The organism is Nocardioides sp. SR21, from assembly GCF_022761125.1.
In the GTDB taxonomy this organism is placed as follows: domain Bacteria; phylum Actinomycetota; class Actinomycetes; order Propionibacteriales; family Nocardioidaceae; genus Nocardioides.
In genome coordinates this window covers 1-205,043 of sequence record NZ_JAKWJR010000010.1, presented here as the reverse complement: position 1 = coordinate 205,043, position 205,043 = coordinate 1, and the positions used below count along the sequence as shown (strand labels likewise).

203 protein-coding genes, 1 tRNA gene, 1 pseudogene and 1 riboswitch are annotated in these 205,043 nt (G+C 71.9%); of the genes and pseudogenes, 130 read left to right on the top strand and 75 right to left on the bottom strand.

Annotation, left to right across the window (positions count from 1 at the left end; all coding sequences use genetic code 11):
• Positions 1 to 166 precede the first annotated feature (166 nt).
• Positions 167 to 883, top strand: a complete 717-nt coding sequence (locus tag MJ604_RS19180) for an SDR family oxidoreductase (protein WP_243060198.1) — start codon at positions 167 to 169, stop codon at positions 881 to 883.
• The gene (sigJ, locus tag MJ604_RS19175) at positions 880 to 1,740 is read left to right on the top strand and encodes an RNA polymerase sigma factor SigJ (protein WP_243060197.1); all 861 of its coding nucleotides are present in this window, start codon (positions 880 to 882) and stop codon (positions 1,738 to 1,740) included. The genes MJ604_RS19180 and sigJ overlap by 4 nt, the downstream gene beginning before the upstream one ends.
• Here the strand turns inward: sigJ and MJ604_RS19170 are convergent.
• A complete protein-coding gene (locus MJ604_RS19170; protein WP_243060196.1) occupies positions 1,712 to 3,067 on the bottom strand; it encodes an MFS transporter in 1,356 nt (451 codons plus the stop codon). The two genes, sigJ and MJ604_RS19170, sit on opposite strands and share 29 nt — an antisense overlap.
• 60 nt (positions 3,068 to 3,127) lie before the next feature.
• Here MJ604_RS19170 and MJ604_RS19165 point away from each other — a divergent pair, with 60 nt between their 5' ends.
• Positions 3,128 to 3,790 carry a VOC family protein gene (locus MJ604_RS19165; protein WP_243060195.1) on the top strand — a complete coding sequence of 221 codons (663 nt, stop codon included), beginning with the start codon at positions 3,128 to 3,130 and terminating at the stop codon, positions 3,788 to 3,790.
• Position 3,791: 1 nt separating this feature from the next.
• The gene (locus tag MJ604_RS19160) at positions 3,792 to 4,169 is read left to right on the top strand and encodes a YdeI family protein (protein WP_243060194.1); all 378 of its coding nucleotides are present in this window, start codon (positions 3,792 to 3,794) and stop codon (positions 4,167 to 4,169) included.
• Here the strand turns inward: MJ604_RS19160 and MJ604_RS19155 are convergent.
• From MJ604_RS19155 to MJ604_RS19140, 4 genes are all read right to left on the bottom strand, one after another.
• Positions 4,156 to 6,543, bottom strand: coding sequence for an ABC transporter permease (locus MJ604_RS19155; protein ID WP_243060193.1), 2,388 nt, complete (start codon positions 6,541 to 6,543; stop codon positions 4,156 to 4,158). The genes MJ604_RS19160 and MJ604_RS19155 overlap by 14 nt on opposite strands.
• Positions 6,540 to 7,223: an ABC transporter ATP-binding protein gene (locus tag MJ604_RS19150; RefSeq protein WP_243060192.1), complete on the bottom strand. Its 684-nt coding sequence runs from the start codon at positions 7,221 to 7,223 to the stop codon at positions 6,540 to 6,542. Before MJ604_RS19150 ends, MJ604_RS19155 begins: the two co-directional genes overlap by 4 nt.
• Before the next feature lie 65 nt (positions 7,224 to 7,288).
• Entirely contained in the window at positions 7,289 to 7,951 is a 663-nt protein-coding gene (locus MJ604_RS19145; protein ID WP_308194158.1) for a response regulator transcription factor, read from the bottom strand.
• The gene (locus MJ604_RS19140; RefSeq protein WP_243060191.1) at positions 7,948 to 9,075 is read right to left on the bottom strand and encodes a sensor histidine kinase; all 1,128 of its coding nucleotides are present in this window, start codon (positions 9,073 to 9,075) and stop codon (positions 7,948 to 7,950) included. Before MJ604_RS19140 ends, MJ604_RS19145 begins: the two co-directional genes overlap by 4 nt.
• Positions 9,076 to 9,157: 82 nt before the next feature.
• On the opposite strand from MJ604_RS19140, the gene MJ604_RS19135 reads away from it, so the two are divergent.
• From MJ604_RS19135 to MJ604_RS19115, 5 genes are all read left to right on the top strand, one after another.
• Positions 9,158 to 9,313 carry a DUF4177 domain-containing protein gene (locus MJ604_RS19135; RefSeq protein WP_243060190.1) on the top strand — a complete coding sequence of 52 codons (156 nt, stop codon included), beginning with the start codon at positions 9,158 to 9,160 and terminating at the stop codon, positions 9,311 to 9,313.
• Positions 9,310 to 9,774 carry a RidA family protein gene (locus MJ604_RS19130; RefSeq protein WP_243060189.1) on the top strand — a complete coding sequence of 155 codons (465 nt, stop codon included), beginning with the start codon at positions 9,310 to 9,312 and terminating at the stop codon, positions 9,772 to 9,774. Before MJ604_RS19135 ends, MJ604_RS19130 begins: the two co-directional genes overlap by 4 nt.
• Positions 9,771 to 10,640, top strand: a complete 870-nt coding sequence (locus tag MJ604_RS19125) for an NUDIX hydrolase (RefSeq protein ID WP_243060188.1) — start codon at positions 9,771 to 9,773, stop codon at positions 10,638 to 10,640. Before MJ604_RS19130 ends, MJ604_RS19125 begins: the two co-directional genes overlap by 4 nt.
• Positions 10,637 to 11,446, top strand: a complete 810-nt coding sequence (locus MJ604_RS19120; RefSeq protein ID WP_243060187.1) for an MBL fold metallo-hydrolase — start codon at positions 10,637 to 10,639, stop codon at positions 11,444 to 11,446. The genes MJ604_RS19125 and MJ604_RS19120 overlap by 4 nt, the downstream gene beginning before the upstream one ends.
• A 119-nt stretch (positions 11,447 to 11,565) precedes the next feature.
• A complete protein-coding gene (locus MJ604_RS19115) occupies positions 11,566 to 12,474 on the top strand; it encodes a DUF559 domain-containing protein (protein WP_243060186.1) in 909 nt (302 codons plus the stop codon).
• A 71-nt stretch (positions 12,475 to 12,545) separates the two neighbouring features.
• Here MJ604_RS19115 and MJ604_RS19110 read toward each other — a convergent pair whose 3' ends face one another.
• Positions 12,546 to 13,223 carry a Crp/Fnr family transcriptional regulator gene (locus MJ604_RS19110; protein ID WP_243060185.1) on the bottom strand — a complete coding sequence of 226 codons (678 nt, stop codon included), beginning with the start codon at positions 13,221 to 13,223 and terminating at the stop codon, positions 12,546 to 12,548.
• Positions 13,224 to 13,435: 212 nt separating this feature from the next.
• On the opposite strand from MJ604_RS19110, the gene nth reads away from it, so the two are divergent.
• From nth to MJ604_RS19090, 4 genes are read left to right on the top strand one after another with little or no spacing between them, the layout of a single operon-like run.
• Positions 13,436 to 14,083 carry an endonuclease III gene (nth, locus tag MJ604_RS19105; protein WP_243060200.1) on the top strand — a complete coding sequence of 216 codons (648 nt, stop codon included), beginning with the start codon at positions 13,436 to 13,438 and terminating at the stop codon, positions 14,081 to 14,083.
• Positions 14,080 to 14,676: a TlpA disulfide reductase family protein gene (locus MJ604_RS19100; protein ID WP_243060184.1), complete on the top strand. Its 597-nt coding sequence runs from the start codon at positions 14,080 to 14,082 to the stop codon at positions 14,674 to 14,676. The genes nth and MJ604_RS19100 overlap by 4 nt, the downstream gene beginning before the upstream one ends.
• Positions 14,673 to 15,374 carry a CoA pyrophosphatase gene (locus MJ604_RS19095; protein WP_243060183.1) on the top strand — a complete coding sequence of 234 codons (702 nt, stop codon included), beginning with the start codon at positions 14,673 to 14,675 and terminating at the stop codon, positions 15,372 to 15,374. The genes MJ604_RS19100 and MJ604_RS19095 overlap by 4 nt, the downstream gene beginning before the upstream one ends.
• Positions 15,371 to 16,546: a MarP family serine protease gene (locus MJ604_RS19090; protein WP_243060182.1), complete on the top strand. Its 1,176-nt coding sequence runs from the start codon at positions 15,371 to 15,373 to the stop codon at positions 16,544 to 16,546. The genes MJ604_RS19095 and MJ604_RS19090 overlap by 4 nt, the downstream gene beginning before the upstream one ends.
• 101 nt (positions 16,547 to 16,647) lie before the next feature.
• On the opposite strand, the gene MJ604_RS19085 is transcribed toward MJ604_RS19090, so the two are convergent.
• From MJ604_RS19085 to MJ604_RS19075, 3 genes are read right to left on the bottom strand one after another with little or no spacing between them, the layout of a single operon-like run.
• Complete coding sequence (locus MJ604_RS19085) at positions 16,648 to 17,052, bottom strand: phage holin family protein (protein WP_243060181.1); 405 nt, start codon at positions 17,050 to 17,052, stop codon at positions 16,648 to 16,650.
• Between the two features lie 18 nt (positions 17,053 to 17,070).
• On the bottom strand, positions 17,071 to 18,378 hold the full coding sequence (gene nhaA / locus MJ604_RS19080; RefSeq protein WP_243060180.1) for a Na+/H+ antiporter NhaA: 1,308 nt from the start codon (positions 18,376 to 18,378) through the stop codon (positions 17,071 to 17,073).
• Positions 18,375 to 20,465, bottom strand: coding sequence for an MMPL family transporter (locus MJ604_RS19075; protein ID WP_243060179.1), 2,091 nt, complete (start codon positions 20,463 to 20,465; stop codon positions 18,375 to 18,377). Before MJ604_RS19075 ends, nhaA begins: the two co-directional genes overlap by 4 nt.
• 107 nt (positions 20,466 to 20,572) lie before the next feature.
• On the opposite strand from MJ604_RS19075, the gene MJ604_RS19070 reads away from it, so the two are divergent.
• Positions 20,573 to 21,712, top strand: coding sequence for a sensor histidine kinase (locus MJ604_RS19070; RefSeq protein ID WP_243060178.1), 1,140 nt, complete (start codon positions 20,573 to 20,575; stop codon positions 21,710 to 21,712).
• The gene (locus MJ604_RS19065; protein ID WP_243060177.1) at positions 21,709 to 22,368 is read left to right on the top strand and encodes a response regulator transcription factor; all 660 of its coding nucleotides are present in this window, start codon (positions 21,709 to 21,711) and stop codon (positions 22,366 to 22,368) included. The genes MJ604_RS19070 and MJ604_RS19065 overlap by 4 nt, the downstream gene beginning before the upstream one ends.
• On the opposite strand, the gene acs is transcribed toward MJ604_RS19065, so the two are convergent.
• The 3 genes from acs to MJ604_RS19050 all read right to left on the bottom strand — a co-directional run bounded on the left by acs (position 22,352) and on the right by MJ604_RS19050 (position 26,492).
• The gene (gene acs / locus MJ604_RS19060; protein ID WP_243060176.1) at positions 22,352 to 24,358 is read right to left on the bottom strand and encodes an acetate--CoA ligase; all 2,007 of its coding nucleotides are present in this window, start codon (positions 24,356 to 24,358) and stop codon (positions 22,352 to 22,354) included. The genes MJ604_RS19065 and acs overlap by 17 nt on opposite strands.
• Positions 24,359 to 24,507: 149 nt before the next feature.
• Positions 24,508 to 26,136, bottom strand: coding sequence for a cation acetate symporter (locus tag MJ604_RS19055; protein ID WP_243060175.1), 1,629 nt, complete (start codon positions 26,134 to 26,136; stop codon positions 24,508 to 24,510).
• Entirely contained in the window at positions 26,133 to 26,492 is a 360-nt protein-coding gene (locus tag MJ604_RS19050; RefSeq protein ID WP_243060174.1) for a DUF485 domain-containing protein, read from the bottom strand. The genes MJ604_RS19055 and MJ604_RS19050 overlap by 4 nt, the downstream gene beginning before the upstream one ends.
• 217 nt (positions 26,493 to 26,709) lie before the next feature.
• On the opposite strand from MJ604_RS19050, the gene MJ604_RS19045 reads away from it, so the two are divergent.
• From MJ604_RS19045 to MJ604_RS19015, 7 genes are all read left to right on the top strand, one after another.
• Entirely contained in the window at positions 26,710 to 28,119 is a 1,410-nt protein-coding gene (locus tag MJ604_RS19045) for an MFS transporter (RefSeq protein ID WP_243060173.1), read from the top strand.
• On the top strand, positions 28,120 to 30,129 hold the full coding sequence (locus MJ604_RS19040) for a molybdopterin oxidoreductase family protein (RefSeq protein WP_243060172.1): 2,010 nt from the start codon (positions 28,120 to 28,122) through the stop codon (positions 30,127 to 30,129).
• A 671-nt stretch (positions 30,130 to 30,800) separates the two neighbouring features.
• Positions 30,801 to 32,159, top strand: a complete 1,359-nt coding sequence (locus MJ604_RS19035) for an FAD-dependent oxidoreductase (RefSeq protein ID WP_243060171.1) — start codon at positions 30,801 to 30,803, stop codon at positions 32,157 to 32,159.
• The gene (gene nirB / locus MJ604_RS19030) at positions 32,156 to 34,648 is read left to right on the top strand and encodes a nitrite reductase large subunit NirB (RefSeq protein WP_243060170.1); all 2,493 of its coding nucleotides are present in this window, start codon (positions 32,156 to 32,158) and stop codon (positions 34,646 to 34,648) included. The genes MJ604_RS19035 and nirB overlap by 4 nt, the downstream gene beginning before the upstream one ends.
• Positions 34,645 to 34,983 carry a nitrite reductase small subunit NirD gene (gene nirD, locus MJ604_RS19025; RefSeq protein ID WP_243060169.1) on the top strand — a complete coding sequence of 113 codons (339 nt, stop codon included), beginning with the start codon at positions 34,645 to 34,647 and terminating at the stop codon, positions 34,981 to 34,983. Before nirB ends, nirD begins: the two co-directional genes overlap by 4 nt.
• Positions 34,983 to 36,101 (top strand): uroporphyrinogen-III synthase, encoded by a 1,119-nt coding sequence (locus tag MJ604_RS19020; RefSeq protein WP_243060168.1) that lies wholly within the window; start codon positions 34,983 to 34,985, stop codon positions 36,099 to 36,101. The genes nirD and MJ604_RS19020 overlap by 1 nt, the downstream gene beginning before the upstream one ends.
• 44 nt (positions 36,102 to 36,145) lie before the next feature.
• The gene (locus tag MJ604_RS19015) at positions 36,146 to 36,553 is read left to right on the top strand and encodes a globin domain-containing protein (protein WP_243060167.1); all 408 of its coding nucleotides are present in this window, start codon (positions 36,146 to 36,148) and stop codon (positions 36,551 to 36,553) included.
• 12 nt (positions 36,554 to 36,565) lie between these two features.
• Here MJ604_RS19015 and MJ604_RS19010 read toward each other — a convergent pair whose 3' ends face one another.
• Together MJ604_RS19010 and MJ604_RS19005 are read right to left on the bottom strand one after the other, a co-directional pair.
• Positions 36,566 to 37,315 (bottom strand): carbonic anhydrase, encoded by a 750-nt coding sequence (locus MJ604_RS19010; RefSeq protein WP_243060166.1) that lies wholly within the window; start codon positions 37,313 to 37,315, stop codon positions 36,566 to 36,568.
• A gap of 9 nt (positions 37,316 to 37,324) precedes the next feature.
• Complete coding sequence (locus MJ604_RS19005) at positions 37,325 to 38,137, bottom strand: class I SAM-dependent methyltransferase (RefSeq protein ID WP_243060165.1); 813 nt, start codon at positions 38,135 to 38,137, stop codon at positions 37,325 to 37,327.
• A gap of 35 nt (positions 38,138 to 38,172) precedes the next feature.
• Here MJ604_RS19005 and MJ604_RS19000 point away from each other — a divergent pair, with 35 nt between their 5' ends.
• A complete protein-coding gene (locus MJ604_RS19000; protein ID WP_243060164.1) occupies positions 38,173 to 38,898 on the top strand; it encodes an oxidoreductase in 726 nt (241 codons plus the stop codon).
• 348 nt (positions 38,899 to 39,246) lie between these two features.
• Here the strand turns inward: MJ604_RS19000 and MJ604_RS18995 are convergent, their stop codons facing one another.
• Genes MJ604_RS18995 through MJ604_RS18980 form a run of 4 tightly spaced genes read right to left on the bottom strand, consistent with a single transcriptional unit; the run spans position 39,247 to position 42,206 of the window.
• A complete protein-coding gene (locus tag MJ604_RS18995) occupies positions 39,247 to 39,603 on the bottom strand; it encodes a hypothetical protein (RefSeq protein WP_243060163.1) in 357 nt (118 codons plus the stop codon).
• Positions 39,600 to 40,913, bottom strand: a complete 1,314-nt coding sequence (locus MJ604_RS18990; RefSeq protein ID WP_243060162.1) for a hypothetical protein — start codon at positions 40,911 to 40,913, stop codon at positions 39,600 to 39,602. Before MJ604_RS18990 ends, MJ604_RS18995 begins: the two co-directional genes overlap by 4 nt.
• Positions 40,910 to 41,356: a hypothetical protein gene (locus tag MJ604_RS18985; protein WP_243060161.1), complete on the bottom strand. Its 447-nt coding sequence runs from the start codon at positions 41,354 to 41,356 to the stop codon at positions 40,910 to 40,912. The genes MJ604_RS18990 and MJ604_RS18985 overlap by 4 nt, the downstream gene beginning before the upstream one ends.
• 58 nt (positions 41,357 to 41,414) lie before the next feature.
• Complete coding sequence (locus MJ604_RS18980) at positions 41,415 to 42,206, bottom strand: HAD family phosphatase (protein ID WP_243060160.1); 792 nt, start codon at positions 42,204 to 42,206, stop codon at positions 41,415 to 41,417.
• Positions 42,207 to 42,327: 121 nt separating this feature from the next.
• Here MJ604_RS18980 and ssd point away from each other — a divergent pair, with 121 nt between their 5' ends.
• The 7 genes from ssd (at position 42,328) to MJ604_RS18945 (ending at position 47,034) form a co-directional block, all read left to right on the top strand.
• Positions 42,328 to 43,377, top strand: a complete 1,050-nt coding sequence (gene ssd, locus MJ604_RS18975) for a septum site-determining protein Ssd (protein WP_243060159.1) — start codon at positions 42,328 to 42,330, stop codon at positions 43,375 to 43,377.
• Positions 43,374 to 44,519, top strand: coding sequence for a TadA family conjugal transfer-associated ATPase (locus tag MJ604_RS18970; RefSeq protein ID WP_243060158.1), 1,146 nt, complete (start codon positions 43,374 to 43,376; stop codon positions 44,517 to 44,519). Before ssd ends, MJ604_RS18970 begins: the two co-directional genes overlap by 4 nt.
• On the top strand, positions 44,516 to 45,274 hold the full coding sequence (locus MJ604_RS18965) for a type II secretion system F family protein (RefSeq protein ID WP_243060157.1): 759 nt from the start codon (positions 44,516 to 44,518) through the stop codon (positions 45,272 to 45,274). Before MJ604_RS18970 ends, MJ604_RS18965 begins: the two co-directional genes overlap by 4 nt.
• Positions 45,271 to 45,993: a type II secretion system F family protein gene (locus MJ604_RS18960; protein WP_243060156.1), complete on the top strand. Its 723-nt coding sequence runs from the start codon at positions 45,271 to 45,273 to the stop codon at positions 45,991 to 45,993. Before MJ604_RS18965 ends, MJ604_RS18960 begins: the two co-directional genes overlap by 4 nt.
• 137 nt (positions 45,994 to 46,130) lie before the next feature.
• On the top strand, positions 46,131 to 46,322 hold the full coding sequence (locus tag MJ604_RS18955; protein ID WP_243060155.1) for a DUF4244 domain-containing protein: 192 nt from the start codon (positions 46,131 to 46,133) through the stop codon (positions 46,320 to 46,322).
• Positions 46,322 to 46,699: a TadE family protein gene (locus MJ604_RS18950; RefSeq protein ID WP_243060154.1), complete on the top strand. Its 378-nt coding sequence runs from the start codon at positions 46,322 to 46,324 to the stop codon at positions 46,697 to 46,699. The genes MJ604_RS18955 and MJ604_RS18950 overlap by 1 nt, the downstream gene beginning before the upstream one ends.
• Complete coding sequence (locus tag MJ604_RS18945; protein ID WP_243060153.1) at positions 46,696 to 47,034, top strand: Rv3654c family TadE-like protein; 339 nt, start codon at positions 46,696 to 46,698, stop codon at positions 47,032 to 47,034. The genes MJ604_RS18950 and MJ604_RS18945 overlap by 4 nt, the downstream gene beginning before the upstream one ends.
• Positions 47,035 to 47,040: 6 nt before the next feature.
• On the opposite strand, the gene MJ604_RS18940 is transcribed toward MJ604_RS18945, so the two are convergent.
• The 3 genes from MJ604_RS18940 to MJ604_RS18930 all read right to left on the bottom strand — a co-directional run bounded on the left by MJ604_RS18940 (position 47,041) and on the right by MJ604_RS18930 (position 50,351).
• Complete coding sequence (locus tag MJ604_RS18940) at positions 47,041 to 47,622, bottom strand: hypothetical protein (protein ID WP_243060152.1); 582 nt, start codon at positions 47,620 to 47,622, stop codon at positions 47,041 to 47,043.
• A gap of 83 nt (positions 47,623 to 47,705) precedes the next feature.
• Positions 47,706 to 48,005 carry a hypothetical protein gene (locus MJ604_RS18935; protein WP_243060151.1) on the bottom strand — a complete coding sequence of 100 codons (300 nt, stop codon included), beginning with the start codon at positions 48,003 to 48,005 and terminating at the stop codon, positions 47,706 to 47,708.
• Between the two features lie 9 nt (positions 48,006 to 48,014).
• Complete coding sequence (locus MJ604_RS18930; protein WP_243060150.1) at positions 48,015 to 50,351, bottom strand: DEAD/DEAH box helicase; 2,337 nt, start codon at positions 50,349 to 50,351, stop codon at positions 48,015 to 48,017.
• 174 nt (positions 50,352 to 50,525) lie between these two features.
• Here MJ604_RS18930 and MJ604_RS18925 point away from each other — a divergent pair, with 174 nt between their 5' ends.
• The 3 genes from MJ604_RS18925 to MJ604_RS18915 all read left to right on the top strand — a co-directional run bounded on the left by MJ604_RS18925 (position 50,526) and on the right by MJ604_RS18915 (position 54,968).
• Positions 50,526 to 50,864: an STAS domain-containing protein gene (locus tag MJ604_RS18925; protein WP_243060149.1), complete on the top strand. Its 339-nt coding sequence runs from the start codon at positions 50,526 to 50,528 to the stop codon at positions 50,862 to 50,864.
• Positions 50,865 to 51,063: 199 nt separating this feature from the next.
• Positions 51,064 to 53,436: a sodium-translocating pyrophosphatase gene (locus MJ604_RS18920; RefSeq protein ID WP_243060148.1), complete on the top strand. Its 2,373-nt coding sequence runs from the start codon at positions 51,064 to 51,066 to the stop codon at positions 53,434 to 53,436.
• A 71-nt stretch (positions 53,437 to 53,507) separates the two neighbouring features.
• Positions 53,508 to 54,968, top strand: coding sequence for a class I SAM-dependent methyltransferase (locus tag MJ604_RS18915; RefSeq protein ID WP_243060147.1), 1,461 nt, complete (start codon positions 53,508 to 53,510; stop codon positions 54,966 to 54,968).
• On the opposite strand, the gene MJ604_RS18910 is transcribed toward MJ604_RS18915, so the two are convergent.
• Positions 54,969 to 55,685: a hypothetical protein gene (locus MJ604_RS18910; RefSeq protein WP_243060146.1), complete on the bottom strand. Its 717-nt coding sequence runs from the start codon at positions 55,683 to 55,685 to the stop codon at positions 54,969 to 54,971.
• Positions 55,682 to 56,194 carry a sigma-70 family RNA polymerase sigma factor gene (locus MJ604_RS18905; protein WP_243060145.1) on the bottom strand — a complete coding sequence of 171 codons (513 nt, stop codon included), beginning with the start codon at positions 56,192 to 56,194 and terminating at the stop codon, positions 55,682 to 55,684. Before MJ604_RS18905 ends, MJ604_RS18910 begins: the two co-directional genes overlap by 4 nt.
• Before the next feature lie 154 nt (positions 56,195 to 56,348).
• Between MJ604_RS18905 and topA the strand changes: the two genes are divergently transcribed.
• From topA to MJ604_RS18865, 8 genes are all read left to right on the top strand, one after another.
• Positions 56,349 to 59,042, top strand: coding sequence for a type I DNA topoisomerase (gene topA / locus MJ604_RS18900; protein WP_243060144.1), 2,694 nt, complete (start codon positions 56,349 to 56,351; stop codon positions 59,040 to 59,042).
• Positions 59,043 to 59,212: 170 nt separating this feature from the next.
• Positions 59,213 to 60,235, top strand: coding sequence for a LacI family DNA-binding transcriptional regulator (locus tag MJ604_RS18895; protein ID WP_243060143.1), 1,023 nt, complete (start codon positions 59,213 to 59,215; stop codon positions 60,233 to 60,235).
• 57 nt (positions 60,236 to 60,292) lie between these two features.
• Positions 60,293 to 61,939: a ribulokinase gene (araB, locus tag MJ604_RS18890; protein WP_243060142.1), complete on the top strand. Its 1,647-nt coding sequence runs from the start codon at positions 60,293 to 60,295 to the stop codon at positions 61,937 to 61,939.
• Positions 61,936 to 62,607, top strand: coding sequence for an L-ribulose-5-phosphate 4-epimerase (locus tag MJ604_RS18885; RefSeq protein WP_243060141.1), 672 nt, complete (start codon positions 61,936 to 61,938; stop codon positions 62,605 to 62,607). Before araB ends, MJ604_RS18885 begins: the two co-directional genes overlap by 4 nt.
• Positions 62,604 to 64,106, top strand: coding sequence for an L-arabinose isomerase (araA, locus tag MJ604_RS18880; RefSeq protein ID WP_243060140.1), 1,503 nt, complete (start codon positions 62,604 to 62,606; stop codon positions 64,104 to 64,106). Before MJ604_RS18885 ends, araA begins: the two co-directional genes overlap by 4 nt.
• Before the next feature lie 358 nt (positions 64,107 to 64,464).
• Entirely contained in the window at positions 64,465 to 65,112 is a 648-nt protein-coding gene (tmk, locus tag MJ604_RS18875) for a dTMP kinase (RefSeq protein WP_243060139.1), read from the top strand.
• Complete coding sequence (locus MJ604_RS18870) at positions 65,109 to 66,254, top strand: DNA polymerase III subunit delta' (protein WP_243060138.1); 1,146 nt, start codon at positions 65,109 to 65,111, stop codon at positions 66,252 to 66,254. The genes tmk and MJ604_RS18870 overlap by 4 nt, the downstream gene beginning before the upstream one ends.
• On the top strand, positions 66,251 to 67,804 hold the full coding sequence (locus tag MJ604_RS18865; protein WP_243060137.1) for an alpha/beta hydrolase: 1,554 nt from the start codon (positions 66,251 to 66,253) through the stop codon (positions 67,802 to 67,804). Before MJ604_RS18870 ends, MJ604_RS18865 begins: the two co-directional genes overlap by 4 nt.
• Here the strand turns inward: MJ604_RS18865 and MJ604_RS18860 are convergent.
• Entirely contained in the window at positions 67,794 to 68,183 is a 390-nt protein-coding gene (locus tag MJ604_RS18860; protein WP_243060136.1) for a limonene-1,2-epoxide hydrolase family protein, read from the bottom strand. The genes MJ604_RS18865 and MJ604_RS18860 overlap by 11 nt on opposite strands.
• 9 nt (positions 68,184 to 68,192) lie before the next feature.
• Positions 68,193 to 69,128, bottom strand: a complete 936-nt coding sequence (locus tag MJ604_RS18855) for a LysR family transcriptional regulator (protein ID WP_243060135.1) — start codon at positions 69,126 to 69,128, stop codon at positions 68,193 to 68,195.
• Between the two features lie 115 nt (positions 69,129 to 69,243).
• Between MJ604_RS18855 and MJ604_RS18850 the strand changes: the two genes are divergently transcribed.
• A complete protein-coding gene (locus tag MJ604_RS18850) occupies positions 69,244 to 69,426 on the top strand; it encodes a hypothetical protein (RefSeq protein WP_243060134.1) in 183 nt (60 codons plus the stop codon).
• Positions 69,427 to 69,578: 152 nt separating this feature from the next.
• Positions 69,579 to 69,651: transfer RNA gene (locus MJ604_RS18845), tRNA-Thr, on the top strand.
• Between the two features lie 81 nt (positions 69,652 to 69,732).
• On the opposite strand, the gene MJ604_RS18840 is transcribed toward MJ604_RS18845, so the two are convergent.
• The 3 genes from MJ604_RS18840 to MJ604_RS18830 form a co-directional block, all read right to left on the bottom strand.
• The gene (locus MJ604_RS18840) at positions 69,733 to 72,381 is read right to left on the bottom strand and encodes a SpoIIE family protein phosphatase (RefSeq protein ID WP_243060133.1); all 2,649 of its coding nucleotides are present in this window, start codon (positions 72,379 to 72,381) and stop codon (positions 69,733 to 69,735) included.
• Between the two features lie 239 nt (positions 72,382 to 72,620).
• Positions 72,621 to 72,995 (bottom strand): ATP-binding protein, encoded by a 375-nt coding sequence (locus MJ604_RS18835; RefSeq protein WP_243060132.1) that lies wholly within the window; start codon positions 72,993 to 72,995, stop codon positions 72,621 to 72,623.
• 118 nt (positions 72,996 to 73,113) lie between these two features.
• Positions 73,114 to 73,626: an SRPBCC family protein gene (locus MJ604_RS18830; protein WP_243060131.1), complete on the bottom strand. Its 513-nt coding sequence runs from the start codon at positions 73,624 to 73,626 to the stop codon at positions 73,114 to 73,116.
• A gap of 99 nt (positions 73,627 to 73,725) precedes the next feature.
• On the opposite strand from MJ604_RS18830, the gene MJ604_RS18825 reads away from it, so the two are divergent.
• On the top strand, positions 73,726 to 74,187 hold the full coding sequence (locus MJ604_RS18825; RefSeq protein ID WP_243060130.1) for a MarR family winged helix-turn-helix transcriptional regulator: 462 nt from the start codon (positions 73,726 to 73,728) through the stop codon (positions 74,185 to 74,187).
• Here MJ604_RS18825 and MJ604_RS18820 read toward each other — a convergent pair.
• From MJ604_RS18820 to gabT, 3 genes are read right to left on the bottom strand one after another with little or no spacing between them, the layout of a single operon-like run.
• Positions 74,165 to 74,881, bottom strand: coding sequence for a type 1 glutamine amidotransferase (locus MJ604_RS18820; RefSeq protein ID WP_243060129.1), 717 nt, complete (start codon positions 74,879 to 74,881; stop codon positions 74,165 to 74,167). The two genes, MJ604_RS18825 and MJ604_RS18820, sit on opposite strands and share 23 nt — an antisense overlap.
• A 38-nt stretch (positions 74,882 to 74,919) precedes the next feature.
• Positions 74,920 to 76,299, bottom strand: a complete 1,380-nt coding sequence (locus MJ604_RS18815; protein WP_243060128.1) for an NAD-dependent succinate-semialdehyde dehydrogenase — start codon at positions 76,297 to 76,299, stop codon at positions 74,920 to 74,922.
• Positions 76,296 to 77,639, bottom strand: a complete 1,344-nt coding sequence (gene gabT / locus MJ604_RS18810) for a 4-aminobutyrate--2-oxoglutarate transaminase (protein WP_243060127.1) — start codon at positions 77,637 to 77,639, stop codon at positions 76,296 to 76,298. The genes MJ604_RS18815 and gabT overlap by 4 nt, the downstream gene beginning before the upstream one ends.
• A gap of 83 nt (positions 77,640 to 77,722) precedes the next feature.
• Between gabT and MJ604_RS18805 the strand changes: the two genes are divergently transcribed.
• Positions 77,723 to 78,610, top strand: a complete 888-nt coding sequence (locus MJ604_RS18805; RefSeq protein ID WP_243060126.1) for a LysR family transcriptional regulator — start codon at positions 77,723 to 77,725, stop codon at positions 78,608 to 78,610.
• Between the two features lie 21 nt (positions 78,611 to 78,631).
• Here the strand turns inward: MJ604_RS18805 and MJ604_RS18800 are convergent, their stop codons facing one another.
• A complete protein-coding gene (locus tag MJ604_RS18800; protein WP_243060125.1) occupies positions 78,632 to 80,167 on the bottom strand; it encodes an APC family permease in 1,536 nt (511 codons plus the stop codon).
• 193 nt (positions 80,168 to 80,360) lie between these two features.
• Between MJ604_RS18800 and MJ604_RS18795 the strand changes: the two genes are divergently transcribed.
• From MJ604_RS18795 to MJ604_RS18770, 6 genes are all read left to right on the top strand, one after another.
• A complete protein-coding gene (locus tag MJ604_RS18795; RefSeq protein ID WP_243060124.1) occupies positions 80,361 to 81,848 on the top strand; it encodes an aldehyde dehydrogenase in 1,488 nt (495 codons plus the stop codon).
• A 3-nt stretch (positions 81,849 to 81,851) separates the two neighbouring features.
• Positions 81,852 to 82,811: a 3,4-dihydroxyphenylacetate 2,3-dioxygenase gene (locus MJ604_RS18790; RefSeq protein ID WP_243060123.1), complete on the top strand. Its 960-nt coding sequence runs from the start codon at positions 81,852 to 81,854 to the stop codon at positions 82,809 to 82,811.
• 21 nt (positions 82,812 to 82,832) lie between these two features.
• Positions 82,833 to 83,693: a fumarylacetoacetate hydrolase family protein gene (locus MJ604_RS18785; protein WP_243060122.1), complete on the top strand. Its 861-nt coding sequence runs from the start codon at positions 82,833 to 82,835 to the stop codon at positions 83,691 to 83,693.
• Positions 83,693 to 85,189: an aldehyde dehydrogenase family protein gene (locus MJ604_RS18780; protein ID WP_243060121.1), complete on the top strand. Its 1,497-nt coding sequence runs from the start codon at positions 83,693 to 83,695 to the stop codon at positions 85,187 to 85,189. The genes MJ604_RS18785 and MJ604_RS18780 overlap by 1 nt, the downstream gene beginning before the upstream one ends.
• Positions 85,182 to 85,907 carry a gamma-glutamyl-gamma-aminobutyrate hydrolase family protein gene (locus tag MJ604_RS18775; RefSeq protein WP_243060120.1) on the top strand — a complete coding sequence of 242 codons (726 nt, stop codon included), beginning with the start codon at positions 85,182 to 85,184 and terminating at the stop codon, positions 85,905 to 85,907. Before MJ604_RS18780 ends, MJ604_RS18775 begins: the two co-directional genes overlap by 8 nt.
• A 331-nt stretch (positions 85,908 to 86,238) precedes the next feature.
• A complete protein-coding gene (locus tag MJ604_RS18770; protein WP_243060119.1) occupies positions 86,239 to 87,066 on the top strand; it encodes a GIY-YIG nuclease family protein in 828 nt (275 codons plus the stop codon).
• 122 nt (positions 87,067 to 87,188) lie between these two features.
• Here the strand turns inward: MJ604_RS18770 and MJ604_RS18765 are convergent, their stop codons facing one another.
• Both MJ604_RS18765 and MJ604_RS18760 read right to left on the bottom strand, forming a co-directional pair.
• Entirely contained in the window at positions 87,189 to 87,668 is a 480-nt protein-coding gene (locus MJ604_RS18765) for a hypothetical protein (RefSeq protein ID WP_243060118.1), read from the bottom strand.
• A 149-nt stretch (positions 87,669 to 87,817) separates the two neighbouring features.
• Entirely contained in the window at positions 87,818 to 88,354 is a 537-nt protein-coding gene (locus MJ604_RS18760; RefSeq protein WP_243060117.1) for a hypothetical protein, read from the bottom strand.
• Between the two features lie 237 nt (positions 88,355 to 88,591).
• Here MJ604_RS18760 and MJ604_RS18755 point away from each other — a divergent pair, with 237 nt between their 5' ends.
• Together MJ604_RS18755 and MJ604_RS18750 are read left to right on the top strand one after the other, a co-directional pair.
• The gene (locus MJ604_RS18755; RefSeq protein ID WP_243060116.1) at positions 88,592 to 88,741 is read left to right on the top strand and encodes a hypothetical protein; all 150 of its coding nucleotides are present in this window, start codon (positions 88,592 to 88,594) and stop codon (positions 88,739 to 88,741) included.
• Between the two features lie 177 nt (positions 88,742 to 88,918).
• Entirely contained in the window at positions 88,919 to 89,299 is a 381-nt protein-coding gene (locus MJ604_RS18750) for a RidA family protein (RefSeq protein ID WP_243060115.1), read from the top strand.
• A gap of 92 nt (positions 89,300 to 89,391) precedes the next feature.
• Here the strand turns inward: MJ604_RS18750 and MJ604_RS18745 are convergent, their stop codons facing one another.
• Positions 89,392 to 89,763 (bottom strand): MerR family transcriptional regulator, encoded by a 372-nt coding sequence (locus MJ604_RS18745; protein WP_243060114.1) that lies wholly within the window; start codon positions 89,761 to 89,763, stop codon positions 89,392 to 89,394.
• 59 nt (positions 89,764 to 89,822) lie between these two features.
• On the opposite strand from MJ604_RS18745, the gene MJ604_RS18740 reads away from it, so the two are divergent.
• Positions 89,823 to 90,287 carry a glyoxalase/bleomycin resistance/extradiol dioxygenase family protein gene (locus MJ604_RS18740; protein WP_243060113.1) on the top strand — a complete coding sequence of 155 codons (465 nt, stop codon included), beginning with the start codon at positions 89,823 to 89,825 and terminating at the stop codon, positions 90,285 to 90,287.
• Positions 90,288 to 90,473: 186 nt separating this feature from the next.
• Here MJ604_RS18740 and MJ604_RS18735 read toward each other — a convergent pair whose 3' ends face one another.
• Positions 90,474 to 91,280: an oxaloacetate decarboxylase gene (locus MJ604_RS18735; protein WP_243060112.1), complete on the bottom strand. Its 807-nt coding sequence runs from the start codon at positions 91,278 to 91,280 to the stop codon at positions 90,474 to 90,476.
• A 331-nt stretch (positions 91,281 to 91,611) separates the two neighbouring features.
• Here MJ604_RS18735 and MJ604_RS18730 point away from each other — a divergent pair, with 331 nt between their 5' ends.
• Complete coding sequence (locus MJ604_RS18730) at positions 91,612 to 92,454, top strand: NYN domain-containing protein (RefSeq protein ID WP_243060111.1); 843 nt, start codon at positions 91,612 to 91,614, stop codon at positions 92,452 to 92,454.
• A 55-nt stretch (positions 92,455 to 92,509) separates the two neighbouring features.
• Here MJ604_RS18730 and MJ604_RS18725 read toward each other — a convergent pair whose 3' ends face one another.
• Positions 92,510 to 93,862: a M28 family metallopeptidase gene (locus tag MJ604_RS18725; RefSeq protein ID WP_243060110.1), complete on the bottom strand. Its 1,353-nt coding sequence runs from the start codon at positions 93,860 to 93,862 to the stop codon at positions 92,510 to 92,512.
• A 340-nt stretch (positions 93,863 to 94,202) separates the two neighbouring features.
• Positions 94,203 to 95,099, bottom strand: coding sequence for a helix-turn-helix domain-containing protein (locus MJ604_RS18720; RefSeq protein WP_243060109.1), 897 nt, complete (start codon positions 95,097 to 95,099; stop codon positions 94,203 to 94,205).
• A gap of 160 nt (positions 95,100 to 95,259) precedes the next feature.
• Between MJ604_RS18720 and MJ604_RS18715 the strand changes: the two genes are divergently transcribed.
• Entirely contained in the window at positions 95,260 to 97,131 is a 1,872-nt protein-coding gene (locus MJ604_RS18715; RefSeq protein WP_243060108.1) for an amidohydrolase, read from the top strand.
• A gap of 126 nt (positions 97,132 to 97,257) precedes the next feature.
• Here the strand turns inward: MJ604_RS18715 and MJ604_RS18710 are convergent, their stop codons facing one another.
• Together MJ604_RS18710 and MJ604_RS18705 are read right to left on the bottom strand one after the other, a co-directional pair.
• Entirely contained in the window at positions 97,258 to 97,755 is a 498-nt protein-coding gene (locus MJ604_RS18710) for a MarR family winged helix-turn-helix transcriptional regulator (RefSeq protein WP_243060107.1), read from the bottom strand.
• Between the two features lie 17 nt (positions 97,756 to 97,772).
• On the bottom strand, positions 97,773 to 98,585 hold the full coding sequence (locus MJ604_RS18705; RefSeq protein ID WP_243060106.1) for an acetoacetate decarboxylase family protein: 813 nt from the start codon (positions 98,583 to 98,585) through the stop codon (positions 97,773 to 97,775).
• A 122-nt stretch (positions 98,586 to 98,707) separates the two neighbouring features.
• Here MJ604_RS18705 and MJ604_RS18700 point away from each other — a divergent pair, with 122 nt between their 5' ends.
• The 3 genes from MJ604_RS18700 to MJ604_RS18690 are packed head-to-tail and all read left to right on the top strand — an operon-like array spanning position 98,708 to position 102,287.
• A complete protein-coding gene (locus MJ604_RS18700) occupies positions 98,708 to 100,060 on the top strand; it encodes a glutamine synthetase family protein (RefSeq protein ID WP_243060105.1) in 1,353 nt (450 codons plus the stop codon).
• 11 nt (positions 100,061 to 100,071) lie between these two features.
• Positions 100,072 to 101,349 (top strand): cytochrome P450, encoded by a 1,278-nt coding sequence (locus tag MJ604_RS18695; protein ID WP_243060104.1) that lies wholly within the window; start codon positions 100,072 to 100,074, stop codon positions 101,347 to 101,349.
• Entirely contained in the window at positions 101,349 to 102,287 is a 939-nt protein-coding gene (locus tag MJ604_RS18690; protein WP_243060103.1) for a TIGR03619 family F420-dependent LLM class oxidoreductase, read from the top strand. The genes MJ604_RS18695 and MJ604_RS18690 overlap by 1 nt, the downstream gene beginning before the upstream one ends.
• On the opposite strand, the gene MJ604_RS18685 is transcribed toward MJ604_RS18690, so the two are convergent.
• The 4 genes from MJ604_RS18685 to MJ604_RS18670 all read right to left on the bottom strand — a co-directional run bounded on the left by MJ604_RS18685 (position 102,288) and on the right by MJ604_RS18670 (position 104,741).
• Positions 102,288 to 102,428, bottom strand: a complete 141-nt coding sequence (locus tag MJ604_RS18685; RefSeq protein WP_243060102.1) for a hypothetical protein — start codon at positions 102,426 to 102,428, stop codon at positions 102,288 to 102,290.
• 7 nt (positions 102,429 to 102,435) lie between these two features.
• Complete coding sequence (locus tag MJ604_RS18680) at positions 102,436 to 102,675, bottom strand: DUF6458 family protein (RefSeq protein WP_243060101.1); 240 nt, start codon at positions 102,673 to 102,675, stop codon at positions 102,436 to 102,438.
• Between the two features lie 83 nt (positions 102,676 to 102,758).
• Positions 102,759 to 103,778, bottom strand: a complete 1,020-nt coding sequence (locus MJ604_RS18675; protein ID WP_243060100.1) for a Rieske 2Fe-2S domain-containing protein — start codon at positions 103,776 to 103,778, stop codon at positions 102,759 to 102,761.
• A 9-nt stretch (positions 103,779 to 103,787) separates the two neighbouring features.
• The gene (locus MJ604_RS18670) at positions 103,788 to 104,741 is read right to left on the bottom strand and encodes a PDR/VanB family oxidoreductase (protein WP_243060099.1); all 954 of its coding nucleotides are present in this window, start codon (positions 104,739 to 104,741) and stop codon (positions 103,788 to 103,790) included.
• 110 nt (positions 104,742 to 104,851) lie between these two features.
• Here MJ604_RS18670 and MJ604_RS18665 point away from each other — a divergent pair, with 110 nt between their 5' ends.
• On the top strand, positions 104,852 to 106,054 hold the full coding sequence (locus tag MJ604_RS18665) for a YibE/F family protein (RefSeq protein ID WP_243060098.1): 1,203 nt from the start codon (positions 104,852 to 104,854) through the stop codon (positions 106,052 to 106,054).
• Here the strand turns inward: MJ604_RS18665 and MJ604_RS18660 are convergent.
• Genes MJ604_RS18660 through MJ604_RS18650 form a run of 3 tightly spaced genes read right to left on the bottom strand, consistent with a single transcriptional unit; the run spans position 106,045 to position 108,924 of the window.
• Positions 106,045 to 106,722: a TIGR03943 family protein gene (locus tag MJ604_RS18660; protein ID WP_243060097.1), complete on the bottom strand. Its 678-nt coding sequence runs from the start codon at positions 106,720 to 106,722 to the stop codon at positions 106,045 to 106,047. The two genes, MJ604_RS18665 and MJ604_RS18660, sit on opposite strands and share 10 nt — an antisense overlap.
• A complete protein-coding gene (locus MJ604_RS18655; protein ID WP_243060096.1) occupies positions 106,719 to 107,687 on the bottom strand; it encodes a permease in 969 nt (322 codons plus the stop codon). The genes MJ604_RS18660 and MJ604_RS18655 overlap by 4 nt, the downstream gene beginning before the upstream one ends.
• A gap of 28 nt (positions 107,688 to 107,715) precedes the next feature.
• The gene (locus MJ604_RS18650; RefSeq protein WP_243060095.1) at positions 107,716 to 108,924 is read right to left on the bottom strand and encodes an MFS transporter; all 1,209 of its coding nucleotides are present in this window, start codon (positions 108,922 to 108,924) and stop codon (positions 107,716 to 107,718) included.
• Positions 108,925 to 108,963: 39 nt separating this feature from the next.
• Here MJ604_RS18650 and MJ604_RS18645 point away from each other — a divergent pair, with 39 nt between their 5' ends.
• From MJ604_RS18645 to MJ604_RS18630, 4 genes are read left to right on the top strand one after another with little or no spacing between them, the layout of a single operon-like run.
• On the top strand, positions 108,964 to 110,028 hold the full coding sequence (locus tag MJ604_RS18645; protein ID WP_243060094.1) for an iron ABC transporter permease: 1,065 nt from the start codon (positions 108,964 to 108,966) through the stop codon (positions 110,026 to 110,028).
• A complete protein-coding gene (locus MJ604_RS18640) occupies positions 110,025 to 110,822 on the top strand; it encodes an ABC transporter ATP-binding protein (RefSeq protein WP_243060093.1) in 798 nt (265 codons plus the stop codon). Before MJ604_RS18645 ends, MJ604_RS18640 begins: the two co-directional genes overlap by 4 nt.
• Complete coding sequence (locus tag MJ604_RS18635) at positions 110,819 to 111,844, top strand: ABC transporter substrate-binding protein (protein ID WP_243060092.1); 1,026 nt, start codon at positions 110,819 to 110,821, stop codon at positions 111,842 to 111,844. Before MJ604_RS18640 ends, MJ604_RS18635 begins: the two co-directional genes overlap by 4 nt.
• Complete coding sequence (locus MJ604_RS18630; RefSeq protein ID WP_243060091.1) at positions 111,841 to 112,119, top strand: HU family DNA-binding protein; 279 nt, start codon at positions 111,841 to 111,843, stop codon at positions 112,117 to 112,119. Before MJ604_RS18635 ends, MJ604_RS18630 begins: the two co-directional genes overlap by 4 nt.
• Positions 112,120 to 112,182: 63 nt before the next feature.
• On the opposite strand, the gene ykgO is transcribed toward MJ604_RS18630, so the two are convergent.
• Genes ykgO through MJ604_RS18610 form a run of 4 tightly spaced genes read right to left on the bottom strand, consistent with a single transcriptional unit; the run spans position 112,183 to position 113,826 of the window.
• A complete protein-coding gene (gene ykgO, locus MJ604_RS18625; protein ID WP_243060090.1) occupies positions 112,183 to 112,305 on the bottom strand; it encodes a type B 50S ribosomal protein L36 in 123 nt (40 codons plus the stop codon).
• On the bottom strand, positions 112,302 to 112,505 hold the full coding sequence (gene rpmF, locus MJ604_RS18620) for a 50S ribosomal protein L32 (RefSeq protein WP_243060089.1): 204 nt from the start codon (positions 112,503 to 112,505) through the stop codon (positions 112,302 to 112,304). Before rpmF ends, ykgO begins: the two co-directional genes overlap by 4 nt.
• Positions 112,505 to 113,578 carry a GTP-binding protein gene (locus MJ604_RS18615; RefSeq protein WP_243060088.1) on the bottom strand — a complete coding sequence of 358 codons (1,074 nt, stop codon included), beginning with the start codon at positions 113,576 to 113,578 and terminating at the stop codon, positions 112,505 to 112,507. Before MJ604_RS18615 ends, rpmF begins: the two co-directional genes overlap by 1 nt.
• Complete coding sequence (locus MJ604_RS18610; protein ID WP_243060087.1) at positions 113,575 to 113,826, bottom strand: type B 50S ribosomal protein L31; 252 nt, start codon at positions 113,824 to 113,826, stop codon at positions 113,575 to 113,577. The genes MJ604_RS18615 and MJ604_RS18610 overlap by 4 nt, the downstream gene beginning before the upstream one ends.
• A 55-nt stretch (positions 113,827 to 113,881) precedes the next feature.
• Here MJ604_RS18610 and rpmB point away from each other — a divergent pair, with 55 nt between their 5' ends.
• The 4 genes from rpmB to MJ604_RS18590 are packed head-to-tail and all read left to right on the top strand — an operon-like array spanning position 113,882 to position 115,049.
• The gene (gene rpmB / locus MJ604_RS18605) at positions 113,882 to 114,118 is read left to right on the top strand and encodes a 50S ribosomal protein L28 (protein ID WP_243060086.1); all 237 of its coding nucleotides are present in this window, start codon (positions 113,882 to 113,884) and stop codon (positions 114,116 to 114,118) included.
• Positions 114,118 to 114,288: a 50S ribosomal protein L33 gene (gene rpmG, locus MJ604_RS18600; protein ID WP_243060085.1), complete on the top strand. Its 171-nt coding sequence runs from the start codon at positions 114,118 to 114,120 to the stop codon at positions 114,286 to 114,288. Before rpmB ends, rpmG begins: the two co-directional genes overlap by 1 nt.
• Complete coding sequence (gene rpsN / locus MJ604_RS18595; protein WP_243060084.1) at positions 114,288 to 114,593, top strand: 30S ribosomal protein S14; 306 nt, start codon at positions 114,288 to 114,290, stop codon at positions 114,591 to 114,593. Before rpmG ends, rpsN begins: the two co-directional genes overlap by 1 nt.
• A gap of 18 nt (positions 114,594 to 114,611) precedes the next feature.
• Entirely contained in the window at positions 114,612 to 115,049 is a 438-nt protein-coding gene (locus tag MJ604_RS18590; RefSeq protein WP_243060083.1) for a Fur family transcriptional regulator, read from the top strand.
• Here MJ604_RS18590 and MJ604_RS18585 read toward each other — a convergent pair.
• Positions 115,037 to 116,170 (bottom strand): FAD-dependent oxidoreductase, encoded by a 1,134-nt coding sequence (locus tag MJ604_RS18585; protein ID WP_243060082.1) that lies wholly within the window; start codon positions 116,168 to 116,170, stop codon positions 115,037 to 115,039. The genes MJ604_RS18590 and MJ604_RS18585 overlap by 13 nt on opposite strands.
• 90 nt (positions 116,171 to 116,260) lie before the next feature.
• Here MJ604_RS18585 and MJ604_RS18580 point away from each other — a divergent pair, with 90 nt between their 5' ends.
• A complete protein-coding gene (locus MJ604_RS18580; protein ID WP_243060081.1) occupies positions 116,261 to 117,091 on the top strand; it encodes a crotonase/enoyl-CoA hydratase family protein in 831 nt (276 codons plus the stop codon).
• Positions 117,088 to 119,070: an acetoacetate--CoA ligase gene (locus tag MJ604_RS18575; RefSeq protein WP_243060080.1), complete on the top strand. Its 1,983-nt coding sequence runs from the start codon at positions 117,088 to 117,090 to the stop codon at positions 119,068 to 119,070. Before MJ604_RS18580 ends, MJ604_RS18575 begins: the two co-directional genes overlap by 4 nt.
• Here MJ604_RS18575 and MJ604_RS18570 read toward each other — a convergent pair.
• On the bottom strand, positions 119,036 to 119,479 hold the full coding sequence (locus tag MJ604_RS18570; protein WP_243060079.1) for a MarR family winged helix-turn-helix transcriptional regulator: 444 nt from the start codon (positions 119,477 to 119,479) through the stop codon (positions 119,036 to 119,038). The genes MJ604_RS18575 and MJ604_RS18570 overlap by 35 nt on opposite strands.
• Positions 119,480 to 119,650: 171 nt before the next feature.
• Between MJ604_RS18570 and MJ604_RS18565 the strand changes: the two genes are divergently transcribed.
• From MJ604_RS18565 to MJ604_RS18515, 11 genes are all read left to right on the top strand, one after another.
• The gene (locus tag MJ604_RS18565; protein WP_243060078.1) at positions 119,651 to 121,288 is read left to right on the top strand and encodes an ABC transporter substrate-binding protein; all 1,638 of its coding nucleotides are present in this window, start codon (positions 119,651 to 119,653) and stop codon (positions 121,286 to 121,288) included.
• Positions 121,288 to 122,247, top strand: a complete 960-nt coding sequence (locus tag MJ604_RS18560) for an ABC transporter permease (protein WP_243060077.1) — start codon at positions 121,288 to 121,290, stop codon at positions 122,245 to 122,247. The genes MJ604_RS18565 and MJ604_RS18560 overlap by 1 nt, the downstream gene beginning before the upstream one ends.
• The gene (locus tag MJ604_RS18555; RefSeq protein ID WP_243060076.1) at positions 122,244 to 123,113 is read left to right on the top strand and encodes an ABC transporter permease; all 870 of its coding nucleotides are present in this window, start codon (positions 122,244 to 122,246) and stop codon (positions 123,111 to 123,113) included. The genes MJ604_RS18560 and MJ604_RS18555 overlap by 4 nt, the downstream gene beginning before the upstream one ends.
• Positions 123,110 to 124,852, top strand: a complete 1,743-nt coding sequence (locus MJ604_RS18550; RefSeq protein WP_243060075.1) for an ABC transporter ATP-binding protein — start codon at positions 123,110 to 123,112, stop codon at positions 124,850 to 124,852. Before MJ604_RS18555 ends, MJ604_RS18550 begins: the two co-directional genes overlap by 4 nt.
• Positions 124,849 to 125,328, top strand: a complete 480-nt coding sequence (locus MJ604_RS18545) for a DUF3237 family protein (RefSeq protein WP_243060074.1) — start codon at positions 124,849 to 124,851, stop codon at positions 125,326 to 125,328. Before MJ604_RS18550 ends, MJ604_RS18545 begins: the two co-directional genes overlap by 4 nt.
• Positions 125,329 to 125,330: 2 nt before the next feature.
• Positions 125,331 to 126,929, top strand: a complete 1,599-nt coding sequence (locus MJ604_RS18540; RefSeq protein WP_243060073.1) for a CocE/NonD family hydrolase — start codon at positions 125,331 to 125,333, stop codon at positions 126,927 to 126,929.
• Positions 126,926 to 127,801 (top strand): 3-hydroxyacyl-CoA dehydrogenase NAD-binding domain-containing protein, encoded by an 876-nt coding sequence (locus tag MJ604_RS18535; RefSeq protein ID WP_243060072.1) that lies wholly within the window; start codon positions 126,926 to 126,928, stop codon positions 127,799 to 127,801. The genes MJ604_RS18540 and MJ604_RS18535 overlap by 4 nt, the downstream gene beginning before the upstream one ends.
• Before the next feature lie 8 nt (positions 127,802 to 127,809).
• On the top strand, positions 127,810 to 128,691 hold the full coding sequence (locus tag MJ604_RS18530; RefSeq protein ID WP_243060071.1) for an amidohydrolase family protein: 882 nt from the start codon (positions 127,810 to 127,812) through the stop codon (positions 128,689 to 128,691).
• Positions 128,692 to 128,718: 27 nt separating this feature from the next.
• Entirely contained in the window at positions 128,719 to 129,873 is a 1,155-nt protein-coding gene (locus MJ604_RS18525) for a serine hydrolase (RefSeq protein WP_243060070.1), read from the top strand.
• A gap of 84 nt (positions 129,874 to 129,957) precedes the next feature.
• Positions 129,958 to 133,704: a S8 family serine peptidase gene (locus MJ604_RS18520; protein ID WP_243060069.1), complete on the top strand. Its 3,747-nt coding sequence runs from the start codon at positions 129,958 to 129,960 to the stop codon at positions 133,702 to 133,704.
• A gap of 98 nt (positions 133,705 to 133,802) precedes the next feature.
• Entirely contained in the window at positions 133,803 to 134,783 is a 981-nt protein-coding gene (locus tag MJ604_RS18515; RefSeq protein ID WP_243060068.1) for a hypothetical protein, read from the top strand.
• A 6-nt stretch (positions 134,784 to 134,789) separates the two neighbouring features.
• Here MJ604_RS18515 and MJ604_RS18510 read toward each other — a convergent pair whose 3' ends face one another.
• Positions 134,790 to 135,575: an alpha/beta fold hydrolase gene (locus tag MJ604_RS18510; RefSeq protein ID WP_243060067.1), complete on the bottom strand. Its 786-nt coding sequence runs from the start codon at positions 135,573 to 135,575 to the stop codon at positions 134,790 to 134,792.
• A 51-nt stretch (positions 135,576 to 135,626) separates the two neighbouring features.
• On the opposite strand from MJ604_RS18510, the gene MJ604_RS18505 reads away from it, so the two are divergent.
• Positions 135,627 to 135,905: a hypothetical protein gene (locus MJ604_RS18505; protein ID WP_243060066.1), complete on the top strand. Its 279-nt coding sequence runs from the start codon at positions 135,627 to 135,629 to the stop codon at positions 135,903 to 135,905.
• A gap of 3 nt (positions 135,906 to 135,908) precedes the next feature.
• Here the strand turns inward: MJ604_RS18505 and MJ604_RS18500 are convergent, their stop codons facing one another.
• Positions 135,909 to 138,014: a GAF domain-containing SpoIIE family protein phosphatase gene (locus tag MJ604_RS18500; RefSeq protein ID WP_243060065.1), complete on the bottom strand. Its 2,106-nt coding sequence runs from the start codon at positions 138,012 to 138,014 to the stop codon at positions 135,909 to 135,911.
• Between the two features lie 127 nt (positions 138,015 to 138,141).
• On the opposite strand from MJ604_RS18500, the gene MJ604_RS18495 reads away from it, so the two are divergent.
• Genes MJ604_RS18495 through MJ604_RS18475 form a run of 5 tightly spaced genes read left to right on the top strand, consistent with a single transcriptional unit; the run spans position 138,142 to position 142,065 of the window.
• A complete protein-coding gene (locus MJ604_RS18495) occupies positions 138,142 to 138,369 on the top strand; it encodes a hypothetical protein (RefSeq protein WP_243060064.1) in 228 nt (75 codons plus the stop codon).
• 17 nt (positions 138,370 to 138,386) lie between these two features.
• Positions 138,387 to 140,066: a GMC oxidoreductase gene (locus MJ604_RS18490; protein WP_243060063.1), complete on the top strand. Its 1,680-nt coding sequence runs from the start codon at positions 138,387 to 138,389 to the stop codon at positions 140,064 to 140,066.
• Positions 140,067 to 140,078: 12 nt separating this feature from the next.
• The gene (locus MJ604_RS18485) at positions 140,079 to 140,453 is read left to right on the top strand and encodes a VOC family protein (protein ID WP_243060062.1); all 375 of its coding nucleotides are present in this window, start codon (positions 140,079 to 140,081) and stop codon (positions 140,451 to 140,453) included.
• A 17-nt stretch (positions 140,454 to 140,470) separates the two neighbouring features.
• Positions 140,471 to 141,265: an SDR family oxidoreductase gene (locus MJ604_RS18480; RefSeq protein ID WP_243060061.1), complete on the top strand. Its 795-nt coding sequence runs from the start codon at positions 140,471 to 140,473 to the stop codon at positions 141,263 to 141,265.
• Entirely contained in the window at positions 141,262 to 142,065 is an 804-nt protein-coding gene (locus MJ604_RS18475) for a glucose 1-dehydrogenase (protein ID WP_243060060.1), read from the top strand. The genes MJ604_RS18480 and MJ604_RS18475 overlap by 4 nt, the downstream gene beginning before the upstream one ends.
• On the opposite strand, the gene MJ604_RS18470 is transcribed toward MJ604_RS18475, so the two are convergent.
• On the bottom strand, positions 142,062 to 142,556 hold the full coding sequence (locus tag MJ604_RS18470) for a nuclear transport factor 2 family protein (protein ID WP_243060059.1): 495 nt from the start codon (positions 142,554 to 142,556) through the stop codon (positions 142,062 to 142,064). The genes MJ604_RS18475 and MJ604_RS18470 overlap by 4 nt on opposite strands.
• A gap of 54 nt (positions 142,557 to 142,610) precedes the next feature.
• Between MJ604_RS18470 and MJ604_RS18465 the strand changes: the two genes are divergently transcribed.
• The 10 genes from MJ604_RS18465 to MJ604_RS18420 all read left to right on the top strand — a co-directional run bounded on the left by MJ604_RS18465 (position 142,611) and on the right by MJ604_RS18420 (position 150,998).
• Positions 142,611 to 143,138, top strand: a complete 528-nt coding sequence (locus MJ604_RS18465; RefSeq protein WP_243060058.1) for a TetR/AcrR family transcriptional regulator — start codon at positions 142,611 to 142,613, stop codon at positions 143,136 to 143,138.
• A 70-nt stretch (positions 143,139 to 143,208) separates the two neighbouring features.
• Complete coding sequence (locus MJ604_RS18460) at positions 143,209 to 144,426, top strand: cytochrome P450 (RefSeq protein ID WP_243060057.1); 1,218 nt, start codon at positions 143,209 to 143,211, stop codon at positions 144,424 to 144,426.
• Positions 144,427 to 144,487: 61 nt separating this feature from the next.
• Positions 144,488 to 145,264 carry an SDR family oxidoreductase gene (locus tag MJ604_RS18455; protein WP_243060056.1) on the top strand — a complete coding sequence of 259 codons (777 nt, stop codon included), beginning with the start codon at positions 144,488 to 144,490 and terminating at the stop codon, positions 145,262 to 145,264.
• The gene (locus MJ604_RS18450) at positions 145,261 to 146,595 is read left to right on the top strand and encodes a cytochrome P450 (protein ID WP_243060055.1); all 1,335 of its coding nucleotides are present in this window, start codon (positions 145,261 to 145,263) and stop codon (positions 146,593 to 146,595) included. The genes MJ604_RS18455 and MJ604_RS18450 overlap by 4 nt, the downstream gene beginning before the upstream one ends.
• Positions 146,596 to 146,707: 112 nt before the next feature.
• Positions 146,708 to 146,914 carry a ferredoxin gene (locus tag MJ604_RS18445; RefSeq protein ID WP_243060054.1) on the top strand — a complete coding sequence of 69 codons (207 nt, stop codon included), beginning with the start codon at positions 146,708 to 146,710 and terminating at the stop codon, positions 146,912 to 146,914.
• Positions 146,911 to 147,516 (top strand): hypothetical protein, encoded by a 606-nt coding sequence (locus tag MJ604_RS18440; RefSeq protein WP_243060053.1) that lies wholly within the window; start codon positions 146,911 to 146,913, stop codon positions 147,514 to 147,516. Before MJ604_RS18445 ends, MJ604_RS18440 begins: the two co-directional genes overlap by 4 nt.
• Positions 147,513 to 148,964, top strand: a complete 1,452-nt coding sequence (locus tag MJ604_RS18435) for an aldehyde dehydrogenase (protein WP_243060052.1) — start codon at positions 147,513 to 147,515, stop codon at positions 148,962 to 148,964. Before MJ604_RS18440 ends, MJ604_RS18435 begins: the two co-directional genes overlap by 4 nt.
• A 96-nt stretch (positions 148,965 to 149,060) precedes the next feature.
• Positions 149,061 to 149,792: an SDR family oxidoreductase gene (locus MJ604_RS18430; protein ID WP_243060051.1), complete on the top strand. Its 732-nt coding sequence runs from the start codon at positions 149,061 to 149,063 to the stop codon at positions 149,790 to 149,792.
• The gene (locus MJ604_RS18425; protein ID WP_243060050.1) at positions 149,789 to 150,634 is read left to right on the top strand and encodes an NAD(P)-dependent oxidoreductase; all 846 of its coding nucleotides are present in this window, start codon (positions 149,789 to 149,791) and stop codon (positions 150,632 to 150,634) included. Before MJ604_RS18430 ends, MJ604_RS18425 begins: the two co-directional genes overlap by 4 nt.
• Positions 150,627 to 150,998 carry a carboxymuconolactone decarboxylase family protein gene (locus MJ604_RS18420; protein ID WP_243060049.1) on the top strand — a complete coding sequence of 124 codons (372 nt, stop codon included), beginning with the start codon at positions 150,627 to 150,629 and terminating at the stop codon, positions 150,996 to 150,998. The genes MJ604_RS18425 and MJ604_RS18420 overlap by 8 nt, the downstream gene beginning before the upstream one ends.
• A gap of 37 nt (positions 150,999 to 151,035) precedes the next feature.
• Here MJ604_RS18420 and MJ604_RS18415 read toward each other — a convergent pair whose 3' ends face one another.
• The 3 genes from MJ604_RS18415 to MJ604_RS18405 are packed head-to-tail and all read right to left on the bottom strand — an operon-like array spanning position 151,036 to position 154,018.
• Entirely contained in the window at positions 151,036 to 151,518 is a 483-nt protein-coding gene (locus MJ604_RS18415; RefSeq protein WP_243060048.1) for a CoA-binding protein, read from the bottom strand.
• Positions 151,515 to 152,822 carry an O-acetylhomoserine aminocarboxypropyltransferase/cysteine synthase family protein gene (locus MJ604_RS18410; RefSeq protein WP_243060047.1) on the bottom strand — a complete coding sequence of 436 codons (1,308 nt, stop codon included), beginning with the start codon at positions 152,820 to 152,822 and terminating at the stop codon, positions 151,515 to 151,517. Before MJ604_RS18410 ends, MJ604_RS18415 begins: the two co-directional genes overlap by 4 nt.
• Positions 152,819 to 154,018 (bottom strand): homoserine O-acetyltransferase, encoded by a 1,200-nt coding sequence (locus MJ604_RS18405; RefSeq protein ID WP_243060046.1) that lies wholly within the window; start codon positions 154,016 to 154,018, stop codon positions 152,819 to 152,821. The genes MJ604_RS18410 and MJ604_RS18405 overlap by 4 nt, the downstream gene beginning before the upstream one ends.
• Positions 154,019 to 154,100: 82 nt before the next feature.
• Here MJ604_RS18405 and MJ604_RS18400 point away from each other — a divergent pair, with 82 nt between their 5' ends.
• Together MJ604_RS18400 and MJ604_RS18395 are read left to right on the top strand one after the other, a co-directional pair.
• Complete coding sequence (locus tag MJ604_RS18400; protein ID WP_243060045.1) at positions 154,101 to 154,652, top strand: OsmC family protein; 552 nt, start codon at positions 154,101 to 154,103, stop codon at positions 154,650 to 154,652.
• Positions 154,645 to 155,871, top strand: a complete 1,227-nt coding sequence (locus MJ604_RS18395) for an NAD(P)-binding domain-containing protein (protein WP_243060044.1) — start codon at positions 154,645 to 154,647, stop codon at positions 155,869 to 155,871. Before MJ604_RS18400 ends, MJ604_RS18395 begins: the two co-directional genes overlap by 8 nt.
• Here MJ604_RS18395 and MJ604_RS24350 read toward each other — a convergent pair.
• Entirely contained in the window at positions 155,846 to 156,475 is a 630-nt protein-coding gene (locus MJ604_RS24350; protein ID WP_243060043.1) for a PaaI family thioesterase, read from the bottom strand. The genes MJ604_RS18395 and MJ604_RS24350 overlap by 26 nt on opposite strands.
• Before the next feature lie 6 nt (positions 156,476 to 156,481).
• Positions 156,482 to 157,711 (bottom strand): hypothetical protein, encoded by a 1,230-nt coding sequence (locus MJ604_RS18385; RefSeq protein WP_243060042.1) that lies wholly within the window; start codon positions 157,709 to 157,711, stop codon positions 156,482 to 156,484.
• Between the two features lie 227 nt (positions 157,712 to 157,938).
• On the opposite strand from MJ604_RS18385, the gene MJ604_RS18380 reads away from it, so the two are divergent.
• Together MJ604_RS18380 and MJ604_RS18375 are read left to right on the top strand one after the other, a co-directional pair.
• Positions 157,939 to 158,358 carry a hypothetical protein gene (locus tag MJ604_RS18380; RefSeq protein WP_243060041.1) on the top strand — a complete coding sequence of 140 codons (420 nt, stop codon included), beginning with the start codon at positions 157,939 to 157,941 and terminating at the stop codon, positions 158,356 to 158,358.
• A gap of 32 nt (positions 158,359 to 158,390) precedes the next feature.
• Complete coding sequence (locus tag MJ604_RS18375) at positions 158,391 to 158,570, top strand: hypothetical protein (RefSeq protein ID WP_243060040.1); 180 nt, start codon at positions 158,391 to 158,393, stop codon at positions 158,568 to 158,570.
• A gap of 27 nt (positions 158,571 to 158,597) precedes the next feature.
• Here MJ604_RS18375 and MJ604_RS18370 read toward each other — a convergent pair whose 3' ends face one another.
• The gene (locus MJ604_RS18370) at positions 158,598 to 159,017 is read right to left on the bottom strand and encodes a DUF6314 family protein (protein ID WP_243060039.1); all 420 of its coding nucleotides are present in this window, start codon (positions 159,015 to 159,017) and stop codon (positions 158,598 to 158,600) included.
• A gap of 33 nt (positions 159,018 to 159,050) precedes the next feature.
• Between MJ604_RS18370 and MJ604_RS18365 the strand changes: the two genes are divergently transcribed.
• Both MJ604_RS18365 and MJ604_RS18360 read left to right on the top strand, forming a co-directional pair.
• Positions 159,051 to 159,521, top strand: coding sequence for a ribonuclease H (locus MJ604_RS18365; protein ID WP_243060038.1), 471 nt, complete (start codon positions 159,051 to 159,053; stop codon positions 159,519 to 159,521).
• A gap of 96 nt (positions 159,522 to 159,617) precedes the next feature.
• Entirely contained in the window at positions 159,618 to 160,673 is a 1,056-nt protein-coding gene (locus MJ604_RS18360; RefSeq protein WP_243060037.1) for an endonuclease/exonuclease/phosphatase family protein, read from the top strand.
• Here the strand turns inward: MJ604_RS18360 and MJ604_RS18355 are convergent.
• Together MJ604_RS18355 and MJ604_RS18350 are read right to left on the bottom strand one after the other, a co-directional pair.
• On the bottom strand, positions 160,670 to 161,434 hold the full coding sequence (locus MJ604_RS18355) for an MBL fold metallo-hydrolase (RefSeq protein WP_243060036.1): 765 nt from the start codon (positions 161,432 to 161,434) through the stop codon (positions 160,670 to 160,672). The genes MJ604_RS18360 and MJ604_RS18355 overlap by 4 nt on opposite strands.
• 2 nt (positions 161,435 to 161,436) lie before the next feature.
• A complete protein-coding gene (locus tag MJ604_RS18350) occupies positions 161,437 to 162,204 on the bottom strand; it encodes a putative protein N(5)-glutamine methyltransferase (protein WP_243060035.1) in 768 nt (255 codons plus the stop codon).
• 16 nt (positions 162,205 to 162,220) lie between these two features.
• Here MJ604_RS18350 and MJ604_RS18345 point away from each other — a divergent pair, with 16 nt between their 5' ends.
• From MJ604_RS18345 to MJ604_RS18320, 6 genes are all read left to right on the top strand, one after another.
• The gene (locus MJ604_RS18345; protein WP_243060034.1) at positions 162,221 to 162,577 is read left to right on the top strand and encodes a hypothetical protein; all 357 of its coding nucleotides are present in this window, start codon (positions 162,221 to 162,223) and stop codon (positions 162,575 to 162,577) included.
• Positions 162,574 to 162,996 carry a hypothetical protein gene (locus MJ604_RS18340; RefSeq protein ID WP_243060033.1) on the top strand — a complete coding sequence of 141 codons (423 nt, stop codon included), beginning with the start codon at positions 162,574 to 162,576 and terminating at the stop codon, positions 162,994 to 162,996. The genes MJ604_RS18345 and MJ604_RS18340 overlap by 4 nt, the downstream gene beginning before the upstream one ends.
• Positions 162,993 to 164,174 (top strand): NADH:flavin oxidoreductase, encoded by a 1,182-nt coding sequence (locus MJ604_RS24345; RefSeq protein WP_243060032.1) that lies wholly within the window; start codon positions 162,993 to 162,995, stop codon positions 164,172 to 164,174. Before MJ604_RS18340 ends, MJ604_RS24345 begins: the two co-directional genes overlap by 4 nt.
• A 119-nt stretch (positions 164,175 to 164,293) precedes the next feature.
• Positions 164,294 to 165,373, top strand: a complete 1,080-nt coding sequence (locus MJ604_RS18330) for a diacylglycerol kinase (protein WP_243060031.1) — start codon at positions 164,294 to 164,296, stop codon at positions 165,371 to 165,373.
• Positions 165,370 to 166,176: an SDR family oxidoreductase gene (locus MJ604_RS18325; RefSeq protein WP_243060030.1), complete on the top strand. Its 807-nt coding sequence runs from the start codon at positions 165,370 to 165,372 to the stop codon at positions 166,174 to 166,176. The genes MJ604_RS18330 and MJ604_RS18325 overlap by 4 nt, the downstream gene beginning before the upstream one ends.
• Positions 166,177 to 166,185: 9 nt before the next feature.
• Positions 166,186 to 167,244, top strand: coding sequence for an MBL fold metallo-hydrolase (locus MJ604_RS18320; protein ID WP_243060029.1), 1,059 nt, complete (start codon positions 166,186 to 166,188; stop codon positions 167,242 to 167,244).
• 61 nt (positions 167,245 to 167,305) lie between these two features.
• Here the strand turns inward: MJ604_RS18320 and MJ604_RS18315 are convergent, their stop codons facing one another.
• The 3 genes from MJ604_RS18315 to MJ604_RS18305 are packed head-to-tail and all read right to left on the bottom strand — an operon-like array spanning position 167,306 to position 172,022.
• A complete protein-coding gene (locus MJ604_RS18315) occupies positions 167,306 to 168,469 on the bottom strand; it encodes an acyl-CoA dehydrogenase family protein (RefSeq protein WP_243060028.1) in 1,164 nt (387 codons plus the stop codon).
• Entirely contained in the window at positions 168,457 to 170,394 is a 1,938-nt protein-coding gene (locus MJ604_RS18310; protein ID WP_243060027.1) for an acetate--CoA ligase family protein, read from the bottom strand. The genes MJ604_RS18315 and MJ604_RS18310 overlap by 13 nt, the downstream gene beginning before the upstream one ends.
• Positions 170,391 to 172,022, bottom strand: coding sequence for an NAD(P)/FAD-dependent oxidoreductase (locus MJ604_RS18305; protein ID WP_243060026.1), 1,632 nt, complete (start codon positions 172,020 to 172,022; stop codon positions 170,391 to 170,393). Before MJ604_RS18305 ends, MJ604_RS18310 begins: the two co-directional genes overlap by 4 nt.
• Positions 172,023 to 172,107: 85 nt before the next feature.
• Here MJ604_RS18305 and MJ604_RS18300 point away from each other — a divergent pair, with 85 nt between their 5' ends.
• A complete protein-coding gene (locus tag MJ604_RS18300; RefSeq protein ID WP_243060025.1) occupies positions 172,108 to 172,773 on the top strand; it encodes a TetR/AcrR family transcriptional regulator in 666 nt (221 codons plus the stop codon).
• A gap of 4 nt (positions 172,774 to 172,777) precedes the next feature.
• On the opposite strand, the gene MJ604_RS18295 is transcribed toward MJ604_RS18300, so the two are convergent.
• From MJ604_RS18295 to MJ604_RS18285, 3 genes are all read right to left on the bottom strand, one after another.
• Entirely contained in the window at positions 172,778 to 173,125 is a 348-nt protein-coding gene (locus MJ604_RS18295) for a TraR/DksA C4-type zinc finger protein (RefSeq protein WP_243060024.1), read from the bottom strand.
• A 61-nt stretch (positions 173,126 to 173,186) separates the two neighbouring features.
• The gene (locus tag MJ604_RS18290) at positions 173,187 to 173,390 is read right to left on the bottom strand and encodes a cold-shock protein (RefSeq protein WP_243060023.1); all 204 of its coding nucleotides are present in this window, start codon (positions 173,388 to 173,390) and stop codon (positions 173,187 to 173,189) included.
• A 200-nt stretch (positions 173,391 to 173,590) separates the two neighbouring features.
• Positions 173,591 to 174,496 carry a DUF1838 family protein gene (locus tag MJ604_RS18285; RefSeq protein ID WP_243060022.1) on the bottom strand — a complete coding sequence of 302 codons (906 nt, stop codon included), beginning with the start codon at positions 174,494 to 174,496 and terminating at the stop codon, positions 173,591 to 173,593.
• A gap of 39 nt (positions 174,497 to 174,535) precedes the next feature.
• Here MJ604_RS18285 and MJ604_RS18280 point away from each other — a divergent pair, with 39 nt between their 5' ends.
• The 3 genes from MJ604_RS18280 to MJ604_RS18270 are packed head-to-tail and all read left to right on the top strand — an operon-like array spanning position 174,536 to position 177,667.
• The gene (locus tag MJ604_RS18280; protein ID WP_243060021.1) at positions 174,536 to 175,894 is read left to right on the top strand and encodes an MFS transporter; all 1,359 of its coding nucleotides are present in this window, start codon (positions 174,536 to 174,538) and stop codon (positions 175,892 to 175,894) included.
• Positions 175,891 to 176,490, top strand: a complete 600-nt coding sequence (locus tag MJ604_RS18275; RefSeq protein WP_243060020.1) for a hypothetical protein — start codon at positions 175,891 to 175,893, stop codon at positions 176,488 to 176,490. Before MJ604_RS18280 ends, MJ604_RS18275 begins: the two co-directional genes overlap by 4 nt.
• A gap of 13 nt (positions 176,491 to 176,503) precedes the next feature.
• Entirely contained in the window at positions 176,504 to 177,667 is a 1,164-nt protein-coding gene (locus MJ604_RS18270) for a trans-acting enoyl reductase family protein (protein WP_243060019.1), read from the top strand.
• Here MJ604_RS18270 and MJ604_RS18265 read toward each other — a convergent pair.
• Positions 177,664 to 178,470, bottom strand: a complete 807-nt coding sequence (locus tag MJ604_RS18265) for a MarR family transcriptional regulator (RefSeq protein WP_243060018.1) — start codon at positions 178,468 to 178,470, stop codon at positions 177,664 to 177,666. The genes MJ604_RS18270 and MJ604_RS18265 overlap by 4 nt on opposite strands.
• Positions 178,471 to 179,294: 824 nt before the next feature.
• Here MJ604_RS18265 and MJ604_RS18260 point away from each other — a divergent pair.
• From MJ604_RS18260 to MJ604_RS18245, 4 genes are read left to right on the top strand one after another with little or no spacing between them, the layout of a single operon-like run.
• A complete protein-coding gene (locus MJ604_RS18260; protein ID WP_243060017.1) occupies positions 179,295 to 180,296 on the top strand; it encodes a CBASS oligonucleotide cyclase in 1,002 nt (333 codons plus the stop codon).
• A 1-nt stretch (position 180,297) separates the two neighbouring features.
• Positions 180,298 to 180,801 carry a hypothetical protein gene (locus MJ604_RS18255; RefSeq protein ID WP_243060016.1) on the top strand — a complete coding sequence of 168 codons (504 nt, stop codon included), beginning with the start codon at positions 180,298 to 180,300 and terminating at the stop codon, positions 180,799 to 180,801.
• Between the two features lie 57 nt (positions 180,802 to 180,858).
• A complete protein-coding gene (locus MJ604_RS18250; protein WP_243060015.1) occupies positions 180,859 to 181,797 on the top strand; it encodes an AAA family ATPase in 939 nt (312 codons plus the stop codon).
• A gap of 17 nt (positions 181,798 to 181,814) precedes the next feature.
• Positions 181,815 to 183,305, top strand: coding sequence for an SAVED domain-containing protein (locus MJ604_RS18245; protein WP_243060014.1), 1,491 nt, complete (start codon positions 181,815 to 181,817; stop codon positions 183,303 to 183,305).
• 174 nt (positions 183,306 to 183,479) lie between these two features.
• Here MJ604_RS18245 and MJ604_RS18240 read toward each other — a convergent pair whose 3' ends face one another.
• From MJ604_RS18240 to MJ604_RS18230, 3 genes are read right to left on the bottom strand one after another with little or no spacing between them, the layout of a single operon-like run.
• Positions 183,480 to 185,993: an FAD-dependent oxidoreductase gene (locus tag MJ604_RS18240; protein WP_243060013.1), complete on the bottom strand. Its 2,514-nt coding sequence runs from the start codon at positions 185,991 to 185,993 to the stop codon at positions 183,480 to 183,482.
• A gap of 14 nt (positions 185,994 to 186,007) precedes the next feature.
• Positions 186,008 to 187,141, bottom strand: a complete 1,134-nt coding sequence (locus tag MJ604_RS18235) for an ABC transporter ATP-binding protein (RefSeq protein ID WP_243060012.1) — start codon at positions 187,139 to 187,141, stop codon at positions 186,008 to 186,010.
• Positions 187,138 to 188,520 carry an aspartate aminotransferase family protein gene (locus MJ604_RS18230; protein ID WP_243060011.1) on the bottom strand — a complete coding sequence of 461 codons (1,383 nt, stop codon included), beginning with the start codon at positions 188,518 to 188,520 and terminating at the stop codon, positions 187,138 to 187,140. Before MJ604_RS18230 ends, MJ604_RS18235 begins: the two co-directional genes overlap by 4 nt.
• 101 nt (positions 188,521 to 188,621) lie before the next feature.
• On the opposite strand from MJ604_RS18230, the gene MJ604_RS18225 reads away from it, so the two are divergent.
• The 6 genes from MJ604_RS18225 to MJ604_RS18195 all read left to right on the top strand — a co-directional run bounded on the left by MJ604_RS18225 (position 188,622) and on the right by MJ604_RS18195 (position 196,465).
• Entirely contained in the window at positions 188,622 to 189,842 is a 1,221-nt protein-coding gene (locus tag MJ604_RS18225) for a spermidine/putrescine ABC transporter substrate-binding protein (protein ID WP_243060010.1), read from the top strand.
• A complete protein-coding gene (locus tag MJ604_RS18220) occupies positions 189,839 to 190,723 on the top strand; it encodes an ABC transporter permease (protein WP_243060009.1) in 885 nt (294 codons plus the stop codon). The genes MJ604_RS18225 and MJ604_RS18220 overlap by 4 nt, the downstream gene beginning before the upstream one ends.
• Complete coding sequence (locus MJ604_RS18215) at positions 190,720 to 191,598, top strand: ABC transporter permease (RefSeq protein WP_243060008.1); 879 nt, start codon at positions 190,720 to 190,722, stop codon at positions 191,596 to 191,598. The genes MJ604_RS18220 and MJ604_RS18215 overlap by 4 nt, the downstream gene beginning before the upstream one ends.
• A 1,288-nt stretch (positions 191,599 to 192,886) precedes the next feature.
• Positions 192,887 to 193,609 carry a hypothetical protein gene (locus tag MJ604_RS18210; RefSeq protein WP_243060007.1) on the top strand — a complete coding sequence of 241 codons (723 nt, stop codon included), beginning with the start codon at positions 192,887 to 192,889 and terminating at the stop codon, positions 193,607 to 193,609.
• 46 nt (positions 193,610 to 193,655) lie between these two features.
• Complete coding sequence (locus MJ604_RS18205; RefSeq protein WP_243060006.1) at positions 193,656 to 194,882, top strand: SRPBCC family protein; 1,227 nt, start codon at positions 193,656 to 193,658, stop codon at positions 194,880 to 194,882.
• Entirely contained in the window at positions 194,879 to 196,465 is a 1,587-nt protein-coding gene (locus MJ604_RS18195; RefSeq protein WP_279236256.1) for an NAD(P)/FAD-dependent oxidoreductase, read from the top strand. Before MJ604_RS18205 ends, MJ604_RS18195 begins: the two co-directional genes overlap by 4 nt.
• Here MJ604_RS18195 and MJ604_RS18190 read toward each other — a convergent pair.
• A complete protein-coding gene (locus MJ604_RS18190; RefSeq protein WP_243060005.1) occupies positions 196,455 to 196,883 on the bottom strand; it encodes a GNAT family N-acetyltransferase in 429 nt (142 codons plus the stop codon). The genes MJ604_RS18195 and MJ604_RS18190 overlap by 11 nt on opposite strands.
• A 67-nt stretch (positions 196,884 to 196,950) precedes the next feature.
• Here MJ604_RS18190 and MJ604_RS18185 point away from each other — a divergent pair, with 67 nt between their 5' ends.
• The 7 genes and pseudogenes from MJ604_RS18185 to MJ604_RS18155 form a co-directional block, all read left to right on the top strand.
• On the top strand, positions 196,951 to 197,826 hold the full coding sequence (locus MJ604_RS18185) for an RNA polymerase sigma-70 factor (RefSeq protein ID WP_243060004.1): 876 nt from the start codon (positions 196,951 to 196,953) through the stop codon (positions 197,824 to 197,826).
• Between the two features lie 68 nt (positions 197,827 to 197,894).
• A riboswitch (TPP riboswitch) is annotated at positions 197,895 to 198,002 on the top strand.
• Positions 197,991 to 199,070, top strand: a complete 1,080-nt coding sequence (locus MJ604_RS18180) for a thiamine ABC transporter substrate binding subunit (protein WP_243060003.1) — start codon at positions 197,991 to 197,993, stop codon at positions 199,068 to 199,070. (Overlaps the previous riboswitch by 12 nt.)
• Entirely contained in the window at positions 199,067 to 200,701 is a 1,635-nt protein-coding gene (locus MJ604_RS18175; protein WP_243060002.1) for an iron ABC transporter permease, read from the top strand. The genes MJ604_RS18180 and MJ604_RS18175 overlap by 4 nt, the downstream gene beginning before the upstream one ends.
• Entirely contained in the window at positions 200,701 to 201,690 is a 990-nt protein-coding gene (locus MJ604_RS18170) for an ABC transporter ATP-binding protein (RefSeq protein ID WP_243060001.1), read from the top strand. Before MJ604_RS18175 ends, MJ604_RS18170 begins: the two co-directional genes overlap by 1 nt.
• Before the next feature lie 27 nt (positions 201,691 to 201,717).
• Positions 201,718 to 202,755: a phosphatase PAP2 family protein gene (locus MJ604_RS18165; RefSeq protein WP_243060000.1), complete on the top strand. Its 1,038-nt coding sequence runs from the start codon at positions 201,718 to 201,720 to the stop codon at positions 202,753 to 202,755.
• 50 nt (positions 202,756 to 202,805) lie between these two features.
• Positions 202,806 to 204,788: an acyl-CoA dehydrogenase gene (locus tag MJ604_RS18160; protein WP_243059999.1), complete on the top strand. Its 1,983-nt coding sequence runs from the start codon at positions 202,806 to 202,808 to the stop codon at positions 204,786 to 204,788.
• Between the two features lie 48 nt (positions 204,789 to 204,836).
• A pseudogene (locus MJ604_RS18155) lies at positions 204,837 to 205,043 on the top strand (hypothetical protein); the annotation flags it as partial.

Genomic DNA, 205,043 nt, shown 5'->3' with positions numbered 1-205,043 from the left:
CTCTGCGTCATCGACATCACTCCCGACGGGCTGAAGCTGGTCGAGCTGGCGCCGGGCGTCACCGAGGACGAGGTCCGCGAGAAGACCGAGCCCGAGCTCATCTGAGACCCGATGTCACATCCGAGAAGGCCTGTCTCGTCATCTCGGCGTGAACAGTCCTGAACCCATGAAGATCGCCGTGGCCGGCGGCACCGGTGTCGTCGGCCGTCACGTCGTCGAGGTCGCCCGTGAGCGCGGGCACGACGTCGTCGTCCTCGCCCGCGCGGAGGGGGTCGACCTCACCACCGGCGCCGGGCTGGCCGAGTGGCTCGCCGGCGTCGACGCGGTCGTCGACGTCACGAGCGTGCGCACCCAGAAGCGGGAGGACGCCGAGGCGTTCTTCGGCGGCGTCACCCGGCACCTCCAGGCGGCCGGAGCCGCCCACATCGTCGCGCTCTCGATCGTCGGCATCGACGACGTCGACACCGGCTACTACGCCGGCAAGCGGCTCCAGGAGCAGGTGCTCGCGGACGGCACGGTGCCGTGGTCGGTGCTGCGGGCGACCCAGTTCCACGAGTTCGCCGAGCAGGCGCTGCACTTCGTGCGGGTCGGCCCGTTCTCGCTGGTGCCGCGGATGCTGAGCCAGCCGGTCGCCGCCCGCGAGGTCGCCGAGGCGCTGGTCGACCTGGCCGAGGCCGGGCCGTCCGGGCGGGTGGCCGACCTGGCCGGGCCGGAGCGGCACGACATGGTCGACCTCGCCCGCCGGGTCGCCGCCGGGCGTCGCGTCGTACCCGTGCGGGTGCCGGGCGCGGCGGGCAAGGCGATGCGCTCCGGAGCGCTGTGCCCGACGGGCGACGGGCCGCGCGGCACGATCACGTTCGACGCCTGGCTGGCGGCGCGGTGAGCGACGCGCTCGCGGCGGCGTACGACGAGGAGCGGCCGCGGCTGGTGCGCGTCGCCTACGCGATCCTCGGCAGCCACGCCGAGGCCGAGGACGTCGTGGCCGACTGCTGGCTGCGGCTGGTCGCCGCCGACGAGCGCGAGCCGGTGCGGGACGTGGCGGCCTGGGCGACGGTCACCGTCGCCCGCGCCGCGCTCGACGTGCTCCGATCGGCCCGGTCCCGCCGGGAGACGTACGTCGGACCCTGGCTGCCCGAGCCGGTCGTCGCCGGCCTCGAGGACCGGGTCAGCCTGGACGACTCGGTGCGCTACGCGCTGCTGGTCGCCCTCGAGCGGCTGACGCCGGCCGAGCGGACGGCCTGGGTGCTGCACGACATCTTCGAGATGCCGTTCGCGGACGTCGCCGCGGCGGTCGGGCGTACGCCGGAGGCCGTGCGCCAGCTCGCCCGCCGGGCCCGTGAGCACGTGGCGGCCGGGACCCCGCGGGTCTCCGTCGACGCCGGGACCCACGACCGCGTCGTCGGGGCGTTCCTCGGCGCCGCCGCCGGCGGCGACCTCGCCGGCCTGGTCCGGCTGCTCGACCCGTCGGTCGTGCTCACCAGCGACGGCGGCGGCGTGGTCAACGCCGCTCGGCGGCCGGTGCTCGGGCCGGACCGGGTGGCCCGCTTCTTCGCCGGCGTCGCCAAGAAGGACGGTCAGGTCGACATCGTCGAGGTCAACGGTCGCACGGGTGTCGCCTTCCACGTCGGCGGGCGGCTGCACTCGGTCGTGTCGTTCACCGTCGACGGCGAGCTGATCACCCGGATCGACATCGTGCTCGCCCCCGACAAGCTCAGTGGGGTGCGGTCCGCCGCGCGGTGACGACCGAGAGCGCGCCCAGCACCAGCGCCAGGACGAAGACGGAGACGAACGCGTCGGCGCCGGCCCGGGTCGCGGCGGCGAACACCACGCCGGACACCGACAGCGAGATCGCGCCGCCCAGCGAGTCGGCGATCGAGAGGGCGGAGGAGTTGAAGCCGCGGTCGGCGTCGGAGGACTCGGCGAGCATCGCGACCCCGGTACGGGGGTAGCCGAAGCCCATGCCGGCGCCGGCCAGCACGTAGGAGCCGGCCGCGAGGAGCGGGTGCACGTCGGCCCAGACGGCGATGCCGAGCACGCAGGTGCCGAGGGCCACGAGCACGGCACCCCACGTCATCGCGGCGGTGTGCGAGACCCGGTCGCCGAGCCGGGCCTGCACCTGGCTGGCGCCGGCCCAGGTCAGGCCGACGGCCGTGAGCGCCAGCCCGGCGGTGCCGGGCGTGAGCCCCCAGCGCTCCTGGAGCACGAAGACGATGTAGGCCTCGGCGCAGAAGAACGAGGCGCTGAACAGACCGCGGGTGGCCACGACCGACGGCAGGCCGGGCCGGCCGACGAGGCTGCCCGGGGGCAGCAGCCGCCGCAGGGCGAGCACCACCAGCGCACCCGCCGCGACCGCGAGCAGCACGACGGCGCCCTCCCGGGAGCCGAGCAGCTCGAGGGCGAGCACGGCGACCGCGGCGACCACCGCCCAGCCGAGCCGTCCGCGAGGGGCGGGCTGGTCGCTGCCGCGGACCTCCAGACCGCGCAGCGCCGGAGCGATGAGGAACGCCGCGGCGGCGACGAGGAACACGACGCCCAGGAACACCCACCGCCAGCCGACGGCGTGCGAGACGAAGGCGGCGAGCGCCGGCCCGAAGAGCGACGGCAGCACCCACGCCGCGGCGAAGCTCGCGAACACCGCGGGTTGGAGCACGGCCGGGAACACCAGCCCGACCACGACGTACAGGCACACGGTCAGCGCGCCGCCGCCCAGTCCCTGGAGCACGCGGCCGGCGACCAGCACCTCCATCGACGGGGCGAGGCCGCACACCACCAGGCCGAGCGCGAACAGCACGAGCGCGATCAACAGGGGCCGCACCGGCCCGCTGCGGTCGCTGTGGGTGCCGGCCGCGACCATGCCGACGACGCCGCTCGCGAGCGGGGCCGCGAACGACAGCGCGTAGAGGTCGATCCCGCCGAGCTCGTCGGCCACGGTCGGCATCACCGTCGTGACCGCGGTCGCCTCGAACGCGGAGAACGCGACCAGCGCGAACATGCCGATCGTCGTCGCGGCGTACGCCGGGGAGAGCAGGCGGGGCCGGCGCGGGACGGGCGGGGCGGTCGTGGTCACCAGCGGACGGTACGACTTCAACCGGAGTTGAAGTCAATCGAGTTGGTGCATGATGCGTGGATGATCGCGACCTGGCGGGACCTCAGCATCGACGCCACCGACAACGTGCGTCTCGGCCGGTTCTGGGCCGACACCCTCGGCCTCGACCTCGAGAAGCGCGAGGACGGTCTCGTGATGCTGACCGGTCCGACGCCGCAGTCGACGATCTGGCTCGACGAGGTCCCGGAGCCGCTCACCGCCAAGCAGCGGGTGCACCTCGACGTCCACGCCGGCAGCGTCGAGGAGGTGCTGGCGCGAGGCGCGACGCCGCTCGAGGTCGACCGCTTCGACTGGAAGGTGCTGCGCGACCCCGAGGGCGGCGAGCTGTGCGTGTTCGTCCGCGACGAGGTCCCCGAGCAACGGCTCTACGAGATCGTGGTCGACGCCCACGACACCCGCGCGCAGGCCGCCTGGTGGGCCGACGTCCTCGGCGGCCGGATCGAGGAGGGAAGCGACGGCGAGGCGGTCGAGGCGATCCCGGGAGCGCCGTTCGAGTTCCTCGCGTTCGAGCCGGTGCCCGAGCCCAAGACCGTGAAGAACCGCATCCACTGGGACGTCGACGTGGCCGACGTACGCCTGCTGGTCGAGCACGGTGCCACGATCGTGCGTGAGCCCGACGACGAGATCTCGTGGACCGTGCTGGCCGATCCCGAGGGCAACGAGTTCTGCGCGTTCGTGGACTGACATGGCCGTCGAGCGCGAGGAGCTGTTCTTCGAGGACGTCGCGGGCTGGCACGCGTGGCTGCTGGCCCATCACGACACCTCGCCGGGCGTCTGGCTGACGCTGACCCGCAAGGGCGGCACGGTCACGTCGCTGACCTACGAGGAGGCCGTGCTCGAGGCGGTGTGCTTCGGGTGGATCGACAGCCAGGCGCGGCGGCGCGACGAGCAGACGACGTTCATCACGATGACGCCGCGCAACAAGCGGAGCCCGTGGTCGGCGTCGAACGTCGAGCGGGTGGCGCGGCTCGAGGCCGAGGGGCGGATGCAGCCCGCCGGCCGGGCGGCGGTGGACGCCGCCCGGGCCGACGGCCGCTGGGACAAGGCGGTCAGTCCAGGCTGAGCCCCACCGCCGGCGAGGTGCGCGCCGCCCGACGGGCCGGCAGCAGCGACGAGAGCAGCCCGGCCACGCCCGCGACCAGCACGACGAGCGCCAGCTGACCCCACGGCAGCACCAGCGGAGCCTGGTCGACGGCCGCCTCGACCAGCGCCTGGAGGCTGACCCACGCGAACGTCACGCCGATGAACGAGCCGAGCACCGTGGCGACGAGCGTGAGCAGCAGCGCCTCGGCGGCGAGCGTCGCGCGGAGCTGTCGCCGGGTGAGGCCGAGCGCGCGGAGCAGCGCGTTCTCCCGGCGCCGCTCGAGCACGGAGAGCCCGAGGGTGTTGCCGATGCCGATCAGCGCGATCACGACGGCGATCCCCAGCAGCGCCACGACCGTCCCGGTGAGGATGTCGAGCTGGAGCACCACCCAGGACCTCTCGCGCAGCCCGTTGGTGAGGGTCGCATCGACCGGCCTGGCCAGGGCGTCCAGGTCGCCGGCCAGGTCCTCCACGTCGGCGCCGTCGCCGGCGCGCACCCACACCGCCCAGGTCTGCGGTTGGTCGGTGAGCGCGGCCAGGGTCGCGGGCGAGACGATCGCCGCGTCGCCCCAGCTGTCGCCGCTGTTGACCCGCAGCGTCACGCTGCGGTCGCCGACCTGGACGGTCACTCGGGCTCGGGCGGCGTGCTCGGTGGGCAGCCAGATCTCGCCGCGCCGCAGGGACGCGATGGGCGGCGTGCCGTGGGCGACCGCGTCGACGCCCTCGGCGGCGAGGACCGGGAGCCGCCCGGCTCCGGCGACCTCGGCCTCGACGCCGTCGAGCGGGATCGCCGTACGGACTCCCGGGACGGCGCGCACCTCGTCGAGCAGCTCGGTGGGGAGCGGCCGGTCGTTCGCGGTCAGGGTCATGTCGAGCGGGTAGTCGCGGTCCAGGTCCTCGTCCACGGCGCTGCGGGAGCTCGCCAGGCCGACCAGCACCGCGGTCGTGAGCGTGACGCCGACGAGCAGCGACGCGGTCGTGGCGGCGGTACGCCGGGGGTTGCGGACCGCGTTCTCGGCCGCGAGCCGGGCCGGCACTCCGGCGACGCGTCCCGCGAGGGCGCCGGCCGCGCGCACCAGCGCGGGCACCAGCACGGGCCCGAGCAGCAGCACGCCGCTGAACGCGGCGGACCCGCCGAGCACCATCGCCAGCGGGCTGCTGGCGGCGATCGAGAGCGCGAGCAGGGCGACGCCGCCGGCGAGCGTGACGAGCCCGAGCAGCACCCGGAGGCGGCCGGCGCCGGTGCGCACGCTCGTGGAGTCGTCGGGCCGGAGCGCGGCGAGCGGGCTCACCCGCACCACCCGACGGGTGGGCAACCAGGCCGCGATCGCCGTGACGAGCACGCCGGTGACGAACGCGCCGGCGTACCAGGTCGGGGACGGCGCAGGGAACGCCATGCTCCCGCTGGGCAGCGCCGACTTCGCGAGGGCGACGAGCAGGTAGCCGAGCCCGGTGCCGGCCACGAGGCCGAGCAGGGCTGAGGCGACGCCGAGGACCAGCGCCTCCACGCGGACCGACCGGAGCACCTGGCGCCGGGTCGCGCCGACGCAGCGGAGCAGGGCGAAGTCGCGGGACCGCTGGGCGAAGAGGATCGAGAACGTGTTGGCGATGACCAGCACCGAGACGAACAGGGCGATCGCCGCGAACACGAGCAGCAGGATCGCGAGGACGTTCACCTCGTTGGTCAGCTCGGCCTGCCGCTCCTCGACGAACTCGTCGCGCGGCTGCACGGTCGCACCGGCCGGAGCCGTGAGCGACGAGGCGCCGGGCCCGGCGTACACCACGGAGTCGACCCAGAGGTCGGCGTCCAGGCCGCGCAGGTCCTCCCAAGGCACGTAGACCTGGGCCCCGACGCTGGCCGAGGGCGTGTCCACGAGGCCGACCAGCGTGCCCTCGACCGACCCGATCTCGACCGGGTCGCCGAGCTCGACGTCCTTGCCCTTGACGGCGTTGGCGTCCGCGACGACCTCGCCGGGCTGCTCGGGGAACCGGCCGTCGCGCAGGCTCTGCCACCGCAGCGCCGGGTCGAGCGCGATCGCGCCGACGTCGGTGCGGTCGTCGAAGAGCCGGTCGCCGATCCGGACCTGCTGGGGCGTCCAGCCCAGCACGGTCGCCGAGTCACCCCGCGCCTCCGCACGCTCGACGATCCGCGCCGCCTGGTCGGCGTCGACGTCGGTGACGACGACGTCGGCGCCGCGGTAAGGCAGCTCGACCCCGGCGACCAGGCCGGCCCGGGTGGCGTCCGAGAGCAGGCTGGTGACGACGATGAAGGCCACGCCGATGACCACGGCGATCGCGGCGGAGACGTAGCGGCGCGTGTGGGTGCGCAGCGAAGCGCGGAGGACGGTCCTCACGCCACGAGCCCGTCGGCGATCACGACGACGTCGTCGGCGTACGCCGCCGCGCTGTCCTCGTGGGTGACCATCACGACGGTCTGGCCGAGCTCGCGGACGGACCGGCGCAGGAAGTCGAGGACCTCGGCGGACGCCTCGCTGTCGAGGTTGCCGGTCGGCTCGTCGGCGAACACGATGTCCGGCTCGCTGACCAGCGCGCGGGCGATCGCGACGCGCTGCTGCTGGCCGCCGGAGAGCTCGCCCGGGCGGTGCCCGAGCCGGTCGCCGATGCCCAGGACGCCGACGACCAGGTCGTAGCGCTCGCGGGCCGCGGCATCGACGCGGCGCCCGGCGAGCTCGAGGGGGAGCAGGATGTTCTGGCCGGCGGTCAGCATCGGCAGCAGGTTGAACGACTGGAACACGAAGCCGAGGTGCTCGCGGCGGAACAGCGTCAGCGCCGTGTCGTCCATCGACTCGAGGGCGCGGCCGCCGACCGTGACGTTGCCGGTGGTGGGGGTGTCGAGGCCCGCCAGGCAGTGCATCAGGGTCGACTTGCCCGAGCCGGACCGGCCCATGATCGCGGTGAAGCGGCCGGCGGGCAGGTCGAGGTCGACGCCGCGCAGCGCGTGGACGGCCGTGTCGCCGTTGCCGTAGACCCGGGTGAGGCCGCGGGTGCTCGCGGCGAGAGGGGAGTTCGTCATGCTGACGACGATCCCGTCTCACCGGCCCCGGATCGTCAGCCCGCGGACCGGACCCGGCGTACGACTCAGGTCGTACGCACCAGCCCGGTCTCGTACGCCAGCACGACCAGCTGCACCCGGTCGCGGGACCCGGTCTTGGCCAGCAGCCGGCCGACGTGCGTCTTGACGGTCGCCTCGGCGACCACGAGGTCGGCGGCGATCTCGGTGTTGGTGCGGCCGCGGCCGATGTGCACCAGCACCTCGCGTTCGCGCTCGGTGAGGCCGTCCAGGCGGGTGTCCGGCGCGGCCTCCTGGGCGTCCGGCAGGACGGCGGCGAATTGCTCCAGCAGCCGGCGCGTGGTGCTCGGGGCGACGACCGCGTCGCCACCGTGCACGGTGCGGATCGCGCTGAGCAGGTCCTCGGGCGGCGCGTCCTTGAGCAGGAACGCCGCCGCGCCGGCCTTGAGCGCGGCGAAGGCGTACTCGTCCAGGTCGAAGGTCGTCAGCACGACCACCCGGGGTGCGTCCTCCTGGCCGGCGAGCCGACGGGTGGCCTCGACGCCGTCCATCCGCGGCATCCGGACGTCCATGAGCACGACGTCGGCGCGCGTGACCGCCAGCCGCTCGAGCGCCTCCGCGCCGTCGCCGGCCTCGCCGACGACCGTCATGTCCGGTTGGCTGTCGACGAGCATCCGGAAGCCGCCGCGCACCATCTGCTGGTCGTCGACGAGGAGGACGCGGATCGTCACAGGGGAAGCCTCGCAGCCACGCACCAGCCGCCACCCGGGCGGGGTCCGGCCTCGAGGGTGCCGCCGTGCACGGCGACCCGCTCGCGCATCCCGGCCAGGCCGAGGCCGTGGCCGTCGTCGGGGGCGGCCGCCCCGCGCCCGTCGTCCTCGACGAGCACGGTGACGGTGTCCTCGACCGTCACGTCGACCCGGACCGCCACGCCCGGCCCGGCGTGCCGGCGGACGTTGGTGAGGGCCTCCTGGACGATGCGGTACGTCGTGAGGGCGACGCCGTCCGGCACGGCTGTCGCCGGGTCGGGGAGCCGCGCGTCGATGTCGTCGCCCACCACCAGCCCCGCCAGGTCGGCGAGGCCCGGCTGGGGCCGGAGACCGGCGTCCCCGGTGCGGAGCAGCCCGAGCATCCGGCGCATCTCCGTGAGCGACTCCCGTCCGGTGGCGGCGATCGTCTCGAGGGCGGTCGCGGCGACCTCGGGATCCTGGCGGGCGGCGTAGCGCGCGCCGTCGGCCTGCACGACGATCGTCGACAGGCCGTGGGCGACGACGTCGTGCATCTCGCGCGCGATCCGGGCGCGCTCGTCGGAGGCGGCGAGGGCGACCTGCTGGGCGGCCTCGCGCTCGATGCGCTCACCGCGCTCGACCAGCGCGTCGACGTACGCCCGGCGCGTGCGTGCCAGCGCGCCCAGCGCCCAGGCGGTGACGACGATCGTGGCGATCGTGACCGTGTAGGCGACGACCGGGTCGGCCGCGAGCTCGCCACCGAAGCCGTGGACCCAGCGGAGGGCTGCGACCAGGGCGCCGGCGAGCCCGACGCCGAGTGCGGTGAGGCCGGCGGCCGTGGAGGCGAAGCGGGCGACGGAGTACACCGCCACGGGGAACGCGACCTGGCTCCAGAGCGGCGTCTCGACCAGCAGCGCCTGGGCGGCGCTGCCGAGCGCGACGACCGCGAATACCGCGACCGGGTGGTGGCGCCGCCAGTAGAGCGGGACCAGCTGGACCAGCGACACGGCCAGCCCGACCCAGCCCGCCTCGACCAGGGGCGTGCCGAGCGCCGGCAGCAGCAGGCACGTCGCGAGGGCCGCGTCGAACCACCGCTCGCCGCGCGGGTCCAGGCGCCAGGAGGTCACCCCGCCGACCCTATGCGTGGCCGAGGGCGGCCGCGTCCGACCACGGGTGGATGCGATGTACGCCGCGAGTAGGGTGCGGGACATGACCAAGTGGGAGTACCTGACCGCGCCGATCCTCACGCATGCGGCCAAGCAGATCCTGGACAACTTCGGGGCCGACGGGTGGGAGCTGGTGCAGATCGCGCCCGGCATGAACCCCGAGAACCTCGTGGGCTACTTCAAGCGGCCGCTCGCATGAGCGCCGCGGAGGACCGCCTCGCCGAGCTCGGCCTGGCGGTGCCCGAGGTCGCCAAGCCGGTGGCGGTGTACGTCCCGGCCGTGGCCTCGGGCGACCACGTGTTCACCTCCGGCCAGCTGCCGATGAAGAACGGCGAGCTGATGCTGACCGGCAAGGTCGGCGGCGAGGTGAGCCCGGAGGAGGCCAAGGCGTGCGCGGAGCAGTGCGCGCTGAACGCGATCGCGGCCGTGAAGTCGATCGTGGGCGACCTCGACAACGTCGCGCAGGTCGTGAAGGTCGTCGTGTTCGTGGCGTCGACGCCGGACTTCACCGGGCAGCCGCAGGTGGCGAACGGCGCGTCCGAGCTGTTCGGCAAGGTGTTCGGCGACGCGGGCGTGCATGCCCGGTCGGCGGTCGGCGTTCCGGTGCTGCCCCTTGACTCGCCCGTCGAGGTGGAGATCGTGGTCCGGACCGCTTCGTGAAGATCCCGCTCCCGCCGGTGCCGCTTCCCGAGCACCTGATCGATGTCGCGCGCTCGTTCGAGGACGGGACCAACACGCCGGCGGAGCCGCGGGACGCCGCCACGGTGATCCTGATGCGCCCGTCCGCCGACGGGCCGGAGGTCTACTACCTGCGCCGGCACGTCTCGATGGACTTCGCTGCCGGGATGGCCGTGTTCCCCGGGGGTGGCGTCGATCGGCGCGACTTCGACGCCTCGGTCGGGTGGGCCGGGCCGTCGCCTGCTGCCTGGGCGGCCCGGCTGGGTTGCGACGAGGAGACCGCGCGGGCGCTGGTGTGCGCCGCCGTACGCGAGACGTTCGAGGAGTCCGGTGTCCTGCTGGCCGGGACCTCCGAGACCTCGGTCGTGGAGGACACGACCGGGGACGACTGGGAGGCGGACCGCGTCGCGCTGGAGTCGCGCGAGCTGGCGCTGACCGACTTCCTGAACCGGCGCGGGCTGGTGCTGCGCACCGACCTGCTCGGCGTGTGGGACGCGTGGCTGACGCCGATCTTCGAGCCGAAGCGCTACCGCACCTGGTTCTTCGTCGCGTCACTGCCCACGGGCCAGGTGACCCGTGACGTGTCGACCGAGTCGTCGTCGGTCGCGTGGATCCCCGCGCGCGTCGCCGCCGACCAGGCGGACGCGGAGGAGCTCGCGCTGATGCCGCCGACGTACCTCACGTCGCTGGAGGTCGGTGGGTACTCGTCGCCCGACGAGGTGCTGGGCGTCGCGGCCTCGCGGTCGGTTGAGATGTTCACGCCGTCGGTCGAGCCGCTCGGTGAGGGCTGGACGCTGTCGATGCCGGACCGGCTGCGCCCGCTCGTGGCGGCGCGGCACCGCGCATGACCCCCTGGTCGGGCGGGTCCTTCGGGACGCGCGGGCGCTGCCTGCTCGCGCCGAACCCAGGGATGATGACGCTCGACGGCACGAACACGTGGGTGCTCCAGGAGCCCGGAGCGTCGGCGTCGGTCGTCGTGGACCCCGGTCCGATCGAGGACGGTCACCTCGAGCGGCTCACCGCCGAGCTCGGTGACGTCGGGCTGGTCCTGCTCACGCACCACCACTTCGACCACGCCGAGGTGGCCGCGGAGTTCGCGCGCCGCAAGGGCTGCGCCGTACGCGCCCTCGAGCCGGCGCTGTGCGTCGACGGGGATCCGCTGGTCGATGGCGAGGACATCGTGGTCGACGGCCTGTCGCTGCGGGTGCTCACCACCCCCGGCCACACGGCGGACTCGATCTCGCTGGTCGTGCCCGCCGACGGAGCCCTGCTGACCGGCGACATGGTGCTCGGCCGCGGCACCACCGTCGTCGCGCACCCCGACGGCCAGCTCGGCCCGTACTTCTCGTCGATCGAGCGGATGCGCTCGCTCGCGTCGTCCGGTGAGGTGCGCACGCTCTGGCCGGCGCACGGCCCGGTCCTCGACGACGCACTCGGCGTCCTCGACTTCTACCTGGCCCACCGCCGCGACCGCCTCGCCCAGGTCGAGCGCGCCCTCGCCGAGCTCTCGGTTCCGGTCTCCCCGGAGCTCGCCGAGGACCCCTCCCTCCCGCGCCAGGTCGTCGAGGTCGTGTACGCCGATGTCGACGAGTCCCTCTGGGGCGCCGCCGAGCTCTCCGTCCGCGCCCAGCTGCTGTACCTCTCCCAACGTTGAATCGGGACCTTCCGTCCGTCGAATCGGGAGTTCCCGTCACTCGAATCGGGAGTTCCTGTTTTCCACAGGCCAGGTGACGGCCAGGTACGTCGCCACGCTGCCCGGGGATGGTCCGGCCCATGGAACAGATCTGGCCCGACGTGCCCTTCACCCTCGCCGACGCCGAGCTGGTGGGGCGACGACCTTCGGCGGTGCGCAACGGTCAGCGCCGCGGTGAGGTCAGGTCGATCGTCCGCGGGGTGTACGTCGCCGCACACGTGCCCGACTCGATCGAGCTCAGGGCCGGAGCCGTCGCGCGGGTCGTGAGTTCGCACCATGTGGTCACCGACCGCACGGCGGCCTGGCTGCACGGCGTCGACACGCACGTGTACGCGGAGCACGACGCCGTACCTACCATCGAGACCTGTGCGCTCCGCTGGCACGAGCCGACGACCGTGCTCGGCGTCGACGGGCGCACGCGCGACCTCCGGGCCGCGGACGTGATGACGGTTCACGGCGTGCGTGTGACGACGCCGCTGCGGACCGCGCTCGACCTCGGCTGCTGCCTCCGGCGGCGGGAAGCGTTCGCCGCGATGGTGATGCTCGCTCGGCTGCACGACTTCACCGCGCACGACCTCGAGCGGGAGCTGGGCCGCTACCGGCGGCGCCGGGGTGTCATCCAGCTGCGCGGTCTGGCCGGCCTGGTCGACCCACGCATCGAGTCACACCGCGAGGCCTGGGTGTTCCTCGACATCGCCGACGCCGGGCTGCCGCTGCCTGAGCCGCAGATGTGGATCGACATCAACGGCGTCCCGACGTACCGCCTCGACTTCGCCTACCGCCGGGCCCGCGTCTGCGTCGAGTACGACGGTGAGGAGGCGCACGCCGGCCGCGCGGCTGAGGACGACGAACGGCGCGCCTGGCTGCGCCGCAACGGCTGGACCGTGATCGTCCTGTGCAACGGCGACTTCACCGACGCCAGGAGGGATCGGTGGGTCCGTGAGCTCCGAGCCGCCCTGGTGCCGACGTACTCGAACCGGCGGTGGTGACCGAAACTCCCGATTCGAGTGACGGAAACTCCCGACTCAACGGACGGAAAGTCCCGATTCAACGGGGAGGGTCAGCGGGCGCGGCGGCCCAGGCGCTCGACGTCCATGATCACGACCGAGCGGGGCTCGAGGCGCAGCCAGCCGCGCGAGGCGAAGTCGGCGAGGGCCTTGTTCACGGTCTCGCGGGAGGCGCCGACCAGCTGGGCGAGCTCCTCCTGGGTGAGGTCGTGGTGGACGTGGACGCCGTCGTCGGCGGTGCGGCCGAAGCGGTCGGCGAGGTCGAGGAGCGCCTTGGCGACGCGGCCGGGGACGTCGGAGAACACCAGGTCGGCGACGACGTCGTTGGCCTTGCGGAGGCGGCCGGCGAGCTGGGCGAGCAGGCCGCGGGCGACGACCGGGCGGCCCTCGAGCCAGCGCAGCAGGTCCTCGTGCGACAGGGAGGCGAAGGAGGCGTCGGTGACCGCGGTGACCGTCGCGGAGCGCGGGCCCGGGTCGAACAGCGACAGCTCGCCGAACATCTGGCCGGGGCCGAGGATCGCCAGGAGGTTCTCGCGACCGTCCGCGGAGGTGCGGCCGAGCTTCACCTTGCCGTCGAGCACGATGTAGAGCTTGTCGCCGGAGTCGCCCTCGTGGAACAGGACGTCGCCGCGGCGCAGCTTGCTCTCGGCCATCGACGCCCGCAGTGCCGTCGCCGCCTCGTCGTCGAGCGCGCTGAACAGCGGTGCCTGGCGCAGTACGTCGTTGTCCACGAATTTCCTCCTCAGGAAAGACCCGCGTACACGGGTTCCGCGCCGAATCCTATCCAGTGGGATTGTTCACAGCGACTGGACACTGTCCCGTGGACGCTACGCGACGTCGAATCGGCGGTGTCGGCACCTCGCCGTACCCTGGGCGGGTGTCCGTGACCGTCGCTTCCGAGACCCGCACGAGCCTGGTACGCCGCGCCCGGAAGATCGACCGGATGCTGGGCGAGACCTACCCCGACGCGAAGTGCGAGCTCGACTTCGACGACCCGTTCCAGCTGCTCGTCGTGACGGTGCTCAGCGCCCAGACGACCGACAAGCGCGTGAACGCCGTCCGGCCCACCCTGTTCGCCGCCTACCCGGACGCCAAGGCGATGGCAGCCGCCGACCGGGAGACCCTCGAGGGGATCGTCGGGCCGCTCGGGTTCTTCCGCGCCAAGACCGAGTCGCTGCTGAAGCTCAGCGCGGCGCTGGTGGCCGACCACGGTGGCCAGGTGCCCCCGCGCCTCGACGACCTGGTGAAGCTCCCCGGCGTCGGCCGCAAGACCGCGAACGTCGTGCTCGGCAACGCGTTCGGGATCCCCGGCATCACCGTCGACACGCACTTCGGCCGGCTCGCCCGCCGCTTCCGCTGGACCGAGGAGACCGATCCGGTCAAGGTCGAGCACGCGATCGGCGCGCTGTTCGAGAAGCGCGACTGGACGATGCTCAGCCACCACCTGATCTGGCACGGCCGCCGGGTCTGCCACTCCCAGAAGCCCGCGTGCGGCGCCTGCCCGGTGGCGAAGTGGTGCCCGTCGTACGGCGAGGGTCCGACCGACCCCGAGGTCGCCGCCAAGCTGGTCAAGACCGAGGGCCGAGCATGAGGCTCGCTCTCCCGGCCGCGCTCGTCGCGGCCGTGCTGACGCTGACCGCGTGCGACTCCGGCGCGGAGGCCCCCGGTGCGTCGAGCGTCGAGGTCGACACGCCGGAGCTCGTGAAGGCCAAGGAGCAGACCGACGTGCCGGACTGCGCGCCCGGCGACGCCACCGACGGTGGTCTGCCCGACCTGACGCTGCCCTGCCTCGGCGGCGGCACCGAGGTCGACCTCACCAGCCTCCAGGGGCCGATGATCATCAACCTGTGGCAGGCGTTCTGCGGCCCGTGCCGCAAGGAGATGCCCGCGCTCCAGGACTTCCACGAGCAGTACGGCGACCAGGTGCCGGTCCTCGGGATCGACTACCAGGACACCCAGCCGGCGGCCGCCCTCGACCTCGCGAAGAAGAGCGGGGTGACCTACCCGCTGCTCGCCGATCCCGGCGGCGACCTGAACGCCGCCGACCCGCTGCCGGTGATCCGCGGGCTTCCCTACCTGTTGTTCCTCGACGAGGACGGCGAGCTGTCGATCGAGGCGGGTGGCATCGAGTCCGCCGACGAGCTGGTCGACCTGGTCGGCGAGCACCTCGGGGTCGATCTGTGATCCCGGACTGGCTCGAGCCCGTCCGGGCCGGTGCCGAGGCGATCTCGGCCGGCGACCTGACCAAGTTCACCCCGCCGCCGGGCGGCGACGCGCGCCCCGGAGCCGTGCTGATGCTGTTCGGCGAGGGTCCGCAGGGCGGCGAGCTGCTGCTCACCGAGCGCGCCCACGACATGCGCTCGCACCCCGGCCAGGTGTCGTTCCCCGGCGGCTCGGTCGACCCGGGCGAGAGCGTCGTACAGGCGGCCCTGCGCGAGGCCGAGGAGGAGATCGGCCTCGACCCCGCCGAGGTGGAGGTCTTCGGGCGGCTGCCCGAGCTGTGGCTGCCGCCGAGCAACTTCGCGGTCACCCCGATCCTCGGCTGGTGGCGCGAGCCGACCGAGGTGAGCATCGTCAGCCCCGCCGAGGTGCACGCGATCCACCACGTCCCGATCAGCGAGCTCCTCGACCCCGAGCACCGGATCATGGTGAAGGTCCCGCGGGTCGACTACCGCAGCCCCGGCTTCCTGATCGGACCCGACAAGGACGTGATCCTGTGGGGCTTCACGGGCGGGATCATCGCCCGGCTCTTCGACTTCCTCGGGTGGACGCGTCCGTGGGACGAGTCCCAGGTCCGTGACCTGCCCGACTACATGCTGCAGGCTGACCCCCGTCGGTCGAGGTTGCTCGACATCGAGGACGAGGGGGACGAGGACGGGTGAACCTGCTCGACTGGCTGCTCGTCGTCCTGGTGCTCGCCTACGCCCTCTCCGGCTACTGGCAGGGCTTCATCACCGGCGCCTTCGCCACGAGCGGCCTGCTGCTCGGCGGCCTGTTCGGGGTCTGGCTCGCCCCGGTCGCGCTCGGTGACGCCAACCCGTCGCTGATGGTCTCGCTCGGCGCGCTCTTCATCGTGATCCTCTCGGCCTCCGTCGGCCAGGCGGTCTGCCAGTTCACCGGGTCGCGCATCCGCGACAAGATCACCTGGCAGCCGATCCGCGCGATCGACGCGGTCGGCGGCGCGGCGCTCAGCGCGGTCGCCGTCCTGCTCGTCGCGTGGGCGCTCGGCGTCGCGATCTCCGGCTCCCGCATCGGATCGGTCACTCCCCTGGTGCGCAGCTCGACGGTGCTCGCGAGCGTCGACGAGGTGCTGCCGGACTCCGCGGACGGCGCGCTCCAGGCGTTCAACGACGTCGTGGGCACCAGCTTCTTCCCGCGCTATCTCGAGCCGTTCGCGCCCGAGCGGATCGTCGACGTCGGCCCCGGCCCCAAGCGGCTGCTGCAGGACCCCGACGTCGAGCGGGCCGCTGACAGCGTCCTCAAGATCCGCGGCACCAACGAGTGCGGCCGTGGCGTCGAGGGCAGTGGGTTCCTGTACGCCGACGGCCGGCTGATGACCAACGCGCACGTGGTCGCGGGCATCGACGACCCCGAGGTGATGCTCGGGGACGAGTCCGTCGAGGCCGACGTCGTCTACTACAACCCCGACATCGACGTCGCCGTGCTCGCCCTCGACAGCGGCGACCTGCCGACCCTCGAGTTCGACCGGACCGCCGAGGCGCAGGACGGCGTCGCGGTGCTCGGCTACCCGCAGGACGGTCCCTACAACGTCCAGCCGGCCCGCATCCGCGCCGAGCAGCGGCTCCGCTCGCCGAACATCTACGGCGACGGCGCCGTGATCCGCGAGGTCTTCTCGCTGCGCGGCCGGATCCTGCCGGGCAACTCCGGCGGGCCGATCGTGTCCTCGGGCGGCGACGTCGTCGGCGTGGTGTTCGCGGCGTCGGTCACCGATCCCGACACCGGCTACGCGCTCACCGCGGACCAGGTGGCGCAGAGCGCGGCGGCCGGGATGACGAGCAACGGCGCCGTCGACACCGGCGGCTGCGCCGGATGAGCCAGACCCGCTGACTGGGTCTCGACACGCCGGTCGCGACGTCGTTCCTCGGTCGCGCGGCTCGCTCGACCACCCTCAGCGGAGCCGCTGGCGCGTCTCCGCTAGTGCTCGCCCTTGAGCGCCTTCGGGATCTCGCGGCCCTGCTCGATCGCCCGCTCGGGCGCGCGCACCTGCTTCATCTTGCGGACGCCGATGAAGACCAGCAGCGCGGTCAGCAGCAGGTAGAACGCGAAGACGATCAGGAACGCCCACTGCAGGTCGAGACCGGAGCCGCTCCAGTGGATCAGGTACACGAACGCGAACGACAGCATGATGATCGCCAGGACCAGGATGAACGCCGCGCCGGCGAACAGCCCGACCCCGATGCCACCGGCCTGCACGCTGACCTTCAGCTCGGACTTGGCGAGCTGGATCTCCTTCTGGATCAGCGTGGAGATGTCCTTGCTGGCGTCGTGGACGAGCCGGCCGATCGTCGGGTCGGTGTTCTGGTCCTGATTCGTCGCCATGCGCGCGACCTTACAGAATCACGGAGCGTCGTCGCCCCGCTGGTAGACGTCAGGCACCCCGTCCGCGTCGGAGTCCACCTGCTCCAGCTCGCAGATCCGGCGGTACACCCGGTTGCGCGCCCGGAGGACGACCGTCGCGAGCAGGCCGGCGCAGACCGAGCCGACGAGGACCCCGACCTTCGCGACGTCGTCCTCGCGGGTGCCGTAGCCGAAGGCGAGCTCGCCGATGAGCAGCGAGACGGTGAAGCCGATCCCCGCGAGCAGCGACATGCCGATCACGTCGACCCAGCTCAGCTCCTCGTCGAGGTCGGCGCGGGTGAACGTCGACAGCAGCCAGGTCGAGCCCGCGATCCCGACCGTCTTGCCGAGCACGAGGCCGCACATGATGCCGAGGGCGATCTGGTCGGTGAGTGCGGCGCGCAGGCCGTCGAGGCCGCCGACGTACACACCGGCGGCGAAGAACGCGAAGACCGGTACGGCGACCCCGGCCGAGATCGGCCGGATCAGGTGCTCGAGGTGCTCGGCGAGCCCGCGGTCGCTGTCGCCGGCGCGGGTGCGGACCGGGACCGTGAACGCCAGCGCGACGCCCGCGACGGTGGCGTGCACCCCGGACTCGTGCACGAGCGCCCAGGCGACGACGGCGAGCGGGATGAGGAGCCACCCGCGGTGGATGCCCCGCTGCGCCAGCAGGCCGAAGGCCGCGATCGGGACCAGGGAGAGGAGCAGGAAGGGGACGTCGAGGTGGTCGGTGTAGAAGAGCGCGATGACCGTGATCGCGAGCAGGTCGTCGACCACGGCGAGCGTGAGCAGGAACGTGCGGAGTCCGGTCGGCAGGTGGGTGCTGATGACCGCGAGGATCGCGACGGCGAACGCGATGTCGGTCGCGGTCGGGATCGCCCAGCCGACGAGGTCGTCGGTCCCGAGGTTCCACAGCACGAAGATGACGGCGGGCACGGCCATGCCGCCCACGGCGGCGATCACCGGCAGCGCCGCGCGCCGCGGGTCACGGAGGTCGCCGGCGACGAACTCCCGCTTCAGCTCGAGACCGGCCACGAAGAAGAAGATCGCCAGCAGCCCGTCGGCCGCCCACGCACCCAGGCTGAGGTCGAGATGGAGGTCGAACGGGGTGAAGCCGACGACCGTGTTGCGCAGGTCGAAGTAGGCGTCGCGCCACGGGCTGTTCGCCCAGACGAGGGCGACGGCCGCTGCGATGATGAGCAGCAGGCCGCCGGTGGTCTCGGCGCGCAGGATCTCAGCGGTCCGCGAGCTCTCGAGGAACGAGCCTCGGGAGAAGAGCCTCTGGGCCGTGCGATCCGGTTTGCTCACGGGGCTCCTGACGGGTCGGTGACAGAGCTGCCGACCAGACTTCCCGGCTCACCTGTCCTCACCCTACCGGCGCCCGGCGCCCACCAGTTCCACCGACCGAGCAGCTGCATGGTCGCGGGCAGCAGCACCATCCGGACCAGCGTGGCGTCGACGAGGACGGCGGTGGCGAGGCCGAGGCCGAACATCTTGGTGGCCGGGTCCTCGCCGAGCACGAAGCCCAGGAACACGGCGATCATGATGAACGCGGCCGAGGTGATGACCCGGCCGGTGCGCGCCAGGCCGTGCACGATCGCGGAGCGGGTGTCACCGGTGGCGTCGTACTCCTCGCGGATGCGCGACAGCAGGAAGACCTCGTAGTCCATCGACAGCCCGAACACCACGGCGAACATGAACATCGGGATGAACGACACGACCGGCACGGTCGACTCCAGGCCAATCAGGCTCGCGCCCCACCCCCACTGGAACACCATCACGAGGACGCCGTACGCCGCCCCGATGCTGAGCAGGTTCATCAACGCGGCCTGGAGCGGGATCAGCACCGAGCGGAAGACCAGCGCGAGCAACAGCGACGACAGCAGCAGCACCGCCGCGACGAACCACGGCAGCCGCTCGTTCACGCGGGCGCCGACGTCGGCGAACCCGGCGGTCTGGCCGCCGACGTGCGCGCCGTCGAGGACCGAGGGGAGCACCTCGGTGCGCAGCCGCTCGGTGGTGTCGTACGTCGCGGCGTCCTGGGGGCCGGTCGTGGGGGTCACCACCAGGGTCGCGACGTCGCCCTCCATCGTCGCCGGCAGGACCGACGCGACGCCGGGGTCGGCGCCGAGCGCGTCGCGCAGCGGGGTGAGCACGGCGGGGTCGCCCTCGGTGTCGACGACCACGAGCAGCTGGCCGTTCACCCCGGGGCCGAACCCGTCCGCGAGCAGGTCGTAGGCGCGGCGCTCGGTGCGGGACTCGGGCAGGGTGCCGTCATCGGGGATCCCGGCGCGCAGCGCGAACGCCGGGAGCGCGAGCAGGACGAGCAGCCCGAGCACGCCGGCGGCGTACACCCGTGGGTGGGAGACGACGTGCTCGACGCGGCGCTGCCAGCGCGCGTCGGAGCGGGCGCGGCGGGCGCTCCCGCGGCGCCCGTTCACGCGGTTGCCGGCGATCGCGAGCAGCGCGGGCAGCAGGGTGATCGACGCGAGCACCATCACCAGCACGATCACGGAGACGGCGTACGCGCCGGCCGACATGAACGGCACCCCGGCCACCGTCAGGCCGAGGATCGCGACCACGACGATGCCGCCGGCGAGGACGACCGACGACCCGGCGGTCGACACGGCTCGCGCGATCGACTCGCGCAGCGGGACGCCGTCCGCGAGCTGCTCGCGGTGCCGGGTGAGGATGAACAGCGCGTAGTCGATGCCCACGCCGAGGCCGACCATCGAGCCCAGCACCGGCGCCCAGGTGGGTACGTCGAGGAAGCGCGCGGCCAGCGTCATCGCGCCGACCGCGGTCGCGAGGCCCGTGAGGGCGACGCCGATCGGGATGCCGGCGGCGACCACGGACCCGAACGCGACCAGCAGGATCACCAGCGCGGCGACCAGGCCGACGACCTCGCCGCCGGTCTCGGGCTCGGCGAAGGCGAACACCAGGTCGCCGCGCATCTCGACCTGGGCAGGACCGTCGGCGTCCGCGCGGTCGCGCACCTCCTGGAGCGCCGTCAGGTCGGCGGCGGACAGCTCCTCGAGCGGCGGGTACTGGATCGGGAGCAGCGCGACCCGCCCGTCGGCGGAGGTGACCGGCGCGCCCACGTCGAGCACGTGTGGCAGGGCCAGCACCTCGGCGCGCAGGCCGTCGAGGGCACGCTGGTCGGCGGGGGAGACGACCAGCTGGGCGGTGAGCCCGGCCTGGTCCGAGCTGGCGCGCTCGAGGAGGTCGGCGGCCTGCTGCGAGTCGAGGCCCGGCACCTCCATGGAGTCAGAGGTGTCCCCGCCGTACGACGCGGACGCGGCGAGGACGACGGCGGCGACGGCCAGCCAGGCGGCGACGATGCGCCACGGGTGCAGGGCGGCGAACCCGCCGATCCGGTGCAGGAGCTGAGTCATGACCTCAGCGTCGGGGAGTGGTCCGGGGTGCCACATCGGCCGAGGGGACGGACCGGTCTCGGCCTTTCGGCCGATGTGCGGGGCCTCGGCTTCCCTAGGCTGGGGACGTGCCGAGCCGAGCCGTCCATGCCCTCTGGGCGACCCCGAGGGTGTCCGACCCGCCGGGTCCGATGTGGCGGGACTGGCTGCTCGTCGCCGGCTTCGGGGTCACCGCGGTGCTCGAGACGGTGTTCCGCGACGACGTCGTGTGGCCGCTCGCCTCGCTCGTGACCACGCTCGCGGTGCTCCCGACCCTGTTCATCCGGCGCACGCAGCCCCTGGCGGCGATCGCCCTCGGCTTCGGCACGGTCATGGTCTTCAACCTGGTCGCGATCGTCGGCGGCGCCGACGGCGTGGTCGGGCTCAACGCCACGGCGTTCGTGCTGTTCCTCCCGTACGCCCTGTTGCGGTGGGGCTCGGGCCGCGACATCGTCGCGGGCACGGCGGTCGTGCTCGTGGCAGCGGTCGTCGGCATCACGCAGGACGACTCCGCCACGCTCGGCGACGTCGTCGGCGGGTTCATCGTCCTCTGCCTCGCGGAGACCCTCGGGCTCGTCGTCCGGTTCGCGACGAGCGCGCAGCACCGCGCCCGGCACGACGTCCGGGTCCGCGAGCGCGAGCAGCTCGCCCGCGAGCTGCACGACACGGTCGCGCACCACGTGTCCGCGATCGTCGTCCGCGCCCAGGCCGGGCGGGTGGTCGCCGCGACCCGGCCGGAGGCGGCGGCCGAGGCGCTCGAGGTGATCGAGGGCGAGGCGGGCCGGACGCTGGCAGAGCTGCGCACGCTGGTCTCCGCGCTCCGCGAGGACGCCGACGCCGAGCTGACCCCGATGCAGGGCGTGGCCGACCTCGAGCGGCTCGCGGCGGCGACCGGCGGCTCGCCCCGGGTCGAGCTGACGGTCACCGGGATCGACGACCTCCGCCCGTCCGTCGCGGCCGCGGTCTACCGGATCACGCAGGAGTCCATCACCAACGTCGTGCGGCACGCGCGGCACGCCACCCGGGTCGAGGTGAGCGTCGCCGGCGAGGACGACGTGGTGCGGCTGACCGTGCGCGACGACGGCGACCCGGCGCCACGCGGGACGACGGGGTACGGCGTCATCGGGATGACCGAGCGCGCCGTACTCCTCGGCGGCACGCTCGAGGCCGGACCGGCCCCGGGCCGCGGCTGGACCGTGAGCGCCGTACTCCCGAGGACAGCAGGATGAGCATCCGGGTGCTGGTCGCCGACGACCAGGAGATCGTGCGGACGGGGCTGCGGATGATCCTCGACGCGCAGCCGGGCATCGAGGTGGTCGGCGAGGCCGGCGACGGGCGGAAGGCCGTGTCGCTGGCGCGCGAGCTGCGACCGGACGTGTGCCTGTTCGACATCCGGATGCCGGAGATGAACGGGCTCGAGGCCACGATGCTGCTCGCCGGTCCCGACGTGCCGGACCCGCTGGCGGTCGTGGTGATCACGACGTTCGACCTCGACGAGTACGTCCACGGCGCGCTGCGGGCCGGCGCGCGTGGGTTCCTGCTCAAGGACGCCGGGCCCGAGCTGCTCGTCCAGGCCGTGCACGCGGCCGCTCAGGGCGACGCGCTGATCGCCCCGAGCGTCACGGTGCGGCTGCTCGCCGCGTTCGCGGACGCCGCGAAGCCGGCGCCGGCGCAGCCGATCGAGCCGCTGACCGGCCGCGAGGAGGAGGTGCTGATGGCGGTCGCCCGCGGCCGCACCAACGCCGAGATCTGCGGCGAGCTGCACATCAGCCTGAGCACGGTGAAGACCCACATCGCGAGCCTGATGACCAAGCTCGCCGCCCGGAACCGGGTCGAGATCGCGATGTGGGCCTACGAGACCGGTCGGGTCAGTCCTCAGCCGTAGGGGAGCTGAGGCCCTTCGAGATCAGGTCCATCACCGAGCTGTCGGCCAGGGTCGTCACGTCGCCGACCTCGCGGTGCTCGGCCACGTCCTTGAGCAGGCGGCGCATGATCTTGCCGGACCGGGTCTTCGGGAGCTCCGGGACGATCATGATCTGGCGCGGGGTCGCGATCGGGCCGATCTCCTTGCGCACGTGGGTGCGCAGCTCCGCGACGATGTCGTCGCCGCCGTCCCCGGCCTCCTCGCGCAGGATCACGAACGCGCAGACCGCCTGGCCGGTGTCCTCGTCCTTGGCGCCGACGACCGCGGCCTCGGCGACCTTCGGGTGCGAGACCAGTGCGGACTCGATCTCGGTGGTCGACAGCCGGTGGCCGGAGACGTTCATGACGTCGTCGACGCGGCCGAGCACCCAGATGTCGCCGTCGTCGTCCTTCTTCGCACCGTCACCGGCGAAGTAGAAGCCCTTGCCCTCTGGTCCTAGATCGGGGAACCGCGACCAGTAGGTGTCCTTGAACCGCTCGTCGTCGCCCCAGATCGTGCGCAGCATCGACGGCCACGGCTCGGTGAGCACGAGGTAGCCGCCCGAGCCGTTGGGCACGGGCTCGCCGTCGTTGTCCACCACGTCCGCCGCGACGCCCGGGATCGCGGTCATCGCGGAGCCCGGCTTGCCCGCGGTCACGCCGGGGAGCGGGCTGATCATGATCGCGCCGGTCTCGGTCTGCCACCAGGTGTCGACGACCGGGGTGCGGTCACCGCCGATGACGTGGCGGTACCAGACGTAGGCCTCGGGGTTGATCGGCTCACCGACCGAGCCGAGGATCCGCAGCGACGACATGTCGAAGCGGTCCGGGATCTCGCGGCCCTGCTTCATGAACGACCGGATCGCGGTGGGCGCGGTGTAGAAGATCGTGACCTTGTAGTCCTCGATGATCTTCCACCAGCGGCCGCGCTCCGGGCTGTCCGGCGTCCCCTCGTACATCACCTGCGTCGCGCCGTTCGCGAGCGGCCCGTAGACCATGTAGGAGTGCCCGGTGACCCAGCCGATGTCGGCGGAGCACCAGTAGACGTCGGTGTCCGGCTTCAGGTCGAAGACCGCCCAGTGCGTGTACGACGTACCGGTCAGGTAGCCGCCGGTCGTGTGCAGGATGCCCTTCGGCTTGCCGGTCGTGCCCGAGGTGTACATGACGTAGAGCGGGTGCTCGGAGTCGAACGCCTCCGGCGTGTGCTCGGTCGAGGCGGCGTCGACGATGTCGTGCCACCACACGTCGGGCCCCCCAGTCTCAGGGCCGTCCCAGGCGACGTCCTGCCCGGTGCGGCGGACGACGAGGACCTTCTCGACCGTGTGGCCCTGCGCGGCCGCCTTCTCGCGGGCCTCGTCGACGGCGGGCTTGAGCGCCGCCGCGGACCCGCGCCGGTAGCCGCCGTCGGACGTGACGACGACCTTCGCCTGGCAGTCGACCAGGCGCGAGGACAGTGCCTCGGACGAGAAGCCGCCGAACACCACGGTGTGCGGAGCCCCGATGCGGGCGCAGGCCAGCATCGTGACGACGGCCTCGGGGATCATCGGCAGGTAGATCGCGACCCGGTCGCCGGCGGCGACGCCGAGCTCGGTGAGCGCGTTCGCGGCCTGGCTGACCTCGTCCTGCAGCTGGGCGTAGGTGATGTCGCGGGCGTCGCCCTCGGGCTCGCCGACCCAGTGCAGCGCGACCTTGTCGCCGCGGCCGGCCTCGACGTGCCGGTCGACGCAGTTGTACGCCGCGTTGAGCTTGCCGCCGACGAACCACTTGGCGAACGGCGGGTCGTCCCAGTCGAGGACCCGGTCCCACTTCTGCGCCCAGTCGAGCCGCTCGGCCTGCTCGGCCCAGAAGCCCTCGCGGTCGGCGGCCGCGCGCTCGTAGGCGTCGGCCTTCAGGTTGGCGTGCTCGGCGATCCCGGCCGGCGGCTCGAAGCGCCGGTCCTCCTTGAGGAGGTTCGACAGGGTCTCTTCGCTCACGATGGTCCTTCCGGTGCGGGGTCGAATGTGCCTCCCGCCACATTAGGACGTTGCGGGTAGGGACGGGATAGGGGCCAGTCGGTCTGGAACAGGAATGGGTCTCGACACGCCGCTCGACCACCATCAGCCGACCCGCTGGCGCGTCTCGGCTAGTGCTTGACCGCCTGCTCGGCGCCGGCACCGGTGAGGGAGCGGACCTCGAGCTCGTTGTAGCGGGCCTCGGTCTCCGGCTCCTTGGCCGTCACGGTCCCGAGCCAGCCGAGGAAGAAGCCGAGCGGGATCGACACGATGCCGGGGTTCTCCAGCGGGAACCACGAGATGTCGATGCTGGTCGGGAGCAGCGACAGGTTCTTGCCGGTCGCGTCCTCTCCCTTGCCCGACACCACCGGCGAGAAGATGACCAGCCCCACGCACGAGATCAGGCCGCCGTAGATCGCCCAGACCGCTCCGCGGGTGTTGAAGCGCCGCCAGAACAGGTTGTAGATCAGCGACGGGAGGTTGGCCGACGCGGCAACCGCGAAGGCCAGCGCCACCAGGAACGCGATGTTGAGCCCCTTGGCGGGGATCGCCAGGAGGATCGCGATGCCGCCGATGACGAACGCCGCGATCCGGGCGACCCGGATCTCGTCCCGCTCGCTGGCCTGACCGTTCTTGAAGACCGTCGCGTACAGGTCGTGAGCCACCGACGACGCAGAGGTCAGGGTCAGCCCCGCCACGACGGCGAGGATCGTCGCGAACGCCACCGCGGAGATCAGCGCGAGCAGCACCGCGCCACCCGTCGTACCGTCGCCGCCGCCGACCGCTTCCGCGAGCAGTGGTGACGCCAGGTTGCCGCCCGAGGCCGCGACCTCGGCGTACTTGTCGGAGCTCAGCAGCGCCGCCGCGCCGAAGCCGAGCGCCAGCGTCATCAGGTAGAACGCGCCGATCAGCCCGATCGCCCAGAGCACGGACTTCCGCGCGGTCTGCGCGGTGGGAACGGTGTAGAAGCGGATCAGGATGTGCGGGAGGCCGGCGGTCCCGAGCACCAGCGCCAGGCTGAGGCTGAGGAAGTCGATCTTCGACGTCGTGGAGACGCCGTACTTCAGGCCGGGCTGGAGGAATGCCTCACCCTGGCCGGAGTTGTCGGCGGCTGCGCCGAGGAGGTCGGAGAGGTTGAAGTCGAACTTCGCGAGGACCAGGACGGTGATCAGGATCGTGCCGCCCATCAGCAGCACGGCCTTCACGATCTGCACCCAGGTGGTGCCCTTCATGCCGCCGACGGTGACGTAGAAGATCATCAGCGCGCCGACCAGGATGATCGTGATGTTCTTCGACGCCTCGGACTCCGCGCCGAGCAGCAGGGCGACCAGGGCGCCCGCGCCGACCATCTGCGCGAGCAGGTAGAAGATCGAGACGACCACGGTCGAGGTCGCGGCCGCGGTGCGCACCGGGCGCTGCTTCATGCGGTACGCCAGCTGGTCGGCCATCGTGTAGCGGCCGGAGTTGCGCAGCAGCTCGGCGACGAGCAGCAGCGCGATCAGCCACGCGACGAGGAAGCCGATCGAGTAGAGGAAGCCGTCGTACCCGGAGAGCGCGATGGCGCCGGAGATGCCGAGGAACGAGGCCGCCGACATGTAGTCGCCGGAGATCGCCATGCCGTTCTGGAAGCCGGTGAAGCCGCGGCCGCCGGCGTAGAAGTCGGCGGCGCCCTTGGTCTGGCGGCTGGCCCAGAACGTGATCGCGACCGTGATCAGGACGACGACGACGAAGAGGACGCCGGTCAGGGTGTCGGAGCTCATCGCGCACCCCCGACCTGGTCGTTGTAGCGCCGCTCGAGCTCGCGGGCGAGTGGGTCGACGCGCCTGTTCATGTAGAAGGCGTAGAGCCAGGCGATGAAGAACGTCGAGACGAACTGCAGGATCCCGAAGACCAGCGCGACGTTGATGTTGCCCCAGACCTCCTTGCTCATGAAGTCGTGCGCCCAGTTGCTCATCACGACGTAGAGCAGGTACCACGCCAGGAAGGCGACCGTGGTCGGGAACACGAAGCTGCGGAAGGCCTTCCGCAGCCGGGTGAACTCCGCCGTCGCGTGCAGCTCGTCGTAGAGCGGATCGTGGTCGCGAGCGTGGTCATGTGACTGTTCGGGAGTGGACACGGGGGCACCCTTCGCAGAGGTGATGGCCGTCACGGTTTGGGCCCCCCGTACCCAGGGGGCGCCGATCTGTAACGGGTGCCCGGCGTTTCGAAACGTGCGGCGGCAACGACCCGGTGGGACGTGAGGTCGTGAGGGGTGTGAGGCCGTGAGGAGAAGTTGACGTCTCCGGTACGGCGACCTGGCTCGGGTGAAACCTGCGGCGCCGAGATTGAGTCGCATGACGAGTGCGCAGAGGTCCGGGCGGTGGATCGACGACTGGCGGCCGGAGGACCCGGAGTTCTGGGAGAACGGCGGCCGGCAGGTCGCCCGGCGCAACCTGATCTGGTCGATCTTCGCCGAGCACCTGGGCTTCTCGGTCTGGCTGATCTGGAGCGTGAGCGCGGCGTTCCTGCTGCAGATGGGCTTCTCGTTCAGCCCGCAGCAGCTGTTCCTGCTGGTGGCGCTGCCCAACCTGGTCGGCTCGCTGCTGCGTCTGCCGTACACGTTCGCGGTGCCGAAGTTCGGCGGCCGCAACTGGACGATCATCAGCGCCGCGCTGCTGCTGGTGCCGACGCTGCTGTTCGCGTTCGCCGTGCAGGACCCGACCACGCCGTACTGGGTGTTCTGCCTGATCGCGGCGACCGCCGGCTTCGGCGGCGGCAACTTCGCCAGCTCGATGGCGAACATCAACTTCTTCTTCCCCGCCGACCGTAAGGGCACCGCACTCGGCCTCAACGCGGCCGGCGGCAACGCGGGCGTCGCGATCATCCAGCTGCTGCTGCCGGTGATCGTCGGTGGCGCCGGGATCTTCGGCCTGGTCAAGGCGTCCGACGCCGGCATCCACCTGCAGACCGCCGGCTTCGTGTACGCCGGGCTCGCGATCTGTGCCGCGGTCGCGGCGTACCTCTGGATGGACAACCTCACCAGCGCGACCAGCAAGCCGCGCGAGCAGCTCGCGGTGGTGCGCAAGCCGCACACCTGGATCATGGCGTTCCTCTACATCGGCACGTTCGGCTCGTTCATCGGCTACTCCGCTGCGATGCCGCTGCTGATCAAGCTCAACTTCCCGGACATCGTCTTCGCCTACTACGCGTTCCTGGGTGCGGCGGTCGGGTCGCTCACGCGGCCGTTCGGGGGCTGGCTCGCGGACAAGTACGGCGGCGCGCGCGTCGCCCTCGGCGCCTTCGTCAGCCTGGTCCTGTGCACGCTCTGCGTGCTCTGGACGCTGAGCCGGATGTCGGCCGGGGCGAGCAACCAGGAGTGGTTCCCGTGGTTCCTCGGGTTCTTCCTGCTGATCTTCGCCTCGACCGGGATCGGCAACGGCTCGACGTACAAGATGATCCCGGCGATCTTCCGCCGCGAGGCGGAGACGACGACCGAGTCCGGTACGCCGGACCGCGTGGCCGCCCTGGCGACCGCCACCAAGCAGTCCTCGGCGGCCCTCGGCCTCATCGGCGCGGTCGGCGCTCTCGGTGGCTTCCTGATCCCGATCGCGTTCAGCTCGCCGTGGGTGGGTGACCCGCTGGCCGCGACCAAGGGCGCGTTCGTGGTGTTCACGTGCTTCTACGTCGTCTGCGTGCTCGTGACGTTCGCCGTCTACGTCCGCCGTCCGAGCCAGGCCCGAGCGCTCGCGACCGCCGGGGTCTGAATGAAGACGCACTGCCCCTACTGCTCGCTCCAGTGCGGGATGGTCCTCGAGGGCCGTCGCACGCTGGAGGTGCAGCCGTGGCCGGAGTTCCCCGTGAACGAGGGAGCCCTGTGCCGCAAGGGCTGGACGGCCGCGTCGCTGCGCGGGCACCGCGAGCGGCTGACCACGCCGCTCGTGCGTGACCGCACGACCGGCGAGCTGAGGGCGGCGGAGTGGGACGAGGCGCTCGACCTGGTCGCCGGGCGACTGACCGCGCTCCAGGAGCAGCACGGCAAGGACGCCGTCGCGATCTTCGGCGGCGGCGGGCTCACCAACGAGAAGGCCTACCAGCTCGGCAAGCTCGCCCGGGTCGCGCTGGGCACCAGCCAGATCGACTACAACGGCCGCTGGTGCATGTCCTCGGCCGCGTCCGCCTCCAACCAGGCCTTCGGCGTCGACCGCGGGCTGCCGTTCCCGCTCGTCGACATCGAGCGGACCGACGTGCTCGTGCTGGTCGGCAGCAACCTCGCCGAGACGATGCCGCCGGCCGCGCGGCACCTCGACCGGCTGCGTGAGAACGGCGGCCGCGTCGTCGTCATCGACCCGCGACGTACGCCGACCGCCGACCGTGCCGACGTGTTCCTGCAGCCCGTCCCCGGCACCGACCTGCCGATCGCCCTCGGACTGCTGCACCTGCTCGACGCGGCCGGCGCCGTCGACGAGGAGTACGTCGCGACCCGCACGACCGGCTGGGAGGACGTCCGGCGTACCGCCTCGGCGTGGTGGCCCGAGCGGGTCGAGCGGGTGAGCGGCGTCTCCGCGACCGAGCTCCGCGAGCTCGCCACCCTGCTCGGGGACGCCGGCAAGGTCACGGTGCTGACTGCGCGCGGCGCCGAGCAGCACGCGCAGGGGACCGACACCGTGCTCGCCTGGATCGGCGTCGCACTCGCGCTCGGGATGCCCGGCAAGGAGCACGCCGGCTACGGCTGCCTCACCGGCCAGGGCAACGGCCAGGGCGGGCGCGAGCACGGCCAGAAGGCCGACCAGCTGCCCGGGTACCGGATGATCGACGACCCCGCGGCCCGCGCCCACGTCGCGAAGGTCTGGGGCGTCGAGCCCGAGAGCCTGCCGGGCAAGGGGCGCTCGGCGTACGAGCTGCTCGACGCTCTGGGCACCGACGGCGGCCCGAAGGCGCTGCTGGTGTTCGGCAGCAACATCGTCGTCTCCGCTCCGAACGCCACGCACGTCACCGGCCGGCTCGCCGACCTCGACCTGCTCGTCGTCGCCGACCTGGTCCTGTCCGAGACCGCGGCGCTCGCCGACGTGGTGCTGCCGGTGACCCAGTGGGCCGAGGAGACCGGCACGATGACCAACCTCGAGGGCCGCGTGATCCTGCGCCAGCAGGCGGCTGCGCCACCGGCCGGCGTACGCACCGATCTCGACGTCATCGCGGGCCTCGCCGCCCGCCTCGGCCACGACTTCGCGACTGACCCCGAGGAGGTGTTCGCCGAGCTCGGCCGGGCGTCCGCGGGCGGGAAGGCCGACTACTCCGCGATCACCTACGACCGGATCCGTGAGGAGCACGGCGTCTTCTGGGGCAGCCCGCGCATGTTCGCCGAGGCCTTCGCGCACCCCGACGGTCGCGCGCGGTTCATCCCGGTCGAGCACCGCGGGCCCGCCGAACCGGTGGACGCGGCGTACCCGCTGCACCTGACGACCGGCCGGGTGCTCGCGCAGTACCAGTCCGGCGCCCAGACCCGACGCGTCCGCGAGCTGCCCGACGCCGGCCCGTTCGTCGAGCTGCACCCGATGCTGGCCGACCGGATCGGCGCGTACGACGGTCGCCCGGTGGTCGTCACTACGCGGCGCGGCGAGCTCAAGGCCCCGGCCCGGGTGGTCGACACGATCCGGCCGGACACGGTCTTCGTCCCGTTCCACTGGGTCGGCGCGAACCGGCTCACCAACGACGCGCTCGACCCGTCCAGCCGGATGCCGGAGTTCAAGGTCTGCGCCGCGGCGGTGACCGCGTGATCGCGGTGCACCGGGCGGGCGGTGTGTCAGCAACCGTTTCTGTGGCCCGAATGGTTGCCAGCTCACCGCCGGCCGGGGGTGGGGCTGGTGGGCGGTGTGTCAGCAACCGTTTCTGCGGCCGGAATGGTTGCCAGCTCACCGCCGGCCGGGGGTGGGGCTGGTGGGCGGTGTGTCAGCAACCGTTTCTGCGGCCGGAATGGTTGCCAGCTCACCGCCGGCCGGGGGTGGGGCTGGTGGGCGGTGTGTCAGCAACCGTTTCTGCGGCCGGAATGGTTGCCAGCTCACCGCCGGCCGGGGGTGGGGCTGGTGGGCGGTGTGTCAGCAACCGTTTCTGCGGCCGGAATGGTTGCCAGCTCACCGCCGGCCGGGGGTGGGGCTGGTGGGCGGTGTGTCAGCAACCGTTTCTGCGGCCGGAATGGTTGCCAGCTCACCGCCGGCCGGGGGTGGGGCTGGTGGGCGGTGTGTCAGCAACCGTTTCTGTGGCCCGAATGGTTGCCAGCTCACCGCCGGCCGGGGGCGGGGCGGGCGGGCGGTGTGTCAGCAACCGTTTCTGTGGCCCGAATGGTTGCCAGCTCACCGCCGGCCGGGGTCGAGGCAGGCGGGCGGTGTGTCAGCAACCGTTTCTGCGGGCCGAACGGTTGCCAGCTCACCGCCAGCCGGGGGTGGATCGCATGAAGATCGTGATCGTCGGCGCCGGCATGGCCGCCGCCCGCCTCGCCGACGGGCTGGAGGGCCACGACGTCACCGTGCTCGGCGACGAGCAGCACCCGCCGTACAACCGGATCCTGCTGTCCGCGGTGCTCGAGGGCACGCACAGCCCCGACAGCCTGCGGCTGCCGATGCGGGACGTCGACCTGCGCGTCGGTGCCCGCGCCGTGGAGATCCACCGCGCCGAGCAGGAGGTCGAGCTCGCCGACCGCACCCGGGTGCCGTACGACGTGCTCGTGCTCGCCACCGGCAGCATCCCCTCGCTGCCGCCGATCCGCGGCGTGGTGCGGCTCGACGGACGCCTGCACGAGAAGGTGCACGCGTTCCGCAGCCTCGACGACTGCCTCCGGCTCGACGCCGCGATCTCGACGGGCTCGATCACCGGGCACGCGCGCAGCGCGGTGGTCGTCGGCGGCGGGCTGCTCGGTCTCCAGGTCGCCCGCGCGCTGGCGGTTCGCGGCCTCACGACCGAGATGGTGGAGGGCGGCGACCACCTGCTGCGCAGCCAGGTCGACGCGAAGGCCGGGGAGGTGCTCGCCCGCAGCCTGAAGCGGCTCGGCACGGCCGTCTACACCGGCGCCCGAGCGACCCGACTGACCGACGGGGGCCTCGTCCTCGACAACGGCTTCACGCTCGACTCCGACCTCGTGGTCCTCACCGCGGGCGGGCGACCGTCGACCGCGCTGGCCCGGCGGGCCGACCTCGAGGTGCGCCGCGGCGTCGTCGTCGACCACCTGCTGCGCACCAGCGACCCGCGCATCCACGCGATCGGCGATTGCGCCCAGCACGGCGCGCAGGTCACCGGCTTCGTGCCGCCCGCATGGGAGCAGGCCGCGCTGCTGGCGCGGCACCTCAACGGCGAGGAGGTCCGGTACGACGGCGCCCGGACCGTCGCTCGGCTGCGGGCGACCGACCTCGACGTCGCCGTGCTCGGCGACCCGGAGCGCGCCGAGGGCGAGGTGGTCGAGATGTCGAACCCGGTCACCGGCAGCCACCGCAAGCTCGTCGTCCACGACGGCGTGATCGTCGCGGCCACGCTGGTCGGCGACCTGTCCCGCATCGGCCTGATCACGCAGCACTACGACCGCGGAACGGTCCTCGGCCGGCACGAGGCCGGCGCCCTGCTGATGGCCGAGCGCACCGCCGCCCCCGTCGTGCTGCCGGACGACGCGGAGGTCTGCGCCTGCGCCGGCGTCAGCGCCGGCCGGATCCGCGCCTGTTCCTCGGTCGACGAGGCCCGAGACACCACCCGCGCCACCACCGGCTGCGGCGGCTGCCTGTCCGCCGTCCGCGACCTGCTGAACGAAGGAGCCCTGGTATGAACGTCCGCAAGAAGCTGGTGGTCGTCGGCCACGGCATGGTCGGCCACCGCTTCGTGCAGGCCGCGATCGAGCGCGGCCTCACGGAGACGCACGACGTCGTGGTCATCGGCGACGAGCCGCGGCCGGCGTACGACCGCGTCGCGCTGACGTCGTTCTTCGAGGTCGGCGCGAAGGCGCTGAGCCTGCTGCCCGGAGGGAGGTACGACGACCCGAGGGTCGCGCTGCGCACCGGGGCCTCGGTGGTCGCGGTCTCGCCGCGGCAGCGCATCATCACGCTCAACACCGGCGAGGACCTGCACTACGACGAGCTGGTGCTCGCGACCGGTGCGTACCCGTTCGTGCCGCCGGTGCCCGGCAAGGACCTCGACAACGTCTTCGTCTACCGCACCATCGAGGACCTCGAGGCGATCCGGAAGGCCGCGAAGCGGGCGAAGAGCGGCGCCGTCGTCGGCGGCGGCCTGCTCGGCCTCGAGGCCGCGAACGCGCTGAGCCAGCTCGGCCTCGAGACCCACGTCGTCGAGCTCGCGCCGCGGCTGATGGCCGTCCAGGTCGATGCGGCGGGCGGTCTCACGCTGAGCCGGCACGTCGAGCAGCTCGGCCTGACCGTCCACACCGGCGCGATGACCGAGGCGATCCTCGGCACGACCAAGGTCACCGGGATGGCGCTCAAGGACCGCAAGCCGCTGGATGTCGACATGGTGGTGTTCTCGGCGGGCATCCGGCCGCGCGACCAGCTCGGGGGTACGGCGGACCTCGCGCTCGCCGAGCGTGGCGGCATCCTGGTCGACGAGCACTGCCGCACCAGCGACGAGCACATCTTCGCGATCGGCGAGTGCGCGGCGCCGGCCGGCGTGATGTACGGCCTGGTCGCCCCGGGCTACGCCATGGCCGAGGTCGTCGTCGACGCGCTGCTCGGTGGCGCCGGCACGTTCGAGGGCGCGGACATGTCCACCAAGCTCAAGCTCCTCGGCGTCGACGTCGCGAGCTTCGGCGACGCGCACGCGACCACTGCCGGCGCGCTGGAGCTCGTGTACTCCGACGCCGTCGCGGGTGTCTACAAGAAGCTGGTGATCAGCGAGGACGGCCGGCAGCTGCTGGGCGGCGTGCTCGTCGGTGACGCGTCGGCGTACGGCGTCCTCCGGCCGATGGTCGCCTCCGGGATCGAGCTGCCGGAGAACCCCGAGGACCTGATCCTCCCGGCCGGGCGGGGTCTGACCGACATCGGTCTCCCGGACGAGGCGCAGGTCTGCTCGTGCAACGACGTGACGAAGGCCGACATCATCGCCGCGGCCGCCGCCGGCGAGACCACGCGGGCCGGGAGCACCTGCGGCTCCTGCAAGGTGCAGACCAAGAAGATCATCGAGGACTACTACGCCAGCCAGGGCCAGGACGTCGACAGGAGCATCTGCGAGCACTTCCCGCTGACCCGGCAGGAACTGTTCGACGTGGTCGCGGTGCACGGGTACACGCGCTTCGACCAGGTCGTCGAGGGGCACGGCACCGGCCGCGGCTGCGACATCTGCAAGCCGGCGATCGCGTCGATCCTGGCCTCGCAGCTGGGCGGGCACGTGCTCGACGACAGCACCCGCACGCTGCAGGACACCAACGACGCCTACCTCGCCAACATCCAGCGCAACGGCACCTACTCCGTCGTCCCGCGCATCCCCGGCGGCGAGATCACGCCCGAGAAGCTGATCGTGATCGGCGAGGTCGCCCGCGACTTCGGGCTGTACACGAAGATCACCGGCGGCCAGCGGATCGACCTGTTCGGCGCCCGGATGGAGCAGCTGCCGATGATCTGGCGGCGGCTGGTCGACGCGGGCTTCGAGTCGGGGCACGCGTACGGCAAGTCGCTGCGGACCGTGAAGTCCTGCGTCGGGTCGACCTGGTGCCGGTACGGCGTCCAGGACTCCGTGCAGCTCGCGATCGACCTGGAGCTGCGCTACCGGGGCCTCCGCTCGCCGCACAAGCTGAAGGGCGGTGTCAGCGGGTGCGCCCGGGAGTGCGCCGAGGCGCGCGGCAAGGACTTCGGGGTGATCGCCACCGAGAAGGGCTGGAACCTGTACGTCGGCGGCAACGGCGGTGCCACCCCGGCGCACGCCCGGCTGCTGGCCGGCGACCTCGACACCGAGACGCTGGTCCGCTACCTCGACCGGTTCCTCATGTACTACGTCCGCACCGCCGACCGGCTGCAGCGGACCGCCCCGTGGATCGACTCGCTCGACGGCGGATTGGACCGGGTCCGCGAGATCGTCGTCGACGACGCGCTCGGACTGGGGTCGGAGCTCGAGGCGTCGATGTCGCGGCACGTCGACGGCTACTTCGACGAGTGGAAGGCGACGATCGACGACCCGGAGAAGCTGGCCCGGTTCGTGTCGTTCGTCAACGCACCCGGCGTACCCGATCCGAGCATCAGCTTCCGCGAGGAGCGCGGCCAGATCGCCCCCGCCGTCTCGCTCGGTGAGTCGATCCCGGTCGGTGCCCCGTGATCCCGGTCTGCCGGATCGACCAGATCGAGGTCGAGGGCGGCGTCGCCGCGCTGGTCGATGGCGCCGCGGTCGCAATCTTCCGGACACACGACGGAAACGTCTTCGCGATGTCGAACTGGGATCCTTTCTCCCAGGCGTCGGTGTTGGCACGCGGCATCGTGGGCACCCGTGGGGGTGTCCCGTTCGTGGCCTCGCCGATGCACAAGCAGGCGTTCGACCTGCGGACCGGGCAGTGCCTCGACGACGCGGCGGTCCGGGTGATGACGTACGACGTACAGGTGGACGACGGCCTGGTCCTGATCGGCTCCCCCCAGGAGACTTCCCAGGAGATCTAGTGAGCGAGTCCCTTCCGCTGAGCGGCTTCCGCATCGGGGTGACCGCTGCGCGGAAGGTCGAGGAGCAGGTCGCGCTGCTGCAGCGCCGCGGCGCCACGGTCGAGTGGGCGCCGGCCCTGTCGACGGACCCGAACCACGTCGAGGACGACGAGCTGCGCGCCGCGACCGAGGACGTGCTCAGCCGGCCGGTCGACATGTTCCTCGCGACGACCGGGATCGGGATGAAGGCCTGGTTCGCGGCGGCCGAGCGGTGGGGGACGCTGCCCGAGCTGCTCGCCGCGCTGGAGTCGGCGGAGATCCTGGCGCGCGGCCCGAAGAGCGTGGGCGCACTGCGACGGTACGGCCTGCGCGAGCTGTGGGCGCCGGAGTCGGAGTGCTTCGAGGACGTGCTGCTGCACCTGCGCGGCCGCTCGCTCGACGGGATGCGGATCGTCGTCCAGGAGCACGGTCAGTCGCTGTCGATGGTCGCGCACGCGCTGCGCCGGCAGGGCGCCGACGTCACGACGGTGACCGTCTACCGGGTCGAGTCCGCCGACGACCCCGAACCGATGTTCAAGCTGATCGACCTGATCGCCGACGGGGAGCTGGACGCGGTGACGTTCACGTCCGCCCCGGCGGTGGCCGCCCTCATGGAGGCGGCCGGGTCGACCGGCCGGCGCGAGGACGTGGTGTCGGCGTTCCAGGCCGACGTGATCGCCTCGTGCGTGGGGCCGGTGACGGCCGCGGCGTTCGAGATGTGGGGCGTGCCCACGATCTACCCCGAGCGGTCCCGGCTGGCCGCGATGGTCAAGCAGCTCGAGGCCGAGCTCCCGTCGCGCCGGTCCGGGCTCGCGATCGAGCTCGCCGGCGGCCACCAGCTGCTGCTGCACGGCGACGACGTGCTCCTCGACGGCGTGGACGTGAAGCTCTCCCCGGCACCCGCCGCGGTGCTCCAGGCGCTGGTCGCCAACCCGGGGAACGTCGTCTCGCGGCAGGCGCTGCTCGCGATGCTGCCGTCGGGCACGGCGAGCTCCGAGCACGCGGTGGAGATGGCGGTCGCCCGCCTGCGCGCCGCCCTCGGCACCCGCGCCGTCCAGACCGTCGTCAAGCGTGGCTACCGGCTGGCGGTGGGTGTTTGAGGCCTTGCAAGGATCGTGCAAGGCGGGCGAGGCACGGTCTGGCCATGAACACAGACCTGCTGATGGACGGCCTCCTGCTGGCCGATGCCGACGAGAACCTGACCACCCGCTTCTACGAGATCCTGTTCGACCGCTACCCGGCGGTCCGGCCGATGTTCTCCTCCGACGTGCGGCCCCAGGCCGCGATGCTCCGCACCGCTGTCCTGGCCGTGCTCGAGCACCTCGACGACCCCGAGTGGCTCACCACCACCCTGGGTGGCCTCGGTGCGAAGCACGCCGAGTACGGCGCCACCCCGGCGATGTTCGACGCGGTGGGCGAGTGCATGGTCGCTGCCATGGCCGAGCTCGGCGGTGCCGAGTGGACGCCCGAGATGACGGCTGAGTGGAGCGCCGCCCTGCGGACCGTCTCCGACCTGATGCTGGCGGGCTACCCGCAGCCGGTGGCCGTCTAGCTGTCCAGCCCGTCAGTCGCGGTCGAGGTCGAGCACCCGGTCACCGAGCGGCTGGGGCGGCCGGTGCGAGTCGGGGTGGAGCTCCGCGAACGCGGCGATCTGCTCGGCGGACCAGTCCATCGGCTCGTCGAGCACCGACCAGGCGACGCCCTCGCTGCACGGCGGAGTCGTGAGCGACCCGTCGTACCGGAACGTCCGCCGGCCGTCGGGCAGCAACGAGGTGACGTCCACCGGCTCGGCGGTGGCCACCGCGTCGGCGCCCTCCTCGGGTGCGTGGGCCAGGACGTCCTCGATGACGGGGTCGGCCTCGCCCTCCTCGACCAGGATGCCGAGGACGGCGAGCTCGCCGTCCTCGCCCTCGTGCACGAGGTGGACCTCGGCGGCGTACGCCGCACCGCCCACGACGTGCTCGCTCGGGGTGTGGAAGTGGAACTGGCGCAGCGTGTACGTCACGCCGTCCCGGGTCATCGTGCCGCCGTCCTCGAGGTTCGTCTGCACGGTGTGACCGTTGTCGACCACCGTCGCGGGCGAGGTGCGGTAGTCGAGCTCGAGGTCCACGAGGTCGGTCTCCGCGGCGTCCTCGAGGTCGACCGGCGACTGCTCGTCGCCGCTCGCGCAGGTGTCGCCCCACGCGTCGACGTCGGTGTAGCTCCAGTCGTGGGCGCTGCTGTCGGTGCCCTCCGACTCGTCGCCGGAGCAGCCGGTCACCAGCGAGGCGAGCAATGCGCAGCAACCGAGGGCGACCCAGCGCGCGGAGCTCACGCGGGGACGCTAGCGGAAGTCGATGAGCAGCACGTCCGAATCGGCGCCGTCGTCGGAGATGGGCGCACTGGTCTGGTCGGCCTGTCCCGAGACGACGCCGGGTGCGGCCACGACCGTCGCGCGGTAGCAGCTGGCGCGGTACGGCAGCTGCATGCCGTCCATGCCGCGGCCGTAGTCGTCGTAGAACGCGAGGACCTCGGCGAGCTTCGCGGCCCGGCCGTCCTCGTCGAGGACGGCGACGTTGGAGCGGGAGAGCACGAGGTCCTGGATCGACGTACGGTCCACGACCTGCCAGTGCCGGAACGTCTCGGCCTCGACCGGGTCGAACAGGGGAGTGGCCTCCAGCTGCTCGGCCGACACGAGGCTCTCCTGGGTCCCGATGATCGCGCCGAGCTTGCGCACCCACGGGATCCGCTCGTCGCGCTGGTTCCACACCGCGGCCAGCCGACCGCCGGGCTTCAGCACGCGAGCGATCTCCGGCAGCGCCACGTCGTGGTCGAACCAGTGGAACGCCTGGGCGACCACGACGACGTCGTACGACGCGTCCGGCGCCGGGATCGCCTCCGCGGACGAGACCGACGTGCGGACGTCGGGCAGCCGCTCGCGCAGCCGCTCCAGCATCTGCTCGTCGGGGTCGGTCGCGTGGACGTCGTGCCCGGCGGCGACCAGCACCTCGGTCAGCTTCCCGGTGCCGGCGCCGAGCTCGAGCACGGTGACGGGCTGCTCGCCGACCAGCCAGTCGGCGGCCTCCCGGGGGTACGACGGGCGGGCTCGGTCGTAGGCGGCCGCGACGGAGCCGAAGGAGCGGGAGGGATCGGTCATCGGGCCCACCGTACCCGCAGTTAACGTTGTCTCCTGTGACCCTCGAGCCGCTCGCCGCCCTCGCGTCCCTCGAAGGCGTGCCGTCGGCCTTCGCCGCCGCCCGGGACGGCATCGACGTGATGCTGCGCGACCGCGGGCTGCGCCGTACCTCCCCGGAGATGACCGCCGAGAGCCTGCTGCGCGGCGCCCACGCCAGCGCGGTGCTGGAGGGCTCCGGGTCGTCGCTCGCAGAGGTCCGTGAGGGCACCGGCGACGAGATCGCCGCGGACGCCGTGCGGGTGTCGGTCGAGCTGCTCTCGCTGGCGCCGGCGATGAACACCTCACCCCTGCAGGCGCTGGCCCGCATCCACGCGCTGGCCGCGGCCGGGTCGCTCGAGACGTTCCGGGGCCGGCCACGCGACGCCGCGTCGGCCGACCACCTGCGCGGCATCGGCGAGCTGCTGACCGCGCCGACCCAGGCGCCCGCCCTGGTGGTCGCGGCGGTCGTCCACGCCGAGATCGCCACCTCCGCGCCGTTCGGCTCGCACAACGGCATCGTCGCGCGGGCCGCCGAGCGGCTGGTGCTGGTGGCGCGCGGCGTCGACGAGAAGTCGCTCGTCGTCCCCGAGGCCGGTCACCTCGCGCTGCGGCCGGCGTACGAGTCGAACCTGCGGGGGTACCGCGAGGGTGGCCTGGCCGGCGCCCACGCGTGGCTGCTGTACGCCGCCGAGGGGTACGCCGCGGGCGCGGAGGCGAGCCCGCTGCGGCGTTCGGCTGAATGATGCTGTTGAGCTGACTGGGTTTCGAGACGCTCCGTCACGGCTTCGCAGGCTCAGCCGTGGTCGCCCTCAACCTCGTCTCGCGACGTGCCTCGCTTGAGACATGCGAACGGCACCCGGCTGTCTCGATGTGATTGGTCCGGGTGCCGCCGCTGACACGTGACGCCGCTGGCTACCAAGCGTGCAACATCTAACTACTGCTCCGGGGAGTTCCCGGGAGCGAGCGCCCTGTAGGAAGGGTAGATCGCCGCGTGGGTACCCGGCTCACGTGCTGCTGTGTGGAGTTCTGCCCACCTGTGTACGCCTCTTCACCCGGACCTTCAAGGGTTGACAACGACGGCCGCGTGGGCGTCAGGCGTAGCGACGGGCGACGTCCGTCCCGGTCGGTCGCTGCGGCAGGCCGAGCTGCTCCGCGGTGACCGTGGTGCCGTCGGCGGCGCGGCCGGTGAGGTAGTAGACGACCCGGTCGGCGTCCGCGCCGAGGAGCCGGCGCAGGCTCTGGTGGGCGGCGCGGAGGACGTGCTCGAACGTCGGCGCCGCGTCGAGGTCGACGTACCCGCTGAGGGCGCCGGAGGAGTACTGCAGGCGGTTGTACTGGACCTCGCCGTCGATCACTCCGGGCACCAGCGCGATCGCCGTCGTGACCTCGGCGGTGACCTTCTCGTCGGTCGGTCGGCGGCCGAGCAGGCGTGACACGAGTCCGCTCACGGGCGGCCTCCTCGGCTGACGGGGACGTCGACGGCGCTCACGCTTCCGCCGGACGTGACGAGGAACGGCGAGAGCGAGGCTTGGTACTCCCGCAGGATACGGCCGGCGTCGGTGTCGGCACCGAGCTCGTCGCGCACCGACTGGGCGTACTCGACGTAGCTGTGGTTGACGCCCGCCTCCCAGAAGCGGCCCGGGCTGTCGAGGGTCACCACCGGCTGCCGGTCGGGGAACAGGTCGGACCCGGTGCTGAGCCCGCCGAGATCCAGCCGCGGCACCACGTCGAAGCCGTGCTGCACCTGCAGCACCCGCACCGACGGGTCGATCGCCACGTGGTCGATCGGGGCGCCGTAGGTGAGCACGTTCGTGACGCCGTACCGCTCCACGAACGCGCGGTCGGACGCCAGCGTCGCCGCGATGATCCCGCCCTGGCTGTGCCCAACGAGCATCACGGGAGCGCCGGCGGGGATGTTCGCCTGCTGCATCGCGAGCTCGACGGACTGCGCGGCGGCCGTGGGGTTGCCGGCGACCAGCTGGAGATTCGCGGTGAGGTCGCGACCGGTGGCGCCGGCCGACGGGCTCCAGGTCTCGGTGCCCGGGATCGAGACGACGTACGCCGGCGTCCCCGACCCGTTGTCGACGCGGGTGATCCGCACGTCGCCGTTGCTGCCGGGCTCGGCGCCGACCTGGTAGCTGTCGGTCACGCCCTGCATCAGCGAGGGCAGGTCGGTGGGGCGGGCGACGACCGGGTGGAACTGGCTGGCCTGGCTGGGATCGGTGGGCGCCGCGACGGGGCCGCCCGCCACGCCGGGGCCCTCGTCGAACCAGTGCAGGTCCTCGCCGGTGATGGCGCCGATGACCGTGCCGACCCCGGCGCCGACCGTCGAGAGGGCGCTGGCCGCGAGCGCGGCGACCGACCAGTCCCGCTCGCCGGTGAGGACGTCGGACAGCTTCGACTCGAAGTCCGCTGCGCCCTCGCCGGTGCGGACCAGCCCGGCCAGCAGCGTGCCGAGGTGGCCGGCCGCGGGAGCAGTGGTGCCGGACGCCTGGTCCGAGACCTGGTCCTGCGCCTGCGCCTCGCCGTCGAGCAGGACCGCGAGTGCGCCGAGGTGCTGGGCGGTGGCGTCGAGCGCCGGTCGTTCCTGCTCGCGCCAGGTCGCGCGCACCCGGTCGGCGTCGGTGCCGGTCCAGTCGAAGGACATCAGGGCCAGGTCGAGGCGCTGGGCGAGCTCGGTGATCCGGTCGGCGCCCTGCTGGATCTCCGCGCCGGCCCGGCGGCCGGCGTCGGTGTCCATCCCGTGGGTGACGGTCACGGCACTGCCTGCCCGACGAGGGTCTCGAGGGCGCCGGTGACGTCCCAGACCAGCAGGTCGGCGAGATCGCCGGGACGGGCCAACCGGACCGAGCCCACCTCGGCCGACCACAGCTCGTCGTCGGTCGCGAACCACGTGCGGACGACGGGCCTGGCGTCGGTGCCGGTCGCGATCGCGACCATCGCCCGGCACTCGGTCGCCCAGTCGGGGCCGGGAGCGCGGTCGGGCGTGGGGGAGCGGTGCGCCGGCGGATCGGCACGGAGCTGGTCGAGCGGCGGCAGCAGCGCGCGGACCGTCGGCCACAGCCGCGCGGTCTCGAACTCGGTCGCCCGCCCGTCCTCGTGGAGGACACCGCGGCTGCCGGTGATCTCGACGTCGACGCGCCGGCTGACGTCGTCGTACCTGCTGACGATGCGGAGCGCGAGCGCGGGAGGAGGTGCCATGGAGCGACGCTAGGTCGCGCCGCCGACATCCGGCAGGTGGAAGGTTCCGGCCTGTGGCTCAGGCGCCCAGGCGGCGCTTGCGGGCGTTGGCCCACAGCACCCCGCCCACGGCGACCATGCCGCCGACGGCGAGCGCAGCGAGCGTCGGCTTCGCGGGCGGCAACGGCACCCGCGAGCGGAGCGCGACCGGCTTGGTGAACACCAGCACCGGCCAGCCCTTCTCGGCCGCGATCCGGCGCAGCTCTTTGTCCGGGTTCACCGCGTGGGCGTGGCCGACGGCTTCGAGCATGGGTACGTCGGTGACCGAGTCGCTGTAGCCGTAGCAGCTCTCGAGGTCGTAGCCGAGCTCGGCGGCCAGCTCCTCGATCGCGCGCGCCTTCTCCTCGGCGTACGCGTAGTACTCGATGCCGCCGGTGTACCTGCCCTCCGCGATCTCCATCCGGGTCGCGATCACCCGGTCGGCGCCCAGCATCTCCGCGATCGGCTCGACGACCTCGGCGCCCGACGCCGACACGACCACGACGTCGCGGCCGGCGAGGTGGTGCTCCTCGATCAGCCCGACCGCCTCGTCGTACACGAGCGGGTCGACGATGTTGTGCAGGGTGTCCGCGACGATCTCGCGCACCGTCGCGACGTCCCACCCGGCGCACAGCTGCGACATGAACTGCCGCATCTTCTCCATCTGGTCGTGGTCCGCGCCGCCGACGAGGTAGACGAACTGCGCGTACGCCGACCGCAGCACCGCGCGCCGCGAGATCAGGCCACCGGCCTGGAACGGCTTGCTGAACGCGAGCGTGCTCGACTTGGCGATGATCGTCTTGTCGAGGTCGAAGAAGGCCGCGGTCGGCATGGCGCAATCGTAGGCGGGGACGGCCCACCTTTCCTCCACAACTCCCGTGTCGAACGTCCCTGTCCACATGGGTGTACGTCGCCCCGAGACGACGTCGGCGTGCCCGGGAAACATCCACGCCATGACCGCACCGCTCCTGATCACCCGTGACCAGTCCCTCCTCGACGAGCTGCTCCGGCTCGCCGCCGCGGCCGGCGTCGCTCCCGACGTGGCCGGCGACGTGGCGGCTGCGCTGCGCGGATGGGGCGCCGCGCCGCTCGTGCTGGTCGGCGCGGACGTCGCCGGGGACCTCGCGCGGATCGCGCCGGCGCGGCGGCCCCGGGTGTACGTCGTGGCCTGGGGCGCGGTCCCCGACGAGATGTTCCGGGTCGCGCTCGCCGTCGGCGCCGAGAGCGTCGCGCAGCTGCCGAGCAGCGAGGCGTGGCTGACCGAGACGCTGACCGACCTCGGCGACGCCGAGCCCGCGCAGGGCCTGGTCATCGGTGTGACCGGGGGCAGTGGCGGCGCCGGTGCCACGACCTTCGCGTGCGCGCTGGGTCAGGTGGCGGCCCGGTCCGGCCGGGCGGTCGTGGTCGACGCCGACCCGCTCGGCCCCGGCATCGACCGGGTGCTCGGCCTGGAGGAGCGACACGGCGTCCGCTGGGACGGTCTGTGCCAGACCACCGGCCGGCTCAGCGCGCGGTCGCTGCGCGAGGCGCTGCCCCGGCGCGAGGGCCTGGGCGCGCTGACCTGGCACGCCGGTCCGCCGGGGACGCTCCAGGCGTTCGCGGTCCGGGAGGTGCTGTCGGCCGCCCGGCGCGGGCACGACCTGGTGGTCGTCGACCTGCCGCGCACCGCCGACCCGGTGGTCGACGAGGTCGCCGCACGGTGCGACCGGCTGCTGGTGGTCGTGGTGCCGACGGTGGCCGGCGTCGCGTCCGCGGTGCGCACCTGCGCCCGGCATCCCGACCCGACCTCGGTGCGACTCGTGCTGCGCGGCAGCGGTGTCGAGCCCACCGCCATCAGCCGCGCCACCGGCATCCCCGTCCTGGCCCGGATGGCCGACCAGCGCGGCCTGGCCGAGGCGATCGACCTCGGACTCGGGCCGGTGCGCTCACGGCGCAGCAACCTGGGCCGCGCCGCGACCGAGGTGCTCGACCAGCTCTCGCTGATCCAGGCTGCTGCGGCATGACGGTCGACGACCTCGAGGCGGTCCGCGACCGGCTGGCGCGCAGCCCCGGCGCCCTCACCCCGCACCGGGTCGCCGAGGCGCTGCGCGAGACCGGTCGCCCGGTCGGCGACGCGGCGGTGCTCACGGCGTACGAGACGCTGCGGCGAGACGTCGTCGGCGCCGGCCCGCTCGAGCCGCTGCTGCGCACGCCGGGCGTCACGGACGTGCTGGTCAACGGTCCGGAACGCGTCTACCTCGACCGCGGCTCGGGCCTCGAGCTCACGACGGTGCGGTTCCCCGACGAGGAGGCCGTGCGCCGCCTCGCCCAGCGGCTCGCCGCGCTCGGTGGGCGACGGCTCGACGACAGCACCCCGTACGTCGACCTCCGGCTCCCGGACGGCACCCGCTTCCACGCCGTCCTCGCCCCGCTGTCGCGGCCCGGCACCCTCGTCTCGCTGCGCGTACCGCGGCAGCGGACGTTCCGCCTCGACGAGCTGGTCGGGCTCGGCACCCTCACGGACGGGACCGCCGAGCTCCTGGACGAGGTCGTCGCGGCCCGGCTGGCGTTCCTGGTCAGTGGCGGCACCGGCTCCGGCAAGACCACGCTGCTCGCGGCGCTGCTCTCCCGCGTGGCGCCCGAGGAGCGGATCGTCCTGGTCGAGGACGCCAGCGAGCTGCGCCCCGACCATCCGCACGTCGTCGCGCTCGAGGGCCGACCGCCCAACATCGAGGGCGCCGGCGCGGTCGAGGTGAGGGCGCTGGTCCGGCAGGCGCTGCGGATGCGGCCGGACCGGTTGGTCGTCGGGGAGGTGCGCGGGAGCGAGGTCGTCGACCTGATGGCCGCGCTGAACACCGGTCACGAAGGCGGCTGCGGCACCCTGCACGCCAACTCCGCCGTCGACGTGCCCGCCCGGGTCGAGGCCCTGGCACTTGCGGCCGGACTCGGGCGGGAGGCGGCGCACAGCCAGCTCGCCTCAGCCGTGCACGTCGTGCTCCACCTGGCCCGAGGGCCTGACGGGGTGCGCCGGCTCCGCCAGGTCGCGGTCCCTGCTCGGGGGTCGGACGGCCTGGTGACGATGCTCCCGGCGCTCGACATCGACGACGCCGGCCGCGCGACGCCCGGCCCGGGTGCCGCGGCGCTCAGCGCCCGGTTGGGGTCATGATCGCCGTCGCGGCGGGCTGCGCCGCGCTCGCGGTGCTGCTGCTGCTCCGTCCACCGCCACGGCTGCCGGCGCCTCGCTCGGCGCGGGTGCCGGCGTTCGTCCTGGTGACGCTCGGCGGCGCACTCCTGGTCCCGCAGGTCGGCGCGCTGGCCCTGGTGCTGGCCGGGGCGGCGGTCGGCGCTCACGGGTTGTGGCGGCGCCGGCGGCGACGACGTCGCGCCGAAGCGGTGGCCGCGCAGGTGCAGGAGTCCTGCGAGCTGCTCGCCGGCGAGCTGGCAGCGGGCCGGCCTCCGGGGGATGCCCTGGACCGAGCGGCCGCGACCTGGCCGCCGCTGCTGCCGGTGGCCGAGGCGTTCCGGGTCGGCGCCGACGTGCCGGCGGCGCTGCGTGAGGTGGCCTCCGAGCTCGAGGGCGCGCGCGACCTGCGGATCGTGGCCGCTGCCTGGCAGGTCGCCCACCGCACCGGTCAGGGACTCGCCTCCGCGGTCGACCGCGTGGCCGAGTCGCTGCGTGCGGCAGGCGCCACGCGGCGCCTGGTCGCCGGCGAGCTGGCCTCCGCCCGGGCGACCGCCCGGCTGGTCGCCGGCCTGCCGGTGCTCGCGCTCGCGATGGGCTCCGGCGCCGGCGGCGACCCGTGGGGCTTCCTGCTCGGTCGCCCGGCGGGACTCGCCTGCCTGGCGGGCGGACTGGCCTTCGGGCTGGCCGGGCTCTGGTGGATCGAGGCGATCGCCGCCGAGGCGGAGCGCGCCGGATGACCACGTGGGTCGCCGTCCTCGGCGCCGCCGTGGCGGCCGCGCTCGCGGTCCCGGTCCGCCCGGGGCTCCGCACGACCGTTCCTCCGAGCGCCGCCGAGTCCGCTGCCGCCTCCACCGGCTGGCTGCACCGGTTCCGCTGGTGGTGGTGCGGTCTCGCCGGGCTCGGCGCGCTGGTGTTCGTCGGTGGCCGCGCGGGCCCGCTGGTCGCGATCGCGGCCGCGGCCGGCGCCTGGGCCGTGATCGGCCGGGCGGAGCCCACCGAGGTACGCCGCCGCCGCGAGGCGGTCCGCCGCGACCTGCCGCATGTCGTCGAGCTGTTCGCGGCCACGCTGCGCTCCGGGGCCGCGCCCGACGCGGGCATCGGGCTGGTGTGCGCCGCGCTCCCGGGTCCGGCCACCGAGCGGCTGTCCGGGGTCGCGGCCCGGCTGGAGCTCGGCCTCGACCCGGTCCAGGTGTGGTCGGGGCTGGCCGACGATCCCCAGCTCGGCCGGCTCGGGCGCGCCCTGGCCCGCGCGCAGCAGACCGGCGCGCCCGTGGTGGCCGCCGTCGAGCGGCTCGCCGACGACCTGGCCCGCGCAGCGCGGGCCGAGACCGAGGACCGGGCGCGCGCGGTCGGGGTGAAGGCCGCGGTCCCGCTCGGGCTGTGCCTGCTGCCGGCGTTCGTGCTGATCGGCATCGTGCCCCTGGTGGTCGCGCTGCTGACCGGCCTCGAGCTCTGACCGGGCCACGAACTGTCCACCGGAGGCGTCCCGACCGGTCCCTCCACAGCGGTCCGCGGGCGGGCGGCGAAACGTCCCCGGCATCGCCGAGGGTCGTCATATCGGCCGCATCGGGTGGCCGGGAAACGGAGTCCCTCATGTCCCTGCAGCACCTCTCCCGCCGCTCGCGCACCGACCAGCGCGGCATCACCACCGCGGAGTACGCCGTCGGCACCGCGGCGGGCGCCGGCCTCGCCGGCCTGCTCTACAAGCTGCTCACCGGCGGGTTCGGCGACCAGCTGCTCAAGACCCTGTTCGACCACGTCCTCGGCCTGCTGGGCATCGGGTAGTGCAGGCCGCCGATCCGCGGACTCGCCGCACCGAGCGCGGGGCGGCGACCGCCGAGCTGGCCATGGCGCTCCCACTGCTGATCGCGGTGACCATCGGGCTGGTCTGGCTGCTCGCGGTCGGTGCGGCCCAGGTCCGCGCGGTCGACGCCGCTCGCGAGACCGCGCGCGCCGTGGCCCGGGGCGACGACACCGCCGCCGCGGTCGCGCGTGGCGAGCGGGTGGCGCCCGACGGCAGCACGGTCAGCGTGCACGACGACGGCACCGAGGTCACCGCCGTCGTCACCGGCCGGGTGTCCGGGCCGGGCGGGCTGTTCTCGCGGCTGCCGTCGGTGACGGTCTCCGCCGAGGCGGTCGCCGCGACCGAGGAGTCGCCGTGAGAGGTGAGCGCGGCTCGGCCAGTCTCTTCGCGGTCTCCTGCCTCGCGGTGCTGCTCCTGCTCGGCGCGGCCCTCGGCGTCGCGGCCGCGATGGTGCGCGCCCATCGGGTGGCGCAGTCCGCGGCCGACCTGGCCGCCCTCTCCGCGGCCACCGCGATCGGTGGCGGGCGTGACCCCTGCGCGGCGGGTGCGGACACCGCGGTGGCGAACGGCGCCCGCCTGACGTCCTGCGTCATCGCCGGCCGCGAGGCCACGGTCCGCGTGAGCGTCAGCGGGCCGCGCTGGCCGGGCCAGGAGAGCGACCTGGTCGCCGAGGCCCGAGCCGGGCCGGCGTAGCGGCGGTCAGGACGCGGGGCAGTGGGGGTGGGTCGTGACGATCGTGCCGTCGTGGACATCGCCCAGGTTGGTGCTCGCCAGCGTCGGGCTCGCCCAGGCGACGAGGCCGACCTCGGGAGCCGACCCGTACCGCTTCTTGGCCACCTTCACGTGGATGGTCCGGTCGCGGTCGGTGCCGACCCAGCACCGGCTGCCCTCCTCGGCGTGCAGCGCCTGGTGCCGGCTGACCCGGTCACCGGGTTCGAACCCGCCGTACTGCGTCACGACGTACTGGGCGCCGTGCACGTAGGCCGTCGCCCACGTCGCATCGATCGAGATGGACAGGCCCTGCGCCTTGCCGACCGGGACGTCGAAGACGGCCCTGCCGCGCTGGGCGCGTTTCTGCCCGGGGGACCAGTACGTGTCGGCGTCGGTGTCGTCGTAGTGGACGAGTCCCACCCAGCAGCTGCCGCAACCGTCGAGCCTGATGGTGACCTTCACCGTGTCCTCGCCGGGACCGGCGGTGGCGGTCTCGGTGGCGGCGCCGACCGCGGTGCCGGCGACGAGGGTCGCGGCCGCGATCGCGAGGGCGGTCAGTCGACGGTTCACGGTGCCTCCCGTACGCAGTGGTGCGGGCAGGCTAGGGCGAGTCGCGGGTGCGGGTCTCGCCTGTCTGGACGGGTTGCGTCCCGTCACCAGTTGGAGCGGTCGTCCTTGACGTCGTCGCCGCGCTCGTCCTCGTGCTTCTCGAGCTTCTCGGACAGCTCGCTGAGCTGCTTGCTCTCGCGGCGCTGGCGCAGGGTGCGCTTGGTGCCGAACTTGCCGATCGAGAAGCCCCACCACAGCGCGATGCCGCTGCCCAGACCGACGAGGAACAGCGCCAGCGCGCTGATGTCGGTGCCGAGCAGCTCGACCGTGCCCTCGGCGGTGAAGACGGCGCCGACGATGGCGAGGGCGCCCGCCGCGATGAGGATCAGACCCAGAACGACCATGGCGGGAGGCTACTCCCGTGGGGCCCCCTCGAGGAGCACGTCGAGGAGGCGGGCGGCGCCGGTCTTGTCGAGGGGGTTGTTCTGGTTGCCGCACTTCGGCGACTGGATGCACGACGGGCAGCCCTCGTCGCACTCGCAGGCCGCGATCGTGTCGCGGGTCGCGGTCAGCCACTCGCGCGCCGCGTGGAACCCCCGCTCGGAGAAGCCCGCGCCGCCGGGGTGACCGTCGTAGACGAACACCGTGAGCTGCCCGGTGTCGGGGTGTACGGCGGTCGAGACGCCGCCGATGTCCCAGCGGTCGCACGTCGCGAACAGCGGTAGCAGGCCGATCGAGCAGTGCTCGGCGGCGTGCGCCGCGCCGGGGAGGTCCTGGCCGGTCAGCCCGCCCTCGGTCAGCGCGTGCTCCGGCACCGTCCACCAGACCGCGGCGGTGCGCAGCGACCGCTCGGGCAGGTCGAGGGGCTCCTCGCCGAGCACCTCGCCGCTGGGCTGGCGCCGCTTGAGGAACGACACGACCTGGTGCGACACGTCCACCTCGCCGAACGACAGCCGGCAGCCGCCCCAGACGCGGTGCTCCCGCTCCTGGACGATCGAGATGTCGGTGATCTCGCGGGCCGTCGTGGAGTAGTCCGGGTCGGCGCGCTCGATGACCGCGGCGTGGTCGTCGAGGTCGAGCGAGCGCACCAGCCAGGTCTCGCCGCGGTGCACGTAGACCGCGCCCGGGTGGGCGGTCCCGTGGGCGCTGGAGGCGTCGACGGTCCCGATCATCCGGCCGGTCTCGGCCTCGACCAGCTGCACCGGCGAGCCGCCGGTCGAGCGGATGTCGGCGAGGTCGCTGGCCCGGCGCCGGTCGGTCCAGAACCAGCCGCGCGGCCGCTTGCGCAGCAGCCCGCCGTCGGTCAGCGCGTCGACGACGTCGCGCGCGGTCGGCCCGAACAGCGGCAGGTCGGCCTCGGTGAGCGGCGCCTCGTGCGCGGCGGCGCACAGGTGCGGGCCGAGGACGTAGGGGTTCGACGGGTCGATCACCGTCGCCTCGACCGGCCGGCCGAGCAGTGCCTCCGGGTGGCTGACGAGGTAGGTGTCGAGCGGGTCGTCGCGGGCGACCAGCACACCCAGGGCGTCCTGGGCGCCGCGGCCGGCGCGGCCGACCTGCTGCCACAGCGCGGCGCGGGTGCCGGGGAACCCGGCGATCAGCACCGCGTCGAGCCCGCTGATGTCGATGCCCAGCTCGAGCGCGTTCGTCGCGGCCAGCCCGGTCAGCTCGCCGCGCCGCAGCGCCTCCTCGATCGCGCGGCGCTCCTCGGGCAGGTATCCGCCGCGGTACGACGCGACCCGGCTCGGCAGCGACGCGTCGACGTCGGCGAGCAGCTCGGCGGCGGTCATCGCGACCTGCTCGGCCCCCCGGCGGGACCGGATGAACGCCAGCGTGCGGACGTCCTCGACGACCAGGTCGGCCAGCAGGTCGGCGGCCTCCGACGACGCGGCGCGCCGCACCGGGGCGCCGTTCTCGCCGGTGAACGAGGTGAGCGGCGGCTCCCACAGCAGCAGCGACACCTCGCCGCGTGGGGAGTCGTCGCCGGTGATCGCCATCACGTCGAGGCCGGTCAGGCGGGCGGCGGCCACCTCGGGCTCGGCCACGGTCGCGGAGGCGAGCACGAACGTCGGCGAGGCGCCGTACACGGCGCAGATCCGGCGCAGCCGGCGCAGCACGTGCGACACATGGGCGCCGAACACGCCGCGGTAGTGGTGGCACTCGTCGACGACGACGTACTGCAGCGAGCCGAGGAACGACGCCCACCGCGAGTGCCCGGGCAGCAGGGAGCGGTGGAGCATGTCGGGGTTGGTGAGGACGTACTCGGCGTGGTCGCGCGCCCAGTCGCGCTGCTCGCGGGCGCTGTCGCCGTCGTGCGTGGTCACCCGCACGTCCAGCCCGAGCCCGACGATCCCGGCGAGCTGGTCCTGGGCCAGGGCCTTGGTCGGCGCGAGGTAGAGCACCGTCGCGCCGCGCTGGTCGCGGCTGCCGCGCGCGGCGCGGATCGCCGAGAGCGCGGGCAGCTGGTAGGCCAGGCTCTTGCCGGACGCCGTGCCGGTGGCGAGCACCACGTGCTGTCCCGCGTGCGCTGCCTCGGCCGCGATCACCTGGTGCCGCCAGGGGCGCTCGACCCCGCGGGCACGCAGCGCGGCGACCAGGTCGGCGTCGGCCCACTCCGGCCAGTGGGCGTGGGTCGCGGGGCGCGCGGGCAGCACCTCGAGGTGGCGCAGGCGGTCCTCGCGACCGGGTACGGCGGCCAGTCGTTCGACCAGGTCACGCACGCCGAGCGGGCGGGATCCGAGGGTCGAGGTCACCGCTCCATTGTCCTCGACGGCACCGACAGGAGCGCCGCTCGCGACACTCTGACCTGTGGAGAGAGGGCCGCTTTTGTGCGCTTCACCGTGCGAGCGTGGTTTCATGGTGCTGGCCGGATGTCGGGCTCCATGCCGACAACCCCTCCGGCAACCGAACATTTGCGGGAGACATAGGTGGACCTGACTCTGACCACGCGCGAGGCCGGTGGCAAGACCATCGTGGCCGTCGGGGGCGAGATCGACGTCTACACGGCCCCCAAGCTTCGCGACAAGATCACGGAGCTGGTCGCTGACGGCGTCTACGACATCGTGATCGACATGGAAGAGGTCGAGTTCCTGGACTCGACCGGACTCGGCGTCCTCGTGGGCGGCCTGAAGAAGGTGCGCGCCCACGACGGCTCCCTCCAGCTGGTCTGCAACCAGGACCGGCTCCTGAAGATCTTCCGGATCACCGGACTCGCGAAGGTCTTCGTGATCCACGAGTCGGCGGACGCCGCACTCGCCAGCAGCTGACCGGGCCGCACAGCCCCAGACAGCCCCAGACAGCCTCGACCCCGGCGTCCTCGGACGCCGGGGTCGAGCACATTTCTGCGTCCCCGAAGAATCGCGATGTGGCACGGATCACATGTCCGTGCTTTCCGCCCGCCTGTCGTGCGTAGACTCCGCCGCACGCCGTGAGACATGGATCACTCTCTCTTCGAGGAGGAAACGCATGACGGGGATCTCTCCCGCAGTCGTGGAAGTCTCCGGCGGCAATCTCGTGCTGGTCATCGTCGTCGCACTGATCGCGCTCGGCGCGCTCGCGATGGCGGCGATGTTCCGCCAAGAGGTACTTGCCGCCGGTGAGGGCACCGACAACATGAAGAACATCGCCCAAGCGGTGCAGGAAGGCGCGAACGCCTACCTGACCCGGCAGTTCCGGACGCTGGCGATCTTCGCCGCGATCGCGTTCTTCGCGTTGCTCGCCCTACCTGCCGACGACGCCGTGGTCCGGATCTTCCGGTCGGTGTTCTTCCTGATCGGCGCCGGGTTCTCGGCCACGGTCGGCTACCTCGGCATGAACCTCGCGGTCCGCGCCAACCTCCGGGTGGCGGCGGCGGCGAACACGCAGGGCCGCGAGCCGGCCATGCGGATCGGCCTGCGGACCGGCGCGATGGTCGGCATGCTGACCGTCGGCCTCGGCCTGCTCGGCGCCAGCCTGGTCGTGCTGTTCTTTCAGGACGAGGCCCCGGACGTCCTCGAGGGCTTCGGCTTCGGCGCCGCCCTGCTCGCGATGTTCATGCGCGTCGGCGGTGGCATCTTCACCAAGGCGGCCGACGTCGGCGCCGACCTGGTCGGCAAGGTGGAGAACAACATCCCCGAGGACGATCCCCGCAACGCGGCCACCATCGCCGACAACGTGGGCGACAACGTGGGCGACTGCGCCGGCATGGCCGCCGACCTCTTCGAGTCGTACGCCGTCACGCTGGTCGCCGCGCTGATCCTCGGCTCCCAGGCGTTCGGCGACAAGGGCCTGGTCTTCCCGCTGCTGATCCCGGCGATCGGCGCACTGACGGCGGTCGCGGGCGTCTACCTCACCCGGCCGACGGCCGGCGTCAACGGCCTGACGACCATCAACCGGTCGTTCTACCTGTCCTCGGCCATCGCCGCCGTGGCCAGCGTGATCCTGGCCTACGTCTACCTGCCGAGCAGCTTCGGCGAGTTCGACAACATCGCCGGCGACCTCGTCTCGGCCGACGGCGACCCACGGTTCATCGCGGCGTCCGCCGTGGTGATCGGGATCATCATGTCCGCCGGCATCCTCGCGCTCACCGGGTACTACACCGGCACGGAGCACCGGCCGGTGAAGGACGTCGGCAAGACCTCGCTCACCGGCGCGGCCACGGTCATCCTCTCCGGCCTGTCGGTCGGGTTCGAGTCCGCCGTCTACACGACGCTGGTCATCGGCGGTGCCGTGTTCGGCGCCTACCTCCTCGGTGGCGCCGCCCTCACGGTCTCGCTGTTCGCGGTCGCCCTGGCCGGATGCGGCCTGCTGACCACCGTCGGGGTGATCGTCGCGATGGACACCTTCGGGCCGGTCTCCGACAACGCCCAGGGCATCGCGGAGATGTCCGGCGACGTCAGCCCCGAGGGCGCGCAGATCCTCACCGAGCTCGACGCGGTCGGCAACACGACCAAGGCGATCACGAAGGGCATCGCGATCGCCACGGCGGTCCTCGCGGCCACGGCGCTCTTCGGCTCCTACGCGACCTCGGTCTTCGAGTCGCTGAACGACGCCAACGTCGCGAACGACGAGATCTACCAGCTCGACTTCTCGGTCTTCAACCCGTCGGTCATCGTCGGTGTCCTGCTCGGTGCGGCGGTCGTGTTCCTGTTCTCGGGCCTGGCGATCAACGCCGTCGCCCGGGCCGCGGGAGCCGTCGTCTACGAGGTGCGCCGGCAGTTCCGGGAGATCCCCGGGATCATGGAGGGCACCGGCCGACCGGAGTACGGCAAGGTCGTCGACATCGTCACCAAGGACTCGCTGCGTGAGCTGATCACGCCAGGCATCCTGGCGGTCCTGGCTCCGATCGCAGTGGGCTTCGGGCTCGGTGTGACCGCGCTCGCCGGCTTCCTGGCCGGCGCGATCGGCGCCGGCACCCTGATGGCGGTCTTCCTGGCCAACTCCGGTGGTGCCTGGGACAACGCGAAGAAGCTCGTCGAGGACGGCAACCACGGCGGCAAGGGCTCCGAGGCCCACGCAGCCACGGTCATCGGCGACACGGTCGGCGACCCGTTCAAGGACACCGCGGGCCCGGCGATCAACCCGCTGATCAAGGTGATGAACCTGGTCTCGCTCCTGATCGCCAGCGCCGTCGTCTCGATGAGTGTCGGGGAGGACCAGAACGACCCCCTCCGGATCGTGATCGCCCTCGTGGCGGTGGCGATCATCGCGGGCGCGGTCTACGTCTCCAAGCAGCGCGAGGTCACGCTCGGCGACGAGCAGTCGGGGACACCGGCCCCGCCGCTGCCCCCGCCGCCGACCGAGCCGCCTCCGCCGCCGCCGACCGATCCGGCGCCGACGCAGCAGATCGAGACGCACTAGCACCAGCACCGTGGCCCCACCCGAGCGGATCGGGTGGGGCCACGGTGCTGTAGAGGACCTACGCTCGTCTGGTGAACGCTGCTTCGATCTCCGAGCTCCCGGCGCGGCTCCGGGGCGCCCTCGTCATGGCCGGCTTCACGTACGACGGGGTCGCCGAGGTGCTCGGTCGGACGGCGTTCGCCGCCCTCAGTCGCAACGAGACCACGCCGGGCCTGCGCCGTACCTCCGGCGGCTTCCCCCTCGAGACCCTGATCCGGCTGTTCCTCCTGCAGGCGCCGGTCGAGCTGGCGGCCGCGCAGCGCGCGCTGCCGGGCCTGGTGGACCGGCTTGCCGTCGAGGGCATCCTCGAGCAGACCGTCGGCGAGGTCGCCGCGCGCCTCGACGTCCGGCCGTACGCCGCCGACGACGAGCACCTCTGGGTCCTGAGCGACCTGACCCCCGGCCTCGACGGCAGCGCGAACCGGGTCGGCGCCGACCACGTCCTCGGCATCAGCCCTGCCTCGACGTCGCTCGCGCAGCTGACCCTGCGCGAGGAGGTCGGGCGCTCCCTCGACCTCGGCACCGGGTGCGGCGTCCAGGCCCTCCACCTGGCCCGGCACAGCGGCACCGTGGTCGCGACCGACGTCAACCCGCGCGCGCTGCGGATCGCCCGCTTCAACGCCGCGCTCAACGAGGTGGCCGACCGCGTCGACGTGCGCGACGGCTCGTTCTTCGAGCCGGTGGCCGGCGAGCGGTTCGACCTGATCGCCACCAATCCGCCGTTCGTGATCTCGCCCGCCACGGGGGAGCAGCTCGTCTACCGCGACTCCGGGCTGCCCGGCGACCGCGTCGTCGAGCACATCGTCCGCACCGCGCCCGACCACCTCGCCGACGGCGGCTGGTGCCAGGTGCTCGCCAACTGGGTGGTGCCCGCGGGCGGCGCGTGGCAGGAGCGGATCGCGGGCTGGGTCCCGGAGGGCTGCGACACCTTCGTCGTGCAGCGCGAGCTGATCGACCCGGCGGCGTACGTCGAGCTCTGGCTCAAGGACGCCGGCCTGCACGGCACCAACGACTACCTGGTCCGCTACGACACCTGGCTGTCGTGGTTCGAGGAGCAGGGCATCGAGGCGATCGGGTTCGGCTGGATCAACCTGCGGCGCAGCGGCGGCTCGGCCTCGGAGTTCCTCGAGTGGCCGTACGACGTCGAGCAGCCGGTCGCGACGGCGATCCGGGACTGGGGCCGCGCCGTCGACGCGACGGTCGGCCTCGACTCCCACCTCGTGGCGCGCGTGGACGTGCGCCAGGAGACGGTGGGCGCCCCGGGGGAGCCCGACCCCGAGACCGTGGTGCTCCGCCAGCAGCGCGGCCTGCGCCGGGCCCGCCAGGTCGACACCGTCGAGGCGGCGTTCTTCGGCGCCTGCGACGGCGACCTCAGCGTCGGGCAGATCCTCGACGCGGTCAGCCAGCTGCTCGACCTCGACCCGCAGCAGACCCGCGACACCTACCTGCCGGTGGCCCGCGAGCTCGTGCTCGAGGGATTCCTCCAGGCCTGACTAGCCGAGCGACCCGGCGAGCTCGACGGACTGCTTGCCCTCCTCGCTGCCGAGCGTGCCGCCGACCTCGAGCCGCAGCACCGGCACCGGGTCGCAGGACGCCTCCAGCACGCGGACGGTGCCGGTGTCGCCGACCGAGCTCGACAGCTCGTTGCCGTCCGGGGCGCCCTCGGTGTCCGCGATGAAGACGTTGATCGGCTCCGGGCTGGCACCTTCCGGGCCTTCGATCGGGTACGTGAAGACCCGCTCCTCGCCGAGCTCGGACAGGATCCCCTGGATCATGACGAACGGCTGGCTCACCATGGCGTCGTCGTCCTCGATCGACCCGGTGAACTCGATCGGGCTGTACGCCCAGATCCGGTCCGGCGTCGGGCTGTCGATCGGCTGGTCGCCGTTCGCCACCGGCGGGTCGCACGACACCGTCACGTCGGGGAACGCGACGGTCGACCCGTCGGGCCGGGTCATCACCAGCGTGCTCACCGGGCCGGACGGCGGGTCGACGGCGATGCCGGTCCCGACCGGGTCGTCGCCCCCGCTCACGACGACCGCGGAGCCGACCCCGGCCACCACGACGAGCGTCGCCGCGCCCACGACGCCCGCCCGGCGGCGGCGCCGGCGGACCGTGACCCGTCGCGCCACCCGCTCGGACGTGTCCAGCGGTGGGAGGAGCGCACCGCCGAGCCGCTCGTAGCCGTCCCTGATCTGCTGCTCGGTCATGCCGTGTCTCCCGTCGTGGTGCGCAGCGGGCCGTGCTCGCGCGCGTGTTCCCTCAGCCGCTCCGTCCCGCGGGACAGCTGGCTCTTCACCGTTCCTTCCGAGCAGCCCATCCGCGCCGCGATACCGCGTACGTCGAGGTCCTCGACGTACCGCAGCGCGAGCGCGGTGCGCTGCCGCGGTGAGAGGGTCGCCAGCGCCTCGACCAGCCAGGCGTCGGTCTCGCCGACGACCTCGACGGGCGCCGCCTCCGACGGGCCGCCGAGCAGCGGCAGCTCGCGCCGCAGCCGGCGGATCCGGTCGATGTTCAGCCGCACCATCACCGTGCGGGCGTACGCCGCCGGCTCGTCGAACCGGGTCCGTCCCCACCGCTCGCCCAGCCGGGCGAGCGTCTCCTGGGTGAGGTCCCAGGCGTCGTGCGGGTTCGCCGTGAGCGCGTGCGCCAGCCGCAGCAGCGGCCGGGTCTGCACGGCCACGAAGTCCGCGAAGTCAGGGTCCGTCCGTTGGTCCATCCCTCGGCCTCCGAGTCGTCCGTCTTGCCTCTCACCTACTCTCTCTTGACGGCGGGCACCCCGCGAACGTTGAGGGCCGCCGGGAATGGGTTTCGGACCGTTCGCGCTACCGTGTTCGGCCGGAGCACCCCGAAGCAGGAAGAAAGAAGTCGCAGTGGCGCACAAGTTGGTGATCGTCGAGTCCCCGGCGAAGGCCCGCACGATCGGCGGGTACCTCGGCCAGGGCTATGTCGTCGAGTCCTCCATCGGCCACATCCGCGACCTCCCGAACAGCGCCGCGGACACCCCCGCGAAGATCAAGGACAAGCCGTGGGGCCGCCTCGCGGTCGACGTCGACAACGGCTTCGAGCCCTACTACGTCGTGCCGCGGGACAAGAAGGCGCACATCACCAAGCTCAAGGGCCTGCTCAAGGACGCCGACGAGCTCTACCTCGCCACCGATGAGGACCGCGAGGGAGAGGCGATCGCCTGGCACCTCCTCGACGAGCTCAAGCCGAAGAACATCCCGGTCAAGCGGATGGTGTTCCACGAGATCACCAAGCCCGCGATCCTCGCGGCCGCCGACAACCCGCGCGAGCTCGACATGGACCTCGTCGAGGCCCAGGAGGCGCGCCGCATCCTCGACCGCCTCTACGGCTACGAAGTCAGCCCGGTGCTGTGGAAGAAGGTCATGTCCGGCCTCTCCGCCGGCCGGGTGCAGTCCGTCGCGACTCGCCTCGTGGTGGCCCGCGAGCGCGAGCGGATGGCGTTCAAGGTCGCGTCGTACTGGGACCTCGAGGGCACGTTCGACGCCGGGGCCTCCAAGGAGCCCCGGATGTTCCCGGCGAAGCTCCACTCGATCGACGGCGGCCGCGTGGCCGGCGGATCGGACTTCGGGCCTGACGGCCTGCTCAAGAGCAAGAAGGACGAGCGGGTCCACCTCGACCGGACCGCCGCCGAGGCGCTGGTCGCCGCGCTCGCCGACACCACGTACGACGTCCGCTCGGTCGAGGCCAAGCCGTACCGCCGCTCGCCGTACGCGCCCTTCCGCACCACCACCCTCCAGCAGGAGGCCAGCCGCAAGCTCGGCATGAGCGCGTCGGTGACCATGTCGGTCGCCCAGCGCCTGTACGAGAACGGCTTCATCACCTACATGCGTACCGACTCGACGACGCTGTCGGACGCCGCGATCAACGCCGCGCGGGCGCAGGTCCGCGAGCTGTACGGCGCCGAGTACCTCCCGGACGCGCCGCGCACCTACGCGAGCAAGGTCAAGAACGCCCAGGAGGCGCACGAGGCGATCCGGCCCGCCGGTGACAGCTTCCGCACCCCGGCCCAGACCGGCCTGACCGGCGACCAGTTCCGGCTCTACGAGCTGATCTGGATGCGCACGGTCGCGTCGCAGATGAAGGACGCCGTCGGCCAGTCGGTGTCGGTCCGCGTCGGCGGCGCCGCCTCCGACGGCCGCGACGTCGTGTTCGCCGCGTCCGGTCGCGTGATCACGTTCCACGGGTTCCTCAAGGCGTACGTCGAGGGCACCGACGCCGGCAAGCGCAGCGACGACGACCAGGTCCCGCTGCCGGACCTGCACGAGGGCGACCCGGTCACCGCTGCCTCGCTCGGCGCGAACGGCCACGAGACCAAGCCGCCGGCCCGCTACACCGAGGCCACGCTGATCAAGGAGCTCGAGGACCGCGAGATCGGGCGACCGTCGACGTACGCCTCGATCATCGGCACGATCCTCAACCGCGGCTACGTCTACAAGAAGGGCACCGCGCTGGTGCCGGCGTGGCTGGCGTTCTCGGTGATCCGGCTGCTGGAGGAGCACTTCCCGCGCCAGGTGTCCTACGAGTTCACCGCCGGCATGGAGGACGTCCTCGACGAGATCGCGGGCGGCCGCAAGGACCTCAAGACCGAGCTCGGCGAGTTCTACTACGGCTCCGACTCCGTCGTCGGCCTCAAGCCGCTGGTCGACGGTCTCGGCGAGATCGACGCCCGCGAGCTCGCGACGTTCCCCGTCGGCACGCCCGAGGACGGCATCAACCTGCGCGTCGGGCGCTACGGCCCGTACCTCGAGGGCCCCGACGACGAGGGCAACGCGTACGCCGTCCGCGCGAACGTGCCCGACGACCTGCCGCCCGACGAGCTCACCGTGGCCAAGGCCAAGGAGCTGCTCGCGAACCCGGCCGGCGAGGAGATCGAGCTCGGCGTGCACCCGGAGTCCGGCCTGCAGATCGTCGCCAAGAACGGGCGCTTCGGCCCGTACGTCACCGAGGTGCTGCCCGAGGACGCGAAGAAGGGCGACAAGCCGCGCACCGGCTCGCTGTTCAAGTCGATGTCGCTGGACACCATCACCTTCGACGACGCGCTCAAGCTGCTGTCGCTGCCGCGCGTGGTCGGCGTCGCCGAGGACGGCGAGGAGATCACCGCCCAGAACGGCCGCTACGGGCCGTACCTCAAGAAGGGCACCGACTCCCGCTCGCTGACCTCCGAGGACCAGCTGCTCAGCATCACGCTCGACGAGGCGCTGCGGATCTACGCCCAGCCCAAGCAGCGCGGTCGCGCCGCGGCCGCCGCGCCGCTCAAGGAGCTCGGCGAGGACCCGGTCTCCAAGCAGCCGGTGGTCGTGAAGGCGGGTCGCTTCGGCGAGTACGTCACCGACGGCGAGTACAACGCCACCCTCCGCAAGGAGGACACCGTCGAGTCGATCACCATCGAGCGCGCCGCCGAGCTGCTCGCCGAGCGCCGCGCCAAGGGCCCGGCGAAGAAGGCCGCCAAGAAGGGCGCGAAGAAGGCGCCCGCCAAGAAGGCGGCCAAGAAGACCGCCGCGAAGAAGACCACCAAGAAGGCCGCGGCCAAGAAGTCCTAGGGCTGTGGGCGGGGCGGGTGCGGGTTCACCATGTGATGTGGTCGAACCTGCACTTCACACGGCCTGCACGCCATGAGAAGTGCGGGTTCGCCTGCATCACATGGTGAACCCGCGTCGTCGACCCCACCGAGTGGCCGCCCAACGCCCCCAGTGGTGGATAGCCTGCGCGCATGCCAGCGAGCAACCGGAAGCGTCAGCCCACGATGGCCGACGTCGCGGCGCGCGCGAACGTCTCGCACCAGACGGTGTCGCGGGTCCTCAACGACCCGGCCAGCGTCCGGCCCGAGACGGCGGCGCGGGTGCAGGACGCGATCGCCGAGCTCGGCTACCGGCGCAACCAGTCCGCGCGGCTGCTCGCGCTCAAGCACTCCGGCCTGATCGGCGTCGCGATCTGGGGCACCAGCCAGTACGGCCCGCAGCAGGTGTCGCTGGCGCTCGACGCCGCCGCCCGCAAGGCCGGCTACCGGCTCTCGGTCAGCACGCTCCACGAGCTCAGCGAGCGTGACACCCAGGAGGCCGTCGAGGAGCTGCTCCAGCTCGGCGTCGAGGCGGTGGTGCTGATCGTCCCGCGCGAGTCGCTGCTGCGCTTCGACACCGAGGCCGACATCGGCGTGCCCATGCTGGTCGTCGAGGGCGACCTGTCGCGAGTGCCGCTGACCGCCGGCGTCGACAACGTCCAGGGCGCCCAGCTGGCCACCCGGCACCTGCTCGAGCTCGGCCACCACACGGTCGTCCAGGTCGCCGGCCCGCCGGGCTGGGCCGAGGCGACCGCGCGGGTCGAGGGCTGGCGGCTCGAGCTCGAGGCGTGGGGCCGGCCGGTGCCGCCGCTGCGCTGGGGCGGCGACTGGAGCGCCCGGAGCGGGTACGCCGCCGGCGCCTCGCTCGCGCGCGACCCCGACGTCACCGCGATCTTCGCCGCCAACGACCAGATGGCGATCGGCGTGATGGCGGCGCTGCGCGAGGCCGGCCGCCGGGTGCCCGCGGACATCTCCGTGGTCGGCTTCGACGACCTCCCGGAGGCGGCGTACCTCGATCCGCCGCTGACCAGCGTGCACCAGGACTTCGCCGAGCTCGGCCGGCGCGCCATGGACCTGCTCGAGCGGGTGCTCGCCGGTGAGGAGCAGCCGACGGTCGACCTGGTGCCCACCTCCCTGGTGGTGCGCGGATCGACGGCCGGCCCGCGGACCACTTGACGACGCCGATGTGAACGTTCACAATTCGTGAACGTTCACATCCAGGGGGTCGCCGAGATGGCATTCGTAGTAGGCGTCGACTTCGGGACCCTGTCCGGTCGGGCGGTCGTGGTCCGCGTCGCCGACGGCGCCGAGCTCGGCACCGCGGTGCACGAGTACGCCCACGGCGTGCTCGAGCAGGCGCTGCCGGACGGCACCCCGCTCGGCCCGGACTGGGCCCTCCAGGTCCCGTCGGACTACGTGGACGTGCTCAAGACCGCGGTCCCGGCCGCGGTCCGCGCCGCGGGCATCGACCCGACCCTCGTGATCGGGATCGGCACCGACTTCACCGCCTGCACGATGGTCCCCACGACCGCCGACGGCACGCCGCTCAACGAGGTCGAGGGCTTCGCCTCCGACCCGCACGCCTACGTGAAGCTCTGGAAGCACCACGCCGCGCAGCCGCAGGCCGACCGGATCAACGCGCTCGCGGCCAAGCGCGGCGAGGCCTGGCTGGCGCGCTACGGCGGGCTGATCTCCTCGGAGTGGGAGTTCGCCAAGGGCCTGCAGCTGCTCGAGGAGGCGCCGGCGACGTACGCCGCCACCGAGCACTGGGTCGAGGCGGCCGACTGGATCATCTGGCAGCTCTGCGGCACCTACGTCCGCAACGCCTGCACCGCCGGCTACAAGGGCATCTTCCAGGACGGCACCTATCCCACCCGTGACTTCCTGGCCGAGCTCAACCTCGACTTCGCCGACTTCGTCGCCGACAAGCTCGAGGTCGTCACCGGCCGGCTCGGCGCCGAGGCCGGCCGGCTCACCGACGAGGCCGCCGCCTGGACCGGTCTCCCGGCCGGGATCGTGGTCGCGGTCGGCAACGTCGACGCCCACGTGACCTCGCCCGCCGCGCAGTCGACCGAGCCCGGCCAGATGCTCGCGATCATGGGGACGTCGACCTGCCACATCATGAACGGCGAGGTGCTCCGCGAGGTCCCGGGCATGTGCGGGGTCGTCGACGGCGGCGTCACTCCCGAGCTCTGGGGCTACGAGGCCGGCCAGTCCGGCGTCGGCGACATCTTCAACTGGTTCGTCACGCACTCGGTCCCCGCGGCGGTCGGCGAGGAGGCGGCGGCCCGCGGGCTGTCCGTCCACGAGCTGCTCACCGAGAAGGCGAGCACCCAGGCCGTCGGCGAGCACGGCCTCGTCGCCCTGGACTGGCACAGCGGCAACCGCTCGGTGCTGGTCGACCACGAGCTCAGCGGACTCGTGCTCGGCCTGACCCTGGCGACCCGGCCCGAGGACGTCTACCGCGCGTTGATCGAGTCGACGGCGTTCGGCGCACGCACCATCGTCGACACGTTCAACGAGGCCGGCGTGCCGGTCCGCGAGTTCGTGGTCGCCGGGGGGCTGCTCCAGAACCCGCTCGTCATGCAGATCTACGCCGACGTGCTGGACATGCCGATCTCCGTGATCCGCTCGAGCCAGGGCCCGGCGCTCGGCTCGGCGATCCACGCGGCGGTCGCGGCCGGTGCGTACGCCGACATCCACGCGGCCTCCGCGGCGATGGGTGGCGTCGAGCGGGCCGCGCACGAGCCCGACCCGGAGCGCGCGGCGGCGTACCGCAGGCTCTACGCGGAGTACCGCACCCTGCACGACTACTTCGGCCGCGGCGCCAACGAGGTGATGCGCCGGCTCAAGGCGATCCGGCGGGAGGCGCGGCGATGAGCGACGCGATCCAGCAGCTCCGCGAGGAGGTCGCGACGCTCCACCAGGAGCTGACCCGCTACGGCCTCGTCGTCTGGACCGCCGGCAACGTCTCGGGCCGCGTCCCGGGCGAGGACCTGTTCGTGATCAAGCCGTCCGGTGTCTCGTACGACGACCTCGACGCCGACGCGATGGTCGTCTGCGACCTCGACGGCCACCTCGTCGAGGGCACCCGAGCGCCGAGCTCGGACACCGCCGCGCACGCCTACGTCTACCGGCACCTGCCCGACGTCGGCGGCGTCGTGCACACGCACTCGACGTACGCCACCGCCTGGGCGGCCCGCGGCGAGGCGGTGCCCTGCGTGCTGACGATGGCCGCCGACGAGTTCGGCGGTGAGATCCCGATCGGGCCGTTCGCGCTGATCGGCGACGACTCCATCGGCCGCGGCATCGTCGAGACCCTGCGCGAGAGCCGCTCGCCCGCCGTCCTGATGCAGAACCACGGGCCGTTCACGATCGGCAAGGACGCCCGCTCGGCGGTCAAGGCCGCCGTGATGGTCGAGGACGTCGCCCGCACGGTGCACATCTCGCGCCAGCTCGGCACGCCGCTGCCGATCGCCCAGGAGCACATCGACTCGCTCCACGACCGCTACCAGAACGTCTACGGCCAGGCCGGAGGGAACGCGTGAACGACAAGCAGCAGGAGATCTGGTTCCTCACCGGGAGCCAGCACCTCTACGGTCCCGAGGTCCTCGACCAGGTCGCCGCCAACTCCGCCGAGATCGCGGCCAAGCTCGACGCGTCGCCGCAGCTGCCGGTCCGCGTCGTCACCAAGCCCGTGCTCACCGGCGGTGACGCGATCCGGCGTGCGCTGCTCGACGCGACCGCGGACGACGCGTGCGTCGGCGTGATCGCGTGGATGCACACGTTCAGCCCGGCGAAGATGTGGATCACCGGTCTCGACGCCCTGCGCAAGCCCCTGCTCCACCTGCACACGCAGGCGAACCAGGCGCTCCCGTGGGCCGAGATCGACATGGACTTCATGAACCTCAACCAGGCCGCGCACGGCGACCGCGAGTTCGCAGCCGTGCAAACCCGGATGGGCGTCACCCGCAAGACGATCGCCGGCCACGCCGACGATCCCGAGGTCGCCCGCCGCGTCGGCGTCTGGGCTCGCGCCGCGCTCGGCCGCGCCGAGATGACCGGCCTCAAGCTGGCCCGCTTCGGCGACAACATGCGCAACGTCGCGGTCACCGAGGGCGACAAGGTCGAGGCCGAGCGCCGCTTCGGCGTCTCCGTGAACACGTGGGGCGTCAACGACCTGGTCGCCGTCGTCGACGCGGTCGCGGACGCCGACATCGACGCGCTCGTCCAGGAGTACGCCGACACGTACGACGTCTCCGCCGATCTGCTGCCCGGCGGCGACCGCCACGAGTCGCTGCGCTACGGCGCCCGCATCGAGGCCGGCCTGCGCGGCTTCCTCACCGAGGGCGGCTTCGCCGCGTTCACCACGAACTTCGAGGACCTCGGCGGCCTGCGCCAGCTCCCCGGCCTCGCCGTCCAGCGCCTGATGGCCGACGGCTACGGCTTCGGAGGTGAGGGCGACTGGAAGACGTCGGTCATGGTGCGGACCCTCAAGACGGTCGCGGCCGGCCTGCCCGGCGGCACGTCGTTCATGGAGGACTACACGTACCACCTGGTCCCCGGCGAGGAGAAGATCCTCGGCGCGCACATGCTCGAGGTCTGCCCGAGCATGTCGGGCGAGCGCCCCAAGCTGGAGATCCACCCGCTCGGCATCGGCGGTCGTGAGGACCCGGTCCGACTGGTGTTCGACGCCGCCGCCGGTGACGCGATCGTCCTCGGCCTGGCGGACCTCGGCGAGCGGTTCCGCTTCGTCGCCAACGAGGTCGAGGTCGTCCCGCCGGACGCGCCGCTGCCGAACCTCCCGGTGGCCCGCGCGGTGTGGCGACCGGCGCCCGACCTCCGCACGTCGACCGAGGGCTGGCTGATGGCCGGCGGACCGCACCACACGGTGCTGTCCACCGCCCTGACCGCCGAGCACGTCGAGGACCTCGCGGAGATGACCGGCACCGAGCTGGTGCTGGTCGACGCCGACACCACGATCCGCGGCCTGGCCAAGGAGCTGAGGTGGAACGCGGCGTACCACCGACTGGCGCAGGGGCTGTGACCGCGCCGGTTGGATCGCGACCGGTCGGTGGTCGATACTGGTCGACCGCCGCGGATCAGGCTTGATCGTCACACACCAATGCGATCGGTCCGCGGCGGCCAACGCTGTCGACGAGCCCCGAGACCTGCCTCACCTGACCGAGGTGGGACTCGGGGCTCCTCGCGTCTCCGGTGGTGGTTCGCCGGCCCCTCCTGGCGCAGTTTCACCACGGTATGTAGGTGAACCTGCACTTCCCATGGCGTGCACACCGTGGGAAGTGCAGGTTCGTCTGCATCACATGGTGAAACGGCAGCGGCGGATCGACAGTGGACGACGACACCATGCGCGCGTCGTCGGACCCGCCGCCTAGGCTGTGCGCGTGAGCAGCGCCGGGACGTACGCCGAGACCGGCGTGTTCGTGTGCTTCGAGGGCGGCGAGGGCTCGGGCAAGTCCACCCAGTCGGGGCTGCTGCGCGACTGGCTGGCCGGCGAGGGCTACGCCGTACGCCTCACGTTCGAGCCCGGCGACACCGAGGTGGGCAAGAAGCTCCGCGACATCGTGCTGAGCCCCGAGACCGGCCAGCTGTCGGACCGCACCGAGGCGCTGCTGTACGCCGCCGACAAGTCCGAGCACATCGACACCGTGGTGCTCCCCGCGCTGGAGCGCGGGGAGGTCGTGATCACCGACCGGTACGTCGACTCGATGCTGGCCTACCAGGGCGCCGGCCGCGCGCTCGACGTCGACGAGGTCGAGAAGGTCGCCCGCTGGGCCACCCGCGACCTGCGCCCGCACCTGACCGTCGTCCTCGACCTCGAGCCGGCGCACGGGCTCGGCCGCTTCGCCGAGCGCGACCGGATCGAGGGGGAGTCGCTGGAGTTCCACCTGCGGGTGCGCGACGGGTTCCTGCGGATGGCCAAGGCCGACCCCGACCACTACCTCGTGCTCGACGCCCGTGCGGAGATCGACGAGATCGCCGCCGCGATCCGCGACCGCGTCGCCCCACTGCTCACTCGGGCGGCTCGATGACGGTCTGGGACGGCCTGGTCGGCCAGCACCGGGTCATCGAGACCCTGGAGGCCGCGGTCGACGGGCACGGGATGAGCCACGCGTTCCTGTTCACCGGTCCTCCGGGATCGGGTCGGTCGAACGCCGCGATCGCCTTCGCCGCCGCGCTGCAGTGCGACCGCAACGGCTGCGGCGAGTGCCAGGAGTGCCGCACCGCGCTGGCCGGCAGCCACCCGGACGTCGAGGTGGTGCGCACCCAGAAGCTGTCGATCGGCGTGAAGGAGGTGCGTGACCTGGTCCGGCACTCCGCGATGGCGCCGGTGGGGCGCGGCTGGCAGATCATGATCGTGGAGGACGCCGACCGGCTGACCGAGCAGGCCTGCAACGCGCTGCTCAAGGCGATCGAGGAGCCGGCCGCCCGCACGGTGTGGATGCTCTGCACCCCGACGGTCGAGGACGTGCTCCCCACGATCCGATCGCGTTGCCGGCTGGTCACGCTGACCACGCCGACGGCCGACGACGTCGCGGACTTCCTGACGCGCTCCGGCATCGACCCCGCGCACGCGACGTACGCCGCCCGCGCCAGCCAGGGCCACATCGGCCGGGCGAAGGCGCTGGCCCGCGACGAGGACACCCGCAACCGGCGCCGTGCGGTCGTCGCGATCCCCGCGAAGCTGACCTCGCTCGGCGCCTGCATGGACGCCGCGGCCAGCCTCAACGAGGTCGCCAAGCAGGAGGCCGAGGTGATCACCGCCGACCTCGACGCGCGTGAGAAGGCCGAGCTCGACACGGCGTACGGCGTGGTCGAGCGCGGCCGCCGGCCGAAGGAGTACGCCCCCGCGCTCCGCGAGATGGAGAAGGACCAGAAGACGCGCGCCAAGCGGCGCCACCTCGACGTGGTCGACCGCGGGCTGATGGACCTGGCGTCGGTCTACCGCGACGCGATCGCGCTGTCGTCCGGGGCGACGACGCCGCTGGTGAACGAGGAGATCCGCCGCGACGTCGAGCTGCTCGCGCGGGTCTCCACGCCGGAGACCAACCTGCGCCGGATCGCCGCGATCTTCGAGGCCCGGGAGCAGATGCTGGAGTTCAACGTGCAGCCGCCGCTGGCGCTGGAGTCCATGATGCTCGCGCTGGTCGCGCCGGAGGCGAGGGCGGGATGACCATCCGGCGAGCGGTCGCGCTCCTCGTGGTGCTCGGCCTGGTCATGGGCTCGGCGATCACCGCCGCGGTGGTCCTGACCGCCGACGACAGCCCGTCCGCGACCCCGTCCACGGTCCCGACCACGACGCCGGAGGCCGGCGCCACCGACGCGCCCCGCCCCGACCTCGCGGAGTTCTACTCCCAGGAGCTGAGCTGGGACTCGTGCGGCGACGGCAACCTCTGCTCGCAGCTCACGGTCCCGCTCGACTACGCCGACCCGTCGGGCGAGACGATCGAGATCGCCGTGCTCAAGGTCCCCGCGAGCGACCCCGACGACCGGATCGGCTCGCTGGTCGTGAACCCGGGTGGCCCCGGAGCCCCCGGCACCGACTACGCCGCCAACGCGGCGCAGGTGTTCCGGTCCCCGGTCACCGACGTCTACGACGTCGTCGGCTTCGACCCCCGCGGCACCGGCTCCAGCGACGCCGTCGACTGCCTCACCGACGACGAGCTCGACGAGTACGTCGCCGAGGACCCCGACCCGGACACCGACGAGGAGGTCGCGCAGTACGAGCACTGGGTCGACGCCTTCGGCGCCGGCTGCTCCGACCGCTCCGGCGACCTGGCCGCGCACGTCTCCACGATCGAGGCCGCGCGCGACATGGACGTGCTGCGGGCGGCGCTCGGCGAGTCCGAGATGACCTACTTCGGGGCGTCGTACGGCACGAAGCTCGGCGCGACGTACGCCGACCTGTTCCCCGACCGCGTCGGGCGGCTGGTGCTGGACGGCGCCGTCGACCTGTCGATCAGCTCGCGCGAGCTGAGCCTCCAGCAGGCCGCCGGCTTCCAGACTGCGCTGCAGGCCTACGTGCAGCACTGCGTCGACGAGGGCGACTGCTTCCTCGGTGACTCGGTCGACGAGGGGCTGTCCCGGATCCGCAGCTTCCTCGACGACGTCGACGAGCAGCCGCTGGAGACCGGCTCCGACCGGCTCCTGGAGGTCGGCAACGCGTTCTACGGCATCGTGCTGCCGCTCTACAGCCGCGACTACTGGACGATCCTCGACCAGGCGCTGCAGACGGGCCTCGACGGCGACGGGTCGGTGCTGCTGCAACTGTCCGACCTCTACCACTCGCGCGGGCCCAGCGGCTACACCGACAACAGCTCCGAGGCGATCTACGCGATCAACTGCCTCGACGACCCGTTCGCCATCACGGCCGACGAGGTGCCGGCGAACCTCCCCGACTTCGAGGAGGCCTCGCCGACGTTCGGGACCGTGTTCGCCTGGAGCATGATGAGCTGCGGCGGGATCGAGGTCGAGTCGACGGAGCGGGCGCGCGACGTGCGCGCCGCCGGCGCGGCGCCGATCGTGGTCATCGGCACGACCCGCGACCCGGCCACGCCGTACGAATGGGCCGTGAACCTCGCCGACCAGCTCGAGTCGGGTGTGCTGATCAGCCGCGACGGCGACGGGCACACCGGCTACAACTCCGGCAACGACTGCGTCGACGAGGCGACCGAGGCCTACCTGATCGACGGCGCCGTCCCGGAGGACGGGCTCAGCTGCTGAGCATCCGCACCAGCCCGGCCGCGCCGGAGCCGAGCAGCTCGAGCCAGCTGAACGAGTCGTCCCACACCGCGATCCGGCCGTCCTTGAGCTCGAACGTGCCGCGCACGCGGAACGACGTGTTCCAGGAGCCGTAGCCGAGCACGTCGGTGCGGTCGGTGAGCACCACGTCGCCACTGTCCGCCACGTGGTGCCACTCCACCTGGAGCGTCACGCCCCGGCTCACCATGTCGCGCAGCATCGCGTGCACCTTGTCGCCGCGGTACGTCGGCATCCCGGTGTTGCGCCACTCCACCCCGGGGTCCAGCAGGACCAGCGCCTGCTCGACCTCGGCGCGCGCGAGGTGGTCGAGGAAGTCACGGACGATCTGCTCGGCGGCCATGCTCGATAGTTACCCGGATCCGCGCGGGCGAATCGGGTCGGCGATCTCCTGGATCCGCTTGGTGGCCAGCTCGATCATCAGCCGCGCCGCCGGCGAGAGCGTCGCGCCGGCGCGGTGCACGACCGCGAACATGTCGTACTGCCGCGGCCGCATCGACACCCAGCCGGCCTTGGGAGCGAGTCGCGGGAGCAGCTGGAGCGCGGCGCCCTTGGGGATCACGGAGTCGGCGTACCCCATCCCGACCAGCTCGACGGCGGTCTCGACGTCCTCGACCTCGATCCGGGTCTGCGGGTTGCGGCCGGTCTCGAGCAGCATCTGGCGCAGCACCTTGCGGGTCGAGTCGTCGGCGCGCCAGGTCGTCTCCGGCATCACCAGCGCGGCCTGCGCCAGCCGGCTCGCACCCACCGGCGACTCGAGGTGGGTCGGGTCGGCGCTGATGTAGACGAGCTCGTCGCGCGCCACCGGGGTGACGTCAAGGCCCTCGCTGCCGACGGTCGGCACCGCGATCATCGCGGCCTCGATCCGGCCGCGCCGCAGGTCCTCCTGCACGTCGGTCGAGTTCTGCCCGATCAGCTCGACCCGGACGCCGGGGTAGCGCGACAGGACGTCGGCGACCAGTCCGGCGCCGGCGTACAACCGCGCCGTACCGAACATGCCGAAGCGGATGGTGCCGGTCTCGAACGACTTCGCGCTCTGCACCGCGCGCTGGGCGTCGTCGACCGCGGCCAGCACCCGCTCGGCGTGCGGGCGCAGGGTGTCCGCGACGGTGGTCGGCACGACGCCGCGCCCGACGCGGCGGAACAGCGGCACCCCGAGCGACTTCTCGAGGCCGCGGATCTGCTCGGAGACCGACGGCTGCGCGTAGCCGAGCTCCTCGGCCGCGGCGGTGAGCGACCCGTGCTCGTACGTCGCGAGGAAGCACGTCAGCTGGTGCAGTGAGAGCATGCCCACAACCCTAGGTTATCCCTATGGTTTCCGAAGGAAAGCAAGGCTAGCCCTATGGCTACAAGTGTCGAACAATGGTGCTGTCACCATCACCGTCTTCTGAGGGAGGGTCCCCATGTTCGACCACAACTGCACCGCGTGCGCCAAGCGCCAGCTGATCTTCCCGAGCCAGATCACGGCGATGGACACGACCGCCGCCGGCATCCTGGTCCGCTTCACCTGCTGGTGCGGCGCCGACCAGTCCATGCTCACCGGCAAGGCGTCGACCACCACGTCGAAGGTCGTCCTCGCGGCCTGATCGGCCGCTCCTCTCGAGCTCTCCGACGGGTACGGCGTTGTCGCGTTCGCTCGTGCCTCTAGGAGCCTTGGACGCCGGTCCTGGTGCCGTTTTCGCGCACCGGACCGGCGTCCGTATACTTCTCCGGGTTGTTCAGCCTGGCTGAACAGCACGCCGCCTTAGCTCAGTCGGTAGAGCATCTCACTCGTAATGAGAAGGTCGTCGGTTCGATTCCGACAGGCGGCTCCGACACAGAGGCCCTGACCAGCGTTCGCGCTGGTCAGGGCCTCTGTCGTCTGCAGCAGGTCGGCGCCGGCCCCGCGGCCACTACTCGATCAGGCGGACAGCCAGGAGTGCCACGTCGTCCTCGGCGTTGTCGGGGACGAGGTGGCTCAGGAGCGCGTCGCAGAGCTCCTCGAGGGACACGTCGCTGCTCATCAGGTCGCCGAGCAGGGAGGTGAGGGCGGCGATGCCGTCATCGACGAGCTGCCCTCGACGTTCGACGAGTCCGTCGGTGTAGAGGATGAGCGTGGCGCCCCGTTCGAGGGTGGCGGTCTGCTCGCGGCGCTGCGTGCGCGGGTCGAGGCCGAGCAGCAGGTCAGCCCCCTCGGCTGACTCGAGGACCGTGGCGGTGCCGTCCGGCGAGACCAGGACCGGCGGCGGGTGGCCGGCGTTGGCGAAGCGGACCCGGACCGCTCGAGGTGCGGTGCCGGGCGAGCCGGGGAAGTAGGCAGGGTCGTGCTCGATGCGAGCGACGACCGCGGTGGCGGTGGTGTCGACCTGCAGGGCGGCCATCGCGTGGTCGAGGCCTCGTACGACGTCCGCGGGCGTGGCCCCGCTGTGTACGGCGATGCCGCGCAGCAGCCCCCGGACCTGGCCCATCGCCGCCGCGGCGGCCACGTCGTGACCGACCACGTCGCCGATCACGACGACGGTGTCGACGGCGCCGACGTTGACCGCCACCTCCAGAGCGGCCCGGCGGGCGGCGGCCTCGGCCGGGTCCTCATCGTCGCTGGCGGGAGTGGGGCCGGCGGGTTCGGGGATGACGCCGGCCCGGACGGGGTCGATGTGAGGCTGGAGGAACGCGTCGTACCAGTCCCCGCCCACCTGCGCCACCTCGGCGGCGGGCTGGTAGCGCACGGCGATGCGCAGGTGGTCGGGCTGGGGTGGTTCTGTCAGGAGGCTGCGCTGCAGCGTCTCGGCGAGGTCGCGCTGCTCGGCGTACAGCCGGGCGTTGTCCAGCGCGAGCCCGGCTCGGGTGCCGACGTCGGCGAGGAGCTCCTGGTCGTCGCGGGAGAACCGCACCCGGTCCTGGCCACGGAACGCGGAGAGCACCCCGACGGTGCGGTTGCGCCCGCGCAGCGGGACGACGATGGCCGAGGCCGGGTCGAGGGTCCGCAGGAGCTCCTGGGCCTCGCCCGGCGCGAGGACGGAGGCGACCCGCTCCGCCGCGTCCGCCTCGATGACGATGGGGTCGCGCTGGGAGAGTGCCTGGGCGAGGAACGAGTCGTCGGACATGGCGCCGAGCCTCAGGTCGGCATAGCGCCGCACGAGCTCCCGGCTCGTCGGCTCGGCGTGGGCCCAGCCGACGTCGCGCAAGCCGCGTCGCCAGTCGCCGGCGTTGACGTCCTCGACGAGGGTGACCACGCACCAGTCCGCGAGCAACGGGACGAGGATCTCGGCGAGCCGGCTGACCCCCTCGGTGGGGTCCAGGGTGCCCGAGGTCGCGCCGGAGACCTCGGCCACGATGCGGGCGCGGCGGGCGGTCTCGTCGAGCTGGCGCTGCGCCTGGTGGCGCGCGGTCACGTCGACGAAGTACACCGCCAGCCCGTCCGGCGACGGCCAGGCGCGCACCTCGTACGTGGCGTCCAAGGGTGCGGGGTAGTACGCGTCGAACGCCTGCGGCTCACCGGTCTCGACGGCACGTCGATAGAAGGTCTCGAAGTCGCTGCCGACCGCCTCCGGGAACAGCTCCCAGATCGTGCTGCCGACGAGGTCACTGTGGCTCGTGGCGAGCAGCCGCTCGGCCTCGGAGTTGGCATAGCTGAACCGCCAGTCGCCGTCGAGCTGGAAGAACGCGGTCGGCATCGACTCGAGCACGCGCCCGACCCGGGCGTCGCCGTCTCGCACGGCGGTGGTGTCGTACGCGGCGCCGAGGACCTGTACGGCGCGGCCGCCCGGGCGGTCGGCGAGGGCGCGGCCGCGCGCGCTGACCCAGCGGGACTCGCCGTCCGGGCGGACGATGCGGTACTCGGCGGCGTACTCGCCGCAGCTGTCGATCGCTTCCGTCAGCGCCTCGGTGACCCGCGCCCGGTCCTCGGGATGGACCAGGCGTTCGAACGCCTCGATGGTGGCACCGAACGACGCCTCGGAGGTCCCGAACAGCTCCAGGAGCCGGGCGTCCCAGCGCAGCTCGCCGGTGGTGAGGTCCCACTCGAACGCGCCGACCCCTGCGGCGTCGACGGCGAGCCGCCAGGCCAGCCGGTCACCCTCCTGCCCCGTGAGGGCATGGGCGAACTCCAGCTCGGTGACGACCCACCGGCCGAGCTCCTCGAGCACGACCAGGTCGTCGCTGGTCCAGGAGCGTGGGACCGGCTCGTACACGCACAGAGCGCCTCGGGTCGTGCCGTCCGCGGTGACGAGGGGGACTCCGAGGTAGGAGCCGACGATGCCGGCAGCCACGGCCGGGATGCCGGCCAGGTCGGGCTCGGCCGTCGCGTCCACCACGACCCGAGCCGTGCCCGCCTCGGCGACCCGGGCGCAGATCGAGTCCGCGGTGGCGACGTCGAGGCCGACGGAGGTCGAGGACAGCCCGGCGCCGCCGACGACGTGGACATCGTCGCGGCCGGTCAGGGAAACCAGGGCCGAGGAGCTCTTCAGCAGGCGGAGAGCGGCCGCGCAGACCCGGTTCAGTCCAGGACCCATGTCGAGCCGTTCGCCGTCGGTCCCGAGGGTCTCGCTGAGCTCGCTCTTCACGAAGCCGGGTCCTTCGGCGGATGCGCGCACCTCAGCGCCGGGCGGCCCAGTGCCGTCGACGTCAAAGCCCGGCATCCAGCCCCCTCTCCCCGCGCTGTCAGCGACCGACGCCGATCACCGTGAGCGGCAAGAGTCGCACAACCCGTGGTGGCGTGAGGCTTTGCCACCGGCTGCTGGGTCGCCTTCACCCGCACGGGTGATCGCCGGGAAGAGTGAAACGGTCGGTCGAACGCGACGAGTCAGCTGCGGTCCAGCTCGAACCAGACCCGCTTCCCGCCGGGTCGGCGGTCGATCCCCCATCGGGAGGCGAGGGTCTCGACCAGCAGCATGCCGCGACCACCGTCGGCCAGGAGCGGATTGTCCCGGCGGACCTCGGGGGCCCCGGGCGCGCTGTCGCTGACGCTGACCGAGAGCCGGTCAGGGGCCACCTGGACGTCGAGAACCGGCCGGCCCCGCCCATGGTTCACCGCATTGGTGACGACCTCGCTCACCAGCAGCAGTGCGGTGTCGGTCGTGTCGGCGGGCATGTCGGCGCTCGCGCACACGTCCCCGACGATGCTCCGCGCGGTGTGTGCCGACAGCGCTGCAGGGTCGAGCGTCTCTGATCGCGACATCGAAGGCCAACCGGACACCAGCCGGTCACCCCCCAGATTGTCGTGATCGCGATGCGGCTACGCATTGCTGGCTGCTGGGGATGTCGTACCCGCCGTACGCGAGAGGAAACACGCCGGCCTAGGACACGGCGAAACGCCTGTCGGTGTAGCGCCTGAGGTTCCGCAGGAACCAGCGGAAGGTCACGTTCAGGACCGGGCGGCTCGGCGTCAGCGTGAGCCGGGCCGCGCCGGTGACGTCGAGCGCCAAGGTCCAGGTCAGCGTGCACCCGGTGGGGGTGGCGACCACGTCGTACCGCTCGGCGAAGGCGCGGATGCGCTTCTCCGACGCGCTGTTGAACCGGAAGGCGAGCAGCGTGTGCTCCTCCCACGCGAGGAACTCCTCCTCGCCGACGAGGCCGCCGCGCATCGTGACCGTCCGCGTCGTGCCGACACCCCGCGGCTCCGGAGTCGTCCACTCGACGTGGGTGATCACCTTCGCCCACCGCGGCCAGGCGCTCGCGTCGGCCAGCACCTCGAAGAGCTGCTCCGGCGTGATGCGCAGCGCGACGCTGTTGGAGAACCGGTGGGAGGCGGTGTCGACGAACGCCAGGTCGACCGGGTCGCAGGGGTGCGTGACGGTGGAGGGGGCCATGGAGGCAGAGTAGAACGAGTTCCAGTTCGCGCGATCCCGGTCCGGATCTCGGGTCTTTCGGCCCGGGTGCGCGAGGAGCGGACTGCCTAGCGTGCCGTCATGACCACGGTCCGGTACGACGGTGACGGCATCGACATCACGGCGATGGCGGTGGTGTCGAGCGTCCATCGGGCCGCCCATGCGCTGCGGACCCACCTGGAGCGGACCGTGCTCGCCCCCCGCGGACTGACGTGGACCGCCTGGGTCGTGCTGTGGGTGGTGTGGACCTGGGGCGAGAGCGAGTGCCGGCACGTCGCGGCGGAGGCCGGCATCTCCAAGGCGACGCTGACCGGCGTCCAGCAGACCCTGGTCGGCAAGGGGCTGCTCGCGCGCGATGTGCATCCCGACGACGCGCGCCGGGTGCTGCTGTCGCTCACGGACGACGGCAAGAGGTTCATGGAGCGGCTGTTCCCGGAGTTCAACGGCGCCGAGGCGTGGCTGGTCGCCGGGATGGCCGAGCCCGAGCGGCTCGAGGTCGCACGCGGGCTGCGGACGCTGGTCAGGCGTACTGAGCTGCGCTGACGACGCGGGCGAGGAAGCCGTCCACCAGGGCGTGCGCGCGCGACCGGCTGCGGTCGTCGACGGCGCGGGTGCGCGCGAGGAGCGTGACGGGGTCCAGCCCGAAGTCGCGGGCCTTGGCGTCCCCGCCGTACGCGAGCCACCCGGTGAGCATCGCGCTGGTCAGCTCGGGGTGGAACTGCACGGCGAGGTTGCGGCGCAGCGCGAACGCCTGCGACGCGTTCGCGTTGCGCGCGATCTCGGTCGCACCGGGCGGCAGCGTCCAGGCGTCGTAGTGCCACTCGAACCACGGGCCGGCGGGGACGAGGTCGGGATCCGACGACGCGACGTCGTACCACCCGACCTCCGGCCGGTCGGTGAGCCGCACGCTGCCGCCGTGGGCCTCGGCGAGCAGCTGGCCGCCGAAGCAGATGCCGAGCACCGGCACGCCCGCGGCGTCGGCCGCGCGCAGCCCCTCGAGCTCGGGGACGACCCAGCTGCCGATCGTGGCCGTGTCGTACGTCGACCACGGCGCGCCCATCGGCACCACGGCGTCGAAGGAGGTGAAGTCGGGGAAGTCCGTCGTCACGCCCGGCGACTCGAAGTGCTCCTCCGCGACCACCGCGTGGGTCACCACGTCGTACCCGTGGTCGTTGAACCGCTCGCCCACCGGGCCGATCGGCGAGGAGTGGTCGTGCTGGATCACGAGGACGCGCATGCGGCGACCCTAGGCGATCATTCGGGTCCGAACAATAGTCAGGACCAGTCCACGCTGAGGTACTGCGTCTCCTGGAACTCGCGCAGCCCGTCGCGGGCGCCCTCGCGCCCGAGTCCGCTCTGCTTCACGCCACCGAACGGCGCCGACGGGTCGGAGACGAGGCCGCGGTTGATGCCGACCATGCCGGCGTCGATCCGCTCGCCGAGGCGGATCGCGCGGCCCAGCTCGCCGGCGAAGACGTACGCCGCGAGCCCGTACTCGGTGTCGTTCACCAGCCGGATCAGCTCATCCTCGTCGCGCCACACGACGACCGGCGCGACCGGGCCGAAGATCTCCTGGCGGAGGATCGTGGCGTCCGGCGCGACGTCGGCCAGGACGGTCGGCGGGTAGAAGTAGCCGGGGGCGTCGGGCAGCTCGGCGCGGTGCGAGATCCGGGCGCCCTCGCGGACGGCGAGGTCGACGGCCTCGGTGATCCGGTGCAGCGCGGCGGCCGAGATGACCGGGCCGATCGCGGCGCCGTCGGCGGCCGGGCCGACCGTGAGCTTCTCGACCTCGGCGCCGAGCCGGGCGAGGAAGTCGAAGGCGACGTCGCTGTGCACGTAGATCCGGTTCGCCGCGGTGCACGCCTGCCCGCCGTTGCGGAACTTCGCGATCATCGTTCCGGCCACGGCCTGGTCGAGGTCGGCGTCCTCGGTGACGACGACCGGTGCGTTCCCGCCCAGCTCCATCGAGGCGTTGAGCACCCGGTCGGCCGCCTGGTGCAGCAGCGTCCGGCCGACGCCGGTCGAGCCGGTGAACGACACCTTCCGCACGCGGTCGTCGGAGAGCCATGCGGAGACGACGCCCGCGGCGTCCGTGGTCGTGACGACCTCCACCGCGCCGTCCGGTACGCCGGCCTCGGTGAGCAGGCGGGTCACGGCGAGCGCGGTCAGCGGCGTCTCGGCGGCCGGCTTGAGCACGACCGTGCAGCCGGCCGCGAGCGCCGGGGCGATCTTGCGGGTCGCCATCGCGGCCGGGAAGTTCCACGGGGTGACCAGCGCGGCCACGCCCACCGGGCGGTGCGACACCAGGGTGCGTACGCCCCCGGCGGGGGCCTCGCCGTACTCGCCGCCGGGTCGCACCGCCTCCTCGGAGAACCAGCGGAAGAACTCGGCCGCGTAGCCGACCTCGGCCGCGGCGTCGACGAGCGACTTCCCGTTCTCCTGGGCGATCAGCGCGGTGAGCTCGTCCTTGTCGCGGAGCATCAGCTCGTGCGCGCGGCGCAGCACGTCGGACCGGTGCCGCGGCGAGGTGCGCGACCACTCGGCGAACGCCGCGTCCGCGCGGTCGACCGCGGCGCGGGCGTCCTTGGGGCCGAGGTCGGGCACCTCGGCGACGACCTCGAGCGAGGCCGGGTCCTCGACCTGGAACGTCGTCATCGGGTCACCTCGAAGGTCGCGGCGAGCACGTCGAACGCGTCGTGCAGCAGCTCGTCGGAGATCGAGAGCGGCGGCAGGAACCGCAGCACGTTGCCGTGGGTGCCGCAGGTCAGCACGATCACGCCCTGGCGGTGCGCGGCGGCGGCGACCGCCTTCGCCAGCTCGGGATCCGGCACGTCGGTGCCGGCGTGCACGAGCTCGACCGCGAGCATCGCGCCCCGGCCGCGGACGTCGCCGATGCGGGCGTCGCGGGCCTCGATGCGGCGCAGCCGGTCGAGCACGACGGCCTCGATCTCCCGGGCGCGGGCGACGAGGTTCTCGGCCTCGATGGTCTCGATCGCGGCGAGCGCGGCGGCACAGGCGAGCGGGTTGCCGCCGTACGTGCCGCCCAGGCCGCCGACGTGCGCGGCGTCCATGACGTCGGCGCGGCCGGTGACGGCCGACAGCGGCAGGCCGCCGGCGATGCCCTTCGCGGTGACGATCAGGTCGGGGACCACGCCCTCGCGGTTGCACGCGAACATGTCGCCGGTGCGGGCGAAGCCGGTCTGCACCTCGTCGGCGACGAACACGACGCCGTTGTCGCGGCACCAGGAGGCGAGCGCGGGCAGGAAGCCCGCGGCCGGCTCGATGAACCCGCCCTCGCCCTGGATCGGCTCGATGACGACGGCGGCCAGGTTGGCGGCGCCGACCTGCTTCTCGATCACGTCGATCGCGCGGAGCGCCGCGACCACGCCGTCGGTGTCGCCGTCGCGGTACGGGTAGGAGAGGGGGGCGCGGTAGACCTCGCTCGCGAAGGGCCCGAAGCCGTGCTTGTACGGCATGTTCTTCGCGGTCATCGCCATCGTGAGGTTGGTGCGGCCGTGGTAGGCGTGGTCGAACACCACGACCGCCTGGCGGCCGGTGTGCGCCCGCGCGATCTTCACGGCGTTCTCGACGGCCTCGGCGCCGGAGTTGAAGAGCGCGGTCCGCTTCTCGTGGTCGCCCGGGGTCAGCCGGTTGAGCGCCTCGGCGACCGCGACGTAGCCCTCGTACGGCGTGACCATGAAGCAGGTGTGCGTGAACGCCGCGGCCTGCTCCTGCACGGCCCCGACCACGCGCGGGGCGCTGGCGCCGACCGTGGTCACCGCGATGCCCGAGCCGAGGTCGATGAGGTGGTTGCCGTCGACGTCGACGACGATCCCGCCGCCGGCGCGGGTCGCGAACACCGGCAGCGTGGTGCCGACTCCCGCGGCGACCGCCGCCAGCTTCCGGGCCATCAGGCTGCGCGAGGCCGGTCCGGGGACCTCGCTGACCAGGCGGCGTTCCTGGGGGACGGTGGCGTCGATCGTGGGCGCAGTCATGCCGCCAGTCTCGGAGCGGCCTCCTATGCTGTCCAATACCTATTCAGACTCAGATCGATGCTCACCAGGCATAGGAGGTCGGCGTGCAGCTCCGGCACGTGCGCTACTTCGTCGCGACGGCGGACGCGGGCAGCGTCAGCGCCGCTGCGGCCCGGGTGCACGTCACCCAGCCGGCCCTGTCGCGCCAGCTGCGCCAGCTCGAGCAGGACCTCGGGGTGGCGCTGTTCGACCGCAGCGCCGGGCGGCTGTCGCTGAACCGCAACGGCCGGGCGCTGCTGCCGGCCGCGCGCGACCTGCTCGCCAGCGCGGACGCGCTCCAGCGGCGGGCCGGCTACCACGCGAGTGGCGGCCTGGAGCGGGTCACGATCGCGGCGCCGACGGTCACGCTCACCGACATCGTCTCGCCGTTCGTCGCCACGATGTCGGCCGACGATCCCGTGGTCGACGTACGCCAGGGCGACGGTCGTACGACGACCGAGCTGCTGCAGTCCGGCGCGGACCTGGCCATCGGGACCCAGCGCCCGCACGAGCCGATGGGCTCGCGGTCGCTGGCCGTGCTGCCGGTCTGGGCCTACGTCCCGGCCGACGACCCGTGGGCCGGTCGGGACCGGGTGCTGCTCAGCGACCTGCTCGAGCGGCCGCTGGTCGTGGTGCCGCCGGCCTTCACCGCGCGGGAGGCGCTGGACACGGCCGTGGCGGCGCGCGGCGCGTCGTACTCCGGGCTCGTCGAGGCCGCGAACGGCACGATCGCCCAGGCGCTCGCGGCCGCGGGGCGCGGCGTCGCCGTGGTGTCCGACGACCCGCGCTTCGACCTGCGGCCGGTCGCGATCGACCTCGGCGCGGACGTGCTCAGCGTGCGGCTCGTCGCCGCGTGGGACTCGCGCGGCGTGGCCGCGGCTCCGCTCGAGCTGCTGGCCCGGCGCCTCGGTGCGTGGGTCGCGGAACGCTACGGGCCCGCCTCACCGAGGTGAGGCGGGCCCGCAGGAGACGGATCAGCTGACGAAGTCGGCGACCGCGTCCTCGTTCTCCTCGCTGCGGCGCAGCTGGCCGACGACCATGCCGACCACGAAGATCACGAACGGCGCCAGCACCAGCGTCCAGCCCGTGCCCGAGAGGCCGAACGACTGGGTGGTGGGGTCGACGCCCTCGGCGACCGTGCCGGCGAGCAGGCCGAAGCGGGCCATGATCAGGTAGGCGCCGAGGCCGAGCCCGACGATCGCCAGGACCGGCGCGATCACGGTGTTCCACACCCTGCGGTCACCCTCGCGGCGGAAGTAGACGATGACCGCGAGCGAGACCAGGATCTCCACGAGCAGGATCGCGAGCACCGCCATGCCGCTGAACCAGTAGAACATGTGCAGGATCGGGTCCCGGTCGGTGACGATGAACAGCAGGATGACCGCTCCAGTGACGACCGAGGTGGCCAGCGTCGCCGCGATCGGCGCGCCGCGGCCGTTGACCCGGTCCAGGGCGCGGGGCAGGACGCCGGCGCGGCCCATCGAGAAGAAGTAGCGCGCCGCGCTGTTCTGGAACGCGAGCAGGCCGGCGAACAGGCTGCTCAGCACGAGCCAGCTCATCAGCTCCGCGAGCCAGCTGCCGACGTACTCGTCGGCGACGGAGAAGAGGACCGCGGCGGGGTCGGCGAGCGGGGTCCCCTCGACGGCCGAGATCGTGGCGACCTGGTTGACGACGTCGTCCGAGCCGACGCCGCTCACGACCGCCCACGAGGTCAGCGCGAAGAGGATCGCGATCAGGGAGACCGCGGCGTACGTCGCGATCGGGACGTTGCGCTTGGGGTCCTTGGTCTCCTCCGCGTAGATCGCGGTCGCCTCGAAGCCGATGTACGACGCGAACGCGAACGCCAGCGCGATGCCGGCCGAGCCGGCGAGACCGCCGGCGAAGATGTTGGAGGGCGCGAAGGAAGCGGCGAAGTCGAGCCCGTCCGGGCCACCTCCCTGGAACAGCACGGCCACGGCGACCAGCAGCAGCGACAGCACCTCGAGGAGCATCAGGACGCCGAGCAGCTTGGCGCCGATGTCGACCTGGAGCGCCGAGAGCGCGGTGACGATGGCCCAGGCGAACAGCGCCCAGACCCACCAGGCGAGGTCGATGCCGAGCTCCGCGTCGAACTGCGGGGCGGCGACCCCGCCGAAGAACCCGTAGACCGCGAGCTGGATCCCGAGGTAGGTCAGCAAGGAGACGAAGGCCGAGCCCACGCCCGGCACGATGCCGAGGCCGCGACCGACGTACGCGAAGAAGGCGCCGGTGTTCGTCACCCGGTGGCTCATCGCGGCGTAGCCGACGCTGAAGATGAGGAGCACCACGCCGGCGGCGAGGTAGGCGCCCGGCGCCGCGGCGCCGTTGCCGAGCACGATCGCGACCGGGACGGCGCCGGTCATGCCGACGAGCGGAGCGGCGGCGGCGACGACGAAGAAGACGATGCCGATGACTCCGAGCCGGTTGCGCGCCAGCTTCTCGTCGTCGGCGAGGTCGGGCGGCGGTCGAAGTGCACCCTGATCTGCGGTCATGGGAGTCGGGCCTCTCTGCGGTGTGACCTGGATTACTCCGGAACATATTCGGCCCCAAACGACTTTGTCGAGGGGTTCTCGGTAAATCGTTTGTTTCCGAATGGCACGTCCGTACGGGTCGTCCGGGCGCCCTTGACGGACCCGGGGGCGGCGAATACGTTTGGGACCAAACGATCTCGGCCACGGAGGGTTCATGCAGGCACACACCGCCCCATTCACGGCGACGGTCGAGGGCGTCACCGTCGATCTCCGGCACTGGATCGGCGGCGAGCGGGTCGCCTCCGAGCGGACCTTCGCGGACGTCTCGCCCATCGACGAGTCCGAGATCGCCCAGGTCGCCGCCGGTGGTGCCGCCGAGGTGGACGCCGCCGTCGCCGCGGCCCGTGCCGCCTTCCCGGCGTGGGCCGCGCTGCCGGTCGCCGAGCGGTCCGCCATCCTGCGCCGCGTCGCCGAGGGCATCGAGGCGCGGGTCGAGGACCTCGCCCGCGTCGAGACCCGCGACAACGGCTCGCTGATCCGCAGCCACCGCCGCGGCGTGATGCCGCGGGTGGCCATGAACTTCCGCGCGTTCGCCGACTTCGCCGAGCAGCAGCTCGGCCACCCCGACATGGAGGTGCCGGGCCGCGGTCACCGCGAGCGGATCAGCTACGACCCCGCCGGCGTCGTCGCGATCATCACGCCCTGGAACGCGCCGCTGATGCTCGCCACCTGGCGGATCGGCCCGGCGCTGGCCGCCGGCAACACCGTCGTCGTGAAGCCGCCGGAGTGGGCGCCGCTCACCGCGAGCCTGCTGGCCGACATCATGCACGAGGCCGGCGTACCGGCCGGCGTCTTCAACGTCGTCCAGGGCACCGGCCTCGAGGCGGGCGCTCCGCTGACCGCGCACCCCGGCATCAACCGGCTGGCGTTCACCGGCTCGGTGCCGACCGCCGGCGTCATCTCCAAGGCAGCGGCCGAGAACATCGTGCCGCTGTCGTACGAGCTCGGCGGCAAGTCGCCCCTCGTGGTCCTGGAGGACGCCGACCTCGACCTCGCCGTCGAGATCGCGGTCGAGCAGTTCGACAACGCCGGGCAGGTCTGCCTCAAGGCGGCCCGGATGCTCGTGCACTCATCGCTCGTCGACGAGTTCACCGAGCGGGTCGTCGCGGGGGCGGCCGAGCTGCGCCAGGGCGACCCGCGCGAGGACGGGACGGACGTCTCCGCCCTGATCTCGCGCCGCCACTTCGAGCAGATCAGCGGGTTCGTGGAGCGTGCGATCTCCGACGGCGCTCGGCCCCTGCTCGGTGGTGGTCCCAACGACGAGCTCGGCGGCCTCTACTTCCGCCCGACGATCCTGGTCGACGCCAAGCCGGACGCCGAGATCATGACCGAGGAGGTCTTCGGCCCGGTCGTGACCATCGAGTCCTTCGACACCGAGGACGAGGCGGTCCACAGGGCCAACGACACCCGCTTCGGGCTGGCGGCCACCCTGGTCACCAGCGACCGCGCCGCGGCCGAGCGGGTCTCGGCCCAGCTCAACGCGGGCACGGTCTGGGTGAACTGCTTCTTCGTCCGCGACCTCGAGGCACCGTTCGGCGGCAACGGCCGCTCCGGCATCGGCCGCGAGGGCGGCATCTGGTCGTTCGACTTCTACACCGACATCAAGAACAGCGTCTTCAGCCCGACCGGCTGGAAGGAGTGAGTCATGGGTGAGGTGGTGGGCGCCGGGCTGCTGGCGCACGTCCCGACGATCGTGCTGTCGGAGGAGATCCGGCGCGAGCTCAACAACGGTGAGGACTCCACGCTCGTCTCGGGGCTGCACCAGCTGCGCCGCGAGGTCTTCGACACCCTCGACTACGACACCGTCGTCGTCCTCGACTCCCACTGGGCGACCACGGTCGAGTACGTCGTCACCGCGCAGGACCGGCGCAGCGGGCTGTTCACCTCCGAGGAGCTGCCGCGCGGCATGCAGCGGCGTCCGTACGACTTCCCGGGTGACCCCGAGCTCGCGCACCTCATCGCGAGCAAGGCCGCGAAGCACTCGACGTGGATCACCGCGATCGACGACCACTCGCTGCCGATCTTCTACGCGACCACGAACCTCTGGGAGTTCCTCGGCGCCGGCCTGCCCGACAAGAAGTGGATCTCCATCGGGGTCTGCCAGACCGCCGACGGCGAGGACAGCCTCCGCCTCGGCCGTGCCCTCGGCGAGGCGATCGCCGAGTCGGACCGCAAGGTGCTGCTGATCGCGTCCGGCGCGCTGTCGCACACGTTCTGGTCGCTGCGCCAGCTGCGCGACCACGAGGCCGCCGGCCACGAGCACATCTTCTCATCGGGGGCCCTGCAGGCCGACCTCGAGCGCATCGAGTGGTTCAAGTCCGGCGACCACAAGCGGGTCCTCGACACGATGCCCGAGTTCCTCCGCTACCGACCGGAGGCCAAGTTCATGCACTACCTGATGATGATCGGCGCCCTCGGCGAGGAGAGCTGCACCGCGCCGGCCCGCCAGTACGGCGAGTACGAGAACTCGATCGGCACCGGCCAGGTGCACCTGTGGTTCGACCGCCCCGAGGGTGGCTTCCCGCCCGCGAACGAGACCCCGACCGACCCCGACTACGTGCGCCAGATGGGCGCACCCGGCGCCGACGTACCGGCTGCCGGCTGACCCAGAAGACGAGGAACACCGATGACCCTGCGCGAGACGCGCCGCATCCTGCTCGACGGCAACCCCGTCGACGTCGTACGCCACGGCGAGTCCCTGGTCGCCGGCGACGGCCGCGAGGTGGCGATCGCCGAGGCCCGCCACCTGCCGCCGGTCACCCCGTCGAAGATCGTGTGCGTGCACCTGAACTACATCAGCCGGGTGCGCGAGATGCAGACGACGCTGCCGCCGGCACCGACGTATTTCCACAAGCCGGTCTCGGCGCTGAACTCCCACGACGCCGCGGTCGTGCGGCCCGAGGGCTGCAAGTGGCTCAACTACGAGGGCGAGATCGCGATCGTCATCGGGCGCACGGCGCGCAACATCTCGCCGGCCGAGGCGGGTGACTACATCCGCGGCTTCACGGTCGCGAACGACTACGGCCTGCACGACTTCCGCGACACCGACTCCGGCTCGATGCTGCGGGTGAAGGGCGCGGACACGCTGTGCCCGGTCGGCCCCGGCGTCATCGAGGGCTGGGACTTCCGCGGCAAGGGCATCCAGACCCGGGTGAACGGGGAGGTGAAGCAGGACGGCAACACCGACGAGATGGAGTGGGACATGCACTACCTCGTCGCGGACATCGCGCGCACGATCACGCTGCAGCCCGGCGACCTGCTGCTGTCCGGTACGCCGGCCATCTCGCGCACCGTCTATCCCGGCGACGTCGTCGAGGTGGAGGTCGAGGGCCTCGGCACGCTGCGCAACCACATCGTGTCCGGCCCGACGCCGATCCGCACCGACGTCGGCGCCCAGGTGACCGAGTCCGAGGAGGTCCTGTCGACCGCCCAGGGTGGCGACTGGGAGTTCCGCGGCATCCGCAAGCCGAAGCCCGCGGCGCACTGATGACCACCGATCACGTCGGGACGACCGACTGGGCCGCTCGGGCCGCTGAGCTGTCCGTGCCGGGCGGGGTCTTCGTCGGTGGCGAGTTCCGCGAGGCGGCTTCCGCGCGGTCCATCGTCACGCCGCGGGACGGCTCGACCCTGGGTGACCTCGCGTGGGCGGACGCGGCCGACGCCGACCGGGCGGTCGCGGAGGCGCGGCGCGCGTTCGACCACGGCCCGTGGCCGCGGCTGCACCCGCGCGAGCGCGGCGAGATCCTGCAGGCGTTCGCTGCCCTGGTCGACCGGCACCGCGACGAGCTCGCGCTGCTGATCAGCCTCGAGATGGGCAAGCCGATCCGGATCGCTCACGAGATCGAGCTGCGCGCGCTGGTCCGGACGCTGCGCTACTACGGCGAGCTCGCCGACAAGGAGCACGGCGAGATCACGCCGACCACCGACGGGGACCTCTCGCTGGTCACCCGCGAGCCCGCCGGAGTCGTCGCGGCCGTGGTGCCGTGGAACTTCCCGCTGACCCTGGCCGGTTGGAAGATCGGCCCGGCGCTCGCCGCCGGCTGCACCGTCGTGCTCAAGACCGCCGAGCAGTCACCGCTGTCGATGCAGCGGGTGGCCGAGCTCGGGCTCGAGGCCGGGCTCCCACCGGGCGTCCTCAACGTGCTGAGCGGAGACGGCGTCGTCGTCGGTCGCGCGCTGGGGGAGCACCACGACGTCGACATCCTGACGTTCACGGGATCGACCGCCGTCGGCCGGCACTTCCTGCGGTACTCCGCGGACAGCAACCTCAAGCGGGTCTACCTCGAGCTCGGCGGGAAGTCGCCGAACATCATCCTTCCCGACGCCCCCGACCTCGACGCCGCCGCGGACACCGCCGCCTGGGCGATCTTCTTCAACTCGGGCGAGATGTGCACGGCGGGCTCGCGCCTGGTCGTGCACCGCGACGTCGCCGAGCAGGTCGTCTCGCGCATCGTCGAGACGTCGGCGCAGTGGGCGCCCGGGGACCCGCTCGACCCCGCCACCAAGATGGGCCCGGTCGTGGACGAGCGCTCCCTGGAGCGGATCCTCGGCCAGCTCGACGAAGGTGTCGCGGCCGGCGGGCAGGTCCGCGTCGGCGGCCGGCGTACGCGATCGGAGAGCGGAGGCCCCTACCTCGAGCCGACCGTCGTCACCGGCCTCGCGCCCGACAACCTGCTGGTCCGCGAGGAGCTGTTCGCTCCCGTGCTCTCGGTGCTCGAGGTCGGCGACGAGGACGAGGCGGTCCGGGTCGCGGGCGACACGCCGTACGGCCTGGCCGCCGCGGTGTGGACCTCCGACCTCGGTACGGCGCACCGCGTCTCGCGCAAGCTCAAGGCCGGCACGGTCTGGGTGAACTGCTACGAGGAGGGCGACCTCAGCGTGCCGTTCGGCGGCGTGAAGCTCTCCGGCTTCGGTCGCGACAAGTCGCGGCACGCGCTGGACGAGTACACCGACCTGAAGACGACGTGGATCCACTATGGGTGAGCGCCGCCCGCGCATCGCGATCCCCGCACGCTTCTCGACCAGCGCCTCGGCGCTGCGGTCCGGCGCGGAGGTGACCTCGCGCAACCTGGTCGAGGCCGTGTGGGCCGCCGGGGGAGAGCCGCTGGTGATCCACCCCCATGCACCCGCCGGTATTGCTGACGACGCTGAGGTCGCGTCGCGGCTCGAGGTCGCGGACGGCGTCCTGCTCCCCGGCGGCGGCGACCTCGCCGCGCACTGGAGCGGCCAGGAGGCCCACGCCACCCTCTATGACGTCGACGACGAGCAGGACGCCTTCGACCTCGCCGTCGCCCGGGTCTGCCTCGCCCGGGGCATCCCGCTGCTCGCGGTCTGCCGCGGCCTCCAGGTCGTCAACGCGGCGCGCGGCGGCACGGTCGTGCAGGACATGGACGAGACGTACGGCGAGATGCGCCACCACCGCCACCGCGTCCACGCGATCGCGGTCGACGAGGGCTCGCTGCTGTCCTCGGTGGTCGGCGACAAGATCGAGTCCTCCTGCTACCACCACCAGTGCCTCGCCTCGCTCGGCGAGGGCATGCACGTCGTCGCGCGCTCCGAGGAGGGTGTCATCGAGGGCGTCGAGATCCCGCAGGCGCCGGGCTGGTTCCTCGGCGTGCAGTGGCACCCCGAGGACACCTGGGCGACTGATCCGCAGCAGCTCGCGGTGTTCAGCGCTGTGGTGGCGGCCGGGCGTCGGTAGTACAGCAAGGCACCTACCGGGCCTTGCGGACCTGCTGATGGCGGACGTTCAGGAGTGCGGGCATGTCGCCACCAGCGGGGCCACCCATGCTTGCGACGTGGTCACTGGCGCCAGGCCTTCTTCGGGGGCGGGAACGTTGCCCGGATGTGAAGGCTCGTCGCTCCCCGGCCAGCTGAGAGGCGGCTCCGAGTTCGAACCCGAGCTTGCTGAGCTGAACGCCCAGGGACCCGTCGATGGCGTACGTTCGATTGCTTCGGGGGCCCTGGCTGGTCGTCCCACTGCCGCGAGGCAGCCGCGAGGATCGCGATACCCACCCGTCTAGGGTCTCGATATGGAGGCCATCCCGCTGAGCAGCGTCGTGCCCGAGGGCTTCGACCCGAGGCAGTACAAGGTCCACTTCGCCGTCTGGAACCAGGTCAAGCACCCCATCGACGTTCTAGCGACCAGCCCCGAGGAATGGCAGGGCTGGAACTCGTGGAGAAGTGTGAACAACGACTTCAACCGCGACTTCATCTTCTCCGTGGCTCAGGACAAGCACGACGCGACGCTCTGGCTCTTCGGTGGAATCTGGCAAGTCCTCGAGCGCGGGCCCGAACCGCATGCACAGTCGTACAAGGTGGCGCTGCGCGACGACCTGATGGGTCCGTTCGTTCGTCGGCTCTGGCTCCGCCACAAGAGGTCTGGCCGCAACATTCGCCAGCGGATGGAGTCGGTCCTTCCGATGGTGACGGTCTCCTCCATCCTCGAGGCGCCCTTCGCCGGCGACCCGTTTCCGGGCCACGACCGGATCAACCACAGCCTCGCCGATCTTCAGGCAGTCGTCAGCCAGGCCAGGGCCGACTGGCGGATCGCGTTGGAGAGCATGAAGGGCGTCTACGTCATCCACGACAGAGAGACCGGACAGCGGTACGTCGGCTCGGCGTACGGCGACACTGGGATCTGGCAACGCTGGGCTACCTACGCGGCCACGTTGCACGGAGGGAACGTCGGGCTGAAGGCACTCCTCGATGAGAAGGGTGACGAGTACTACCGAACCAACATGCGGTTCGCTCTTCTGGAGTACTGGTCGATGCGAACCGACGACGACCACGTCCTTCAGCGCGAGTCGTACTGGAAGGACGTCCTCCACGCACGATCGCTGGGACACAACAAGAACTGACCAGCGTCAGACACTGATGCCGATGAGCGGCCTCGCGTTGCGGACCGGCAGGCGTCGCCCGCGCTTCCGTCGCGAGCCGGACGCGTTGATCTACCGCGCACAGCAACGGGAACGGGGTCTCGTCAGGACTCGAGCGGCGCCGTGAACCACTCGGATGCGACGACCAGGCCGGCTGCCTGGAGCGCGGCACGCTTCGGTCCGTCGTGAGGACCCGACGCCACCACGACCTGGACGGCACCCCGCGCCCGTGCCCAGGCTGTCGCTTCGTCCAGCAGTGCGGCGCCTGCCGTCTCCCACCTGTCAGGGGACGACACTGCGAAATCATCGATGAGCGATGAGAGGCCGCCGGGGTCGTAGACGGGTGGGGCGTTCAGGGTGGTGACGATGACGAAGCCGTCCACGTCGCCGTGGGAGTCCTCGTGCACGAATGTTCCTACGTCGAGGTGCTCGACAAGCTCGGAGAGCCAGGGCCGGTGAACATCCTTGGCGTTGGCGGCGGGTCGCTGAAACACCGGGGCATGCGGTTCGTACTCGCGTCTCGCCCTGTCCGCCAGCTCGACCATGCGCTCGACGTCGGCAACGGTCGCCTCTCGCGCAGCCATGTCGCCGAATGTATCGGCGCCGACCCCGGATGCCGCGACTCGCGATCCGTGTTGAGCGACGTGTGCATCTGTCCGCCGCGACACGGCGCACATCAGGCGGCAGTTCTGTTCGTCGTCATCCGACCATCGCGACGTCTGCTGGGCGAGCCTCAGCCCTGCATCTCCGCGAGTGTGTGACAGGTGAGCGCCGCGGCCGCACGGTCCTCGGCTTCGTCGCTGCGGCTGGCCTCGTAGAGCGCGTGGTAAAGATCGAACGTCGTCTCCGTGAGACCGTCGATCTCCTGCTCGTTGAATCCGTTGACCCGCTGGAAGATCGCGTAGTGCAGCTGGTAGTCGGTGTGGATGTTGGTGGCTACGGCCTTGCACGCCACGTCGACCAGGGTGGACGGCACCCCCTCGGGAGCATCGTCGTAGATGGTCCGTACCCCGCTCATCGACTGCGTCCAGACGTCTCCCTCGGCAAGCGTCGACGCGACCGACTCGAGGACGTCCTGCTTGACGTTCGCCTGGGTCGCCAGGCGTTCGATGTCGGCCGGCGCGAGGGTGAGGGCGTCGTCGGCGCTACTGCCCACGATGCCGCTCGCCTCAGATACCGCGTCGGCAGGTATCGCGGTCTCCTCGTCGCCACAGCCGCCCGCCAGGAGGGCAAGCAACGTGACGATCACGGCTCGCGCGCGCGTCGGCATGCCCACTCCCTTCGCGGTAGCCGGACCAGTCGGGTCCCGCGAGCCAGTCCAGGTTGCGGATGCTGGACCTGTCAAGAGCTGCCTGCCAGCGCGTCGCTGCTCGCAACGACCTCGAGGAGCGCCTTCATCGGATGCCCGACCAGCGAGCGCATCCGGAGCGCCGCCGGGCCGCCATGACGTGGACCGCACGCGTGGGATGGAGGACTATCGAGATGAACTCTCCAGAAGGAAGTGGCCGTGATGTGGTTGCTGCTGCTCGTCGTCGTCCTCGCGATCGCCGGAATCGCATTCTGGGTCGACAGGAAGCGCAGGCGCGCCGGTCTCGGTGACCCGCGGTGGTCGCAGCACGATCAGTGGGGCAGCGGAAGCGGCGGCGGCAGCTTCTAGACGACGCAGCCCGTTCTGGGAGTCGTAGCCCGCGACGGGCGTGGGCATCTCGTCGGCCACAGCCTCGCGGGTGTGGGCAGGTACGTCGATCCGCCGCCTTCCAGCGCAGGCAGGCCCCTGGTCGGGGTGCCTTCCCAGCCGCTTCGGACAGTGGGACCATCGGCCAGGAGGTCCGAGATGCCGCGCCAGATCATCACGACACCGAACGCACCGAGCTCGCCGTTCTTCAGCCAGGGAGTCAAAGCGGGCTCCCAGGTGTTCATCTCAGGAACGACCGGCATCGACCCGAGCACGGGTCACCTGGCCGGCGACAGCATCCAGGCTCAGACCCGGCAGGCGTTGACGAACTGCGAGGCCATCCTGCGCGAGGCCGGCGGCACGCTCGACGACGTCGTCGAGGTAGGCGTGCTGCTCGCCGATCCGGGCGACTTCGTGGGCATGAACGAGGAGTACGCACGGTGGTTCCCGTCTGATCCACCGGCGCGCTACGCGGCCAAGCTGGGAGCCGAGATCCCGGGCTTGCTCGTCTCCATTCGCATGACGGCTTCCGTTGGCTGAGGAGCGACTCGACTACCCGCCTCTACGGTCCGCTGCGCCCGGGGTCTCGCCGTGCTGCGCGCGCAGCAGACATCCTCGAAGGCTCCGTGCCATCACGGCTCGGATCCCGCCCTCGAGTCCGTGTCTCGAGGAGCCTGTGCGATGACGTCGTCGAGGAGGCGCCTGGTCTCCTCGAGGCGGGCGATCTCGGCATCGAGGCGCGAGCGCTCGGCCAGCAGCGTCCGGGTCAGTCGAGGGGTCTGGTTCGCTGGCTCACTCATGCACGGGAGCACGTCGTCGATGGTCTCGGTCGAGAGGCCCGCGGCGAGCAGGTTGCGGATGAGCCCGACCCGGTCGACCGCCGCGTGGTCGTACTCGCGTTGGTTGCCCACGGTCCGCTCGGACCGGAGGAGGCCGCGCTGCTCGTAGTAGCGCAGGGACCGAACGCTCGCCCCTGTTCGCTCGGCCAGCTCTCCGATCTTCATCGCCATCTCCACGGACTCGACTTGCACCTGACATCAGTGTCAGGTTGCACCATCGTTCCATGACCAACTCTCCTGCGCCCCGTCAGCTGCGGCTCATCATCGAGGCGGACGACTTCGACGAGGCTGTCACGTTCTTCCGCGACGTCCTCGGCATGCCCGAGCAGATCGCCTTCGCCACGACCGGCGACGACCGCGTCTCGATCCTGCACGCCGGTTCGGCGACCATCGAGGTGGCCTCGCCCCAGCACGCCCGCAACATCGATGAGATCGAGGGGGCACCACCGGCGGCCGGCCCCACGCTCCGTCTCGCGCTGGAGGTCGCGGACACCCGTCAGGCCGTCGAGGCGGTGACGACCGTCGGCTCGCGCGTCATCGCCCCCCCGGTGGAGACGCCGTTTCGCAGCCTGAATGCGCGGGTCGAAGGACCCGCCGGTTGGCAGGTGACCTTCTTCCAGGAGCTCGAGACCTTGGAGCAGCGCTCCCAGCGCGACGGGTTCCACACCGACGACGAGCGCGAGCGCTGACCCAGGAACGGTCTCAGCCGCCGACCTGCCCGCACCGCGATGAGCGCGAACCGGAGATGCGTCCGGTGAGTGGCGAGGTACGGCTGGATCGCCCCCGGCCGCGGACTATTCCTTCTTGGTCTTGACCGTCGAGCCCAGGCCTCGATCCCGCGCCAAGCTGTGCAGCCAGCGCTTCGCTGCGAGGTGTCAGCCACCGAACAGGGCCTCGACGTCGGGCAGCCGATCGAACCGTGAGAACGTCCCCGCCTCCGCGATCTCCCGGGCGGCCGCTAGGACTCCGTCCCAGGCGGTGCGCGCCAGCGTGCCTCCGACGCTGATCCGACGCACCCCGAGCTGCGCGGCCTCGGCGACGTTGGTGAACGGAGAGTTGATCAGGAGGTTCACCGGCTTCGGCGACACCGCAGCCACGATGGCCGACACGTGCTCCAGGTCGTCGATCCGCGGAGCATAGAGGCAGTCGGCGCCGGCTTCGGCGTACGCGCGGAGCCTGCGGATCGTCTCGTCGATGTCCGGAGCTCCACAGACGAAACCCTCGGAGCGGCCGGTGAGGACGATCCCCGTGCCGCTCTCGTCGATCGCTCGGCGGGCGGCGGCAACGCGCTCCACCGCCAGGTCGAAGTCGAAGAGAGGTGCGGCCTCGTCGCCGGATGAGTCCTCGATCGAGAGCCCCGCGATCCCTGTCTCCGCGGCCAGCCGCACATTCGCCGCAACGCCGGCAGGATCCACCGCGAAGCCGTCCCTGAAGTCAGCGTTCACCGGCACAGTCGCCGCGGCAGCGATCTGGCGGAGATGTTCGAGCGTCTGGTCGCGCGTGACCTCGGCGTCCGGACGGCCGAGCGACCAGGCCAGTCCGGCACTCGTCGTGGCCAACGCCTTGAATCCCAGCTGTTCCAGGATCCGCGCGGTTCCCACATCCCAGGGGTTCGGCATCACGAAGCACCCCGACGCGTGCAACCTTTGGAAATCCGCGATCCGATCTCCGTGCCCGTCCATGTCACACCTCGCGCAGCAGGCTCAGAACCCGCCACCTCCGTCGCCCCGTCGCCAGGCGAGCCGCCGCTGGAGTTGGGGGAGTGCTACTCCGCGGGCCCGAGCGGCCCGGTGTCCGGGGTGGCAGATCATCCAGCTCTGATCATGCGCTCGGCCCCACTCGATGTCGATCCATGGCTCCCGCATTTTGTCTTCGGTCGACGGTCGCCACGAGCTTCGATGACGAACCGCCCCGCGAATCGTGAGATCTCGACCGCCTTCATTCCGCCGCGATGGGGTGACGATCGCCTTCGGTGCGGAAGGATGGTGGCTCCGCGATCCAGGAGGCACACCCATGACCGATGAATCCATTCGTCTCGCCGTCCTGATCGACGCGGACAACACGTCTGCCAAGTTCGTCAGGGAGATGTTCGACGAACTGGCCGGGTACGGGACCATCACCGTCAAGCGGGCCTATGGCGACTGGAGCAGCGACGGCCTCAAGGGCTGGCGCGAGGTGCTCCTCGGGAACGCGATCTCCCCTCGGCAGCAGTTCGCCTACACCTCCGGTAAGAACGCGACCGACTCGGCGCTGATCATCGACGCCATGGACCTCCTGTACTCCGGCAACGTGGACGGCTTCGCCCTGGTCTCGAGCGACAGCGACTTCACGCCCTTGGCGATGCGCCTGCGTGAGTCGGGCAAGAGGGTGATCGGCGTCGGGCGGCGCAAGACCCCGAAGGCGTTCGTGGAGGCCTGCGAGCGGTTCCTGTTCCTCGAGGTGTTCACCGAAGCCGCGGCCACGCCCGAGCAGACCGACGAGAACCCGCCCCGGCCGATCCAGAGTGTCCTGACGAAGGCGCTCAACAAGGCGCCCTCCGATGATGAGAACTGGACCTCGCTCGCCGCGCTGGGCAACCACCTGAACCGGACCGATCCGTCGTTCGACTCCCGCAACTACGGGTTCGGCAAGCTCAGCGACCTGGTCGTCCAGCAACCGTTCCTCGAGACCAAGACCGTCAAGAACACCTCGGGACGAGGGAGCCTGTGGGTGCGGCTGCGCGGGCGGAAGCCGGCGCCGGCGGAGCCGGCACCGCCCAGCACGCCCAGCGCCACGAAGAAGTCGCCGGCCAAGAAGTCGTCAGCCAAGAAGACCGCCGCGACGGCTGCGAAGAAGTCCGCGGCGCCGTCGGGCTAGCCGACGAGCGAGCGCCAGGGCGGGGGCGGCCCTGGCGCTCGCAGTCAGAGGATCTCTACTGGTTGATCGCCTCCCAGCCCGACGCGTACAGGAAGATCACGTACGCCATGGCGTCCGCATTCATCTGCAGTGCCTTGATGCTGAGGTTGTCGATCGTGTCGCAGGCCTGGTGGTAGCACGGGTCGAACGGCTCACCCGCGGTGCCGCCCCACTTCGCTGCCTGCTCGGCGGTCTTCTCGACTTCGGCTCCGGTGAACAGGCCGCCGGCAGGTACGCCGTTGTTGATGAAGGCCTGGTAGTCGGAACGGCCGTCGAACGCGCTCGGCTCGGTCGGCTCGCCGCGAAGGTCGAAGTACTCCTGGAACAGCGCCTCGATGTCGTCGGAGCCCTCCGGCCCGACGAGGCCGAACCCGGATCCGTCGCCGTCGTAGATGAACAGGCCGTAGTTGGGCGAGGCCACCATGTCGAAGTTCAGGTACATCTCGATGCTCGCGAGCTCCTCGTCGGTCAGGCCGGCGACGTACGCGTTCGACCCGACCAGGTTGGCCTCCTCGGCGCCCCACCAGGCGAACCGGAGCTGGTTGTCCAGCTTGCCGCGGTTGGCCGCCTTGGCCATCTGCTCGGCGACCTCCAACAGGGCCGAGGACCCGGACCCGTTGTCGTTGATGCCCGGGCCCTCCGGCACCGAGTCGAGGTGGGCGCCGGACATGACGACGTTCGTGGGGTCACCGGCACGCGACTCGGCGAGCACGTTCGTCGTCGTCCCAGGAACGCGGGTGACGTTCGCGAGCACGTGGAGCTGCAGTCCCGCGATGCCCGAGAGCGTCGCGCCGAGGTCGTACGTCGCGTTCAACGCCGGGATCCCGCCGGTGTAGCCATTGCCCAGCGTCACGGCCGGGATGTCCATCCTGGAGGGGTCAGCGGGGTCGTTGCCCTGGTTGAAGAACACGATGGCGGACGCTCCCGCGGCCGCCGCGTTCTCGCCCTTGATCTCGAAGGTGCAGCTCCCGCGCTGGATCAGCGCGATGTTGCCCGCCGGGAAGCCGGCGAAGTCCGCCGCCTCGCAGCCGCTCGTGGACGTGTTGCCCGCGCCGAGCGCGATGTCGACCGGGGTGACGGCCGCCGTGACGTCCCCGGGCTCCGAGTGGTCGGTCGCCCCGAAGTCGGTGCCCTCGGTGTAGGTGACCGAGCCAGGTGCCGTCTGGGCGAGGACCGAACCACCGAGGTCCTCGAAGATGTTGAAGTCGAACTCCTGGGTGGTGACCAGGTAGCCGGCCTTCCTGAGCTTGTGTGCGACGTACGCCGCCGAGGCGTCGTAGCCCGGTGTTCCGGATGCGCGGGTGCCGTCGTTGTGGTCGGCGATCCACTGCAGTGCCCGCTGGTGCTTGAGGACCTCCGTGACCTTCACGCACTCGAGGACCTTGCGAAGCGAGTCATTGGTGCGATGGTCACAGCCGTGTCCGTGGCCATGGTGGCCGTGTCCGCCACCGTGTCCGCCGTGCCCGCGGTGGGCCTCGGCCGGGGTGGCCGCGGCGAGGCCGGCCATCACGAGGCCGGCTGCGGCCACGAAGAGTGTTGCCTTCTGGGTTGGTTTCACGAGAGCTCCTCCGAGAGATCGGCGTCGCCGTTGACGCCGTTCAGCAATCTAGGGCGGCTCTCTCCGGGCAGAGAAGATCGATCCCGTCCGTATCCGCGATGCGCACCGCAGAACGAGTCGATTTACCAAATCTCGGGGATAGGGCGGACGGCTACCCGCCGTGCCGACTGCGGAACTGGCGCGGGCTCTCGCCGTACTCCTTGGAGAACGCGCGGCTGAAGACGCTGGGGTCGCGGAAGCCCCAGCGGGCGGCGATGCTGGAGATCTGGTCGTCGGCGTTGCGGGTGTCGAGGAGCTCGCCGCGGATCACCTCGAGCCGGCGCTGGCGCACGTGCTCCGAGACCGTCGTGCCGTGCTGCGCGAAGACCTTGCGCACGTAGCGCGGCGTCACGAAGAGGCCGAGGGCGAGGTCGTCGGCGCCGAGGGTCGGGTTGCCGAGGCGGGCGTCGAGCCAGGCGGTCATCCGCTCGAACAGCTCGCTGGGCTGCGACGAGCCGACGTCGAGGTGCTGCTCGGCGAGCACGGCGTGCACGCAGTCGGCGACGGCGTCGCCCAGGTGCTGGGCGGCGGCCGGGGCCGGGGGAGCCGCGAGCTCGGTGATCGTGCGGAGCAGGGCCGCGAGGACCGAGCCGGAAGGGTACGTCGACAGGTCGGCCGCGAAGGCCGGGTCGTTGTCGAGGTCCTGGACCCGCAGCCGCTGGCTGGGGATGCGGACCACGAGGTAGGTGTGGGGGCCGTCGGCGCTGACGCGGTACGGCGTCGCCGCGTTGTAGAGCGCGACCTGGCCGGGGCCGACCTCGAGCCGGCGCCCGCCCTGCTCGACCACGACGTGGCCGGCGGCGACGTACCCGACGGCCAGGCCGTCGCCGGGGGACGGATGGTGCGGGACGACCTCCACCGCGCCGCCGTGGAACAGGCAGCCGACGACCGGGCCGAGCCGCAGCCGCCAGACGGGGCTGGGTGCCTCGCCGGAGGTCACGACGATCGCGTCCGACGCGAGCTCCGGGTCGGTCAGGTCGGTCAGGTAGCCGTAGAGGACGGGCCGCACGCGTCGCACCTCCTGCCCACGGACTTGACCCTCACGGTCGTCGTCTGGACCTGGACGGCCCTGTCGGGCGAGCGCCGTTCCCAAGTCCTTTGGGTCCGAACAATATCGCTCCATCCGGCGCGGAGCAGGGGTTCCGGGCCACGGACCTCAGGAGAACGCAATGGACAACGAAGTCACTCGGCGCAGCCTGCTGGCCGGCGCTGCGGCGGCCGGGGCCGCGGGCGCCGTGGCCGCCGCCGGCTCGTCGGCCGCGGCCGTGACCGGAGCCGGACGCGGCGCGGGCACGCCCGCCCCGGACCTGGTCGTGCTCAACGGCGCGGTGCAGCAGATGGACGCCAGGTCCGGGACCGCCCAGGCGCTGGCCGTGCGCAACGGCAGGATCGTCGCCGTCGGCAGCACGCGGGAGATCAAGCGGCTGGCGGGGCGGCGTACCGAGGTCGTGGACGCCGCAGGCGGCACGGTGCTGCCGGGCATCAACGACTCGCACCTGCACCTGAGCGGGTTCGCGCTGACGCTGCCGCCGCTGTCGTACAACGTCGACACCGGCACCATCGACGCGCTGGTCGCGATCGTGAGGGGCGCCGCCGAGCAGGCGGCGACGCCGACCGAGTGGATCCGCGGGCAGGGTTGGAACGACAACCGGCTGCCGCGGCCGCCGGACCGCCACGACCTGGACGCGGTGTCGGGCGACCACCCGGTGCTGCTGACGGACTTCTCGTTCCACGCGATCGCGGTCAACACCAAGGCGCTCGAGCTCGCCGGCATCACCCGCGACACCCAGCCGCCGGTCGGCGGCGTCATCGAGCGCGACAGCAACGGCGACCCGACGGGCGTGCTGCGCGAGACCGCGCAGGGACTCGTGCAGTCGGTCGTGCCGCCGTTCTCGCCCGACCAGATCTCGCGCGGGCTCGACGTCAGCATCGCGATGCTGCACGCGCAGGGCATCACCAGCGTCACGGACCCGGGGATCGGTGCCGCGACCCTCGAGCTGTACGCCGCCAAGGTGGGCGCCGGGAAGCTGCCGCTGCGGGTGAACGCGCTGCTGTCGGGCGGCACCAGCGTCGCCTCGATGCAGGCCGCCATCGACTCGTACGAGCCGCTCAGCGGCGTGGACGCCCGCTACCTCCGGGTCGCCGGCGTGAAGATCTTCGCCGACGGCATCCCGACCGCGGCGCAGACCGCGTGGCTGCACGAGCCCTACCTCGACGGCACCAACGGCTCGCTCGTGATCGACGGCACCAGCGTCGAGGAGCAGGTCGCGACGCTGCACCGGATGATCCGGCTCGCGAACCGGAAGGGCTTCCAGATCGGGACGCACGCCACCGGCGACGCGACCATCGACGCCGTCGTCGCGGGCTACCTGGCCGCGATGCGCAACAGCCGGAAGCGCGCCGACCTGCGCCACTACGTGATCCACGGCGACCTCACGCCGCCGGCCACGCTGCGGAAGATGGCGCGCAACGACATCGGCGTGAACATGAACGGCACGATCAAGTACCTGCTCGGCCGCACGCTCGACCCGGTCCTCGGCCCGGAGCGCACCGACTACCAGTGGCCGTACCGCTCGGCGCTCGACGCCGGCGTCCGGGTCTCGAGCTCGTCGGACGCGCCGGTCACGTTCCCGTCCTGGCTCCAGGGCGTGATGGCGATGCGGCTGCGCGAGGGCATGTTCGGCGGTGTCGCGGGCGAGGCCGAGCGGATCTCGGTCCGCGAGGCGCTGGCGACGTACACCCGGACCCCGGCGTGGCAGGACCACTCGGCCGCGTGGAAGGGCACGCTGGAGGTCGGCAAGGTCGCCGACATCACCGTGCTCGACGGCGACGTGATGCGGACGCCGCCGCGTGAGCTCGTCGGGCTGAGCGTGGCAGCGACGCTGGTCAACGGCGAGGTCGTGTACGACGGCGCCGCGTCCGGCGCGGGTCGCGCGCGGGCCGGCGCGGCCGCCGTGAGCTCGATCAGCAGCCACACGTCGGCGTCCTGCCTGGCCGAGGGGTTGTGCTGCTGCGCGTTGACCGAGCGCCTGGGCGGGTAGCTGGCGGCGAGGTGGTGTCGAGACTCGTCGCCAGCGCTCCTCGCACCTCAACCACCGCACGGTGGTTGGGGTGCGAGCGGAACGAGCCTCGAGACCACCACCTCGCTGCTCGATCAGCGAGACGACTCAGGACTGCTCGGAGGTCTCCACCAGGGTGCGCAGGGCGGAGGTCATCGTGTCGAGCTCGCGGGCGTCGAGGTCGCCGACGATGCGCGACTCGGTCTTGTTGAACTCGGGGTAGATCTCCTCCATCAGCTCCACGCCCGCGGGGCTGAGCTTGAGGTTCACCAGGCGCCGGTCGGCGGTGCTGGGGATCCGCTCGATGAGCTCGCGCGACGCCAGGGTCTTGGCGACGCCGGTGAGCGTGCCCTTGCTGATGCCGACGGACTCCGCGATGTCGCGGGTCTCCATCGAGTCCCAGATCCAGAGCGTCCACAGCACGAGGAAGCCCGTCCACGTGAGGTCGTGGGGCCGCAGCACGTTGTTGGTGAGGTGGCCTCGGACGGCGTTCGCGGCCCGGTAGAGGCTGAGCAGCGCGTGCGACGCGGCGAAGTCGAGCGGGAGGTGCTGGACCCGTTCGCGCGTGGCCTGCTCGGTCTCGGCGAGCGTGTGACGGTCTGGCATGACCGAAACTCTATTGGCTAGCTGGTCAGAGTCCCGGGAGTGAGGCGTGCCAGCGTGCTGCCGCCGTTCCACTCGACGCCGACCTGCCGGTAGTAGCCGCCGATGACCTCCTCGACCTCGAGCCGCGCGAGCTCCTCGGTCGGCGCCTCGAACAGCCGCAGCTCGGCGTCGCCCTTCCAGGACTGGCCGCCCTCGAACGAGCTGGCGCCCGACGAGATCAGCTCGGCGTACGCGTCGCCGTCGCCGGCGATGTCGGGGAAGACCCGGTGGTGCGCCATCGGGTGGCCGTTGACGAAGCCGTTGGTGTCCGACTCCTCGCGCAGGGTCACCACGGCCTCGGCCAGCCGCCGGTCGGACGCTGCGAGCGTCGCGCCGAAGACGCCGCCGGGGCCGATCTGCGGAGCGGCGTGCGCGAACGGGTGCGGGCGGGTCTGCCACATCGAGCCGAGCTTCTTCGGGTAGCCCTGGTGCAGGCCGCGCGCGATCGCGAAGTCCTTGTCGACCCAGATGAAGACGCACCGGGAGTACGTCGTGCCCTCGAAGGAGCAGCGCACCACGACGAACGCCTCCTTGTACTGCGACCGCACCGGGTCGAGCAGCTGCTCGCGCGAGCCGGAGCACGACTGCCAGTCCGCCCAGATCAGCGCGACCGCGCCCGGGTCCTCCGGCGCGAGCTCGAGCGGCGCCGGCAGCAGCGCCTCGACGTTGGCCGGGTCGGTGCGGTACTCGACGGTGAGCAGATCCCCGGAGTAGTACCAGGGCGGCGACGGGATCAGCGACGAGACCCCGGACGCCGTCCGCGGGTAGAGGAAGCCGTTCATCTCGCGCATCTGCTGCTCTCCTTGTGTCGTTTGGGTCCGTACGATACGGCGAACCGACCGGCTTGGGAAGCCTTGTGCTCCCGGCCACACCGCGTTACTGTTCGGATCCAAACGACTTGGAAGGAACGGCCGTGACCCACTTCGACACCTCCGGTCTCCAGCCCGCTCAGGACCGCCTCACCGAGCAGGGGATCGACGTCGTCCGGCTCGGCTACGCCGACCTCATCGGGGTGGACCGCGGCCGCGACGTCCTGGTCAACCGCTTCTCGCGGACCGTGGGCAGCGGCGTGGCGTTCTGCCGCTCCGTGTTCGGTACGACGCCGCGCGGTGGCGTCGTCGACTTCGAGGGCGGGCTGTCGGCCGGCCTCCCCGACGTCCAGGCCTTCCCGGACCTCGACACGCTGCTGCCGGTGCCGTGGGAGCCGGGCGTCGCGCACTGCATCGCCGACGTCTTCAACCCCGACGGCACGCCGTCGCAGGAGAGCCCGCGCTACGTGCTGCGCCAGATCTGCGAGCAGTTCACCGAGCTGGGACTGACGCCGGTCGTCGGCCCGGAGCTCGAGTTCTACGTGCTCGAGGAGAGCAAGGAGTCGCCGTCCGGCTGGAAGCGCTACGGCGAGGGCACCGGCAACGTCTACACGTCCGGGCTCAAGGGCGACCCCGAGAACGTGCTCCTCGACGCGCTGCGCCAGCTCGGCAACTACGGCATCGACGTCATCTCCGCCAACCACGAGTTCTCCTCCGGCCAGTTCGAGATCAATCTCTGGCACAGCGAGGCGCTCGACGCCGCCGACCGCGCGCACCGCTTCAAGGACGCGATCAAGGAGCTCGCCCGCCGCCGCGGCCAGCTCGCGACGTTCATGCCGAAGCCGTTCAACGACGAGGGCGGCTCGGGCTACCACCTGCACTTCTCGATCGCGGACGCCGACGGCACCCCGCTGTTCCACGACCCGTCCGACCCGCACGGCCTCTCGCCGCTGGCGCGGCACGCGATCGGCGGCATCCTCGCGCACGCCCCGGCGATCGCGGCGCTGTCGAACCCGACCATCAACTCCTACAAGCGGTTCGGGCCCGACACCCTCGCGCCGTGGCTGATCGACTGGGGCCTCGACAACCGCAGCGCGATGGTCCGCATCCCCCCGGAGCGCGGCTCCGGCACCCGCCTCGAGCTGCGCCTCGGCGACGCGAGCGCGAACTCCTACCTCGCGGTCGCCTCGATGCTCGCCGCCGCGCTGCTCGGCATCCGCAACAAGATCGAGCCGCCCGAGCCGCTGGTCGGCTACGGGTACGACGACACCAAGTCGGAGAAGCTGCCCCAGTCGCTCTCCGAGGCACTCGACGCCCTCGAGCAGGACAAGGAGCTCGCCGACCTGCTGGGCGAGCCGCTGGTCAACGCCTTCCTCGCCTACAAGCGCGACGAGGTCGAGCGGTTCCGGACGTGGATCACCGACTGGGAGTTCCACGAGTACACGTACCACATCTGAGGAGACCTCCCATGCCCCGTCATGCACCCGTTCCGCTGTCCGAGGTCGACCTCTCCGACATCGACGGCTTCGCCGACCTGCGTGGCTTCTCGCAGCTCGACACCCTCCGCGCCGAGGACCCGGTCCACTGGACCGACGAGAAGGACGGCACCGGCTTCTGGGCCATCACGAAGTACGACGACATCTGGAACGTCGGCCGCGACTCGGAGTCGTTCACGTCCGAGCGGTTCGTGAACCTCGAGGACGTCGACGACGACCTGCGCGACTTCCGCCGCTCGCTGCTCGAGACCGACGGGCCGCGCCACCAGGCGCTGCGCCGGCTGATCCACCGCGAGTTCACGCCGCGCAACCTGATGAAGAACTACGAGAGCTTCCTGCGCGAGCTGACCAAGCAGACCGTGGACCGCGCGTTCGCGGCCGCAGCCGACAACGGCGGCGAGATCGACTTCGTGAAGATGATCAGCGCCGACTTCCCGATCCAGGTGCTCGCGCGGCTGCTCGACGTACCCGGTGAGGACACCGGCCAGCTGATCGCCTGGGGCAACGAGATGGTCGCGAACTCCGACCCCGACTACGCCAAGGTGCTGCTGGACGCCGAGGAGTCGGAGCAGTACCGGCACCTGCCGTTCCGCTCGCCCACGGTCCAGGACGTCTGGGACTACGGCAACGACCTGCGCCGCGCCCGCGTCGGCGGCGACGGCACCGACCTGGTGTCGATCCTCGCCAACCGGATGCCCGAGGACGGGATCCCGCTGAGCCAGCAGGACTTCAACAACTACTTCTCGCTGCTGGTCATCGCCGGCAACGAGACCACCCGGCACGCGATCAGCAACTCGATGCTCGGCCTGATGGAGCAGCGCGACCAGATGCGGATCCTGCAGGACAAGCCGGAGCTGCTGCCGACGGCGGTCGAGGAGCTGCTGCGCTGGGCGAACCCGGTCTACCACTTCCGGCGTACGGCGACCCGCGACCTCGAGATCGGGGGCAAGGACATCAAGGAGGGCCAGAAGGTCGTCATGTGGTTCGCCTCCGGCAACCGCGACGAGTCGGTCTTCGAGGACCCGTACTCGATCGACGTCACCCGCATCAACGTCGACCACATGACGTTCGGCAAGGGCAGCCCGCACCTCTGCCTGGGCAACGCCCTGGCCCGCCTCGAGGTCCGGCTGATGTTCGAGGAGCTGCTGCCGCGGCTCGCCGACATCGAGCTCGCCGGCGACGTACGCCGCATCCGCAGCAACTTCGTCAACGGCATCAAGGGCTTCCCCGTCAAGATCACCGCCGCCTGATGGCCGCCGCCCCGAGGATGCTGCTGATCCTCAGTGAGAACTGGACGCTGGCTTCGGGGCGGGACCTCCCGGAGCTGGTGCGGTGGTCGCGCGAGGCCGAGGACGCCGGGTTCGACTCGGTGATGCTGAGCGAGCACGTCGTACTCGGCCCGGACGCCGGCGCGCACGGGATCATGACCAACCCGCGGGCGTACGCCGCTCCTGGGAACCAGGACCCCGCGACGCCGTGGCCGAGCTCGTTGCTGCTGTTGAGCGCGATCGCGTCCGCGACGTCGCGACTTCGGCTCGTCGCCAGTGCCGTGTTGGCGCCGTTGCGGCACCCGCTGCTGCTCGCCCGCGAGCTCGGCACCCTCGACCTGCTGTCGCAGGGGCGGCTCGTCGTACAGCCCGGTGTCAGCTGGAGCCGCGACGAGTACGCCGCGCTCGGGGTGCCGTTCGGCAAGCGCGGCCGGATCCTCGACGAGCAGCTCGCCGTGCTGGACCTGGTGTGGCGGGAGAGCCCGGCCAGCTTCCACGGCGAGTTCTTCGACTTCACCGACGTCTACCTGGAGCCGAAGGCGTTCCGCCCGGAAGGGCCGCGGCTGTGGTTCGGTGGGCAGCACGTGCACGGACCGGTGCTGGAGCGGCTGGTCCGCTACGGCCACGGCTTCCACCCGTTCGGCACGCCGACGCCCGACGACCTCGCGATGCTGCGCAGCGGCCTGCTCGACGCCGGCCGTGACCCCGGCGAGATCGAGATGGTCGGCGGCACCCGCGCGACGTTCGCTGACGACGACTCCGTCGCCGACCTCGGCGCCGCGATGGCGCCGATCGCGGAGCAGCTCGAGCAGGGGTTCACGACGTTCTGCGTGAAGCCGTCGCAGTTCATCGACTCGGTCGACGAGCTCCCGGCGTTCCTGCGCGACGTGATGCGCCGGGCCGAGGCGATCGCCGGCTGATCACCGGAACCACACGCCCTCGCACCCGGAGCACCCGAGCTCCTCGGTCGAGCGGCCGTCCTCGTACAGCACCGCGCGCTGGCGCCAGTCGTGCTCGTGCGCCGGCGCCGCGGCCTCGCCCGTCGCCGCGTCGACGCTCATCCCGGCGTCAGATGTCCGAGCGGGTCTCACGCACCGTCTGCCGGCCGTCCGCGTGCGTCGTCGTCGACCGCACCTGGGCGGCGTTGCGACGGCTGAGCGTGACCGCCGTCAGCACCAATGCGAGGACGCCGACCGCAGCCAGGATCCAGCCGACCATCGTCAGGTCCACGCCACTGACCGAGTCCTGGACGGCCAGCGCCAGGATCAGGCCGAGAGCAAGCAGGAAGATGCCGACGCCGTAACCCATGATTCGTCTCCTCGAAAGGTCTGTCCCCGGACCTACTGACGAGACTGTGTCCGTTCGCGACCTCCGCCAAACCGAGGAGCGAGTCAGCCGCCGAGCTCGTCGGCGACCATCCGCTGCACGATCCGGCGTACGTGGCTGACGGCGGCGTCGGCGGCGACGGCGACCTCGGGGCGCGGGCCCTCCTCGTCGAGGATGCTCTGCATCTGCTCCAGCACCTCGCCGACGCGGGCGTAGTAGGCCTCGAAGAGCGGGGTGAGGGTGCCGTCGGCCGCGGCGCTGCTGGCGAAGTTCCGGCTGACCCGCCAGATGTGGCGGGTGCGAGTGGCCGACAGGGGCGTCAGCGCGTGGCTGAACACGAAGACGTGCTGGCCGTCGCGGTCGTCGTGGCCCTTGACCTCGACCGTCCAGCGGTCGACCCAGTAGCCGGGGCCGACGAACTCGCCCTCCTCGACCTGCTCGTGCTCGGCGTCCTCGGGGAGCTCGAGCACCTGGGCGTTCCAGGGCGCGAGCGGCGACGCGTCGAAGCGGCGCCAGAACCGCACGGTCGTCTCGCTGACCTCGACCTCGAGCGGCGGGGTCGGGCCGGCGGTCAGCGCCGGCGGCGCGATGTCCTGGTCGAGCTGGGCGACGTGGGTGATGTCGCAGAAGTTGTCGAGCAGCAGCCCGATCCCGGCCGCGGTGTCCAGCGATCCGCCGAACGTCGTCCACCCGGCGTCGCGCAGCAGCGCGGTGTCCGGCGGCGTGCGCAGCGCGGCGAGACCGGTCTCGCCGGCCCACACCCAGACGAAGCTGCCGTCGTCCTGCACCGGGAAGCAGCGCACGGCGGCGCCGTACGGCACATGGTCCTGCGTGGGCACCGAGACGCAGCGGCCGGCGGGGTCGTAGGTGAAGCCGGTGTACGTCGAGCGGATCAGGTCGCCCTCGAGCACGCCGTCGCTGAGCCGCACCGGCCGGTGGGCGCACCGGTCCTCGAGCGCGACCGGCTCGCCGGAGGTGGTGCGGTAGAGGACGACGGGTACGTCGAGGACGCGGCGCGCGATCGGTGCGCGGCCGACCTCCTCGGAGGCGGCGATCGGGTACCAGGCGTTGCGAGGGATGCTCATCGCTCCTCCTCAGGCGTCCAGCACCAGGCGCGGGCCGCGCGCCCGCGAGACGCACACCATCATGCACTCGTTCGACGCCTGCTCGTCCTCGTCGAGCACGGAGTCGCGGTGGTCGACGTCGCCCTCGAGCACGGTCTGCTCGCAGGTCCCGCAGATGCCCTCGAGGCAGGAGCCGAGGACGCTGACGCCTGCGTCGCGCATCGAGTCGAACACCGACGTGCCGGGCGGCACCTGGATCGTGAGGCCCGAGCGCTGCAGCACGACCTCGAACGCCGCGTCGTCGCCGTCGTCGGCGCGCTCCTTCGGCGTGAAGCGCTCCAGGTGCAGCGAGTTCGAGGGCCAGGCGTGGCAGCGCTCCTCGACCGCGCGCAGCAGCGGCTCGGGCCCGCAGCAGTAGACGAGCGTCTGGGGCGCAGGCGTCCCGAGCACGGCCTCGAGGTCGAGCAGACCGGTCTGGTCCTGCGGCACGAGGTGCACGCGGTCGCCGTACTTGGTGAGGAGCTCGCGGAACGCCATCGAGTCCGACGAGCGGCCGCCGTAGTGGAGGACCCAGTCGGCGCCCGCGGCGTCGGCCTCCTCGATCATCGGGATCATCGGGGTGATGCCGATGCCGCCGGCCACGAAGACGTAGCGCGGGCTGCTGACGAGCGGGAAGTGGTTGCGCGGGCCGCGGATCCGCAGCCGGTCGCCCTCGGCGAGGCGGTGCACGGCCTCGGAGCCACCGCGGCTGTCGGGCGTCCGCAGTACGGCGACCTGGTAGCTGTCGCGGGTCGCGGGGCTGCCGCAGAGGGAGTACTGCCGCACGACCTCGCCGGAGCCGTCGCCGAGGATCAGGTCGAGGTGGGCGCCGGGCGTCCAGGCCGGCAGGTGCGCCTGGTCGGCGGGCCGGAGGGTCAGCAGGACCACGTCGTCGGCGACGGTCTCGGCTGCTGCGACCACGGCGTCGGCCTCGAACTCGCTCATCAGGGGTGCTGCGCTCTGCGTCATCGGTGTCCCACTCGCTCGGTAGTCGTTCGCATCCAAACGATAACCCGTGATGAGCCCTTCGTCCATGCCTACGGAACGATGTGCACATGGGCGCAGGACACTCGCACGGATCGCACCGCGCGGGGCGGGGTGACGACGTCGTCGTGCCGCGCGGTCCGCGCACGGTGCTGCTGGGGGCGCTCGGCCTCTCGCTGCTGGCGACGCTCATCGGCCTGCTGCTGCTCTGGCCGGACGGCGACGAGGTCGCCGAGGTCGCCGACCGGGTCAACTTCGCCGCCCCCGGCGTCACCTTCCCGACCGCGACGGTCGAGGAGGTGCAGCCCGCCTGCGACGGCCCGGGCAGCATGCAGGAGGACTGCGGCAACGTCGTGGTCACCGTCGACGAGGGCGCCGGCAAGGGCGACCCGGCGACCGTGTCGGTGCCGCCCGAGGTGAGCACCTCCGGACTCGCGGCGGGCGACACCATCAAGCTGCTGCGCAGCCCCGGCGCCGAGGGTGCGGACCCGTCGTACTCCTACTTCGGCACGGTCCGCAGCGGGACGCTCCTCCTGCTGTTCGTCGCTTTCGTCGTGCTGGTGCTGGTGGTCGCGCGCTGGCGTGGGCTGTTCGCGCTGTTCGGGCTGGCGTTCAGCGGCCTGGTCATCTGGAAGTTCATGCTGCCCGCGCTGGTCACCGGCTCCTCCGGCCTCGCGGTCGGCCTGGTCGGGTCCGCCGCGATCATGTTCGTCGTCCTCTACACGACCCACGGCTTCTCGGTGCGTACGTCGGCAGCGCTGGCGGGCACTCTCGCGGGCGTGGTCCTGACCGCCGGCATCGGCGTGCTCGCCACGTCGGCCGGCCGGGTCACCGGCATCGCCGACGAGGGCGGTGCCCTGCTCTCGTCGATCGCCGGGGACCTCGACTTCCAGAGCCTGTTCGCCTGCGCGATCGTCGTCGCCGGGCTCGGCGTCCTCAACGACGTCACGATCACCCAGGCGTCGTCGGTGTGGGAGATCCGGGCCGCGGCGCCGACCGCCGGGCGGCTCGAGGTGTTCGCCAGTGGGATGCGGATCGGCCGCGACCACATCGCCTCCACGATCTACACGATCGTCTTCGCGTACGCCGGCACCGCGCTGACCGTGCTGATGCTGCTGCAGCTGTACGGGCTCCCGGTCGCCGACCTGCTCTCGACCGAGGAGATCACCCAGGAGCTGGTGCGCACGATGGCCAGCAGCATCGGGCTGGTCCTCGCCGTACCCCTCACGACCGGCATCGCCACCCTGGTGATGCCCGGCCCGTCTCACTCGTAGGGATGGCGCGGGACGTCGGTCGGCTCGACGCTCTCGGCGTCGATCGCCGGTGCGGCCGAGCGTCGCGTGACCCCGCTCCCGTCGACCCACGTCCCGACCACGTTCACCCAGACGTCGCGGGCGGGTGACCACTCGGAGCCGTCGACGCGCACCCGCACGGCGACGGCGTCCGCCGCGCAGCAGGCGATCTGGAAGCGCGTGACGTACCAGGCGCCGTCGGGGTCGTGGCTCACGAACCCGGTCAGCTCGACCCGGCGGCCGACCAGGCTCGCGCCCGCGTCGTACCGCGCCCGGACGTAGAAGTCGGCGACGTCCAGCCGGACCGGGTCGCCGTCCGGGAGCGGGCGCAGGCCCGACACGGCGCGGCCCGGGTCGCGGTACGGCGTGCTGGCGGTCCGCTCCGCGAAGTCCGCGCCGAGCGGCGGCGGGCTCACGAGCAGCAGCACCACGAACGGCGCGAAGAGCAGCCAGGCCGTCCGCGGCGCGGCCTGCTCCTGGTGCTGGGAGAGCACGAGTCCGGCCGCGAGCGCGAGGAGCACCAGGCCGGCGGCCATGAGCGGCCACCGCACCCAGTCGCGGACGTAGACGAGGTGCTCGTCGGTCCAGCCGAGCCGGATCGCGAACGCGCCGACCACGACGAGGAGGAGCGCCTGTGCCTGCTGGTTCACAGCAGCACCGCCCCGGCGATCACGGCGGCGCTCGTCGCGACGACGAGGACGGCCGGGACGAAGCGGACGGCGAACCCGCTGCCGAACGTCCCGGCGCCCATCGCCGCGAGCTTCACGTCCATCGCCGGGCCCACCACGAGGAACACCAGCTTCGCGGTGTCCGAGAACATCGTCAGGCTGGCCGCCACGAAGGCGTCCGCCTCCGAGCACATGGCCACGACGAACGCGAACGTGGCGAGCGCCAGCACCGCGAGCACGGCGCTGCCGGAGACGGCGTCCAGCAGTTGGCGCGGCAGCAGTGCGCTCACGGCCGCCGCGATCGCGGCGCCCGCCACGAGGAAGCCGCCCGCGTGCACGACGTCGTGCCGTGCGCTGTCGGCGAAGCCGCGCCAGCCGGTCGCGTGCTGGTGACCGGCGCCGGACGTCAGGGGTACGGCGTGCCCGCGCCACTGCCACCACCAGCCCACGGCGACCGCCGTGGCCATCGACGCGGCGAAGCGGGCCGCGACCATGTCGGTGCGGCCCGAGAAGGCGACGGCGGTCGACACGAGCACGACCGGGTTCACCGCGGGCGCCGCGAGCATGAACGTGAACGCGACCGCTGGGGCGACCCCTCGCCGTACCAGGCCGGCGGCGACCGGGACGGACGCACACTCGCAGCCCGGGAGCGCGATGCCGGCGGCCCCGGCGGCGGGCACCCCGAGCCAGGGACTGCGCGGGGTCATCCGGCGCAGCCGCTCCTCGGTGACGAACGCCGAGATCAGCGCGGCGAGGAGCACTCCGCCGACCAGGAACGGCAGCGCCTGGAGCACCATCGCGACGAAGATCGTGCTCCACGTCTGGAGGGCGGGGAAGTCCAGGCGCGGGACCAGCCAGCGCTGGGCCAGGGCGATCAGGACCAGTCCCGCCACGACGACCTGGCCCTGGCTCGGTCGCCGGAGTGCGACGGTCGTCGAGGTGCTCACGGGTTCACGATAATGAAAATCGTTCCAATTAGGTTGCAGGCGCGACCGCGCGTCGGTGGAGCCCGCTCGTCCAGGCGGCCAGCGCCGACGCGAGCAGGGCGGTCGAGACGAGCAGGATGGTCGCGCGCACGTCGACGACCGTGACGAGGGCGGCGGCGACGAGCGCGCCGACCGGCTGGCCGCCCCACGCGATCATCCGGGCGGTCGCGTTGACCCGTGACTGCAGCTCGTCGGGCGCGAGCGCCTGGCGCGCGACGATCCCGTTCACGATCACGGTCGTCGCCACCAGGTGCCAGGCGGCGAGCAGCGCTGCTGCCGCAAGCCAACCGGGGCTGAGGGCCAGGGCGGCGACGGCGGCGAAGCCGGCGAGGTAGCCGACCGATGCCACCAGGCCCGCGCGCCAGCGCCGCCTGACCACCGGCGCGAGGACGCCTGCAGCAGCGCTGCCGCACGCGCCCGCGGCCAGGAGCAGGCCGAGCTGCGGTCCGTCGAGCGGGACGCCCAGCACGTCGACGGCGAGCACGACCTGCAGGCCGAGCACCCCGCCGCCGGCGAGGCTGACGCCGATGCCGCAGAGGGTCAGCCCGCGCACGAGTGGCTCCCGCATGACGAAGCCCAGCCCCTCGCGGATCGAGCCGAGGAGCGACGCGCCCGCGGGCCGGTGGCGTCCGCCGAGGTGGAGTCCGCGCAGCAGCGCCGCGCCGACGACGTACGCCGCCGCCTCGATCCAGAGCACCTGGGCCGCCCCGATCCGGCTGAGGAGGACGCCGCCGACGGCAGGCCCGGCGACCCCGACCAGGGTGCCGACGGTGGTCAGCAGGCCCTGTGCCTCGGCGAGCTGACCACGCTCGACGAGCGTCGTGATGGACCCGAACGCGGCGGCGTCGGCGAACACGCCGAGGACGCCGACGGCGAGGGCGACGGCGAGGACGTGCGCGACGTGGAGCGTCGCGAGGTGGGCGGCGACCGGGACGCTCGCGAGCAGCAGGGCGCCCGCGAGGCCGGCGCTGACCAGGATCCGGGTGCGGTCGAAGCGGTCGCCCCACGCGCCGGCGACGAGGCCGAAGGCGAGGTAGGGCGCGGCCTCCAGAGCGGCGAGGACCGCGGTGGCCGTGGCGCTTCCGGTCAGGTCGTACACGAGCACGGGCAGCGCGACCAGGCTGGTCGCCGCTCCCGACCACACGAGGATCCGGGAGAGCGCGAAGCGTCGGAAGGCGGGCGACGGAGACGTCGTCATGTTGAACATGATTCTCATTATGGTTTAGCGTTCGGTCTCGTGTCCCTCCCCTCCCGGCAGTCGGCCGGTCCGTACCTGCTGGGCGCGCGCGGTCATGCGGCCCTGATGGCCGGGTGCCTGGCAGGCGCCGTCGTCCTGGTGGTCCTCGGCGTCGGGACCGGCGCGGTGCCGGTGCCGATCGACGACGTCGTCGCGACGCTCGCGCGCCGGTTGCTGGGCTGGGGAGAGGGGGTCGACCTCGCGACCGACACGATCGTGTGGGAGTACCGCTTCCCGCGGACCCTGCTCGCCTTCGTGGTCGGCGCCGGGCTGTCGCTGGCCGGCGTGCTGATGCAGGCGCTGGTGCGCAACCCGCTCGCCGATCCCTACATCCTGGGGGTCGCGTCCGGGGCGTCGGCCGCCGCGACGGCGGCGATGACGCTGGGGATCGCGGCGTTGGCCGGGCTGGGCATCCCGGTCGTCGCCTTCGCCGGCGCCGCCGCCACGATGGTGCTGGTGCTCGCCCTGGGCCGGCGGCACGGACGCATCGACCCGCCGCGGATGCTGCTCGCCGGGGTCGCCGTCGGCTACCTGATGGCCGCGGTCACCAGCTACCTCCAGCTGCGCGCGACGCCCGAGGAGCTGGCCAACGTCCTCTTCTGGATCCTCGGGAGCCTGGCCGGTACGTCGTGGTCGGACCTGCCGGTCGCCACGGTCGTCGTGCTGGTGTGCGCCGTCCTCGCGCTCGCCCGGGCGACCGCGCTCGACCTGCTCAGCCTCGGCGACGACGCGGCCAGCAGCCTGGGTGTCGACCTGCCGCGGTTCCGGCTCGAGCTGGTGCTCGTGGCCGCGCTCTGCACGGCGGTCGTGGTGGCGGTGGCCGGCGGGATCGGGTTCGTCGGGCTGATGATCCCGCACGTCGCGCGGCTGCTGGTCGGTCCCGCGCACCGCCGCGTCGTCCCGCTCTCGCTGCTGCTGGGCGGGTGCTACCTGGTGCTCGTCGACATCCTCTGTCGCGTCGTCCAGGCGCCTGCGGAGCTGCCCGTCGGCATCGTGACGGCCCTGGTCGGTGCGCCCTTCCTCATCTGGCTGCTGCGCCGCGACAGTGCCGAGGTCGCCGGATGAGCGACGTGCTCGCGGTCGGCGGGTTGGAGGTGCGACTCGGGGAGCGCGCCGTCCTCGCCGGCGTCGACCTGCGGGTCCCCGAGGGCGCCGTCGTCGGACTGCTCGGCGCCAACGGCAGCGGCAAGTCCAGCCTGCTGCGCGCGGTCTTCCGAGCGGTGCGCCCGGACGCGGGGGTCGTGGCGGTCGACGGCGCGGACGTCTGGCGGGACCTGTCGGCCCGCGCCGCCGCTCGCCGTACCGCGGCGGTCACCCAGATGCCGGGCCCGCTCGAGCTCTCGGTGCGCGAGGTCGTCGAGCTCGGGCGTGCGCCGCACGCGTCCGGGTGGGGCGGTCTCGCGGAGCCGGACCGCGCTGCCGTCGCGCGCGCCGTCGAGAGCGCGGGGATCGCGCACCTGATGCACCGGCGGTGCTCGACGCTCTCCGGTGGCGAGCGGCAGCGGGTGCTGCTCGCGCGAGCGCTCGCCGGCGAGCCGCGGCTGCTGGTCCTCGACGAGCCCACCAACCACCTCGACGTCGCGGCCCAGCACGACCTGCTCGGCCTGGTGCGCGCGAGCGGCACCAGCGCCCTGGTCGCGCTGCACGACCTCGACCTCGCCGGCGCCTACTGCGACCTCGTGCATGTGCTGGCCGGCGGCCGCGTGGTCGCCCACGGCCCGGTCGTCGACGTCCTCACCCCGGACCTGGTGCGCGCTGTGTTCGGCGTCGACGTGCACGTCGACACGCACCCGCTCACCGGCCGCCCCCGGTTCTCGACCGCACCACTCACACCCACCCACCAGGAAGAACCACGATGACCCGATCCCGTCGCGCCCGCCTCTCCGTGGGCGCGCTGCTGCCGCTGCTGGCGCTGTCCGCCTGCGGCTCCGCCCCCGACACCGACGCCGAGGAGCCCGCCGCCGGCGCTGCTGCCTCGGCGTTCCCGATGACGTTCGACTCCTGCGGCACCGACGTGACCGTGCCGGCAGCACCCGAGCGGGTGCTGTCGTTCTACCCGACGATGACCGAGATGATGGTCGCGCTCGGCCTGGAGGACCGGCTCGTCGGCCAGGTCAACACCCAGTACGGCACGCCCTCCGAGCAGTACGCCGACGCGTACGACGCCGTCCGGGTGGTCGCCGAGGGCGAGCCGTCGGCCGAGACCGTCATCGGCGAGCGGCCCGACCTGCTGCTGGCCGAGCAGGAGTGGCGCTTCGACGGCAAGCGGCTGCCGACGCGTGCGTCGTACGCCGAGGACGGCCTGCCGGTCCTGGTGAGCGAGTCGCTCTGCGCGGACACGAAGACCGAGACCACCGTGCCCGACACCTACGAGGACCTCGAGCGCCTCGGCCGGCTCTTCGGCGTGGAGGAGCGGGCGGCCGACCTGGTCGCCGAGCTCGAGGACGTCGTCGCCGGGGTGCAGGAGGCCGTCGCGGGCGAGGAGCCGGCATCGCTGGCGATCCTGAGCGTCTACGAGTCCACGCTCTACGTGCAGGCCGGCGGTCTGTACACCGACGTCGTGGAGCGCGCGGGCGGCCGCAACCTGATCACGTCGGCCGACCTGCCGGCGGGCGAGTACTACGCCGCGTGGTCGCCTGAGAAGATCGTGCGGTTGAATCCGGATGTCATCGTCTTCCCGTACAACGACGAGCAGGTGCGTGAGACCGCCCTCGCCTACATCGAGGACCGGTTGGGTACCACCGATGCGGTGCGTGGTGGTCGCGTCGTCGGAGTTCCGGAGCCCGTGTTCGGCGGCGGCGTGCGATCCTCCCTCGGAGTCGAGGAGGTCGCCCGGCTGCTGCACCCCGAGATGTTCACCGATGGAGAGGAACAAGAATGAACAAGTCCCAGCTGAGCGACGCCGTCGCTGAGAAGACCGGCCTCAGCGGCGCCCAGGCCGATGCGGCGCTCGACGCCGTGCTGACCTCGATCACCGACGCCGTCGCGTCCGGTGACAAGGTCACGATCCCGGGCTTCGGCACGTTCGAGGCGCGCGAGCGCTCCGCGCGGACCGGCCGCAACCCCCAGACCGGCGCCGAGATCGAGATCGCCGCGACGACCGCGCCCGCGTTCAAGGCGGGCGCCGCGTTCAAGAAGGCGGTCGCCGGCGACTGACCCGTCGTACGACGAAAGGGCCGGGCTCCCCTGGGGAGCCCGGCCCTCGTGCGTGCTGGGGCGTCAGCCCTGGCGTGCCTTGAGACGCGGGTTCTGCTTGTTGATCACGTAGACGCGGCCGCGCCGTCGGACCACCTGCGAGCCCGGCTGGCTCTTCAGCGAGCGCAGCGAGTTGCGAACCTTCATGCCTCCTCCTTCCTGGACGTCGTGGGACGGCCGGTGCGCGGGTCGACCAGCCCACGCAGCACGGCCGGCGCGAGCCGGCGGGGGACCCGGTGCTCCTCGCCGCCGACGACGACGGTGACCAACGACGGCGGGGACGCCTTCCACTGCGCCCGGCGGTGCCGGGTGTTGCTGCGCGAGACGCGGCGCTTCGGGACCGCCATCAGGCCACCCGGCGTACCGGACCGAGCCACGGCTCGAACCCGTCCTCGGCGGTCCGCCAGCTGCCCCCGGCAGCCGCCTCGTCCGGCGCCAGCAACATCGCGCGGAACGCGTCGGCGAGGCCGCCCGGCGGGGTGCCGACCCCGGTCAGGATCAGGCGGGTCATCGGCGGGCGGGTGCCCCAGGGGTCGCCGTTGCCGATGCTCAGCTGGCCGCCGGCTCCGTCCCACACCAGTACCCGATCCGGTCGCGTCGGCAGCCAGAAGCAGCCCCGCGACCGGTGCCGTCCGCCGCCGAGGCGCTCGAGGTCGTCGAGCAGGCGGTCGGGGTGGAACGCGAGCGGGGAGACCAGCTCGCGTCGCCACACGTGCTTCCAGTCGACCTGGGGGAGCGGCGCGAGGGAGGCGGGCGCGGTCCACGCGTCGGTGCGCCCGTGCACGTGCCGCGAGTCCGCGAGTGCCCCGGCGTCGAGGTTCTCCACCCCGCTGACCAGGGTCGCGTCCGGCATCGCCAGCGCCTCCAGCAGCTCGGCACCCGCCGGCTCAGCGGGCCCGTCGGTGACCACGACGTCGGCGTACTCCACCATCGCGGCGGCGACCTCGCCGAGACCGCGGCGGTCGTCCTCGGAGCTGTGGACCCCGCGCTCGGCCAGGAGGTCGTCGCCGAGGAGGTCCTCGATCACGCCCGGTCCGTCGACGGCGGCGACGACCCCGGAGACCCGGAGGTGTCGCGCGAGCCGGGTGTCCCACGCGAGGACGTTGCAGACCTGGCGCGCCTCTGCGCCGACCGGCAGGTGGGCGAGGATCGTCGACCAGCGTCCGCTGCGCGCCAGCCGCTCGAGCGTGGGGACCACGTCCTCCCGGATCGCGCAGCTGACGCACGCGTGCTCGAGGTCGATCTCGACCTGCTCCACGATGCCGGTGACGTCGCTGACGATCCGCTGCAGCACGCTGCGCTCGACGTCGATGTGGTGGCAGACGGCCACGGCGGCCGGCAGGTCGAGCTGCAGCCCGACCATCGCCCCGGTCATGGCCTCCCGATCGACCCCGGTCAGCAGCACCACGGGCGTCCTCATGCGCCACCTCCGTAGCGCCGGCGGAAGGCCTCGACGCGCCCTTCGGAGTCGACCACGCGGCCACGTCCGGTCCAGAACGGGTGGCTGGCACTGGACACGTCGACGTCGACGACCGGGTAGGTCGCGCCGTCGAGCTCCACGGTCTCCCCGCCGGACCGCGCGGCCAGGGTCGACCGGGTCAGCAGCAGGTCTCCGGTCCGGTCGCGGAACACCACCGGGCCGTAGGTCGGATGGATCCCGTCCTTCATCGGCACTCCTTTGCTAGAATGAGAATCGTTCTCAGTATGACGAAGGAGCTGCCTCATGTCACGTACGTGTCAGGTGACGGGACGCCGGCCGGGATTCGGCCACCACGTCTCGCACTCGCACCGCCGCACGAACCGCCGGTTCGGCGTCAACGTCCAGCGCAAGCGCTACTGGGTGCCGAGCCTCGGCCGGCACGTCACGCTGCGGGTCAGTGCCCGTGGCATCAAGGTGATCGACGTCCGCGGCATCGACGCCGTCGTGGCCCAGGTCATCCGTCGGGAGGGGAGGATCTGATGGCGAGCAAGGCAAGTGACGTCCGGCCGATCGTGAAGCTGCGGTCGACCGCCGGAACCGGCTACACCTACGTCACCCGCAAGAACCGGCGCAACGACCCCGGCCGGCTCGAGCTGCGCAAGTTCGACCCGCGGGTGCGCCGGCACGTCGTCTTCCGCGAGGAGCGCTGATGGCGAAGCAGAGCTTGGTCGCCGCCGAGCAACGGCGCCGGCGCCTGGTCGAGCGGTACGCCGAGCGTCGGATCGCGCTCAAGGACGTGATCCGGACCGCCGAGCCGGGCTCGGTGGCGCACGCCGCGGCGGTGCGGGCGCTGTCCCGGCTGCCGCGCGACAGCTCGCCCGTGCGGCTGCGCAACCGGGACCAGGTCGACGGCCGACCGCGCGGCTACCTGCGCAAGACCGGGACCTCACGGATCCGGTTCCGCGAGCTCGCGCACCGCGGTGAGCTGCCGGGCATCCGCAAGGCGAGCTGGTGAGCCGACTACGGTGGGGGCGTGCCGTCTCCCACCTCTGAGTCCGCGCCCGCGGCCCCGCGCCAGCGGAGCACCCGCCAGCGGCGTGCGTTGATCGCCGAGCTCGAGGCGTCCGAGGGCTTCCGCAGCGCGCAGGACATCTATGCCGCTCTGCGGGCCAGCGGCGAGAAGGTCGGGCTGGCGACGGTCTACCGGGCGCTGCAGGCGCTCGTCGAGAGCGGCGAGGTCGACCAGGTGCAGTCCGACGTCGGGGAAGCGGCGTACCGCCTCTGCAGTCGGACGCACCACCACCACCTGGTGTGCCGGCAGTGCGGGCGCACCGTCGAGATCGCGGGTCCCGCGGTGGAGAAGTGGGCGACCCGGGTGGCCGAGGACAACGGCTACCAGGACGTCAGCCACTCGGTCGAGCTGTTCGGCATCTGCCCGGTCTGCCAGAAGCAGGCGCGTCAGAGGAAGTGACCGCTGCGGCGCTGCGGCGCGATCGGTCCGTCGAACCGGTCGAGGCCGAGTGACGCGACGTCCGCGTCGGGCTCGTCGCCCTCGGCCAGGCCGGCGAGGATCTCGCCCATCAGCGCCGAGAACTTGAAGCCGGCGCCGGAGTCGCCGCACGCGAGCACGACCCTGCCGACCCGGTCGATCACGAACAGCCCGTCGGGGGAGTCGGTCCAGCTGCAGACCTGCGCGTCGAGGACCGGGTCGGTGATGAAGCCCAGGCGCTCGGCCTCGACCGCGGTCTCGCGGGTGCGCTGCTCGGACGGCGTGCGGTCGAGGTCGTCCGGCGTCCAGTCGCGCACCTGCGCGTCCAGGCCGATCTTGAAGCCCAGGCCCGGCGTGGGCATCGAGTAGAAGCCGGGGCTGGCGCCGTACGCGCCCTCGAAGAGGCACGGGACGTCGTCGTACCGGTGCGGGTCGTCGGGCGAGCCGAAGTGCACGACCTGCTCCAGGTGCGGCACGAGCGGGAGGTCGACGTCGAGCATCGGCAGCAGTGCCACCGCGCCGGGGCCGGGCGCGACCACGACGGTGTCGGCGACCAGCCGGCCGGACTCACGCAGCTCGACGGTCCCGCTCGACGCGTCGATGCCGACGACCTCGTCCTTCAGGAGCCGGCCGCCGGCGCCGTTGAAGAGCTGGGCCTGGGCCGCCATCGAGTGCGCGGCGAGCACGCAGCCGCCCAGCGGCGTCCACACCGCCGGTCGCTCGTTGGGCGTCAGGCCCGGCAGCCAGCGGCCGACGTCGGCCGCGTCCACCTCGACGTGCTCGACGTCCTCTTCGCGCAGGGTGGCGAGCAGCCGCGACGGGTCGGCGTCGCGCCACAGGACGCCGACCTTGCGGTAGGTCTCCACGCCCGACCGCTCGGCCAGCCGGTCCATCGCGCCGACACTGCGCAGCCCGAGGCGGCACAGCACCGGCGTCGTGTCGGCGTGCCGCCAGACGCGGGTCGGGCCGGGCGACGACGAGAGCTCGTTGGCGACGCCGTACCGGTCGACCAGCGTCACCTGGTGGCCCCGCAGGGCGAGCTGTGCCGCGGTGGGCAGGCCCCACGCGCCGGCGCCGACGACGATCGCGGTCTGGCCGGTCATGGTTCGACCGTACCGCCACCGAATCTATTGACAGGTTTCCTGTCTATGACGAGGATGGGCGCCGCCAGGAAACCTGACAATGACGGAGGCGTGGTGCCCGCGATCTCGATGCCCGACCCGGAGGACCCGACCGGGGCCGAACTGGGGCTGCCTCCGACGCTGCGGCTGGGTCGGCAAGGTGCGGTCGCCGTACTGACGCTGGCCCGGGCGGCGAAGCGCAACGCGCTCGACGACACGACGGTCGAGGGTCTCCACCGGTTCTTCGCGACGCCGCCGGAGTGGGCGGCCGTCGTCGTGCTGGACGCCGACGGCGACCACTTCTCCGCGGGGCTCGACCTCAACGAGCTCGCCGAGCGCGACACCATCGCCGGTCTCGAGCACTCGATGAGCTGGCACCGGGCCTTCGCCGCGATGGAGTCCGGGCGGCTGCCGGTCGTCAGCGTGCTCAAGGGCGCGGTGATCGGTGGCGGCCTGGAGTTCGCCACCGCCACGCACATCCGGGTCGCGGAGACGTCGGCCTTCTACGCGCTGCCCGAGGGCCAGCGTGGCCTGTTCGTCGGCGGTGGCGCCTCGGTGCGGGTGCCTCGGCTGATCGGAGCGCACCGGATGACCGACCTGATGCTCACCGGCCGCGTGCTCGACGCCCGCGAGGGCCAGGACCTCGGGCTGACCCACTACCTCGTCGAGGAGGGCGAGGGCTTCGAGCACGCGCTCAGCCTCGCGCTGCGGATCGCCGAGAACGCGCCGGTCACGAACTTCGCCGTGCTCCACGCGCTCCCGTTGATCGCCCAGGGCGATCCCGCTCAGGGCTACCTGATGGAATCCCTCATGGCCGCGGTCGCCTCGGGAAGTCCGGAGGCCAAGCAACGGATGCGGTCGTTCCTCGAGGGGCGTGCGGGCAAGGTAGGGGGCCAGGAGTGACGTCAGTGCTGTGGGAGCCGGCTGCCGACTGGCGCACGGCCACGCACGTCGGGCGCTTCATGGACTGGCTCGCGTCGGAGCGCGACGTCCGGCTCGACACCTGGGACGACCTCTGGCGCTGGTCGGTCACCGAGGTCGAGGCCTTCTGGGCCGCGGTCTGGGACTACTTCGAGATCGACCCGAGCACGCCGTACGACGCCGTGCTCTCGTCCCGGACCATGCCCGGTGCCCGCTGGTTCGAGGGTGCGCGCCTCAACTACGCGCGGCACCTGCTCGCCGGTCACGCGGGCGATGACCGGGTCGCGGTGATCGCGCACTCGCAGTCGCGCGAGCCGGTGACCCTGACCTTCGGTGAGCTGACCGCGCAGGTCGCGCGCGCCGCCGTATCCCTGCGCAGCCTGGGCGTCCGGCCGGGCGATCGCGTCGCGGGCTACCTGCCCAACCTCCCCGAGACCCTCGTCGCGTTCCTCGCGACCGCTGCGATCGGCGCCACCTGGACCAGCTGCGCACCGGAGTTCGGCGCGCCGAGCGTGCTCGACCGGCTCGGCCAGGTCGAGCCGAAGGTGCTGCTTGTGGTCGGCGGCTACACCTACGGCGACAAGCCGGTCGACAAGGCCGCCGACATCGCGACGATCCGCGCGGGACTGCCGACCGTCGAGCACGTCGTCGAGGTGACGTACGGCGGATCCCCGGTGCCCGGTGCGATCGCGTGGTCGGACCTGGTCGACGGCGACGAGGTCGAGCCGGTCTACGAGGAGGTCGAGGCGGCGCACCCGCTGTTCATCCTCTTCTCGTCCGGGACCACCGGCCGGCCCAAGGCGATCGTGCACGGGCACGGCGGCATCCTCGTCGAGCACCTGAAGAACCACGCGCTGAGCTGGGACCTGGGCGCCGACGACCGGCTGCTGTGGTTCACCACCACCTCGTGGATGATCTGGAACTCGGTGATGTCCGCGCTCCTCGTCGACTGCTCGATCGTGATGCTCGACGGCAACCCGGCGTACCCCAGCCTCGACTGGCAGTGGGAGGTCGCGGCCGAGACCCGCGCGACCGTCATGGGCGCGAGCCCCGGCTTCCTGATGGGCAGCCGGCGCGAGGGCCTCCGCCCGGCGGAGAACCACGACCTGTCGGCGCTCCGCGAGCTGTGCGCGGCCGGCAGCCCGCTGGCCGAGGAGGGCTACCGCTGGGTGCTCGACGAGTTCGGGCCGCGAGTGCTGCTCAACGTCGGCTCCGGCGGCACCGACGTGTGCTCGGGGATCCTGCAGGGCAGCCCGGCGCAGCCGGTGTACCTCGGCGAGATCTCCGCGCCGTGCCTCGCGGTCGCCGCGGCGGCGTACGACGTCTCCGGGAACGAGGTCGTCGGCGAGCTCGGCGAGCTCGTGATCACCGAGCCGATGCCGTCGATGCCGGTCTCCTTCTGGGGCGACCGCGACGGCGAGATCTACCGGTCCGCGTACTTCGACGCCTACCCGGGCGTCTGGCGCCACGGCGACTGGATCCGCTTCAACGCCGTCGGGTCATCGGTGATCGAGGGCCGCTCCGACGCGACCCTCAACCGCGGCGGCGTCCGGCTGGGTACGGCGGAGTTCTACCGCGTGGTCGAGGAGCTGCCGGGCGTGCTCGACTGCCTGGTCGTCCACCTCGAGGACCGCGCCGGAGGGAACGGCGACCTGATCCTCGCCGTCGTGCTCGAGGACGGGCTCGTCCTCGACGACGATCGCCGGCGCGCGATCGCGGCGGCGCTCCGGTCGGCCCTCTCGCCGCGGCACGTGCCCGACCTCGTCGTCCAGGTGCCGAGCGTGCCGCGCACCCGGACGGGCAAGAAGCTCGAGGTGCCGGCCAAGCGGATCCTCCAGGGCAAGCCTCTCGAGCAGGTCGCCGACCTGCAGTCCCTGGTCGACCCGCACTCGCTCGACGCGTTCGTCGAGCTCGCGGGCGAGCGGGTCACAGCCGCTGCAGGGCCGCCCGGCACTCGTTGAGGCTGTTGCGCAGCGCGTCGCGCTGCCGTGCGGTCAGCGCGCCGGTCATCCGGCGGTCGAGCTCCTCGACCTCGTCGCGCACCTCGGCGAGGAAGGAGCGTCCCTCGGCCGTCAGGCTGATCAGCAGCCGCTTGCGGTCGGTCTCGTCCTGGGTCCGGGTGATGAGGCCCTTGCTGGTCAGGGCCTTCACCATGTCGGCCATCGACTGCGCGGTGACGAACGAGTTGCGCGCGAGCTGCGCCGCTGACAGCTCGCCGCTGTGCTCGAGCACGGAGAGCGCGGTGTACTGCAGCGCCGTGACGCCGGACGGCTTCAGCACGTCGTCGAGGTGCGCGCGGACCGCGAGCTCGACCTGCTTGACGGCGTACATCAGCAGCGGTGGCTGCGCGTGGTGCTCGGTCTCGGCCATGCGCCCGAACCCTTCCTCGTCGGTGGCACCGCGCACGCTACCGGCCGGGCGACGTCCGGGGAAATAGCCAAGAAACTTGTCAAAGACTGTTGTCAGGATACCTGTCAAAGAATTACTGTTCCGTCGACCCTGAGATGAGGCCTGGATCACGTCCCGGCCGGAGGAGGAACCATGGCGCGTACGTCGGTTCGGCTGGTCGGCATCGGTCTCGTGGTGGGGCTCGGGCTCACCGCGTGCGGCAGCGATGGCGGCCCGAAGAAGAGCGAGCTCACGAAGAGCGAGATCGTCAGCACCACGCCCGAGGGCACCGAGGCGGTCGACTCGATCGTCTGGGGCCTGCCGACCGGAGAGCCCACGTCGGTCGACCCGATCGTGTCGGGCGCCACCTCCGAGATGACCGTGTCGCCGAACCTCTGCGAGAACCTGCTGCGCGTCGAGCCCGACTTCTCCGTCCAGCCCGCGCTCGCCACGTCGGCCGAGTGGGCCGACGACACGACCTTCGTGATCGACCTCCGCGACGACGTGACGTTCTGGGACGGCTCGCCGCTCACTGCCGACGACGTCGTCTACAGCCTCCAGCGCACCGCCGACCCGAAGGGCCCGAGCTTCTGGAGCGGCGCCTTCCGCTACGTCACCTCGATCGAGAAGACCGGTGACCTCCAGGTGACGCTGGCGTTCAGCCAGCCCGACGCCCAGTTCAAGTACGGCCTCGCCGGCCCGGGCGGTGGCATCGTCCAGCAGGCGTTCGCGACCAAGGCCGGCCCGGCCTTCGGCACCGCGCAGGGCGGCGTGATGTGCACCGGCCCCTACGAGTTCGTGCGCTGGAACACCGGCGAGAGCATCGAGGTGAAGGCCTACCCGGACTACTGGGACGGCGCCCCGAAGGTCGGCGAGGTCACCTTCAAGTTCGTCGGCGACGCCGCCACCCTCACCTCGGCGCTGCGCGCCGGCGAGATCGACGGTGCCTACGACCTGCCGGTCTCGACGGCCGTCGCCCTCGAGAAGGCGGACTCCGGCACCGTCTACCGCGGCTTCAGCACGCAGTCGCTGAGCTTCGGTCCCACCTCGACCGAGGGCTTCGGCGCCGACCCGCGGGTCCGCGAGGCGCTCAACCTCGCGATCGACAAGAAGGGCCTGATCTCCACGGTCCTGCGCGGCCTCGGCACCATCCAGAAGACGTTCACCGCGCCGCTCGCGTGGAGCGGCGACAGCGAGGCGAGCACCTACCAGGACGGGTACGACGCCCTGCCGGCCAACGACTCGCCCGACCTCGAGCGCGCGAAGGAGCTGGTCCAGGAGGCCGGCGCCGACGGCGCGAAGCTCGTGATGGCGATCCCTGCCGGCGGCGCGACCGAGTCGCAGGCCGCGACCGTCGTGCAGGCCGCGGCCAAGGAGATCGGCATCGACCTGCAGCTGAAGACCATGCAGCCGACCGAGTTCTCCGAGCTCTTCTACAACCCCGAGAAGCGCGCCGGCGTCGACTTCGTCTGCACCATCGGCTTCCAGGAGGTTCCCGGTGGGCTCTACTACGCGCCGGAGTTCGCGACGCCGACCGGCCTCTACAACTGGTCGCAGTACGACAACCCCGAGGTGACCGCGCTCCTCGAGGAGGCGCGCACGACCACCGACCCGGCGGTGACCGCGGAGAAGTTCGTGGAGGCCCAGGCGATCTTCGCGCCGGACAACCTGCAGGTGACGCTCGCGGGCATGAACGTGCTGCTCTACCTGGGCGACGGCCTCAGCGGCTCCCCCGCCTCGATCTCGTACATCGCCTCCCCGTGGGCCGCCTCCCTGGGTGGGACGGAGTAGTGCCGGCTCGCTGGCCGCTGTTCGTCCTGCGCAAGGTCGGGGCGCTGGTCGTCACGCTGCTCGTCTCGAGCCTGACGATCTTCCTCGCGCTCCACCTCGCGCCGGGCGACCCAGCGACGGCGATCGCCGGAGGCACCAAGCCCAACCCGGAGAACCTCGCCCGCATCCGGGCGGAGTACAACCTCGACGACCCGTGGTGGAGCCAGTACCTCCACTGGCTGCACGGGATCGTCACCGGCGACCTCGGCACGTCGATGGTCTACAAGACCGACGTCAGCACCCTGCTCACCGCCCGGGTCGGCAGCACCGCGCTGCTCGTCCTGTACGCCGGCGCCCTGATCCTGGTCTTCGGGATCGGGCTCGGCGTGCTGGCCGGCCTGCGCGGCCGGGTGACGCGCACGGTCATCAACGTGGTGACCACGGTCGCCATGGGTGCGCCGACGTTCGTCGTCGCGATCGCGCTGATCGCGATCTTCGCGACCACCCTCGACTGGCTCCCGATCTACGGCACCGGCGAGGGACTGACGGACCGGTTGGCGCACCTGACCCTGCCCGCGATCGCGCTCAGCCTGAGCTACGTCGCGTACGTCGCCACGGTGACGCGCGCGGCCGTCGACGAGGAGAAGGTGTCGGAGCACGTCGAGACCGCCGTCAGCCGGGGTACGCCGCAACGGCTGATCACCCGCCGGCACGTGATGCGCAACGCCGTCGCCCCGATCCTCACCGTGTCCGGCCTCAGCATCGCGGGCCTGTTCGCCGGCACCGCCGTCGCGGAGCAGGCGTTCGGCGTCAACGGGATCGGCTCGCTGCTGGTCGACGCGTCCGCCAAGGGGGACCTCGCGGTCGTCCAGGTGATCTCGCTGTTCATGGTCGCGGCGTTCGTGGTCGTCAATGCGGTCATCGACGCCGTGAACGCCCTGCTCGACCCGCGCACCGCTCTCGAAGGAGCCGCCGCATGAGCGCCGAGCTCGCCCTGAGCCCCCGGCGACCGCTGCTGCTGCGCCGGTTCGCGGGCGTCAGCCCGGTGATCGTCGTTGCCGGCACGGTACTGGCGCTGATCGTGCTCGCGGCCCTGCTGGCACCGCTGATCGCGCCGTACGACCCGAACGCCGTGGACCTGATGAGCCCCTACGAGGGCTCGAGCCCCGCGCACTGGCTGGGCACCGATGCCAGCGGTCGCGACATCCTCAGCCGCCTCCTGTACGGCGCGCGGATCAGCCTGGCCGGTCCGGCGCTGGTCATCGCGTGCTCGATGACCGCCGGCGTGCTGCTCGCCCTGGTCGCCGCGTGGTGCGGCGGCAAGGTGGACGCCGTGATCTCGCGGCTCATCGAGGTGCTGTTCGCGTTCCCCGGCCTGATCCTCGCGGTCGTCGCCGTCGCCGTGTTCGGCGCCGGCTTCTGGGCGCCGGTGGTCGCGCTGTCGATCGCCTACGTCCCGATGGTGGCCCGCATCCTGCGCTCGGTGGCGCTGCGCGAGCGCAACCTGCCGTACGTCGCGGCCCTCCAGATCCAGGGCGTGCCGGCGCCGCGCATCGCCGTGCGCCACCTGCTGCCCAACCTGATGCCGATGATCACCGTGCAGGCCGGCATCGGCTTCGCCTACGCGATGCTCGACCTCGCCGCGATCTCCTACCTCGGGCTCGGCCTGCAGCCGCCGACCGCCGACTGGGGCGTGATGGTCGCCGAGGGCCAGTCCTCGATCATCGAGGGCTACCCCCAGGAGTCGCTGTACGCCGCGGGCGCCGTGCTGGTCACGGTCGTCTGCCTCAACCTGGTCAGCGGCTGGGTCGCCGAGCGGTACGACGTGCGAGGAGCCGAGCTGTGAACACCCCGCGAAACCACGAGCCTCCCCCGCTGCGCTCCTCCAGCCCGCGCTTCCGCGGGCACCCCGAAATGACCACGCTGGACATCCAGGACCTGCGGGTCGCCGTACCCGTGCGCTGGGGCAGCAAGACGATCCTCGACGGGGTCAGCCTCACGATCGCGCCGGGCGAGGCGCTCGGCCTGGTCGGCGAGAGCGGCTCCGGCAAGACCACCTCGCTGCGCGCCGTGGTCGGCCTGCTGCCGCGGGGCGCGACCAGGAGCGGCACGATCCACGTCAACGGCACCGACATCGGCACGTTGTCGAAGGCCGAGCTGCGGCGCTTCCGCGGGACCCAGACCGCGGTGGTGTTCCAGGACCCCCGCGCCCACATCAACCCGCTCCGCTCGGTCGGCGACTTCCTGCTCGAGAACCTCGTCGAGGTGCAGCGCAAGCCGCGCGCCGAGGCGGAGAGGACCGTGCGTGGCCTCCTCGTCGACGTCGGCATCACCGATCCCGAGCGGCGGATGCGGCAGAAGCCGTACGAGCTGTCGGGCGGACTGCTGCAACGGGTGATGATCGCGGCCGCGATGGCCGCCGAGCCGAGCCTGCTGCTCGCCGACGAGCCGACGACGGCGCTCGACGTCACCACCCAGGAGGAGGTGATGGCGATCCTCGACGAGCAGCGCAAGGCCCGCGGCCTGGCGATGCTGTTCGTCAGCCACGACCTCGACCTCGCCGACGCCGTCTGCGACCGGATCGCGGTCATGAAGGACGGCCGCATCGTCGAGGAGCTCGGCGCCGAGGGCCTGCGTCAGCAGGCCTCGCACGACTACACGAAGGCGCTGATCGCCGCGCGCCCACGCCTCCAGGTCTCCGTGCCCTCGGGCCGGCCGTACGACGAGAAGCCCGCCGCCGCTCCGCTCCTGGAGGTCGCGGAGCTGCGCAAGGTCTACCGGGTTCGCCCGGCGACCGGCACCGGGCACGAGGACCTCGTCGCCGTGGACAGCATCTCCTTCGGGCTGCCGCGTGCCGGGTCGCTGGCCATCGTGGGCGAGTCCGGCTCCGGCAAGTCGACCACCGCCCGGATGATCGTCGGCCTGGCCCAGCCGACGTCGGGCCGGATCGTCGTCGACGGCGACGAGTGGCAGCCCGGCCGGCTGAGCTCCGCCGAGCGGCGGCGCCGCGGGCGGCTCGTGCAGATGGTGTTCCAGGACCCGTACTCGTCGCTCGACCGGCGCCAGAGCGCACAGGACTGCCTGCGTGAGGCGCTCGCGGTGCACGGCCACCTCCCCAAGAAGCAGCGGGACCAGCGGGTCGCGGAGCTGCTCGACCAGGTCGGGCTCACGGCCGAGCAGGGCCGCGCCCTGCCCCGGTCGCTGTCCGGCGGGCAGCGGCAGCGGGTGGCGATCGCCCGAGCGCTGGCGGCCGACCCCTCGGTGCTGATCCTCGACGAGGCGGTCTCCGCGCTCGACGTCTCGGTGCAGGCACAGGTGCTCGAGCTGCTGGACCGGATCCGCCGCGAGCTCGACGTGGCACTGCTCTTCATCTCCCACGACCTGCCGGTGGTGCAGCAGATCAGCGACGACGTCCTGGTCATGCACCGCGGCGAGGTCGTCGAGTCCGGGGCGGTGAACGACGTGCTCTCCGCCCCGCGGGAGGACTACACCCGCCGGCTCATCGACTCGGTGCCGCGCGAGGGCTGGCAGCCCCGCCGCCGCCGTACGACCCCTGCAGCACCCGACCCCGTGGAGGTTCCGTGACCGCCGTACCCCAGATCGTCCCCGAGCTCGCGTTCGCGTTCGAGGCGCGCGTCGACATCGCGCCGTCCGAGCACATCGGCCACGCGGGCTCCGCCCCCGTCGGCATGACTCCGATCACCGGCGGCACCGTCAGCGGCCCGCGCCTCAACGGGACCGTGGTCCCCGGCGGCGGCGACTGGGCGATCGCGCGGCCCGGCGTGGCCGTCGACCTCGACGCGCGCTACCTGATCCGCGCGGACGACGGGGCGCTCATCGACATCGTCAACCGCGGCTTCTGGGTCGCCTCCGACGAGGTCAACGAGCGCGCCGAGGCCGGCGAGCCGGTGGACCCGTCGGAGTACTACTTCCGCACCCAGCCGGTCTTCCGCACCGACGCGCCGCAGCACACCTGGCTCACGCACACGGTCTTCGTCGGGATGGCGTACGACGACGCCGACGTGCACCAGATCAGGATCCAGTTCTTCGAGGTGAAGTGACCGTGCCGACCGAGTACGAGCACGTCCGCCCGGCGCCGCTGGACGACCGCGCGCAGCACCACATGGTGCGGATGCGCGACGGTGTGCGGCTGGCGACCGACGTCTACCTCGCGGGCGACGAGGCGGCCGAGGCGGTGCTGATCCGGCTGCCGTACGACAAGGTCGGCACCTACACGTTCATCCCGCTGATCGCGGCGTACTTCGTGCGGCACGGCTACCACGTCGTCGCCCAGGACGTGCGCGGCAAGTTCCGCTCCGAGGGCGAGACGCTGCTGTTCGTCAACGAGGCCGCCGACGGCCACGACACGCTCGACTGGCTCGTCGAGCAGTCCTGGTCGAACGGCGTCGTCGGCATGTGGGGCGACTCGTACTACGGCTACACGCAGTGGGCCGCCGTCTCGACCGGCCACCCGGCGCTGCGCGCGATCTCGCCGCGGGTGACCGGCACCCGGCTCGGCGAGCTCCCCGACGACGGCGACGTACAGCCGGGCAGCTGGACCCGCGAGGTCGAGATGGGCGTGCACCGGCTCTATCCGTGCACGTTCTTCCACGACAACGACGTCTACTACTGGGAGCCGGACTGGAAGCGCCGGCCGCTGGTGGCCGGCGTCGAGGAGTTCTTCGAGACCGTCGGGTCGCGATCGATCTCGTTCGACCAGTGGTTCCCCGAGCAGGTCCGGCTGCGCCGGTTCCCGTTCGGCCACCCGTTCGAGGCCAAGGCCGTCCCGGTCCTGCAGACCATCGGCTGGTGGGACAACTGCGCGCCCTGGCAGTGGAGCGACCACTGGAAGCTGGTCGAGCACCAGGCGTGGGCGCACAACGAGTACCTGCTGATCGACTCGATCGACCACGAGAACATCCACCTCCTCGACCCGCGCGGCGAGAAGAGCCCGGAGCAGGTGGAGGCGTCGCTGCCGGCGTACCTCGACCCGACCATCGAGTTCTTCGACGTGTTCCTGCGCGACCGGGTGCCGGCGGCCACGATCCCGAAGGTGCGCTGGAACCTCGCGCACACCGAGGGGTTCCGTACGTCGCCCACCTGGCCGCCCGCCGGCATCGAGGCTCGTCCGTGGCGGCTCACGACCGACGAGCTGACGTGGGTGCACGATCCCGACGACCTGGTGCCGTCGCCGGTCGAGAACGCCTTCGCGTTCCTGGGCGAGTACCCCGACGAGCGCGCCTGGGCGGATCGGGCCGACGTCCTCGTCTTCGAGGAGTCGCCGGTCGACGCCGACACGGACCTGGTCGGTGCTGTCGGGCTGACGGCGACCGTGGGTAGCGACGGTCCGCGGATGGACGTCTTCGTACGGCTGCTCGACGTGGACGCCTCGGGCGCGGCGCACCTGGTGGCGCGCGGCCAGGTCCACGTCGTCGACACCTCCGAGCGCCGGCCGGTGACCGTCGACCTCGGGCAGGTCGGCTACCGGCTGCGCGCCGGCCACCACCTGCGCGCCCAGGTCAGCAGCAGCGACTACCCGGAGTTCGTGCCTCAGCCCGGCACCGGCGAGCACCCGTGGCTCGCGGAGAAGGTCGTGCCGAACACGCAGACGCTGGCCGACGCCGTGCTCACGTTCCACGTGCTGCCGGGCGCCGCCGGATGAGGCGCGTCGCCCTCATCGGTGGCGGCGTCATCGGCAGCGGCTGGGCCGCGAGCTGCCTGGCTCAGGACCTGGAGGTGCGGGTCTTCGACCCCGCGCCGGAAGCCGAGGAGTCGATGCCGCGCGACTCGCGGCTCTCGTTCGCCGGGACGATCGAGGACGCCGTGCGCGACGCGGACTTCGTCCAGGAGAACGGACCCGAGCGCGAGGACGTGAAGGCGGAGATCATCCGGGAGATCGACCTCGCGGCCCGGCCGCACGTCGTGGTCGCGAGCTCGTCGTCGACGATGATGCCGAGCACGCTGGCCGCGATGGCGCCCGAGCACCCCGAGCGGGTGCTCGTCGGGCACCCGTTCAACCCCGTCCGCCTGATGCCGCTCGTCGAGGTCGTCGGCGGGCCGGGGACCTCGCCCGCGGCGGTCGAGGCCGCGCTCCGGTTCTACCGCTCGCTCGGCAAGCGCCCGGTCCACCTCCGTCGAGAGGTCGCCGGCCACCTGGCCAACCGGCTGCAGGCGGCGCTGTGGCGCGAGGCCTACTCGCTCGTCGAGAGCGGGGTTGCGTCGGTCGCGGACGTGGACGCCGCGATCGCCCACGGGCCCGGGCTGCGCTGGGCGCTCCTCGGCCCGCTCGTGAACCAGCACCTGTCCGGCGGCGCCGGGGGACTGGCGCACGTGCTCGCCCACCTCGGCCCGCCGACCCAGGCGATCATGGACGACCTCGGCGACCCGCGCCTGTCGCCGGAGCTCGTCGACCTCCTCGTGCGCGGCGTCGACGACGAGCTCGCCGGCGTCGACCAGGCCGCGATGGCGGCGGCCCGCGACGAGCTGCTCGTCGGCCTGCTCACCGCCAAGGCCCAGCACACCGACCTTCCCTGAGGAGACCCATGCGGTACGAACCCGCCATCGACCTGGACGCGATCGTCGCGCTCGACGTGCACACGCACGTCGAGGCCGACGACCACGGGCACTTCTCCCTCGACCAGGAGCTGATGGACGCGTCAGCGGCGTACTTCAAGGCCGACCAGGACCGCACGCCCACGCTCGACCGGATCGCGGCGCACTACCGCGAGCGGTCGATGGCGGCGGTCGTGTTCACCGTCGACGCCGAGACCGAGACCGGTCACCCGGCCCTGTCGAGCGAGGAGATCGCCGAGGGCGCCGCGCGCAACAACGACGTGCTGATCCCGTTCGGCTCGGTCGACCCGCGACGACCGGACGCGATCGAGCGCGCCGTACGCCTGATCGAGGACTACGGCGTCCGCGGCATGAAGTTCCACCCCAGCCTGCAGGGCTTCGCGCCGAACGACCCGACGTACTACCCGCTGTACGGCGAGCTCGCCGCGCGTGGCGTCGTCGCGCTGTTCCACACCGGCCAGACCGGGATCGGCGCGGGCCTGCCGGGTGGCCGCGGCATCAAGCTGCGGCTCTCCGACCCGATGTTGCTCGACGATGTCGCGGCCGACTTCCCCGAGCTGACGATCGTGATGGCGCACCCGGGCGTGCCGTGGTCGGACGCCGCGATCTCGGTGGCCACCCACAAGGCCAACGTGCACATCGACCTGTCCGGCTGGCTGCCGAAGTACTTCCCGCCCGCCCTGGTCCGCCAGCTCGGCACGCTGCTGCGTCGCAAGGCGCTGTTCGGCTCGGACTACCCGGTGCTCACCCCCGACCGCTGGATGTCGTCGTTCGCGGAGCTCGGCGTCCGCGACGAGGCGTACCGCGACATCTTCGTCGACAACGCCGCGCGCGTGCTGCGGCTCCGCTGACCCCACGAGAGCACGAGAGAAGGCACGATGACCCGATTCGCAGACCTGGGCCTCTTCACCGGGGTCGCCCAGGTGGACAACTTCTGCCGGATGGCGGACCTGCTGCCGTCGGTCGAGATGCCGGCGTCCACCCGTCCGCGTCCGTGGCCGTCCGGTGCGCCGGTCGAGGCGCCGGCGACGTTCGACCACGCCGGGCGCGTGAAGCCGTTCGAGGACGGGTTCGCCGAGACCGAGACCGCGGCGCTGCTCCTGCTGCACCGCGGCGAGGTCCGCTACGAGCGCTACGCGCTGACCGGCGGGCCCGAGGTGCGGTGGATCTCGATGTCGGTCGCGAAGAGCTTCGTCTCGGCGCTGGTCGGCATCGCGATCGAGGAGGGCCACATCGGCGGCGTCGACGACATGATCAGCGACTACGTCGACGTCCCCGACGGTTCGGCGTACGACGGTGTCGCGATCCGCGACGTGCTGCGGATGGCGTCGGGGGCCCGATGGAGCGAGGACTACAGCGACCCGACGTCCGACGCGCTGCGCCTGGCTGCGGCGATGTCCGGTCAGGGCACGCTGGTCGACTTCGTCGGCGGGATGGTGCGCGAGCTGGAGCCGGGCACGATGTGCCGCTACAACTCCGGTGACACGCAGGCCCTCGGCCTGCTGCTCATCAAGGCGACCGGGCGGTCGCTCGCCGACTACATGCACGAGAAGCTCGTCGAGCCGCTCGGGTTCACGTCGTCCTGCTCCTGGCTGGTGGACAGCGCCGGCACCGAGGCGGCGTTCGCGTGCCTGACGGTGACGGCCCGCGACTTCGCCCGGCTCGGCGAGCTCTACCGCAACGGCGGCCGCGTCGGCGACGTGCAGGTCGTGCCGGAGGCGTGGGTCGCGGAGTCGGTCGCGGAGTCGGCGCCGCCGTTCGAGCCGATCCCGGGTCTCGAGGGGGAGCCGCCGATCGGCTACGGCTACCAGTGGTGGATCCCGAAGACCGACGCCGGCGAGACCACCGGCGAGTTCAGCGGCATCGGGGTCTACAACCAGTTCGTGTACGTCGACCCCGCGCGCGAGGTCGTCGTGGTGAAGCTCAGCGCCAACCGCAGGTACGGCACGTCGCTCGAGGAGTCCGACAACCGCGAGGCCGAGAACATGGAGATGCTGCGCGCGCTGGCCCGGGTGGTCGACCCGCCGGCCTGAGCAGGAGGCGGATCCGCGCCATGGCGGATCTGCGTCATCCGAGGACCTACCAGCGCGGGGCGAGCGCCGGATAGACATCCACCCATGCATCCATCTGCGCCCTTCTCGGGGCGGCGTCGCTGGCGTCCGACACTCCTCGCCGTTGCCGTCGCGACCCCCGCCCTCCTGATCTCCACCAACCTCCACGCGCCAGCACACGCGGCTGCGCCCGACCTTCCGGGCAGCCCCGACACCCCGTCCTCGCGGCACCGGGTCACCCTGGTCACCGGCGACGTCGTGACGGTCACGACGCTCGCGGACGGCAGCCAGGTCGCCGACGTCGACCGGCCCGACGACGCGGTCGGGGGCGTGCGCGTGCAGGAGAGCGGCGGCGACCTCTACGTGATCCCCGACGAGGCTGTCGGCCTGCTCGGTGCGCACGAGATCGACCCCCGGCTGTTCGACGTCACCACGCTGATCGAGATGGGGTACGACGACGCCGGGACGCGCACCGTGCCGCTGATCGTCTCCTACACCCAGGCGCGGGCACGCGTGGCGGCACCCGCGGCCCCGCGAGCCAGCCGGACGGTACGCCGCCTCCCGGTCATCGACGGCGCCGCGATCGTCACGCCCAAGCCGCGGGCCCGCACGTTCTGGACGTCGATCGCTCCGGCCGACCCGACCGACCCGACCCCGAGCCTGCGCGGCGGCGTGGCCAAGCTCTGGCTCGACGGTCGCGTGCAGGTCAGCCTGAAGGACAGCGTCCCGCAGATCGGAGCGCCGGCCGCGTGGGCGAAGGGCCTCGACGGCACCGGCGTGACGGTCGCCGTGCTCGACACCGGCATCGACGCGAGCCACCCCGACCTCGCGACCCAGATCGACGGGACCGAGAGCTTCGTGCCCGGCGAGGGGATGGCCGACGTCAACGGCCACGGCACCCACGTCGCCTCCACGATCGTCGGCACCGGCGCCGCCTCGGACGGTGAGAACCGCGGTGTCGCTCCCGGTGCGGACCTCATCGTGGGCAAGGTGCTGGGCGGCCCCGAGGGCAACGGCCAGGACTCCTGGGTGATGGCCGGCATGCAGTGGGCCGCCGAGTCCGGCGCCGAGGTCGTCAACATGAGCCTGGGCGACGTCGCACCGTCCGACGGCAGCGACCCGATGTCCCAGGCCGTCGACACGCTCTCCGCGCAGTACGGCACCCTCTTCGTGATCGCCGCGGGCAACTCCGGGCCCGAGACCATCTCGTCCCCCGGCGCAGCCGCCTCGGCGCTGACCGTCGGCGCCGTCGACAAGCAGGACGCCCTGGCCTCGTTCTCCAGCACCGGTCCGCTGACCGTCACCGGCGCCATCAAGCCCGACCTCTCGGCTCCGGGCGTGGACATCACCGCGGCCCGCTCGCAGGACATGACCGACGGCGGCTCCGGGATGTACCGCACGATCAGCGGCACCTCGATGGCCACCCCGCACGTCGCGGGCGCCGCCGCGATCCTCGCCCAGCAGCACCCGGGCTGGACCGGTGAGCAGCTCAAGGAGCAGCTGGTGAGCAGCACCCACGGGCTCGACCCGGCGTACTCGCCGTACGAGGTCGGCACCGGCCGGCTCGACGTCGCGGCTGCCGTCGACGCCACCGTGCGCGGCACCGGATCGCTGTTCTTCGGCAACTACACCTGGCCGCACGACGAAGCGGAGGCCGCGGTCACCCACGACCTGACCTTCACCAACACCGGCGACCAGGACGTCACGCTCGACCTGGCCCTCGCGGGTGGCGGGCAGGCGTTCACGCTGGGCGAGTCGACCGTCACCGTGCCGGCCGGCGCCAAGGCCGTCGTGCCCGTGACCGGAGACCCGATGGCCGCAGGCCTGGGGCGTCACGTCGGCTACGTGGTCGGCACGGACGCCGCCACCGGCACTCCGGTCACCCGGACCTCCCTGGCCCTGCTGAAGGAGGACGAGCGCTACGACCTCGACATCAAGCTCGTCGACCGCAACGGCGCACCCGCGGCCACCTGGGTCTCGATCAACCGGGCCGGCGACCCGCTCGGCGCCTGGGGCGAGTACGTCGACGGCGAGAAGACCCTGCGGCTGCCGCCGGGCACCTACTCGGTGACGACCTACCTCGACGTGCAGGGCGAGCGGGCGGACCGGTCCGGCCTGGCCGTGCTGGTCGACCCGGAGACCGTGCTCGACGAGTCGACCGAGGTCGTCCTCGACGCCCGCGAGGCGAACCTCCTGCAGACCGCGGCGCCGCAGCGCACCGAGGACCGGCAGCGCAAGGTCGACCTCAGCATCGTCGACGAGAGCGGCCTGGAGTTCCGCAGCGCGTACGCCGTCTCGCCTGACGTCGACGACGTCTACGTCGCACCGACCGACCCGATGGAGCAAGGCTCCTTCATCCTGACCACCCGCTGGCGCAAGGGCGAGCCGGCGCTCACCCTCAGCGGCCCCCACGGCCGCCACGGCCGCCGCCACGGGGGCACCATCGACACCCTCGTGCAGCCGGGCAGCACCGTGGGGACGACCACCGACTCCGCGGCCACCGTGTACGCCCGCTCGGGGGCAGCGGCCGACTACCAGGGCCTCGACGCCCGGGGCCGGATCGTCGTCGTCGAGCGCACCGAGTCGGTGTCGCCCGAGGAGCGGGCCGCGGCCGCGGTCGCGGCCGGGGCGCTCGCGCTGGTCGTCGTCAACGACGGCGTCGGCGGTCTCCAGGAGTACGTCGGTGACGTGCCGATCCCCGTCGCCGGCGTCCACCGCGACGCCGGAGCCGTGCTGGTCGCCCTGGCCAAGCGGGGCACCCGGCTGACACTGCGCCAGGCCGAGTTCCCGTCGTACGTCTACGACCTGACCCGCGAGTACCCGGGCCAGGTGCCGGACCGCGCGATGGTCTACCGGCCGAGCCAGCGGGACCTGGCGCGGATCGACGCGAGCTACTACGCCGTGAAGCCGACGGTCTCGAGCGGATACCGCTACGACGTCACGCTCAGCCCGTCCCTGGGCTTCGAGGAGCTCGAGCAGCACCCGGCCACCCGGGTCGAGTGGGTCACGCCCGACCAGGCGTGGGTCGAGTCGCACGCCCAGGGGATCGACACCCCGCTCTACTGGCCGATGGTCTCGGGCGTCACGTCGTACGACCGTGGCGAGAAGGCAGAGCTCGACTGGTTCCGGCCGACGATCCGGCCCGGGTTCAGCGACTCGTTCGGCGTCTTCAACTCCCGTGCCCAGGACTACATGACCTTCAACGTCCAGCCCTGGAGCTCGTTCAACGAGCGCGTCGAGCTCGGTGGGTTCCTCCCGTGGGGCGAGACGCCGACGCACCTCCAGGTCTTCCAGGGCGACACGCTCATCCACGACAACCCGTACAGCGCGGACATGCAGTGGAAGGAGGTGCCGGCCGGCAACCTCCCGTACCGCGTCGTCCTCGACGCCGAGCGGCCGGCGGACATCTTCCGGCTGTCGACCCGGACCCACACCGAGTGGGAGTTCATGTCCGACACCGTGGACTCCGACTACTTCGAGCCGTTCTCGGTGATGGAGCTCGACTACCGCGTCGAGACCGACCTGCGCGGCGACATCCGCGCCGGTGCGAAGCAGCGGATCTCGGTGCTCCCGTCGTCGATGGACCTCGGCGAGGTGCCGGGGAAGCTCACCCGGGTCAGCCTCGAGGTGTCGTACGACGGGGGAGCCACCTGGCGCACGGTGCGGCTGAGCCGCGGCTCCGGCGGCTGGTGGGACGGCACCCTCGACACCGCGAAGCGGCCCGGCGGCTTCGTCTCGGTGCGGGCGAGCGCGGCCACGGACGCCGGCTACTCGATCGAGCAGGAGGTCATCTCCGCGTACGGCCTCCGGTGACCTCGGGTCCTGGCGGGTGCCGGGAGGGAGACCTCCCGGCACCCGCCCGGCCGGCGGTACTCTCCCCACGGCGATCGCCGACTCGGGGAGGGGTGCCGATGCTGGAGGCGTTGGGTGTGGAGCCCGGTGTGGAGCTCGTGTACCGAGCCCTGCTCGCCCACCCGAGCGTGACCCCCGCAGACCTCGCCGCGGAGGTCGGAGTCGCGGCCGCGGACGCGGAGTCGGCGCTGGCCAGCCTGGTCTCGGCCGGGCTGGCGTTCCGCCCCGGCGGGGGCGTGTACGTCGCGGCGCCACCGGCCGTCGCCCTCGGGGCGCTGATCACGGACCGGCGCGACGGGCTGCGGCTCGCCGAGCAGGCGCTGGCCACCCTCGCCGAGGAGCACCGGGCCTCGCTCGCCGGGCAGACCATCGACGCCCTGATCGAGGTGGTCACCGGCATCGACCCGATCCGGCACCGGTACCAGCAGGTCCAGCAGGCCGCGACCGGCCAGCTGCGGATGTTCGTGACCGCGCCGTTCGTGGCCGTGCCGATGGGCGAGAACACCGCGGAGCCCGCGGCCGTCGACCGCGGCGTCCGGGTCCGGGTGATCGTGGAGCGAGCGGTTCTCGACGGGCCCGGCGCCATGGCCGAGGTGGTGGACTCGCTGCGCAACGGTGTCGAGATCCGGGTCGCCGACGAGATCCCCATCAAGCTCGTGCTCGCCGACGGCGACCTCGCGCTGGTGCCGCTGACGCTCGCGCCGACCGACGAGCCCGGCGCGGTCCTGCTGCAGCGCAGCGGGCTGGTCGCGGCGCTGGAGTCGCTGTTCGAGGCGGTCTGGGCGCGGTCGTACCCGCTCCGGCTGTCGAGCCTCGACGCCGGCACCGTCACGACCGAGGACCTCGACGGCGTGCCGACCGCCCTCGACCTGAAGATCCTGAGCCTGCTGCTCGCCGGCCTCACCGACCAGGCGGTCGCGTCCCAGCTGGGGCTGTCGCTGCGGACGCTCCAGCGCCGGCTCCGTCACCTGGAGGACCTGGCCGGCGTGCAGAGCCGGATGCAGCTGGGCTGGTACGCCTCCCGGAACGGGTGGGCCTGACCCAGGTCAGCCCGCGCGCCCCGGCGCCGGGTCCGGGTCGTCGAGCCAGGCCCCGACGACCGCGGCGAGCTCGTCGGGGTGGCTGAAGTTCACCGCGTGCGCGGCGGCGTCGATGACCGCGACCGACAGGTGCACGGGCGACATCGCGGCGACCTCGCGGACCCGCTCGGGCGTCGGGATCAGCGGGTCGCGCCGTCCGAGCACCGCCAGCGTCGGCACCTGGACGTGCACCAGGCGCTCGAGCGACGGGTAGCGGGCGAGCTCGCCGAACAGCCGCAACCCGTTGACCGGCCCGAAGCGGAGGTAGTCCGGCACCGCGACCGGGAACATCCGCGGGCTCTCGAGGAACATGTCCTTGCCGAGCTGGCCGAGGGCCCTGGCCAGCGGCTGGTTCTGGACGCCGCCGGCCGGCGAGACCAGCACGAGTCGGTGCACGCGCTCGGGAGCCGCGTGGGCGACCTCCAGGGAGACGGGGCAGCCCATCGAGTTGCCGAGCAGCACCGCCTTCTCGATCTCGAGGGCGTCGAGCACGCCGACCAGCGCCTCGCCCAGCTGCGGGATGTCGAGCACGCGGCCGGGACGCTGGCTGCGCCCGTAGCCGGGCAGGTCCGGGACCACGTTGACCCAGCGGTCGGCGAGGATGCGGGCGGTCGGCAGGAGGTACGTGCCGGAGATCGCGAAGCCGTGGACGTGCACGATGGGGACGCCGTCGCCGCGCGTGCTGCGCCGGCAGTCGACCCGGGTGCCGCCGATCAGCAGGTGCTCGGTCACCCAGCCGTCGTCGGTCCGCACCGCCGGATCGTCCCACGTTCGCCCCGGTCCCCGGGCGGGCACTGCTGTGTCGTGGCAGTCCATCTGATGTGGCTCGGTGACCCGGCGCAGGCGCAGGTCGTGATGGCGACCCCCGGGCCGTGGCGTGAGCTGGTCGAGGCGGGGCCCGGGCTCGTCGTCGTCGAGTCGGACGAGACCGTGTCGCGGATCTACCACGAGGCGAAGTCGCTCCTGAGCGACGAGTGCGCCCTCGTCGTGGCGCCGCTCGGTCATCGGCCGAAGGCGCGTGGCCTCACCGGAGGCACCGTGGCCTGGCTCCGTGCCCGCCTGCCGCTGCCGGACCGTGACTGAGGATCAGGGCCGAGGGTCGTAGCAGGCGAGCAGCAGTGCGAGGTCGTCGTCCAGCGCCTGCCCGGCCGCGGCCTTGAGGGACGCGAGCAGGTTGTCGAGGGCGGTCTCGGGCGGATCGCTGACGAGCCCGGCGAGGAGCGGGGTCGGGTCGACGAACGACCCGTCGGGGGAGCGCGCCTCGATGAGGCCGTCGGTGTAGAGCAGCAGGCTGTCGCCCGGCCCCAGCCGGCCGTGCGTCGGGCGAGGGTCGGCGCCGAGCCCCAGCGGGACCGCGTGGTCGAGGTCGATGGTGCGGACCTCGCCCGCGGCGGTCACCAGGACCGGCGGTGGGTGGCCGCACGAGGCGATGCTGAACCGGCCGTCGTGGTCGATGTCGACCAGCACCCCGGTGACGAAGTCCTCGATGTCGGGCAGGTACGGCACCAGCCGCCGGTCGATCTCGCGGGCGACCTCGGCGACGTCACCGGTGCCGGCCGCGGCGGCGCGGAACTCGCCGAGCACGACCGTGGCGGTGCGGACGGCACCCAGCCCCTTGCCGCGTACGTCGCCCACGAGCAGCCGCACCGAGGTGGGGCGCGCGACCAGCTCGTACAGGTCGCCGCCGACCTGGGCCTCCACCGCGGCGGAGATGTAGCGCGCGTTGAGCACCACGGGTCCGACCCGCGGCGGCGGTGGAGCGAGGATGGCGCGCTGCGCGGCCTCGGCGATCAGCGTCACGCCCGCGAGCCGCTCGGACTGCTGCTCGAACGTCGCGGCGGTGTCCAGGGCGAGGGCCACCCGCTCGGCGATCTCCTCCAGGAACGTCAGGTCCGCCTCGGCGTACCGGCGTCCCGACTCGGCGTGGATCAGGGTGACGGCGCCGAGGATCCGGTCCCGGCCCTTCAGCGGAGCGACGATCGCGCTCGTGAACCCCATTCGCCGCAGGATCGCGCGGTGCTCGTCGTTGACCGCGGCCGCGTCCACCAGGTCGGCCGGGATGAACGGGTAGATCTCGCTGGTCCCGGTCCGCACGACCTGGGGGGCGCCGGTGGCTGCGTCCATGCGGGTGGGGAACGCGTCGCGCATGCTGCGCGCCCACTCGGTGGTCTCGGGATCGCGGTGCTGGATCTCGATCGTCTCGAGCTCACCGTTCCGCAGCAGCTGGACCGCGCACCAGTCCGCGAACCTCGGGACGAGGAGCCGCACGACCTCCGCGAGGGTGCCCTCCATGTCGAGGCTGCGGGAGAGCGTCATGGACGCCTCGGCCAGCAGCGCGGTGCGCTGGGTCTCGGCGTCGGCCGCCTGGAGCTCCTCGGCCCGGGTCAGCGCGCTGGCCAGCGCGCCGGCGAGCGAGTGCAGGAAGCCGTCCTCGGCCGGTCCGAACGAGCCCGGAGGGAACGTCAGCGCCAGCAGGCCGAGCGTCCGGTCGCCCCGGCGCAGGGGCAGCACGTGCAGGCTCAGCTCGGTCGGGTAGTAGCCGGCGAGGGCCGGGAAGACGGTCTCGATCTCCTGCACGGTCCGGTAGTGCAGGTCGACGCCGTCGCGGGCAGCGACGGCGCCCGGGAGGTCGCTGTGCAACGCCACCTCCTGGAACTGGTCGGCGGCCTGGCCGCCGCGCCCGTTCCACGTCACCGCGCGCAGCATGTCGTCGGGGTCCAGCGACAGCACCATCGCCGACTTCGCGCCCAGGACCCTCACGGCGTGGCTGACGAACCCGTCCGCCACCTCCGTCACGGTCCGCGCGCCGGTCAGCTCGACGGCCAACGCGTCGAGGACCTGCTGCGCGAGCAGCTGGATGCGCTCGACCTGCCGGCGCCGGCGCTGGTTGGTGTGCGCCGTCGCCAGCGCGACCGCGCAGAGCAGGAGGCAGGTGAGGAAGCGGACCGTCCACACGGGCTCGCCGAGGTCGTCGTTCCAGACCCCGGAGGCGACGGAGGCGACCGACGCGACGACGGCGACCACCAGCGTGCGCCGCGGGCTGCACCAGAACGCAGCGATGACGGCCCCGACGCCGTACGCGCCGTTGATCTGCCGGCCCGAGACGAAGTCGGTGACGGCGAGCATCGCGACCACGGCCAGCCCGACCAGCCACCAGACGCGCTCGACCGGGTCCACGGGGTGCCGCGTCACCGGTCCTACCTCGCCTGCCACCTCACGAGTCTCTCTCGGCGCCCTGTCGATGATCCGCATTATCCAGTCGATCGCGATCTGCGGAGGCCACTCGCCCGGATTCGAACATATGTTCTATTCTTCTCGGATGCGGGCGAACGACCAGACGGGGCAGCGGGGGCACGTCGGCCCCAAGCACGTCTGGGTCAACGTCACCGGCGCCTCGACCGGACGCGCGCCCGGGATCCTCCTCGACTGGCGCACGGTCCAGGGCCGCTGGGAGGCGTACGTCGTCTGGGCCGACGGCGGCGGGAACGTGAAGCCGCGCGCCTATCTCGAGTGGGTTCGCCAGGAGCACGTCACGCGCCGCGACTGAGTGGCACACTGCCGCCCGTGACCGGCTTCGACTTCGACGTCCTCGTGATCGGGTCGGGCTTCGGCGGCAGCGTCACCGCGCTCCGGCTCACCGAGAAGGGCTACCGCGTCGGGGTGCTCGAGGCGGGCCGGCGCTGGCGACCCGAGGACTTCCCCGAGCGCAGCCGCGACCCGCGCTCGATGGTCTGGATGCCGCGGCTCGGGCTGCGCGGTGCGATGCGGTTCAGCCCGATCGGGCGGACCACGGTCGTCAGCGCGGCCGCCGTGGGCGGCGGGTCGATCATCTACGGCAACACGCTGTACGAGCCGCTCGACGAGTTCTGGTCCGACCCGCAGTGGGCGCACATCACCGACTGGAGGCGCGAGCTCGCGCCGTACTACGACCAGGCGAAGCGGATGCTCGGGGCGGCGCAGAACCCGCGGCTGACCGCGAGCGACGACGTGCTGCTCGGCATCGCCACCGACCTCGGCGTGGCCGACTCGTTCCACGCGACGCAGGTCGGCGTGTACTTCGGCGAGCCCGGCCGCACCCAGCCGGACCCGTACTTCGGCGGCGTCGGTCCCGCGCGGACCGGCTGCACGTTCTGCGCGCGCTGCTTCAGCGGCTGCCCGCACAACGCGAAGAACACGATGCTGACCAACTACCTCTACCTGGCCGAGCGCGCGGGGGCGTCCGTGCAGGAGCTGCGGACCGTCGTCGACGTCGCACCACGGGCCGGCGGCGGGTACGACGTCGTCTCGGTGCGCTCGGGCCGGTGGCTGCGTCGCGGGCGCACGGTGCACACGGCCGAGCAGGTCGTGTTCTCCGCGGCCGCGCTCGGCACCCAGGAGCTGCTGCACCGGGTGAAGCGCCGTGGTCTGCCGCGGCTGTCGGACCGCCTCGGCGAGCTGAGCCGGACGAACTCCGAGGCCGGGCTGATGGCGGTCAGCCGGTCGCGCACCGACCTGGCCGACGGGGTCGCGATCAGCGCGTCGATCCACCCCGAGCCGCACACCCACGTCGAGGTGTGCCGCTACGGGCCGGGCCAGGACGCGATCCTCGCGAGCAGCGCGCCGCTGGTCGACGGTGGGCCGCGGCGTGCGCTCCGGTTCGCCGGGATGCTGCTGCGCCGGCCGGTCCACCATCTCCGCTTCGCGCTGCGCGGGCAGAAGGCCGAGCGGACGGCGTTCATCCTGGTCATGCAGTCGCTCGACAACTCGCTGACGTCGTACCTGCGACGCACGCCGTTCGGGCTGCGGCTCTCCACCCGCGCCGGGCGCGGCGAGCCCAACCCCGACTGGATCCCGGTCGCGCACCGGATCACCCGGATGTTCGCCGACCGCATCGACGGTGAGGCTCGCGGCTCGCTGGCCGACCCGTTCGACAAGCCGGTCACCGCGCACTACCTGGGCGGCGCGGTGATGGGGCTCAGTGCGGACGACGGTGTCGTCGACCCCTACCACCGCGTGCACGGCTACCCCGGCCTGCACGTCATCGACGGCTCGGCGATCACGGCGAACCTCGGCGTGAACCCGTCGCTCACCATCACCGCCCTGGCCGAGCGGGCCACGGCGCTCTGGCCGAACCGCGGCGAGGCGGATCCGCGACCGGCGCCCGGGGCGGCGTACGCCGCGGTCGCGCCGGTGCCGCCGAACGCCCCGGTCGTGCCCGAGGGCGCCTCCGGCGCGCTCAGGCTCGACAACGCGCCGACGGCGTGACCCACTGGAGTCATGACCGACGAGCGTGCCTCCATCCGCTACGTGGTCGACGACGTGCAGGCGTCGGTCGACTTCTACGTGACCCACTTCGGGTTCAGCGTGAACAGCAACGTCGCGCCGGCGTTCGCGGACGTCGTCCGCGGACCGATCCGGCTGCTGGTGTCCGGGCCGCCGAGCTCGGGGGCGAGGTCCACGCCCTCCGACATGAACGTGCCGGGGCGCAACCGGATCCTCATCGTGGTCGACGACCTGGAGGCCGAGATGGAGCGGCTCGACGCGGCCGGGGTGCCGTTCCGCAGCGACGTCGTCTCGGGTCCGGGCGGACGCCAGGTCCTGGTGACCGACCCGGCCGGCAACCTGGTCGAGGTCTTCGAGCCGAAGGGCTAGTTCGCCATACTCCCGCCATGCGGATTCGCGACAAGGTCTGGGTGGTCACCGGCGCGGGCAACGGGATGGGCCGGGAGCTGGTGCTGCTGATGCTCGGCCGCGGTGCCCGGGTCGCCGCGGTCGACGTGAGCGCGGCCGGGCTCGAGGAGACCGCGCGGCTGGCGGGTGCGCCCGACCGGCTGTCGACGCACGTCCTCGACATCACCGACCAGTCCGGCGTCGAGGCGCTGCCCGACACGGTCGTCGCGGTGCACGGCGCGGTCGACGGCCTGCTCAACAACGCCGGGGTGATCCAGCCGTTCCTGCCGGTCACCGAGCTCGACGACGCCGCGATCCGGCGGGTCCTCGACATCAACCTGATGGGCACCGTGCACATGACCCGCGCGTTCCTGCCGCTGCTCGTCGAGCGGCCAGAGGCGCACCTCGCGAACGTCGCGAGCATGGGCGGCTTCTTCCCGTTCCCCGGCCAGACGATGTACGGCGCCAGCAAGGCCGCGGTGAAGCTGTTCACCGAGGGCCTGTACGCCGAGCTGCTCGACACGAACGTCGCTGTCTCCGTGATCATGCCCGGTGCCATCGCCACCGAGATCACCACGAACTCCGGCGTCGACGCACCCACCGGCGAGGAGGGCAGCGTCCGGATGACCCCGCCCGACAAGGCCGCGCGGATCATGGTCGACGGGATCGAGAGGGACCGGCTGCACATCTACGTCGGCGCCGACGCGAGGCTGATGAGCATCGCGATCAAGGTGATGCCGAAGACGGCCATCAAGTTCGTCAAGGCGCAGATGGCGAAGGCGGTCTCGCTGTGATCCTCGACGACTTCCGGCTGACCGACCAGGTCGCGATCGTGACCGGCGGCGGCGCCGGGATCGGCCGCGCGATCGCGGTGGCGTTCGCCGAGGCGGGCGCCGACGTCGTGGTCGCGTCGCGCACCCAGGCGGACCTCGACGAGACCGTCCGGGCGATCGAGGCGACGGGCCGCGCCGGCCTCGCGGTGGTCGCCGACGTGATGGTCGATGAGGACCTCGAGCGGCTGGTGACGGCCACGGTCGAGCGCTTCGGCAGGCTGTCGATCCTGGTCAACAACGCCGGCGGCAGCCTGCCGCGCCCGGCCATGCAGACGTCGCAGCGCTACCTCACGACCGCACTGCACTTCAACGCGGTCGCGCCGTTCCTGCTCAGCAAGCTCGCGGCCCAGGCGATGGTCGACACCCAGGGTGGCGGCTCGATCGTCAACATCTCCTCGCGTTCCGGCGACCTGGTGATGACCTCGATGCTCGCGTACGGCGCCGGCAAGGCCGCGCTCAACATGATCACGCAGAACCTCGCCGCGGACCTCGCGCCGACGGTGCGGGTCAACGCGATCGGCGTCGGCGGCGTCGCCACCCAGGCGATGGACTTCGTGATGAACGACGACGCACTGCGGTCGACGTACGAGCAGAACACCCCGATGGGCCGGATCGGCCAGCCGCGCGACATCGCGGCCGCGGCGCTCTACCTCGCGTCACCCGCCTCGTCGTGGGTCACCGGCGTGGTGCTGCGCGTCGACGGGGGTACGACGGCGCCGTCGTTCGACATCCCGGTGCCGCCGCTCGAGCCGTCGAGCTAGCGGGCGAACATCTCCAGCCACGCCTCACCGTCGGCGCCGAGCTCGCCGTTGGTCGCTGCGACCTTGGCCCACTTCCGGGTGGCGCGCAGGAACGTCGCCGGGTTGTAGACGTCCTCCTCGCACGACCACAGGTTGTCGCCCGCGTAGGTGAGGATCGTCAGGTTGCTGGCGCCGTGGCGCGCGCCGTCGCCGGGGTCGCGCAGGTCGTTCCAGACCTCGCACACGATCCGGCCGCGCTCCTCGTCGACGACGTACCACTCGATCGGGAACCCCGGCATCTCGCTGCCGGGGAACGTCGTCATCGTGCGCACGATCCAGTCGCGGATCTGCTCGCGGCCGTTGAACGTGCCGTACGCGTGCTCGACGTACGTCGCGTCCTCGGTGAAGAGGTCGGCGAAGCGCGACCACTCGCCGCTGGAGGCGATCCCCGCGACCTCGTCCTGGTAGTGCTGGAACGCGGACTCGAGCTCTGTGCGCGCATACGTGGGCATGCCCGGACTGTAGGGGCCTTGCGCCGGAATGGGAACACGTTCTAAATTGGACAGGTGTCCAACTCCACCGCCGAGCGCCTCCTCGAGGCCGGTCGTGAGGAGCTGCGTGCCGTCGGGCACCAGACCCTGACGATCCGGATGGTGGCCCAGCGCGCGGGGGTCTCGTCGGCCACGGCGTACACCTACCTCGAGTCCAAGAACCGGCTGTACGCCGAGCTGTTCTGGCGCTTCCTGGTCGAGGACGAGCAGGTGGCCGAGGGCGCCGACGCCGTCGCGCGGGTGCGGTCGGTGACCCGCAACCTGGCGAACCGGCTGGCCGAGGCGCCCGAGCTCGCGGCCGCGGTCACGCCGGCGCTGCTCGGCCCGGACCCGGAGGTCGACGAGCTGCGGCTGCGCATCGGCTCGGAGTTCGTCCGCCGGTTCCGCGACGCACTCGGCGCGAAGGCCGACGTCGCCGTGCTCGAGGCGCTCGCACTGGCGTTCTCCGGCGCGCTGCTCCAGGCCGGGATGGGACTGATGACCTACGCCGAGATGGCCGACCGGCTCGACTCCGTCGTCGCCGTGATCATGAAGGGCAACTGATGAGCACTCCGCGAGATTTCGGGCTTCCCCCGCTTCGCTCCTCCATCCCACCACTCCGCAGGGACCTCGCATGACCGTCGCGCAGAGCAGTCCGGTGCTGGACCCCTACGACTACGGGTTCCAGGCCGACCCCTATCCCGTGTACGCCTGGCTGCGCGAGCACGAGCCGCTGCACCACAACCCGGAGCTCGACCTGTGGGCGCTGACCCGCCACGAGGACATCGCGGTGGCGCTGCGCAGCGACAGCGTCTACTCGAACTCGTACGGCGTCGCCATCGAGAAGTCCGCCTGGGGCCCCGACGCCCACAAGGTGATGTCGATCCTCGGGATGGACCCGCCGCGCCAGAACCGGCTGCGGTCACTGGTCTCCCGAGGCTTCACCCCGCGCCGGGTGCACAACCTCCTCCCGCGCATCCAGGAGCTCACCGACCGCTACCTCGGCGAGTGCCTGGAGATGGGCAGCTTCGACTGGATCGCCGACTTCGCCGGCCGGCTCCCGATGGACGTCATCTCCGAGATGATGGGCGTCCCGGAGGAGGACCGCGCGGAGGTGCGTCGCCAGGCCGACATCGTCGTGCACCGCGAGGACGGGGTGTACGACGTGCCGCCGGCCGGTGCCGAGGCCTCGCTGTGGCTGGTCGGCTACTACATGGACATGGTCGCCCAGCGGCGCAAGAAGCCGAGCGACGACCTCACCAGCGCCCTGATCGAGGCAGAGATCGACGGCGAGCGGCTGAGCGACGACGACGTCATCGCGTTCCTCTTCCTCATGGTCGTCGCCGGCAACGAGACCACGACCAAGCTGCTCGGTCACGCGGCCTTCCACCTCACCCGGCACCCCGATCAGCGAGAGCTCGTCTTCGGCGGCGCCGGCAACACCGACCTGGTGGCTCCGTGGGTGGAGGAGACGCTGCGGTTCGACACCTCCAGCCAGCTGCTGGCGCGCTACCTCCTGCAGGACGTCGAGCTGCACGGACGGGTCGCCCCGCAAGGATCGAAGCTGCTGCTCTGCCTGGGCTCGGCCAACCGGGATGAGTCCGTGTTCAGCCGGCCCGACGAGTACGACATCACCCGCGACCAGGACGAGCTGGCCAAGATCCTGTCCTTCGGTGGCGGCCGGCACTTCTGCCTGGGCGCCAACCTGGCCCGGCTCGAGGCACGCGTGGCGCTGACCGCCCTGGTGGAGCGGGCCCGGTCGATCGAGGTCGACCACGACGCCTCCCGACGCGTCCACTCGGTCAACGTCCGCGGCTTCGCCGTCGAGCCGATGCAGGTGGTCCCGCGATGACTCACCCCACGAAGTTCTTCTCCCCCGCTGCGCTCCTCCGAACAACCTCGCGGAGGCCCCGATGAGCAAGTACTTCCAACCCGAGCGCCGCCCCGCCGTCGTCACCGGCGCCTCGTCGGGCATCGGCGCAGCGACCGCGCTCGTGCTGGCATCCGCCGGCTACCCGGTCGCGCTGGGTGCGCGGCGTACCGACAAGTGCGACGAGGTCGCCACCGCGATCCGCGAGGCCGGCGGCGAGGCCGTGGTCCACGCGCTCGACATCACCGATGCCGGCTCGGTCCAGGAGTTCGTGAAGGCCGTGTCGGCCGACCTCGGCGACATCGAGGTCCTCGTGAACAACGCGGGCGCGGTCGGCCCGGGCATCGTGCACGAGGTCGACAGCGAGCGGTTCGCCCGCGAGCTCGACCTCAACGTCGTGGGCGCACACCGGATGGTGCAGGCGATCGTGCCGGGCATGGTCGAGCGCCGCCGCGGCGACGTGGTCTTCGTGTCGAGCGACGTCGCCGTCCGCGCGCGGCCGTTCATGTCGTCGTACGCCGCCGGCAAGTGGGGCCTCGAGGGCATGGCGCACGCGATGCAGATGGAGCTCGAGGGCACCGGCGTGCGCGCGTCGATCGTGCGCCCCGGCGGCACGTGGAGCGAGATGGGCGCCGACTGGGACCCCGAGAAGGGCGCCGACGTGCTCAACCACTGGGTGCACTTCGGCTTCGCCCGGCACCCGCACTTCCTGAAGCCGCAGGCGATCGGCGAGGCGATCAGCACGATCGTCTCCGCACCGCGCGGCGTGCACCTGAACCTGGTCGAAGTGACCCCCGAGGCTCCCGTGGAGGACCGATGACCCAGCAGATCCAGGAAGTCTCGTACGCCGTCCCGGACGACGGCCACGGCCACCTCGCCGAGATGCGGGTCGACCCGATCGGCCTGTTCCAGCGGGTGTACGACGAGTGCGGCGACATCGGCCGGTTCCGGCTGGCCGACAAGGACGTGGTGCTCGTCTACGGAGCCGAGGCGCAGGAGCAGTTCTTCCGGGCGCCGGACTCGACGCTCGACCAGGCCGCGGCGTACCCGTTCATGACGCCGATCTTCGGCAAGGGCGTGGTCTTCGACGCCTCGCCCGAGGAGCGCCAGCAGATGCTGAAGAACCAGGCGCTGCGCGGCGACATGATGCGTGGGCACGCCGCCACCATCGAGGCCGAGATCAACCGGATGGTCGCCGACTGGGGCGACGAGGGCGAGATCGACCTGCTCGACTGGTTCGCGGAGCTGACGATCTACACGACGTCCGCGTGCCTGATCGGCAAGCCGTTCCGCGAGGAGCTCGACTCGTCGTTCGCCCACCACTACCACGACCTCGAGCGCGGCACCGACGCGCTGGCGTACGTCGATCCCTACCTGGACATCGAGTCCTTCCGGATCCGCGACGCGGCGCGCGAGGAGCTCGTCGAGCTGGTGCAGGGGATCATCGACCGCCGCAAGGAGCGCGGCACGGTCGCGCGCGAGGACCGCGACCTGCTCGACGTCCTGATCTCCATCGACATGACCGCCGACTACATCACCGGCATCTTCATCTCGATGATGTTCGCGGGCCACCACACGTCGTCCGGCACGGCGTCCTGGGCGCTGATCGAGCTGATGCGGAACCCGGAGACGATGGCGAGCGTCGTCAAGGAGCTCGACGAGCTGTACGCCGACGGCTCCGAGGTGTCGTTCCAGGCGCTGCGGTCGATCCCGGTCCTGGAGTCGGCGCTCAAGGAGACGCTGCGGCTGCACCCGCCGCTGATCATCCTGATGCGCGTCGTGCAGGAGGAGATCGAGCTCGCCGGCCACACGATCCCGCCGGGCACGGTGGTCGCCGCGTCGCCGCGGGTGTCGAACCGGATCGCCGAGGACTTCCCGAACCCGGACGCGTTCGACCCCGGCCGCTACATCGACCCGCGCCAGGAGGACCTGCAGAACCGGTGGACCTGGATCCCGTTCGGCGCCGGCAAGCACCGCTGCGTCGGCAACGCGTTCGCGATGATGCAGATGAAGGCGATCTTCTCGGTGATCCTGCGCGACTACGAGTTCGAGATGGCCCAGCCGTCCGAGTCGTACCGCGACGACACCTCGAAGATGGTCATCCAGCTCGAGCAGCCCTGCCGCGTGAAGTACCGCCGGAGGCAGAAGTGAGCACGTTGGTCGAGCAGCGAGCGCTGGCGAGCGTCGTCGAGACCCCCGAGCGTGACGCGCCCGCCTCGGGTGCGGGGGTCTCGACAAGCTCGACGCACGGCGGAGCGGTGCGATGAGCTACCTCGTCGTCGCCGACCTCGGGCTCTGCCAGGGGCACCAGATGTGCCAGGGCGAGGCCCCCGACGTCTTCGGCTTCGACGACACCACCGACCTGGTGACGGTGCTTCAGGAGCACCCCGACGAGTCACTGCGGTCCGACGTGCAGTCGGCCGTGAAGTACTGCCCAGCCATGGCGCTTTCCATCGAGGAGGAACAGTGAGTCTCACCCGCGCAGAGATCGAGGGGTTCTGGGAGACCTGGCTCGACATCAACCGCAAGGCCGAGGAGTCGGGCGACTGGCGCGTCATGGCGGAGTGGTACGCCGAGGACGCGACGTACGGCTGGATGCTCACGCCGGACGAGCACTTCATGGCGGTCGGGCGCGACCAGATCCGTGACTGGGCGATCGGCATCGAGATGGACGGCTTCGACGGCTGGCACTACGACTACCAGGCCACGGTGATCGACGAGAAGAACGCGATGATCGTGGGCTTCTGGAAGCAGCGGGCGGGGATCACCGACGACGCGACCGGCAAGGAGTTCGAGATCCCGGGCCTGGGCGGCAGCTGGTTCGGCGTCGCCCGGCAGCCCGACGGGGAGCTGAAGTTCTCGTGGCAGCGCGACTGGTTCGACTTCGGCGCGATGGCGCACACGATGGGCCGGGTCGTGAAGTCGGGCAAGGCGCCGGACACGCTGATGAAGCGGCTGCAGGTCTTCGGTCTTGAGGTGCCCGGTCACTACCGGCCCGAGGACCTCCCGTCGACGGTGTGGCCGCCGCCGGTCGAGGCCGGGGAGTTCGTCACGCAGGAGAAGCCGCAATGACGCTGCCGCCTCCGGCCCAGCAGCTGATCGACGGCAAGCTCGTCGGTGCTGCGGCGACGTACCCGATCCTCAACCCGGCCACGGGCGAGGAGATCGGCGTGGCGCCCGACGGCACCGCAGCGGACGTCGAGGGGGCGATCGCTGCAGCCCGCCGCGCCTTCGACGAGACCGACTGGTCGACGAACACCGAGCTGCGGCTGCGCTGCCTGCGCCAGCTGCACGCCGCGCTCCTCGACAACGGCGAGTCCTTCAAGGAGCTGACGACGGCCGAGGTCGGGATGCCCGGCTTCATGATGGGTGCGGCCGGCTTCGACGTACCCGTCGAGGGGCTGAAGTGGGTCACGGACCTGCTGGAGTCCTACGAGTTCGAGACCGACTTGGGCGTCGCGAAGCCGATGGGCATCCCGTCGCGCCGCACCGTGCGTCGCGAGCCGGTCGGCGTCGTCGCGGCGATCTCGCCGTGGAACGTGCCGACCCAGATCAACCTCGCGAAGGTCGGCCCGGCGCTGGCGGCCGGTTGCACGGTCGTGCTCAAGCCCGCGCCGGACACCCCGTGGGTGGCGGCCGAGCTCGGGCGCCTGGTCGCCGAGCACACCGACATCCCGGCCGGTGTCTTCAACGTCGTGACGCCGCGGTCGAACGAGGTCGCGGCGATGCTGACCACCGACCCGCGGGTGGACATGGTGTCGTTCACCGGCTCGACCCAGGTGGGCAAGGCGATCATGGCCGCCGCCGCGCCGACGCTGAAGAAGGTGTTCCTCGAGCTCGGCGGCAAGTCCGCCGCGATCGTGCTCGACGACGCCGACATCGGCTCTGCTGCTGGGGCGACGGCGTTCACGGCCTGCATCCACGCGGGCCAGGGCTGCGCGATCACCACCCGGCTCGTCGTACCTCGCGAGAAGTACGACGAGGCCGTGCAGGTCGCCGCCGCGACGATGGAGTCGATCGGCGCCAAGGACCCGGCCGACCCGGGCGCGATCTGCGGCCCGGTGATCTCGGCCGTCCAGCGCGACCGCGTCGAGGCGTACCTGAGGCTCGCCGAGGAGGAGGGCGGCACGTTCGCCACCGGCGGCCACGTGATCGACCAGGCCGGCTTCTGGATCCAGCCGACCGTGATCGCCGGCCTCGACAACTCCAGCCGGCTCGCGCGGGAGGAGATCTTCGGCCCCGTGCTCGTCGTCATCCCGCACGACGGTGACGACGACGCGGTGCGGATCGCCAACGACTCGGCGTACGGCCTCTCGGGGTCGGTCGAGTCCGGCGACCTGGAGCGTGCCAAGTCCGTGGCCGCCCGGATCCGCACCGGCACGATCGCCGTCAACGGCGGCGTCTGGTTCAGCCCGGACGCGCCGTTCGGCGGCTACAAGCAGTCCGGCATCGGCCGGGAGATGGGTGTTGCGGGCTTCGAGGAGTACCTCGAGACCAAGACGGTGGCCGAGCCCGCCTGAACGGATAGTCCCTGACGTTTCCGGGGTCGTTCAGCCGGATCAACCCCGGAAACGTCAGGGACTACCCCACCGACTCACACGAGAGAGAGATCGAGCATGCGTTTCAAGGACAAGGTCGTCGTCGTCACGGGCGCGGCGCAGGGGATCGGCGAGGCGTACGCGCGAGCGCTCGCGGCCGAGGGTGCGTCGGTCGTGGTGGCCGACCTCAACGTCGAGGCCGGGGAGAAGGTCGCGGCCGACATCGGCGGACTGTTCGTGCGCACCGACGTGTCCCGGCACGAGGACGCAGCGGCGCTGGTGGCCGCGACGGTCGAGCGGTTCGGCGGCATCGACGGTCTCGTCAACAACGCCGCGATCTACGGCGACATGGCGTTCGACCTGCTGATCAGCGTGGACTGGGACTACTACCGGAAGTTCATGTCGGTGAACATGGACGGCGCGCTCGTGATGACCCGCGCGGTCTACCCCGAGATCCAGAAGCGCGGCGGCGGCTCGATCGTCAACCAGTCGAGCACGGCGGCGTACCTCTACTCCGGCTTCTACGGCCTGGCCAAGGTCGGGGTGAACGGCCTGACCCAGCAGCTCGCCCACGAGCTCGGCGGCCTGAAGATCCGCGTCAACGCGATCGCGCCCGGCCCGACGGACACCGCGGCCACCCGCACCCAGGCCGGCGACGCCGCCAAGGAGCTGGTGAAGGGCCTCGCGCTGAAGCGGATGGGCCAGCCCGAGGACATGGTCGGCGCCTGCCTGTTCCTGCTCTCCGACGAGTCCTCGTGGGTCACCGGGCAGATCATCGCGGTCGACGGCGGACAGACGTTCCGCCCATGACCGACGTGACCAGGGTCGGGTTCATCGGCCTGGGCAACATCGGGAAGCCGATGGCGCTGCGGCTCGCGGCCGCCGACGGCATCGACCTGTGGGTGTACGACGTGATGCCCGAGCCGGTCGCCGAGCTGGAGGGGGCCGGCGCCCGCGGTGCGGCCAGCATCGCGGCGATGGCCGCGCGCTCCGACGTCGTCTGCGTGATGGTGCGCGACGACGACCAGGTGCGCGAGGTGCTCGGTGAGATCCTCGGTGTCGCCGGTGACGGGCAGACCGTCGTCATCCACTCGACGGTCGCCCCGAGCACGCCGGCGCAGCTGGCGGACACCGCGGCGCGGCACGGGGTCAAGGTCGTCGACGCCCCGGTCAGCGGCGGCGCGATGGGCGCGGCCGACGGCACGCTGGCGATCATGGTGGGCGGCAGCGACGAGGCGTTCGAGGCGGCCCGTCCCGCGCTCGAGGCGACGGGGTCGCTGATCACCCACGCGGGACCGATCGGCGCGGGCACGAAGTTCAAGCTCGCCCGCAACCTCATGCACTTCGTGGCGTTCACCGCCGCGACCGAGGCGCAGCGGCTGGCCGAGGCGTCGGGCCTCGACGTGGCCGAGCTCGGCAAGGTGGTCCGGCACACCGACCAGGTCACCGGCGGCCCCGGCGCGATCATGCTGCGCGACACCGCCGGCCCGATCCAGGAGGGTGACTTCTGGATGGGCGTGTACGAGCACGTCTGGGCGCTCGGCAAGAAGGACCTGACGTTCGCGATCGAGCTCGCGGACCAGCAGGGTGTGGACGTCCCGCTCGCGCGACTGTCGCTCGAGCGTCTGAGGGAGGGGCTTGGCCTTGGGTAAGTTCGACGATCTTCCGGAGGCCCGCCGCAAGGGCCTGGAGCGGATGGAGCAGGTCTACGGCTTCGAGATGACCGACGGGACCGGCGACTTCTTCCGCTACACCGCCGACCACCTGTTCGCCGACATCTGGAACCGGCCGGGCCTCACCGACCGCGACCGCCGGCTGCTGCTGATCGGGCTGCTCGTCGGGGGCAACCACCACGACGTGCTGACGATCCAGATCCCCGCGGCGTACGCCGCCGGCGAGCTCGACGAGCAGCAGCTGCGCGAGATCGTGATCCTGCTCTGCCACTACGCCGGCTGGCCGAGCGGCTCGCGGGTCAACCAGATCGTCGAGGAGACGATCGCCAAGGCCAAGCGCTGACTCCTGGCGGAGGCGCTCGGCGCCTCCGTCGGCCTGCCTACTGGAGCCCGGTCCGCACCGACGTGATCCGCTGGGTGTTGAAGCCCAGCCAGTGCATCCGGCCCACGTAGCGGGCGTGCTCGATCTTGATGCAGCGGTCGACGACCAGGGAGACGCCGCCGTCCTCCGCGATCCGGTTGCCCTCGTCGTTGACCACGCCGAACTGGCACCACAGCGCGCCGGCACCGATCGCGACGGTCTCCTCCGCGATCGCCGGCAGGGCGTCCGGGGCGCGGAAGACGTTGACGACGTCGACCGGCACCGGGACGTCGCCCAGGGTCGCGTACGACGGCTCGCCCAGGATCTCGGTCTCGCGGGGGTTCACCGGGATCACCCGGTAGCCGTGGCGCAGGAGGTAGTACCCGACGAAGTAGCTCGCGCGCAGCTCGTTGCTCGACAGCCCGACGACCGCGATCGTCCGCGCGCCGTTCAGCACGCGCTGGATCGTCGTCGGGTCCTGGTAGCGGCCGAGGTCGCTCATGCCGAGGCCACCTTCCGCAGCGCCTGGTCGAGGTCCCAGACCAGGTCGTCGACGGACTCGGTGCCGACCGAGAGCCGCACCGTCCCGGGCCCGACGCCGGCGGCGGCGAGCTCGGCGTCGCTGAGCTGCCGGTGCGTGGTGCTCGCGGGATGGATGACCAGGCTCTTCGCGTCGCCGATGTTGGCGAGGTGCGACCAGAGGGTCAGCCCGGTGATCAGCCCGGTGCCCGCGTCGCGGCCGCCGGCGCAGTCGAACGAGAAGACCGCACCTGCCCCGAGAGGCAGGTACTTCTCGACGAGGGGGCGGTAGCTGCTGCTCGGCAGGCCGGCGTACGTCACCTTCGACACGAGCTCGTGCGACTCCAGGTACGACGCCACCGCGAGCGCGTTCGTGACGTGGCGCTCCATCCGCAGCGACAGCGTCTCCAGCCCCTGCAGGAACAGGAACGCGTTGAACGGCGACAGCGCCGCCCCGAGGTCGCGCAGGGTCTCGGCGCGCAGCTTCATCAGGTAGCCGTAGGTCCCGAACGTCTCGTGGAACTTGAGCCCGTGGTACGCCGGCGACGGGTCCGCGATCACGGGGAAGCGGCCGTTCGACCAGTCGAACGTGCCGGCCTCGACGACGACCCCGCCGATGCTGGTGCCGTGGCCGCCGAGGAACTTGGTCGCGGAGTGGACCACGATGTCGGCGCCCCACTCGATCGGCCGGCAGAGGTACGGCGTCGCGAAGGTGTTGTCGACGATGAGCGGCAGGTCGTGCTCGTGCGCGATCGCGGCGACGGCCTCGATGTCGAGCACGTTGCCGGCCGGGTTGCCGATCGTCTCGGCGAAGAACGCCTTCGTCGTCGGCCGCACGGCCGCCCGCCACGCGTCGAGGTCGTCGGGGTCGACCCAGGTGAGCTCGACGCTCATCTTGCGCAGCAGGTGCTTGAGCTGGTTCACCGTTCCGCCGTACAGCGCCTGGGACGAGACGAGGTGGTCGCCGGGCTCCAGCAGCGTGAACAGCGCGGCGGCCTGGGCCCCGATGCCGCTGGCGAACGCGACCCCGCCGGCGCCGCCCTCGAGGTTGGCCACCCGCTCCTCGAACACCGCGACCGTCGGGTTCATGATCCTGGAGTAGGTGTTGCCGTACTCCTGCAGGTTGAAGTACGCCGCGGCCGACTCCGGGTCCTCGAACACGTAGCTGGTCGTCTGGAAGATCGGCACCGCCCGGGCGCCCGTGTTCGGGTCCGGGCGCTGGCCGGCGTGCAGCTGCCGGGTCTCGAACCCGAAGTCGTGGTCGTCCTCGACCCGCGCCTCGCTCATGAGCCGTCTCCTGCCAGGAACTCGCGGATCAGCGGCGTCTGCCGGGCTTCCTCCAGCAGGAAGCAGTCGTGCCCGTACGGCGCGTCGATCACGTGCAGCTCGACGGGTTTGCCCAGTGCCTGCAGGGAATCGTGGATCTCCTGGGACGCGACGGGTGGGTACAGCCAGTCGGAGCTGAACGCGATGAGCAGGGTCCGCGCGCCGACCCCGGCGAGCGCCTGCTGGAGCGAGCCGCCGCCGTACTGGCGGGCCAGGTCGAAGTAACTGAGGGCGCGCGACGTGTAGAGGTAGGTGTTCGCGTCGAAGCGCTTCACGAACGAGTCGGCCTGGTGCCGCAGGTAGTTCTCGACCTCGAACTCCGGCTCGGTGATCGTGAAGCGGATGTCGTCGGCGAACTGCAGCCGGCGGTGGAACTTCTCCTCGAGCGCGGGCGCGGAGAGGTAGGTGATGTGCCCGACCATGCGCGCGACGCCCATGCCGGCATCGGGCTTCCGCCCGGTGCCGTGGTAGTCGCCGCCCTGCCAGTCCGGGTCGGCCCGGATCGCCTCGCGCGCGATCGCGTTCCACGCGACGCCCTGCGGATGGAGCGCGTGGGTGCTGGCGATGACGACGATCGCGTCGACCTGGTCGGGCCGGCTGACCGCCCACTCGAGCGCCTGCATCCCACCCAGCGACCCGCCGGCGACCGCGGCCAGCCGGTCGATGCCGAGCACGTCGAGGAAGGCGCGCTCGGTGCGCACCATGTCGGCGACGGTGATGACCGGGAAGCCCGAGCCGTACGGCGTGCCGGTGGCGGGGTCGATCGACGACGGCCCGGTGGTGCCGCGGCAGCCACCGAGCAGGTTGGTCGAGACCACGAAGTACTCGTCGGTGTCGAAGGCCTTGCCGGGACCGATCATCCCGTCCCACCAGCCCAGGGCCGCGCTGGCCGCCCCGTCGCGGTCCTCGGCGCCGAAGCCGTCGCGCGTCCCGGTCGCGGCCTCCCCGACACCCGCGGCGTGGGCGTCGCCGCTGAGCGCGTGGCAGACCAGGATCACGTTGTCGCGCGCGGGCGACAGCTCGCCGTACGTCTCGTAGGCGATGCGGACCTGGTCGAGGCTGCGGCCGCAGTCGAGCGGCACCGGGTCGGGGAGCTCGACGTACTGGGTGCGGACCGTTCCGACCGAGCCGACGGCGCGCGTCGTCGTAGCACCCATGGACGGATGCTAGGCAGCGCAGCCACTCAATGTCTACTATTCCAATCGACCATCTCAATTAACGGTGAAGGGAACAGCAGACATGACCGTCACGAGCGACAACGGCGTCAACGTCCAGGCCCTGCTCGACGCCCGCGAGGCGCTGAAGGGCGCCCCCGAGGCTGCGCAGTTCACGTGGCGCGCGACGTCCCAGTGGCAGAACGGCGTGCACACCCAGATCAAGGTGCAGCCGTTCTTCGGTCTCGGTGAGGAGCAGAGCCACAAGGCCGAGCACGTCTTCGACGCCGACCACCCTGCGGTCTTCGCCGCCGAGGACAACGGCATCACGCCGATCGAGTACCTCCTCGTCGGGCTGTCGAGCTGCCTGAGCGCCGGCGTCGCGTCGGTGGCGCAGAACCGCGGCATCCAGCTGCGCTCGGTCGAGGCGACGGTCGAGGGCAACCACGACATCCGCGGCATCCTCGGGGCGGACAGCGACGTCCGCAACGGCTTCAACGACGTCAAGGTGAGCTTCAAGATCGACGCGGACGCGAGCCCGCAGGAGATCGAGGCGCTGGTCGCGCAGTCCCAGAAGCGCTCGGCCGTCTTCGACGCGCTCACCAACCCGACCGACGTGACCGTCGAGGTTGTCTGACCACGCTGCCGTCGTCATCGGCGCCGGCCACGCCGGGCTGGCGGCGAGCCACTTCCTCGGGAAGAGCTCGATCGACCACGTGGTGCTCGAGCGCGGGACGGTGGCGAACTCGTGGCGGCGCGAGCGCTGGGACTCGCTCCGCCTGCTCACGCCGAACTGGCTGAGCCGGCTCCCGGGTCACCTGTACGCCGGCGCCGATCCCGACGGCTACATGACGGCGGGCGAGGTCGCCGACCACATCGACGGCTTCGCGGCCGCCAGTGCGGCGCCGGTCCGGACGGGCGTCACGGTCACCTCGGTGCGGCGTACCGACGACGGGTACGACGTGGTCACGGACGAGGGCGTCCTGCGTGCCCGGACGGTCGTGCTCGCCACCGGCGCCTGCAACCGGCCCTCGGTGCCGGCCTTCGCCGCCGGCGTGCCCGGGTCGCTGCTGCAGCTGACGCCGTTCGACTACCGCAGCCCGGATGCGCTCCCGGGCGGCCGGGTGCTCGTCGTCGGCGCCTCCGCGACCGGCGTGCAGATCGCCGCCGAGATCCGGCGCTCCGGCCGGCCGGTGACGCTGTCGGTGGGGGAGCACACCCGCCTCCCGCGCACCTATCGCGACCGCGACGTGCTCTGGTGGATGGAGGCGTCGGGGCTCTGGGACCAGCGGTACGACGAGGTCGAGGACCTGGAGCGCGCCCGGCGGCTGCCCTCGCCCCAGCTGGTCGGGACCCCCGAGCGGGCGACCCTCGACCTCAACGCGCTGAGCGACCTCGGGGTCGACCTGGTGGGCCGCTGGTCGGCGGTCCGCGACGGCACCGCCCTGTTCTCCGGCGGCCTGCGCAACGTGTTCGCGCTCGCGGACCTCAAGCAGCAGCGGCTGCTCGACGGCTTCGACGCGTGGGCGGACGACGGCGCCCGCGAGCGTCCCGAGCCCACGCGGGCGCCGGCCACCAGCCGACTGCAGCTCGACCTGAAGTACGGCGAGGTCGACGCCATCGTGTGGGCCACCGGCTACCGCCCCGACTACGGGTGGCTCGACGTGCCCGTGGTCGACGAGAAGGGCCGGCTGCGTCACGACGGGGGCGTCGTCGACAGCCCCGGTCTCTACGCGCTCGGGCTACCGGTGCTCCGGCGCCGCAAGTCGACCTTCATCCACGGGATCGAGGACGACGCGCGCGAGGTCGTCGAGCACCTCGTCGACCACCTCAGGACGCCCACTTCGGGACGATGAACACGCCGTCCGCCTCCACGGTCACGCCCTCGGCGTCGGCGAGCGTCGCGACGACGTACACCTTGCGGCCGTCCTCCCGGTCGATGCGCCCCTCGAGCCGCAGCGGCCCGAGCGGGGTGCCGCGCCGGTAGCGCATCGTGAGCGTGCCGGTCAGCGTCACCCGGCTGTGCCCGGCGCTCGCGGTCTCGCCCATCAGGTGGTCGAGCAACAGCGCGGAGACGCCGCCGTGCACCAGCCCCGGCGGTCCTTCGTACGCCGCTCCGAGCACGACGTCGGCGTGCACGAGCCCGTCGGCGTCGCGCACCAGCTCGAGCGGGGGAGCGAGGGCGTTGCGCTGCCCGACGACCGCGTTGCCCCAGTTCCACGCCCGCGCCTCGGAGTTGAACCGCACGCCGGCCGGGCCGTCGAGCTGGCGGGCGCGCAGCCGCGCGACCAGCGCCTCCACGTCGGCCCGCGCCTGCCGGATCGTCTCGTCGTCGACCGTGGTGCGGATGGTCGCGTCGACCAGGTCGCGCACCGCGTCGGCCAGCGGCCGGTAGAGCGCCTCGAGCCGCTCGATCTCGCTGGTGGGGGTCTCGTCGTGGACGAACTCGCCGATGCTCACCCGTGCTCAGACCGGGGTGATGGGCAGCGAGAGCCGCGGCTCGAACGCGAAGGCGGCGCCGGTGCTGAAGCGGGTGACGGCGACCTCGGAGCGCTCCTTCGCGGGCTCGTTGCGGCGTACCAGCGTGGCGGTCCAGCCGGGCGCGTCGGTGTAGTCGTCGACCTCGACGTCGAAGTGCGGGTCGATCGCCTGCACGATCGCCTGCAGCGGCGCGGGGCTCGCCGGCCCGCACAACGCGATCCACGCACCGTCCTCGGTCGCGGCGGACGGCTCGACGCTGAGCGAGAAGCCCTCGATGCTCGCGTCGACGTACGCCGCCGGGTTGAGCAGCGGGTGCAGCTCGAGCACCCGCATCGCGGCGGCCGCGGTGTCCGGCAGTCCCAGGGCGCGGTGGATCCGCTCGGCGGCGATGCCGGCGACGCCCACCAGCTGCTTGGTGGCGATCTCGACGGCCTGGGCCTCGTCGCTCGAGCGCTGCCGGACCGCGTGCACGTACGACAGGTTCAGCAGGTGCATCTGCAGGCACACCTCGTCGGCGATCCGCACCAGCGCGGAGTGGGAGAACGCCGCGAAGTCGACGTCGGTCAGCAGCGGCCCGGAGTAGTCCGCGGCCCCCTCGTCGGCGGGGTCGATCGGGTCGAGCTCGACGGTGGCGGCGCGGGTCGTCTCGATCACGAAGTACGGCGCCAGCGGCTGCGCGGCCGGGTGCGACTCGTCGATGATCACCGTCCACGCGCAGTGCGGGTGGCGGTCGGCGGGCATGCGCGGCGGGCGGTGCACCGGCCGGATCTGCGCCCGCGGGTTGGTCGCCACCGCGGTCGCGTCGAACGTCGGGTCCTCGATGTCGTGGCACATCGAGCGCACGTAGTCCTCGCCCATCGGCTCGACGTCCATGAGGGCGCCGCAGTGGTCGAGGTGGAACGTCCCGTGCCAGCGGTCCTGCACGTCGTACCGGAAGTCCATGAACTGCGGCGGCGCGCCGATGTCGAGCTGCAGCCCCTTGAAGATCGTGACGACGTCGGTGCCCTCGTAGCGCAGCGCCTTCTGCATCCGGCGGGTGTAGATCGGGCTCGACCCGGCCCACTCCTCGATCGCGATCTGGGCCATCTCCTCGCGCCCCCACGCCGAGATGCACCACGCCATGCCGGAGCGGTCGATCAGCTGGCCGATCAGCAGCAGCTCCGGGACGAGGGTGGCGAGCTCTGCGCGGGACAGGCTGGCGTAGCGGCTGGACACGTGTCCAATAGTAGAACCCGTTCCAGTTGCGCGGAAGTCCTAGCGGGGATCCCAGTGCTGATCCCAGTGCTGATCCCAGTGCTGGTCCCAGTGCCGCCCCAGCCGGGGTCCCAGCGCAGCCCCAGTGAGCCTCAAGCGCGCGGGGCCAGAGTCCTGTCTGTCGGAGCAACCGCCCCGGCGAACCTCTGGAGGGAGGTACCGCTTCCCGAGACCGACAGGACCACCTGATGAACCTGATGCTGATGACCGCCATCGCGGTCAGCGTCGCCGGCGCGATCGCCTTCCTGGCGACCGCGACCGCGACCCCGGGACGCTCCGAGGAGCGCCGCCGCCGCTACGTGAACCGCCACCCCGGCCTGGTGAACCTCGGCGACGTCGAGCGCCGCCTGGCCGACGAGCTGCCTGCCCACCACCACGACTTCGTCCTCACCCGGATCGCCCGCCAGAAGATCGACGCCCACACGCTGTGGGCCTGGCTGGACCGCTTCGGCGCCGAGACGCTCGTCCTCGCCCTGGCCGCCGACTGCGGCTACGCCGGCCTGCTGCGCCGGCTCCGCGGCGACGACCTCGACCGGTCCGAGCTCGAGGTCTTCGCCGGCTTCAACCACCCGGAGCTCTTCGCGCTCCGCAACCGCACCTTCGTCTGACCGCACCCCACCCACCCACCAAGGAGCACACCATGTTCGATCTGTCCGCCTTCGCCCCGTACGTCGTCGCGGCCCTCGTGTTCGGCTGCCTCGCCGCCGGCCTGGCCACCGCGACCATCGCCCGGATCACCTACGACGCCGCCCGCACGCCCCGGTCCCGCCCGGTCGTGCTGGTCACCACGGAGCGGTCGTCCGCCCGTGTTGCCGCCTGATCGCGAGCCCTCATCCGCGCCGGGGAGTCATGACTCCTCGGCGCGGGTGTGCTCTGTCCGCATCACGTAGTCCTTCTCGGGACCGCGCGCCTGCCACTCGACGGTCCAGCCGCCGGTCCCGACCTCGATGAGCCCGCGGTAGTGGTCGGGGGCGCACGGGTGGTCCACCCAGGCGCCGACCGCCCAGGGGTGGAACAGCCGCCCGTCCTCGAAGTGCACGTCCCACGCCTCGTCGGTGCGGACGACGAACAGCGTGCGACTCACGGGGACGCTGCGCCCGCCCCACGTCATCACGCCCTCCTCGCTCCACCGGACCCGGTCCGGTGTCTCGAGCGCGAGGGTCGCCGTACCGGCGACGTCCCGCCTCTCGCCGGCGAGCCGGTCGTCGACCTCGCGGGTCAGCGTCCAGGTGCCCAGCAGCCCCAGCGGCGTCGTCGGGTCGGTCATGTCCCGAAAGTACCCGTGTGGAAGGGTGCTCCGGTGCCTCCCCGCAAGCGCGCCCCGCGCCCCGCCATGCCCGTCCCCGCCGGCGCCCGTGAGGTGTTCACCGACGGCGCGTGCGCGGGCAACCCGGGCCCGGGTGGCTGGGCCTGGGCGGTCGACAAGTCCGTGTACATGTCGGGGCACGAGGCCGCCTCGACCAACCAGCGGATGGAGATCAAGGCGGCCTACGAAGCGGTGCGGGCGCTCGACGGGCCGCTGCTCGTGGTGAGCGACTCGACGTACGTCGTGAACTGCTTCCGCGACGCGTGGTGGCAGGGCTGGCTCGCGCGCGGGTGGACCAACAGCGCCCGGCAGCCGGTCGCGAACCGGGACCTCTGGGAGCCGTTCGTCGAGCTGTTCCAGGACCGCGGCGACGTCGCGTTCGCCTGGGTGAAGGGGCACTCAGGGCACGTGATGAACGACTTCGTCGACCGCCTCGCGGTGGCCGCCTGCAAGTCCGGCAGCTGAGAGGTTCCGCCCGCATCGGCGTGGCCTCCGGGGCACACGTGACTCGTGTGGCTAGCGTGACCGTTCAGCCAATCAGACCCACGGAGGGGAAGCCGCGTGGTCCGACTCGGACGTCGTGACGCGCCTTCGCCTGCCCGAAAACAGTCCCACTGGGCGGGTCCGCCTCCGTGGCTGATCCTCGTCACCCTGCTCGGCCTGCTGGTCGCGCCGTTCCTCGACCACGAGCCGGCGGAGTCGAAGGCCGAGCTGACCGCGGCCACGTCGTACGTCGTCTCGCCGCGGTTCCTGGAGCCGCAGCTGATCCGCCGGCAGGTGCTGCCGCCGGCGCGCGGCGGTGTCGCGTCCTCAGGGCTCAAGCCGGTGACGCTGAAGCCGGTCGAGGTCGGCGTCGCCAGCTTCAACATGTACCGGCAGCTCTCCTCGGCGCAGGCCGAGCACGACGCCCGCGCCCTGACCGGGCAGCCCGGGGTCGACGTCGTCGGCTGGCAGGAGGCGTTCCCGTTCCCGCACGTGCTGCGCGGCCTGCGCGGCTGGGACACCAGGACGTTCAGCGTGGGCAACCGGACCACCGAGCTCGCCGTCTCCTGGCGCACCTCGACCTTCAAGCTCGTCTCCGCGCGGCAGATCAAGGCCGCGCGCGGCGTCAGCGCGAAGGTCGGCCGCTACCCGTTCCCCAACCGCCAGGTCGCGGTCGTCACGCTGAAGCACCGTGCCACCGGCCGACTGCTGACCGTGCTCAACACCCACCTGCCCTGGGCGATCGAGGACCTCGACCGCCCCGGTCACTGGACGCCCACGATCAACACGCTCCGCGCCCGCCGCCAGCTCGGCCGCCTGGCGCAGGCGATCGGGCAGGCGCAGGGCCGCTGGGTGGTCGCGACCGGCGACTTCAACTTCGACGCGGGCGCCGACTCGCGCTACCAGCCGCCGGGCGGGCCGGTCCGGGCGCTCGGTGACGTCGCGACCTCGTCGTACCAGCGGCTCGGCCGCGAGGTCTCGGCGACGTTCCCGGAGAACGGCCGCCGCATCGACTACGTCTGGGCGAACCGAGCGGCGTACGACTCCGGGCGCATCCGGTTCACCAAGCAGTGGGTGCTCGGCGGCCTGTACAGCGACCACAACGCGCTGGTCACGCGGATGCGGCTGAGCTAGAGCTCGACCCGCTCGCCGTGCTCGGCGAGCAGGACCTGCGCCTCCGCGCCCTCCATCGCCTCGACGAAGCGGCGGCCCGGCGACCGGAACAGCAGCTCGTGGTTGGCGCGCTTGAGCGACTGCATGCCGACCGGCCAGAACGTCCCCCAGTGCACGGGTACGACGGTGGTCGCGCCGACCAGGCCGACCGCGCGGGCGCCGTCGACCGGGTCCATGTGGCCGTCCTCGAGCGTCGGTCCCCAGCCGCCGATCGGCACCAGGGCCAGGTCGACGCGGCCGACGTCGGCCATGTCCTCGCGCAGCTCGGTGTCGCCGGGGAACCAGAACGAGCGCCCGCCGGCGTCGACCCGGAAGCCGAGCGCCGGCCCGACCGCCTTGGACTGGGGGCCGCGGCGGCCCTCGTGGGTCGCGGGCAGCACGGTGATCCGGACGCCGGCGACGTCGAGCACGTCGCCGGGCACGACGCCGCGGACCCGCTCGGGGTGGTGGCGGGCGAGCAGCGACTCGCCGCCCTTCGGGATCACGAACGGCACGTCGGTCCCGAAGCGCTTGAGGGACCCGCGGTGCAGGTGGTCGGCGTGCAGGTGCGAGACCACGACGACGTCGGCGTCCCAGGCATGCTCCGCAGGGCTGGCGGCGTACCGCTTCAGGTGCGCGAGCCGGTCGGTGAACAGCGGGTCGAGCGCGACCCGGACGCCGCTGATCTCGACGGTCACCGAGGCATGGCCCCACCACGTGAAGGCGAGGTCACCGGTGCTCACGATCAGACTCTAGTGCGGGTGCCGATCACCAGGTTGCCGTCGACGTCGTCCGCGCTGACCGACGTCGGGGCCAGGCCCGCCGCGGCGACATGGGCGGCGAGCACGTCGCGCTGGGCCGCGCTGGTCTCGACCAGCACGTGCCCGCCCGGCGCCAGCCACTCGGACGCGCCGGCCACGACCCGGCGCGCCAGGTCGAGTCCGTCGGCGCCGCCGTCCAGGGCGACCCGGTGCTCGTGGTCGCGCGCCTCCGGCGGCATCGTCGCGATCGCCGCGGTCGGGACGTACGGCGCGTTCGCGACCACGACCGTCACCCGGCCGCGGAGGTGGCCGGGCAGCGCGTCGTACAGGTCTCCCTCGAACACCCGGTCGGGCGGCAGGTTGCGCCGCGCGCAGGCGACGGCGGCGGGGTCGATGTCGGACGCGTAGACGTCCGCGCCCGGCACGGCGGCGCGCAGCAGCACCGCGATGGCCCCCGTCCCGCAGCACAGGTCCACGGCGATGTCGCCCGCGCTCAAGCGGTCGCGGGCCTTGCGGGCGAGGAGCGTGGTGCGGAGCCGGGGCACGAAGACCCCCGGCGCGACGAGGACCCGTTGCTCGAGGAACTCCGCGAACCCGACCACCTGCTCGAGCGGCTCGCCGGCGACCCGGCGCTCGACCATCGCCTCGAGCGCGGCCTCGTCCGGCGCCTCCCGGAGCAGCAGCTCGGCCTCCTCCTCGGCGAACACGCAGCCGGCGGCGCGGAGGGTGGCCGCGAGAAGGTCGGGGTGCATGGCGGATGATGCTGCCATGCCGAGCGTGTCGACCCAGATCACCTACATCGTGGTCGGGTACGCCGCCCTGGTCACGATCCTGGCGCTCGTCGTCGCGCTGCGTCGCGGCGAGCGGCCGCGCTGGCTGGACCAGATGGTGTGGATGCTCGAGCTGCTGCTGGCGTTCCGCGCGCTGGCCGGGCTGTCGGCGTTCTCCGGCGACGGGCCGGACTCGACGTCGACGTACGTCGGCTATCTGCTGGCCTCGGTGTGTGTGCTCCCGATCGCGATGAAGTCGATCGAGGGTGACCGCGCGGTGTGGTCGTCGGCCGTCGTCGCGGTCGCGGCGATCGCGGTCGGCGTGCTCGTCGTACGCCTGGAGATGACCGCGTGAGCGAGCCCCGCTCCGGCCCGCACAAGGTGCTCCTCGCGCTCTACGCGCTGTTCACCCTCGCGGCCGGCGCCCGCGCGCTCGTGCAGCTGACCACGCAGTACGACGACGCCCCCGTCGCGTACTGGCTGTCGCTGGTCGCGGCCGTGACGTACGCCCTGGGCTGGTACGCCATCCGGTCGGCGTCGGAGGGGCGGACCGCCTTCGCCAGCGTGATGCTGTGGGTCGAGCTCGGCGGGGTGCTCGCCGTCGGCGTGCTGTCGCTGGTCGAGCCGGACTGGTTCCCCGAGCCGTCGGTGTGGTCGGACTTCGGGATCGGCTACGGGTTCGTGCCGCTCGCGCTGCCGATCGCCGGCCTGGTGTGGCTGCGACGGCAGAAGGCTGGGCCAAAAGAGGAACGTGTTCTAGATTCGGGGGCGTGACCGACGTCTTCGCGCCCGCCACGCTCGGGCCGGTTCAGCTGCGCAACCGGACCGTCAAGGCGGCCACCTTCGAGGGGCGCGCGCCCGACGGGCAGGTGACCGACGCGCTGATCGACTACCACCTCGGCCCGGCCCGGGGCGGGGTCGGCATCACCACGGTGGCCTACCTCGCGGTCGCGCCGGAGGGCCGGACGCACCGCGAGCAGATCGTGGTGGGGGAGCACTCGCTGGCCGGGCTGACACGCCTCACGGACGCGATCCACGAGACAGGCGCCGCGATCGCCGGGCAGGTCGGCCATGCCGGCCCGGTCGCGAACGGCCGCTCGAACGGCGTCCACGCGCTCGCGGCCTCGCGGATGCCGTCACCCCTCTCCATGCAGATGATCAGGTCGGCGTCGTCTGCTGATCTCGCGCGGATCACGCAGGACTACGTGACGGCTGCACGGCTGCTGGTGCGTGCCGGGTTCGACGTGCTCGAGCTGCACATGGCGCACAGCTACCTGATCTCGTCGTTCCTCGCGCCGGGGCTCAACCGCCGCAAGGACGAGTGGGGCGGCTCGCTCGAGAACCGGGCCAGGCTCGGACGCCAGGTCGCGCGCGCCGTACGTGACGAGGTCGGTTCGTCGGTCGCGGTCACCGCGAAGGTGTCGGTCTCGGACGGCTTCAAGGGCGGCGTGACGACCGACGAGGCGATCGAGTACGCCGCCATGCTCGACGCCGACGGCACCCTCGACGCGCTCCAGCTCAGCGGCGGCTCGTCGCTGATGAACCCGATGTACCTCTTCCGCGGCGACGCCCCGGTCTCGGAGTTCGCCGCCACCATGCCGCCGCTGGTGCGCTTCGGCATGAAGACCCCGATGGGGCGCGGGTTCCTGAAGCGCTACCCGTTCGAGGAGGCGTACTTCCGCGACAAGGCGCTGCGGATCCGCGAGGCGGTGTCGATGCCGCTGATGCTGCTCGGCGGCATCAACCAGCGGGCCACGATGGAGCAGGCGATGGCCGACGGCTTCGACTTCGTCGCGATGGGCCGCGCGCTGCTCCGCGAGCCCGACCTGGTCTCGCGGCTGCAGTCCGAGAAGGCCGCCGCCGGTGTCTGCATCCACTGCAACCGCTGCATGCCCACCATCTACTCCGGCACCCGGTGCCCGGTCATCGCGCCGGAGCCCCTCCAGCTGTAACGCGGGGTTATGGAGTCTGGTGACCCTGCTATTTCGGGGTGCCTAGTGGCCACAACCCCGCGTTACAAGCGGCGGCGACCCCTTCCCAGCACACTAGAACGTGTTCTAGATTGCCGGGCATGCAGCCACTGAGAGTCGTCGTCTGGTCCACGGGCACCATCGGCCGGCACGCGATCGCCGGGATCGACGCCCACCCCGCGCTGGAGCTGGTCGGGGTGTGGGTCTCCAACCCTGCCAAGGACGGCAAGGACGCCGGGCAGCTCGCCGAGCTCGGCCGCGACCTCGGCATCCTCGCCACCACCGACAAGCAGGCGCTCATCGACCTCAAGCCCGACTGCATCGTGCACACCGCGATGGCCGACGACCGGGTCTTCGAGTGCATCAACGACCTCTTCGGGTTCGTCGAGGCCGGCATCAACGTCACGTCGAGCGGCCCGGTGCTGCTGCAGTGGCCGGAGCGGATCCTCCCGCCCGAGATGATGGACCGGCTCGTCGAGGCGGGCCGCAAGACCGGCGCGAGCCTGCACGTGAACGGCATCGACCCCGGCTTCGCGAACGACGTGCTCCCGCTGGCCCTGACCAGCCTCAGCCAGCGCATCGACGAGGTGCGGGTGATGGAGATCGCCGACTACTCGACGTACTACCAGCCGGTGGTCATGGGCGACATGTTCGGCTTCGGCCGGCCGATGGACTTCCGCCCGCTGCTGTGGGAGCCGGGTCTGCTGAGCATGGCGTGGGGCAGCGTCGTGCGCCAGATCGCTGCCGGCCTCGGGATCGTGCTCGACGAGCCGCTGGTCGAGTACGTCGACCAGCAGCCGGCCGCGTTCGACACCGAGTCGGTCTCCGGCGACGTGAAGGCCGGCACCCGCGGCTCGGTCCGCTTCGAGCTCCGGGGCCAGGTCGACGGCGTCGACCGGGTCGTCGTCGAGCACGTCACGCGCACCCACCCCGACCAGATGCCCGAGTGGCCGCAGCCGGCCGAGGGCGGTGGCGGCTACCGCGTGATCATCAAGGGCGAGCCGTTCATGCAGTGCGACCTCACCCACCACGGCGAGCACGGCGACCACAACGTCTCCGGCATGATCACCACCGCGCAGCGGATCGTGAACGCGGTCCCGGCCGTCGTCGCCGCACCCGGTGGCCTGGTCACCGCACTCGACCTGCCGCTCATCACCGGGAAGGGCCTGGTGGCGACGTGAGCATCCTCGACCGCTTCTCGATCGACGGCCAGGTCGCGATCGTCACCGGCGCGGGCCGCGGTCTCGGCGCCGCCACCGCCGTCGCGCTCGCCGAGGCCGGTGCCGACGTCCTCATCTCCGCGCGTACGGCGGAGCAGCTCGAGGTGGTCGCCGAGCAGGTGCGCGCGACCGGCCGCCGCTGCGTCGTCGTACCCGCCGACCTCAGCGACCTCGATGCGGTCGCCGGCCTCGCGCAGGCGGCGTACGACGAGCTCGGCCGGCTCGACACGATCGTGAACAACGTCGGCGGCACGTTCCCGAAGGAGTTCCTGCAGACCAGCAACCGCTTCCTCAACGAGGCCTTCAGCTTCAACGTCACCACCGCGCACGCGCTCACCAAGGCCGCCGTACCCCTGATGCTCAAGGACGACGACGGCAAGCAGAAGAGCGTCGTCACGATCAGCTCGATGATGGGGCGCACGGCGGACCGTGGGTTCATCGCGTACGGCACCGCCAAGGCCGCGCTCGCGCACTGGACGAAGATGGCCGCGCAGGACCTGTCGCCGCGGATCCGCGTCAACGGCATCTACGTCGGCTCGATCCTGACCAGCGCGCTGGAGTTCGTCGCCGGCCAGCCGGAGCTCATGGGCCAGCTCGAGGGCAAGACGCCGCTCGGCCGCGTCGGCGAGCCCGAGGACATCGCGGCGGGCGTGCTCTACCTGTCGTCGAAGGCCGGGCAGTACGTCACCGGCAAGCTGATCGAGATCGACGGCGGCATCCAGCAACCCACCCTCGACCTCGGGTTCCCCGACGTCGCCCCGTAGGGTCGCTTGGTGAGCACGCCGACCGCCTTCGCGATCTCCCCGGACTCAGGTGAGCACTGGAGCAAGGAAGGGGCCTGGCAGGTCGCCGACGGCATCCACCGGATCCCGCTGCCGCTGCCGATGGACGGCCTCAAGGCCGTCAACGTCTACGTCATCGAGACCGACGACGGCCTCACGCTGATCGACGGTGGCTGGTCGATCCAGGTCGCGCGCGACCTGTTGGAGCGCTGCCTGAAGGACGTCGGCTACGGCTTCGGCGACATCCGCCGCTTCCTGGTGACCCACGTGCACCGCGACCACTTCACGCTGGCGACCGTGCTCGGGCACGAGTACGGCGCGGACGTCGCGCTCGGCCGTGGCGAGGAGCCGGCGCTCGACCTGCTCAACGACCCGCACCTCGACCAGAACCCGTTCCTCGACGTGCTCCGCAGCGCCGGCGCGCACGAGCTCGCCGAGCTCTGGGCGGCGGGCGACGGCGAGACGCCGGACCTGTCGATGTGGACCTACCCCGACACCTGGCTCGAGGGCGACCTCCAGATCCCGGTCGGCGCGCGGACCATCGACGCCGTCCACACCCCGGGCCACACGCCTGGCCACTACGTGTACGCCGACAAGGCCGCCGAGCTGCTGTTCGCGGGCGACCACGTGCTGCCCACGATCACGCCGTCCATCGGCTTCACGGTCCCGCCGACGCCGGACCCGCTCGGTGACTTCATGGCCTCGTTGACCAAGGTGCGTGGGCTGCCGGACCTGCAGATCCTGCCCGCGCACGGCCCGGTCGCGCCGTCGTCGCACGCCCGCGTCGACGAGCTGCTCGCGTTCCACGACCGGCGCCTGGAGCTCAGCCTGGCCGCGCTCGCGAACGGTCCGCGCACCGGCTTCTCGGTCGCGCACGACCTCGGCTGGACCCGCCACGAGAAGGCGTACGAGGAGCTCGACGAGTTCAGCCAGGGCATGGCCTCGATGGAGACCAAGGCGCACCTCGAGCTGCTGGTCGCGCGCGGCCAGGCCACGCGGGAGGAGACACCCGGCGGCGTGCTGTTCTCGGCACCCGGCTCGTCCGCCTGAGGTTGGCCCAGAGGCAGCCCAGAGGCAGCCCAGAGAGGCAGCCCAGAGGCGGACGACCCGCTCAGTCGGTGCCCAGCAGGGCGTCGGGGCCGCGGTTGAGCAGCTGGCGGGCGATGATCAGCCGCTGCAGCTCGCTCGCGCCCTCCCAGATCCGCTCGACGCGCAGCTCGCGGTACATCCGCTCGGCGACGTTCTCGCGCATGTAGCCGCGGCCCCCGAACACCTGCACCGCGCGGTCCGCCACGCGACCGGCCATCTCCGAGCACGCGAGCTTGATCATCGACGCGCGACCGTGCAGCAGCTTGCGGTCGGCGCCCGCGTCGACGGACCGCGCGACCTCGTAGAGCATCGCTCGCGCCCCGAACAGCTCGGTCGCCGAGTCCGCGAGCATCGCGCCCACCAGCTGGTAGTCGCCGAGCCGCTCCCCACCGACGATCCGGCTTCCCGCGAACGCCGTCATCTCGTCGAGCAGCCGCGATGCCGCGCCCACGCAGCGCGCGGCGACCATCATCCGCTCGAAGCGGAACCACTCGTGCGCGAACGTCATCCCGTCGCCCTCGCCGCCGATCAGCTGGCTCACCGGGATCCGTACGTCGGTGAACGACACGATCGGGTGGTGGTCGGCGATGTGGTGCGAGTACGCCGGCGTCCGCACGACCTCGATGCCGTCCGTCGGCAGGTCGACCACGAGCAGCGCGTGCTCGCCGTCGGGCAGCACCGCCTGCACGAAGCAGTAGTCGGCCACGTTGTACGACGTCACGTGCCACTTGGTGCCGTTGATGACGTACGCGTCGCCGTCGAGCCGTGCGGTCGCCTCGAGCGCGCTGACGTCGGAGCCCGCGTGCTCCTCGGTGATCGCGTAGCACTCGTGTCGTTCGCCGCGCACCGCCGGCAGCAGCCAGCGCTCGCGCTGCTCCTCGGTCGCGACCTCGACCCACCACTGCGGTGGCGTGTGCATGCACCACGCGAGCCCGTTGGTGACCCGGCCGACCTGCTCCTGGACGAGCACCTGCTGCAGTGTCGTGAAGCCCGGACCGCCCACGCTGGTGGGCATGTTCGTCGCGTAGAGCCCGCGCGCGATCGCCTCGTGGTGATGCTTCTCGGTCTGCTCCGGCGAGAGCACGCCGCCCGCGAGCTCGGCCTCCACCTCGAACGGGATCAGGCTGTCGGCGAGCTCGGCCGCGCTCCGCCGGATCTCCAGGTCGCGATCGCTCAGTCCGTGCACGGGGTCTCCTCGGTCTCGATCAGCAGGACGTCGAGCGCGAAGGCGCCCTCGGGGCAGGCGACGACGGGGTTCAGCTCGAACGTGTGCCCGGCGACCGCGTGGTCGCCGACCGCGACGACCAGGTCGATCACGGCCTCGACGTCAGCGGCCGGGGCGCCCCGCCAGCCGTCGAGCAGCGGCCGGATCCTCAGCCGGTCGAGCATGCTCCGGGCGCGGTCCCTGCTCACCGGTGGCAGCGCGACGGCGCGGTCGGCGAGCAGCTCGACCAGCACGCCACCCGCGGCGACCACGACCATCGGCCCGAGCTGCGGGTCGCGGACGATCCCGATCGACAGCTCGATCCCCGCCGGGGCGGTCGCGTGCACGGTCGCGTGCGGGCCGAGTCGCGACGCGAGGTCGTCGTACGCCGCCTCGACGGTGTCGGAGTCCAGGCCGAGCACCACCCCGCGCACCTCGGTCTTGTGGTGGATGGCCGGATCCGCGGTCTTGAGGACGACGGGCGCTCCGAGCTCGAGCGCGGCCGCGCGCGCCTCCTCGCGTGAGGAGACGCGGCGGTAGGCGGGCTGCGTGATCTCGGCCGGCTCGCGCGGCGCCGTCCGCTCGGGCAGCGCGGGCGGGCGGAGCAGGTGGCGCAGGGCGAGCAGTCCGCTGCGCGTCCCCTCCAGGACCGGGATCCCGGCAGCACGGAGCCGCGAGGCCGCGGCGTCGTCGATGGCGGCGGGCACGCTGGTCAGGACGGCCAGCGGACCACCGGGGACGTCGAGCACGGCGTCCGGGTACGACGTGTCGCCGTCGTACTCCTCGACGAGGTCGACCGCCAGCGCGGTGATGCCGACGTTCGGGTCGTCGGTCATGGCGGCGAGGCAGGCGCCGAACAGCTCGCGGGTGTCGCGGCCCTCGCCCCAGACGTCGAGCGGGTTCGTGGCCTCGAGACCGTCGTCAAGCTCGGCGGAGATCCGGGCCCTCGTCGCGTCCGTGATCGCGGCAAGGGGGACGGCGTGCGCATGCGCGAGGTCGGCCAGCAGCGTCCGCTCGGCCCCGGAGTCGTGGACGGTGGCGAGGCCGGTGCCGCGACCGCGGCGTACCGTCCCGAGGAGCTCGAGGGTGTCGGTCAGCTCGGCGAGGTCGTGCACGCGGATGCTGCCGGTGTCCTCGCAGAGCGCTTCCCACGTGGCGTCCTCACCCGCGATCGCCCCGGAGTGCGCGGCCACCATCGCGGCACCCAGCGGCGAGCCGCCGACCGGGAGCACGACGACCTCGATGCCCTTCTCGCGCGCGGCCCGCAGGGAGGTGCGGAGGTGCTGGCCGTCGCGGACGGTCTCGACGACCAGCGCGAGAAGCCTGGTCCGGCCGGCGTCGACGACGTGGTCGACGTAGTCCGCGGTGGTGGTGACCAGCTCCTGGCCGGACGAGACGACGAGATCGAACCCCAGGCGGCGTCGGGTGCGCAGCAGCGTCGAGAACACCGATCCCGAGTGGGTGATCACCGAGATCGGCCCGCGCGGCACCGACTCGCGCTCGGCGTACCCCATCGCGCGCAGGCCGGACCGGACGTTCCAGAACCCCATGCAGCCGGCGCCGCACAGCGCCATCCCCGCATCACGCGCGATGTCGCGGAGCTGCTCGCGGACGCCGTTGGCGCTGCCGAAGACCACGGCCGAGCGGGCACCGATCTCCGCGGCCGCGGCGAGCTGGCCCGGGAGCCGTTTGTCGTGGACGCCGAGCAGCACCAGGTCCGGTGCCTCGTCGAGCGCGGCGAGCTCGGGGGCCATCTCGGCGTACGCCGGGTTCACCAGGTGCACCCGGCGCTCGCCGGTCGAGCGGAGCACCTCGCCGACCATCCGCTCGCCGAAGCTGCCCGGCCGGGTGCTGGCGCCGACGACCGCGACCGTGCGCGCCTCGAGCATCGCCGAGACGGCCGTCAACGTCGGAGCACCCTCTGCCAGCGGGTACGCCGGTCGCTCATCGCGGCCCGCGCGGCCTGCCACCCGGGGATCCCGCAGACGCCGCCGCCCCCGTGCGTCGCCGAGCTGCCGTTGTAGAGCCCGGCGATCGGCGTGCGGTAGTCGGCGTACCCCGGCGCGGGCCGCATGTGGAACAGCTGCTCGGGCGTGAGCTCGCCGTGGAAGATGTTGCCGCCGATCAGGCCGTACTCCTGCTCCATCTCGTACGGCCCGACGATGTCGCGGTGCAGCACGGAGTCCTTGAACCCGGGCGCGACCTGGTCGTAGAGGTCGATCATCCGGTCGGTGTAGGCCTCGAGCTCCTCGGTGTGCGGCGCCTCGCTCCACTCGTGCGGGACGTACTGCGTGAACAGCGAGAAGATGTGCGTGCCGTCGGGGTTGAGGGTCTTGTCGAGCGACGTGGGGATGACGCCGTCGCTGAACGGCAGCAGGGCGGCGCGGCCCTCGCGCGCGTCCTGGAACGCGCGCTCGATGAACTCCATCGTCGGCGACATCTCCACCGATCCGGTGTGGTGCTCCGCCAAGCCGGTGCTGGGATCTGCGGTGAAGCTCGGCAGCTCCGCGAGCGCGAGGTTGATCTTCACGACGCCGCTACGCGTGTTCCACCGCTCGATGTCGCTGACGAAGTCCTCGGGCAGCTCGGTGCGCGCGAGCTGGTCGAGGAACGCGGTCCTCGGGTGCAGCGTCGTGACGACCAGTGGTGCGTGCAGCTCCTCGCCGGTCGCGAGCACCACGCCACGGGCGCGACTGTTCGTGGTGAGGACGCTGTCGACGCGGGTGTTGAGCCGGATCTCGGCGCCGAGCTCGGTCGCCGACCTGGCGATCGCTGCGGACACCGCGCCCATGCCGCCCTCGGGGTACCCCCAGCTGCCGAGCCCGGCGCCGTCGCCGACGTCGCCGATCGAGTGGTGCGCCATGACGTACGCCGTCCCCGGCGCGTACGGCCCTGCCCACGTCCCGATCACGCCGTTCACCGCCAGCGCACCCTTGATCTGCGGGGACTCGAACCAGTCGTCGAGCAGGTCCGCGATGCTCATCGTCATCAGCCGGGTGAGGTCGGCGACCGTGCGGGTGTCGACGCCGCGGAATCCCCACGCCAGCCTGGCCAGATCGGCCATGTCGGCGGCGTTGTGCGAGCCGATGGTCGGCGGCACCCGGGTGAGCAGCGGACCCATGACGTCGGCGAGCCCGGCGAGCCAGGCGTTCCACCGCGGCCACGCGTCCGCGTCCTTCTTGGACCAGCGCGCCATCTCGTCGTACGTCCGCGCCTCGTCGTCCTCGTAGATCGTGAGCGAGCCGCCCTCGGGGAACGCCTGGTAGTACGGCCCCATCGGGTGGACCTTGTAGCCGTGCCGCTCGAGGCTCAGCTCGCGCACGATCGTCGGCGGCATCAGGCTCATCACGTACGACAGCCGGGTCACGCTGAGGTGTGGTGCGTCCGGCCACGGCTGCTCGGTCGTCGCCGCGCCACCGATCTTGTGGCGGGACTCGAGCACGACCGTGCGCGCTCCGGAGCGGGCGAGGTACGCCGCCGCCACCAGGCCGTTGTGGCCACCGCCGATCACGATCGCGTCGTACTCGTTCGCCATGTCACTCCTCTTGACTGACTGTTCAATCTAACGAGGTGCTAGGGTCGTGACAAGAGCAGAAGACCCGTGCGAAAGACTGGATTTCATGGCTGAGGCGGCACCCGCGACGGAGAGCAACGAGGCCCGTCGCCGGGCGATGCTGGAGGCGGCCGCCGAGCTGATCAGCGAGCGCGGGTTCGGCGAGACCCGGATCGCGGACGTCGCCAAGCGGGCCGGCTCGAGCTCGGGTCTGGTCATCTACTACTTCGGCACCCGCGACCGACTCCTGGTCGACGCGCTGCGCTACTCCGAGGAGTCGTTCTACGAGGCCGCCGCCGAGATGCTCGCCGAGGTCGCCGGCTTCCGCGAGCGGCTCTCGACGATCGTCGAGTGGTGCTGCGTCCCACAGGAGGACGGCGAGGTCAACGGTGCTTGGGGTCTCTGGCTCGACGTCTGGGCCACCGCCTTCCGGCACGAGGAGGTCGGCGAGGCCCGCATCGGCCAGGACCGCAAGTGGCGCGACCTCGTCGAGGGCGTCCTCCGCGACGGCCAGGCGTCCGGCGAGGTCCCGGCCGACCTGGACGTGCCGCGCTTCGCGCTGACGTTCACGATGCTCCTCGACGGCATCGCCACCCAGGTCGCCCTGAAGGACCCCGACATCAACGCTGCCCTCGCCTACGACATCGCCATCGAGTACGCCGAGGAGAAGCTCGGCCTCGACCCGATGCCGCGCCGCTCGAAGCCGAGGAAGAAGCCCAAGAAGAAGGGCTGATCGCCTAGCGGGTACGCCGCTCCGCGCACCGGATGCACAGCCGCGCCGTCGGCCGCGCCTCCAGCCGCCCCTCGCCGATCGGCTGCCCGCACGTCTCGCAGACGCCGTACGTGCCGGCGTCCACCCGCTCCACCGCGGCATCGATCTCGGACAGGTGCCGCTGCGCGTCCCGCGCCAGCGTCGACACCTGCGAGCGCTCGAACGCGATCGTCGCGCCCTCGGGGTCGTGCTCGTCGTCGGCGTTCGTGTCCTGGGACGCCGCCACGATCGCCTGGAAGTCGTCGGTCAGGTTCGCGAGCCGCCGCAGCGTCTCGTCGCGCTCGGTCTGGAGACGAGCTCGCACCGGGTCCATACCTCATCGTCACGCACGAAGGGCCCCGACCGCAGGTGCGGTCGGGGCCCTTCGGGATGGATCAGGAGATGCGGACGTTCTCCGCCTGCGGGCCCTTCGGGCCCTGGGTCAGGTCGAACTCGACCTTCTGGTTCTCGTCGAGCGACTTGAAGCCGTTGGACTGGATCGCGGAGAAGTGGACGAACACGTCGTCGCCGCCGCCATCCTGAGCGATGAAGCCGAAGCCCTTGTCAGCGTTGAACCACTTGACGGTGCCGGTTGCCATGGTGAATCCCTTGTTCGGTGTCGGGGCACGGTGCCCACGAGGTGCTGAAGCCATCCAGCCGTGCTGATGTCCAGCGAACCGAAAACCAGGAGTACGAGATACGGGCCGCGACATCGTGTGCGACCAGGACGACGAGGTGAGCCGTCCCTTCAACAGGACCAGCGTACGCCACCGGGCGGGCGAACGTCGTTTTGGCGAGATCAGGCCTCGCGCGGGGTGTCGCGGGAGTAGGCCTCCCACGACGACAGGATCGGGCCGGAGACGTCCCAGTCGGCCGGCGCCTCGAAGTACGACGGGTGGTGCTTCTCGGTGTACGCGCGGATCGCGGGCGGCACGTCGTCGAGGCCGCGGATCGTCTTGCGCGAGTGGAGCCGGCCGGTCATCACGCCGCCCTCGAGGCCCGAGCCGCCCATCCGCATCCACGGCCAGAACGGCGAGACGCGGGAGAAGCCGGCGCGGAAGTGGGCGGAGGCGAGGTCGCGGTCCTCGAGCTCGGCCTTCGACGTGTAGATGACGAAGTGCTCCGAGGGGTTGATCTGCTCGCCCGTGGACGAGCGGGGCCAGCCGGACGGCGTGACCGGGTTCGGGTACTCGTGGGCGTAGTCCCACTCGAGCAGCACCTCGTCGCCGTACACCGCCCACGGGAGGATGAACGGCAGCGAGCCGTCGGCGTTCGCGTCGACGTTCTCGTTCATCGCGACGCCGTGCTCCTCGGCGTCGCCGACGTACAGGCGCGGCATCTCGAGCGTGAGCTCGCCGCCGATCTTGTCGTTGAGGAACGGGAAGACCTCGACGGGCTCGCCGGTGAACGGGTTGTCCCAGGTCTCGATGACCTCGCCGGTGCGCAGGTCGTAGAAGAAGCCGGTCTCTTTGCCGCGCATCTGCAGGCGCTCGTCCGCGCCCTCGCCGACGAAGCGGACCTTGGTGATGCCGGTGCCGGCGTACCCGAACAGCGGCTGCAGCCGCTTCGTCCCGATCGAGGCGTACATCGCGCCGTGGAACGTCGAGACGAGCGGGTCCTCGCTGAACGTGCCCCACGTCTTGCCGAACGCGTAGAGGTTGTCGCGCGGCGACGCCGCCAGATCGAGCGGGACGGAGTTGGTCACGGCGCGGACGCTAGCAGCGGGGCCTGCCAAGATGGCGACGTGAACCGCGTGGTGGGACCGCTGCTCGCGGTGACGGTCGCGCTCGTGCTCGCCGACTCCGCGGTCGTCACGCTCGCGCTGCCCGACATCCTCCGGCACCTCGACACGACCGTGTCGGCGGTCGCGTGGGTGCTGATCTCGTTCAACCTCGTGCTGGGCCTGGTCGTCGTACCGACCGCCGTCGGTCTCAAGCGCGCGGACCCGCGGATCCTCGGTGCGGTCGGCATCGCGGTGTTCGCGGGCGCGTCGGCATGGTGCGCGATCGCGCAGTCGATCGAGGTGCTGATCGCCGCGCGGTGCGTGCAGGCGCTGGGTGGCGCGGTGGCGCTGGTCGGGTGCCTCGAGCTGCTCGTGCTCGTGTACGGCGAACGCCGCGGCATCGCGGCCTGGATCACCGCCGGTGTCGTCGGCACTGCCACCGGTCCGTTCGCCGGAGGCCTGCTCACGCAGGCGTTCTCGTGGCAGTCGATCTTCTACGTGCAGGTGCCGATCGCCGCGCTGGCGGTGCCGGCCGCCTTCGCGGTGCGCTCCGGGCCACCGCCGCCCCCCGACCCTGCGGGCCCGGTGCGGCACCGGCCCGCCGTACGCCCCAACCTGACGCTGGCATTCCTGTCGGCCGCCCTCACCGCGGCGCTGTTCCTGCTGGTGCTGCTGCTCGTCGACGGCTGGCAGCACTCCCCGGCCGCCGCCGCGATCACCGTGTCCGTCGTACCGGTCGCGGCCCTCGCGGCCCGTCCGCTGGCCCGGCTCCTGCAGCCGACGTCCGAGGTCGAGGTCGCGACCGGGAGCTTCCTGATCGCCGGTGGCCTGGTCGGTCTCGCGCTGCTGCCCTCGGCCGAGCTCGGCTGGACGGTCGCGCCGCAGGCGCTGATCGGCCTCGGGCTCGGGCTGACCCTCGACCAGCTCACCGCGCAGGCGATGCACCTCCGGGTGCCGCGCGTCGAGCACGCGAGCTGGACGATCAGCGCCCGGCACCTCGGCGTCGTCGTCGGGCTCGCGATCCTGACGCCGGTGTTCGTCGGCGACCTGCAGGACGCGCAGGTGCCGGCCCAGGAGGCGATCACCTCGCTCGTCCTCGACGCGCCGCTGACCGCGCAGGAGAAGGTCACGCTCGCGCGGGCGCTCGGCGACGAGCTCACCGAGCAGCAGGAGCAGGTGCCGAACCTGCACCGCGCGTTCGTCGAGGCCGACTTCGCCCCCGAGTCGCGCGCGGCCGCGGCGCAGCTCGAGCGCGACCTCGCCGACCAGGTCGAGCGCGCGGTCACCCGGGCGTTCCGCGACTCGTTCCTCGTGGGCGCCGGCCTGGCGCTGCTCGGCCTCGTCACCGTGCTGGTCCCGCACCGCCGGAGGCCGGCATGAGACGCCTCGGCCTGCCGATCCTCGCAGTCGTGCTCGTGGTCGCCGTCCTCGGCGTCCAGCTCGCGTACGGCGGCGCGTCGTACGAACCGCTGCCGTCCGCGGACCCGTGCGCCGAGCGCCCCGTCGACTCGCAGTCCGAGGGGATCGAGGGCCTCACCGAGAACCTCGTGCTCGTCGGCGTCGACAACGCCGCGTGCATCCTCGGCGTCAGCCGCGAGGCGTTCGTCCTCGACCTCGCTCAGAACGGCGAGCCCACCGACGCCCAGGTCGACGCGCTGCGCGAGGGACTGCTCGCCGCGGTCGACGAGATGCAGGACGACGGCTCGCTGCCGCCGGCCTCGGAGCTCGTCGACGAGGCCCTCGACCAGGCCGACCTCGACGGCTGGCTGGAGACGCTGATCCGCGCGATCCCCGACTCGGTCGTCGACTCCGCGCTGCGGACCGACGACGTCCTCACCCGCGCGATCGAGGACCTCGACATCCGTGAGCTGCTGGCGAACGTCAACGACCAGGACGAGCTCAACGCCCAGGTCGAGGCGGCGGTGACGCAGGCGGTCAAGGACTCCCTGATCGACCGTGTCCGCGACCTCGTCTGACTAGCATCTGCCCGTGACCCGTGACCTGGACGTCGTGCTCGTGGGCGCGACCGGCTTCACCGGAGCCCTCGCGGCCGAGCACCTCGCCCGCACCGCCCCTGCGGACCTGCGCTGGGCGCTGGCCGGCCGGAGCCTCGACAGGTTGACCGCCCTGCGCGACCGGCTCGCACCGCAGGCCGCGGACGTCGAGCTGGTGGTGGTCGACAGCCACGACGCCGCGGCGCTGCGCGCGCTCGCCGAGCGGTCCCGCGTGGTGATCGCGGCGGTCGGGCCGTACCTCGAGCACGGCGACCCGCTGGTCGCGGCCTGCGCCGAGGCCGGGACCGACTACGTCGACCTGACCGGCGAGCCGGAGTTCGTCGACCGCACCTACCTGCGCCACCACGCCACCGCCGTCGCGAGCGGCGCCCGGCTCGTGCACGCCTGCGGCTTCGACTCCGTGCCGCACGACCTCGGCGCCCTGTTCACGGTCCGCCAGCTGCCCAGCGCCGATCGCCCGGTCCGGCTGCGTGGCGTCGTACGCGCCGAGGGCAGCGTCTCCGGCGGCACCTTCGCCTCCCTGCTCGGGGTCGCCTCGCGGATCCCGCAGATGCGGGCCGCGGCGCGCGAGCGGGCCGCCGCCGAACCCGCCCCCGCGGACGGTCGGCAGGCGAGGCCGGTGACGCTGCGGCCGGGACGCGACGAGCTCCTCGGCTACTGGCTGCTCCCGCTGCCCGCCATCGACCAGGAGATCGTGGCGCGCAGCGGCGCGGCGCTGGCCGAGTACGGCCCGGACTTCTCCTACTCCCACGTGGCCGGCATCCGGCACGCGCCGGTGCTGGTGGGTGCGCTCGCCGGCATCGGGGTGGCGCTCGGTGCCGCGCAGATCGGTCCGGTACGCCGGTTCCTGATCCGGCGGCTCCCGTCCGGGGCCGGTCCCTCCGACGAGGTGCGCGGCCGCTCGACGTTCACCGTCGACTTCGTGGCCGAGAGCGGCCCGGACGTCGTCCACACGCGGGTGAGCGGGATGGATCCCTACGACCTGTCGGGCATCGCGCTGGCCGAGAGCGCGCTGTGCCTGGCGCTCGACGAGAACCCGCCCACGGCCGGCCAGGTCACCACCGCCCAGGCGATGGGCACCGCCCTGACCGCCCGGCTCGAGCGGGCTGGGGTGCGCTTCGAGGTCGTCCGCTCCTAGAGCTCCATCGCCTCGCGGAGCGTCTTGGCGATGGGCTCGAGCAGGGTGGTCAGCTCGTCGATCTCGAGGGGCGTCAGCGCTGTATACGGCGCCTCGGCCAGCACGTCGGTCAGCGACTCGATCCGCTCCTTCGTCGCGCGTCCGGCGGCGGTGAAGTGGCCGGACTCGTCGAGGAGCCCGCGCTCGCGCAGCCCGTCCATCACGGTCGCCAGGAACGCCGGCGGCAGGTGGTGGATGCGGCCGAACGACTCCGCCGGGTAGATGCCCGCGTCCAGGGCGCCCAGCACGTGGGCCTCGATGCCCCCGATCCCCTCGGTCATCAGCGCCACGATGTGGCCGTCACCCCGGTGCTCGCGCAGCATGTTGGCCGCGTGCCACAGCCGGGCCATGGGCTCCTCGGGCATCGGCAGCGCGCGCAGGCCGGCGTACATCACTCGTCCCTCGACCGGTGCGCTGACGGACGCCTTCGCGAGGAGGTCGGCCGCACGCACCGGAGCCTCGCCGAGGATCCGCCGCAGCGCCGCCACGCACCCGCGCTCGCGAGCGGCGTGCGCCGCCTCGGGCGTGGTCGTGCCCCAGATCTTCGGGACGTGCCGAGCCACCTCGCCCGGACCGAAGCTGTAGAACGCGGCGTCGACCACCTCGGCCGGCACCCGCCCGAGCGGCGCCGAGCGACCGGCGAAGTAGCCGTCCCAGTAGCCGCGGAACCCGAGCGCGGCCATCGCCTCGTTGGGCTCGTCGGTGAAGAAGTTGACCAACGAGATCGGCTCGGTGAGGTCGAACATGCGGCGGGCGACGGGCATCGTGCAACTCCTGTGGTCGTGGTGGCCTTCACCAGTACGACGAACAGGCCCGACGCGATACGACAGCAGCCGCGACCGCTCCGATTCGAAGAACGGCTTCAGCGAGACCGTCGCCGCGCCGGGCTTGCGACCGATCGGACGTCGAGAAGACTCCGGGCGGGTGATGGCCGGCGGCGCGACGTGTCACTTCGCCCACTATGGGCTAGTCGATGCCGGCGACGTGCGAGGTCTCGGCGGCGAGGGCATGGGGAGGTCTGGCTACGCATCGAAGGCCTGATCAGGGACGGTCTGGTGGACCGGTTCGCCCAAGGAAGGTAAAAATTCTTCTGAAGATCCTGTGGATATCCCGCTGCCACCCAAGCGCCATCTGCAACCACTGATACCCATGTTGCCAGTGGGAGGCCAAGTGACTGCACGCTTAGACCCATCAACCGCAAGATCTGGGACAGTCCGCATGCACTGACCCCACATCTAGCGTTCCATCGCTGCGGGCGGCGATCCTGTGGATAACGACAGTTGCGTAGTTCCACCGCTGCAGTTCTGGCACTTCGCAAGGTAGAGTGCTGATTTGGCGGCTCCCCGAACATCGTGTAATGCGGGGCGAGCCACCTCGACACAACTAAACACCGGACAAGACGAAGGCCCTGGGTCGACGCGATGTCTGATCCAGGGCCTACGTGGTGTTGCTTGGTCGCTAGCCACAGTAGGGCACCCGGTGCGGTTACGCACGGGTACGGCGCGAGTTCCCCGCGAGATCAGGATCACCCGTCCCTCGCCTCTACGTCTTGGACGTCCGTTCATGACACTAGAGAGGAACCGCCATCGTGCACGACCACGTCGACCACGACGCCCTCTCGACGTACGCCGTCGAGAAGGTCAACGTCCCCAAGGAGAAGGCAAAGGCGCGCCGCGCCCAGGTCGCCCACCTTCGCGCCCGTCTCGAGACCTATATCGCCAGCCATCCCGACTACGACCTGGTCAAGATGCGCGGGTCCGGCAGCGTCGCCAAGCACACTGCAATCAAGACCAGCTCCGACACCGACGTCGCCGCCTACGTCCGCGCCTCTGCCGTCGGCGGCATCCACGTCCAGGAAGCCCAGCTGCTCAACTGGCTCCTCGAGCGGTGCAAGGAGGTCTACGGCAAGACCAAGGACGCCGACGACTTCAAGGTCTCCCACCACGCCGTCGGCATCACCATGCACGGCACCGGCCTCAAGATCGACGTCGCCCCCGTGCTCTACGAGGACGAGCCCGACGACCGCGGCCACCTGGTGACCCAGTCCGGCGACCGGGTCCTCACCTCGGTCACCCAGCACCTGGAGTTCCTCAACAGCCGCACCCGCGTCGCCGGCCCCGAGCTCAAGGAGCTCATCCGGCTCTTCAAGCAGTTCATCCGAAGGATCAAGGACGAGTCCGCTGCCACCGGGCAGGAGCTCCGCTTCAAGAGCTTCCTCGTCGAGCTCCTCGTCGCCCACCTCTACGACCACGGCTGGAACGGCGAGCCGCTCGCGGTCAAGAACTACCCCCGCGCGTTCGAGCAGATCCTCGGCTACATCGTCACCACCGGACTGAAGACGCCGATCATCTTCACTGACTTCTACACCGCCTCCCAGGTGAAGGCGAGCCACGACGCGATGCAGGTCTGGGACCCGGTCAACCCCGATAACAACGTGGTCCGCGGCTACACCGACTACGACCGGCAGCGGATCGTGGACCGATGCAGCCAGGCCCTCGACCAGGTCGTCTGGGCCAGCACCACCGGCAGCAAGGGCACCGCCGTCGACGCCTGGCGCACTCTGTTCGGTCCGACCTTCTCGGTGGCCTGAGATGACCTACTCCCAGACCCGCACCGCGACCTTCACCATCACCGAGGCTCGTTACATCGCCAGCAAGCTCGGCGCCGACCTGCGCAACCTCAACGCCCGCTACGGCCATCCACGGCTGGACAAGATCCCCGACTTCGTCGAGGAAACCGCGCAGTACCTGAAGGCGGGCTACCTCGACTATGTCGACTTCGGATTCAAGAACGGCGAGGAGTGGAAGCTGCGGCTGCGCTACACCGCCGTCGCTGGCGGTCAGTTGCGCGACGACGTCCCTGGCGGGCTCCCGAGCGCACTCGACGTTGCGCCGTACGAGTTCCACAGCTTCCTGCGGCAGAACGACGCCTTCTACGACCTGACGGCCACTGACCGTGCCGCCTTCAAGGCGGCGTTGCCCATCGACCGGACCCCTGGCACCGAGCCGACCGCCTACGCCGGCTCGTACGGCAGCAACAGCCAGTACTCCCGCGGCGGCCACGGCCTGGACCGCAGCCTCTACAGCGCCATCTGACCGCCGGGAGGGCGAGCTTCAGACCCTCGCCTTCCCATGACTCCTTCGGAGCACCTCATGAGCGACACCGATCTCTTCCACCCCGTCATCGAGCTTCCCGACGATGTCCGCTACGAGCGCTACCGCCGGCTCGTCGGTCTCGACGACGTCAAGAGCCGCCTGCGCAAGGAGGCCGCGGTCCTGGCCGACCCCGACGTCCTGACTCGTTGGGCGGCTACCCACCACCGCGGCCTCAACAGCAACGATCAGGCCTTCACCCTTCTACGTGACCGCGCTCCCCTGCTCGTGTTCGCCGGCGACGTCGGCTCCGGCAAGTCCGCGCTCGCCGAGAGCTTCGGCTGCGACCTCGCCGACCACCTCAAGGTCCCGGTGACCCTGTACCGGCTCAAGCTCTCCGCACGCGGGACGGGCCACGTGGGCGAGATGACTACCCTCATCGCCGAGGCCTTCGCCACCGTGACGCGCGAGGCCAAGCTCGGCCGCGGCGCCGACGGCCGCCTCCGCGGCGTCACCATCCTCGTGATCGACGAGGCCGACGCCCTGGTCCAGTCCCGCGAGGCCAGCCAGATGCACCACGAGGACCGCGCCGGCGTCGATGCCTTCCTCGCGGGCATCGACGACTTCGCCGGCTCGGGCATCCCGCTTCTGGTGGTCATGTGCACCAACCGCCTCGCCGCGCTCGACCCCGCTGTCCGTCGCCGCGCCGCCGGCATCTTCGAGTTCCACCGCCCCGACGCCGACCAGCGCCGCGCGGTCCTCGCCGACGCCCTCTCCGGTTTCGACCTCAACAGCGACGCCATCGACAAGCTCGTCCTGGTGACCGGCGAGCGCACCGTCGGGCAGCCGGGCTTCACCTACTCGGACCTGACCCAGCGCTTGGTCCCCAGCGCCATCCTCGAGGCCTACCCCGACACGGCCCTCACCGCCGATCACATCCTCGCCATCGCCGAGGACATGACCGCGACCCCGCCGTTCCAGGACCGGCCCGCCACCTGAACCGAGGCTCCTTCACGATGACTACGTCCCTGCGACCCACCCGCATCAGGCTTCCGTCCCGTGCCGCCGCGATCCGCGGCGACAACCTCCAGCACGCCGTCGGCCTTCACACGCTCCTGGTGGCCCTCCAGGACGAGCACGCCGTCAGCGTGAGCATCGAGGACACCCACGGAGGCGCGTTCGACGACGTCGTCCTCCGTCGCTGCGACGGCTACCCGGGCAGGTGGATCCAAGTGAAGTCCAGCAACTACGGCGGCGAGGTCATCAACCTCCACTGGCTGACCACGGCCAAGACCGAGAGGGGCCGGTCCCCGCTCCAGGCCTTCCACGGCACCTGGCGCAGGCTGCGCGACGACGGCGAGGTCTTCAACCTCGAGCTCGTGACCAACCGCAACTTCGACCACGACGCGGTCCTCTTCGAGGCCCTCGACAAGAAGACCGACCGCATCGACCCGACCCGGCTCCAGAACGCCCTGGACCGCCCCAAGACCAAGCTCGGCAAGCTGCTTACGTCGTTCGCCACCCACCTCGGCGCCGACCCGAATGAGGTCGCCGAGTTCCTATCGAACGTCACCTTTCGCAACGAGGGTTCGGAGAGCACCTGGCACGAACGGATCGCGCACCTGATGCAGCTCAACGGGTTCCGCAGCGACAACGACGCCGTGACCAGCGCCCTCCGCATGGTCAGCGACTGGGTCACTGACGGCGTCGGGGAAGTCACCGTCAGCGACGCCCGACGGCGCCTCGAGGACCGCGATCTGCTCGCCCGCGACGGGACCCTCACCCTGGCCGTCCACGGAATCGACCGTGAGGAGTCACGACAGCTCCCCAACGCCCGCGTCGACTTTACCGACCTCTACCCCGACGTGGACGTCTTCGAGCGCCGCAGCATCACCGACCCCGCCGACTGGGACGCGGTCGTGCGTCCCCGGCTCGCCCAGGCGGCCCGGACGCTCGAGCAGTTCGCCTCCCGCCGCGTCCACGTTCTGGCCTCAGTCCGACTCCCGGTCTGGTTCGCCATTGGCCGGACCCTCCCTCGCGTACGCCGCTGGGTCGTCTCACTGGACCAGGACGGTGTGGAGTGGGCAAGCGACACGCGCGGCGGTTCAGCTCGGATCGTCGAACTCGCCGATGAATCGCTCGACGGCGAAGGCAACGACCTTGCGGTGTGCCTTGCCCTTCGTCACGACCCGACCGCCGACGTGCGCGACTACCTGCAGACCGCCTCCATCCCCGCTGGTCGGCTCCTCACCTTCACCGGCGAGACCGGCGTCGGTCCCGAGGCAGTCCTCGACGCGGCCTGGGCCACGTCTTGGGCCGCTGCACTCCAGGACGCCCTGCTCGCTAGGGTTCGCGACACCGGTGCCCAGCGGATCCACCTGTTCATCGCCGGACCAGCGGGCATCGCGCTGCTCCTCGGTCACCGGTGGAACGCGCTTCCGGCAGTAACGGTCTACGAACACCAGGGCGGAGCAAGCTACGCGCCGACCTTCCGCTTCGCGGCTTAACCGACAACACGGGCATCGCAGAGCACGCTGGCGTCCCCGCGACGACGGCTCACCGCGGCCCGGGTGGCGGCGACTTGATGCGCATCCGGGCGACGTGTGGAGCGCGTCATACCGCCGCGAACGGGCGAGGTCAGGATCGCGTGATCGTGGACGACCGCCCAACCTGGCTGCGGTTCAGGCCAGCACCCGCGACCGCTCCGGGTCGAAGAACGGCCTGAGCGAGACCGTCGCCGGCACGCGGGTCCCGGCCACGTCGACCTCGAACGACCCGGCGGCGAGCGCGGCCGCGGTGATCCCCTCGTCCGAGGAGATGCCGGCGATCCCGACGGCGGCGCCGAGGGAGTGGCCGAAGGCGCCGCTGCGGATGTGGCCGACCGGGCGGCCGTCCCAGTAGACCGGCTCGTCGCCGTGCAGGTCGAAGTCGGGGGAGGAGAGCAGGACGTTGATGAGCCGCGCGGTCGGCGCGCCGGTGGAGCGCTGCTTCATCAGCGCCTCGCGGCCGACGAAGCCGCCGGGCTTGTCCCAGGCGACGGCGAAGCCGAGGCCGGCCTCGAGCGGGGTGTCGGTGGAGTCGATGTCGTGGCCCATGTCGCGGAACGCCTTCTCCAGCCGCATCGTCTCCATCGCGCCGAGGCCGGTGGGCCGGAAGCCCAGGTCGGACCCGGCTTCCCTGAGCTGCTCGTACAACGTGGCGCCGAACTCGGTCGGCACCAGCAGGTCCCAGCCGAGCTCACCGACGTACGTCACGCGCAGCGCCCACAGCGGGGTGTAGCCGAGCTCGACCTTCTGCGCGGTGAGGTACGGGAACGCCGCATCCGACCAGTCGTGCGGGCTGAGCCGCTGGAGCACCTCGCGCGACCGCGGTCCCTGCACGGACAGCATCGCGTGCCCGCTGGTGACGTCGGTGAGCGTCACGAACTCGTCGGACCGTGTGTTCCGCCGGATCCACGCGGGCACCCGCCGGTGGATGTTGTCGCCGCTGACGACGACGTACACGTCCTCGGCCTGCCGCGTGACGGTGACGTCGGCGATGATCCCGCCGCGCTCGTCGCACCACTGCGTGTAGACGACCTTGCCGACGGGGGTGTCGACGTCGTTCGCGCAGACCCGGTTGAGCACGGCCGACGCGTGCGGCCCCTGCACGACGTGGCTCGACATCAGCGACATGTCGAAGACCGCGAAGGTCTCGCGCGCGTTCAGGTGCTCCTCGCGGGTCCGCTCGAACGCCTCGCCGCGCTCGAAGCCCCACTCGACGGTCGGTGTGACGCCGGCGCCGGCGAAGTAGTCCGGGTACTCCCATCCGCTCGTGGTCACGAGGTGCGCGCCGTCCGCCACGTGCGCGGGGTGGAACGGCGATCGACGCACGTCCCGGCCGAGTCGCGGCTCGGCGTTGGGCCAGGCCAGGTCGTTGAGCAGGAAGCCCAGCCGCTCGACCGTGCGCTGCTCGCGGAACAGCCGCGTCGCTTGGAACTCGTGGGCGCGGTCGACCCCCACCGCGGTGACGTCGAGCGGCGGGTGCTCCTCGATCAGCCACTGCGCCATCATGTGGCCGAGCCCGCCGCCGGACAGGATGCCGACGGAGTTCAGCCCGCACGCGAGGTACAGCCCGTCGACCTCGGGCGACTCCCCGAGCATCGGCGACAGGTCGTCGGTGAAGCTCTCCGGCCCGCAGAACAGCGTGCGGATGCCGGCGTCCTCGAGCGCGGGGAACCGCCGCATCGCGACCTCGAGGAACGGCGTCAGCCGGTCCCAGTCCGGCGGCAGCACGGCGAACGCGCTGTCGCGCGGGGTGGCGTCCAGCGACCAGGCCTTGGCCACCGGTTCGAACATTCCGACCAGCAGCCCGCCGCCCTCCTCGCGGTAGTAGCCGTAGGCCTCGCCGTCCTCGATCACCGGCACGGACTCGGCGGTGACACCGTCGATCGGCTCGGTCAGCAGGTAGTAGTGCTCGGCGGCCTGCAGGGGCACGGTGACTCCGGCCTTCGCAGCGAGCTCACGGCCCCACAACCCGGCGGCGAGCACGACCTTCTCGCACTCGATGTCGCCGCGCTCCGTGCGCACGCCGACCACCCGACCGCGCGACAGGATGAAGTCGGTGACCTCGGTGTGCTCGAAGATCCGCGCGCCGCGCATCTTGGCGCCCTTCGCCAGCGACATCGTGACGTCGACCGGGTTCGCGCGGCCCTCGTCCGGCGTCCAGAACCCGTGGATCACGTCGTCGACGCGCATCAGCGGCACCAGGTCCGCGACCTCGCGCTGCGACAGCACCTCCTTGGTCATCCCGACCGAGCGCATGTACGCCGTCTCGCGCCGGAACCCCTCGTCCGCGCGCGGCGTGGTCGCCAGCTGGAGGTAGCCGCACTGCCGGAACCCGGTCGAGAGCCCGGTCTCCTCCTCGAGCCGCGCGTACAGCTCGGCCGAGTAGCGCGCCATCCAGAGCGCGTCCTCGGTCGTGCCGCCCGAGACCACCTCGCCCGCGGCGTGCCACGTCGTGCCCGACGTCAGCTGCTTGCGCTCGAGGAGTACGACGTCCGTCGCGCCCAGCATGGCCAGGTGGTACGCGATCGACGTACCGATCACGCCGCCGCCGACCACGACGTACTGCGCCCGCGAGGGCAGGTCCCCACCCGCGGCTGCGTCCGCAGCCCGAGCGGCAGCAGGGTTGATGGCGGCGAAGTCGAGCGACATGCGAGTCCTCCGGGTCAGGCGAGCTGGATGTCCAGCTCGGGAGCCGTCGTGGCGCTGCTCTGCCGCAGCACCTGGACCGCGTCGGGGTCGAACGTGCAGGTGACCCGGCTGCCCGGCTGCGCGCTGACCGACCGCGGCCCGTCGTGGTTGGCGACCTGGGCGACCAGGGTCGAGCCGGGTGCGACCTCCACCCGCACCTGGCTCGCCGCGCCGAGGTAGACGACGCTGCTGACCGTCCCCTCCACGCAGTTGTGCCCGGCCGGCACCGGCACTTCGGGGGCGGCCACCGTGATCCGCTCGGGACGGATCACGATGGCCGCGGCTCCTCGCAGCGTCGCGTCCCGGCACACGGCGTGCATGGTCCGGCCGAGCGCCGAGCAGGTGGCCAGGCCGGCCGAGTGGTCGGAGACGTCGGCGTCGAAGATGTTGGCCGAGCCGAGGAAGCTCGCGACGTACGTCGTGGCGGGGGAGGCGTAGATGTCCTCCGGGGCGCCGACCTGCTCGACCTTGCCGTCGGCGATGACGGCGATCCGGTCGCTCATCGTCAGCGCCTCCTCCTGGTCGTGGGTGACGTAGACGAACGTGATGCCGAGGTCCTTCTGCAGCGCGCGCAGCTGGAGCTGCAGGTGCTTGCGGAGCTGGGCGTCGAGCGCACCCAGCGGCTCGTCGAGCAGCAGCACCTTGGGATTGAGCACCAGCGCCCGGGCCAGGGCGACGCGCTGCTGCTGACCGCCGGAGAGCTGGGCCGGCCGGCGCTTCGCGTAGTCCTGCATCTGCGCCAGCTCGAGCGCCTCGCCGACGCGGCGCCGGGTCTCCTCCTTCGACACCTTCTGGTAGCCCAGCCCGAACGCGACGTTCTCCCACACCGTCATCAGCGGGAACAGCGCGTAGCTCTGGAACACCGTGTTCACGGGCCGCACGTGCGGCGCGTCCATCGCCACGTCGTGGCCGTCGAGCAGGATCTGCCCGGCGTCCGGTTTCTCGAAGCCCGCGATCATCCGTAGCGTGGTGGTCTTCCCACACCCGGACGCGCCGAGCAGCGAGCAGAACTCACCCGCCGGCAGGTCGAGGTCGATCCCGTCCACCGCGACGACGTCGCCGAACGACTTGGTCAGCGAGACCAGACGTACGGCGCCGCCGCCCGTCACGCCGTGGCCCCGGCGACGGATGCGAGGCGGGCGAAGTTCGCGACCAGCCGGTCGACGTCCTCGTCGGTGTGCTGCACCGACAGCAGCCACTGCTCGACCTTGCCCCAGGGCGGCAGGAACACGCCGCCGTTGTGCTGCATCAGCCAGTGCAGCTGGCCCCAGCGGTCGTCGATGCCGAGGAAGTCGCGGTAGTCGCGCACCGGCTTGTCGGTGAAGGCCACGCAGCCCTTCGCCCCGACGCTGACGACGTGCCACGGCAGGTCGTTCGCGGCGATCGCCTCCTCGAAGCCGAGGCGCGCGCGGGCCGCCAACGCGTCGAGCCGGGCGTACCCGGCGTCGTCGAGGACGCTGCTCAGGTTGGCCCGGGCCGCCGCCATCGCGAGCGGGTTCGCGTTGAAGGTGCCGACCTGCTCGTAGCGACCGTCGGCGATCGCCGACATCACCTCCTCGACGCCGCCGATCGCGGCGACCGAGATGCCGCCGCCGAGCGCCTTGGCGAGGCAGACGATGTCGGGCACCACGCCGTACCGGCCGATGGTGCCGGCCGGCCCGGTGGTGAAGCCGGTCTTCACCTCGTCGAACGTGAGGTACGCGCCCTCGGCGTGGAGGATCGGCGCCAGCCCCTCGAGATAGCCGTCGACCGGCGGGATGATGCCCGCGTTCATCATCACCGGCTCCAGGATCATCCCGGCGATCTGCCCGGGGTGCTCGGCGAGCGCGCGGCGCACGGCGTCGAGGTCGTTGAACGGGACGACGACGATCAGGTCCTGGATCGCCTGGGGGATGCCGGTGTTGCCGGGCACCCGCAGCGGCCGGTCGGCCGGGCCGACCTCGTCCTCCTCCGGCAGCACCGAGACCTGCACCGAGTCGTGGTGGCCGTGGTAGCAGCCCTCGACCTTGATCACCAGGTCGCGGCCGGTCAGCGCGCGCATCAGGTGGATGGCGTCCATCGTCGCCTCGGTGCCGGAGTTCGCGAACCGCCACAGCGGCAGCCGGTAGCGCCGGCGCAGCTCCTCGGCGACCCAGATCGCGTCCGCGGTGGGCTGTGCGAAGTGCGTGCCGCGCGCGACCTGGGCGCTGACCGCCTCGACGATCGCGGGGTGGCCGTGGCCGGCGATCGAGGCGCCGTACCCGCCGTGCATGTCGACGTACTCGTTGCCGTCGATGTCCCACACGTGCGAGCCGAGGCCGTGGCTCATCCACACCGCTTGCGGCTGGGCGATCTGCCAGTTCGACGTGGCGCCGCCGGCCAGCACGCTGCGCGCCTCGGCGATGGTCGCGGTGCTGCGCGGCTGGCGGCGCACGAACGCCTCGGACTCCGCGTGGATCAGGGCATCGACGGCATCGGCATCCGGGTCGATCGCGACAGACGTGGCCACCGTGGAACCTCCCCTTCGGGGCGATTGACTGAGTATTCAATCTATGTGACGGTGGTGCGACCGACAACCCCCTCGGAGCCCGACGGGAAACGGGAGGCTGCATGGCAGATCCGCGCCTCGACCGTCGCTCCGTGCTGCGTACGGCAGCCCTGCTGGGGCTGGGGATCCCGGCCGCCGCGAGCCTGCTGCAGGCCTGCGGCCGGCCCGAGCTGACCGCCTCCGACCTGCGCATCGCGTCGCCCGACGATCCGGTCCGCTGGACGATCCAGGACGACAACCAGCCGATCGCCGACGGGCTGTCGCCCGAGTCCGGGCCGCTGATCCTCTACAACTACGCCGACTACGTCGCGCCCGGCGTGGTCAAGGCGTTCGAGAAGCAGTACGGCGTCGAGGTGAAGATCTCGACGTTCAACGACACCGACGAGGCCGTGCAGAAGATCCGCACCGGGTCGGTGCCCTACGACATCTACTTCCCGAGCTACGACCAGATCAGCCGGCTGGTCGCCGCCGAGCTCGTGCAGCCGCTCAACCACACGTACCTGAGCAACATCGAGAACGTCTGGCCGACGTTCCAGAACCCCTGGTACGACCAGGGCTGGCAGTTCACGGTGCCGTACACCGTCTACTCGACGGGCATCGGGTGGCGCGACGACCAGGTGGGCGACGTCGCCACGCTCGACAACCCGTACGACGTCCTGTGGGACGAGCAGTACGCCGGCTCGACCGCGATCATCGACGACTGGCACACCGCGATGGCGATGGTCGGGCTGCGCGCCGGCATCACCGACGTCAACACCGACTCGGCGCGCGACCTCCGCACGATCAGCGACGGCCTGAGCGCGATCTCGGACGCCACCCAGCCCAAGGTGACCGTCTCGATGTACAGCGACCTGCCCGGGGGCCAGCTGGGCGTCAGCCAGATGTGGTCCGGCGACATCGTGAACGCCCAGTACTACCTGCCGAAAGGCCAGTCGGTCGACGTGCTGCGCTACTGGTTCCCCGAGGACGGCAAGGGTCTGGTCGACAACGACCTGATGGTGGTGCTCAAGGACGGCAGGTGCCCGGTGCTCGCGCACCTGTTCATCCAGCACATGCTCGACGAGAAGAACGCGCTGCGGAACTTCGGGTTCATCGGCTACCAGCCGCCGCAGCGGGTCCTCGACACCGACCGGCTGGTCGCCGACGGCTACCTGCCGGAGAACCTCGCGACGGCCGCCGTGAAGCAGGAGTGGTTCGACTCGTCGTACCGCCTGCTCGAGCTCGACGTCGCCAACGACCAGGCCTGGCACCAGGTCTGGCAGCAGTTCAAGGCCGGCGGATGAGCACCGAGGACCGCGGCAACCGTTTCCTCGGCCCGGTGCTGGCACTGCCCGGCATCGTCTGGCTGCTGGTCTTCTTCCTCGCGCCGCTGTACGTCGTCCTCGCGGTGGTCTTCGGCGGGCTCGACCCGATCTTCCGCACCGCGGTGCCGATCTGGAACCCGGCGTACTGGGACACCACCCAGATGCGGTACGTCCTCGAGCACATCGTCGGGCCGACCGGCTTCTTCGGGCCCGCGCTGCTGCGCACGGCGGTGTACGTCGTCACCGCCAGCCTGCTGTGCCTGGTGATCGCGTTCCCCATCGCGTACTACGTCGCACGGCTCGCGGGCCGCTGGCGAGGCCTCCTGCTCGCGCTGCTGATCGCGCCGTTCTGGATCAGCTACATGATGCGCATGCTGGCGTGGGTGAACCTGCTCGCGAACGACGGACTCGTCAACCGGATCCTCCCCGGCCAGGTCGACTGGCTGTCGGGCCGGTCCGAGGTCGTGGTGCTCGGTCTCGTCTACGGCTACGTGCCGTACATGATCATCCCGCTGTACGCCGGCCTCGACCGGCTGCCGCAGTCGCTGGTCGAGGCGGCGCGCGACCTCGGCGCGAGCCGGACGTCCGCGTTCTTCCGGGTGACGATGCCGATGTGCCGCCCGATCGTGGTGGCGAGCGTGCTGCTCACCTGCCTGCCGATGCTCGGCGACTACTACACCTCCGACCTGCTCTCCGGGTCGCCGCAGACCTCGATGGTCGGCAACCTGATCAACGAGACCGTGCTGACGCCGGGCCAGACCGGTCAGGCCGGCGCGTTCGTGCTCCTGGTCCTGCTCGTCTCGCTGCTGCCGATGATCTATTACGTCCGTTCGGTGTCCCGTGACGAGGCCGGGCTGTGAGCGGCCGGCGGACGGGGTGGTGGCGCGACCCCTGGCGCAAGCCGCGGATCCTCGTCGCGATCACGGTCGGCTACCTGCTGTGGTCGCTGCTGCCGGTGCTGGTCGCGGTGCTGTTCTCCTTCAACGACGGCAAGTCGCGCACGGTCTGGCAGGGCTTCTCGATGCGGTGGTACTGGGGCGACCCATACCGCTCGGTCTGGTACGACGACTCCCTGCACGCGGCGCTGGTCCAGACGCTGCGCCTCGGCATCATCACCACGCTGATCACGGTGCCGCTCGGGGTCGCGCTCGCGATCGGACTCGACCGGTGGCACGGGCGACTGCCGAGCGGCGCGAACGCGGCGCTGCTGCTGTCGTTCGTGATCCCCGAGATCCTCCTCGCAGTGGCGCTGCTGTTCGTCGTCACGAACGTCGCGCTGCCGATCGCGCTCGGGACCAGCGCGCAGGTGGTCGGCCTGGTGACGTACCAGATCGCCTACCCAGCGGTCCTCGTCAGAGCCAGGCTCGCGACCATCGGTACGCAGTACGAGGAGGCCGCGATGGACCTCGGTGCCTCGCCGATGCAGGCGCAGCGCCGGGTGATCCTGCCGATGCTGATGCCGGCGATCGTGGCCAGCGCCGTGCTCGTCTTCGCGGACGTGATCGACGACTTCGTGATCGTCCGCTACCTCTCCGGCGACTCCAGCACCGAGCCGACCTCGGTGAAGATCTACAACACCGCCCGCGCCGCCCCGACCCCCGCCCTCAACGCCCTCGCCACGCTGATGCTGGTGACCGCGATGCTCGCCGTGGTCCTCGGCTTCGCGATCTACCGCTGGATCGGCCGTCGCAGCGGGCACGACGGCGGCATCGGCTCGTTCACCGGCGAGGCGTGAGCGGTCGCCGTTGGTCGAGCTTGTCGAGACTCCCGTGGCCGACGCGGTGGGTGGGTTTCCGCTGCTTGATCACCGGGGGAGGTGTGAGCGGTCGTCGTTGGTCGAGCTTGTCGAGACCCCCGTAGTTGACGCGGTGGGTGGGTTTCTGGGATCTCGACGACGCTCGCTGGCGCTCGCTGCTCGATCACCGGGGGAGGTGTGTGCGGTCGTCGTTGGTCGAGCTTGTCGAGACCCCTGTAGCCGACGTGGCGGGTGGGTTTCTGGGATCTCGACGACGCTCGCTGGCGCTCGCTGCTCGATCACCGGGGGAGCGGGTACGGCGGCGGCCTCGGGTCGTTCACCGGGGGAGGTGTGAGCGGTCGTCGTTGGTCGAGCTTGTCGAGACCCCTGTGGCCGACGCGGTGGGTTGGGTTTCTGGGATCTCGACGACGCTCGCTGGCGCTCGCTGCTCGATCACCGGGCGCGCTGGCACGACGGCGGGATCGGCTCGATCACCGGGGGAGGTGTGAGCGGTCGTCGTTGGTCGAGCTTGTCGAGACCCCGGTAGCCGACGCGCCGGGTGGGTTTCCGGGATCTCGACGACGCTCGCTGGCGCTCGCTGCTCGATCACCGGGGGAGGTGTGAGCGGTCGTCGTTGGTCGAGCTTGTCGAGACCCCCGTGGCCGACGCGGCGGGTGGGTTTCCGGGATCTCGACGACGCTCGCTGGCGCTCGCTGCTTGATCAACGGGGGAGGTGTGAGCGGTCGTCGTTGGTCGAGCTTGTCGAGACCCCGGTAGCCGACGCGGTGGGTGGGTTTCTGGGATCTCGACGACGCTCGCTGGCGCTCGCTGCTCGATCACCGGGCGCGCTTGGCACGACGGCGGCATCGGCTCGTTCACCGGGGGCGGTGTGAGCGGTCGTCGTTGGTCGAGCTTGTCGAGACCCCTGTAGCAGACGTGACGGGTGGGTATCTGGGATCTCGACGACGCTCGCTGGCGCTCGCTGCTCGATCACCGGGGGAGGTGTGAGCGGTCGTCGTTGGTCGAGCTTGTCGAGACCCCCGTAGTTGACGCGGTGGGTTGGGTTTCTGGGATCTCGACGACGCTCGCTGGCGCTCGCTGCTCGATCACCGGGCGCGCTGGCACGACGGCGGGATCGGCTCGATCACCGGGGGAGGTGTGAGCGGTCGTCGTTGGTCGAGCTTGTCGAGACCCCGGTAGCCGACGCGGCGGGTGGGTTTCCGGGATCTCGACGACGCTCGCTGGCGCTCGCTGCTCGATCACCGGCGAGGTGTGAGAGCGTCGGGCCATGCTCGAGCAGGACGACCTCGCGTCGCGGCTCCGCGCCGCCGGCGATCGGTGGACGACCGTGTCCGGCACCTTCCGCACGTGGCGGGACCAGCCGCTCGTCACCCGCGCGTTCATGGAGTGGCACGGCCTGGACGAGCAGGGCGCGGGGCGGAACCGCATGAGGGCGGTTGCCGTGCACGAGATGCCGGATGCCGGCCCGAAGGTGCCGGTCGAGCACCTCCTGCGGGTGCACGCCGCCGAGCGTGGCAGGCGTCGACGGGCCGAGGCACTCTCCCGGGTCGGTGAGATGTGGATGGACGACCTGGTCGTGGTCGACGAGCCGTGGTTCTGGAGCCGCAACGGCCATCGTGTGCAGACCAACCACGGCGACCGCCGAACCAGCCACGGGGGAGCCGACTTCTTCCTGCTCCTCACGCCGACCGACGTGCCGGACGGGTTCGACCTCTCCGCGACGGACGAGACCGAGACGGTCGCGGGGCGTGCGTGCGACCTCGTCGTCGCCACGCCGAAGGAGCGGGATCCGCGCGGGTGCACGCCGGGCGCGGAGGTCTTCGACATGGTCTCGGGCGGCCGGGAGTTCCGGTTCCACCTCGATCAGGAGACGTCGACGCTGATGCGGGTCACCAAGCTCGTCGACGGAGCCCCGGCCGAGGTCAACGAGTTCCTCGACATCGCCTTCGACGAACCGGTCGATGACCGGCTCTTCCAACCACTGACCTGACCCGGGCCCCCTGGACCCGAGCGCGCCACGAGCCTAGGCTGACTGCATGTTCAATCAACTGCGTGGCACGATCGCTCCGCTGCCCGCGGCGGACGTCGCCAGGTCGTACGCCGAGTTCGGGTCGTCGCGGATGCTCCCGGCGGCGGCGTACCTCGATCCTGCCGTCTTCGCGTGGGAGCAGGCGAACGTCTTCTCCGGCTGGCAGTGCGTCGGTACGGCGACCGACTTCGGGCCGGTCGGCAGCCAACGCTCGATCGAGACCGGCGCCGGCGGCGTGCTGCTGGTGCGGGGCGAGGACGAGCAGATCCGCGCGTTCGCGAACTCCTGCCGGCACCGGGCCCACGAGCTGCTGCCCTGCGGCGTGACGGAGCAGCGGCGCAGCATCGTGTGCCCGTACCACTCCTGGAGCTACAAGCTCGACGGCTCGCTGCGCAACGCGCCCGGCGGCTTCCGCGAGATGGAGGGCTTCGACAAGGGCGAGTTCGGGCTGTTCTCGATCCCGCTGGTCATCTGGCACGGCTGGATCTTCATCGACCCGGCCGGTGACAGCGGCGCGTTCGAGGAGCACGTCGCCGGGCTCGACGAGATCATCGCGCCGTACCGGCCGGAGGACCTGGTCACCGTCGCGACCCACTCCTACGAGCTCGCGACCAACTGGAAGGTGATCGCCGAGAACTACCAGGAGTGCTACCACTGCTCGACGATCCACCCCGAGCTCACCCGCATCAGCCCGCCGCAGAGCGGGGAGAACCTCGACTTCGACGGCGACTGGATGGGCGGCTGGATGGCGCTGATCCCCGAGGCCGACACGATGTCGCTCGACGGTCGTTCCGGCGGCACCCCGATCGAGGGCCTGTCGCCGACCGAGCTGCGCACGGTGATGTACCTCGTCGGCTACCCGAACCTCCTGGTGAGCCTGCACCCCGACTACGTGATGACCCACCTGATGCGGCCGATCGCCGCCGATCGCACCCACGTCGAGTGCTCGTGGGCGTTCCCGCGCGAGGTCGCCGAGCGCGAGGGCTTCGACCCGTCGTACGCCGTGGACTTCTGGGACCTCACCAACCGCCAGGACTGGGCCGCGTGCGAGTCCGTCCAGCGCGGGCTGGCCACGCCGTACCAGGTGCCCGGGCCGCTGGCGCCCGAGGAGGACGGCGTCTACCAGTTCGTCAGCCGGGTCGCCCGTGCGTACGCCGGGCTCGGCCGCGCCGAGGACGCGCGGCCGTCGCTGGTCTCGCAGTCGAGCGACCACCCGCTCGGCGCCGCGCGATGACCATCGCGTCGCAGCTCGGCAAGGTCGGGCTGCCCGCGCCGGTGGCCGACCTCGCGAAGCGCGCGTGGGACGTCATCGTCGTCGGCGGCGGCCACAACGGGCTGACGGCTGCGGCGTACCTCGCTCGAGCCGGCAAGCAGGTGCTGGTGCTGGAGGCACGCGACCGCCTCGGCGGCGCGTGCACGCTGGACACCCCGTTCGAGGACAAGGGCTTCGTGATCAGCCCGTGCGCGTACGTGATCGGGCTGCTCGACGAGACCGTCATCAGCGACCTGCAGCTCCACAAGCGCGGGCTCGAGGTCTTCGTCGCGGACCCGCAGCTGTGGGTGCCGTTCGACGACGGCACGGCGTTCTCCCAGTGGATGAGCCACGAGCGGACGCGTGAGGACCTGCGCGCGATCGGCCTCCCGGAGAAGGAGATCGCCGGCTACGAGGCCTACGAGGACTTCTTCGACCAGATGCGGATCCGGCTGCGCAAGGGGCCGCGGGACAGCTGGGCCGGTGAGTCCCCGTCCCGCGCCGAGCTCGAGGAGATGCTCCTGGGCGACCAGATGATGATCGACGCGCTGTTCGACGCGTCGATCTCGGACGTGCTCGACGAGTTCGTCACCGACCAACGGCTCAAGGACGCGCTGTTCGGCCAGGGCATCATCGGCACCTGCGCCGGCCCGAAGGACCCGGGCACCGCGTCGGTGAAGCTCATGCACTTCCAGGGCGACCTGCTCGACGAGGGCCCGATCTGGGGCTACGTCAAGGGCGGCATGGGCATGGTCAGCTTCGCGATCGCCGAGGCCGCGCAGGAGGCCGGCGCCGTGCTCGCGGCCGGGGTGCCGGTCGGCGAGATCCTGCCGGGCGAGGGCGTGCGGCTCGACGACGGCACCTTCATCGCCGCGCCGGTCGTCGTCAGCAACACCGACCCCAAGCGGGTCCTCGACATGGTCCCCGCCGACGCGATGCCGACGGCGTACGGCGACCGCCTGCGCGACTGGGACATCACGTCGCCGGTGGTGAAGTTCAACGCCGCGCTGAGCCGGCTGCCCAGCTACACCGCTGCTCCGGGAGCGACGTTCCCCTACAGCGGCACGGTCGACGTCACCGGCGGCCTCGACGACGCGCAGGTGGCATACGAACGGTTCTTGACCGGCGAGCCCGCGGTCGGCTTCGGCGAGGTCTACTGCCAGACCGTGCTCGACCCCTCGCCTGCGCCCGAGGGCCAGCACCTGCTGAGCATCTTCGGCCAGTACGCGCCGTACGACGTCAACGGTGGCTGGGAGGCGCGGCGCGATGAGGTGGCGCGGCAGTTCATCGACCTGATGGCGCGCTTCGCCCCGGACTTCGAGGACTGCCTGATCGACTACGAGGTCCTCGGCGCGCCCGACATCGAGGCGAAGATCGGCCTGACCGGCGGGCACATCTTCCACGGAGAGGTGACCGCGGACCAGATGTGGGAGAACCGGCTGACGCCGCGCACCCCGATCGACGGCTTCTACCTGTGTGGCGCGTCCACCCACCCGGGCGGTGGCGTGGTCGCGACCAACGGCAAGAACGCCGCCGAGGCGGTCCTCGCCGACCTCAGCGGCTGAGCCGCATCGGGGTGTGCGGGATCCCGTCCTCGAGGAACTCGTCGCCGTCGGCCTCGAAGCCGAACGTGGCGTACCAGCCCGCCAGCGGTGACTGGGCGTCGAGCACCACGTCGCGTTCCTTCGAGACGTTGAGCGCGGTGTCCATGATCAGGTCAGCCCAGCCGCGACCACGTGCGTCGGGAGCCAGGAGGACCCGGCCGATCCGCCAGACCTCCCCGTCGTCGAGAACCCGCGCGTACCCGAGCAGTGCGTCGTCGATCATCAGGAGAACGTGGCGGGTCTCGGGGTCGACATCGCGTGTATCGAGGTCGGGGTAGGGGCAGTTCTGCTCGACGATGAACACGTCCTGCCGGATCTTGCAGATCCCGTAGACCGCATACGGATCGAGCATGTCGAACGACACTGCGAGGACCTTCACGGAAAAACCCTGTCACAGATGTCGGTGGGTCGGTGTCTCATGGACACCGACGACCCGAGGAGCCCCCATGAACGCCGTGTCGACCGACGTCTTCGTCCTGCATCGGAACCTCCTGTTCACGGTGGCCTACGAGATGCTCGGCTCGGCCGCCGACGCCGAGGACGTGCTCCAGGAGGCCTGGCTGCGCTGGGTCGACGTCGACCGGGTCCAGGTCCGCGACGAGCGCGCCTACCTGGTCCGCATCGTGACCCGGCTGTCGCTGAACCGGATGCGCACCAACGCCCGGCGCCGCGAGACGTACGTCGGCCCGTGGCTCCCCGAGCCGCTGCTCACCACCCCGGACGTCGCCGAGGACGTCGAGCTCGCGGACAGCGTCTCGCTCGCGATGCTCACCGTGCTCGAGACGCTCGGCCCGACCGAGCGGGCGGTGTTCGTGCTGCGCGAGGTCTTCGCCTTCGAGTACGACGAGATCGCGGCCGCGGTCGACAAGACCCCGGCCGCCGTACGCCAGATCGCGCACCGCGCGCGCAGCCACGTGGCCGAGCGGAAGCCGCGCAGCGAGACCACGGCCACGCAGTACGAACGGGTGCTGAAGCAGTTCATGCACGCCGCCTCGACCGGTGACGTGCAGGGCCTGATGGACGTGCTCGCGCCCGACGTCGTGCTGGTCTCCGACGGCGGCGGCGTGAAGAAGGCCGCGCTCCACCCGATCCTCGGGTCCGACAAGGTCGCCCGGTTCCTCGCCGGCGCCAGCGTCGACGTGCCGGTCACCCTGGAGATCGCCTACGTTAACGGCGCCCCGGGCATCCACATCCTCGTCGACGGCAACGTCGAGACGGTCGTGTCCGCGGTCCTCGAGGACGGCCTGATCACCGGCCTGTACGCCGTACGCAACCCGGAGAAGCTGGCCCGCGTGGACACGGTGGTCGCGCTCAGCCGGTAGGGGTGGTCTCGAGACCGGCCCCAGGGGCCCTTCCTCAATCACCGGCTTGGTGACGCGCTAGGGTCGTCACCACAAGACAGGGGAGCACGCCTGGCGTGCTGAGAGTGCGGATCCGCCGCAGACCCTATGAACCTGCTCCGGTTAGTACCGGCGAAGGGAGTCCAATGAGATCTGTGCGTGTCTGCGTGCCGTTGGTGGCGCTCGCCCTGGCGGCGACCGCGTGCTCGACCATCGGGGAGAGCTCGGGGAGCGAGGAGCCCGAGGACGGCGCGACGCCGACCGAGGTGGTGCTCGTGACCCACGAGTCGTTCGTGCTGCCGAAGAAGCTGGTGAAGCAGTTCGAGGAGGAGAGCGGCTTCGACCTGGAGGTCCGGGCCGCCGGCGACGCCGGCGTGCTGACCAACAAGCTCGTGCTCACCCAGGACAACCCGCTCGGCGACGTCGCGTTCGGCGTCGACAACACGTTCGCCTCGCGGGCGCTGGCCGAGGGCGTGTTCGCGCCGTACGACGCCACACTGCCCGAGGGTGCGGAGCAGTACCTCCTGCCCGGCGACGGCGAGGACGGCGAGGCGCGGGCGCTGACCCCGGTCGACAACGCGAGCGTGTGCGTGAACGTCGACGACACCTGGTTCGCGGAGCAGGACCTCGCCGCGCCGACCTCGCTCGACGACCTGGTCGACCCGGCGTACGAGGGCCTCTTCGTCACGCCGGGCGCGGCGACCAGCTCGCCGGGCATGGCCTTCCTGCTCGCCACCATCGGGGCGTACGGCGAGGACGGCTGGCAGGACTACTGGTCCGAGCTGATGGACAACGACACGCTGCTGACCGACGGCTGGTCGGACGCGTACCAGGTCGACTTCACCCAGGGCGGTGGCAAGGGCGACCGGCCGATCGTGCTGTCGTACGACTCCTCGCCGGCGTTCACGATCGCCGACGACGGCACCTCCACCACCAGCGCGCTGCTGGACACCTGCTTCCGCCAGGTGGAGTACGCCGGAGTCCTCGAGGGTGCTGCCAACCCGGCCGGGGCCGAGGCGCTGGTGGACTTCCTGCTGAGCCCGGACGTCCAGGCGGCGCTGCCGGAGAGCATGTACGTGTTCCCGGTCGACGCGTCGGTCGAGCTGCCGGCCGAGTGGGCGGAGTTCGCGGAGCAGCCGACCGAGCCGATCACGGTCGACCCGGAGGCGATCGCGGAGGGCCGCGACGACTGGCTGCGCGACTGGAGCGACATCACCTCGCGATGAGGCGCCTGTTCGTCCTCGCGGGGCTGGCGGCGGTGCCGCTGGCCGTGCTGGGCGTGTTCTTCCTGCTGCCGATCAGCGGGATGCTGGCCGAGGGCCTGTGGGCCGACGGCACGTTCGACCCCGGTGCGGTCCTGGAGGTGCTCGCCCGGCCGCGGGTGCAGCGGGTCATCTGGTTCACCGTGTGGTCGTCGGTGCTGGCGACCGCGTGCGCCGTGCTCCTCGGGGTGCCGGCCGCGCACCTGCTGCATCGGCGCCGGTTCCGCGGCCGCGCCGCCCTGCGCGCCCTGCTGCTGGTGCCCTTCGTGCTGCCGACGGTCGTGGTCGGCGTCGCGTTCCGCGAGCTGATCGGCGAGGCCGGTCCCCTCGGGTTCCTCGGCTTCGACGGCTCCGCGGGCGCGATCGTCGCCGGCCTGGTGTTCTTCAACGTGGCGGTCGTGATCCGCGCGGTCGGTGCCGCGTGGGAGTCCCTGGACACGCGCCCGGCGGAGGCCGCGGCCTCGCTCGGCGCGAGCCCCGCGCACGTGTTCCGCACGGTCACGCTGCCGGCGCTGCGGCCCGCGATCGTGTCGGCCGCGAGCGTGGTGTTCCTGTTCTGCGCCACGGCGTTCGGCGTCGTGCTGACCCTCGGCGGGCTGCGGTACTCCTCGGTCGAGACCGAGATCTACCTGCTCACCACCAACCTGCTCGACCTCCAGGCCGCGGCCGCGCTGTCGATCGTGCAGCTGCTCGCGATCACCGCCCTCCTCGTGGTCACCACCCGCCTCCGTTCCGTGCCGGACCCGACGTTGGCGCGGTCGGTCGCGCGTCACCCCCGGGTCTCGCGCGGCGACTGGCCGGGCCTGCTCGCGACGTCGGTCGTCGTCGTGCTCGTCGGCCTGCCGATCGCCGCGCTGGTCACCGGTTCGCTGCAGGTCGGCGACCACTGGAGCCTGGAGAACTACCGCGCGCTGACGACCGAGGGCTCGCGGCAGGCGCTGCTGGTGCCGGTCACCCAGGCCCTGGTCACCTCGCTGCGCACGGCGGTCGACGCGACCTGGATGTCGCTGAGCCTCGGCCTCCTGATCGCCGTCATCGTGAGCCGGCGGTCGCGCACCCGCGCCGAGCGCCGCGCCCGCGGCCTGCTCGACGGGCTGTTCATGCTGCCGCTCGGCGTCTCCGCGGTGACCCTGGGCTTCGGCTTCCTCATCACGCTCGACGAGCCGCCGCTGGACTTCCGCGACTCCCTGCTGCTGGTCCCGATCGCCCAGGCCCTGGTCGCGCTGCCGCTGGTCGTGCGCACGCTCGCCCCGGTCCTCGGCGGCATCGACGACCGCCAGCGGCAGGCCGCGGCGTCGCTCGGCGCGGGCCCGCTGCGCACGTTCGTCACCGTCGACCTGCCGGTGATGTGGAAGCCGCTGCTGGCCGCGGCCGGCTTCGCGTTCGCGGTGTCGCTGGGGGAGTTCGGCGCGACCTCGTTCCTCGCCCGCGACGACAACCCGACGATGCCGATCGTGATCTTCCACCTCATCGGGCACCCCGGTGCGATGAACTACGGCATGGCCCTCGCCGCGTCCGTCGTGCTCGCCGCCACCACCGCCGTGGTGATGCTGCTGGTCGAGCGGCTCCGCGTCCCGTCCGTCGGAGCCTTCTGATGCTGACCCTCGAGAACCTCTCCGTGTCGTACGACGGCGCCCCCGCGGTCGTCGACGCGTCCCTGACCCTCGAGGACGGCCACGTGCTCGCCGTCCTCGGCCCCAGCGGCTCCGGCAAGTCGACGCTGCTGCGCGCAGTCGCCGGGCTCGAGCCGCCCGCGGGCGGCCGGATCACGTGGGACGGCGACGACCTCGCCGGCGTCCCGACGCACAAGCGCGGGTTCGCCCTGATGTTCCAGGACGGGCAGCTCTTCAACCACCTGACGGTCGCCCGCAACGTCGGGTACGCGCTGCGCCTGCGACGTACGCCGGACGCGGGAGCGCGGGTCCGGGAGCTGCTCGAGCTGGTCGGGCTGCAGGGGTACGCCGACCGCCTGCCCGGCACCCTCTCCGGCGGCGAGCGGCAGCGGGTCGCGCTGGCCCGCTCCCTCGCGGTGCAGCCGCGGCTGCTGCTGCTCGACGAGCCGCTGTCGGCGCTCGACGCCGGCCTCCGCGAGCGGCTCGCCACCGACCTGCGCGACATCCTGCGCGCGGCCGGGACCACCGCCTTGATGGTGACCCACGACCACGAGGAGGCGTTCGCGGTCGCCGACCGGCTCGCGGTGATGCGCGCCGGCCGCGTCGTCCAGCAGGGGGAGATCGCCGAGGTGTGGCGGGCGCCGGCGGACCCGGAGACCGCGCTGTTCCTCGGCTACGCGCGGGTGCTCGTCAACGAGGCCGCCCAGCGCGTGCTCCGCGCCGCGGGCCTGCCCGGGGCGCCCACGGTCGCCGTACGGCGCTCCGCGCTGGTGGTCGCCGAGCAGGGCCCGCTGCGCGGCGTCGTGCTCTCCGGGCGCGCGACGCCCAGCCAGATCCGGCTGGTCGTCGACGTCGAGGACGTCGGTGAGATGGACGCCGTCGCGGGGCACGGATCGCACCCGGCGCCGGGCGACCGGGTGGCCCTGACCGTCGACGCCGGCCGTCTCGCGGTGACGCCGTTTGGCCCGTGATCAGGGAACCTCCCTAGACTGACCTCCGTGTATCGCCGCGCCTACGTCTTCCTCGTGGTGAACGCGGCTGTGATGCTGGCCTGGGCTGCGCTCACCGCCTGGCACCTCGATCGGCCCCTGATCGACCCGGAGGGCAGCTTCCTCGGCCCCTCGTGGCTGCGGCTGCCGATCCTCTGCCTGGGTGCGTTGTTCCTCGACCTGGTGCCCCGGGCGGTGTGGCTGACGCGCGGTCGGGTCCGGCAGATGCCGGAGATCGTGCGGGAGCGCTGGCACAGCCACTGGTCGCGGGAGCGACTGCTCCTGGTGATCCTGGGCATCGCCTGCTTCTACGTGATCTACGTGAGCTACCGGAACCTCAAGTCGTTCCTGCCGCTGGTCAGCGACCGCATGTACGACCGCGAGCTGCTCATGCTCGACCGGGTGCTGTTCTTCGGCCACGACCCGGCGCTGGTCATCCACCAGGTCCTCGGCACGACCGTCGTCGCGCACCTGCTGTCCAGCTTCTACCTGCTCTTCATCCCGATGGTCGCGATCCTCGTGACGGTGTGGCTCGTGTGGTCGCGGAACCTGTCCTACGGCTGGTGGTTCGTCACCGCGCAGGGGGTCGCGTGGACCCTCGGGACGCTCTCCTACTACGCGCTCCCGACCCTCGGCCCCGGGCTCGAGTACAGCTGGCTCTACAACAGCCTGTCGCACACCGGCACCACCGACCTGATGAGATCCCTGGTCAACGCCCGTCACGGCGTGCTGTGGAGTGACGGCCAGGCCCAGACCGTCGCGGGCTTCGCCAGCCTGCACACCGCCATCTCGCTCCTCTGGGCCCTGATGGTGCAGTTCACGGTCCAGTCGAAGGTGCTGAAGTGGGTCTTCTGGGTCAACTTCGGGCTCACCGTCGTCGCCACGCTCTACTTCGGCTGGCACTACGTCGCCGACGACATCGCCGGCATCATGATCGCCTTCGTCTCGTTCTACATCGGCGGCATCGCGAGCGGGCAGAAGTTCTCCAAGCACGGCCTCGCGTCGCACCCCACGACGACGACCTCCAAGGTCCCCGTCGACCGCTGAGAGGTCCAGATCACTGCTTGCCGCCCGGAGATGGTGGGTAAGCATGCGCCATGGCGACTGACACCGCGGCACCCCCGACCGGCTACGTCCAGCCGGAGATCGACGTCCCCGAGCTGACCGCGCTGCTCGACGGCAGGTACGCCGACGTCCGCAACCTGGTCCGCACCAACCTCGCCGAGTACGCCTCGATCCTCGACGAGGCCGAGGACCTGTCGATCGACGACTTCCGCGAGCGCGTGAAGGAGGTCGTGGTCGAGATGGCCGCGACCGGGCAGACCGGGATGGGCTTCCCGGAGGAGTACGGCGGCGGCGGCGACATCGGCGCCTCGATCGCGGCGTTCGAGACGCTGGCGTACGGCGACCTCTCGGTGCTGGTCAAGGTGGGCGTGCAGTTCGGGCTGTTCGGCGGCGCGATCCTGCAGCTGGGCACGAAGCAGCACCACGACGCGTACCTGAGCGACCTGATCACCGGGAAGCTGATGGGCTGCTTCGCGATGACCGAGACCGGCCACGGCTCGAACGTCCAGGCGCTCGGCACGGTCGCGCGCTACGACGTCGACACCCAGGAGTTCGTGATCACCACGACCACCGAGTCGGCGCGCAAGGACTACATCGGCAACGCCGCCAGGCACGCGGAGGTCGCGGTCGTCTTCGCCCAGCTCGAGGTGGGCGGCCGCTCCGAGGGCGTGCACGCGTTCGTGGTCCCGATCCGCGACGGCCGGGAGCCCTGCCCCGGCGTACGCATCGAGGACGACGGCCGCAAGATGGGCCTCAACGGCGTCGACAACGGCCGGATCTGGTTCGACGAGGTGCGGGTGCCGCGCACCGCGCTGCTCAACCGCTTCGCCGACGTGACGCCCGAGGGCGTCTACGAGAGCGCGATCGACAACCCGAACCGGCGCTTCTTCACGATGCTCGGCACCCTCGTCCAGGGCCGGGTCTGCGTCGGCGGCGCCGGCATCAACGCCAGCAAGGTCGCGCTCGCGATCGCCACGAAGTACGCCGTACGCCGCCGCCAGTTCGAGGCGACCTCGGACGAGCAGGAGGAGCTGCTGCTCGACTACGGGATGCACCAGCGCCGGCTGCTGCCGCTGATCGCCCGGACCTACGCGCTGCACTTCGCGCAGGAGGTCGTCGCGCTCCAGCTGCACGACGTCTTCTCCGGACACACCGACGACGAGCACACCCGCCGCGAGCTCGAGTCGCGCGCTGCCGGCACCAAGGCGCTCGGCACCTGGCACGCGACGCGGACCATCCAGGAGTGCCGCGAGGCGTGCGGGGGAGCGGGCTACCTCTCGATCAACCGGTTCGCCGCGCTCAAGGCCGACACCGACGTCTTCACGACGTTCGAGGGTGACAACCACGTGCTGCTGCAGCTCGTGGCCAAGGGCCTGCTGACCGACTACGCCAGCGAGTTCCAGGACCTCGACCAGCTCGGGATGGTCCGTTTCGTCACCAACCTCGCCGTGGAGACCGTCATCGAGCGGACCTCCGTGCACAAGATGTTCGAGCGGGTCCGCGACCTGCTGCCGGGTGGCGACTCGTGGGACCAGGAGGCCGGCCTCCTCGACTCGGAGTACCACCTCGCGATGCTGCGGTTCCGTGAGGAGCACATGCTCGGCGGCGTCGCGCGACGGCTCAAGCGCGGGATCGACCAGGGCTCGAACCCGGGCGAGGTGTTCTCCGCGGTGCAGGACCACGTGATCGCCGCCGCCAACGCGCACGTCGAGCGACTGGTGCTCGAGGCGTTCGTCGACAAGGTCCGCGCCCAGCCGGACGGCGACACCAAGGTCGCGCTGGGCCTGCTGTGCGACCTGTTCGCGCTCTCGACCATCGAGTCGGACCGGGCCTGGTTCATGGAGCACGGCCGATTGACGGTGCAGCGGTCGAAGGCGATCAGCCGTGAGATCGGCGGTCTTTGCCGCAAGGTCCGGCCGTTGGCCGTGGATCTTGTGGACGCATGGGCGGTTCCGCCGGAGATGCTTCGCTCGCCCGATCTGGTCGCCGGACCCATAGCACCTCCAGCGACTTAGCGCTCGGTAAGTAGCGGTTGTCGTCAGCGGTCCAGACAATTCCCTTCCATGGAAGAGATTCATGCTTGTATTACTTCCATGGAAACTACTCATGGCCTCGGGACCGAGAACCGGTCGGCGGCCCCACCCGCGCTCACGGCCGATCTCGAGGCCATGATCGTGGAGCACATGCCTCTGGTCGGTCACATCGTCCGGGAGACGATGGCGCGTGTTCCGTCGCACGTGGATCGTGATGACCTGACGTCGGCGGGTTTC

Coding starts and splice junctions, on each gene's coding strand:
- MJ604_RS19180 (WP_243060198.1), top strand. CDS start 167: ATGAAGATCGCCGTGGCCGGCGGCACCGGTGTCGTCGGCCGTCACGTC.
- MJ604_RS19165 (WP_243060195.1), top strand. CDS start 3,128: ATGATCGCGACCTGGCGGGACCTCAGCATCGACGCCACCGACAACGTG.
- MJ604_RS19160 (WP_243060194.1), top strand. CDS start 3,792: ATGGCCGTCGAGCGCGAGGAGCTGTTCTTCGAGGACGTCGCGGGCTGG.
- MJ604_RS19150 (WP_243060192.1), bottom strand. CDS start 7,223: ATGACGAACTCCCCTCTCGCCGCGAGCACCCGCGGCCTCACCCGGGTC.
- MJ604_RS19135 (WP_243060190.1), top strand. CDS start 9,158: ATGACCAAGTGGGAGTACCTGACCGCGCCGATCCTCACGCATGCGGCC.
- MJ604_RS19130 (WP_243060189.1), top strand. CDS start 9,310: ATGAGCGCCGCGGAGGACCGCCTCGCCGAGCTCGGCCTGGCGGTGCCC.
- MJ604_RS19120 (WP_243060187.1), top strand. CDS start 10,637: ATGACCCCCTGGTCGGGCGGGTCCTTCGGGACGCGCGGGCGCTGCCTG.
- MJ604_RS19115 (WP_243060186.1), top strand. CDS start 11,566: ATGGAACAGATCTGGCCCGACGTGCCCTTCACCCTCGCCGACGCCGAG.
- nth (WP_243060200.1), top strand. CDS start 13,436: ATGCTGGGCGAGACCTACCCCGACGCGAAGTGCGAGCTCGACTTCGAC.
- MJ604_RS19100 (WP_243060184.1), top strand. CDS start 14,080: ATGAGGCTCGCTCTCCCGGCCGCGCTCGTCGCGGCCGTGCTGACGCTG.
- MJ604_RS19085 (WP_243060181.1), bottom strand. CDS start 17,052: ATGGCGACGAATCAGGACCAGAACACCGACCCGACGATCGGCCGGCTC.
- MJ604_RS19075 (WP_243060179.1), bottom strand. CDS start 20,465: ATGACTCAGCTCCTGCACCGGATCGGCGGGTTCGCCGCCCTGCACCCG.
- MJ604_RS19065 (WP_243060177.1), top strand. CDS start 21,709: ATGAGCATCCGGGTGCTGGTCGCCGACGACCAGGAGATCGTGCGGACG.
- MJ604_RS19055 (WP_243060175.1), bottom strand. CDS start 26,136: ATGAGCTCCGACACCCTGACCGGCGTCCTCTTCGTCGTCGTCGTCCTG.
- MJ604_RS19045 (WP_243060173.1), top strand. CDS start 26,710: ATGACGAGTGCGCAGAGGTCCGGGCGGTGGATCGACGACTGGCGGCCG.
- MJ604_RS19040 (WP_243060172.1), top strand. CDS start 28,120: ATGAAGACGCACTGCCCCTACTGCTCGCTCCAGTGCGGGATGGTCCTC.
- MJ604_RS19035 (WP_243060171.1), top strand. CDS start 30,801: ATGAAGATCGTGATCGTCGGCGCCGGCATGGCCGCCGCCCGCCTCGCC.
- nirB (WP_243060170.1), top strand. CDS start 32,156: ATGAACGTCCGCAAGAAGCTGGTGGTCGTCGGCCACGGCATGGTCGGC.
- MJ604_RS19015 (WP_243060167.1), top strand. CDS start 36,146: ATGAACACAGACCTGCTGATGGACGGCCTCCTGCTGGCCGATGCCGAC.
- MJ604_RS19005 (WP_243060165.1), bottom strand. CDS start 38,137: ATGACCGATCCCTCCCGCTCCTTCGGCTCCGTCGCGGCCGCCTACGAC.
- MJ604_RS18985 (WP_243060161.1), bottom strand. CDS start 41,356: ATGGCACCTCCTCCCGCGCTCGCGCTCCGCATCGTCAGCAGGTACGAC.
- MJ604_RS18980 (WP_243060160.1), bottom strand. CDS start 42,206: ATGCCGACCGCGGCCTTCTTCGACCTCGACAAGACGATCATCGCCAAG.
- ssd (WP_243060159.1), top strand. CDS start 42,328: ATGACCGCACCGCTCCTGATCACCCGTGACCAGTCCCTCCTCGACGAG.
- MJ604_RS18970 (WP_243060158.1), top strand. CDS start 43,374: ATGACGGTCGACGACCTCGAGGCGGTCCGCGACCGGCTGGCGCGCAGC.
- MJ604_RS18965 (WP_243060157.1), top strand. CDS start 44,516: ATGATCGCCGTCGCGGCGGGCTGCGCCGCGCTCGCGGTGCTGCTGCTG.
- MJ604_RS18960 (WP_243060156.1), top strand. CDS start 45,271: ATGACCACGTGGGTCGCCGTCCTCGGCGCCGCCGTGGCGGCCGCGCTC.
- MJ604_RS18955 (WP_243060155.1), top strand. CDS start 46,131: ATGTCCCTGCAGCACCTCTCCCGCCGCTCGCGCACCGACCAGCGCGGC.
- MJ604_RS18935 (WP_243060151.1), bottom strand. CDS start 48,005: ATGGTCGTTCTGGGTCTGATCCTCATCGCGGCGGGCGCCCTCGCCATC.
- MJ604_RS18920 (WP_243060148.1), top strand. CDS start 51,064: ATGACGGGGATCTCTCCCGCAGTCGTGGAAGTCTCCGGCGGCAATCTC.
- MJ604_RS18910 (WP_243060146.1), bottom strand. CDS start 55,685: ATGACCGAGCAGCAGATCAGGGACGGCTACGAGCGGCTCGGCGGTGCG.
- MJ604_RS18905 (WP_243060145.1), bottom strand. CDS start 56,194: ATGGACCAACGGACGGACCCTGACTTCGCGGACTTCGTGGCCGTGCAG.
- MJ604_RS18895 (WP_243060143.1), top strand. CDS start 59,213: ATGCCAGCGAGCAACCGGAAGCGTCAGCCCACGATGGCCGACGTCGCG.
- araB (WP_243060142.1), top strand. CDS start 60,293: ATGGCATTCGTAGTAGGCGTCGACTTCGGGACCCTGTCCGGTCGGGCG.
- MJ604_RS18885 (WP_243060141.1), top strand. CDS start 61,936: ATGAGCGACGCGATCCAGCAGCTCCGCGAGGAGGTCGCGACGCTCCAC.
- MJ604_RS18870 (WP_243060138.1), top strand. CDS start 65,109: ATGACGGTCTGGGACGGCCTGGTCGGCCAGCACCGGGTCATCGAGACC.
- MJ604_RS18865 (WP_243060137.1), top strand. CDS start 66,251: ATGACCATCCGGCGAGCGGTCGCGCTCCTCGTGGTGCTCGGCCTGGTC.
- MJ604_RS18860 (WP_243060136.1), bottom strand. CDS start 68,183: ATGGCCGCCGAGCAGATCGTCCGTGACTTCCTCGACCACCTCGCGCGC.
- MJ604_RS18855 (WP_243060135.1), bottom strand. CDS start 69,128: ATGCTCTCACTGCACCAGCTGACGTGCTTCCTCGCGACGTACGAGCAC.
- MJ604_RS18850 (WP_243060134.1), top strand. CDS start 69,244: ATGTTCGACCACAACTGCACCGCGTGCGCCAAGCGCCAGCTGATCTTC.
- MJ604_RS18835 (WP_243060132.1), bottom strand. CDS start 72,995: ATGTCGCGATCAGAGACGCTCGACCCTGCAGCGCTGTCGGCACACACC.
- MJ604_RS18830 (WP_243060131.1), bottom strand. CDS start 73,626: ATGGCCCCCTCCACCGTCACGCACCCCTGCGACCCGGTCGACCTGGCG.
- MJ604_RS18825 (WP_243060130.1), top strand. CDS start 73,726: ATGACCACGGTCCGGTACGACGGTGACGGCATCGACATCACGGCGATG.
- MJ604_RS18820 (WP_243060129.1), bottom strand. CDS start 74,881: ATGCGCGTCCTCGTGATCCAGCACGACCACTCCTCGCCGATCGGCCCG.
- MJ604_RS18815 (WP_243060128.1), bottom strand. CDS start 76,299: ATGACGACGTTCCAGGTCGAGGACCCGGCCTCGCTCGAGGTCGTCGCC.
- gabT (WP_243060127.1), bottom strand. CDS start 77,639: ATGACTGCGCCCACGATCGACGCCACCGTCCCCCAGGAACGCCGCCTG.
- MJ604_RS18800 (WP_243060125.1), bottom strand. CDS start 80,167: ATGACCGCAGATCAGGGTGCACTTCGACCGCCGCCCGACCTCGCCGAC.
- MJ604_RS18795 (WP_243060124.1), top strand. CDS start 80,361: ATGCAGGCACACACCGCCCCATTCACGGCGACGGTCGAGGGCGTCACC.
- MJ604_RS18790 (WP_243060123.1), top strand. CDS start 81,852: ATGGGTGAGGTGGTGGGCGCCGGGCTGCTGGCGCACGTCCCGACGATC.
- MJ604_RS18785 (WP_243060122.1), top strand. CDS start 82,833: ATGACCCTGCGCGAGACGCGCCGCATCCTGCTCGACGGCAACCCCGTC.
- MJ604_RS18780 (WP_243060121.1), top strand. CDS start 83,693: ATGACCACCGATCACGTCGGGACGACCGACTGGGCCGCTCGGGCCGCT.
- MJ604_RS18775 (WP_243060120.1), top strand. CDS start 85,182: ATGGGTGAGCGCCGCCCGCGCATCGCGATCCCCGCACGCTTCTCGACC.
- MJ604_RS18770 (WP_243060119.1), top strand. CDS start 86,239: ATGGAGGCCATCCCGCTGAGCAGCGTCGTGCCCGAGGGCTTCGACCCG.
- MJ604_RS18765 (WP_243060118.1), bottom strand. CDS start 87,668: ATGGCTGCGCGAGAGGCGACCGTTGCCGACGTCGAGCGCATGGTCGAG.
- MJ604_RS18760 (WP_243060117.1), bottom strand. CDS start 88,354: ATGCCGACGCGCGCGCGAGCCGTGATCGTCACGTTGCTTGCCCTCCTG.
- MJ604_RS18750 (WP_243060115.1), top strand. CDS start 88,919: ATGCCGCGCCAGATCATCACGACACCGAACGCACCGAGCTCGCCGTTC.
- MJ604_RS18745 (WP_243060114.1), bottom strand. CDS start 89,763: ATGAAGATCGGAGAGCTGGCCGAGCGAACAGGGGCGAGCGTTCGGTCC.
- MJ604_RS18740 (WP_243060113.1), top strand. CDS start 89,823: ATGACCAACTCTCCTGCGCCCCGTCAGCTGCGGCTCATCATCGAGGCG.
- MJ604_RS18735 (WP_243060112.1), bottom strand. CDS start 91,280: ATGGACGGGCACGGAGATCGGATCGCGGATTTCCAAAGGTTGCACGCG.
- MJ604_RS18730 (WP_243060111.1), top strand. CDS start 91,612: ATGACCGATGAATCCATTCGTCTCGCCGTCCTGATCGACGCGGACAAC.
- MJ604_RS18715 (WP_243060108.1), top strand. CDS start 95,260: ATGGACAACGAAGTCACTCGGCGCAGCCTGCTGGCCGGCGCTGCGGCG.
- MJ604_RS18710 (WP_243060107.1), bottom strand. CDS start 97,755: ATGCCAGACCGTCACACGCTCGCCGAGACCGAGCAGGCCACGCGCGAA.
- MJ604_RS18705 (WP_243060106.1), bottom strand. CDS start 98,585: ATGCGCGAGATGAACGGCTTCCTCTACCCGCGGACGGCGTCCGGGGTC.
- MJ604_RS18695 (WP_243060104.1), top strand. CDS start 100,072: ATGCCCCGTCATGCACCCGTTCCGCTGTCCGAGGTCGACCTCTCCGAC.
- MJ604_RS18690 (WP_243060103.1), top strand. CDS start 101,349: ATGGCCGCCGCCCCGAGGATGCTGCTGATCCTCAGTGAGAACTGGACG.
- MJ604_RS18685 (WP_243060102.1), bottom strand. CDS start 102,428: ATGAGCGTCGACGCGGCGACGGGCGAGGCCGCGGCGCCGGCGCACGAG.
- MJ604_RS18680 (WP_243060101.1), bottom strand. CDS start 102,675: ATGGGTTACGGCGTCGGCATCTTCCTGCTTGCTCTCGGCCTGATCCTG.
- MJ604_RS18675 (WP_243060100.1), bottom strand. CDS start 103,778: ATGAGCATCCCTCGCAACGCCTGGTACCCGATCGCCGCCTCCGAGGAG.
- MJ604_RS18670 (WP_243060099.1), bottom strand. CDS start 104,741: ATGAGCGAGTTCGAGGCCGACGCCGTGGTCGCAGCAGCCGAGACCGTC.
- MJ604_RS18665 (WP_243060098.1), top strand. CDS start 104,852: ATGGGCGCAGGACACTCGCACGGATCGCACCGCGCGGGGCGGGGTGAC.
- MJ604_RS18650 (WP_243060095.1), bottom strand. CDS start 108,924: ATGACGACGTCTCCGTCGCCCGCCTTCCGACGCTTCGCGCTCTCCCGG.
- MJ604_RS18640 (WP_243060093.1), top strand. CDS start 110,025: ATGAGCGACGTGCTCGCGGTCGGCGGGTTGGAGGTGCGACTCGGGGAG.
- MJ604_RS18635 (WP_243060092.1), top strand. CDS start 110,819: ATGACCCGATCCCGTCGCGCCCGCCTCTCCGTGGGCGCGCTGCTGCCG.
- MJ604_RS18630 (WP_243060091.1), top strand. CDS start 111,841: ATGAACAAGTCCCAGCTGAGCGACGCCGTCGCTGAGAAGACCGGCCTC.
- ykgO (WP_243060090.1), bottom strand. CDS start 112,305: ATGAAGGTTCGCAACTCGCTGCGCTCGCTGAAGAGCCAGCCGGGCTCG.
- rpmF (WP_243060089.1), bottom strand. CDS start 112,505: ATGGCGGTCCCGAAGCGCCGCGTCTCGCGCAGCAACACCCGGCACCGC.
- MJ604_RS18615 (WP_243060088.1), bottom strand. CDS start 113,578: ATGAGGACGCCCGTGGTGCTGCTGACCGGGGTCGATCGGGAGGCCATG.
- MJ604_RS18610 (WP_243060087.1), bottom strand. CDS start 113,826: ATGAAGGACGGGATCCATCCGACCTACGGCCCGGTGGTGTTCCGCGAC.
- rpmB (WP_243060086.1), top strand. CDS start 113,882: ATGTCACGTACGTGTCAGGTGACGGGACGCCGGCCGGGATTCGGCCAC.
- rpmG (WP_243060085.1), top strand. CDS start 114,118: ATGGCGAGCAAGGCAAGTGACGTCCGGCCGATCGTGAAGCTGCGGTCG.
- rpsN (WP_243060084.1), top strand. CDS start 114,288: ATGGCGAAGCAGAGCTTGGTCGCCGCCGAGCAACGGCGCCGGCGCCTG.
- MJ604_RS18585 (WP_243060082.1), bottom strand. CDS start 116,170: ATGACCGGCCAGACCGCGATCGTCGTCGGCGCCGGCGCGTGGGGCCTG.
- MJ604_RS18570 (WP_243060079.1), bottom strand. CDS start 119,479: ATGGCCGAGACCGAGCACCACGCGCAGCCACCGCTGCTGATGTACGCC.
- MJ604_RS18565 (WP_243060078.1), top strand. CDS start 119,651: ATGGCGCGTACGTCGGTTCGGCTGGTCGGCATCGGTCTCGTGGTGGGG.
- MJ604_RS18555 (WP_243060076.1), top strand. CDS start 122,244: ATGAGCGCCGAGCTCGCCCTGAGCCCCCGGCGACCGCTGCTGCTGCGC.
- MJ604_RS18535 (WP_243060072.1), top strand. CDS start 126,926: ATGAGGCGCGTCGCCCTCATCGGTGGCGGCGTCATCGGCAGCGGCTGG.
- MJ604_RS18530 (WP_243060071.1), top strand. CDS start 127,810: ATGCGGTACGAACCCGCCATCGACCTGGACGCGATCGTCGCGCTCGAC.
- MJ604_RS18525 (WP_243060070.1), top strand. CDS start 128,719: ATGACCCGATTCGCAGACCTGGGCCTCTTCACCGGGGTCGCCCAGGTG.
- MJ604_RS18520 (WP_243060069.1), top strand. CDS start 129,958: ATGCATCCATCTGCGCCCTTCTCGGGGCGGCGTCGCTGGCGTCCGACA.
- MJ604_RS18515 (WP_243060068.1), top strand. CDS start 133,803: ATGCTGGAGGCGTTGGGTGTGGAGCCCGGTGTGGAGCTCGTGTACCGA.
- MJ604_RS18495 (WP_243060064.1), top strand. CDS start 138,142: ATGCGGGCGAACGACCAGACGGGGCAGCGGGGGCACGTCGGCCCCAAG.
- MJ604_RS18485 (WP_243060062.1), top strand. CDS start 140,079: ATGACCGACGAGCGTGCCTCCATCCGCTACGTGGTCGACGACGTGCAG.
- MJ604_RS18480 (WP_243060061.1), top strand. CDS start 140,471: ATGCGGATTCGCGACAAGGTCTGGGTGGTCACCGGCGCGGGCAACGGG.
- MJ604_RS18470 (WP_243060059.1), bottom strand. CDS start 142,556: ATGCCCACGTATGCGCGCACAGAGCTCGAGTCCGCGTTCCAGCACTAC.
- MJ604_RS18460 (WP_243060057.1), top strand. CDS start 143,209: ATGACCGTCGCGCAGAGCAGTCCGGTGCTGGACCCCTACGACTACGGG.
- MJ604_RS18455 (WP_243060056.1), top strand. CDS start 144,488: ATGAGCAAGTACTTCCAACCCGAGCGCCGCCCCGCCGTCGTCACCGGC.
- MJ604_RS18450 (WP_243060055.1), top strand. CDS start 145,261: ATGACCCAGCAGATCCAGGAAGTCTCGTACGCCGTCCCGGACGACGGC.
- MJ604_RS18445 (WP_243060054.1), top strand. CDS start 146,708: ATGAGCTACCTCGTCGTCGCCGACCTCGGGCTCTGCCAGGGGCACCAG.
- MJ604_RS18435 (WP_243060052.1), top strand. CDS start 147,513: ATGACGCTGCCGCCTCCGGCCCAGCAGCTGATCGACGGCAAGCTCGTC.
- MJ604_RS18430 (WP_243060051.1), top strand. CDS start 149,061: ATGCGTTTCAAGGACAAGGTCGTCGTCGTCACGGGCGCGGCGCAGGGG.
- MJ604_RS18425 (WP_243060050.1), top strand. CDS start 149,789: ATGACCGACGTGACCAGGGTCGGGTTCATCGGCCTGGGCAACATCGGG.
- MJ604_RS18415 (WP_243060048.1), bottom strand. CDS start 151,518: ATGAGCGACCTCGGCCGCTACCAGGACCCGACGACGATCCAGCGCGTG.
- MJ604_RS18410 (WP_243060047.1), bottom strand. CDS start 152,822: ATGAGCGAGGCGCGGGTCGAGGACGACCACGACTTCGGGTTCGAGACC.
- MJ604_RS18405 (WP_243060046.1), bottom strand. CDS start 154,018: ATGGGTGCTACGACGACGCGCGCCGTCGGCTCGGTCGGAACGGTCCGC.
- MJ604_RS18400 (WP_243060045.1), top strand. CDS start 154,101: ATGACCGTCACGAGCGACAACGGCGTCAACGTCCAGGCCCTGCTCGAC.
- MJ604_RS18380 (WP_243060041.1), top strand. CDS start 157,939: ATGAACCTGATGCTGATGACCGCCATCGCGGTCAGCGTCGCCGGCGCG.
- MJ604_RS18375 (WP_243060040.1), top strand. CDS start 158,391: ATGTTCGATCTGTCCGCCTTCGCCCCGTACGTCGTCGCGGCCCTCGTG.
- MJ604_RS18370 (WP_243060039.1), bottom strand. CDS start 159,017: ATGACCGACCCGACGACGCCGCTGGGGCTGCTGGGCACCTGGACGCTG.
- MJ604_RS18350 (WP_243060035.1), bottom strand. CDS start 162,204: ATGCACCCCGACCTTCTCGCGGCCACCCTCCGCGCCGCCGGCTGCGTG.
- MJ604_RS18345 (WP_243060034.1), top strand. CDS start 162,221: ATGCCGAGCGTGTCGACCCAGATCACCTACATCGTGGTCGGGTACGCC.
- MJ604_RS18330 (WP_243060031.1), top strand. CDS start 164,294: ATGCAGCCACTGAGAGTCGTCGTCTGGTCCACGGGCACCATCGGCCGG.
- MJ604_RS18305 (WP_243060026.1), bottom strand. CDS start 172,022: ATGGCGAACGAGTACGACGCGATCGTGATCGGCGGTGGCCACAACGGC.
- MJ604_RS18300 (WP_243060025.1), top strand. CDS start 172,108: ATGGCTGAGGCGGCACCCGCGACGGAGAGCAACGAGGCCCGTCGCCGG.
- MJ604_RS18295 (WP_243060024.1), bottom strand. CDS start 173,125: ATGGACCCGGTGCGAGCTCGTCTCCAGACCGAGCGCGACGAGACGCTG.
- MJ604_RS18290 (WP_243060023.1), bottom strand. CDS start 173,390: ATGGCAACCGGCACCGTCAAGTGGTTCAACGCTGACAAGGGCTTCGGC.
- MJ604_RS18275 (WP_243060020.1), top strand. CDS start 175,891: ATGAGACGCCTCGGCCTGCCGATCCTCGCAGTCGTGCTCGTGGTCGCC.
- MJ604_RS18265 (WP_243060018.1), bottom strand. CDS start 178,470: ATGCCCGTCGCCCGCCGCATGTTCGACCTCACCGAGCCGATCTCGTTG.
- MJ604_RS18255 (WP_243060016.1), top strand. CDS start 180,298: ATGACCTACTCCCAGACCCGCACCGCGACCTTCACCATCACCGAGGCT.
- MJ604_RS18250 (WP_243060015.1), top strand. CDS start 180,859: ATGAGCGACACCGATCTCTTCCACCCCGTCATCGAGCTTCCCGACGAT.
- MJ604_RS18245 (WP_243060014.1), top strand. CDS start 181,815: ATGACTACGTCCCTGCGACCCACCCGCATCAGGCTTCCGTCCCGTGCC.
- MJ604_RS18240 (WP_243060013.1), bottom strand. CDS start 185,993: ATGTCGCTCGACTTCGCCGCCATCAACCCTGCTGCCGCTCGGGCTGCG.
- MJ604_RS18225 (WP_243060010.1), top strand. CDS start 188,622: ATGGCAGATCCGCGCCTCGACCGTCGCTCCGTGCTGCGTACGGCAGCC.
- MJ604_RS18220 (WP_243060009.1), top strand. CDS start 189,839: ATGAGCACCGAGGACCGCGGCAACCGTTTCCTCGGCCCGGTGCTGGCA.
- MJ604_RS18210 (WP_243060007.1), top strand. CDS start 192,887: ATGCTCGAGCAGGACGACCTCGCGTCGCGGCTCCGCGCCGCCGGCGAT.
- MJ604_RS18205 (WP_243060006.1), top strand. CDS start 193,656: ATGTTCAATCAACTGCGTGGCACGATCGCTCCGCTGCCCGCGGCGGAC.
- MJ604_RS18195 (WP_279236256.1), top strand. CDS start 194,879: ATGACCATCGCGTCGCAGCTCGGCAAGGTCGGGCTGCCCGCGCCGGTG.
- MJ604_RS18185 (WP_243060004.1), top strand. CDS start 196,951: ATGAACGCCGTGTCGACCGACGTCTTCGTCCTGCATCGGAACCTCCTG.
- MJ604_RS18180 (WP_243060003.1), top strand. CDS start 197,991: ATGAGATCTGTGCGTGTCTGCGTGCCGTTGGTGGCGCTCGCCCTGGCG.
- MJ604_RS18175 (WP_243060002.1), top strand. CDS start 199,067: ATGAGGCGCCTGTTCGTCCTCGCGGGGCTGGCGGCGGTGCCGCTGGCC.
- MJ604_RS18170 (WP_243060001.1), top strand. CDS start 200,701: ATGCTGACCCTCGAGAACCTCTCCGTGTCGTACGACGGCGCCCCCGCG.
- MJ604_RS18160 (WP_243059999.1), top strand. CDS start 202,806: ATGGCGACTGACACCGCGGCACCCCCGACCGGCTACGTCCAGCCGGAG.